The sequence below is a fragment of the Enterobacter cloacae complex sp. ECNIH7 genome (assembly GCF_002208095.1).
GTDB classification, from domain to species: Bacteria; Pseudomonadota; Gammaproteobacteria; order Enterobacterales; family Enterobacteriaceae; genus Enterobacter; species Enterobacter cloacae_M.
Genome location: NZ_CP017990.1, coordinates 4,753,121 through 4,983,806, shown reverse-complemented (window position 1 = coordinate 4,983,806; position 230,686 = coordinate 4,753,121). Strand labels below are relative to the sequence as shown.

Below are 230,686 nucleotides of genomic sequence, written 5' to 3'. Positions count from 1 at the left end.
TGATACCCTTGCATAACCGTGGAAACCTCCTCGCAGAATGTAAAAAGCCCCGTTTTGACGGTAAGAACCGCAGTGAAAAAATGAAAAATATTCATTTTCTAATTTCCGTATATAAAACAACGGTTTTTAGAAATATGATTCGCTACCTAATCAAATTCGTCATAAATAAATCTTGTGTTTGATTTAAAAACTGTGATAACTCTTTAGGTATTCCTTCGAACAAGATGCAAAAAGAACTGAAAATGACAGCCCTTCTACGAGTGATTAGCCTGGTCGTGATTAGCGTGGTGGTGATTATTATCCCACCGTGCGGGGCTGCACTTGGACGAGGAAAGGCTTAGAAATCAAGCCTTAACGAACTAAGACCCCCGCACCGAAAGGTCCGGGGGTTTTTTTATGACTAAAAAACGTAAATGAGGAGCAGAGAATGACGACTAGCACAAAATTCTGTTTCTCCCGATTTATGACGGGGAACTAACTATGAATGGGGCACAGTGGGTAGTACATGCGTTGCGCGCGCAGGGAGTCGAAACCGTATTCGGTTATCCGGGTGGCGCAATTATGCCGATTTACGATGCACTGTATGACGGCGGCGTGGAACATCTCTTGTGCCGACACGAGCAGGGCGCAGCGATGGCAGCCATCGGTTATGCCCGCGCGACCGGTAAAACCGGCGTGTGTATGGCGACTTCAGGCCCGGGCGCAACGAACCTGATCACCGGCCTGGCTGACGCGCTGCTGGATTCCGTTCCCGTTGTCGCCATCACCGGGCAGGTGGCGTCTTCGTTCATCGGTACCGATGCTTTTCAGGAAGTCGACGTCCTCGGTTTATCGCTGGCCTGCACCAAACACAGCTTCCTCGTCCAGTCTCTGGAAGAGCTGCCGCGCGTAATGGCAGAAGCGTTCGACGTGGCAAACTCCGGTCGTCCCGGTCCGGTTCTGGTTGATATCCCGAAAGATATCCAGGTGGCACTCGGCGAGCTGGAACCGCACTTCTCTACCGTTGAAAGCGACGATGTCTTTCCGGAAGCGGAAGTTGAAGAGGCCCGTCAGATGCTGGCCCAGGCGAAACAGCCAATGCTGTACGTCGGCGGTGGCGTCGGCATGGCACAGGCCGTTCCTGCCCTGCGCGAATTTATCGCAACAACGCAGATGCCAGCGACCTGCACGTTGAAAGGTCTCGGTGCAGTCGACGCGGATTACCCCTACTATCTGGGCATGCTGGGAATGCACGGCACCAAAGCGGCAAACCTGGCGGTGCAGGAGTGCGATCTGCTCATCGCCGTAGGTGCACGTTTTGACGACCGCGTCACCGGCAAGCTGAATACCTTTGCGCCGAACGCCAAAGTCATTCATATGGATATCGACCCGGCAGAGATGAACAAGCTGCGTCAGGCGCATGTCGCCTTGCAGGGCGATCTCAACGCGCTGTTACCGGCATTGCAGCAGCCGCTGGATATCAACGCATGGCGTCAGCACACCGCTGATATGCGCGCCGAGCACGCCTGGCGTTACGACCACCCCGGCGAGGCCATCTACGCGCCGCTGCTGTTGAAGCAGTTGTCCGACCGTAAACCGGCTGACAGCGTCGTCACCACCGACGTAGGCCAGCACCAGATGTGGTCCGCGCAGCACATGACCTACACCCGTCCGGAAAATTTCATCACCTCCAGCGGCTTGGGTACCATGGGCTTCGGTCTGCCGGCAGCCGTTGGCGCGCAGGTTGCCCGCCCGAACGATACCGTTATCTGTATCTCCGGTGACGGCTCCTTCATGATGAACGTTCAGGAGCTCGGCACCGTTAAGCGCAAGCAGTTACCGCTGAAGATCGTGTTGCTTGATAACCAGCGTTTAGGGATGGTTCGCCAGTGGCAACAGCTGTTCTTCCAGGAGCGTTACAGCGAAACGACGCTCACCGATAACCCCGATTTCCTCACCCTGGCCAGCGCCTTTGGCATCCCTGGTCAGCACATCACCCGTAAAGATCAGGTTGAAGCGGCGCTCGACACCATGCTGAACAGCGATGGGCCTTACCTGCTTCATGTCTCAATCGACGAACTCGAGAACGTCTGGCCGTTGGTACCGCCTGGTGCCAGTAACTCACAAATGATGGAGAAATTATCATGATGCAGCATCAGGTCGCCGTACAGGCTCGCTTCAACCCGGAAACCTTAGAACGCGTTTTGCGTGTGGTGCGTCATCGTGGTTTTCAGATTTGCTCTATGAATATGGAGGCGGCCACTGACGCCCGGAATATCAGTATCGAATTAACCGTTGCCAGCCCGCGGTCGGTCGACTTACTGTTTAGTCAGTTATCAAAGCTGGTAGACGTTGCCCATGTTGCCATCTGCCAGAGCACAACCACATCACAACAAATCCGCGCTTAAGCGTGACAGGACGAAAAAATGACGACAAAAAAAGCTGATTACATTTGGTTCAACGGTGAGATGGTTCGCTGGGAGGACGCGAAGGTCCACGTGATGTCCCACGCGCTGCACTACGGTACCTCCGTATTTGAAGGCATCCGCTGCTACGATTCTCACAAAGGGCCAGTGGTGTTCCGCCATCGCGAACACATGCAGCGTCTGCATGACTCAGCCAAAATTTATCGTTTTCCGGTTTCACAAAGCGTTGATGAGCTGATGGAAGCCTGCCGCGACGTGATCCGTAAAAACAACCTGACCAGCGCCTATATCCGTCCGCTGGTCTTCGTGGGTGACGTCGGTATGGGCGTGAACCCGCCAGCCGGCTATACCACAGATGTGATCATTGCCGCGTTCCCGTGGGGTGCTTACCTGGGGGCAGAAGCCCTGGAGCAGGGGATCGACGCAATGGTCTCTTCCTGGAACCGCGTTGCGCCAAACACTATCCCGACCGCCGCGAAAGCAGGCGGGAACTATCTCTCCTCATTGCTGGTCGGTAGCGAAGCGCGCCGCCACGGCTATCAGGAAGGTATCGCCCTCGACGTAAATGGCTACATCTCTGAAGGTGCGGGTGAAAACCTGTTTGAAGTGAAAGACGGCATTTTGTTCACGCCGCCATTCACCTCGTCCGCGCTGCCGGGCATCACCCGTGACGCCATCATCAAGCTGGCGAAAGATCTGGGTATCGAAGTACGCGAGCAGGTACTGTCCCGCGAATCCCTGTATCTGGCAGATGAAGTGTTTATGTCCGGCACGGCGGCTGAAATCACGCCGGTACGCAGCGTGGACGGTATCCAGGTGGGCGAAGGCCGCTGCGGTCCGGTCACCAAGCGTATTCAGCAAGCGTTCTTTGGCCTCTTCACCGGCGAAACAGAAGATAAATACGGCTGGTTGGATCAGGTTAATCACTAAGCATAAATTTGGGACGGCACGCACCGTCCCATTAAATAGTCAGACGGGAGTCAATAAAGCATGCCTAAGTATCGTTCAGCCACCACCACCCACGGCCGTAATATGGCGGGAGCCCGCGCGCTGTGGCGCGCCACCGGAATGACCGACGCCGATTTCGGCAAGCCGATTATCGCCGTGGTGAACTCCTTCACCCAGTTTGTACCGGGCCACGTGCACCTGCGCGATCTCGGTAAGCTGGTTGCCGAGCAAATCGAAGCCTCCGGCGGCGTGGCGAAAGAGTTCAACACCATTGCGGTGGATGACGGTATCGCGATGGGGCACGGGGGCATGCTCTATTCACTGCCGTCGCGCGAGCTGATCGCCGACTCCGTAGAATATATGGTGAACGCCCACTGCGCCGATGCGATGGTCTGCATCTCCAACTGCGACAAAATCACCCCGGGGATGCTGATGGCCTCCCTGCGCCTGAACATTCCGGTGATCTTCGTCTCCGGCGGCCCGATGGAAGCGGGGAAAACCAAGCTCTCCGACAAAATCATCAAGCTCGACCTGGTCGATGCGATGATCCAGGGCGCGGACCCGAAAGTCTCTGACGAGCAGAGCGACCAGGTGGAACGCTCAGCGTGTCCGACCTGCGGCTCCTGTTCCGGTATGTTCACGGCGAACTCGATGAACTGTCTGACCGAAGCGCTGGGTCTGTCTCAGCCGGGCAACGGCTCGCTGCTGGCGACCCACGCAGACCGTAAACAGCTGTTCCTTAACGCCGGTAAGCGTATCGTTGAGCTGACCAAACGCTACTACGAGCAGGACGACGCCAGCGCGCTGCCGCGCAACATCGCCAGCAAGGCCGCATTCGAAAACGCCATGACGCTGGATATCGCCATGGGCGGCTCCACCAACACCGTTCTGCACCTGCTGGCCGCCGCGCAGGAAGCCGAAATCGACTTCACCATGAGCGACATCGACAAGCTGTCCCGCAAAGTCCCGCAGCTGTGTAAAGTCGCGCCGAGTACCCAGAAGTATCATATGGAAGACGTACACCGTGCCGGTGGCGTAATCGGTATTCTCGGTGAGCTGGATCGCGCCGGGCTGCTGAACCGTGACGTGAAAAACGTACTCGGCCTGACGCTGCCGGAATCGCTGGACCAGTTCGACGTGATGCTGACCAAAGACGACGCGGTGAAAAAAATGTTCCGCGCCGGTCCTGCTGGTATTCGTACCACCCAGGCGTTCTCGCAGGATTGTCGCTGGGATACGCTGGACGATGACCGCGCCGAAGGCTGCATCCGCTCGCTGGAACATGCCTACAGCAAAGACGGCGGTCTGGCCGTGCTGTACGGTAACTTCGCGGAAAACGGCTGCATCGTGAAAACCGCAGGCGTGGACGACAGCATCCTGAAATTCACCGGGCCGGCGAAGGTATACGAAAGCCAGGATGAAGCGGTAGATGCCATCCTCGGCGGCAAAGTGGTGGAAGGCGACGTGGTTGTTATTCGCTACGAAGGACCGAAAGGCGGCCCGGGCATGCAGGAGATGCTCTACCCAACCACCTTCCTGAAATCTATGGGACTCGGTAAAGCCTGTGCGCTGATTACCGACGGACGTTTCTCCGGCGGCACCTCCGGCCTCTCTATCGGCCACGTTTCCCCTGAAGCGGCAAGCGGCGGCAACATCGCCATCATCGAAGACGGCGACCTGATCGAAATCGACATTCCGAATCGCGGCATTCAGCTGAAGCTGAGCGACCAGGAAATTGCGGCCCGTCGTGAAGCGCAGGAGGCCCGCGGCGACAAAGCCTGGACGCCGAAAGACCGCCAGCGTGAAGTCTCCTTCGCCCTGCGCGCCTACGCGAGCCTTGCCACCAGTGCAGATAAAGGCGCGGTGCGCGATAAATCTAAACTTGGGGGCTAATGATGGCCGAGTCACAACCCTTATCCGCCGCCCCTGAGGGGGCGGAATATCTGAGAGCGGTGCTACGCGCGCCGGTCTATGAAGCCGTGCAGGTTACGCCCCTGCAGAAAATGGAAAAACTCTCTTCGCGCCTCGACAACGTCATTCTGGTCAAGCGCGAAGACCGTCAGCCGGTGCACAGCTTTAAGCTGCGCGGCGCCTACGCGATGATGGCCGGGCTGACCGACGAGCAAAAAGCGCGCGGCGTGATTACCGCGTCGGCGGGCAACCACGCCCAGGGCGTGGCGTTCTCGTCTGCTCGTCTGGGGCTGAAGGCGCTGATCGTGATGCCGGTTGCTACCGCAGATATCAAAGTCGACGCGGTGCGCGGTTTCGGCGGCGAAGTGCTGCTCCACGGCGCCAACTTTGACGAAGCCAAAGCCAAAGCGATTGAGCTGGCGCAGCAGCAGGGCTTTACCTGGGTGCCGCCGTTCGACCACCCGATGGTGATTGCCGGGCAGGGCACGCTGGCGCTGGAACTGCTGCAGCAGGATGCCCATCTCGACCGCGTCTTCGTTCCGGTTGGCGGCGGTGGCCTGGCTGCGGGCGTGGCGGTGCTGATCAAACAGCTGATGCCGCAGATCAAAGTCATTGCCGTTGAAGCGGAAGACTCTGCCTGCCTGAAAGCGGCGCTGGATGTGGGTCATCCGGTAGATCTGCCGCGCGTCGGGCTGTTTGCCGAGGGCGTGGCGGTGAAGCGCATTGGGGATGAAACCTTCCGCCTGTGTCAGGAGTATCTCGACGATATCGTCACGGTTGATAGCGACGCCATCTGCGCGGCGATGAAGGATCTGTTCGAGGATGTGCGCGCGGTGGCGGAACCGTCAGGCGCGCTGGCGCTGGCGGGAATGAAGAAATACATCGCGCAGCACAACATTCGCGGCGAGCGACTGGCGCACGTGCTGTCTGGTGCGAACGTGAACTTCCACGGTCTGCGCTACGTTTCCGAGCGCTGCGAGCTGGGTGAACAGCGTGAAGCGCTGCTGGCGGTGACGATTCCTGAAGAGAAGGGCAGCTTCCTGAAGTTCTGCCAGCTGCTGGGCGGCCGTTCGGTGACGGAGTTCAACTACCGTTTTGCCGATGCCAAAGACGCCTGCATTTTTGTCGGCGTGCGTCTGAGCCGCGGCGTGGAGGAGCGCAAAGAGATCCTCAACCTGCTGCATGAGGGCGGCTACAGCGTGGTCGATCTCTCTGACGATGAGATGGCGAAGCTGCACGTGCGCTACATGGTCGGCGGGCGTCCATCAAAGCCGCTCAGGGAACGTCTGTTTAGCTTCGAGTTCCCGGAATCACCGGGCGCGCTGCTCAAGTTCCTGCACACGCTGGGCACGCACTGGAATATTTCACTATTCCACTACCGCAGCCACGGCACCGACTACGGCCGCGTGCTGGCGGCGTTCGAACTGGGCGAGCACGAGCCGGATTTCGAAACGCGGCTGAACGAGCTGGGCTATGAGTGCCACGATGAAACCCATAACCCGGCGTTCAGGTTCTTCCTGGCGGGCTAGTGGTTCGGCAATATCTGCCAGAACGCATCAATTAGCGGCTCATGCAGCCGCTTTTTTTGTGCGCACACGCCAAGCTCAAACGGCGTCTTCTCGTCGCTGCGCTCCAGAATCATCACGCGATTGCGCACCGGTTCGGGGCTGTTTTCCAGCACCACTTCCGGCAGCAGCGCCACGCCGCAGCCCAGCGCCACCATCGACACCATCGCCTCGTGGCCGCTGACCGTGGCGTAAATCGACGGATTGCTGATTTTCTGACGACGGAACCACAGCTCGATACGGCGGCGCACCGGCCCCTGATCGGCCATGATAAAAGGTACCGTCGACCAGTCCGGTTTTTCCACCGACACCTGATTACGCACCGGGCAGGGCAGCGCCGGGGCAATCAGTACTACCGCCAGATTCTCCAGCATCGAGAATGCCACCGCGCCTGGCAGGGTTTCGGGTTTTCCGGCGATGGCGAGATCCGCTTCGCCCGTCACCACTTTTTCCATTGCGTCGGAGGCGTCGCCGGTGGTGAGCTTAATTTCAACCGACGGATGCGCCGCGCGGAATCGGTCAAGGATGGGCGGCAGATGGCTATAGGCGGCGGTCACGGAGCAGAAAATATGCAGTTCGCCGGAAAGTGACGGCCCCTGCTGGTCAATCGAGTGCCGCAGCTGCTGGTACTGCAACAGCGTCTGCTGGGCAAAAATCCTCAGCTCTTCACCCGCTTCCGTGAGCGTGACGGTGCGGTTATCACGCACGAACAGCGGCTGTCCGAGGTCTTCCTCAAGGCGCTGGATCTGGCGTGAAAGCGTGGAGGGGCTAACGTGCATCGCCCGTGCGCTGCGGCCAAAATGGCGGCTTTCCGCCAGGTGCAGGAACATTTTCAGATCGCGTAAATCCACCGATTCCACTCCCTCTTTTTACATTGCAAAAATTGCAACATGACGTTGTGAATATATCAATTTCCGCAATAAATTTCCTGTTGTAATGTGGGTACATTCTCGCTGAAACGCGAACCGAACAATAAGACACACAACATCACGAGGTATCACCCATGGCTAACTACTTTAATACACTGAACTTGCGCCAGCAGCTGGCGCAGCTGGGCAAATGCCGCTTCATGGCGCGCGACGAATTTGCCGATGGCGCGAGCTACCTTCAGGGTAAAAAAGTGGTCATCGTCGGCTGTGGCGCACAGGGTCTGAACCAGGGCCTGAACATGCGTGACTCCGGTCTGGATATCTCCTACGCTCTGCGCAAAGAAGCGATCGCCGAGAAGCGTGCTTCCTGGCGTAAAGCGACCGAAAACGGCTTCAAAGTGGGCACCTATGAAGAGCTGATCCCGCAGGCGGATCTGGTGGTTAACCTGACCCCGGACAAGCAGCACTCTGACGTTGTGCGTTCAGTACAGCCGCTGATGAAAGACGGCGCCGCGCTGGGTTACTCCCACGGCTTCAACATCGTTGAAGTGGGCGAGCAGATCCGTAAAGACATCACCGTGGTGATGGTGGCGCCGAAGTGCCCGGGTACGGAAGTACGCGAAGAGTACAAGCGTGGCTTCGGCGTGCCGACCCTGATCGCGGTTCACCCGGAAAACGATCCGAAAGGCGAAGGCATGGCGATTGCCAAAGCATGGGCAGCGGCAACCGGCGGCCACCGTGCGGGCGTGCTGGAATCTTCCTTCGTTGCCGAAGTGAAATCTGACCTGATGGGCGAGCAGACCATTCTGTGCGGTATGCTGCAGGCCGGTTCTCTGCTGTGCTTCGACAAGCTGGTGGAAGAGGGTACCGACCCGGCATACGCGGAAAAACTGATTCAGTTCGGCTGGGAAACCATCACCGAAGCGCTGAAGCAGGGCGGTATTACGCTGATGATGGATCGTCTGTCCAACCCGGCAAAACTGCGTGCTTACGCGCTGTCTGAACAGCTGAAGACCATCATGGCGCCGCTGTTCCAGAAACATATGGACGACATCATCTCCGGCGAGTTCTCTTCCGGCATGATGGCAGACTGGGCGAACGACGATAAGAAACTGCTGACCTGGCGTGAAGAGACCGGTAAAACCGCGTTCGAAACCGCGCCACAGTATGAAGGTAAAATCGGCGAGCAGGAGTACTTCGATAAAGGCGTTCTGATGATCGCGATGGTGAAAGCAGGCGTTGAGCTGGCGTTCGAAACCATGGTGGATTCCGGTATCATCGAAGAGTCTGCGTACTACGAATCACTGCACGAGCTGCCGCTGATCGCGAACACCATCGCCCGTAAGCGTCTGTACGAAATGAACGTGGTGATCTCTGATACCGCAGAATACGGTAACTACCTGTTCTCTTACGCCTGCGTACCGCTGCTGAAAGAGTTTATGACCACTCTGCAGACGGGCGATCTGGGTAAAGCGATTGCGGAAGGTGCGGTGGATAACGCGCAGCTGCGTGATGTTAACGAAGCGATTCGCAGCCACCAGATCGAGAAAGTGGGCCACAAACTGCGTGGCTACATGACCGATATGAAGCGTATTGCGGTAGCGGGTTAACAACAGGGGCGGGCTGATGCCCTCACCCCGCCCCTCTCCCGCGGGGAGAGGGTGCAAACATTAAAGGCCTTCTCTTAGAGAAGGCCTTGTTGTTTATTTCCGATACAGTACTTTAATAATGTGATACCCGAACTGGGTATGCAGCGGGCCGGTTGGCTCCAGCACCGGGCAGGAGAACACCACTTTATCGAACGCCGGAACCATCTGGCCCTGACGGAACTCACCCAGATCGCCGCCGCGTTTGCCTGACGGGCAGATAGAGTGCTTCTTCGCCAGCTTGCCGAAGTCGGCGCCGTTTTTAATCTGCTCCAGAAGATCTAAAGCCAGTTTCTCGTCTTTAACGAGGATGTGCACTGCTGCTGCTGTTTTTGCCATGATCGTGCCTTGAATAGGTTGAAATAAATCGGGGCGCAATATACCACGCGTCAGCGGCGATAAAGCACCTTAATGATATGGTAGCCAAATTTGGTTTTTACCGGGCCGTAGGGCTTCAGAAGCGGGCAGCTAAAGACCGCCCGATCGAACGGGCCGACCATCGCACCTTGTTGAAACTCGCCGAGATCCCCGCCATTGCGTCCGGACGGGCATTTAGAGTAACGCTTCGCCAGATGATCAAAGCTGATGCCGCGCTCCAGCTTGGCCAGGATCTCCTGAGCCAGTTTCTCTTCTTTTACCAGAATATGCAGGGCTGCTGCGGTCTTTTTCATGGTTCTGCTCTACGGGTTAAACGCGATTTCTCCACTTTATCATTAGCCGGTAAATCTGCGCCCGGCTTTCTGCTACAATCCACACCCCGTTCGAAGATTGAGCAACACTCCCATGCGTTTAAACCCTGGACAACAACAAGCGGTCGAATTCGTTACTGGACCATGCCTGGTGCTGGCAGGGGCCGGTTCGGGTAAAACCCGCGTGATCACCAACAAAATCGCCCATCTGATCCACAACTGTGGATATCAGGCGCGACACATTGCGGCGGTCACCTTTACCAATAAAGCGGCGCGCGAGATGAAAGAGCGCGTCGGCCAGACGCTGGGTCGTAAAGAGGCGCGCGGCCTGATGATTTCCACTTTCCACACGCTGGGACTAGATATCATCAAACGCGAGTATGCGGCGCTGGGAATGAAGTCCAACTTCTCGCTCTTCGATGACACCGATCAGGTGGCGCTGCTCAAAGAGCTCACCGAGGGGCTCATCGAAGATGACAAAGTGCTGTTGCAGCAGCTGATCTCGACGATCTCGAACTGGAAAAACGATCTGATGACGCCGGCCCAGGCCGCGGCGATCGCCAAAGGTGAACGGGATCGGATCTTCGCCCACTGCTACGGTCTGTACGATGCGCATATGAAAGCGTGTAACGTGCTGGACTTTGACGATCTGATCCTGCTGCCCACGCTGCTGCTGCAGCGCAATGAAGAGGTGCGCGAGCGCTGGCAGAACAAAATCCGCTACCTGCTGGTGGATGAATATCAGGACACCAACACCAGCCAGTACGAGCTGGTGAAGCTGCTGGTGGGGCAGCGCGCGCGTTTCACCGTGGTAGGCGACGACGACCAGTCAATTTACTCCTGGCGCGGTGCGCGCCCACAAAACCTGGTGCTGCTGAGCAAAGATTTCCCGGCCCTGCAGGTGATTAAGCTGGAGCAAAACTACCGCTCCTCCGGGCGTATCCTGAAGGCGGCAAACATCCTGATTGCCAATAACCCGCACGTATTTGAGAAGCGTCTCTTCTCCGAACTGGGCTACGGCACGGAGCTGAAAGTGCTCAGCGCCAACAATGAGGATCATGAAGCGGAGCGCGTGACGGGCGAACTTATCGCTCACCACTTCGTCAACAAAACCGAATATAAGGATTACGCGATCCTCTATCGCGGCAATCACCAGTCGCGCGTCTTTGAAAAGATGCTGATGCAGAACCGCATTCCGTACAAAATCTCGGGCGGCACGTCGTTCTTCTCGCGGCCAGAAATCAAAGATCTGCTGGCCTATCTTCGCGTGCTTACTAACCCGGATGACGACAGCGCGTTTCTGCGCATCGTGAATACGCCTAAACGCGAGATTGGCCCGGCGACGCTGCAAAAGCTCGGCGAGTGGGCGATGACCCGCAACAAAAGCATGTTTACCGCCAGCTTCGACATGGGGCTGAGCCAGACGTTAACCGGACGTGGTTATGATTCGTTAACCCGCTTCACCCACTGGCTTGGCGAAGTACAGCGTCTCGCGGAGCGGGAGCCGGTGGCGGCGGTGCGCGATCTCATTCACGGCATTGACTATGAGTCCTGGCTGTATGAAACCTCAGCCAGCCCGAAGGCGGCTGAGATGCGCATGAAAAACGTTAACCAGCTCTTCAGCTGGATGACCGAAATGCTGGAGGGCTCTGAAATCGACGAGCCAATGACCCTGACGCAGGTGGTCACTCGCTTTACCCTGCGCGACATGATGGAGCGCGGCGAGAGCAAAGAAGAGGCCGATCAGGTTCAGCTGATGACGCTGCATGCGTCAAAAGGGCTGGAGTTCCCGTATGTGTATCTGGTCGGCATGGAAGAGGGATTGTTGCCGCACCAGAGCAGCATTGATGAAGATAACGTCGACGAGGAGCGCCGTCTGGCCTACGTGGGGATCACCCGCGCGCAGAAAGAGCTGACGTTCACGCTGTGTAAAGAGCGCCGCCAGTATGGTGAACTGGTACGCCCGGAGCCGAGTCGTTTCCTGCTGGAACTGCCGCAGGATGACCTGATCTGGGAACAGGAGCGCAAAGTGATTACCGCAGAAGAGCGGATGCACAAGGGTCAGGCTAACGTGGCAAACATCCGCGCCATGCTGGCAAAAGCCAAAGAGAAAGGATAATTCCGTAGGGATCTGTAGGCCGGGTAAGGCGAAGCCGCACCCGGCAATGTTCAGCGTATTACTTTACTTCCAGCACCCAGTGCACGTAGCTCTGCCACTGGCACTCCTGTTCGATCATCTCGGCCCCTAACGGGTGACGATCAATCCAGTTCTCCGGCAGCGTCAGCGAAAGCTTCTCGTCATCGGCCACCAGATTAATGGCTGGCAGCAAATCATCGCGGCGGCGGCTGGCAAAGAGGATAGCCAGACGCAGCAGGCGGCACAGATGCTCGGCTACGCGCGGCGGTACGGCGTTTTGCTGATGCAAAGAGGAGAGATCGACGGCATTGGTCTGGTTCAGCAGCAGCGTTGCCAGCAGCTTTTTCTGCGCGGGCGTATAGCCCGGTAGATCAAGGTTTCGCACCAGATACGCTGCATGAGCCGGTGCCTGCTTAAAATCAATGCTCAGCCCCACTTCATGTAGCGCGCAGGCGCTCAGCAGTAAATCCCGGCACAGATGGTCAAGATCCCAGACGTTAGCGACCTGATCGGCGAAGCGTGACGCCAGCTGCGATACGCGTCCGGCCTGATCGATATCAACCATAAAACGACGCTGCACATTGCGCAGAGTACGGCTGCGGATATCCTGATCGACCGAAAGATGTAACATCCCGTAGACCAGACCTTCGCGCAGCGCGCCGCCGGCCAGGGTCATACACTGGATGTTCAGTTCGGTGAAAATAGCGATAAGAATAGCCAGCCCGCTCGGGAAGACCAGTGCGCGTTCCAGCGTCAGGCCTTCAATTTCCAGCTCTTCCAGGCGTCCACACTGAATGGCGCGCTGTTTTAGCTGCTGAAGCTTGGCAAGCGTAATCCGCTCGTCCATTCCTTGCGCCATCATGATTTCCTGCAGAGCCTGCACGGTACCCGAGGCACCCACGCAGACTTTCCAGCCGTGATAGCGCAGCTCGTCCATCACCGGGCGTAACACTTCGCGCGCGGCGTTTTCTGCCTCGTCGAAGTTCTCTTTCGCCAGATTCCGATCGGTAAAGTAGCGCTCAAGCCAGGTCACGCAGCCCATCGACAGGCTGAACAGCGACGTTGCCTGCGCGCCGGTACCGGTCACAAGCTCGGTACTGGCACCACCGATATCCACCACCAGACGGCGATCGTCACCTCCCGTGGTGTGCGCAACGCCCTGGTAAATCAGGCGAGCTTCTTCTTCACCGCTGATAATCTGTACCGGACAACCCAGAATTTCCTGCGCTCTGGCAATGAAATCCACAGCGTTAACCGCCAGGCGGAGTGTCGCAGTGGCGACCACGGTGATTTGGGCGTGCGGGATATCCTGAAGACGTTCGGCAAAGAGCCGCAGACACTGCCAGCCACGTTCCATGGCTTCAGGCGAGAGGTGATTGTCACTGCTCAGGCCCGCAGCGAGGCGGACCTTGCGCTTGATGCGCGTCAGCGTTTGTATGCTTCCCGCCACCTCGCGCACAACCAGCATATGAAAACTATTCGAACCGAGATCAATTGCCGCATAAAGCGAGGTGGAGCTGAGCATATTTTCTTAACCTGAACGACGACGATTACGCGGCGCGCCACCTGAACGACGCGGACCATTGCCGGAGCGTGGGCGGGTTAGACGCTTAGGCGGCGGCAGTTCGCTTAACAGCGCTTCCGGATTGTATTTGCTCTGCGGAATAGAGTGACCGATATACGTCTCAATGGCCGGGAGATTCAGCGCATACTCTTCACACGCAAGGCTGATCGAGTGACCGCTTGCGCCCGCACGACCGGTACGACCGATACGGTGTACGTAGTCTTCGCAGTCGTCTGGCAGATCGTAGTTAAAGACGTGCGTCACGGCCGGAATGTGCAGACCACGAGCGGCAACGTCGGTTGCGACCAGAATATCAAGATCGCCACGGGTAAACTCTTCCAGAATACGCAGGCGTTTTTTCTGCGCCACGTCGCCGGTCAACAGGCCAACACGGTGACCGTCTGCAGCCAGATGGCCCCAGATGTCTTCACAACGGTGCTTGGTGTTCGCGAAGATAATGGCGCGATCTGGCCACTCTTCTTCAATCAGCGTTTGCAGCAGACGCATTTTCTCTTCATTGGAAGGATAGAAGAGCTCTTCTTTAATGCGGTGACCCGTTTTCTGCTCCGGTTCCACTTCTACATATTCGGCGTTGTTCATCTGTTCGAACGCCAGCTCGCGTACGCGATAAGAAAGGGTAGCGGAGAACAGCATATTCAGACGCTGATTGGCCGGCGGCATGCGGCGGAACAGCCAGCGAATGTCTTTAATGAAGCCCAGATCGTACATGCGGTCAGCTTCATCGAGCACCACAACCTGGATGGCACCGAGGTTAATGTGGTTCTGTTTGGCGTAATCGATAAGACGGCCGGTGGTACCGATCAGGATATCCACACCGCTTTCCAGCACTTTCAGCTGTTTATCGTAGCCGTCGCCGCCATAGGCCAGGCCAAGCTTCAGTCCGGTAGACTGCGCCAGGGGTTCAGCGTCTGCGTGGATCTGTACCGCAAGTTCTCGCGTCGGGGCCATAATTAGCGCGCGCGGCTGGTTAACTTTGCGGTCTGCAATCGCTGGGTGAGAAAGTAAATAATGAAACGTTGACGTTAAAAACGCCATCGTTTTGCCGGTACCGGTTTGCGCCTGCCCGGCAACATCGCGACCGGCCAGCGTCAGCGGCAGCGCGAGGGCCTGAATGGGCGTGCAGTTATGAAACCCTTTATTTTCAAGGGCTTCAATCACCTTCGGGTGCAGCGCGAAGTCGGAAAACTTCTGTTCTGTTAAATGTGTTTTGCTCATAGTGTGGTAGAATATCAGCTTACTATTGCTTTACGAAAGCGTATCCGGTGAAATAAAGTCAACCTTTAGTTGGTTAATGCGACATCAACACGTCGTTGGTGGAGACAAAACCAACGTACCAGGCTTATTCCTGTGGAGTTATATATGAGCGATAAAATTATTCACCTGACTGACGACAGTTTTGACACGGACGTACTTAAGGCTGACGGGCTGATCCTCGTCGATTTCTGGGCTGAATGGTGTGGTCCTTGCAAAATGATCGCCCCGATTCTGGATGAGATCGCCGACGAATATCAGGGCAAACTGACCGTTGCCAAGCTGAACATCGACCAAAACCCGGGCACCGCACCAAAATACGGTATCCGTGGCATCCCAACCCTTCTGCTGTTCAAAAACGGCGAAGTGGCAGCGACCAAAGTGGGCGCGCTGTCCAAAGGTCAACTGAAAGAGTTCCTGGACGCTAACCTGGCGTAAGGTTTCTCCGCTGTGCGTTCAGGGCTCCCGGCTAAATGATGTGGAACTCTGGACGCCCGGCTGAAGTCGTGCTAAGTTAGCTATGACTTCGTTTTAAACATATCTTGTTGTTTGAATCTTGTTTTACCCGATACTTCCCGTTGTTAACATGAACAGTGCGTGAAGTGGCTAAATTCCGGGCTTGTCACTCAATCCGTCTTGTCGTTTCAGTTCTGCGTTCTTTCCCTGTGACCAGACAGCGAACAGACATGAGTCGATGGCCGCTAAACAGGCATGGATGACCCTGCCATACCATTCACAACATTAAGTTCGAGAATCACCCCGAGTTTAAGAACCCACACCATTATGAATCTTACCGAATTAAAGAATACGCCGGTTTCTGAGCTGATCACTCTCGGCGAAAATATGGGGCTGGAAAACCAGGCTCGTATGCGCAAGCAGGACATCATTTTCGCCATCCTGAAGCAGCACGCTAAGAGTGGCGAAGATATCTTTGGCGACGGTGTGCTGGAGATATTGCAAGACGGATTTGGTTTCCTCCGCTCTGCAGACAGCTCCTACCTCGCCGGCCCTGACGACATCTACGTATCCCCCAGCCAAATCCGCCGTTTCAACCTCCGCACTGGTGACACCATTTCAGGTAAGATTCGTCCTCCTAAAGAGGGTGAACGCTACTTTGCGCTGTTGAAAGTCAATGAAGTTAACTTCGACAAACCGGAAAACTCGCGTAATAAGATCCTCTTTGAGAACTTAACGCCGCTGCACGCGAACTCTCGCCTGCGCATGGAGCGTGGTAACGGTTCTACTGAAGACTTAACCGCGCGTGTTCTGGATCTGGCCTCACCAATTGGTCGCGGCCAGCGTGGTTTGATTGTGGCACCGCCAAAAGCGGGTAAAACCATGCTGCTGCAGAACATCGCGCAGAGCATTGCCTATAACCACCCAGACTGCGTGCTGATGGTGCTGCTGATTGACGAACGTCCGGAAGAAGTGACCGAGATGCAGCGTCTGGTTAAAGGTGAAGTGGTTGCTTCTACCTTCGACGAACCGGCATCTCGCCACGTTCAGGTTGCGGAAATGGTTATCGAGAAGGCGAAACGCCTGGTTGAGCACAAGAAAGACGTGATCATCCTGCTTGACTCCATCACCCGTCTGGCGCGTGCCTACAACACCGTGGTTCCGGCGTCTGGTAAAGTGCTGACCGGTGGTGTGGATGCTAACGCCCTGCATCGTCCGAAACGCTTCTTCGGTGCCGCGCGTAACGTGGAAGAGGGCGGCAGCCTGACCATCATCGCGACGGCGCTGATCGATACCGGTTCTAAAATGGACGAAGTGATTTACGAAGAATTTAAAGGTACAGGTAACATGGAACTGCACCTTTCTCGTAAAATCGCTGAAAAACGCGTCTTCCCGGCTATCGACTACAACCGTTCCGGTACCCGTAAAGAAGAGCTGCTCACCACGCAGGAAGAGCTGCAGAAAATGTGGATCCTGCGCAAAATCATCCATCCAATGGGTGAAATTGACGCGATGGAGTTCCTCATTAATAAACTGGCGATGACCAAAACCAACGACGATTTCTTCGACATGATGAAACGCTCGTAACGCAAATAAAGCCAGCGAACGCCACGTTTTTACGTGGCGTTTTCCTTTTATGGACTATACGCTAGTACTACCTACTCCCAATTTTGACCGGTCGGTGCGACAATAGAGCCGTTTCTGCATCCTGAGAAATAATTGATTGAAAAATATACAAAGGGAGTTGTTAGAAGCCATCTTTATTACTTCTGAGGTTGTGGCTTCATGGTTATACTTCCGGGACTAACAATTGTTGAGAGCAATCCATTGTGAATCTATTCACTGCCGTTACTGAACTGATCAGTATTTTTTTATTCACAACCTGTTTTTTGTTCATTGCACGCAAGGTGGCAAAACGAATAGGGTTGGTGGATAAACCTAATTTTCGTAAACGCCATCAAGGTCTTATTCCTTTAGTCGGCGGAATTTCTGTTTACGCAGGGATTTGCTTCACGTTTGGAATTGCCGACTATTATATTCCGCATGCCGCCCTGTACATTGCCTGCGCCGGTGTCCTGGTGTTAGTCGGGGCTCTTGATGACCGATTCGATATCGCGGTGAAAATACGCGCCACCGTTCAGGCGGCCATTGGCGTGGTGATGATGGTTGTGGGTGGACTGTATCTGCGAAGCCTCGGCTATGTGTTTGGCCCCTGGGAGTTAGTCCTGGGTCCATTTGGCTTCTTCCTGACACTCTTTGCCGTCTGGGCGGCAATCAATGCTTTCAACATGGTGGATGGCATTGACGGCCTGCTCGGTGGGTTGTCATCCGTCTCGTTCGCCGCTATCGGCATTATTTTATGGTTTGATGGTCAGTACAGTCTGGCAATGTGGTGTTTTGCCATGATTGCCGCCATTCTGCCTTATATCCTCTTAAACCTCGGTGTGCTGGGCCGTCGCTATAAAGTCTTTATGGGAGACGCGGGCAGTACGCTGATTGGTTTTACGGTTATCTGGATCCTGCTAGAAACCACACAAGGTCAAACCCATCCGATAAGTCCCGTAACCGCGCTGTGGATTATTGCCATTCCATTAATGGATATGGTGGCGATTATGTATCGCCGCCTGCGCAAAGGGATGAGTCCTTTCTCTCCTGACCGCCAACACATTCATCACCTCATCATGCGTGCGGGTTTTACTTCTCGTCAGGCGTTTGTGCTGATTACTCTGGCCGCCGCTATTTTGGCCGCAATTGGTGTGGCTGCAGAATATTCTCATATTATTCCTGAGTGGGTTATGTTGGCATTATTCTTGCTGGCATTTTTCCTGTACGGCTACTGCATTAAGCGCGCATGGAAAGTGGCGCGTTTTATTAAACGTCTTAAACGCAGGATGCGTCGTAACAGTGGCAAAAATACAACATTAACTAAGTAAAACCGGGACTATGATGACTCAACCGTTGGCGGGAGCGAAATCAGTGGTAACTGAGAATGAACTGGATATTCGGGGTTTGTTTCGCGTGTTATGGGCAGGCAAACTTTGGATTGCGGGGATCGCGCTGGGGTTTGCCCTGTTAGCGCTGGCCTATACGTTCTTTGCAAAGCAAGAGTGGAGCGCCACGGCAATCACAGACAAGCCAACGGTTAACATGCTCGGGGGATACTATTCCCAGCAGCAATTCCTGCGTAACCTAGACATCAAAGCCAGTCTTGCTACGCCTGACCAGGCTTCCGTTATGGATGAAGCCTATAAAGAGTTTGTGATGCAGCTTGCTTCGTGGGATACCCGCCGCGATTTCTGGTCCCAGACGGATTACTACAAGCAGCGCCGGGTTGATAATACAAAAGCCGATGCCGCCCTGCTGGACGATCTGATTAACAATATTCAGTTTATGCCGGGCGACGCGCTGCGTAGCGTGAATGACAGCGTCAAGCTGATTGCAGAAACCGCGCCGGATGCCAACAACCTGTTGCGTCAGTATGTCGCGTTTGCCAGCCAGCGTGCCGCAAGCCATCTTAACGAAGAGCTTAAAGGTGCCTGGGCGGCTCGTACCATCCAGATGAAAGCCCAGGTGAAACGTCAGGAAGAGGTGGCGAATACCATTTTCGGTCGCCGCGTGCATAACATTGAGCAGGCGCTGAAAATTGCGGAACAGCACAATATTTCCCGTACTGAGACGGACGTGCCGGCCGATGAGCTGCCTGATTCAGAAATGTTCCTTCTTGGCCGCCCTATGCTGCAGGCGCGGCTGGAAAACCTGAAGGCCGTCGGTCCTGATTTTGACCTCGATTACGATCAAAATCGCGCGATGCTCAATACGCTTAATGTCGGCCCATCCCTGGACCCGCGTTTTCAGACCTATCGTTATTTGCGAACGCCTGAAGAACCTGTAAAACGCGACAGTCCGCGTCGTGCATTCCTGATGATCATGTGGGGGATTGTAGGCGCATTGACGGGCGCTGGCGTGGCGTTAACGCGTCGTCGCAAAAACTAAGAACGCCGTCTACGATGAAGGCTGCGGCCTTCATCGCCTAATCGAAGAGAATCGATGTGAAAGTACTAACCGTATTTGGCACCAGGCCGGAGGCCATTAAGATGGCACCTCTGGTTCATGCGCTGGCCTGCGATCCTGATATTGAAGCGAAAGTCTGCGTCACGGCTCAACACCGTGAGATGCTCGATCAGGTTTTAACGCTCTTCTCCATCGTCCCGGATTACGACCTTAATATTATGAAACCGGGGCAAGGGTTAACGGAGATAACCTGTCGCATTCTGCAAGAGCTTAAGCCGATCCTGGAGTCATTCAAGCCCGACGTCGTGCTGGTACACGGTGACACCACAACTACCGTGGCGACAAGCCTGGCCGCGTTTTACCAGCGAATTCCCGTGGGGCATGTTGAGGCGGGTCTGCGTACCGGCAATCTTTATTCGCCGTGGCCGGAGGAGGCCAACCGCACGTTAACGGGTCATCTGGCGATGTACCACTTTGCGCCAACGGAAAACTCTCGTCAGAACCTGCTGCGTGAAAATATCGCCGATAACAAAATCTTTGTGACCGGCAATACGGTCATTGACGCGTTAATTTGGGTACGTGACCGCGTCCTGGCAAACAGCGATCTTCAGAAAGAGCTCGCTGCCCGCTATCCGTTCCTTCACAACGGCAAAAAAACCATTCTGGTCACTGGCCACCGTCGCGAGAGCTTTGGCCGGGGTTTCGAGCAAATCTGTCACGCGCTGGCTGAAATCGCCGCGCAGAATGACGATGTGCAAATTGTCTATCCAGTACACCTTAACCCTAACGTCAGCGAGCCGGTTAACCGGATCCTGGGCCATGTCGAAAATGTCCTTCTGATTGAACCTCAGGACTACATGCCGTTTGTCTGGCTGATGAACCACGCCTGGCTGATCCTCACCGATTCCGGCGGAATCCAGGAAGAAGCTCCATCCCTCGGCAAACCTGTGCTGGTGATGCGTGAAACGACCGAACGTCCGGAAGCCGTCAAAGCCGGTACGGTGCGTCTGGTCGGCACCAACGCGCAGCTCATCGTCGAAGAGGTCACGCGCCTGCTGCATGACGATGAAGCGTATCAGGCGATGAGCCGGGCCCATAATCCGTATGGAGACGGGCAGGCTTGTGGCCGTATTTTGCATGCACTTAAACACAATCGGGTATCGCTATGAGTTTTACTACCATCTCTGTCATTGGTCTTGGCTACATTGGCTTACCTACTGCGGCCGCGTTTGCCTCTCGTCAGCAACAGGTTGTTGGTGTGGATATCAACGCACGAGCGGTAGAAACCATTAACCGTGGCGAGATTCATATTGTGGAGCCCGATCTTGACCGCGTGGTGAAAGAGGCGGTGGATGGGGGCTTCCTGCGTGCCAGCACGACGCCAGTTGAAGCGGATGCTTACCTGATTGCCGTCCCCACCCCGTTTAAAGGTGACCACGAGCCCGACATGGCATTCGTTGAGGCGGCGGCAAAATCCATCGCGCCTGTGCTGAAGAAAGGGGCGCTGGTGATCCTGGAATCGACCTCTCCGGTCGGCGCTACCGAGCAGATGGCACAGTGGCTGGCCGACGCGCGTCCTGATTTACGTTTCCCGCAGCAGGCGGGTGAGCAGGCGGATATCAACATCGCCTACTGTCCGGAGCGCGTGCTGCCGGGCCAGGTGATGGTCGAACTGATTAAAAACGACCGCGTCATTGGCGGTATGACGCCCGTCTGTTCCGAACGTGCCAGCGCGCTGTACAAGATTTTCCTGGAAGGCGAGTGCGTGGTGACCAATTCCCGCACCGCCGAGATGTGCAAGCTGACGGAGAACAGCTTCCGCGACGTCAATATTGCCTTTGCGAACGAACTGTCGCTAATTTGCGCCGATCAGGGGATTAACGTCTGGGAGCTGATAAGCCTGGCGAATCGCCATCCGCGTGTAAACATTCTCCAGCCAGGCCCGGGCGTGGGCGGACACTGTATCGCCGTCGATCCGTGGTTTATCGTGGCGCAGAATCCGGCGCAGGCGCGTCTGATTCGCACCGCGCGTGAAGTGAACGACAGCAAGCCTCACTGGGTGCTCAATCAGGTTAAAGCGACGGTAGCGGATTGTCTGGCAGAGAGCGGCAAGCGCGCCAGCGAGCTGAAAATTGCCTGCTTTGGTCTGGCATTTAAACCCAATATTGACGATCTGCGTGAAAGCCCGGCGATGGAAATTGCCGAGATGATTGCCGAATGGCACAAGGGTGAAACGCTGGTGGTTGAGCCGAATATCCATGAATTACCGGCAAAACTGGCGGGGCACTGCACGCTGACGGCGCTGGAAGACACGCTGGCGACGGCGGACGTGCTGGTGCTGCTGGTAGATCATAAAGAGTTTAAAGCGACGTCCGGCGATGCTGTTCGTCAGAAGTATATTGTGGATACCAAAGGTGTCTGGCGTTGAACAGCCTGAATGGGGTGCTTGAGTCCCTGCAGTGGGAGAGTGCCTTTTTCGGCCTGCCGTCGGCCATCGTACGTGTGCGCGATGACGCGCCGGTGCTGGCTGAATCAGATTTTATCGCCTGGCAACGGGTGCAGGCTAAGATCCCGGCGGAGCGCGCCGATCTGCTTGATGCGCTCCAGCAGCACGGCTTTCAGCTGGTTGAAGGTGAGGTAGACCTTTCCATTACCCTTACCCGGCACGATGCGTCCGGCGCGGAAATTGCAAACGAACAGGACATCACCGTGCTGCGTCAGATGGCGGCCCAGGCATTTGCACAGAGCCGCTTTCGTGCGCCCTGGTATGCACCTGACGATAGCGGACGTTTCTATGCCCAGTGGATAGAAAATGCGGTCAAAGGCACCTTTGACCACGTCTGCCTGGTTTTCCGTGCAGGCGACGGTCAAATCCAGGGGTTCGTCTCGCTGCGTAAGCTCAACGAGCGCGAGGCGCGTATTGGCTTATTAGCCGGGCGCGGCATGGGTGAGAAACTCATGCAGGCGGCGCTGCACTGGGCGCAGCAGCAACAGCTTGTGACGCTGCGGGTCGCGACCCAACTGGGCAACACCGCCGCGCTTAAACGTTATATTGCGAGTGGTGCCAACATCGACGCCACCGCCTACTGGTTATACAGGTGACAAGATGATTCCATTTAACGCACCACCCGTTGTCGGAACTGAACTCGACTATATGCAGTCTGCCATGGGCAGCGGCAAACTCTGTGGTGACGGCGGTTTTACCCGTCGCTGTCAGCAGTGGATGGAACAGCGTTTTCGCAGCGCCAAAGTGCTGCTGACCCCGTCCTGTACGGCATCGCTGGAAATGGCGGCACTGTTGCTGGATATCCAGCCCGGCGATGAAGTGATTATGCCGAGCTATACCTTCGTTTCCACGGCGAACGCCTTTGTCCTGCGCGGAGCGAAAATCGTCTTTGTGGATATCCGCCCGGACACCATGAACATTGATGAGACGCTGATTGAAGCGGCGATCACCGACAAAACGCGCGCGATCGTGCCGGTTCACTACGCGGGCGTGGCCTGTGAAATGGACACCATCATGGCCATCGCCAAAAAAAATAATCTGTTCGTGGTGGAAGATGCCGCGCAGGGCGTAATGTCCACCTATAAGGGACGCGCGCTGGGTACCATCGGCCACATTGGCTGCTTTAGCTTCCACGAAACCAAAAACTACACGGCGGGCGGAGAAGGTGGCGCGACGCTGATTAACGACCGGGCGCTCGTGGAGCGTGCGGAAGTGATCCGCGAAAAGGGCACCAACCGCAGCCAGTTCTTCCGGGGTCAGGTAGATAAATACACCTGGCGCGACATCGGCTCCAGCTATCTGATGGCGGATCTGCAGGCGGCATATCTGTGGGCGCAGCTGGAAGCGGCGGAACGTATCAACCTTCAGCGTCTTTCCCTGTGGCAAACGTATTACGATGCGCTTGAGCCGCTGGCCAAAGCCGGGCGTATTGAGCTGCCGACCATCCCGGCGGATTGCGTCCACAACGCGCATATGTTCTACATCAAGCTGCGCGATAACGACGACCGCAGCGATCTTATCGCCTGGCTGAAAGAGGCTGAAATTATGGCGGTGTTCCACTATATCCCGCTGCACTCCAGCCCGGCCGGCGAAGCGTTTGGCACGTTCGCCGGTGAAGATCGTTACACCACCAAAGAAAGTGAGCGTTTGCTTCGCCTGCCACTGTTCTACAACCTCGCGCCTGTTAACCAGCGTACGGTGATTAATACCCTTCTGAGTTATTTCGGCTGATATGTCTCTGGCAAAAGCATCGGTGTGGACCGCCGCGTCCACGCTTGTAAAAATTGGCGCCGGGCTGCTGGTCGTCAAGCTGCTGGCCGTCTCATTTGGCCCCTCTGGCGTGGGGCTGGCGGGTAATTTCCGCCAGCTCGTTACCGTCCTTGGGGTGCTGGCCGGTGCCGGCATTTTCAACGGCGTCACCAAATACGTTGCGCAGTATCATGATGATGCGGCTCAGCTGCGAAGGGTGGTGGGTACCTCTTCGGCGATGGTCACGGGTTTTTCGACCCTGATGGCGATTGTCTTTCTTCTGGCGGCGGCGCCCATCAGCCTGGGATTGTTCGGGCACACCCACTATCAGGGGCTGGTGCGTCTGGTCGCGCTGGTTCAGATGGGCATTGCCTGGGCAAACCTGCTGCTGGCGCTGATGAAAGGTTTTCGTGATGCCGCCGGGAACGCGCTTGCCCTAATCCTGGGAAGCGTCATCGGCGTGATTGCCTATTACTTCTGCTATCGCCTGGGCGGCTATGAAGGCGCACTGCTGGGGCTGGCGTTGGTTCCGGCGCTGGTTGTCGTGCCTGCGGCATTTATGCTGATGCGTAGGGGCGACATCCCTTTGAGCTACCTGAAACCGCAATGGGACACGATGCTTGCCAGCCAGCTGGGTAAATTTACCCTGATGGCGCTCATCACCTCCGTCACGCTGCCGGTAGCCTACGTGATGATGCGAAACCTGCTGGCGGCGCATTATAGCTGGGATGAAGTCGGGATCTGGCAGGGCGTGAGCAGCATTTCCGATGCATACCTCCAATTTATAACGGCTTCCTTTAGCGTCTATTTGCTGCCAACCTTATCGCGCCTGACGTCCAGACAAGAAATTACGCGCGAGATTTTCCGATCTCTGCGCTTTGTGCTGCCGGCCGTCGCGGCGGCCAGCTTTACCGTCTGGTTACTGCGCGATGTCGCCATCTGGCTGCTGTTCTCGGCGAAGTTCACCGCCATGCGCGATCTCTTTGCATGGCAACTGGTGGGTGATGTGCTGAAAGTGGGGGCTTACGTTTTCGGCTATCTGGTGATTGCAAAAGCGTCCCTGCGGCTGTATATCCTGGCGGAAATTAGCCAGTTTGCGTTACTGACAGCATTTTCACACTGGCTGATACCCGCGCACGGTGCGCTGGGGGCGGCTCAGGCCTACATGGCAACCTATATCGTCTATTTCGCCGCCTGTTGCGGCGTATTTTTATTGTGGCGTAAACGCGCATGACTGCACTGATTCACATCCTGGGATCGGATATCCCACACCATAACCAGACCGTTTTGCGGTTCTTCAACGACGAGCTGGCATCGGGTAATCCTGATGCGCGTGAGTTTATGGTTGCAGGTCAGGATAAGGGCCTGAGCGAGGCGTTTCCGGCGCTGACGATTCGCTTCTGGCCGGATAAGGCCGCGCTGGCGAAGGCGGTCATTGCCAAAGCCAAAGCGGATCGTAAGCAACGTTTCTTTTTCCACGGGCAGTTCAATACCGGCCTGTGGCTGGCACTGCTCAGCGGGGGGATTAAACCCTCCCAGTGCAGCTGGCATATCTGGGGAGCCGATCTCTACGAAGTCTCCCGCGGCTGGAAATTCCGTCTTTTCTATCCGCTGCGGCGCATGGCGCAGGGGCGCGTAGGCTGTGTGTTTGCCACCCGAGGCGATCTCAACTATTTTGCTAAACAGCACCCGAACGTGCGCGGAGAACTACTCTATTTCCCGACCCGCATGGATCCGGCGCTGAACGCCATGGCGAATGACGCGGTGCGTGAAGGCAAGCTGACGATCCTGGTGGGGAATTCCGGCGATCGCAGTAACGAACACGTCGCGGCGCTCAGGGCGGTGCATCAGCAGTTTGGCGACACGGTGAATGTTGTGGTGCCGATGGGCTATCCCGCCAACAACGACGCCTATATTGCTGACGTTCGCCAACAGGGGCTTGCGCTGTTTAGTGCAGAAAACCTGCACATCCTTAGCGATAAGCTGGAATTTGATGAATATCTTGCGCTGCTGAGAAAATGCGATCTTGGCTATTTCATCTTCGCACGACAGCAGGGAATCGGCACGCTGTGTCTGCTGACTCAGGCGGGTGTACCGTGCGTGCTCAACCGCGACAATCCGTTCTGGCAGGACATGGCCGAGCAGCATATTCCGGTGCTGTTTACCTCAGACACGCTGAATGTCGAGGTGGTTCGGGAAGCCCAACGCCAGCTCACGCTGGTGGATAAAAATAGCATCGATTTTTTCAGCCCGAATTACCTCACGCCGTGGCACCGCGCGCTGCGTATCGCTTCAGGAGACAAAGCATGAGTCAGTTGCAATTCAGCGGCTTACTGGTTGTCTGGCTTCTGAGCACCCTGTTTATTGCCACGCTTACCTGGTTTGAATTCCGCCGGGTACGTTTCAACTTTAACGTTTTCTTCTCGTTACTGTTTCTGCTGACCTTCTTTTTCGGCTTCCCGCTGACCAGCATTCTGGTCTTCCGGTTTGACGTGAGCGTCGCGCCGCCGGAAATCCTGCTCCAGGCGCTTCTGGCGGCAACCTGCTTCTATGCCGTCTACTACGTCACCTATAAAACGCGTCTGCGTTCAGCGCAGGCTGCTGCCCCGCGCCGGCCGCTTTTTACCATGAATCGGGTGGAAACCCACCTGACGTGGGTGGTGCTGATGACCATCGCCCTGGTCAGCGTCGGTATCTTCTTCATGCATAACGGCTTTCTGCTGTTTAAGCTCCACTCCTACAGCCAGATTTTTTCGGCCGAAGTCTCGGGCGTGGCGCTTAAGCGTTTCTTCTACTTCTTCATTCCGGCGATGCTGGTGGTCTTTTTCCTGCGCCAGGACAGCAAAGCGTGGCTGTTTTTCCTGGTCAGCACCGTCGCGTTTGGCATTCTGACCTACATGATTGTGGGCGGCACGCGCGCGAACATTATCATCGCCTTCGCCATCTTCCTGTTTATCGGCATCATCCGCGGCTGGATCTCGCTGTGGATGCTGGTTGCGGCAGGCGTGTTTGGCATTGTCGGGATGTTCTGGCTGGCGCTGAAGCGCTACGGCATGAACGTGGCGGGGGATGAGGCGTTTTACACGTTCCTCTACCTGACGCGCGATACTTTCTCCCCATGGGAAAATCTGGCATTGCTGCTGCAAAATTACGACAAGATTGATTTCCAGGGGCTGGCGCCGATTGTTCGCGACTTCTACGTCTTTATCCCTTCCTGGCTATGGCCGGACCGGCCTGGCGTGGTGCTTAACACGGCAAATTACTTTACCTGGGAAGTGCTGAACAACCATTCCGGTCTGGCAATCTCGCCAACGCTGATTGGTTCCCTGGTGGTGATGGGGGGGGCGTGGTTCATTCTGCCCGGGGCGATTGCCGTGGGGCTGATTATCAAGTGGTTCGACTGGCTTTACCTGCGCGGCAACGAAGAGACCAACCGCTATAAAGCCGCCATTTTGCACAGTTTCTGCTTTGGTGCCATTTTCAATATGATCGTTCTGGCGCGCGAAGGGCTGGACTCGTTCGTTTCGCGCGTGGTGTTCTTCATGGTCGTTTTCGGCCTCTGCCTGTTGCTGGCCAAACTGTTGTACTGGCTGTTTGACAGCGCAGGGCTTGTGCACAAGCGCGAGCGGCAGGGCAGCACAACGCTGTCGCAAGTCTGAGTAAGGATAGTAATGACTGATAAAATTTCTGCACCGCGCTATGCGCTACGTGGCCTGCAGCTAATTGGCTGGCGCGATATGCAGCACGCGCTGGACTTTCTGTTCGCCGACGGCCAGATGAAATCCGGTACGCTGGTGGCCATCAACGCGGAAAAAATGCTGGCGGTTGAGGATAATGCGGAAGTCAAAAGCCTGATTGAAGCGGCTGAATTTAAATACGCGGACGGGATCAGCGTAGTCCGCTCTATCCGTAAAAAGTATCCTGACGCTAATGTATCCCGCGTGGCGGGGGCCGATCTCTGGGAGCAGCTTATGGCCCGCGCAGGTGCGCAGGGTACGCCCGTGTTCCTGATTGGCGGGAAGCCGGAGATACTGGCCCAGACGGAGGAGAAACTGCGTCGTCAATGGAATGTTAATATTGTCGGCAGCCAGAATGGTTACTTCAAACCGGAAGATCGACAGGCTCTGTTTGAACGCGTTCGTGACAGCGGGGCGAAAATTGTCACCGTGGCGATGGGCTCCCCGCGTCAGGAGATCCTGATGCGTGACTGCCGTCTGGTCTGTCCTGATGCCCTCTATATGGGCGTCGGCGGCACGTACGACGTCTTTACCGGCCACGTTACGCGCGCGCCGAAGGTCTGGCAAAATCTGGGGCTGGAGTGGCTGTACCGCCTGCTATCGCAACCGACGCGCATTAAACGTCAGATCCGTCTGCTTCGCTACCTCGCCTGGCATTACACCGGGAAAATGTAATCAAAATGTAGCGCGATATGCTATTCGCGCTGCAACTCGCCTGCAAAACTGCTGATAATCTGTGCAATGCATTCATTTTTTTAATGCATCGTTTGCCATTTGGCAGATTTTAGGAAACCATTCGCTCCGTATTTTAGTACCCCTAAAAAACAATACCCGGTATTAAGCCGGGAAACAGCAAACACAATCGAGGATCTATGGCAGAGAAACAACCGGAGCTACAGCGTGGGCTGGAAGCTCGTCATATTGAACTGATAGCGCTGGGCGGCACTATCGGCGTGGGCCTGTTTATGGGCTCCGCAAGCACGCTCAAATGGGCAGGCCCTTCCGTATTACTGGCGTATATTATCGCCGGGCTGTTTGTTTTCTTCATTATGCGTTCCATGGGCGAAATGCTCTTCCTGGAGCCGGTAACCGGCTCTTTCGCCGTTTACGCGCATCGCTATATGAGCCCCTTCTTCGGCTACCTGACGGCCTGGTCATACTGGTTTATGTGGATGGCGGTGGGCATCTCAGAGATCACCGCGATAGGGGTCTACGTCCAGTTCTGGTTCCCGGACATGGTCCAGTGGATACCCGCGCTCATTGCCGTGGGGCTGGTGGCGCTGGCAAACCTGGCAGCCGTGCGCCTTTACGGTGAAATTGAGTTCTGGTTCGCAATGATCAAAGTCACCACGATTATTGTGATGATTGTCGTCGGCCTGGGCGTGATTTTCTTCGGCTTTGGCAACGGTGGACACGCTATCGGCTTTGGCAACCTGACCGAAAACGGCGGCTTCTTTGCCGGCGGCTGGAAGGGCTTCCTGACGGCGCTGTGTATCGTTGTGGCCTCGTATCAGGGCGTGGAGCTGATTGGTATTACCGCCGGTGAAGCGAAAAACCCGCAGGTCACGCTGCGTAGCGCGGTGGGCAAAGTGCTGTGGCGCATCCTGATTTTCTATGTGGGCGCGATCTTCGTCATCGTGACCATCTTCCCGTGGAACGAAATTGGCACGACGGGTAGCCCGTTTGTTTTAACCTTCGCCAAAATTGGTATCACGGCGGCGGCGGGTATCATCAACTTTGTGGTCCTGACGGCAGCGCTGTCAGGCTGTAACAGCGGGATGTACAGCTGCGGGCGTATGCTCTATGCGCTTTCGAAGAATAACCAGCTGCCTGCGGCGATGAGTAAAGTCTCACGTGCCGGCGTACCGGTGGCGGGTGTGGCTGTCTCCATTGTAATCCTGCTGATTGGCTCTTGCCTGAATTACATCATTCCTAACCCGCAGCGCGTGTTCGTTTACGTCTACAGCGCCAGCGTACTGCCGGGCATGGTGCCGTGGTTTGTTATCCTCATCAGCCAGCTACGTTTCCGGCATGCGCATAAAAAAGCGATCGAAAGCCATCCGTTCCGCTCAATTCTGTTCCCCTATGCGAACTATTTGACGATGGCGTTCCTGATTTGCGTATTAATCGGTATGTACTTTAATGAAGATACCCGCATGTCGCTGTTTGTCGGGATGATCTTCCTGGCGGCTGTGACGGCCGCATATAAGCTTTTTGGCCTGGGTCGCCGCGGCACCACGCAGAAAGTGGAGGAATAAGCGGCAAAATGTGCAAACCATAACCAAACGCGCATTTTTTTCAAAAAAGCACTAGACAGCGGGGACGGAGGTACGTAATATCCAGCCCCGCAACGGCGCTAAGCGCCCGTAGCTCAGCTGGATAGAGCGCTGCCCTCCGGAGGCAGAGGTCTCAGGTTCGAATCCTGTCGGGCGCGCCATTTTAGTCCCGGCGCTAGAGCTGCGGTGGTCTGAGAAGTAGTCAGTACCGCGTGAAAGAATACAGTGGTGGCTATAGCTCAGTTGGTAGAGCCCTGGATTGTGATTCCAGTTGTCGTGGGTTCGAATCCCATTAGCCACCCCATTATTTGAAAGAGTTGTGAATTGCGAAGGTGGCGGAATTGGTAGACGCGCTAGCTTCAGGTGTTAGTGTCCTTTGGATGTGGGGGTTCGAGTCCCCCCCCTCGCACCACGACTTTTTAAATGAATTGAACTAAAAATTCAAAAAGCAGTACATCGGCGAGTAGCGCAGCTTGGTAGCGCAACTGGTTTGGGACCAGTGGGTCGGAGGTTCGAATCCTCTCTCGCCGACCAATTTTGAACCCCGCTTCGGCGGGGTTTTTTGTTTTCTGCGGCTTCTCATCCCTGTAGTCATTCTCCGACAGCGTCCTTTTTCATTGTCGCAATCCAGCGACATACAACTCATTGAAAGTTAGATAAAAAAACATTTATGGGTTTTGCTGTCTCCTCCTGGCGACATATTCCCCCCTTTTCCCGATACGTTGTAGCGCTTAAGACGGCGCTTAGCAGCATAATTTCCTTTTATCTTAAAATGTTGCGTCATGTAAAAGTTCTGGGTGTTATATTGGCACGTTACGTGCAATAATATGCGTGTAGATGCTCATTCCATCTCTTATGTTCGCCTTAGTGCCTCATAAACTCAGGAATGACGCAGAGCCATTTACGGTGCTTATCGTCCACTGACAGATGTCGCTTCGGCCTCATCAGACACCATGGACACAACGTTGAGTGAAGCACCAAATATGTTGTCTTACAGACCTGTTTTGACGCCTGCTTTTATAGCAGGCGTTTTTTTATGCCTTATTCCCGATACAAGCGCATGATCAGGGCAACCATCAGCAGGGCCGATGCAGAGACAGCATAGAGCGCCTGTACTGAGCCAAATCCTGAAGCCACCGCCGCTGCAATGCCGGTGAAAAGAGAGGCGCTGAGCGTTTGCCAGCGCCAGGCTTTACCGCTGGCCGAAGCGGTTTGCGTGAAAGGAAAACTACTGAGTACCCCAAACGTGCCCGCTGCGAAGAGAACATTCGAGGCCAGATGCGCGATAAAGATCATCCCCAGCGCACATACTGTCCACCCGGACAAAAACGGCAGCATGCCATAAGCGGCCAGAAAGATGCTCAGGCAAACGATTATTCGTGGCGTGTGGGCCGCAAAGCGCGTCAGGCTCTCTTTTTTTAGCAGCAGGGGGCCACAAAGCTGCCCCAGACTCCTCGCGAAAAGCAAAGGCAAAGCAAGGCCCGCCGCATCCTGAGGACGGAGCTGCTGGGCCAGTGCCGGAAGAAGCGCCATCGCCGGTGAGCCGACGGCGGCCAGCGCCGGCAGGATGAGCAGGCTGCGTTTCTGCCGAACGGTCAACGCCTGCCAGCGTAATGTTGCTGCATCCCCCTTTTCCATAGTGGTGGGGCCTGGTGTCGGAGAAAACCGGCGTCCAGCCAGCCATAGTAGTACTAATGAGCCCAGAAAACTCGCGGCATCAATGGCCAGTAGGGTAAACACGGATGTCTTCTGAAACAGCACCACGCCGAGTCCGGTCCCTAATAACACCTGAGAAGCGAAAATCACATTTTCCAGACAGGTTGCAGCGGGCAGCTCTGCTTCGCTAAGTCCGCGCTTAAAGAGCAATGTCAGCGCGGGCCAGCTCATCCCGCTGAGCAGGGCTTCGGTGGATTGCACGGCGAGCAATGCGGCAACGCTGTGGTAACCCACGCCAAGCAGAGGAAAGAGCAGGGCGAGCAAGCCCAGCACCTCGGTCAGTATCAGCAGCGATATCGGCGAAAAGAGCGAGCACAGTTTTTCGCCTAATATGCTGCCGATGAACCCAGGTACCGTAGCGAAAAGAAAAGCGAGAGTGAGCAGAGCGGGCGGGGCTGACCACGCTAGCAGCAAACCGAATACCACAACCTGGGTTAGACCATTCCCCAGTGACGAAAAGATAAAAGCACAGGCAAGCAGGCGCAGCCAGCGGTGGCAGCGCAGCGCCTGGATAAGCGCATACAAAAGCGAGTTCATTGAGATTTCCTTTCAAAAACGATTTAGTCCACGCTGCAAAATGTGCGCGTGTGTGAAAAAAGGTTAATGAAAAGACATCGTTACATTGGCGGATTCGTTTGCGGATGTGGGTGCAAAGAATGTAGCAGGAGAAAGGCGATAAAAAAAGGAGGCCCTCTGGCCTCCTTTTTATTTACTGCGGCGTACCGTTATTTTGCAGCGTTAGCAGCAATCCGTCACGCCGCATGGCGGCTGCCTCTTCCGGCTTATGCTGCTTGTCCAGCGTATCGGCAAGCCACGCGTAGTCAAACGCGTCCGGACGCTGTTTCAGCGCCGCACGGAAGGCGAGGCTCGCCTCCTGCCATTCGCCATGCTTCATTAACGACTGACCGAGGGTGCTCCACAGCAGCGGACGATCGCCGACGCTTTTAATCTGCTGACGCAGCACTTTTTCGATTTGCTCAGGATTATTGGTTTTCAGGCGCGGGATCACCATCACCAGACGATCGTCATACTGGCGCTTCAGGCCGTCGAGGAGGATCTCCTGAGCCGTGTCATGATCGTCACATTCAATAAGATGTTCCGCCATTGCGACCTGCAGAGGAACCTGCTGGCGCGTCTTACGGCTCTGATTCTTCCACCACGTTTTCAGACCGTCGCTGCCCAGGTCGGCGCGCGCCTGATCCATGAGGCCAATCCATGCCAGACGCTGAAGCTCATCACGATGTTCATCGTCGCCCACCTCGGCTTTCGCCATCGACGGAATGATGTCCAGCAGCGAACCCCAGGCGCCGGTACGAATATACGCCTGCTCGGCAAGACGCAGCACTTCCGGATGACGTGGCGCAACTTCCAGCAGGCGATCGATACCGTGGCGAGCCGCGTGGTTCTCATTGCGTGCCAGCTGCAGGCGGACGCGGGTAATTTCCACAGGAATTGGGTCACCGGACGCCAGCTCTGCCGCCCGCTCCAGATGCTGATTAGCGCGGGCTTCGTCACCGCGCTGCTGCGCCGCTTCGGCTGCGAGCAGATAATTCACCACCGGCTGTTCAGCATGGTCAGCGTTTTTCGACATCAGCTTTTCAACCTGCTGATAGTCACCCTCGGCAAGCTTAAGCAGCGCCTGCTCGGTTTGTTTACGGGCGCGGCGGCGTTTACGTCCAACGAACCAGCCGCGCGTGTGGGCACCGGTGCGGAAAATGCGGCGCAGGATCCACTCGATCGCAAACAGCACCACCACGCCGAGGATCAGAATGATCGTCAGGCCGGTTACGCTGGTTTCAATGTTGTAGTTATCGGTCTGGATCAGGACGTAACCCTGATGGCCCGCAAGCATGGGGCCCAGCACGATCCCGGCGATCAGCAGGATGAAGAGTAAGAGAACTTTTAGCATCATTACTCTCCTTGCGGTGCGCTTTCAGGCGCCGGAGCCGGGGCAGGTGCCGCTCCGCCCGACGGCTCTGCCGGTACGCCCGGCTGCGCCAGCAGGTTACGTACGCGCGTTTGCATCAGTTTCTCCAGAATCGGCTGGCTGGCCAGCTTATCCGGCACGTTCATGGTGATGTTCTGCTGGCTCAGCTTATCAATGTCTTCGAGGAAGGCGGTGGTCGTCGCATCATCGGTGTTGTAGTAGGCGCGTACCCACGTTGAGACGTTATCCAGCGCCTGTTTGTAGGTCTCTTCCTGATGACGCGGCACGGCCTGAGCCGCAACCAGCAGGCGGGAACGGATGTTCTCGCGCAGATAGATATCCTGGTTCGGCGCCAGCAGCGGCACGGCGGTTTCGTCGCGACGGCGGATAGTGATGAAGCTGTCCATAAAGTTCTGCCAGCTTTTCTGCAGGTTTATGCGCCATTCGCTCAGGGAGCTGGAAAGCTCGGTACCGTCGGAATCCATCGGGGAGTCGTCGTCGTTATTATCCGCCAGCTGCAGGTTATCAATCTGATTCGACAGCTGGTTCACCTTGAGGATAATGCCGTCGTAATCCACCTGCGAGACGGCGGAGAGGCTGGCGATGTCTTCGGTGATCGCGCGACGTGCGGTAATGAGGCTCGGGTCGTTCATGTCTGCCAGGCTCGCATCGGCGCTTTTCAGCAGCGCGGCGGCAGTGGTAACGTCCTGATCGCTCCAGAGCTTACGTCCGGCGAGCTTCACCAGGAAGTCAGCCTGCGAGAGCAGCCAGGTTTTGGCATCGGTACCGGAAATCGTGGCGACTTTCTGCTGCACGTCGCCCAGCTGTTTAGCCAGCTCTTCCTGTTTGCGGTTCGCCTCGGCAAGCGCGGCGGCCTGCTGCTTAATCACCGTTTCCAGCTCGGTTTTCTGCGTCTCCTGCGCTTTTTGCAGGGCAGTGAGCTGATTCACCAGCGCATCGCTGGTGGACGTCTGGTTAGCGCCCTGTTGCTTCACCAGACCGTACAGGCCAACCCCTGCAGCCAGCGCAATGGCGATGGCAATCGCGCTCAGCGCGAGGCTCGTTTTGTTGCTGCCGTTTTTCTTCTCAGCGGTTTTCTCTGTCGTCTCTGGCTGTGGCGTCGTCTCCACAGTCTCCCTGGTCTCTTCAACCACGGCGGAGGATTTGTCGTGTTCCGTCATTATGGCTTCCCATTTGAGAGTTATTGTAATGCGCGCAGCAGCGCATCGTTGTCGGCGTTATCAGCGATCCGAATATCCTGCCAGCCCAGTTCCCGGGCCTGGTTCGCCAGACGCTCACTGACGACCAGAAGCCGACAGCGGAGTAACCAGTTTTCGCGATACCAGAGCGGTATCAGCGACCAAAGCTGTTGTAACATTTCACCGCTGGTGACCACCAGCGTATTAATGCCGCGCGCGTGCCAGCGCATCGCCTCTTCCGCGCCATCGTAGTGTTTTGCACAACGCTGATAGCACTCAGTGAACGTCACGTCTGCACCACGTTCACGCAGCGTTTCGCCCAGCAGCTCGCGGCCCCCGTTACCGCGCAAAATGAGCGCGCGCTTTCCGGCAATAGTTTGTAATTCAGGTAATTGTAGCAAGACTTCACTGATTTCCCGATCTAACGGGTAACAAACGTCCACGCTGCTTACGGTATGCAGCGCCAGTGCCGTTGTGCGGCCAATCGCGAAATAGCGGGGGGCGGCTGGCCAGGTCAAACCCTGCTGTTGCAGCTGCGCGTGGGCAAATTCCACGGCATGTTGCGACAGCGCAAACAGCAGGTCGCCTTCTTGAAGAGTATTCATCTGGTCGGCGAGCGCGGAGAGCTCCCGACCGGGGGAGAATTCAATGAGCGGAAAACTCCAGGCCACCTGCCCCAGTGCGCGCAGACGGCTCACTAACTGCTCTCCTGCGGGAGAAGGGCGGGTGACAAGAATACTCATGCAGGGGGCTCTCCATTATAAACGTCAGCCAGAATCTCGCGGGCGCCGTTATCCAGCAGCTCTTCAGCCAGCGACACGCCAAGCTGCTCGGCATCTTGCGCTTTACCGCGACGTTCGCCGCGTACCATCTGCGAACCGTCCGGGGCGCCCACCAGCGCGCGCAGCCACAGTTCGCCTTCTGTTAATTCAGCATAGCTGCCAATCGGTACCTGGCATCCCCCTTCGAGGCGGGTATTCATCGCACGCTCGGCTTTTACGCGAATAGCGGTCTCGTCATGGTTCAGCGGCGCGAGCAGTTCGCGGGTACGCGCATCGTCCAGACGACACTCGATGCCGACGGCACCCTGGCCCACGGCCGGCAGCGACAGCTCTGGCGGCAACGCCACGCGAATGCGCGACTCCAGCCCCAGACGCTTCAGGCCGGCAACGGCGAGGATAATGGCATCGTAATCGCCGTTATCCAGCTTGCCAAGACGCGTGCCGACGTTACCGCGCAGCGAGCGAATGATCAGGTCAGGACGGCGCTCTGCCAGCTGACACTGACGGCGTAAACTGGACGTGCCAACCACGCTACCCTCCGGCAGCGCGTCGAGCGAGTCATAGTGGTTAGAGACAAACGCATCACGCGGATCTTCGCGCTCGCAGATGGTCACCAGCCCCAGCCCTTCCGGGAACTCGACGGGCACGTCTTTCATCGAATGTACGGCGATATCGGCGCGGTTCTCAAGCAATGCCAGTTCCAGTTCTTTGACAAACAGGCCTTTGCCGCCCACTTTCGCCAGGGGCGTATCAAGGATCACGTCACCGCGCGTGACCATCGGCACCAGCTCGACGCGCAATCCACTGTGGCAGGCTTCAAGGCGCTGCTTCACATAATGTGCCTGCCAGAGCGCGAGGGGGCTTTGGCGTGTGGCAATTCTCAAAACATTGTCTAACATGCTTGTTACCGTCATTATCAATCGCTAACCATCCTAACATTGTTGACTCTGGGATGGCAGTTTTACGGTTGATGAAGCGCGAGAGGGACAGGGCGGCGTATTCGTCAGCCATAGCCGTATTCAGGAATTTACACGTACAGAACGGTGCTACACTTGTATGTAGCGCATCTTTCTTTACGGTCAACCGGCAAGGTGTTAAATTGATCACGTTTTAGACCATTTTTTCGTCGGTACCACCAAAAATGATAAGGGCGAAAAAGGGTAACGGTTATCTTTTTGAAATACTGCGGGTCCGCTGTTATTCGTGTTTTGAATAGCTTGCGACGCCCGGAAACATCAGGCGATACGTCTTGTACCTCTATATTGAGACTCTGAAACAGAGACTGGATGCCATTAATCAACTGCGTGTGGATCGCGCACTTGCTGCCATGGGCCCTGCTTTCCAGCAGGTATACAGTCTGCTGCCGACATTATTGCACTATCACCATCCGCTGATGCCTGGCTACCTTGACGGTAACGTTCCCCAGGGCATTTGCCTTTTCACGCCTGATGAAACCCAACAGCATTACCTCAACGAACTGGAACTCTACCGCGGCATGCCGCCACAGGAGTCTCCAAAAGGTGAACTACCGATTACCGGCGTTTACTCGATGGGGAGCACCTCATCGGTAGGGCAAAGCTGTTCTTCGGACCTGGACATCTGGGTCTGCCATCAGTCCTGGCTCGATAACGACGAGCGTCAGCTGCTGCAGCGCAAGTGCAGCCTGCTGGAGAGCTGGGCGGCCTCGCTCGGCGTGGAAGTAAGCTTCTTCCTGATTGATGAAAACCGTTTCCGCCATAACGAAAGCGGCAGTCTGGGTGGTGAGGACTGCGGCTCGACTCAGCACATCTTACTGCTGGATGAATTTTACCGTACTGCCGTGCGTCTGGCCGGGAAGCGTATTCTGTGGAATATGGTCCCGTGCGAAGAAGAAGAGCATTACGATGACTACGTCATGTCGCTTTACGCGCAGGGCGTACTGACGCCAAACGAATGGCTGGACCTCGGCGGTCTGAGCTCTCTGTCAGCAGAAGAGTACTTTGGCGCAAGCCTCTGGCAGCTCTATAAAAGTATCGACTCGCCGTACAAAGCGGTGCTGAAAACGCTGCTGCTGGAAGCCTATTCCTGGGAATACCCCACGCCTCGCCTGCTGGCGAAAGATATCAAGCAACGTCTGCACGACGGGGAGATCGTCTCCTTCGGGCTGGACGCCTACTGCATGATGCTGGAGCGCGTGACCGAATACCTGAAAGCCATTGATGACACCACGCGTCTGGATCTGGTGCGTCGATGTTTCTATCTCAAAGTCTGTGAGAAATTGAGCCGCGAGCGCGCCTGCGTGGGCTGGCGTCGTGAAGTGGTCAGTCAGTTAGTGAAAGAGTGGGGATGGGACGAAGCGCGTCTGTCCATGCTCGACAACCGGGCCAACTGGAAAATCGATCAGGTGCGTGAAGCGCACAACGAACTGCTCGATGCGATGATGCAAAGCTATCGTAACCTGATCCGCTTTGCGCGCCGTAACAACCTCAGCGTTTCCGCCAGCCCGCAGGACATCGGGGTATTAACCCGTAAGCTGTATGCCGCGTTTGAAGCGCTGCCGGGTAAAGTCACCCTGGTTAACCCGCAGATTTCGCCAGACCTGTCAGAACCGAATCTGACCTTTATCTACGTGCCGCTGGGCCGCGCAAACCGCACCGGATGGTATCTGTATAACCGTGCGCCAAGCATGGACTCAATCATCAGCCATCAGCCGCTGGAGTATAACCGCTACCTGAACAAGCTGGTGGCCTGGGCCTGGTTTAACGGCCTGCTGACCTCGCGCACGCGCCTGTTTATCAAAGGCAACGAGGTGGTTGATCTCGCTAAGCTGCAGGAGATGGTCGCGGATGTGTCGCACCACTTCCCGCTGCGTCTGCCTGCCCCAACGCCTAAAGCGCTCTACAGCCCGTGCGAGATTCGCCATCTGGCGATTATCGTCAACCTGGAATACGACCCGACGGCGGCCTTCCGCAATCAGGTAGTTCACTTTGACTTCCGCAAGCTGGACGTCTTCAGCTTTGGTGAGCAGCAAAACTGCCTGGTAGGCAGCGTGGATCTGCTGTACCGCAACTCGTGGAACGAAGTGCGTACCCTGCATTTCAACGGCGAGCAGGCGATGATCGAAGCGCTGAAAACGATTCTCGGCAAGATGCACCAGGATGCCGCACCGCCGGACAGCGTTGAGGTGTTCTGCTACAGCCAGCACCTGCGCGGTTTAATTCGTACCCGCGTGCAGCAGCTGGTTTCTGAGTGTATCGAACTGCGTCTCTCCAGTACCCGTCAGGAAACCGGGCGCTTTAAAGCGCTGCGCGTCTCCGGCCAGACCTGGGGCCTGTTCTTCGAACGCCTGAACGTGTCGGTACAGAAGCTGGAAAACGCCATCGAGTTCTACGGCGCGATTTCACACAACAAGCTGCATGGCCTGTCGGTGCAGGTGGAAACCAACCACGTTAAGCTCCCGCAGGTGGTGGACGGATTCGCCAGCGAAGGGATTATTCAGTTCTTCTTTGAAGAGTCGGGCGACGATGCCGGGTTCAACATCTACATTCTGGATGAAACCAACCGCGCCGAGGTGTATCACCACTGTGAAGGCAGTAAAGAGGAGCTGGTGCGCGACGTCAGCCGCTTCTACTCCTCTTCGCATGACCGTTTCACCTACGGCTCAAGCTTTATCAACTTTAACCTGCCGCAGTTCTACCAGATTGTGAACGTCGACGGTCGTACGCAGGTGATCCCGTTCCGCACCCAGGCCGTAACGCCTGCCGCGCCTGCCAATCAGGACACCGCGCCGCTGCTGCAACAGTATTTCTCCTGAGCCTTTTCGCTCGCCCGGTGGCGGCTACGCCTTACCGGGCCTACAACAGCTCGAACCCGTAGGCCGGGTAAGCGCAGCGCCACCCGGCACCAAAACTATCTGAAACTCACAGCCTCACCCGCCTGCGCGGTCGCCGCCTGTTCCAGCAGATCCCAGAACGGTACGCCGCTGCGGTCGCAAACCCATTCCCCGTCCTTCAGATCGAAATGATAGCCGCCCTGTTTCGCGGCCAGCCACACCTGGTGAAGCGGCTCCTGGCGGTTAATAATAATTTTGCTGCCATTTTCGAAGCTCAGGGTCAGAATGCCGCCGTTGATTTCACAATCGATATCGCTGTCGCCATCCCAGTCGTCAAGACGCTCTTCGATGGTCATCCACAGGTTGTCGGCAAGGCGATGGAATTCACTGTCGTTCATGGTTTTGTTCCTGTTTTTCGTGATGCCGGCAGTATAACCCTAAATAATTCCCGTTGCAGGAAAGCGGCAAACTCTTGCTTTTGTGTCTTCTCCTGCGATGATAGAAACAGATTTGAACTTACGGGCAACTTTATAATGAAAAACGCTTTCCGAACGCTTGCCGTTCTCATCACGCTGTTTAGCCTGACTGGCTGCGGACTGAAGGGACCACTGTACTTCCCACCTGCGGATAAAACCGCGCCGCCGCCGACGAAACACGCGCAAAGCGGCATTGAGTCCACCACGCCAAATACTAACGATCGTGGCGATAACGGTGGCCCGACTCAGGTTAATCTCTGACGACAACGTTCTGTACCCGCGCAATGGAGCAAATGATGCAGTTCTCTAAAATGCATGGCCTTGGCAACGATTTTATGGTCGTCGACGCGGTAACGCAGAATGTGTTTTTCTCCCCGGAACTGATCCGTCGCCTGGCGGATCGGCATCTGGGCGTGGGGTTCGATCAGCTGCTGGTGGTCGAGCCACCGTACGATCCCGACCTCGATTTCCACTACCGTATTTTTAACGCGGACGGCAGCGAAGTTAACCAGTGCGGCAACGGCGCGCGCTGTTTTGCCCGCTTTGTCCGCCTGAAAGGGCTGACCAACAAGCGTGATATTCGCGTCAGCACGGCCAATGGCCGCATGGTGCTCAGCGTCACCGATGATGAGCTGGTGCGCGTGAACATGGGCGAGCCTAACTTCGAGCCCTCCGTCGTGCCGTTTCGCGCAAACAAAGCGGAAAAGACCTATATTATGCGTGCGGCCGAGCAGACAGTATTGTGCGGCGTCGTCTCAATGGGTAACCCACACTGCGTGATTCAGGTTGATAATGTGGAAACCGCCGCGGTCGAAACGCTCGGCCCGATGCTGGAAAGCCACGAACGTTTCCCGGAGCGCGCGAACATCGGCTTTATGCAGGTGGTGAAGCGCGAGCACATTCGCCTGCGGGTTTACGAGCGCGGCGCGGGCGAGACTCAGGCCTGCGGAAGCGGCGCCTGTGCAGCGGTGGCCGTTGGCATCTCTCAGGGGTTACTGGCAGAAGAGGTTCGCGTGGAGTTACCGGGCGGTCGCCTTGATATCGCCTGGAAAGGACCGGGTCATCCACTGTATATGACGGGCCCGGCGGCACATGTCTATGACGGGTTTATCCATCTATGAAACAACCAGGGGAAGAACTGCAGGAAACAGTGACGGAACTGGACGACAGAGCTGTTGTTGATTATCTGCTGCGCAATCCTGAGTTCTTTATTCGCAATGCACGCGTCGTCGAAGAGATGCGCGTGCCGCATCCGGTTCGCGGGACCGTGTCGCTGGTCGAATGGCACATGGCGCGCTCGCGCAACCACATCAATCAGCTAGAAGAGAACATGACGCTGCTGATGGAGCAGGCCAGCACCAACGAAAGCCTGTTCTATCGTCTGCTGCATCTGCAGGCGCGTCTGGCGTCGGCGCACAGTCTTGACGAGTTCCTCAGCCGCTTCCACCGCTGGGCTCGCGAGCTGGGGCTGGCGGGCGCAACGATTCGGCTTTTCCCTGACCGCTGGCGCATTGGCGCACCGTCGGGGTTCACCCATCTGGCTCTTAGCCGTCAGGCGTTTGAACCGCTGCGCATTCAGCGTCTGGGCCATGAGCACCACTATCTGGGGCCGCTGAACGGGCCTGAGCTGCTGGTGGTGTTACCGGAAGCTAAAGCGATTGGCTCGGTGGCGATGTCGCTGATGGGGCGCGATGGCGATCTGGGTGTCATGTTATTTACCAGCCGCGATGCGCATCATTATGAGCAGGGGCAAGCTACGCACCTGTTACAAGAGATCGCCCTGATGCTGCCCGAGCTGCTGGAGCGCTGGATTGAGCGCGTATGACGGACGGACTGCTCGCCACTGACGTCTCGCGCTTTCTGCGCTATCTGGGCGTGGAGCGTCAGCTTAGCCCCATTACCCTGCTCAACTACCAGCGTCAGCTTGATGCCATCATGCAGATCGCCGACGAAATCGGCCTGAAAAGCTGGCAACAATGTGACGCTGCGACGGTACGCGGGTTCGTCGTGCGTAGCCGTAAAAAAAATCTCAGCCCGGCAAGCCTGGCGCTCAGGCTCTCGGCGCTGCGCAGTTTCTTCGACTGGCTGGTCAGCCAGGGGGGCTTAAAAGCCAACCCGGCAAAGGGGATCGCCACGCCGAAAGCGCCGCGCCATCTGCCTAAAAATATCGACGTTGACGACGTAAACCGCCTGCTGGATATCGACCTTAACGATCCGCTCGCCGTGCGCGACCGCGCGATGCTGGAGGTGATGTACGGTGCCGGGCTGCGTCTGTCAGAGCTGGTTAATCTTGATATCAAACACCTCGATCTGGAGTCCGGTGAAGTGCGGGTAATGGGCAAGGGCAGCAAAGAGCGCCGCCTGCCGATTGGCCGCAATGCAGTTTCCTGGATTGAGCACTGGCTTGACCTGCGCGGGCTGTTTGGCAGCGAAGAGGATGCGCTGTTCCTGTCGAAGCTCGGCAAGCGGATCTCCGCGCGTAACGTCCAGAAGCGCTTTGCGGAGTGGGGCATTAAGCAGGGGCTGAACAGCCACGTTCATCCGCACAAGCTGCGCCACTCCTTTGCGACACACATGCTTGAGTCGAGCGGCGATCTGCGCGGCGTGCAGGAACTGCTTGGCCACGCGAATCTGTCGACCACTCAAATCTATACCCACTTAGACTTCCAACACCTTGCCTCGGTGTATGACGCGGCGCATCCACGCGCCAAACGGGGGAAATAATGCGTTTTTACCGCCCACTTGGTCAGATTTCAGCTCTGACGTTTGACCTTGATGACACCCTTTACGACAACCGCGAGGTGATCCTGCGTACCGAGCAGGAGTCGCTGGCGTTTGTGCAGAACTACCATCCCGCGCTGAAAGCGATGCAGAACAAGGACTTTCAGAAGCTCCGTCAGTCCCTGCGGGAAACCGAGCCCGACATTTACCACGACGTGACCGAATGGCGTCGTCGTGCGGTTGAACAGGCGATGCTTAATGCCGGCCTGAGCGCGCAGGACGCGGCCATCGGGGCCGAAGCGGCCATGGAAAACTTTGCTAAATGGCGCAGCCGCATCGACGTGCCGCAGGAAACCCACGACACGCTGGCGAAGCTTGCCGAAAAGTGGCCGCTGGTGGCGATCACCAACGGCAATGCCCAGCCGGAGCTGTTTGGCCTCAGCGATTATTTTGAATTCGTGCTGCGTGCGGGTCCTCACGGGCGCGCGAAGCCGTTCAGTGACATGTACCATCTGGCGGCAGATAAGCTTAACCTGCCGCTGGGTGAGATCCTGCACGTGGGGGATGACCTGACCACAGACGTGGCCGGCGCCATCCGCTGCGGGATGCAGGCCTGCTGGATCAAGCCGGAAAACGCTGACCTGATGATCGCCTCCGATAGCCGTCTTCTGCCGCACGTGGAAATTTCACGGTTGGCATCCCTCACGACGCTGATATAATCATCAATTGTTCTGTATAAATTAACAGGGTTTTGGCGAATGCTATTCGCCTGCCCGACATGACGTGACGGTGCCAATGGACGTTTCTTACCTGCTCGACAGCCTTAATGACAAACAGCGTGACGCGGTTGCCGCCTCGCGCACCAACCTGCTGGTGCTGGCTGGAGCGGGCAGTGGTAAGACGCGCGTGCTGGTTCACCGTATCGCCTGGCTGCAGAGCGTGGAAAACTGCTCGCCGTACTCCATCATGGCGGTCACGTTCACCAACAAGGCGGCGGCGGAGATGCGCCACCGCATCGCCCAACTGATGGGCACCAGCCAGGGCGGCATGTGGGTCGGCACCTTCCACGGCCTGGCGCACCGCCTGCTGCGCGCACACCACATGGACGCCAACCTGCCGCAGGATTTCCAGATCCTCGACAGCGAAGACCAGCTCCGTCTGCTGAAACGGCTGATCAAGGCGATGAACCTCGACGAGAAGCAGTGGCCGCCGCGTCAGGCGATGTGGTACATCAACGGCCAGAAAGACGAGGGGCTGCGCCCGCACCACATTCAGAGCTTCGGCAACCCGGTCGAGCAGACCTGGCAGAACGTCTACAAGGCCTATCAGGAAGCGTGCGATCGCGCCGGTCTGGTGGATTTCGCCGAGCTGCTGCTGCGCGCCCACGAGCTGTGGCTGAACAAACCGCACATCCTGCAGCACTACCGTGAACGCTTCACCAATATCCTGGTGGACGAATTCCAGGATACCAACAACATCCAGTACGCGTGGATCCGCCTGCTGGCCGGCGATACCGGCAAGGTGATGATCGTGGGCGATGATGACCAGTCGATCTACGGCTGGCGCGGGGCGCAGGTGGAGAACATCCAGCGCTTCCTCAACGATTTCCCCGGCGCGGAAACCATCCGTCTGGAGCAGAACTACCGCTCAACCAGCAACATTCTGAGCGCGGCCAACGCCCTGATTGAAAACAACAACGGGCGTCTGGGTAAAAAGCTTTGGACTGACGGGGTCGACGGCGAACCGATTTCGATTTACTGCGCATTCAACGAGCTCGACGAAGCCCGCTTCGTGGTGAACCGCATCAAAACCTGGCAAGACAACGGCGGCGCGCTGGAGCAGTGCGCCATTCTCTACCGCAGCAACGCCCAGTCGCGCGTGCTGGAAGAGGCGCTGCTGCAGGTGAGCATGCCGTACCGCATTTATGGCGGCATGCGATTCTTCGAACGTCAGGAAATTAAAGATGCGCTGTCGTATCTGCGCCTCATTGCCAACCGTAACGACGACGCGGCGTTTGAGCGCGTGGTCAACACGCCGACCCGCGGGATTGGCGACCGCACGCTGGACGTGGTGCGTCAGGCCTCGCGCGATCGCCAGCTGACGCTGTGGCAGGCGTGCCGCGAGCTGCTGCAGGAAAAAGCGCTCGCCGGACGTGCCGCCAGCGCGTTACAGCGCTTCCTTGAGCTGATTGACGCTCTGGCGCAGGAAACCGCCGACATGCCGCTGCACGTGCAGACCGACCGGGTGATTAAAGACTCCGGCCTGCGAACCATGTACGAGCAGGAAAAAGGCGAGAAGGGCCAGACCCGTATTGAGAACTTAGAGGAACTGGTCACGGCAACGCGCCAGTTCAGCTACAACGAAGAAGACGAAGACCTGATGCCGCTGCAGGCGTTCCTCTCCCACGCCGCGCTGGAAGCGGGTGAAGGGCAGGCGGACACCTGGCAGGATGCGGTTCAGCTGATGACCCTGCACTCCGCCAAAGGTCTGGAGTTCCCGCAGGTGTTTATCGTCGGGATGGAAGAGGGGATGTTCCCGAGCCAGATGTCGCTGGATGAAGGCGGCCGTCTGGAAGAGGAACGTCGTCTGGCCTACGTGGGCGTGACGCGCGCGATGCAAAAGCTGACGCTAACCTACGCCGAAACCCGACGTCTGTACGGTAAAGAGGTCTATCACCGTCCATCGCGCTTTATCGGCGAACTGCCGGAGGAGTGCGTAGAAGAGGTGCGTCTGCGGGCGAGCATCAGCCGTCCGGTCAGCCATCAGCGCATGGGTTCGCCGATTGCGGAAACCGACACCGGCTACAAGCTGGGCCAGCGCGTGCGCCATTCGAAGTTTGGCGAAGGTACCATTGTGAATCTGGAAGGCAGCGGCGAGCACAGCCGCCTGCAGGTAGCGTTCCAGGGGCAGGGGATCAAATGGCTGGTGGCGGCCTATGCGAAGCTGGAAACAGTCTAACATTCAGAAAAATATCATTATTTTGTAATAATCTGCTAGCCTTATACAGTGAAGGTCAATTAATGCCCTTCAGCGTTCCGTTGCGTGTTGACGCCACAGTTATAGCTGGCGTAACATGCGCGCACGATTACGCTAAGAGGACATTCGCCTTGGACACACCCAGTAGATACTGGCTCAATTCCCTGTCATCCAGGAACAACTCCTAAGGCTATCTCCTCTTGCTGATGGCCTTAGTGGTTGTCAGCGACCTGCATTATTCCCGTCGCGCTGAGTCAGGCTGTTTAATGGTCTGAAACCCAATTTGTTTCTGTGTGCCCACCGAACTGTCCGATATTTTTTGCATTGGGAGTCCCGGTCATGTTGAGCGCATTTCAACTCGAAAATAACCGACTGACTCGGCTTGAAGCCGAAGAGTCACAGCCCCTCATTGATGCCGTATGGGTGGATCTGGTCGAGCCGGACGACGATGAACGCCTTCGCGTACAATCTGAACTGGGGCAAAGCCTGGCAACCCGCCCGGAACTGGAAGACATCGAAGCATCCGCGCGTTTTTTTGAAGACGAAGACGGTCTGCATATTCACTCCTTCTTCTTCTTTGAAGATGCGGAAGACCACGCGGGTAACTCCACCGTGGCGTTTACCATTCGCGACGGCCGTCTGTTTACCCTGCGCGAGCGCGAGCTGCCGGCATTTCGCCTCTACCGCATGCGCGCCCGCAGCCAGGCAATGGTGGACGGTAACGCTTACGAGCTGCTGCTCGATCTGTTCGAGACCAAAATTGAACAGCTGGCGGACGAAATTGAAAACATCTACAGCGATCTGGAAAAGCTTAGCCGCGTGATCATGGAAGGCCATCAGGGCGATGAATACGACGAAGCGCTCTCCACGCTGGCAGAGCTGGAAGATATCGGCTGGAAGGTGCGCTTGTGTCTGATGGATACCCAGCGCGCGCTGAACTTCCTGGTGCGCAAGGCGCGTCTGCCGGGCGGTCAGCTGGAGCAGGCGCGTGAGATCTTACGAGATATCGAATCCCTGCTGCCGCACAACGAATCTCTGTTCCAGAAGGTGAACTTCCTGATGCAGGCGGCGATGGGCTTTATCAACATCGAGCAGAACCGCATCATCAAGATCTTCTCGGTAGTGTCCGTGGTGTTCCTGCCGCCGACGCTGGTGGCATCAAGCTACGGGATGAACTTTGAGTTTATGCCGGAGCTGAAATGGAGCTTTGGTTACCCGGGGGCGATTATCTTTATGATCCTCGCGGGGCTGGCGCCGTATCTGTACTTTAAGCGCCGGAACTGGCTGTAAAAATCTGGCGGGTGGCGCTGCGCTTACCCGCCTTACGATCGAATTCCCTCTCCCTGTGGGAGAGGGTTAGGGTGAGGGCAACATCACAGCCCTTTGCGCACCCTGCGCTGGGTATAAATCGCATCGGCAACGAAAATCGCCAGCGCCACCCAGATAAAGGCGAACGTCACCATCTTATCCGCCCCCGGCACCTCGCCGTAAAACACCACCGCCAGCAGGAACATCAGCGTCGGGCCAATGTACTGGAAGAAGCCCAGCGTGGAGAGACGCAGACGCGTCGCGGCACCGGTGAAGCACAGCAGTGGAATGGTGGTTACCACGCCCGCCGCCATCAGCATCAGGTTCAGCGACCACGGGTTGCTGCCCATGTGGCTGGTTGGGCTGTCGGCGATGCCGAAGAGATAAATCGCCGCCACCGGCAGCAGCCACAGGGTTTCGAACAGCATCCCCGTCTGCGCTTCCACCGCAATCTTCTTGCGTACCAGGCCGTAGAAGGCAAAGCTGAACGCCAGGCCGAGGGCGATAATTGGCAGCGAGCCGAAGGTCCAGAGCTGCACCAGTACGCCGCAGAAGGCCAGAATCACCGCCACCCACTGCATCCGGCGGAAGCGCTCCCCGAGGAAAATCATCCCCAGCACGATATTCACCAGCGGGTTAATGAAGTACCCCAGGCTCGCTTCGAGCATGTGATGATTATTCACCGCCCAGATAAACAGCAGCCAGTTGCCGCCAATCAGCACCGCTGAGAGCGCCAGCATGAAAATCTTTTTCGGGGTTTGCAGCAGCGTTTTGACGCCCGACCACTGACGGCTGAGGCTCATCAGCGCAATCATAAAGAAGAATGACCAGATAACGCGGTGAGTCAGGATCTCATCGGCCGGAACGTAGGCAATAAGCTTGAAATACGCCGGGGCGATACCCCAAATAAAATAAGCGGCAAGGGCGAGTAAAACGCCCTGCCGCGTCTGTTTAGCATCCATCGGGAAAATCCGTTACAAAAAAGTGAATTAATTTTACCCGATTTTGCCGCCTCAACCCACCATATAAGTGGCGGTTGCGCTGGCTATATACACCTGTTCTTCGTTGTGTAATTCAACGCGCGCCACGGCAACTTTATTGCCCGCGCGCAGCAGGCTGCTGGTACAGGTAAAGCGATTTCCGCGCCCCGGGCGAAGATAGTCGACGCGCAGATCAATGGTGCCCATGCGCGCCAGACGCTGCCGGAGTTCGTCTTCGTTGATGGTGTCATGGCGGGTCAGCGTACTGCCCACGCAGACCAGACCTGCCGCCACGTCCAGCGCGGAGGCAATCACGCCGCCGTGCAAAATGCTTTGCGCCCAGTTACCTACCATCATCGGCTGGTTGTTGAAGCTCAGCTGGGCAAAGTCTTTCTCGTAACGTTCCAGCTCCAGTCCCAGCGCGCGGTTAAACGGCATATGGTAAACAAAAATCTCGCCCACGAGTTTTAACACTTCTTCGGCGGTAAGCATGGCTGACATGAGGCATCACATCCTTATTGTTAACGAAATGTTGATTTTATGCCTCGGCAACAAGGAATTCCACTTTCAGAAACGAGGATGCAGCAGTTGTCGCAGAAGTCTGTAGAATGTTCGCCACATAACTATTCAGCTAATTTTACTCTTTTGCAGGAGAACACCACCGATGCGGACGTATCTGGCCTGGTTACTGGCGGCGGTTGCGCTGCCCCTCACAGCATATGCGCAGGAAGCGACGATTAAAGAGGTGCATGATAAACCTGCCGTTCACGGTAGCATTATCGCGAACCTTCTTCAGGAGCATGACAATCCGTTCACGCTCTATCCGTATGACACCAACTATGTGATTTATACCCAGACCAGCGATCTCAACAAAGAGGCGATAAGCTCCTATAACTGGTCTGATAATGCGCGTAAAGATGAGGTGAAGTTCCAGCTCAGCCTCGCGTTCCCGTTCTGGCGCGGTATTCTGGGGCCAAACTCGGTGCTCGGGGCGTCTTACACTCAGAAATCCTGGTGGCAGCTCTCTAACAGCGGAGAGTCCTCACCGTTCCGTGAAACCAACTATGAGCCGCAGCTGTTCCTCGGTTTTGCAACGGATTATGAGTTTGCGGGCTGGACGCTGCGTGACGTCGAAGTGGGCTTTAACCATGATTCCAACGGTCGCTCTGACCCGACATCCCGTAGCTGGAACCGTGCCTATACGCGCCTGATGGCGCAGAACGGTAACTGGATGGTGGAAGTGAAGCCGTGGTATGTGGTCGGCAGCACGGATGACAACCCGGACATCACCAAATATATGGGCTACTACCAGCTTAAAGTCGGCTATCAGTTAGGTGATGCCGTGCTCAGCGCCAAAGGCCAGTACAACTGGAACACCGGCTACGGCGGTGCGGAAGTGGGCTTAAGCTATCCCATGACGAAGCATGTCCGCATCTATACTCAGGTGTACAGCGGTTACGGCGAGTCGCTTATCGATTACAACTTCAACCAGACCCGCGTCGGCGTGGGCGTGATGCTGAACGATATTCTCTAGGCTGTTCGAATGTTTTTGCGTTAAACGTTGAAGTTTCTCTCTCAGGCGCTGAAAATAGCGCCTGTTTCATTTCTGGCATATGGGGTTAACGTGGCGCAGGCGGAAGTATTGAATCAGGAGTCGCTGGCTAAACAGGTTTTGCATGAAACCTTTGGCTACCAGCAGTTCCGCCCTGGCCAGGAAACCATCATTGAAACGGTGCTGGAAGGTCGTGATTGCCTGGTGGTAATGCCGACCGGTGGCGGCAAGTCCCTCTGTTATCAGGTGCCCGCGCTGGTGCTTAACGGCCTGACGGTCGTGGTATCCCCTCTCATTTCTCTTATGAAAGACCAGGTTGACCAGCTGCTCGCCAACGGCGTGGCGGCAGCCTGTCTTAACTCCACGCAAACCCGGGAGCAGCAGCAAGAGGTGATGGCCGGTTGTCGCACCGGACAGATCCGCCTGCTGTATATCGCCCCGGAACGCCTGATGCTGGATAACTTCCTCGATCACCTGGCGCACTGGAACCCGGTGCTTCTGGCGGTGGATGAAGCGCACTGTATTTCCCAGTGGGGACACGATTTCCGCCCGGAATACGCCGCCCTCGGCCAGCTGCGTCAGCGCTTCCCCGAGCTGCCGTTTATGGCGCTTACCGCCACGGCAGATGACACCACGCGGCTGGATATCGTTCGCCTGCTCGGGCTGAACGACCCCTATATTCAGGTCAGCAGCTTCGACCGCCCAAACATCCGCTATATGCTGATGGAAAAATTCAAGCCGCTGGATCAGCTCCTGCGCTATGTCCAGGAGCAGCGCGGCAAGTCCGGCATCATCTACTGCAACAGCCGTGCGAAGGTGGAAGACACCGCCGCGCGTCTGCAAAACCGCGGCTTTAGCGCCGCCGCCTATCACGCCGGGTTAGAGAACCACATCCGCGCGGACGTGCAGGAGAAATTCCAGCGTGACGACCTGCAGATCGTCGTCGCGACCGTTGCGTTCGGGATGGGCATCAACAAGCCGAACGTGCGCTTTGTGGTGCATTTCGACATCCCGCGCAATATCGAATCCTACTATCAGGAAACCGGCCGCGCCGGGCGTGACGGCCTGCCTGCGGAAGCGATGCTGTTTTACGATCCGGCTGATATGGCGTGGCTGCGCCGCTGTCTGGAAGAGAAGCCGCAGGGACAGCTGCAGGATATCGAGCGCCACAAGCTCAACGCGATGGGCGCGTTTGCCGAAGCGCAAACCTGCCGTCGTCTGGTGCTGCTCAACTACTTTGGTGAAGGGCGCCAGGAGCCGTGCGGCAACTGCGATATCTGCCTCGATCCGCCAAAGCAGTACGATGGCCTGATGGACGCGCGTAAGGCGCTCTCGACCATTTACCGTGTGAATCAACGCTTCGGGATGGGCTACGTGGTGGAGGTGCTGCGCGGCGCCAATAACCAGCGTATCCGCGATATGGGCCACGACAAGCTGCCGGTCTACGGCATTGGCAAGGAGCAGAGCCACGAACACTGGGTGAGTATTATTCGCCAGCTGATCCACCTTGGCTTCGCCACGCAGAACATTGCCCAGCACTCCGCCCTGCAGCTGACCGAGGCGGCGCGTCCGGTCCTGCGCGGTGACGTTGAGCTCAAGCTCGCCGTGCCGCGCGTCATCGCCCTGAAGCCACGCGTGATGCAGAAATCCTACGGCGGCAACTACGACCGCAAGCTGTTCGCCAAACTGCGCAAGCTGCGTAAAGCCATCGCCGACGAAGAAAATATTCCGCCTTACGTGGTGTTCAACGACGCGACGCTGATCGAGATGGCCGAACAGATGCCGCTCAGCGCCAGCGAGATGCTGAGCGTCAACGGCGTGGGAACACGCAAGCTGGAGCGCTTCGGTAAAGAGTTTATGGCGCTCATCCGCTCTCACGCCGACGGTGATGATGAGGAGTAGTCAGCCGGGCGAAAAAGTGCCAGGATGATGACTCACTAAATTATTTCCCCGCGAGCTAATTATGTTAATGCTATTTCTCACCGTGGCGTTAGTGCACATCGTTGCGCTGATGAGCCCCGGCCCGGACTTTTTCTTCGTATCACAAACGGCCGTCAGCCGCTCCCGCAAAGAGGCGATGATGGGCGTGCTCGGTATCACCATGGGCGTTATGGTCTGGGCGGCGGTCGCGCTGCTCGGTCTGAACCTTATCCTGGCGAAGATGGCCTGGCTGCATAACATCATTATGGTCGGCGGCGGTCTGTATCTGTGCTGGATGGGCTACCAGATGCTGCGCGGGGCGCTGAAGAAAGAAGAGAAAAAACCGGAAGAGCCAAAGGTGGAGCTGGCTACGGGCGGCCGCAGCTTTGTAAAAGGGCTGCTGACCAATCTGGCGAACCCGAAAGCCATTATCTATTTCGGCTCGGTGTTCTCGCTGTTTGTCGGCGATAGCGTCGGCGCGGGCGCACGCTGGGGAATCTTCCTGCTGATCGTCGTTGAAACCTTTGCCTGGTTTACTATCGTGGCCAGCCTGTTTGCCTTACCGGCGATGCGCCGCGGCTATCAGCGTATCGCGAAGTGGATTGACGGCTTCGCCGGCGCGCTGTTCGCCGGCTTTGGCATTCATCTCATCATTTCTCGCTAAGCGTGACGCGCTGACGCAAGCAGCGCGCCAACCATCATAAACAGCGAGCCAAAGACTTTATTCAGGGCCTTCATCTGCTTAGGCCCTTTAATCCACGCCGCAATTCGCTGCGCCAGCGTCGCGTAACCAATCATCACGATGATATCGACGATAATGGTGGTCGCGCCCAGCACCACGTACTGCATCACCTGGGGCTGATGCGGAACGATAAACTGCGGGAACAGCGCGGCGAGGAAAACGATGCTCTTCGGGTTGGTCAGGTTGACGAACACCGCGCGCTTAAACAGATGGCCGCGGTTTTGCGTCTGAGCCAGCGTATTCAGGTTGATGGAACCTGCCGCGCGCCACTGCTGGATGCCGAGCCAAATCAGATACGCTGCCCCGGCCCATTTCAGCACCTCAAAGGCCAGCACGGAGCGGGAGAACAGGGTCCCCAGACCGATCCCGACCAGCACAATATGAATGCCCAGCCCGGTCTGCAAACCGGCAATCGACGCCGCTGCACCGCGGTAGCCGTGGTTGATGGAGGTGGTCATGGTGTTAATAGCACCCGAACCCGGAGAAAGGCTGAGGATAATGGATGTCAGCAGGTAGGCGAACCACCATTCGAAGGTCATTTGAAACTCCCGAACCGTCTATTTTTATGCCACAATACGCTATTATTGAGTCATTTTGTGACCGGTGACGAAAAAAACGATATTCCCTGGATTACGTGAGTGGAAACCCAATGTTTCAGCAGAAAAAGGACTGGGAAACACGAGAAAACGCTTTTGCTGCTTTCTCTATGGGGCCGCTGACCGATTTCTGGCGGCAGCGTGAGGAAGATGAGTTTACGGGCGTCGGGGGCATCCCGGTGCGTTTCGTTCGTTTCCGAAATGAAAAAAATGACCGGGTGATTGTGGTCTGCCCCGGGCGTATTGAAAGCTACGTTAAATACGCCGAGCTGGCCTATGACCTGGTCCATATGGGGTTCGATGTCCTGATCATCGACCATCGTGGACAGGGGCTGTCCGGACGTATGCTGCCGGACACGCACCGTGGGCACGTCGATCGCTTCAGCGATTACGTCGACGATTTTGCCGCGTTCTGGCAGCAGGACGTTCAGCCCGGCCCCTGGCGCAAGCGGTATATTCTTGCGCACTCCATGGGCGGCGCCATTTCGACGCTGTTTTTGCAGCGTTATGCGCACGAGTGCGACGCCATTGCGCTCACCGCGCCGATGTACGGTATCGTGATCCGTTTTCCTGACTGGATGGTGCGCCATCTTCTTGACTGGGCTGAGGGCCATCAGCGCATTCGTGAAGGTTACGCCATTGGCACAGGACGCTGGCGCGCGCTGCCGTTCGCCATCAACGTCTTAACCCATAGCCGGCAGCGTTATCGCCGTAATCTGCGCTTTTATGCCGATGAACCGCGCTTGCGCGTCGGCGGCCCGACCTGGCACTGGGTGCGGGAGGGGATTCTGGCCGGTGAGCAGGTGCTGGCGGGCATAGGCGATGATGACACGCCGACGCTTCTGATCCAGGCGGAAGAAGAGCGTGTGGTGGATAACCGCATGCATGACCGCTATTGTGAACTGCGCGCTGCAGCCGGTCACCCTTGTGAAGGGGGTAAACCGCTGGTCATTAACGGCGCGTTCCATGAGATCCTTTTTGAAAAGGACGCTATGCGCTCAGTCGCGCTTAACGCCATTGTTGAATTTTTCAACAGGCATAATTGATTCTTGTTTTCCACCAGAGGTTGAAATCCCTATGTACCAGGTTGTTGCATCTGATTTAGATGGCACGCTGCTTTCCCCCGACCACACCCTGTCGCCTTACGCGAAAGAGACCTTAAAACTCCTGACTGCCCGTGGCGTGAACTTTGTGTTCGCCACCGGCCGCCACCACGTGGACGTGGGGCAGATCCGCGATAATCTTGAGATCAAATCGTACATGATCACCTCCAACGGTGCGCGCGTGCATGATACCGACGGCAACCTGATCTTTACCCACAATCTGGATCGCGATATTGCCGCCGATCTGTTCGGCGTGGTGCATGACAACCCGGCTATCGTTACTAACGTTTACCGCGACGACGACTGGTTTATGAACCGCCACCGCCCGGATGAAATGCGTTTCTTCAAGGAAGCGGTATTCAACTACTCCCTTTACGAACCGGGCCTGCTGGAGCCGGAAGGGATCAGCAAGGTGTTCTTCACCTGTGACAGCCACGAAGAGCTGCTCCCGCTGGAACAGGCGATCAACGCCCGCTGGGGCGATCGCGTCAACGTGAGCTTCTCAACCCTGACCTGTCTGGAAGTAATGGCGGGTGGCGTCTCCAAAGGTCACGCGCTGGAAGCGGTTGCGAAACGTCTGGGCTTCGGGCTGAAAGACTGTATCGCCTTCGGTGACGGCATGAACGACGCCGAGATGCTTTCGATGGCGGGCAAGGGCTGCATCATGCAGAACGCGCACCAGCGTCTGAAGGATCTGCACCCTGAGCTGGAAGTGATTGGTTCTAACGCTGACAACGCGGTACCGAAGTATCTGCGTAAACTGTTCCTTGAATAATCTTCATTCGGTTGTTTATTGCTCAGTTGTCAACTAAAGAGTTCGCTACAATGCCTGTCCTTCTTTCTGAGAGACAAGCATTGTGGCGCTACTCATTATCACCACTATCCTGTGGGCCTTCTCCTTTAGCCTGATTGGCGAATACCTTGCCGGTTCGGTCGACAGCTACTTCTCGGTGCTGATGCGCGTGGGGCTGGCGGCGCTGGTGTTCCTGCCGTTTCTGCGCACGCGCGGACAATCGCTGAAAACGATAGTGCTGTATATGCTGGTGGGAGCGATGCAGCTCGGCATCATGTACCTGTTCAGCTTCCGGGCCTACGTCTACCTGTCCGTCTCCGAATTCCTGCTCTTTACCGTGCTGACGCCGCTCTATATCACGCTGATATACGATCTGCTGAGTAAACGCCGTCTGCGCTGGGGATACCTGCTGAGCGCCGCGCTGGCGGTGATCGGCGCGGCGATTATTCGCTACGACAAAGTGAGCGATCACTTCTGGACCGGGCTGATGTTCGTCCAGCTCGCCAACATCAGTTTCGCTATCGGCATGGTGGGCTACAAACGCCTGATGGAAACCCGCCCGATGCCGCAGCATAACGCGTTCGCATGGTTTTATATGGGCGCCGCGATTGTCGCGGTGGCGGCGTGGTTTATGCTCGGTAATCCGCAAAAGCTGCCGACTACCGCCGTGCAGTGGGGCGTTCTGGTCTGGCTGGGCGTAGTGGCGTCAGGGTTGGGATACTTCATGTGGAACTACGGCGCTACGCAGGTAGACGCCGGTACGCTGGGGATCATGAACAACGTGCATGTCCCGGCAGGGCTGCTGGTCAACCTCGCCATCTGGCAGCAACAGCCGCACTGGCCGAGCTTCCTTATTGGGGGAGCGGTGATCCTGGCTTCGCTGTGGGTCCATCGCCGATGGGTCGCTCCGCGCTCCGCACAAACGGAAGATGGTCGCACGCGTGGTTCCGCGCTGAGCGAATAAACGCCTCCGTAATCGGCTGACGCTGCTCGCCATCGCGCACGGCGGCGTACAGTCGGCTCCACAGTCCTTCACCCAGGGTTTTGGTCTGCACCAGACCCTGGCGTTCAAAACTCTCCACCACCCAGTGCGGCAGCGCCGCGATACCCATTCTGGCCGCCACCATCTGAATCAGCAGCAGGGTGTTATCCACGCTTTTCAGCTGCGGACTGATGCCTGCCGGCTGCAGGAAGTGGCGCCAGATATCCAGGCGGCTGCGCTGGACCGGATAAATCAGCAGCGTTTCTGTCGCCAGGTCTTCCGGCGTGATGCGCGTTTTGGCGGCCAGCGGGTGGTCCGGCGCCAGCACCAGGCGCACTTCATAATCAAACATCGGCGAATAGTGCAGGCCGCTGCGCGGCAGGATGTCAGAGGTCATGACCAGATCCAGCTCGCCCTGCTGCAGCGAGGGCTGCGGGTCGAACGTCACGCCGGATTTAAAGTCCATCTCCACCTGCGGCCATTTCTGGCGGAAGTTCTCAAGCGCGGGGGTCAGCCACTGAATACAGCTGTGGCACTCAATGGCGATGCGCAGTTTGGTCTGCTGCGGTTCGTTACACGCCTGCAGCGCGCTCGCGATTTGCGGCAGGACCTGATTCGCCAGCTGAAGGAGAATTTCACCCTGCGGCGTAAAGCGTAGCGGCTGGCTCTTACGCACAAAAAGACGGAAGCCGAGGCGTTGTTCCAGATCGCTGAACTGGTGAGAAAGGGCAGACTGGGTCTGGTGCAGCGTGGCCGCAGCCGCCGCGAGCGAACCGCAGTTCCGCAACGCTTGTAGCGTTTTCAGGTGTTTAATCTCGATCATGAAAGTCCTTCACTTCGCCATGAACATTTTGCGCTTGAGGAATATACAGTAACTGCCAATTATGGATGTGTAAACATCTGGACGGCTAAAATCCTTCGTCTTTTAAATTTATGGTGCGTTGGCTGCGTTTACTCACCCCGGTCACTTACTCATGTAAGCTCCCGGGGATGAGCAAACTTGCCGCCTTCCCTAAATTCAAAATCCAAAGGATTTACAATTAATTAGAGGAAGAAAAACATGACAATCCGCAATCACACTCTCGGTTTCCCTCGCGTCGGCCTGCATCGCGAGCTGAAAAAAGCGCAAGAAAGCTACTGGGCGGGTAATGCCACCCGTGAAGAGCTGCTGGCGGTAGGACGCGAGCTGCGCGCCCGCCACTGGGATCAGCAAAAACAGGCGGGCATTGACCTGCTGCCGGTGGGCGATTTCGCCTGGTACGACCATGTTCTGACGACCAGCCTGCTGCTTGGCAACGTGCCGGCTCGTCATCAGAACAAAGATGGATCGGTAGATATCGATACTCTGTTCCGCATCGGCCGTGGCCGCGCGCCAACGGGGGAGCCAGCGGCAGCGGCGGAAATGACCAAGTGGTTTAACACCAACTATCACTATATGGTGCCGGAATTCGTCAAAGGCCAGCAGTTCAGGCTGGCCTGGACGCAGCTTCTGGACGAAGTGGATGAAGCGCTGGCGCTGGGCCACCAGGTGAAGCCGGTGCTGCTCGGGCCGGTAACGTACCTGTGGCTGGGCAAAGTAAAGGGCGAGCCGTTTGACCGACTCAGCCTGCTGAAGGATATTCTGCCGGTCTACAAACAGGTGCTGAGTGAGCTGGGCAAACGCGGCATTCAGTGGGTGCAAATCGACGAACCGGCGCTGGTGCTTGAGCTGCCGCAGGATTGGCTCGATGCCTTCAAACCGGCGTATGACGCGCTCACCGGTCAGGTAAAACTCCTGCTGACGACCTATTTTGAAGGCGTGACGCCGAACCTGAAGACCATTACCGCGCTGCCGGTTCAAGGCCTGCACGTTGATCTCGTACACGGTAAAGACGATGTCGCGGAACTGCACAAGCGCCTGCCAGCGGACTGGCTGCTCTCTGCCGGGCTGATCAACGGCCGTAACGTCTGGCGCGCCGATCTCACCGAGAAATACGCACAAATCAAAGACATCGTCGACAAACGTGAGCTGTGGGTGGCCTCATCTTGTTCCCTGCTGCACAGCCCGATCGATCTGAGCGTGGAAACCCGTCTCGACCCTGAAGTAAAAAGCTGGTTTGCCTTCGCGCTGCAAAAATGTGAAGAGCTAACGCTGCTGCGCGACGCGCTGAACAGCGGCGAAACGGCGGCGATTACCGAATGGAGCGCCCCGATCCAGGCGCGTCGTCACTCGGCGCGCGTGCACAACCCGGCGGTGGAAAAACGCCTGGCGGCCATCACCGCCCGGGACAGCCAGCGTCAGAGTCCGTATGAGGTGCGCGCCGCAGCCCAGCGCGCCCGCTTCAACCTGCCTGCGTGGCCAACAACCACTATCGGCTCTTTCCCGCAAACGACGGAGATCCGCGGCCTGCGTCTGGACTTTAAAAAAGGCAAACTGGATGCGAATCACTACCGCACCGGTATCGCGGAACACATCAAGCAGGCGATTATCGAGCAGGAACGCCTGGGGCTGGACGTGCTGGTGCACGGCGAGGCCGAGCGTAACGACATGGTGGAATACTTCGGCGAGCACCTGGACGGCTTCGTCTTTACCCAGAACGGCTGGGTGCAGAGCTACGGCTCCCGCTGCGTCAAGCCGCCGGTGGTTATCGGTGACGTCAGCCGCCCGGAAGCGATCACCGTGGAGTGGGCGAAGTATGCCCAGTCCCTGACCGACAAGCCGGTAAAAGGGATGCTGACCGGTCCGGTGACCATTCTCTGCTGGTCGTTCCCGCGTGAAGACGTGACCCGTGAAACCATCGCCAAACAGATTGCCCTGGCGCTGCGTGATGAAGTGGCGGATCTGGAAGCGGCAGGCATTGGCATTATCCAGATTGACGAGCCGGCGCTGCGCGAAGGCCTGCCGCTGCGCCGCAGCGAATGGGATGCCTACCTGCAGTGGGGCGTGGAAGCGTTCCGCATCAACGCTGCGGTGGCGAAGGATGACACCCAGATCCACACCCACATGTGTTACTGCGAATTTAACGACATCATGGATTCGATTGCCGCGCTGGACGCCGACGTGATCACCATCGAGACCTCGCGTTCAGACATGGAGCTGCTGGAGTCGTTTGAAGAGTTCGACTACCCGAATGAAATCGGGCCGGGCGTGTACGACATTCACTCCCCGAACGTGCCGAGCGTGGAGTGGATTGAAGCCCTGCTGAAAAAAGCGGCCCAGCGCATTCCGTCAGAACGCCTGTGGGTGAACCCGGACTGCGGACTGAAAACCCGCGGCTGGCCGGAGACGCGCGCGGCGCTGGCGAACATGGTGAAGGCGGCGCAGAACCTGCGTCAGGCGTAGCGGTGCTGGATTGCCGGGTGGCGACAACGCTTACCCGGCCTACCTGTTGGCCCGGTAAGGCATAGCCGCCACCGGGCTTTTTTATTACGCTTTCTTACCGCCGTACTGGCTAAACCACGCCAGCATTCTCTGCCAGCCATCTTTGGCTGATTCTGCGTGATAGCTCGGACGATAATCGGCATTAAACGCGTGCCCGGCATCCGGGTACACCACAATCTCCGCCTTCGCATTTGCCGCGCGGAGCGCATGGCGCATGGTCTCTACCGAATCCAGCGAAATGCCGGTGTCCTGACCGCCGTAAAGCCCTAACACGGGGGCATTTAACTCGGTGGCGATATCGACGGGATGTTTTGGTGAATTCAGCGTTTTTTCACCCACCAGTTTGCCGTACCAGGCGACAGCGGCTTTGAGCTGCGGGTTATGCGCGGCATACAGCCAGCTAATGCGTCCGCCCCAGCAGAAACCGGTGACCAGAAGACGATGCGGATCGCCGCCGTTGCGCGCCGCCCAGCTGGCGACGTGATCGAGATCGGCCAGCACCTGCGCGTCCGGGACTTTGCTCACCAGGTTGCTGAGCAGCGTGGGAATATCGCTGTAGTCGTTCGGATCGCCCTGACGGAAGTAGAGCTCTGGCGCAACGGCCAAATACCCTTCCAGCGCCAGCCGGCGGCAGAGATCGCGAATGTGTTCGTGAACACCGAAAATTTCCTGTACCACGATCACGATGGGCAGCGGGCCGTCCGCCGATTTTGGTCGTGCGTGGTAAGCAGGCATGTTCTCTCCCTGCGTGGGAATAGAGGTCTCGCCCGCGGTAATTGCCGCTTCTGGCGTCGACACGATGGTTGAAGCATGTGGGGCCGCAGCAGGTGCAAAACCGGTTTTTTCAGTCATGGCATTCTCCGTACCAATGAGTTAGCGCAAAGGTAAATATAGACACCAGGTTAACAACTCACAGTGCCTTAAACGGTCTATCTTTTGTGCAGCACCTGGCGATATAACTTGTTAATGTGATGTAAATCACTTTTTTATGGAAATTCAATGTAATCATTTTCATTCATGGTGAGGTATGTCACGAAAATATGCTTACTGCTTCTGTAAAGTACCGTTTTACTTCTTCTGACTAACCGACCCACAGAGGAGTCACCTATGTCTAAGTCTGATGTTTTTCATCTCGGCCTCACCAAAAACGATTTACAAGGGGCTACGCTCGCTATCGTCCCTGGCGATCCTGAGCGTGTGGAAAAGATCGCCGCGCTGATGGATAAGCCGGTCAAGCTGGCTGCCCATCGTGAGTTCACCACCTGGCGCGCAGAGCTGGATGGCAAAGCGGTGATCGTGTGCTCTACCGGTATCGGTGGTCCGTCTACGTCTATTGCTGTTGAAGAGCTGGCACAGCTGGGCATCCGTACTTTCCTGCGTATCGGCACCACCGGCGCTATCCAGCCGCACATCAACGTGGGTGACGTGCTGGTCACGACCGCGTCCGTTCGTCTGGACGGCGCAAGCCTGCACTTTGCACCGATGGAATTCCCGGCAGTGGCTGATTTCGAATGCACCACCGCGCTGGTTGAAGCCGCAAAATCCGTAGGCGCAACCACTCACGTGGGCGTAACCGCCTCTTCCGACACCTTCTACCCGGGTCAGGAACGTTACGACACCTTCTCAGGCCGCGTGGTAAGCCGTTTCAAAGGCTCAATGGAAGAGTGGCAGTCAATGGGCGTGATGAACTACGAAATGGAATCCGCAACGCTGCTGACCATGTGCGCAAGCCAGGGTCTGCGTGCCGGTATGGTGGCGGGCGTTATCGTCAACCGCACCCAGCAGGAGATCCCGAACGCCGAAACCATGAAGCAGACCGAAAGTCATGCGGTGAAAATCGTGGTGGAAGCCGCGCGTCGCCTGATCTAATCCTCTCTTCTGAAATCAAAGGCCGACGCGTTCGGCCTTTATTTTTTGCGTAGCGCCTCGCAGGAAAACCCTTTCAAACTGGACGTTTATACAGCACAATTCTATTTTGTGCGGGTAATACGTTGATGCAGGGGGCATTGTGGATATCTCGATCCTGATTTACGCGGTAATTGCGGTGGCGGGCGTGGCGATAGGCTGGCTCATTTCCAGCTATCAGCATGCACAGCAGAAGGCCGACCAGCTGGCAGAGCGCGAAGAGATAGTCGCTGAATTAAGTGCGGCAAAGCAGCAGCTTGCGCTGAGTGACCACTGGCGAGAGGAGTGCGAGCTGCTTAACAACGAGCTGCGCAACCTGCGAGATATCAACACCTCGCTGGAGGCCGATCTCCGCGAAGTCACTACCCGTCTTGAATCCACCCAGCTGCATGCGGAAGACAAAATCCGCCAGATGATCAACAGCGAGCAGCGCCTCAGCGAACAGTTTGAGAACCTCGCCAACCGGATTTTTGAGCACAGCAACCGCCGCGTTGACGAACAGAACCGCCAGAGCCTGAACAGCCTGCTGACGCCGCTGCGCGAACAGCTGGACGGTTTTCGCCGTCAGGTGCAGGACAGCTTTGGTCAGGAAGCCCGCGAGCGACACACGCTGGCGCATGAGATTCGCAATCTTCAGCAGCTGAATGCGCAAATGGCGCAGGAAGCGGTCAATCTGACCCGCGCGCTGAAAGGGGATAACAAAACCCAGGGCAACTGGGGAGAAGTGGTGCTGACCCGCGTGCTGGAGGCCTCTGGACTGCGGGAAGGATATGAATACGAAACGCAGGTGAGTATCGAAAACGACGCCCGCTCGCGAATGCAGCCGGATGTGATCGTGCGGCTGCCGCAGGGTAAAGATGTGGTGATTGACGCCAAAATGACGCTGGTGGCGTATGAACGCTACTTTAATGCGGACGATGATTACACGCGCGAGTCTGCGCTGCAGGAGCACATTGCCTCCGTGCGTAATCATATTCGCCTGCTTGGCAGAAAAGACTACCAGCAGCTGCCGGGTCTGCGCTCGCTGGACTATGTCCTGATGTTCATCCCGGTAGAACCCGCGTTCCTGCTGGCGCTCGACAGACAGCCCGAGCTTATCACCGAAGCGCTCAAAAATAACATTATGCTGGTCAGCCCCACCACGCTGCTGGTGGCGTTACGCACCATTGCGAACCTATGGCGCTATGAGCACCAGAGCCGCAACGCTCAGCAGATTGCCGATCGTGCCAGCAAGCTTTACGACAAAATGCGCCTCTTCGTGGACGACATGTCTTCAGTCGGGCAGAGCCTGGATCGTGCGCAGGATAACTACCGCCAGGCGATGAAAAAACTCGCCTCCGGACGTGGCAATCTGCTGGCACAGGCCGAATCATTCCGTAGCCTGGGGGTTGAGGTTAAACGCGAGATTAATCCGGAATTGGTCGAACAGGCCACCGCCCAGGACGACGAGTTTCGCCTGCGAGAAGGTGCGGACGAACAAAATACAAACAGTGAAGACAATACGTTAGCGGCGGATTTATCACCAGACGAGACTCCGGCGCGTTTCTTTCGCGGTGGTTGAAACGTAGGGCAAACGCGCCCAATCTGTTACACTTCACGAACATTTTACTGATAAGCAGGCTCTGAGATGGCTGACGATTCACAAGACACAACGCACTTTGGCTTTCAGACTGTTGCCAAAGCGCAGAAAGCTGACATGGTGGCCCACGTATTTCATTCCGTGGCGGCGAAGTACGATGTGATGAATGACCTGATGTCGTTTGGCATTCATCGCTTGTGGAAGCGCTTCACCATTGACTGTAGCGGCGTACGCCGTGGACAAACGGTGCTGGATTTAGCCGGTGGTACGGGCGATTTAACCGCGAAGTTCTCCCGTCTGGTGGGCGAAACCGGTCGCGTTGTTCTCGCCGATATTAATGACTCCATGCTGAAAATGGGACGCGAAAAGCTGCGTAACATCGGCGTGGTGGGGAATGTGGAGTATGTGCAGGCAAACGCCGAAGCGCTGCCATTCCCGGACAATACCTTTGATTGCATCACGATCTCTTTCGGTCTGCGTAACGTGACTGATAAAGAAAAAGCGCTGCGCTCTATGTACCGCGTGCTGAAGCCGGGTGGACGTCTGCTGGTGCTCGAGTTCTCTAAACCGATCATTGAGCCGCTGAGCAAAGCCTACGACGCCTATTCCTTCCACGTGCTGCCGCGTATTGGTGAGCTGGTGGCTAACGACGCTGAAAGCTACCGCTATCTGGCGGAGTCTATCCGTATGCACCCGGATCAGGACACATTAAAAGCCATGATGCAGGACGCGGAATTTGAGAACGTTGAATATTTCAACCTGACGGCGGGTGTCGTCGCGCTGCATCGCGGTTACAAATTCTGAGTGGAGGTGTCCCGTGCCCTTTAAACCCTTAGTCTCCGCAGGCGTCGAGAATGTGCTGAACGCTTTTCTGTATCGCGCTCCGGCGCTGAAAGCTGCACGTCAGCGGCTAAACGGGAAGGTATTACGCATTGTTTTAAAAGAGTTATCGACGCCGCTTGTGCTGGTATTCAGCGAACGTCAACTTGACGTTCTGGGGGCGTGGGAAGGTGAGGCCGACTGCTCGGTCATCACGCACATGAGCGTGCTGCCAAAACTGCGCGATCGCCAGCAATTAACGGCGCTTATCCGCAGCGGTGAGCTGGAAGTGGAGGGCGACATTCAGGTCGTGCAGAACTTCGTTGCGCTCACCGACCTGGCGGAGTTCGATCCGGCAGAGCTACTCGCGCCTTTTATCGGCGACATTGCCGCCGAAGGCATCGGGAAAGTTCTTCATGGCGGCGCCTCCTTTGCGCGTAAAAGCCTCCAGCGCCAGCAACGCTATGCGGCGGAAGTGCTGACTGAGGAGTGGCGAATGGCGCCCGGGCCACTGGAAGTTGCATGGTTTTCGGAAGAGACCGCTGCTGTTGAACGTGCGGTTGATGCGTTAACCAAACGGCTGGAAAAACTGGAGGGCAAATGACGCCTGGTGAAATTCGGCGCCTCTATTTTATTATTCGCACCTTTTTGAGCTACGGGCTCGACGAGCTTATCCCCAAAATGCGTATCACGCTGCCGCTTCGTATCTGGCGGCGGATGCTCTTCTGGATGCCCAATCGCCATAAAGGTCAACCGCTGGGTGAGCGTCTGCGCCTGGCGCTGCAGGAACTCGGTCCGGTTTGGATTAAATTCGGGCAGATGCTGTCGACCCGCCGCGATCTCTTCCCGCCTCTGATTGCCGATGAGCTTGCGATGCTGCAGGATCGCGTCGCACCGTTTGACGGCGCGCGCGCGAAAAAGCAAATTGAAGAGGCGATGGGAAATGTACCCGTCGAGACCTGGTTTGACGATTTCGACATTAACCCACTGGCATCGGCTTCTATTGCGCAGGTGCATACCGCGCGTCTGAAAGAAAACGGCAAAGAAGTCGTTATTAAGGTCATTCGTCCGGACATCCTGCCAGTCATCAAAGCGGACATGAAGCTGATTTATCGTCTGGCGCGCTGGGTGCCACGCCTGCTGCCGGACGGGCGTCGCCTTCGTCCACTGGAAGTGGTGCGGGAATATGAAAAAACGCTGATTGATGAGCTTAACCTGCTGCGCGAATCGGCAAACGCCATTCAGCTGCGTCGCAACTTTGAAAACAGCCCGATGCTCTATGTACCTGAAGTCTATTCTGACTACTGCAGCCAGAATATGATGGTGATGGAGCGTATCTACGGTATTCCGGTTTCGGATGTGGTGGCCCTGGAGAAACAGGGAACAAACATGAAGCTCCTGGCCGAACGTGGCGTACAGGTCTTCTTTACCCAGGTGTTCCGCGACAGCTTTTTCCATGCGGACATGCATCCGGGCAATATCTTCGTAAGCTACGAGCATCCTGAGGATCCGAAGTATATCGGTATCGACTGCGGGATTGTGGGGTCGCTGAACAAAGAAGATAAACGGTATCTGGCTGAGAACTTCATCGCGTTCTTCAACCGCGACTACCGTAAGGTGGCCGAGCTGCACGTTGATTCCGGCTGGGTGCCGCCGGATACCAACGTCGAAGAGTTTGAGTTCGCGATCCGGACCGTTTGCGAACCGATTTTTGAGAAACCGCTGGCGGAAATCTCCTTCGGGCACGTGCTGTTGAACCTGTTTAACACGGCTCGCCGCTTTAATATGGAAGTTCAGCCACAGCTAGTTTTACTTCAGAAAACATTACTTTACGTTGAGGGTGTAGGCCGACAGCTCTATCCTCAGTTAGACTTGTGGAAGACCGCGAAACCTTTCCTTGAATCCTGGATTAAGGATCAGGTTGGCATTCCGGCGCTGGTGCGCTCGCTGAAGGAGAAAGGTCCGTTCTGGATAGAAAAAATGCCTGAAATTCCTGAACTGGTTTATGACAGTTTGCGTCAGAGCAAGAACCTTCAGCACAGCATGGATAAAATCGCCCGCGAGCTTCAGTCCAGCCGTGTTCGCCAGGGACAGTCACGCTATCTCTTTGGGATTGGCGCAACGCTGCTACTGAGCGGTACGCTGTTGCTGATCAACCGTCCGGACTGGCAGATGATGCCCGCCTGGCTGATGGCTGGCGGGGTGGTAGTCTGGCTAGCAGGCTGGCGAAAAACGCGCTGAGCGTGCGTCGCTATCGACGGGTCGCATACGTATAATGCGACCTGACTCATTAATCATCTATCCCTGAGGAACATGTATGGGTGGTATCAGTATCTGGCAATTAGTCATTATTGCCGTCATCGTCGTGCTGCTGTTTGGCACCAAAAAGCTCGGTTCTATTGGTTCCGATCTGGGCGCGTCTATCAAAGGCTTCAAGAAAGCGATGAGCGATGATGAGAGCAAGCAGGATAAAACCAGCCAGGACGCTGACTTTACTGCTAAATCCATCGCCGACAAGCAAGAAGAAGCCAAAAAGGAAGACGCTAAACGCCACGATAAAGAGCAGGTGTAAGTCGTGTTCGACATTGGTTTTAGTGAGCTCCTGCTGGTCTTTGTGATTGGCCTGATTGTGCTGGGGCCGCAGCGTCTGCCGGTGGCAGTGAAAACCGTTGCGGGCTGGGTTCGTGCGCTGAGATCGCTGGCATCGACCGTTCAGAATGAACTGGCACAGGAGCTTAAGCTGCAGGAATTTCAGGAAAGCCTGAAAAAGGTCGAGAAGGCGAGCATGGATAACCTGACGCCGGAACTGAAAGCGTCAATGGATGAGCTGCGCGAAGCGGCGGAATCGATGAAGCGCTCCTATAGCGTTAACGATCCTGAAAAAGCGAGCGATGAAGCGAACACCATCCATAACCCGGTGGTTAAGGGCAGCGAGGAGCAGCGCGAAGGCGTAACGCCTGCCAGTGCTGAACATCAGGCTGCCGCACCAGAACAGACGCCGCACGAAACCGAATTGAAAAAACAGGCGCAGCCAGAAGAGCCAGTGGCAAAAGCGGCGGAAGTGAAGCCCGCTGCGTCCGTTTCCGAATCATCCCCCTCGTCGAGTGATAAAGCGTAAACATGGCAGTAGATGATACTCAACCGCTGATTACGCACCTCATTGAGCTGCGTAAGCGCCTGTTAAACTGCATTATTGCGGTTTTGCTCATATTCCTGTGCCTGGTCTATTTTGCCAACGATATCTATCAGGTGGTCTCTGCGCCGCTGATTAAGCAGATGCCGCTGGGCGCAACGATGATTGCAACAGACGTTGCTTCTCCGTTCTTTACCCCCATCAAGCTGACCTTTTGGGTGTCGTTGATTGCCTCTGCACCGGTCATTCTTTACCAGGTGTGGGCGTTTGTGGCGCCAGCGCTGTATAAGCATGAACGTAAGCTGGTGATCCCGCTGCTGGTGTCCAGCTCGCTGCTGTTCTATATCGGCATGGCGTTTGCCTATTTCGTCGTCTTCCCGCTGGCCTTCGGCTTCCTGACGCATACCGCTCCGGAAGGGGTCCAGGTGTCGACGGATATCGCCAGCTACCTCAGCTTTGTGATGGCGCTGTTTATGGCGTTTGGCGTGGCATTCGAAGTGCCGGTGGCCATTGTGCTGCTCTGCTGGGTAGGAGTAACGACCCCGGATGACCTGCGTAAGAAGCGTCCATATATTCTGGTGGGCGCCTTCGTGGTCGGCATGCTGCTGACACCGCCGGATGTTTTCTCGCAGACGCTGCTGGCCATACCGATGTACTGCTTGTTTGAGGTCGGCGTCTTCTTCTCACGGTTCTACGTGGGTAAAGGGCGTCGAGCGGATGACGAAGACGATACGTCCGACAAGACCACTGAAGAGTAAAATCAGCCGCCCGTCAGGGCGGTTGTTATATAGGGATTTCCATGTTTGATATCGGATTCAACCTGACCAGCTCGCAGTTTGCGAAAGATCGTGATGAGGTGGTTGCGCGCGCGTTTGCCGCCGGGGTGAAAGGACTGCTGCTGACGGGCACCAACCTGCATGAGAGCGAGCAGGCGCAGCAGCTGGCTCAAGGCTACGATCGCTGTTGGTCTACCGCTGGTGTGCATCCTCACGACAGCAGCCAGTGGACCGCAGATAGCAGCGAAACCCTGTACAGTCTCGCGAAAATGCCAGAAGTGGTGGCGATCGGCGAATGCGGTCTCGATTTCAACCGTAATTTTTCCACGCCTGAAGAGCAGGAAAAGGCGTTTACTGCCCAGCTTGCGCTCGCAGCAGAGCTTGAAATGCCCGTGTTTATGCACTGCCGCGACGCGCATGAGCGTTTCCTGGCACTTCTGGATCCGTGGCTGGAGAAACTGCCCGGCGCGGTACTGCACTGCTTCACCGGTTCACGGCAGGAAGCGCTGGATTGCCTGAGGCGAGGGCTTTATCTGGGTATTACCGGCTGGGTTTGCGATGAGCGCCGCGGGCTTGAACTTCGTGAGCTGTTGCCAGTAATCCCGGCTGACCGGCTGCTCCTCGAAACCGATGCGCCTTATCTGCTACCGCGCGATATGAAACCCAAACCTGCATCGCGGCGGAATGAGCCCGCGTATCTGGGGCACATTGTTGAGAGCGTCGCGAAGTGGCGCGGAGAGGATCCGCACTGGCTTTCGGCGCAGACGGATGACAACGTGCGTAATCTGTTCGGAATAAACGTTTAAAGCTTGCGGAAGTCGGTGTTTTTAACGCTCTGCAGCACCTGCTTGTTCAGCAGATTGAGCAACAGCATAGAGCGCGCTTCCCCGTCCGGCTCGGCAAAAATCGCCTGCAGGCCTTCGAAAGCGCCTTCGGTAATCACGACGCTATCGCCCGTGTAAGGGGTTTCGGGGTCGGTGATCCCCTCAGGCTGTTGATAAATCGACAGCTGATGAATGACCGTCGACGGAACCGTTGCCGGATGGGCACCAAAACGAACGAAGTGGCTGACGCCGCGCGTTGCGCTGATGGTGGTGGTATGGATGACTTCCGGGTCGAACTCCACAAACAAGTAGTTCGGGAACAGCGGCTCACTGACGGTTGTGCGCTTCCCGCGCTGCATTTTTTCAAGCGTGATCACGGGTGTCAGGCAATTGACAGACTGACGTTCAAGATGTTCCTGCGCGCGCTGAAGTTGCCCGCGTTTGCAATACAGTAAATACCAGGCCTGCATAATCACTCTTTCCCTTAGTTCGGGGCGCAAGCATATCAAAACCCTGGCGGGATCGCTAAGTTGATTATAATGGGGGAAAATGGAACAGAACGCATAAGTTCACGCTTATTTAACAAAATTACAGCATCAAGCAGGCTTACGCCGTATAATGAAGCGCTTACAGAGGGGCCATGATTAACTGCATGAAATACCACGATCTCCGCGACTTCCTGACGCTGCTGGAAAAGCAGGGTGAACTCAAACGTATTACACTTCCTGTCGATCCTTATCTGGAAATGACAGAAATTGCTGACCGCACCCTGCGTGCCGGTGGCCCCGCATTACTGTTTGAAAATCCCAAAGGTTACTCCATGCCGGTGCTGTGCAACCTGTTTGGTACACCGCGTCGCGTCGCACTGGGAATGGGGCAGGAAGACGTCTCTGCGCTGCGTGAAGTCGGTAAACTGCTGGCGTTTCTGAAAGAGCCGGAGCCTCCGAAGGGCTTCCGCGATCTGTTCGACAAGCTGCCGCAGTTTAAGCAGGTGCTGAACATGCCCACCAAGCGCCTGCGCGGCGCGCCGTGCCAGCAGAAAGTGCTGGAAGGCGATGCGGTTGATCTGACCAAAATCCCTATTATGCAGTGCTGGCCTGAAGATGCCGCTCCGCTGATCACCTGGGGGCTGACCGTTACGCGCGGCCCGCACAAAGAGCGGCAAAACCTCGGTATTTACCGCCAGCAGTTGATTGGCAAGAATAAACTCATCATGCGCTGGCTGTCGCATCGCGGCGGCGCGCTGGATTTCCAGGAGTGGTGCGCTGCGCATCCGGGGGAGCGTTTCCCGGTGTCTGTCGCCTTAGGCGCCGATCCGGCCACCATTCTGGGAGCCGTCACGCCCGTGCCGGATACGCTCTCTGAATATGCGTTTGCAGGCCTGCTGCGCGGAACGAAAACCGAAGTCGTGAAGTGTATCTCTAACGATCTCGAAGTTCCGGCCAGTGCGGAAATTGTGCTGGAGGGTTACCTCGAGCAGGGTGAAATGGCGCCAGAAGGCCCCTACGGCGACCACACCGGCTATTACAACGAAGTGGATAACTTCCCGGTGTTTACCGTGACGCACATTACGCAGCGTGAAGATGCGATTTATCACTCCACGTATACCGGACGTCCACCGGATGAACCGGCGGTGCTGGGCGTGGCGCTGAATGAAGTGTTTGTGCCGATCCTGCAAAAGCAGTTCCCGGAAATTGTTGATTTTTATCTGCCGCCTGAAGGATGCTCGTACCGCATGGCGGTGGTCACGATGAAGAAGCAGTATCCTGGTCACGCTAAACGCGTGATGATGGGCGTATGGTCTTTCCTGCGCCAGTTTATGTATACCAAATTTGTTATTGTCTGCGATGATGACGTTAACGCCCGCGACTGGAATGACGTAATCTGGGCCATTACCACGCGAATGGACCCGGCGCGCGATACGGTGTTAGTCGAAAACACGCCGATAGATTACCTGGATTTTGCCTCGCCGGTTTCCGGTCTTGGCTCAAAGATGGGACTGGATGCCACAAATAAATGGCCTGGCGAAACCGACCGTGAATGGGGTCGCCCGATCAAAAAAGATCCTGCCGTGACCGCGCGAATTGACGCGATCTGGGACGAGCTGGCCATAATGAATAACGGTAAACCCTGAGCTAACCGTTAAGCCCTATAGACTTCCCGACAGAGAGAGCGAATGACAACCTTAAGCTGTAAAGTGACCTCGGTAGATGCCATCACCGACACCGTATATCGCGTCCGTTTAGTGCCTGAAGCGCCATTCTCTTTCCGCGCGGGTCAGTACCTGATGGTCGTGATGGATGAGCGTGATAAGCGTCCTTTCTCTATGGCCTCAACGCCAGCGGAGCAGGAATTTATTGAGCTTCATATTGGTGCGTCAGAGCTTAACCTGTATGCGATGGCGGTGATGGATCGGATCCTGAAGGAACGTGAAATCGTGGTGGATATTCCGCACGGCGATGCGTGGCTGCGCGATGACGAAGACCGTCCGCTGATCCTGATCGCTGGCGGTACGGGCTTCTCTTATGTGCGCTCTATTCTGTTGACCGCACTGGCGCGTAACCCGGACCGTGACATCACCATTTACTGGGGTGGCCGCGAAGAGAAACATCTGTACGACCTGTCAGAGCTGGAAGCGCTGAGCGTAACCCATCCTAACCTGCGCATTGAGCCGGTGGTTGAGCAGCCGGAAGAGGGCTGGCGTGGTCGTAGCGGGACGGTGTTGACGGCGGTGCTGCAGGATCACGGCACGCTGGCAGGGCACGATATCTACATTGCTGGCCGTTTTGAGATGGCGAAAATTGCCCGCGACCTGTTCTGCAACGAACGTGACGCGCGTGAAGACCGCCTGTTTGGCGATGCGTTTGCCTTCATTTAAATAAAAAACCCGCCCCTGACAGGCGGGAAGAACGGCAACTAAACTCTTTCTCTTCGCCAATGACGCCATAACTGCGTTGGCTGCGTTCGTTCTGACGTCATTGGCTTTGAGATACTTTTCCTGATTTACACTCTCTCAAACACCGTCGCGATACCCTGACCCAGCCCGATACACATCGTTGCCAGACCAAACTGGGCATCTTTGCGTTCCATCAGGTTGATAAGCGTCGTGCTGATACGCGCTCCGGAGCAGCCCAGCGGGTGACCGAGGGCGATCGCGCCGCCGTTGAGGTTAATCTTCTCGTCGATCTGCTCCATCAGCCCCAGATCTTTAATGCACGGCAGGATCTGCGCGGCGAACGCTTCGTTCATTTCAAACAGGTCTATGTCGCTGGCGGCTAATCCCGCTTTTTTCAGCGCCAGCTTCGAGGCCGGAACCGGGCCGTAACCCATGATTGAAGGATCGCAGCCCACGACCGCCATCGAACGTACCCGAGCGCGAGGCGTTAAGCCCAGCTCGCGGGCGCGGCTTTCGCTCATCACCAGCATCGCGGCGGCGCCGTCGGACAACGCCGACGAGGTCCCTGCCGTGACCGTACCGGTGACCGGATCAAACGCAGGGCGCAGGGTAGAAAGCGCTTCGACGGTGGTTTCCGGGCGGATGACTTCGTCGTAGCTGAACTGCTTCAGAACGCCGTCTGCATCGTGGCCGCCGGTCGGGATGATCTCGTTCTTAAAGGCACCAGACTGCGTGGCGGCCCATGCGCGAGCGTGAGAGCGCGCGGCAAAGGCATCCTGCATTTCACGGCTAATGCCGTGCAGACGAGAGAGCATCTCGGCGGTCAGGCCCATCATCCCCGCGGCTTTCGCCACGTTACGGCTCATGCCAGGATGAAAATCGACCCCGTGGCTCATCGGCACGTGGCCCATGTGCTCGACGCCGCCCACCAGGCAAGCCTGAGCATCGCCGGTCATGATCATGCGGGCAGCGTCGTGCAGCGCCTGCATTGATGAACCGCACAGGCGGTTAACGGTGACGGCCGGAACCGAATGCGGGATCTCCGCCAGCAGCGACGCGTTGCGGGCGATGTTGAAGCCCTGCTCCAGGGTCTGCTGCACGCAGCCCCAGTAGATATCGTCCAGCGCAGCCGGATCCAGCGCCGGGTTACGCGCCAGCAGGCTACGCATCAGGTGCGCGGAGAGGTCTTCCGCACGCACGTTACGGAACGCGCCGCCTTTTGAACGGCCCATCGGGGTGCGAATCGCATCAACAATGACAACCTTTTCCATTGTGACTCCTTAAGCCGTTTTCAGCTCGCCAACCGGACGGGCTGGCTCAACTGCTGGATAGTAGGGTTCGTTATGGCGCGCTTTGTTACGCAGCCCTTCCGGCACCTCATAAAGCGGGCCGAGGTGCTGATACTGCTGAGCCATATCGAGATAGCGGGCGCTGCCGAGCGTGTCCAGCCAGCGGAACGCGCCGCCGTGGAACGGAGGGAAGCCCAGGCCGTATACCAGCGCCATATCCGCTTCCGCCGGGCTGGCGATAATGCCTTCTTCGAGGCAACGCACCACTTCGTTAATCATTGGAATCATCATGCGGGCGATGATCTCATCGTCGGTGAAGTCGCGTTTTGGCTGGCTAACGTCGGCCAGCAGACCATCCACCACGGCATCTTCTTCTTTCTTCGGTTTGCCTTTGCTGTCTTCTTTATAGCGCCAGAAGCCTAGGCCGTTTTTCTGGCCGAAGCGGTTAGCGTCGAACAGAGCGTCAATGGCGTCGCGATAATCTTTCTGCATGCGCTGCGGGAAGCCTGCCGCCATCACCGCCTGAGCGTGGTGGGCGGTATCAATGCCGACCACGTCCAGCAGATACGCCGGGCCCATCGGCCAGCCGAACTGTTTCTCCATCACTTTGTCGATTTTGCGGAAGTCCGCACCGTCGCGCAGCAGCTGGCTGAAGCCGGCGAAGTAAGGGAACAGCACGCGGTTGACGAAGAAGCCCGGGCAGTCGTTAACAACGATCGGCGTTTTGCCCATCTTGCTTGCCCATGCCACCACTTTAGCGATGGTTTCGTCAGAGGTTTTTTCCCCACGGATCACTTCGACCAGCGGCATTCGGTGTACCGGATTGAAGAAGTGCATCCCGCAGAAGTTTTCCGGACGCTTTAGCACGCTCGCCAGTTCGCTGATTGGAATGGTGGAGGTGTTTGAAGCCAGCACGGTCTCAGGACGAACTTTGTCTTCCGTTTCTGCCAGCACCGCTTTTTTGACTTTCGGGTTCTCAACAACCGCTTCAACGACGACGTCCACGCGGTCGAAACCGCTGTATTCCAGCACGGGCTGAATGGTGGAGATCACACCTGCAAGCTTCAGCCCGTCAATTTTTCCGCGCTCCAGCTGTTTATTCAGGAGCTTGGCCGCTTCGGTCATGCCCAGCGTCAGGGATTTCTCGCTGATGTCTTTCATCACTACCGGCACGCCTTTCCAGGCCGACTGGTAAGCGATGCCGCCACCCATAATGCCCGCGCCGAGTACCGCCGCATGTTTTGGCGTCTCAACGTTTTTGGTCAGCTGCCTGGCTTTACCCTTCACGAACTGATCGTTGAGGAAGATACCGACCAGCGCGCGAGCTTCATTGGTGTGCGCCAGAGGGACAAAGCTCTGATTTTCGAGCTTCAGCGCTTCATCGCGTCCGAGACGAGCAGCTGCTTCAATGGTTTTCACCGCCGCGATCGGTGCCGGGTAGTGTTTACCCGCCGTCTGCATCACCATGCCTTTGGCGATGGTGAAGCTCATGGTGGCTTCAATCTTGCTGAGTTTTAACGGTTCCAGCTTCGGCTGGCGTTTGGCTTTCCAGTCGAGATCGCCGTTAATGGCCTGACGCAGAATGGCGAGCGCACCTTCAACCAGTTTCTCTGGCTTCACGACGCCGTCGACCAGGCCGATTTTCTGAGCCTGTTCTGCGCCGACATCTTTACCTGCGGCAATGATCTCAAGGGCGCTGTCGGCACCCAGCATGCGCGGCATACGCACGGAGCCGCCAAAGCCCGGCATGATGCCCAGCTTGGTTTCCGGCAGGCCGATGCGCAGGTCCGGCGTCGCCAGACGGTAGTCGGTCGCGAGTACGCATTCGCAGCCGCCGCCCAGCGCGTAGCCGTTAACGGCGGAAATAGTCGGGACAGGCAGATCTTCCAGACGATTAAAGACGCTGTTGGCAAAGTGCAGCCACTGGCTCAGCTGTTCTTCCGGGACCAGGAACAGCGAAAGAAACTCGGTGATATCGGCACCGACAATAAAGGCCGCTTTGTTCGAACGCAGCAGCAGCCCTTTTAATTCAGGTTGTTTTTCAAGAACATCCAGCGCCTGGCCAAGACTGGCCACCGTCGCGGTATCAAGCTTGTTCACTGAGCCGGGGGCATCGAACACCAGTTCGGCAATGCCATCTTCCAGCCAGTTGAGGTACAGGGTGTCGCCTTTGTAGAGCATGTCAGTCTCCTGAATCCAGCAATTGGATCTGGTCATACCAGATGAATCGGAGTGTGGGATTTATGTTAATAAAATGCAAATTACTCATTAAGAAAATGCTGCATTGATCACGGTCGGTGGAAATCACGCAGCCGGAGTGAGGTGTGCTAAGATGCGATGACTTGAGGTCAAAAAAACGAAAGGAAGAATGATGGACTCACTGGCTTCGCTTTATAAAAATCATATCGTTACCCTACAGGAACGTACCCGCGATGTACTGGCCCGCTTCAAGCTGGATGCGCTGCTGATCCACTCCGGCGAGCTGATGAATACCTTTCTGGATGACCACGCTTATCCGTTTAAGGTGAACCCGCAGTTCAAAGCCTGGGTGCCGGTGACTCAGGTTCCAAATTGCTGGCTGCTGGTAGACGGCGTGAACAAGCCGAAACTGTGGTTCTACCTGCCGGTCGATTACTGGCACAACGTAGAACCGCTGCCGACCTCTTTCTGGACGGAAGAGATTGATGTGATTGCACTGCCGAAAGCGGACGGTATTGGTAGCCAGCTGCCTGCCGCGCGAGGCAACATCGGCTACATTGGCCCTGTTCCGGAGCGCGCGCTGGGTCTGGATATTCCGGCAGACAAACTCAATCCGAAAGGCGTGCTGGATTACCTGCACTATTACCGCGCCTATAAAACCGACTACGAACTTTACTGCATGCGTGAAGCGCAAAAAACGGCGGTGAATGGCCACCGTGCCGCGCACGAAGCGTTCCAGTCGGGGATGAGCGAGTTCGACATCAATCAGGCCTATCTGACCGCGACGGGCCACCGTGATACCGACGTGCCGTACAGCAATATCGTCGCGCTGAACGAGCACGCGTCCGTGCTTCATTACACCAAACTGGATCACCATGTTCCGTCGGAGATGCGCAGCTTCCTGCTTGACGCAGGCGCCGAGTACAACGGTTACGCGGCCGACCTGACCCGTACCTGGGCGGCGAATGCGGATACCGATTTCGCGCAGCTGATTAAAGACGTAAACGATGAACAGCTGGCGCTGATTGCCACCATGAAGGCGGGAACCAGCTATGTGGATTACCACATCCAGTTCCATCAGCGCATCGCAAAACTGCTGCGTAAACATCAGATTGTGAAAGATATGAGCGAAGAAGCGATGGTCGAGAACGATCTGACCGGGCCATTCATGCCGCACGGTATCGGCCATCCGCTGGGCCTGCAGGTTCACGACGTTGCGGGCTTTATGCAGGATGACACCGGCACGCACCTGGCGGCACCGTCTAAATATCCTTACCTGCGCTGCACCCGTATTCTGGAGCCGCGTATGGTGCTGACGATTGAACCGGGGATCTACTTTATCGAATCCCTGCTGGCGCCGTGGCGTGAAGGCCAGTTCAGCAAACACTTCAACTGGGAAAAAATTGACGCGCTGAAGCCGTTTGGCGGTATTCGCATCGAAGATAACGTGGTGGTTCACGAAAACGGTATCGAGAATATGACGCGAGACCTGAAGCTGGCCTGATGGAAAGCTGGCTGATACCGGCTGAACCGGTCACCTTTGTTGAGGAAATCAAGAAAAGCCGCTTTATTACGCTGCTGGCGCATACCGACGGCGTAGAGGCGGCAAAGGCGTTTGTCGAATCCGTTCGGGCTGAACATCCTGACGCGCGTCACCACTGTGTGGCGTGGGTGGCAGGGCCGCCGGATGATTCACAACAGCTGGGGTTTTCCGACGACGGTGAACCGGCGGGCACGGCCGGTAAACCCATGCTTTCGCAGCTGATGGGCAGCGGCGTGGGTGAAATTACCGCCGTGGTGGTGCGCTACTACGGCGGCATCCTGTTAGGCACGGGTGGGCTGGTAAAAGCCTATGGCGGCGGAGTTCAGCAGGCACTGAATATGCTCACAACTATCCGCAAAACGCCGCTCACCGAATATACTTTGTTGTGCGATTACGCTCAGCTATCGGGCATTGAAACGCTGCTCAAACAGTTTAACGGCGTCATCGCGCACAGTGAATATCAGGCAATGGTGAAATTACGCGTGGCGCTTCCTCAGGCGGAGCTGGCTGCTTTTTCAGCAAAACTGGCTGATTTTAGTCGTGGTTCGTTGCAATTGCTGCCGATTGAAGAATAATCCCCACCTCACTTTTTTGAATACCAAAGGAAGCGGCAGAGATGCATTTTCGTGCCATAACCCGAATCGTTGGACTGCTGGTCATACTCTTTTCCGGGACGATGATTCTCCCAGGACTGGTGGCGCTTATCTACCGGGACGGCGCGGGGCGGGCATTTACCCAGACCTTCTTTGTCGCGCTGGCGATCGGCTCGCTGCTGTGGTGGCCAAACCGTCGTCAGAAAGGTGAACTGAAATCTCGCGAAGGATTTCTGATTGTGGTCCTGTTCTGGACGGTGCTGGGGAGCGTCGGTTCGCTGCCCTTTATCTTCTCTGAACAGCCTAACCTGAGCATTACGGATGCCTTTTTTGAATCGTTCTCCGGTTTAACAACCACCGGGGCGACGACGCTGGTGGGGCTGGATTCACTCCCGCACGCCATTCTCTTTTATCGCCAGATGCTGCAGTGGTTCGGGGGGATGGGGATCATCGTCCTGGCAGTGGCTATTCTCCCTATTCTGGGCGTTGGCGGCATGCAGCTCTATCGCGCTGAAATGCCCGGGCCGCTGAAAGATAACAAGATGCGCCCGCGTATTGCCGAGACGGCGAAAACCCTCTGGCTTATCTATGTCTTACTGACGGTGGCCTGTGCGCTGGCGCTATGGTTTGCCGGGATGCCCGCTTTCGACGCCATCGGACACAGCTTTGCGACGATCGCTATCGGCGGGTTCTCCACCCACGATGCCAGCGTCGGCTACTTCGACAGTCCAACGATTAACACCATTATTGCCATTTTCCTGCTGATTTCAGGCTGTAACTACGGTCTGCACTTCTCTTTACTGAGCGGGCGCAGCCTGAAGGTGTACTGGCGTGACCCGGAGTTCCGTATGTTTATTGGCGTCCAGCTTACGCTGGTAATCATCTGTACCCTGGTGCTGTGGTTCCATGATGTCTACAACTCCGCGCTGACCACGCTAAATCAGGCGTTCTTCCAGGTGGTATCGATGGCGACGACCGCCGGGTTTACCACGGACAGTATCGCGCGCTGGCCGCTGTTCCTGCCGGTGCTGCTGTTATGCTCGGCATTTATCGGGGGCTGTGCGGGTTCTACGGGCGGCGGCCTGAAGGTAATTCGTATTCTGCTGCTGTTTAAGCAGGGCAACCGTGAGCTGAAGCGCCTGGTCCACCCGAACGCGGTTTACAGCATTAAGCTGGGGAACCGCGCGCTGCCGGAACGTATCCTCGAAGCGGTGTGGGGGTTCTTCTCGGCGTATGCGCTGGTCTTTATCGTCAGTATGCTGGCTATTATTGCGACGGGGGTGGATGATTTCTCCGCCTTTGCGTCCGTCGTAGCAACATTGAATAACCTCGGGCCCGGCCTGGGCGTTGTGGCGGATAACTTTGCCAGCATGAACCCGGTCGCGAAATGGATCCTCATCGCCAATATGCTGTTTGGTCGTCTTGAGGTCTTTACGCTGCTGGTGCTGTTCACCCCTACATTCTGGCGCGAGTAAGGAGCCATTGATGAAAACATTGATTCTTTTCTCTACGCGAGACGGACAAACGCGTGAGATTGCCGCTTATCTGGCGTCGGAATTAAAAGAGCTGGGTATTTACTCTGATGTGGTGAACCTGAACCGTGCGGAGCAGATAGCCTGGCAGGATTACGATCGCGTGGTAATTGGCGCGTCAATTCGTTACGGGCATTTCCATCCGGCGCTGGATCGCTTTGTGAAAAAGCACACGGCGGTGCTCAACAAATTGCCCGGTGCCTTTTACTCGGTCAATCTTGTCGCACGTAAAGCCGAGAAGCGTACGCCTCAGACCAACAGCTACACGCGCAAGTTTTTACTCAGCTCGCCGTGGCAGCCTGACCTGTGCGCCGTCTTTGCCGGCGCGCTGCGCTACCCTCGCTACCGCTGGTATGACCGCTTTATGATCCGCCTGATTATGAAGATGACGGGGGGGGAAACCGATACGCGTAAAGAAGTGGTTTATACCGACTGGTCGCAGGTGGCCAGTTTTGCGCGAGAAATCGCACATTTAACGGTCGATTCGCGACATAAATAAGCGTTAAGTTTGAAAAGTGAGCGAACGAAAAGTTTTTTGTATTTTGTGCTTGTCACGTCGGAATAACTCCCTATAATGCGCCTCCACTGACACGGAACAATGGCACACACGCCGCCGGGTCAGCAGAGAAAAGCGAAATTAATCGCTTGACTCTGAAGCGGGAAAGCGTAATATGCACACCCCGCGCCGCAGCGAAAAGCGAAGCGGCACTGCTCTTTAACAATTTATCAGACAATCTGTGTGGGCACTCAAAGTGACATGGATTCTTAACGTCCTAGGACGAAAAATGAATACCAAGTCTCTGAGTGAACATACGTAATTCATTACGAAGTTTAATTCACGAGCATCAAACTTAAATTGAAGAGTTTGATCATGGCTCAGATTGAACGCTGGCGGCAGGCCTAACACATGCAAGTCGAGCGGCAGCGGAAAGTAGCTTGCTACTTTGCCGGCGAGCGGCGGACGGGTGAGTAATGTCTGGGAAACTGCCTGATGGAGGGGGATAACTACTGGAAACGGTAGCTAATACCGCATAACGTCGCAAGACCAAAGAGGGGGACCTTCGGGCCTCTTGCCATCAGATGTGCCCAGATGGGATTAGCTAGTAGGTGGGGTAACGGCTCACCTAGGCGACGATCCCTAGCTGGTCTGAGAGGATGACCAGCCACACTGGAACTGAGACACGGTCCAGACTCCTACGGGAGGCAGCAGTGGGGAATATTGCACAATGGGCGCAAGCCTGATGCAGCCATGCCGCGTGTATGAAGAAGGCCTTCGGGTTGTAAAGTACTTTCAGCGGGGAGGAAGGTGCTGAGGTTAATAACCTCAGCAATTGACGTTACCCGCAGAAGAAGCACCGGCTAACTCCGTGCCAGCAGCCGCGGTAATACGGAGGGTGCAAGCGTTAATCGGAATTACTGGGCGTAAAGCGCACGCAGGCGGTCTGTCAAGTCGGATGTGAAATCCCCGGGCTCAACCTGGGAACTGCATTCGAAACTGGCAGGCTAGAGTCTTGTAGAGGGGGGTAGAATTCCAGGTGTAGCGGTGAAATGCGTAGAGATCTGGAGGAATACCGGTGGCGAAGGCGGCCCCCTGGACAAAGACTGACGCTCAGGTGCGAAAGCGTGGGGAGCAAACAGGATTAGATACCCTGGTAGTCCACGCCGTAAACGATGTCGACTTGGAGGTTGTGCCCTTGAGGCGTGGCTTCCGGAGCTAACGCGTTAAGTCGACCGCCTGGGGAGTACGGCCGCAAGGTTAAAACTCAAATGAATTGACGGGGGCCCGCACAAGCGGTGGAGCATGTGGTTTAATTCGATGCAACGCGAAGAACCTTACCTACTCTTGACATCCAGAGAACTTAGCAGAGATGCTTTGGTGCCTTCGGGAACTCTGAGACAGGTGCTGCATGGCTGTCGTCAGCTCGTGTTGTGAAATGTTGGGTTAAGTCCCGCAACGAGCGCAACCCTTATCCTTTGTTGCCAGCGGTTAGGCCGGGAACTCAAAGGAGACTGCCAGTGATAAACTGGAGGAAGGTGGGGATGACGTCAAGTCATCATGGCCCTTACGAGTAGGGCTACACACGTGCTACAATGGCGCATACAAAGAGAAGCGACCTCGCGAGAGCAAGCGGACCTCATAAAGTGCGTCGTAGTCCGGATTGGAGTCTGCAACTCGACTCCATGAAGTCGGAATCGCTAGTAATCGTAGATCAGAATGCTACGGTGAATACGTTCCCGGGCCTTGTACACACCGCCCGTCACACCATGGGAGTGGGTTGCAAAAGAAGTAGGTAGCTTAACCTTCGGGAGGGCGCTTACCACTTTGTGATTCATGACTGGGGTGAAGTCGTAACAAGGTAACCGTAGGGGAACCTGCGGTTGGATCACCTCCTTACCTTAAAGAACCTGCCTTTGCAGTGCTCACACAGATTGTCTGATGAAAAACAGCAGTAAAAATCTCTGCAGGCTTGTAGCTCAGGTGGTTAGAGCGCACCCCTGATAAGGGTGAGGTCGGTGGTTCAAGTCCACTCAGGCCTACCAAACTCCTTTTAAAGGATGAGCGGTACAGAGATTATAAACGATGGGGCTATAGCTCAGCTGGGAGAGCGCCTGCTTTGCACGCAGGAGGTCTGCGGTTCGATCCCGCATAGCTCCACCATCTTTTACTGCGAACACAAGAAAACTTCAGAGTGAACCTGAAAAGGTGCACTGCGAAGTTTTGCTCTTTAAAAATCTGGATCAAGCTGAAAATTGAAACGACACATCTTAAGTGGTGTGTTCGAGTCTCTCAAATTTTCGCAATCAGAAGTGAAACATCTTCGGGTTGTGAGGTTAAGCGACTAAGCGTACACGGTGGATGCCCTGGCAGTCAGAGGCGATGAAGGACGTGCTAATCTGCGAAAAGCGCCGGCGAGGTGATATGAACCTTTGACCCGGCGATGTCCGAATGGGGAAACCCAGTGCAATTCGTTGCACTATCGTTAACTGAATACATAGGTTAACGAGGCGAACCGGGGGAACTGAAACATCTAAGTACCCCGAGGAAAAGAAATCAACCGAGATTCCCCCAGTAGCGGCGAGCGAACGGGGAGCAGCCCAGAGTCTGAATCAGCTTGTGTGTTAGTGGAAGCGTCTGGAAAGTCGCACGGTACAGGGTGACAGTCCCGTACACGAAAGCACACAGGCTGTGAACTCGAAGAGTAGGGCGGGACACGTGGTATCCTGTCTGAATATGGGGGGACCATCCTCCAAGGCTAAATACTCCTGACTGACCGATAGTGAACCAGTACCGTGAGGGAAAGGCGAAAAGAACCCCGGCGAGGGGAGTGAAAAAGAACCTGAAACCGTGTACGTACAAGCAGTGGGAGCACCTTCGTGGTGTGACTGCGTACCTTTTGTATAATGGGTCAGCGACTTATATTCTGTAGCAAGGTTAACCGTATAGGGGAGCCGAAGGGAAACCGAGTCTTAACTGGGCGTTAAGTTGCAGGGTATAGACCCGAAACCCGGTGATCTAGCCATGGGCAGGTTGAAGGTTGGGTAACACTAACTGGAGGACCGAACCGACTAATGTTGAAAAATTAGCGGATGACTTGTGGCTGGGGGTGAAAGGCCAATCAAACCGGGAGATAGCTGGTTCTCCCCGAAAGCTATTTAGGTAGCGCCTCGTGAACTCATCTTCGGGGGTAGAGCACTGTTTCGGCTAGGGGGCCATCCCGGCTTACCAACCCGATGCAAACTACGAATACCGAAGAATGTTATCACGGGAGACACACGGCGGGTGCTAACGTCCGTCGTGAAGAGGGAAACAACCCAGACCGCCAGCTAAGGTCCCAAAGTCATGGTTAAGTGGGAAACGATGTGGGAAGGCACAGACAGCCAGGATGTTGGCTTAGAAGCAGCCATCATTTAAAGAAAGCGTAATAGCTCACTGGTCGAGTCGGCCTGCGCGGAAGATGTAACGGGGCTAAACCATGCACCGAAGCTGCGGCAGCGACGCTTATGCGTTGTTGGGTAGGGGAGCGTTCTGTAAGCCGTTGAAGGTGTGCTGTGAGGCATGCTGGAGGTATCAGAAGTGCGAATGCTGACATAAGTAACGATAAAGCGGGTGAAAAGCCCGCTCGCCGGAAGACCAAGGGTTCCTGTCCAACGTTAATCGGGGCAGGGTGAGTCGACCCCTAAGGCGAGGCCGAAAGGCGTAGTCGATGGGAAACAGGTTAATATTCCTGTACTTGGTGTTACTGCGAAGGGGGGACGGAGAAGGCTATGTTAGCCGGGCGACGGTTGTCCCGGTTTAAGCATGTAGGCGGAGGTTCCAGGTAAATCCGGTACCTTTTAACGCTGAGGTGTGATGACGAGGCACTACGGTGCTGAAGTAACAAATGCCCTGCTTCCAGGAAAAGCCTCTAAGCATCAGGTAACACGAAATCGTACCCCAAACCGACACAGGTGGTCAGGTAGAGAATACCAAGGCGCTTGAGAGAACTCGGGTGAAGGAACTAGGCAAAATGGTGCCGTAACTTCGGGAGAAGGCACGCTGATATGTAGGTGAAGCCCCTGCGGGTGGAGCTGAAATCAGTCGAAGATACCAGCTGGCTGCAACTGTTTATTAAAAACACAGCACTGTGCAAACACGAAAGTGGACGTATACGGTGTGACGCCTGCCCGGTGCCGGAAGGTTAATTGATGGGGTTAGCGGCAACGCGAAGCTCTTGATCGAAGCCCCGGTAAACGGCGGCCGTAACTATAACGGTCCTAAGGTAGCGAAATTCCTTGTCGGGTAAGTTCCGACCTGCACGAATGGCGTAATGATGGCCAGGCTGTCTCCACCCGAGACTCAGTGAAATTGAACTCGCTGTGAAGATGCAGTGTACCCGCGGCAAGACGGAAAGACCCCGTGAACCTTTACTATAGCTTGACACTGAACACTGGTCCTTGATGTGTAGGATAGGTGGGAGGCTTTGAAGCGTGGACGCCAGTCTGCGTGGAGCCGTCCTTGAAATACCACCCTTTAATGGCTGGTGTTCTAACGTAGACCCGTAATCCGGGTTGCGGACAGTGTCTGGTGGGTAGTTTGACTGGGGCGGTCTCCTCCCAAAGAGTAACGGAGGAGCACGAAGGTTAGCTAATCCTGGTCGGACATCAGGAGGTTAGTGCAATGGCATAAGCTAGCTTGACTGCGAGAGTGACGGCTCGAGCAGGTGCGAAAGCAGGTCATAGTGATCCGGTGGTTCTGAATGGAAGGGCCATCGCTCAACGGATAAAAGGTACTCCGGGGATAACAGGCTGATACCGCCCAAGAGTTCATATCGACGGCGGTGTTTGGCACCTCGATGTCGGCTCATCACATCCTGGGGCTGAAGTAGGTCCCAAGGGTATGGCTGTTCGCCATTTAAAGTGGTACGCGAGCTGGGTTTAGAACGTCGTGAGACAGTTCGGTCCCTATCTGCCGTGGGCGCTGGAGAATTGAGGGGGGCTGCTCCTAGTACGAGAGGACCGGAGTGGACGCATCACTGGTGTTCGGGTTGTCATGCCAATGGCACTGCCCGGTAGCTAAATGCGGAAAAGATAAGTGCTGAAAGCATCTAAGCACGAAACTTGCCCCGAGATGAGTTCTCCCTGACCCTTTAAGGGTCCTGAAGGAACGTTGAAGACGACGACGTTGATAGGTCGGGTGTGTAAGCGCAGCGATGCGTTGAGCTAACCGATACTAATGAACCGTGAGGCTTAACCTTACAACGCCGAAGCTGTTTCGGCGAAGAGACAGACACGATTTTCAGCCTGATACAGATTAACAGAATTTGCCTGGCGGCTTTAGCGCGGTGGTCCCACCTGACCCCATGCCGAACTCAGAAGTGAAACGCCGTAGCGCCGATGGTAGTGTGGGGTCTCCCCATGTGAGAGTAGGGAACTGCCAGGCATCAAATAAGTAGAGAGGCCATCCGAAAGGATGGCCTTTTTGCGTTTATACGCTGCACAAACTAATCCCCCAACGCCCTGCTTATACGGTAAACTACCTGCGTTTTTGCATCAGGATAGCGTCTATGAACCACTCCCTTAAGCCCTGGAATACCTTTGGCATTCAACGCAATGCTAAACAAATTGTTCGTGCCGATAATGCACAGCAACTGCTGGATGCATGGCAAAGCGCAACAGAAAATAACGAACCCGTACTAATTCTGGGCGAAGGAAGTAATGTCCTGTTTCTCGATGATTTTTCGGGAACGGTAATCGTTAACCGCATCATGGGGATTGATGTTGAAGAGCGTGCCGACAGCTGGCACCTGCACGTGGGGGCCGGTGAAAACTGGCATCATCTGGTGCAATTCACCCTCGAAAAAGGGATGCCGGGCCTGGAAAACCTTGCGCTTATTCCAGGCTGCGCCGGATCGTCACCAATTCAAAACATCGGTGCCTACGGCATCGAACTGAAACATGTCTGCGAATATGTCGACTGCATCGAACTGGCGACCGGAACGGCTAAACGTTTGACGGCGGAACAGTGCCAGTTTGGCTATCGTGACAGTATCTTCAAACATGAATATCAGGATCGCTACGTGATTGTCGCCGTGGGTCTGTGCCTGTCGAAGAACTGGCAGCCCGTGTTGACCTACGGGGATTTAACGCGTCTCGATCCGGCTACCGTAACCGCCCGCGACGTTTTTGATTCCGTTTGCCATATGCGGATGACCAAACTTCCCGATCCAAAAGTAAACGGAAACGCTGGAAGCTTCTTCAAAAACCCGGTTATCAGCAGCGAAAATGCAAAAGTCTTTCTTGAAGGATGGCCAGCCGCGCCACATTATCCTCAGGCTGATGGCAGCGTGAAGCTTGCCGCGGGATGGCTTATCGATCAATGCCAGCTTAAAGGCACTTCAGTAGGCGGTGCTGCCGTTCACCAGCAGCAGGCTCTGGTGCTGATTAATCAACGCGATGCGACCAGCGATGATGTTGTACAGCTGGCTCATTATGTTCGTCAGCGTGTGGGCGAAAAATTTAACGTCTGGCTGGAGCCAGAAGTTCGCTTCATTGGCTGCACAGGTGAAGTTAATGCCGTGGAGGCTATCGCGTGAAGGACAATACCATTCCCTTAACCCTGATTGGCATTCTTGCTGACGGTGAGTTTCATTCTGGCGAGCAGCTGGGTGAACAGCTTGGCATGAGCCGTGCTGCTATCAATAAACATATCCATACGCTTCGCGACTGGGGTGTTGATGTGTTCACGGTTCCCGGAAAAGGCTACAGCCTGCCGGAGCCGATTCAATTGCTGAATGAAGAAACGATCCGCAGCCAGATCGGACACGGCAATGTTGCGGTGCTGCCGGTGATTGATTCGACGAACCAGTATCTTCTGGATCGTCTGCCTGAGCTGACATCCGGCGATGCCTGCGTTGCTGAATATCAACAGGCCGGTCGCGGCCGTCGCGGTCGCAAATGGTTTTCGCCATTTGGCGCTAACCTGTATTTGTCTATGTACTGGCGACTCGATCAGGGCCCGGCCGCTGCTATTGGCCTGAGTCTGGTCATCGGCATCGTCATGGCGGAAGTGCTGCACGATCTGGGAGCGGATAAGGTACGTGTTAAGTGGCCTAATGACCTCTACCTCAACGATCGTAAACTTGCCGGCATTCTGGTCGAACTGACGGGAAAAACGGGCGATGCGGCGCAAATCGTCATTGGCGCAGGCCTCAACATGGTGATGCGCAATGTACAAAATGGTGTGGTGAATCAGGCCTGGACTAACCTCCAGGAGGCGGGGATCGTCATCGATCGTAACACTCTTGCCGTGCGTATGATTAAAGAGTTGCGCAGTTCACTCACGCTTTTTGAGCAGGAAGGGCTGGCACCGTTCCTGTCTCGTTGGGAAAAGCTGGATAACTTCATTAACCGCCCGGTGAAACTGCTGATTGGTGATAAAGAGATCTACGGGACTTCACGCGGTATTGACGCACAGGGCGCGCTGCTCCTGGAGCAGGATGGCGTGACTAAACCCTGGATGGGCGGTGAGATTTCACTGCGAAGTGCCGAATAACCGGATCGAGTTAATTATGCGAAAACCCGTGTGCGCAACGCTGGCCGTCATGATGAGTCTGCTGTTCTCGCCTCTCTCTCATGCGGATCGGGCCTGGGAGAGTTACAAGGCCCGCTTTTTCAAACCGGAAGGCCGCATTGTTGATACCGGTAATGGCGGCGTGTCGCATACGGAAGGTCAGGGTTTTGCCATGCTGATGGCGGTGGCCAACGACGATAAAGCCACGTTCGATAAGCTCTGGCAATGGACAGACAGTCAGCTGAAGAACAAAGAAAATGGTCTGTTTTACTGGCGCTATAATCCCGCAGAGTCCAACCCGGTCGCCGACAAAAACAACGCTGCAGATGGCGACGTGCTGATTGCCTGGGCGTTGCTGAAAGCCGACGCCCGCTGGCATGACAAACGCTACAGCGCCGCATCGGATGCAATTACAAAAGCACTGATTGACCACAGCGTGATCCGCTATGCCGGTTACCGTGTGATGCTGCCCGGCGTCCAGGGGTTTAAGCTTGAGGGTGAAGTGGTCCTCAATCCTTCCTATTTCGTGTTTCCGGCCTGGCAGGCCTTCTCCAGACGCAGTCATTTGCCGGTCTGGCGCGATTTGATTAAGGACGGGAAACGCCTGCTGGGGAAAATGGGCTCGGGTAAAGCGAATCTGCCCACTGACTGGGTTTCACTGGCATCAGGTGGCAAGCTGGCTCCCGCAAAAGGCTGGCCACCGCGAATGAGCTATGACGCGATTCGTGTTCCGCTGTACGTTGCCTGGTCTGATAAGCAAAGCCCGCTGCTGACGCCGTGGAAGGCCTGGTTCGGACAGTTTCCCCGGGAAAAAACGCCCGCCTGGGTTAACGTGACGACCAATGAATATGCGCCCTACATGATGGAAGGCGGCCTGCTGGCTGTACGTGATTTCACGATGGGGCAGTCTTCCGGTGAACCCGAAATCACCGCTAAAGACGACTACTATTCGGCAAGTCTGAAAATGCTGGTGTGGATCGCCCAGCAATAATGTCGAGATTGTCCCTCTCCCCGATGGGGAGAGGGACGTCATACCTTGTTACTGCGGATACGGTACCCAATCCCCGCCGTTCAGGCGAACGTAAGGTTTGTTTTGATACTGAATGACGACCGCGTTAGCGTTCTCTGAGACTTCTGCCGTTTGCGGCAGTTTGCTGGTGAGCTGATCCCAGTTCACGCTATCTTCCACAAACAGCTTCCCGTCAACGGCGCGGGCAACCAGTTCTGAGATCGCCAGATAGCTGGTTGGCTGTGTAATCTCAATCGGTGCGCCCTGATGCGGTGCCTTCATCCCAAAGAATTTAATGCCTGCAGGCACGTTAGTGATGGACGGGCTTGGGATATCACGCAGACCCGACACCTGCATTCTGTCACCTTTCAGCGCACCACCGTGCTCAGGCACCACAACCACCATCACTTTACGGCCTGATTTTTCCAGCTCCGTGAAGAACGCATCCAGCTCGTCAAAGAACTTCTGCGCACGCACTTTATAATCAGCCGTTTTGCTCACGCCCGGGAAATGGTTACCGTCGTGGAGCGGCAGGGTGTTAAAGAACGTCGCGCTGCGCGGATTACTGTCTTTTTCGATGGTCTGCAGCCAGCGCTGCAGGACGGCAGTATCGTCATAAACGGGCGAACCGTCGAAGCCCAGCAGAGAGACAGGAAGACCGGTTTGATCCATCAGCGGTGCCTGCATGCCGCCCTGTTCGCGCACCTCTTTCAGGAAGTTACCGAACTGGCCGTTATGCCCCAGCATCAGGTGCTGCGTAAAGCCCAGCTTTGCGAGGTTATCGAACAGATAACACTGGTTGCCGGCGGGTTGATACAGGTTTTTATGCGATGTCTGACCGCAGCTTGCACGCAGCAGGCGGATCGCCGCCGGGCCGCTGTACGAGGTGGCAGAGTTGAAATCTTTAAACTGAATATCAAAGTGTGACCACAGCGGATGAGACATCAAACCGGCGGCGTCCACGTCGGCCCAGGAGAGAGAGCAGATATTGATCACCAGCAGTTCAAACGGCTGAGCATCCGCCGGCAGCGCATCCGGGAATTTAGTCTGTCGCTTGTCTTCCGCGGTATAGAAACTGGAGAGCCAGGCGTTCAGGTTGGTTGAGGTCGGCGGTGCGGTCTGGGTTGGGATATCGCCCACCACAGGCGTATCGCCTGCTGTTGTGACGGTTGCCGCCGCGCTTCCCCCTGTGGTAGTCACCGTGGTGGTCGGTTGACCGGCAGGCCACAGCGAAAAGTTCGGCCCAGCCAGCGTCAGCACGTTAAGCCAGATCATAATCGCGACGACAAACACCGTGACGCGGATCCACTGTGACAGGAACAGCCAGGCAACCAGCAGCACAAACACCGCGCCAATCATCTGCCAGTTAATAAAGCGCTCGGTCAGATCGAGGACATAGCTGGCGCTAAAGCCCGCCACCTGCGACCCCTGGCTCATAATGCTGTCCGGCCCCGGTAGCCAGGTATCATGCCAGAACAGCGCAAAGCCGACAGGTATAGCGACCCAGTGGCGCAAGCGATGTAGCCTGATATTCGGCAGCGGCATCAGCAGGAAGGCCATAAACACCAGGTTGAGAAGGGGATGGAAATTCAGATAGCCTGCCCACAGCAGGCCAAACTTCACCAGAAAGTAGAAGTTCCAGCCGGAAAGGCCGCGCCAGTATTGCCAGAGCGGCGAGGGTGACGAAGCGGTATAGGTAGAATTAGTCATGTTTTCGGTCTGCCTTGACGTGTGATGCCCGTGTCAGTGTTCCGGCTGGTTTTACATAGCGAGGTTTAATAAACAGCACTCTGGCCGTATCACGGATACGGCGTATGGAATGGCGCGCATAGTAGCCAAGCGGGAAAAAGATCAGCGCACAGAATATAACCAGTTGAATGATATCGCTGATGTTCATGATGATGCGTTCTCCGCGTTGTCTGTTAATAAGCGAAGGGGTTCCGGAACCCGACGCCAGACGTGTCCATCATGTCTGGCATTGAGGATCGGTTTGGCATCGCTCTTGATTGCGAGCGGTTTGGCCCATTGTTCAGGCTGGAGCGCACGCATCTGCACCAGCTCCGCGCTAATCGTATTATCTTCGAACCAAATCATACGGTTCGAGAAAATATCCCCTGTAGGCAGGGGGAAGATGTGGTTAAGCGCCGTATCGAGATCGTTTACCCGGCAGAAGGACAAAAACAGCACCAGGCGATTGTCGCCAATGGTCATGATGTCCCCTGTACGGTTCGGGCGACATAAGGTGAGAGCCTGTTCAACGCGAATACCCGGTACAGGACGCAGGGCAACCATGACCCCTTTTCCGTCAGCAGGTAGAAGCGTGTTGTTCATCATGTTGCCCACGGCGTCGCAGAAGGTATCCCATTTTTGGTACCCACGCAGCTTCATCGGCTGCGTCATGGAGAGCAGCGTGGAAATATCTTCCGGTACGTGGCGGCTAAACTGCTGGCCCTGAACGCTTTCGATAAGCGTCAGGCAGCGTGACAACGGCGCATTCCAGGGAATAACCATATTGGCGCCGCAGCCCAGAAGCAGGCGCTCATCGGTGGCGCGCAGGCTGGTATTATTTTCGCGCACGATGATTTTCAACGCACTGCCGCGCTGGCGGCGTAAGGTGTGGATTTGCCGTGCCAGCGTCTCAATCTGGTTATTCTGCATCAGCGAGAAAATAAGAGTTGCCGCCTGGGTTGTGCGGGCTTCATGGAAGAGGGCTTCGTTAGATTCAAACAGCGTCCAGTTTTCCGACAGGGCGGGTGCCCCCTCTAAAACCGCGATATGGCTCAGGATGCGTTTTTCATCACTGCGCGGCTGCACCACGGTTTCTTCCTGCTGCGCCAGGTGCCACTCGCCCTCGATATGTTTCAGCGTAAGCTGTTGCCTGGCACTCACGCCTTTTTCATTACACCAGAAGGCAATATCGTAGAGATAGCTGCCTGCCTGGTCACGAACGCTTGCCAGACCGAACAGAGAGCGATATTCGGCCATTAAAAGTGAGAACAGCTTGTCATTATTACTGCCGGGATTGACTATCAATAGCGTGCAATTTTGAAATTTTGCCCATTTATTGATTTTTTCCAGCCATAGCAGCAGTTTTTCAGCGGGCATATTTTGCAGGACGTTATTTGCGCATTTTAGAATCACTAAATAGTGATCGGGATCAATAGAGCACTGAACGTCGCGGGACAAAAAGTATAGACTATCGGCTTCCGATGTCATGGAAAATAATCGCACCGTCTGGGGGCCGCGACCACTTTCGAGCGTAATAATTTTCTTCGGATCTTCGCCCATGCTAATGACGGCCACGCGGGAATCCTTATCCTGAGCAGCAATTGTCTGGTTTACCAGACTGATAGCATCTTCATTACGGTCCGTATTAATCCACCAGACTCCTCCGACTGGCATGTGGCTCAATTCGTCCCATAATGACTGGATGCCAATAGAAAATATGGAGTCCACGGTGTCCCTCTTTTCGTCTAATTTATCTGTATCTCAGTTTACTAGCGAAAGCATAGAAATAAACCTAACATTGAAATTAAAGAACATCAGATTTAGCATGTAAATGAAATTTGTCAGGGCAGGAAGCCCCGCAACTTCTTTAGCGTGCGATTTTCCTTAAAGGGATGGAAAAAGAATGGATAATAACGAACCTGGAACCCCAGTCGACTCGACTCTGGGTTACACATTCCAAAACGATTTTCTGGCGCTGACGCAGGCCTTTTCTTTACCTGAAATAGATTACACCGATATTTCCCAGCGGGAACAGTTGGCCGCGGCTATTAAACGCTGGCCGTTATTAGCTGAATTCGCCCATCAACAATAAGGGAGCCATTGATGGCCATACTCGGATTACAGGGTGTCCGTGGCGGTGTGGGTACCACATCAGTTACCGCGGCGCTGGCGTGGTCATTACAGCTTTTAGGTGAATCGGTGCTGGTTATTGACGCCTGCGCCGATAATTTGTTGCGTATGTCGTTTAACGTCGACTTTTCTCGTGAAGAAGGCTGGGCCCGGGCACTGCTTGATGATAAAGACTAGCAGGATGCAGGGATGCGCTATACCTCCCAGCTCGATCTGCTGCCGTTTGGGCAACTGACCACCACGGAACGCGAGAATGAAGCCGCGTATCAGCGCCTGTTTTCGCAATTCACGCTGGCGCTGCAAGCCCTGAAAGAAAAGGGACACTACAAGTGGATCCTGCTGGATCTTCCGCACGGCGCCGGCACGCTGACCCGACAGCTTATCGCCCAGTGCGATCATATACTTTCCATCGTCAACGTTGATGCGAACTGCCATATCCGCCTGCATCAGCAGGGGCTGCCTCAGAACGCTCACCTTCTGATTAACGATTTGCGCATTGGCAGCCAGATCCAGGACGATCTGTATCAGGTCTGGCTGCAAAGCCAGCGCCGTCTGCTTCCCATTGTCATCCATCGTGATGAGGGGATGGCGGAATGCCTTGCGTCTAAGCAACCGCTCGGCGAATACCGCAGCGATTCACTGGCGGCAGAAGAGATCCTGACGCTGGCTAACTGGTGTCTGCTGAACTTCGCCAACCGGGCGGAGCATGCAGGGAGTTCTGTATGAGTCGTCTCGCCAGCTGGTTACTCATCCCACCGGTCAGTTCGCGTTTGAGCGAACATTACCGGCATTTCCGCCGGCACGGTGCTTCGGCATTTAGCGCCGCGCTCGGCTGCTTCTGGATGATTCTGGCCTGGATGTTTATTCCCCTCGAACACCCGCGCTGGCAGCGCATACGTGCCCGGCACGGTGAGCTATATCCGCACATTAATCCCAACCGGCCGCGTCCTTTGGATCCGGCGCGCTATCTCATTCAGGCCATCTGGCTGGTGGTCACGTCATCCCGCTCAGAGAAAATAACGCCGCACTGGCGCAGCTTCTCCCGCGTCCAGCAGTTACGTGAGCGCTACCACCAGTGGCTGGACAGACTGCCCAACAGCGTAAGCGATAAGACCAGCCATCTGGATAACCATAAAGAGCTCGGGCATCTTCACCCGAGCCTGCGGCGTTTTATTCTCGGCGTGATCGTCGTGTTCTCGCTCATTCTGGCGCTGGTCTGTATTACGCAACCTTTCAACCCTCTGGCGCAGTTCACCTTCCTGATCCTGCTGTGGGGCGTGGCGCTGCTGGTCCGCCGTATTCCGGGCCGCTTCTCGGCGCTGATGCTGATTGTGTTGTCATTGACCGTCTCCTGTCGCTACATCTGGTGGCGTTATACTTCAACCCTGAACTGGGACGACCCGGTCAGCCTGGTATGCGGCCTGGTGCTGCTGTTTGCCGAAACCTACGCCTGGATCGTGCTGGTGCTGGGCTATTTCCAGGTCATTTGGCCGCTCAACCGCCAGCCGGTTCCGCTGCCAAAAGACACCGCGCAGTGGCCGTCTGTTGATCTCTTTGTACCAACCTACAACGAAGATCTGAGCGTGGTGAAAAACACCATTTATGCCGCGCTGGGCATCGACTGGCCGAAAGACAAGCTCAAGGTCTGGATCCTGGATGACGGCAACCGTCCGGCGTTCCGCCAGTTCGCAGAGGAGGTTGGCGTCGAGTACATCGCCCGTCCGACTCACGAGCATGCGAAAGCCGGGAACATCAACAACGCGTTGAAGTATGCCACAGGAGAGTTTGTCTCGATCTTTGACTGTGACCACGTGCCGACGCGCTCGTTCCTGCAGATGACCATGGGCTGGTTCCTGAAGGAGAAAGAGCTGGCGATGATGCAGACGCCGCACCACTTCTTCTCGCCGGATCCGTTTGAACGTAACCTGGGCCGCTTCCGCAAAACCCCGAACGAAGGCACCCTGTTCTATGGACTGGTGCAGGACGGGAACGACATGTGGGATGCCACCTTCTTCTGCGGTTCCTGTGCGGTTATCCGCCGTAAGCCGCTGGATGAAATTGGCGGTATCGCCGTCGAAACGGTCACTGAAGATGCGCACACCTCTCTGCGCCTGCACCGTCGTGGCTATACCTCGGCGTATATGCGTATTCCGCAGGCTGCCGGTCTGGCAACGGAGTCTCTGTCGGCGCACATTGGTCAGCGTATTCGCTGGGCGCGCGGCATGGTGCAGATTTTCCGTCTCGATAACCCACTGATTGGGAAAGGGCTCAAGCTGGCGCAACGTCTCTGCTACGTCAACGCCATGTTCCACTTCTTATCCGGTATTCCGCGGCTGATCTTCCTGACCGCGCCGCTGGCGTTCCTGCTCCTTCACGCTTATATCATCTACGCCCCGGCGCTGATGATTGCGCTGTTTGTTCTGCCGCACATGATCCACGCGAGCCTGACGAACTCGAAGATACAGGGTAAATACCGCCACTCCTTCTGGAGTGAAATCTACGAAACGGTGCTGGCCTGGTACATCGCGCCGCCGACGATGGTGGCGCTGATTAACCCGCACAAAGGGAAATTTAACGTCACCGCCAAGGGCGGCCTGGTGGAAGAGGAGTACGTCGACTGGGTGATATCCCGTCCGTATATCTTCCTGGTATTGCTGAATATCGTTGGCGTCATCGCCGGTATCTGGCGTTACTTCTACGGCCCGGAAAACGAAATCCTGACCGTCTTTGTGAGTATGGCCTGGGTCTTCTACAACCTGATTATCCTCGGCGGCGCGGTAGCGGTGTCGGTGGAAAGTAAACAGGTCCGTCGTGCGCATCGCGTTGAAATCTGCATGCCTGCGGCGATCGCCCGTGAAGATGGCCATCTCTTCTCCTGTACCGTGCACGACTTCTCTGACGGTGGTCTGGGGATCAAAATCAACGGCCAGGCGAAGGTGCTGGAAGGCCAGAAAGTTAACCTGCTGCTTAAGCGCGGCCAGCAGGAGTATGTCTTCCCGACGCAGGTTGTGCGCGTGGCGGGCAATGAAGTCGGTTTGCAGCTGATGCCGTTGACCAAAAAGCAACATATCGATTTTGTGCAGTGTACGTTTGCCCGCGCGGACACGTGGGCTCTCTGGCAGGACAGCTTCCCGGAAGATAAACCTCTGGAAAGCCTGCTGGATATTCTGAAGCTGGGGTTCCGTGGCTATCGTCACCTTGCAGAATTCGCCCCGTCGTCGGTGAAATTAATTTTCCGGTCACTTACTTCGCTGGTTTCCTGGGTCGTGTCGTTCATTCCTCGTCGTCCTGAGCGGGATGAGGGGAAGCAGGCGGACCCGGTTATGGCTCAACAATGATGATAACGCGATGAAAACAAAACTTTCCTGGTTATGTGCAGTGGCAATGGGGATGAATGTCCTCCCCGCAACAATGGCTAACGCAGCTCCTGGTAACGCAGCGGCAACGCCTGCGCCAACGGTACCTGTCGTCGCGCAGGCAACCGATCCGGTTGTCACCGCGGCACCTGGTCAAACAGAAAATATCATGCCGAACCAGCCAACGGAGGGGAACACCCTGCCGGCAGACGGCCAGGTCATCGGGCAGGTGATGCCGGGCGTCCGGGGGGCGAATGCGCCCGTCGTTGCGGACAATGCGCCGTCGCGGGACGTGAAGCTGACCTTCGCGCAAATTGCACCGCCTCCGGGCAGTATGGTGCTGCGCGGCATCAACCCTAACGGCGGCATTGAGTTTGGCATGCGCAGCGATGAGGTCGTCTCTAATGCGGTGCTGAACCTGGAATACACGCCGTCGCCGTCCCTACTGCCGACACAGTCTCAGCTGAAGGTTTACCTGAATGATGAGCTGATGGACGTACTGCCGGTCACTAAAGAGCAGCTGGGCAAGAAAACCCAGGCGCAGGTGCCGATTAACCCGCTGTTCATCACCGACTTTAACCGTATCCGTCTGGAATTTGTCGGTCACTACCGCGATGTCTGCGAAAACCCGGCCAGCAACACGCTGTGGATGGACGTCGGGCGTAACTCCTCGCTGCAGATGACCTACCAGTCGCTGGCGCTGAAAAACGATCTCTCGGCATTCCCGGTTCCGTTCTTCGATCCGCGTGATAACCGTCCGCTCACGCTGCCGATGGTGTTTGCATCATCCCCGGACGTGACCGAGCAGCTGGCGGCCACCATTGTGGCGTCCTGGTTTGGTTCACGTGCTGGCTGGCGTGGACAGAGCTTCCCGGCGATGTATGACAAACTGCCGGACAGAAATGCCATTGTGTTTGCGACCAACGCGAAACGCCCGGCCTTCCTGCGCGATCATCCGGACGTCAAAGCGCCAACCGTTGAGATGATAAGCCACCCGGAAAACCCGTACGTGAAGCTGCTGGTGGTCTTTGGCCGCGACGATAAAGATCTGGTGCAGGCCGCAAAAGCCATTGCCCAGGGCAACGTCCTGTTCCGCGGCAACAGCGTGGTGGTGGATGAGGTGAAACCGCTGCTGGCGCGTAAACCTTATGATGCGCCAAACTGGGTGCGTACCGACCGTGCGGTAACCTTTGGCGAGCTGAAAACCTATGAAGAACAGCTGCAGGCGACGGGGCTTGAGCCAGCGCCGATTAGCCTGTCACTGAATCTGCCGCCGGATCTGTATCTGCTGCGCACCAACGGCATTGATATCAATCTGAACTACCGCTATACCGCGCCAGCGACCAAAGACAGCTCGCGCATGGATATCAGCCTGAACAACCAGTTCCTGCAATCGTTTAGCCTGCAAAGCACGCAGGATACTAACCGTCTGATGCTTCGCCTGCCGGTGTTGCAGGGGCTGCTGGACGGTAAAACGGATGTCTCCATCCCGGCACTGAAGCTCGGCGCGATAAACCAGCTGCGCTTTGACTTCCAGTACATGAACCCGATGCCTGGCGGCTCTGCGGAAAACTGCATCACCTTCCAGCCCGTACAGAACCACGTTGTGATTGGCGATGAGTCGACCATCGACTTCTCGAAGTACTATCACTTCCTGGCGATGCCGGATCTGCGCGCCTTTGCTAACGCGGGCTTCCCGTTCAGCCGCATGGCCGATCTCTCTGAGTCCATCGTTGTGATGCCAAAAGCGCCAAGCGAAGGGCAGGTCACGACCCTGCTGGATACCATGGCGACCGTTGGGGGACAGACGGGATTACCGGCGATTAACGTCACGTTGACGGACGATGGCAGTCAGATCCAGAACAAAGACGCTGACATCATGGTGATCGGTACCATTCCGGATAAGCTGAAGGATGACAAACGTATCGACCTGCTGGTGAAAGCGGCCCAGTCCTGGGTTAACACGCCGCTGCGTCAGACCGAGTTCCCGAGCATTATGCCGGATATGAACGACCGTCAGGCCAGCGCGCAGACGACCGTAACGTCTCAGGGGGCAATGGCCGCGGTGGTGGGCTTCCAGTCACCTTACAACGAACAGCGTAGCGTGGTGGCTCTCCTGGCGGACAGCCCGCGCGGGTATGAACTGCTCAATACAGCCATGAACGACAGCGGTAAACGTGCCGCGATGTTTGGTTCCGTTTCGGTGATCCGTGAGTCCGGCGTCAATAGCCTGCGCGTGGGCGACGTGTACTACGTGGGCCATCTGCCGTGGTTCGAACGCCTGTGGTATGCGCTGGCTAACCATCCGGTTCTGCTCGCCATCCTGGCGGCGGTCAGCGTCGTCTTGCTGGCATGGGTGCTGTGGCGTCTGCTGCGTATCATCAGCCGTCGTCGCCTGAACCCGGATGAGTAAGATGTGATGAAAGCCTTTCGCTGGTGTGCATTAGCAGCGGTGATGCTGGCGGCGCTTCCTCTTCGCGCCGCCTGTACCTGGCCTGCCTGGGAGCAGTTTAAAAAGGACTACATCAGCGAGGGCGGGCGTGTCGTTGATCCCAGCGACACGCGCAAAATTACGACCTCGGAAGGGCAAAGCTACGCCTTGTTCTTTGCCCTTGCGGCGAACGATCGCAGCGCGTTTGACCAGCTGCTGACCTGGACGCGCGATAATCTTGCCAGCGGCAATCTCAACGACAACCTGCCCGCCTGGCTATGGGGCCAGAAAGATAAAGAGACGTGGGCGGTGATTGATACCAACTCCGCCTCTGACGCCGATGTCTGGATCGCCTGGTCTCTGCTCGAAGCGGGCCGGTTGTGGAAACATCCGGACTATACCCGCACGGGTAAGGCGCTGCTGAAACGCATTGTCAGTGAGGAAGTGGTGAAAGTGCCGGGGCTCGGCGCAATGCTGCTTCCCGGTAAAGTCGGTTTTGCCGATGAAAACGTCTGGCGTTTTAACCCCAGCTATCTTCCTCCGCAGCTAGCGAGTTATTTCACGCGTTTTGGTACCCCGTGGACCCAGCTTCGTGAAACCAATCAGCGTCTGCTGCTGGAGAGCGCACCGAAAGGTTTTTCGCCGGACTGGGTTCAGTATCAGAAAAACAAAGGCTGGCGGTTACAGCAGGATAAATCGCTGGTGGGCGGCTACGACGCCATCCGCGTTTATCTCTGGGTGGGAATGATGAGTGATAAAGATCCTCAGAAAGCCCGGCTGCTGACGCGCTTCCAGCCGATGGCGGCAAAGACAATGAAACGGGGTGTGCCGCCGGAGAAAGTGGATGTGGCGACGGGTAAACGCACCGGGAATGGTCCGGTCGGGTTCTCTGCCGCCATGCTGCCGTTTTTACAACAACGTGATGCCCAGGCGGTTCAGCGCCAGCGCGTTGCAGACCATTTTCCCGATAATAATGCCTATTACAGCTACGTGCTGACTCTCTTTGGGCAAGGATGGGATCAGCATCGTTTTCGCTTCACCGCAAAAGGTGAATTAATACCGGATTGGGGCCAGGAATGCGCAAGTTCACAGTAAATCTACTCACTTTATCGCTTGGCCTGGCACTGATGCCGATGGCTGAGGCCGCCAACTCTCCGCAGCAGAAACAGCTGCTGGAACAGGTTCGGCTGGGCGAGTCGACACAGCGTGAGGATTTGGTTCGTCAGTCGCTTTATCGTCTTGAGCTGATTGACCCGAACAACCCTGACGTCATTGCCGCACGCTTTCGCTACCTGCTGCGCCAGGGCGATAACGCCGGTGCGCAAAAAGAGCTGGATCGTCTGAAAGGACTCGCACCGGGCTCGAGTGCGTACCAGTCATCACGCAACACGATGCTGCTGTCCACCCCGGATGGCCGCCAGCAGCTCCAGCAGGCGCGTTTGCTCGCCACAACGGGACACACGCAGGAGGCGATTGCAGCCTATGACAAGCTGTTTGACGGCAACCCGCCGGGCGGCGACGTGGCGACGGAATACTGGAATGTGGTCGCGAAAGATCCTGCTCGCCGGAATGCGGCCATTAACCAGCTCAAGAAAATCAACACCAGCAGCCCCGGAAATACGCAGCTGCAGGCGACGCTGTCCCAGCTTTTGTTCCAGAGCGGACGCCGTGATGAAGGCTTTGCGGTATTGCAGGAGATGGCTAAATCGACCAACGGGCGCAGCCAGGCGTCTGATATGTGGTATGACCAAATCAAAGGCCAGCCTGCCAGCAGCGCCAGCGTCAGCGCGCTGCAAAAATACCTGAGCATATTCAGCAGTGGTGATAGCGTCGTGGCGGCGCGTGCCCAGCTCGAAGAACAGCAAAAACAGCTCGCTGACCCGGCGTTCCGCGCGAAAGCGGAAGGGCTGGCGGCGGTGGATGCCGGGCAGGGGAGTAAGGCGGTGGCTGAGCTGCAAAAAGCCGTCAGCGCCAACCATGCCGACAGTGAAGCGGTAGGCGCCCTTGGCCAGGCCTATTCCCAGAAAGGCGACCGCGCCCGCGCGGTGGCGCAGTTTGAAAAGGCGATAGCCCTCGATCCCCAGAGCGATAACCGGGGTAAATGGGACAGTTTGCTGAAGGTCAACCGCTACTGGCTGCTGATCCAGCAGGGCGATGCGGCCCTGAAGGTGAATAACCCTGCGCAGGCGGAGCGTTACTATCAGCAGGCGCGCGGTATCGACAATACCGACAGTTATGCCGTGCTGGGGCTGGGCGATGCCGCCGCGGCGCGTAAAGATAACGACGCGGCGGAACGTTACTATCGCCAGGCGCTGCGTATGGACAGCGGCAACAGCAATGCGGTCCGCGGCCTGGCCAATATTTACCGTGCCCAGTCCCCGGAGAAGGCCTCGCAGTTTATCCAGTCTCTCTCCGCCAGCCAGCGCCGGAGCATTGATGATATTGAGCGCAGCCTGACCAACGAGCAGCTCTCCGCTCAGGCAGAACAGTTGGAAAATCAGGGGAAATACGCCCAGGCGGCAGAGATTCAGCGTCGTCGTCTGGCGCTCTCTCCCGGCGACGTGTGGATAACCTATCGTCTCTCGCGCGATCTCTACAGCGCGGGTCAGCGCAGCCAGGCGGATACCCTGATGCGTCAGCTTGCCAGCCAGAAACCGTCCGACCCGGATCAGGTGTACGCCAGCGGGCTCTATCTTTCCGGCAACGATCAGGACCGCGCCGCGCTGGCGCATCTGGACACGCTGCCGCGCAGCCAGTGGAACGGCAATATTCAGGAGCTTGCCGATCGCCTGCAAAGCAACCAGGTGCTGGAAACCGCCAACCGTCTGCGCGACAGCGGCAAAGAGCAGGAGGCGGAAAACCTTCTGCGTCAGCAGCCGACCTCCACCCGCATAGACCTGACGCTGGCGGACTGGGCGCAGCAGCGTGGCGATCTGGCGTCGGCGAAAACGACGTACAGCGCCGTCCTGCAGCGTGAGCCGCAGAACGAAGACGCGATCCTCGGCCTGACCGAGATTTACAGCGCGCAGGGTGACAAAGATGCCGCGCGCGCAGAGCTGGCGAAATTGCCCGCCGCGCAAAACGGCCAGCCGCTGTCGCTCAACATGCAGCGCCGGATCGCGATGGCGCAGGCAGGCCTGGGCGATTCCGCCGCCGCAGAACAGACCTTCAACAAAATCATTCCGCAGGCTAAATCGCATCCCGGCTCCATGGAAAACGCGCTGGTGTTACGTGATGCCGCGCGTTTCCAGGCGCAAAACGGTCAGCCTCAGCAGGCGCTGGAAACCTATAAAGACGCGATGGTGTCGACGGGCATCACCACGACGCGTCCGGCCGACAACGACAGTTTCACCCGCCTGACGCGTAACGATGAAAAGGACGACTGGCTGAAGCGCGGCGTGCGCAGTGACGCCGGTGACTTGTACCGTCAGCAGGATGTTAACGTCACGCTGCAGCACGACTACTGGGGTTCCAGCGGAACGGGCGGCTATTCCGACCTGAAAGCGCACACCACCATGCTGCAGGTGGATGCCCCGCTGTCTGACGGGCGCATGTTCTTCAGAAGCGATCTGGTCAACATGGACGCCGGTTCATTTGATAACAATAACGGGACCTACGATCCAAAATGGGGGACCTGCTACGAAACGCCGTGTAGCGGCAACACCCATCAGTCCGACAATGGCGCAAGCGTCGCCGTCGGCTGGCAGAATAAAACCTGGGCGATGGATATTGGCACTACGCCAATGGGCTTTGACGTCGTCGACGTGGTGGGCGGTATCAGCTACAGCAGCGATCTGGGCCCCATCGGCTATACCGTTAACGCCCATCGCCGCCCAATCTCCAGCTCCCTGCTGGCGTTCGCCGGGCAAAAAGATACTAACACCGGCACCACCTGGGGCGGCGTACGTGCCACCGGTGGCGGCGTAAGCATGAGCTATGACAAAGGGGAAGCGAACGGCGTCTGGTCAAGCCTGAACGCGGAAACGCTGACGGGTAAAAATGTGGAAGATAACTGGCGCGTCCGCTGGATGACGGGTTACTACTACAAGCTCATTAATAAAAACAACGAGCGCCTGACGGTCGGCGTCTCCAATATGCTCTGGCACTATGACAAAGACCTGAGCGGTTATACCCTGGGTCAGGGCGGCTACTACAGCCCGCAGGAGTATGTCTCCTTCGCACTGCCGGTGACCTGGCGTAAACGCACGGAGAACTGGTCCTGGGAGCTGGGTGGCTCGGTGTCCTGGTCTCACTCTAAAACCAAAGACGAGCTGCGCTACCCGATTCAGAACCTGATCCCGACCGATGAGCCAGACCGCTATACCGACCGGGGCGCGATGGAAACCGGCAGCAGCTCCTCAGGCACGGGTTATACCGCGCGGGCCATTATCGAACGCCGCGTAACGTCCAACTGGTTTGTGGGCATGGGCGTGGATATTCAGGAAGCGAAAGACTATACCCCAAGCCATGCGCTGATCTATGTGCGTTACTCTGCTGCAGGCTGGCAGGGCGATATGGACTTACCGCCGCAGCCGCTTATCCCTTACGCGGACTGGTAATCGGATTTTCCTTAATCCATTTGTAAGTCTCTCTTAATAGCGCGGCAATCGGGTATACTCAGGCGCGCCAGGTTTACACCCTGGCGCGCCCTGCGCTTCGAGTTTTGTGGAGAGTCATTTTGCGTGTCAGCCGTTCCTTAACAATCAAACAGATGGCGATGGTTTCTGCCGTCACCATGCTGTTTGTACTGCTCTTCTGCGTAATTTTGCTGTTTCATTCCGTACAGCAGAATCGCTATAACACGGCTTCGCAGTTAGAAAGTATCGCCCGCTCGGTGCGCGGCCCGCTCTCTGCCTCTATCCTGAAAGGGGATATTCCCGAAGCGGAAACCATTTTAAAACGCATTCAGCCTGCCGGCGTCGTGAGCCGCGCCGATGTGGTCTTGCCCAACCAGTTTCAGGCGCTGCGGATGAGCTTTATCCCGGAGCGTCCCGTCCCGATGATGGTGATGCGCCTGTTTGAACTGCCGGTGCAAATTTCGCTGCCCGTTTATTCGCTCGAACGCCCTGCCAACCCGCAGCCGCTGGCCTACCTGGTATTACAGGCGGACTCCTACCGCATGTATAAATTCGTCATGAGCTGGGTGGTTACGTTAGTGACCACTTGCTTACTTATGACGCTTATTCTCAGCGTGGCGCTCACCTGGTGCATTAACCGGCTGATTGTTCATCCGCTGCGCCGTATCGCCCGCGAGCTGAATACGCTTGCGCCGCAGGATCAGATGGGGCATCAGCTTGAGCTCCCGCGTCTGCATCATGACGATGAGATAGGTATGCTGGTGCGCAGCTACAACCTCAACCAGCAGCGCATCCAGCGCCAGCAGGATGAGTTAAACAGCAGCGCCACGCGCTTCCCGGTGTCGGAGCTTCCTAATAAAGCCTTCCTGATGGCGATGCTGGAGCAGACCGTTGCCCGTCAGCAAACTACGGCGCTGATGGTTATCGCCTGTGAAACCCTGCAGGACACGGCTGGCGTGCTCAGGGAGAGCCAGCGCGAAATGCTGCTGCTGACTCTGGTCGAAAAAGTGAAGTCTGTCCTGGCCCCGCGCATGGTGCTGACCCAGGTCAGCGGTTACGACCTGGTGGTGATTGCCAACGGCGTAAAAGAACCCTGGCATGCGATCACTTTAGGTCAGCAAGTACTCACTGTCATTAATGAGCGGTTGCCCATTCAGGGTATCCAGCTTCGTCCAAGCGCCAGTATCGGTATTGCGATGTACTATGGCGATTTAACGGCAGAGCAGCTTTATCATCGCGCGTTCTCGGCGGCATTCACCGCCCGGCGCAAAGGCAAAAATCAGATCCAGTTCTTCGCGCCGGAAGAGATGGAAAAGGCGCAGCAGCGCCTGACGGAAGAGAGCGACATCCTGACCGCGCTGGATAACCGCCAGTTTGCCCTCTGGCTACAGCCGCAGGTGAATTTGCAGACGGGAGAAGTGAAAAGCGCCGAGGCACTGCTGCGCGTGCAGCAGCCGGATGGCTCATGGGAGCTGCCGGAAGGGCTGATTGAGCGCATTGAGTCCTGCGGCCTGATGGTTACCGTCGGCTACTGGGTGCTGGAAGAGTCCTGCCGTCAGCTTGCCGCCTGGCAGGAGCGCGGCGTGACGCTGCCGCTGTCGGTCAATTTGTCTGCCCTGCAGCTTATGCACCCGACCATGGTTTCAGAGATGCTGGAGCTGATCCATCGTTACCGAATCAAGCCTGATACGTTAACTCTTGAAGTGACGGAGAGCCGACGCATCGACGACCCTAATCAGGCGGTCGCGATCCTGAAACCGCTGCGTAGTGCCGGCATTCGCATCGCGCTGGACGATTTTGGCATGGGGTACGCCGGGCTGCGTCAGCTTCAGCACATGAAAACCCTTCCGGTGGATGTGCTCAAAATTGATAAAGCGTTTGTCGACGGTCTGCCGGGCGACAGCAGCATGGTGCAGGCGATTATCCAGATGGCGCGCAGCCTCAATCTGCATCTTATTGCCGAGGGAATTGAAACCGAAGCGCAACGCGCCTGGCTGGCAGAGGCGGGCGTGGAGAGCGGACAAGGCTTCCTTTTTGCCCCTGCTGTTCCTTCGGATGTCTTTGAAGAACGATACCTTTCTGGTGCTGACAATAACGCAAAAGTGTAATTTTGTTGCTGGCTTGTGCGAGCCAGCTCAAAGTTCTTAACATTTGTGTTTCAAATTTGAACTGAGTTTATTTCTGTCCTGTTATGTGGGTGTTATTTTAAAGCCGCAGGTTAACCATAACCTTACAAAGCCTGTGGTTTTTCTTCCCAAGGACACCTTATGAAAACCTCACTCTTCAAAAGTCTTTATTTCCAGGTCCTGACAGCCATCGCCATCGGTATTCTGCTGGGTCACTATTACCCTGAGCTGGGCGCGCAAATGAAACCGCTTGGCGACGCGTTCGTTAAGCTCATTAAAATGGTCATCGCTCCGGTGATCTTCTGTACCGTCGTGACGGGCATCGCTGGCATGGAAAGCATGAAGGCGGTCGGTCGTACTGGTGCAGTGGCGCTTCTCTATTTTGAAGTGGTCAGTACCCTTGCGCTGATTATCGGTCTGATCATCGTCAACGTGGTGCAGCCGGGCGCGGGGATGAACGTAGACCCGTCAACGCTGGATGCCAAAGCGGTCGCGGTGTATGCCGAGCAGGCGAAGGATCAGGGCGTGGTGGCATTCCTGCTGGACGTAATCCCGGGCAGCGTCATTGGCGCGTTCGCCAGCGGAAACATCCTGCAGGTTCTGCTGTTTGCCGTGATGTTTGGTTTTGCCCTGCACCGTCTGGGCAGCAAAGGCCAGCTTATCTTTAATGTGATCGAAAGCTTCTCGCAGGTTATTTTCGGCATCATCAATATGATCATGCGCCTGGCGCCGATCGGTGCTTTCGGGGCGATGGCCTTTACCATCGGTAAGTATGGCGTCGGTACGCTGGTGCAGCTGGGTCAGCTGATTATCTGCTTCTATATCACCTGTATACTTTTTGTGGTTGTGGTGCTGGGGTCCATCGCCCGCGCGACGGGTTTCAACATCTTCAAATTTATCCGTTACATCCGTGAAGAGCTGCTGATTGTTCTGGGGACCTCCTCTTCAGAATCGGCGCTGCCGCGTATGCTCGACAAGATGGAAAAGCTGGGGTGCCGTAAATCGGTGGTCGGGCTGGTGATCCCGACGGGCTACTCCTTCAACCTGGACGGCACCTCGATATACCTGACGATGGCGGCCGTGTTTATCGCTCAGGCGACCAACAGCCATATGGATATTTTCCACCAGATTACCCTGCTGGTGGTGCTCCTGCTCTCTTCTAAAGGCGCGGCAGGGGTGACGGGCAGCGGATTTATCGTGCTGGCTGCCACCATTTCCGCTGTGGGTCACCTGCCGGTGGCGGGTCTGGCGTTGATTCTCGGTATTGACCGCTTTATGTCTGAGGCGCGTGCGTTAACCAACCTGGTGGGTAACGGCGTGGCGACGGTAGTGGTGGCGAAATGGGTGAAAGAGCTGGATCACAAAAAGCTCGACGATACTCTGAATAACCGTTCAACTGACAGCAAAAATCCTGGCTTAACCTCTTAATCTTGTCACAAATGCCCGTATTCCCTTGTCGGGATGCGGGCTCCTGCGCATAATAACTGTTCGTACCTGTCATAATTCGACAAGATTTTTTTTGGGTATATTTCACTTCTGACCGTGACGTTTTGCCGAACGCGCGGTCTAATCGACGTGTTTTCATCGTCATCTTTAAGAGTGAAGCGCGTCGCGAAACACTCTTTTTTAACCAGGAATGTTGATCAGGGGTTCACATGCAGGGCACAAAAATTCGACTCTTAACCGGCGGTTTGCTGATGATGGCAGCAGCCAGTTATGTGCAGGCAGATGCGCTCCAGCCAGACCCGGCCTGGCAACAAGGGACATTAGCGAACGGTTTTCAGTGGCAGGTTTTAGCCACTCCGCAACGTCCCAGTGACCGTGTAGAAATCCGTCTGTCCATTAATACCGGTTCCCTCGCGGAAAGCACTCAGCAAACCGGTTTTAGCCATTTTATTCCCCGGCTGGCGCTCACGCAGAGCGGCAGCCTGCAAGCGGTTCAGGTGCGTTCGCTTTGGCAGCAGGCCATCGATCCGAAACGCCCACTCCCTCCGGCGGTGGTCTCGTATGACTACACCATGTTTAACCTGAGCCTGCCTAATAACCGTAACGATCTGCTAAAAGAAGCGCTTACGTATCTCTCCGATGCCTCTGGCAATCTGGCGATTACGCCGGATACCGTCAACTATGCGTTGAGTAACAGCGACATGGTGGCGACCTGGCCTGGAGATACCAAAGAGGGCTGGTGGCGTTACCGACTGAAAGGCTCGACGCTGCTGGGACATGACCCGGCCGAACCGCTGAAACAGCCTGTCGATGCCGAACAGGTAAAATCGTTCTACCAGAAGTGGTACACCCCGGACGCCATGACGCTGATCGTGGTGGGTAACGTGGACAGCCGCGCGGTGGTGGAGCAGATCAACAAAGCATTTGGTGATTTGAAAGGCAAGCGTGAAACGCCAGCCCCTGTTCCGACGCTCTCTCCGCTGCGTGCAGAGCCTGTCAGCATTATGACGGACGCCGTGCGTCAGGATCGCCTCTCCGTCATGTGGGATAACGCCTGGCAGCCCATCCGCGAGTCCGCGGCGATGCTGCGCTACTGGCGTGCCGATCTGGCGCGTGAAGCGCTGTTCTGGCACGTTCAGCAGACGCTGAGCAAGAACAACGTGAAGAATATCGGTCTTGGCTTTGACTGCCGCGTGCTGTTCCAGCGTGCGCAGTGCGCCATCAACGTTGAGTCGCCGGGCGATAAGCTGAATGCCAATCTGGGCGTGGTCGCAAAAGAACTGGCAAAAGTGCGTAAAGAGGGGCTTTCCGAAGAGGAATTCAACGCTCTCGTGGCGCAGAAAAAACTTGAGCTGCAGAAGCTGTTTGCGACCTACGCTCGCGCCGATACCGACATTCTGATCAGCCAGCGTATTCGCTCTCTGCAGAACCAGGTGGTGGACATTGCGCCGGAACAGTACCAGAAACTGCGTCAGGACTTCCTGAACGGTCTGACCGTCGATATGCTCAATCAGGACCTCCGTCAGCAGCTGTCGCAGGAGATGGCGTTGATCCTCCTGCAGCCGAAGGGCGAGCCGGAATATGACATGAAGGAACTTCAGAAAACCTGGGATTCTATTATGGCTACCGCGCCGCAGCCAGTGCAGGCCGCCACGTCCGATGATTTACATCCGGACGCGACGGATATTCCGCAGGGGCAGTAATGCTTAAACATTCCCTCTCCCTGTGGGAGAGGGTTAGGGTGAGGGCATCAGCCCGCACCTGACTTAAACAGGCATCGCCTCGCGCGGAATAATCGCCCCTCGATACTGAATCACCGTGCTGGCCGTCAGGTGACCACGCTGTGCCGCCGCTTCCGGCGTTCCACCCATCAGCCGTACTGCCAGATAGCCCGCGCTGAATGAATCACCGGCCGCCGTGGTATCAATCACTTTCTCTTTGGCAAGCTTCACCGCCGGCACGTCAACCAGCGCTTCGCCCGCCACCGCGACCAGGCATGAATCCGCCCCGCGCTTAATCACCACTTCGCTCACGCCTGCCGCCTGCGTGCGTGCAATCACCTCCTCTACCGGTTTCTCACCCCACAGGGCGTCTTCATCGTCGAGCGTGAGGAAGGCGATGTCGGTGCACTGCAGCATCTGCTGATAGACCTGCTGCGTCTCTTCGCGGCTGGCCCACAGGCGCGGGCGGTAGTTGTTATCGAAAATAACCTTGCCGCCGTTTGCACGGCATTCTCGCAGCAGCGAGAGCAGCTTTTCACGGCTGGTAGGGCTCAGGATCGCCAGGCTAATGCCGCTCAGATAGAGGTAGTCAAAGGTCGCGAGCTCTTCGCAGATGGCCGCTGCCGCGTCGCTCTCCAGCCAGAATTTGGCCGCGGCTTCGTTACGCCAGTAATAAAACGTGCGTTCGCCGGTGCTGTCGGTTTCGATGTAATAAAGCCCAGGGAGGCGGTTCTCCATACGCTGAATCAGCGACGTTTCAACATGTTCACTCTGCCAGGCCTCCAGCATTTGCTGGCTGAAGCTGTCCGTGCCCAGGGCGGTCACGTAGTTCACGGTAAGCGCCTCAGGTGCAACCTGACGGGCAATATAAACGGACGTGTTTAACGTATCGCCACCAAATCCGCGGCTGACTTCCGCGCCTTTTTGTGACAGCTCAATCATGCATTCGCCAATCACGGCAATTTTTTTGGACATAGTCGTGAACCTGAACAGAAGAATTATCAGCAGTGTGCGCTGAGTGAATTAACCGGTCAACTATATTAAAACAACGTTCCATTATTTTATTTGAGCCAGCGCGTGTTCCCGCGCATTTCTGTCATCTTAATTTCATTTTCCCGGTGAATTGAACATAAAGTTCTCAATTGTCGCGCCGATAATCCTGTGACGAGTCCAGAAAGGCTATCCCAACAACAGGACATCTGAAATGAAGTCAGAGCAGGTTATCCAGCGGCTGAGCACTACGCCTGAGGCAAGTATTGAGAACTTGCAGGAGCATCGCTACTGGCTGCAATGTGAGCGTGCGTACACCTATCAGCCGATCTACCGAACAGATGGTCGACTGATGGCAATTGAAATTTTGACCGTCGTTACGCATCCCTCAAACCCTACTCAGCGCATCGCGCCGGATCGCTATTTTGCCGAAGTTGCCGTTCGCCAGCGTCTGGACGTGCTGGAAGAGCAGCTTCGTATGCTGGCGACGAAGCAACCTTTTTTCGAACAGCACGATATCCTCGCCTCAGTAAACGTCGATGGTCCAACCCTGCTGGCGCTGCGTCAGAACGCAAAATTGCAGGAGCTGATCGCCACCCTGCCGTGGATGCGCTTTGAGCTGGTGGAGCATGTCCGCCTGCCGCAGAATTCCTCGTTTGCGTCGATATGCGAATACGGCCCGCTGTGGCTGGATGACTTTGGCACCGGCATGGCGAACTTCTCCGCCTTGAGTGAAGTACGCTACGATTACATCAAAGTGGCCCGCGACCTGTTCATTATGCTGCGTCAAACCCCGGAAGGGCGGAATCTGTTTACGCTGTTATTACAGCTGATGAACCGCTATTGCCAGGGCGTGATTGTTGAAGGTGTAGAAACACTGGAAGAGTGGCGTGATGTGCAAAACTCCCCCGCAGCGGCGGCGCAAGGCTATTATCTCTCCCGCCCGGTACCCATGGATCGCCTCGATAGCGTTATAACGACCCTCTGATAAGCCCGCTTCCCTTTGTCTGGACTATAGTTTTACAGGACAGGTCATCAGGAAAGGGGATAAAAATGACGAGAACAACCAGGGTAATCTCCTGGACAGCAGGGATTTTCTTGTTGTTGATCGTGGTCGTCGCCATCATTATTGCGACGTTTGACTGGAACCGTCTCAAGCCGACCATCAACCAGAAAGTCTCAACCGAACTGAACCGCCCCTTCGCCATACGCGGTGATTTAGGGGTGGTGTGGGAGCGTCAGAAAGAGGAGCCCGGCTGGCGAAGCTGGATCCCCTGGCCACACGTCCATGCCGACGACATCATTCTCGGCAACCCTCCGGATATCCCGGACGTCACCATGATCCACCTGCCGCGCGTTGAAGCCACGCTGGCTCCTCTGGCGCTCTTCACCAAAACGGTCTATCTGCCGTGGATCAAACTTCAGCAGCCCGATGCGCGTCTGATCCGACTTTCAGAAAAAAACAACAACTGGACGTTTAACCTTGCCAGCGACAGCGAAAAAGATCCGAATGCCCAGCCTTCCTCCTGGTCATTCCGTCTCGACAATATTCTTTTCGATCGCGGACGGATCGCCATCGACGATAAGGTCAGCAAGGCGGATGTGGAGATCCTCGTCGATCCGCTGGGCAAACCGCTACCGTTTAGCGAGGTCACGGGCACGAAAGCAAAAGGCGACGCGGCAAGCGTGGGTGACTATGTCTTCGGCCTGACGGCAAAAGGACGCTACAACGATCGGCCTCTCAGCGGTAAAGGGAAAATTGGCGGCATGCTGGCGCTACGGAGCGAAGGCACGCCGTTCCCGGTTCAGGCGGACTTCCGTTCCGGTAACACCCGCGTGGCGTTCGTTGGCACGGTCAACGACCCGATGAATATGGGCGGCGTCGATCTTCAGCTTAAATTTGCCGGCGATTCGCTGGGCGAGCTGTATGAACTGACCGGCGTGCTGCTGCCGGATACCCCACCGTTCGAAACGGACGGGCATCTGGTTGCCAAAATCGACACCGAAAAATCGTCCGTTTTTGACTACCGGGATTTCAACGGCCGCATCGGCGACAGTGATATTCACGGCACGCTGACCTACACCACCGGAAAACCGCGCCCGAAACTGGAAGGGGATGTTGAGTCCCGTCAGCTGCGTCTGGCCGACCTGGGCCCGCTAATTGGCGTGGACTCGGGTAAAGGGACCAAGTCGAAAGAGGTCAAAAAGGATGTTCAGCCTGCCGGCAAAGTGCTGCCATACGATCGCTTCGAAACCGACAAATGGGACGTGATGGATGCGGATGTGCGCTTCAAAGGCGGAAAAATTGAACATGGCAGTACGCTGCCGATCAGCAATCTTTCGACCCATATCCTCCTCAAAAACGCTGACCTGCGCCTGCAGCCGCTGAAGTTCGGCATGGCGGGCGGGACGATTTCCTCGAATATTCATCTGGAAGGCGATAAAAAGCCGATGCAGGGAAGAGCGGAGATCCAGGCGCGTCGATTGAAGCTGAAAGAGCTGATGCCGAATGTAGAGCTGATGCAGAAAACCCTCGGTGAAATGAACGGTGATGCCGACATTCGCGGCGTGGGGAACTCGGTGGCGGCGCTGCTGGGCAGCGGCAATGGTAACCTGAAGCTGCTGATGAACGACGGGCTGGTGAGCCGAAACCTGATGGAGATCCTGGGGCTGAACGTCGGTAACTACGTCATCGGGCAAATCTTCGGTGATGACGAGGTGCGGGTGAACTGCGCGGCGGCCAATCTGGATCTGGTTAACGGCGTGGCGCGTCCGCAGATATTTGCCTTCGACACGGAAAACGCGGTGATTAACGTGACCGGGACAGCCAGCATGGCCTCGGAGCAGCTTGATCTGACGATTGACCCGGAAAGTAAGGGGATCCGCATCATCACCCTGCGCTCGCCGCTTTACGTGCGCGGAACCTTCAAAAACCCGCAGGCGGGCGTGAAGCCCGGACCGCTGATTGCGCGCGGTGCGGTGGCTGCGGCCCTGGCGACGCTGGTCACCCCGGCCGCAGCGCTGCTGGCGTTGATTTCGCCGTCTGAGGGCGAAGCGAATCAGTGCCGGACTATTTTGTCGCAGATGAAGAAGTAGCTCCCTTTCTCCCTCTCCCTGTGGGAGAGGGCCGGGGTGAGGGCATCAGGCCGCAGTGAATTACAGAGCCTGGTGCTTCGTCTCGTGCGTCAGCAGCAGCGCAATCAGCGTCAGCGCCGCCATGGCCGCCAGATAGACGCCCACATAGAACAGACCATAGTTCGCCTGCAGCCAGGTGGCGATATACGGCGCAACGGACGCGCCCAGAATAGAGGCAACGTTGTAGGAGAACGACGCGCCGGTATAACGCACTTCCGTCGGGAACAGCTCAGGCAGCAGCGCGCCCATCGGGCCGAAGGTCAGCCCCATCAGGCTCAGACCAATCAGCAGATAGGCCATCACCAGCGCCGGACTACCTGAACCCAGCAGCGGCGGGAAGACGAACAGAGCAAACAGAACGATCAGCGTGGTGATCGTAATCATGCTTGCACGACGACCAAATTTATCCGCAAGCAGGCCCGCAATCGGAACCATCACGCCAAACCCGATCACCGCCATCATCAGCATCCACAGCACTTCGTTACGCGGCAGCCCCAGGCCAACCGGCGCGGCGGCGGTACTGAACGTCATGGAGTAGACGGTCATAATGTAGAACAGCGTATAGGTTGCCAGCATGATGAACGTGCCCAGTACGGTCACGCGGACGTGTTTGGTCAGCAGCGTACCCAGCGGCACTTTCACCTGCTTGTTCGCCGCGGCCACTTTCGCAAAAACAGGAGTCTCATGCAGCGAAACACGCACATACAGGCCAATCAGCACCAGCACGGCTGAGAAGATAAACGGGAGACGCCAGCCCCAGCTCATGAACTGTTCATCCGTCAGCAGCCACGAAAGCAGCAGGAACGTCCCGTTGGCAAAGAAGAAGCCAATCGGCGCGCCCAGCTGCGGGAATGAACCGTACAGCGCGCGCTTGCGCGCCGGGGCGTTCTCGGTGGCCAGCAGCGCCGCGCCGCCCCATTCACCGCCCAGCCCCAGACCCTGACCGAAACGCGCCAGCGCCAGCAGGACCGGCGCCAGAATGCCGATGGTTTCATAGGTCGGCAGCAGACCGATGGCTACGGTGGAGATGCCCATCGTCAGCAGCGAGGCCACCAGGGTGACTTTTCGGCCAATGCGATCGCCAAAGTGTCCAAACAGCGCAGAGCCAATCGGACGCGCAACAAACGCGATGGCAAAGGTCGCCAGAGACTGCAGCGTGGCCGCCGTCGGATCGCCCTGCGGGAAGAAAATATGCGGGAAGACGATGACCGCGGCGGTGGCATAAATATAAAAGTCGAAGAACTCAATGGCGGTGCCAATCAGCGAGGCGACGACAACTTTATTGCGCGAGTTTACCGGAACGTTTTCCGTTCCTGAGTCGAGTGTGGTGGCTGTTGCTTGCATAATATTTTCTTATTTTTGTCGAACGAAAGGCCATATTACGCACAGCAAAAGCGACATTTCAATCTGTAACAAAGCCGCGCGCTGGTGATAAAAGCAACAAAAAGCGGATAATTTTCAGGCCAGCGAAAACACGTCTATGAAATGCTTCACAGATTTTAAATATTAGTCAATTAAACTGGTTTTCGGTTAAATAAAAGTTACGGACTGGATTTATATGCTGAAATGATGAATCGGGCTGAAATTTCAGCCCGAGAGCAGGGCTAGCGGTGCGTTTTACCGGGCATTCGCGTGTCGCCTTTGTATTCGGCGGTGGCAATCCATGCCGCGCAGAACAGGGTCAGGCGCGCGAAAAAGTAGAAGAAGGCCATCAGTCCCAGCACCGAGCCAAACGCCGCGCCAGAAGGGGATTTCACCAGCGACGGCAGCGTGTAGGTCATCACGATTTTGATCACCTCAAAGCCGATCGCCGCAATCAACGTGCCGCGAATCAGCGCCTTCTTGCGCGGACGATGGCGGGGCAAGCGCCAGAAGATCCAGAAGAACAGCAGGTAGTTGGCAAAGATGGAAATGGCCAGCCCAATGCCGCGCCAGGCGGGCTTCAGCCATTCGATGTAATCAAGGTAGAGCGCGGAGATGATCATCTGCTGCGCCGAGCCCGCCACGGAGGTAATGGAAAGCGTCACGATCAGCGCGACGAGCAGGCCAATCAGCGAAACAAAATCGCGGAGATACTTCACCCAGATTTTCTCCTCGTCCTGCGGCTTACGCTCCCAGACGTCGCGCGACTGGGCGCGGATGGCCTCGCGCAGGTTGCCCATCCAGTTAACGCCGGAGTAAAGCGCAATCAGCAAACCGACGATACCCACGGTGATACGCTGCTGAACGGCGGTATTGATGGTGCTCTTGAGGGTGCTGGCAAGGGTCGGGTCACTGACGTTATTCAGGATTTTATTGAAGATATCCTGCAGTAGCGTCGGGTGCGACGCGAGCACAAAACCGGCTGCCGCAAACGACACCATCAGGATTGGGATCATCGACAGGAAGGAAAAATAGGTGATGGCGGCACCAAACTGGTTCCCCATGCGGTCATTAAACCGTTCTGTGGCGCGTATCAGGTGCGCAATCATGGGAAACTGCTGAATTCTCGCGGCGATGCCGGTGACGGTCCCCAGCGCTTTGCTGGCGGTGCCTGGCGTTTTGGCCTCTTCTGGCCCGGTTTCCATCTTTTTGACGGGTTCATACTCTAAATGTTGGGTGGGTCGTTGCGGGTTGTTTTCCGGCGTCACGCGCATTTTCCTTTTCGTTGAGCTGGATGTGTTTTTGAATTATAGCTTGCGGCTAGTCCACGTAAGCTTTTGTGAGTTCGGTAAGCCACTCCATGAACAGATGGACCCGGCGGGAGAGGTTGCGGCGGTGAGGGTAAATCAGGGAGACGGGCATCGGTTCGGCCCGGTATTGCGGGAGGATCTCAATCAGTTTCTTCGCGCGCAGTAAATCGCGCACCCCAACCCGCGGAACCTGAATAATGCCCAGCCCGGCGAGACAGGCAGCCTGGTAAGTTTCCGTGCTGTTGACGGTTAACACCCCGCCCGTTTTAATCCACTGCGTCGCACTGCCGTTATAAAACTCAAAGCCCTGCGGGCGGGTTCCCAGCATCGCGGCGTAGTGGATCACGGCGTGCGAGCCTAAATCGTCCAGGGTTTCCGGATAGCCAAATCGCGCCAGATAGTCCGGGCTGGCGCAGTTAATCACCGACAGCTTGCCCAGCGGACGGGCAATCAGCCCTGAATCCTTCAAAGTGCCGACGCGCACCACGCAATCAAAACCTTCGCGGATCACATCCACCAGACGATCGCTGCTGCTGAGCTCGAGTTCAATGCCCGGATAGTGCTGCAGAAAAGCAGGCAGTTTGGGGATGACTAAATTTCGAGCAACGCCGACGGGCATATCCACGCGGAGCCGACCGCTGATGCTGGAGGGATCGTGCTGAAACATACCGTCGAGTTCATCAAGGTTTGCCAGCAGATCTTTCGCCCGTTCGTAATAGACCATGCCGTCCTGCGTCAGGCTGACGCGGCGCGTGGTGCGGTGCAATAGCTGGGTGCCAAGCCGGTTTTCCAGAGCCTGAATTTGCCGCGAGACGCTGCCTTTCGGCAGGGTTAATGTTTCGGCCGCGCGGGAAAAACTTTCCAGTTCCGCGACGCGGACGAACAGCTGCATTGCGTGAATTTTATCCATAGAGGAAGCTCATTGTTGTTTCTGGTGAAACAGTGAAGCGTTTTAACCCATCTTTATTGATTTTCTATCACCTAATAAGCTCTTTCTCAATCTCCTTAACAGCCAAAACGAGGTTTATGATGAGTGAACGTATCGCATTAGTGACGGGTGGTAGCCGTGGTCTGGGCAAAAACGCTGCGTTAAAGCTGGCGGCAGACGGCACGGGAATTGTCCTGACATACAACCGTAGCCAGCAGGAAGCGCTGGATGTTGTGCATGAAATTCAGCAAAAAGGCGTCAACGCAGCGGCATTACAGCTCAACGTCGGTGATATCACGAGTTTTGATCATTTTGCCCGACAGCTTCAGGAAACCCTTAAGACCGTCTGGCAGCGCGAAACCTTTGACTATTTATTGAACAATGCCGGAACGGGTTTATACGCGCCCTATGCCGACACGACGGAGGCTCAGTTTGATGAAGCGCTGAACATTCATTTCAAAGGACCTTTCTTCCTGACCCAGCGCCTGCTGCCGCTGCTTAACGACGGGGGTCGTATCCTCAACGTCTCCAGCGGGCTGGCCCGTTTTACCCAGCCGGGCTCAGGGACCTACGCGGCCATGAAGGGGGCGATGGAAGTGCTGACGCGTTATCAGGCGAAAGAGCTGGGCGCGCGCGGAATTTCCGTCAATATCATTGCGCCGGGCGCGATAGAAACTGACTTTGGAGGCGGACGCGTGCGCGACAACGCGGAGCTGAATCAGCTTCTGGCCTCGCAGACGGCGCTGGGACGGGTGGGGCTGCCGGACGATATTGGCGATGCCATTGCGGCACTGCTCAGCGATAAGCTGGGCTGGATGAATGCGCAACGTATTGAAGTATCAGGCGGTATGTTCCTGTGATACACGGGCTTAGGGCGAAGGAGCCCCTTAAGGAAACCCTTAGTATGGATGTGTCTGCATACTGACAGTGATAAAGAACGCAGGCAGCCATAGCCGATAACCCATTTTCATCACGATATTTCTCCAGAGAAAGACCCGGATGTTTTTTTATTAACGCAGCGGCCGCTGAGAATATTTTCAGCGAATGACGTTTGATATTCGTTTCCTCTTAATAGTGACATTAAAGAGGAAACGACGTCCGGGAAATATCTGCTAAAAAGCGGTTGGTCAGGAATTATTATTCAGGTATTCCTGCTGTAATAAACCAAATAGCCAGTCATTTTGCCAGCGCCCCGCAAGGTAATAGCTTTCGCGTAATTCACCTTCCAGGCGAAAGCGGGCTTTTTCCAGCAGGCGTCTTGACGCGACATTTCCCGCGGTGACGGTGGCGGTGAGTCGCCGTATACCGCCCTGATGAAAAGCGTAATCGCAAAGCGCTTTCAGGGATTCAAAGCCGTAACCTTTCCCCTGCGCCTCGGGTGCGAAAAGGAAGCCCACTTCTGCGCAGTCCTCCTCCCGATGAATATACCCGGTAACGCCCAGCGGGGCCTGTGAGGCGGTGTCACGTACGACGAGACAAAGCCAGTGGGCGCTGCCCGGTGCCCATGGGGCCAGGCGCGAATCAAACGCCTCGCGGATCGCCGCGACGGGACGATCTTCCGCCACAAAGCGCATCACGTCCGGGTGCTGCTGTAGCGCCAGAAAAAAGGGCCAGTCTTGTTCCTGAAGGGGCGAACAGGTCAGGCGAGAGGTAATTAAAACTGGCATTCAGATTCTCCTGAAACATTTTAAATCATTTTAGGGTTGTCACTTTATTTCAACAGAAAGTCAGGTATGGTTAACCGCGTATAAATAAAAAGAATAAAGGGCGTTTCGTGCCCATTCCGGATGTCTTCGTTGTCGCTTAAGGAAAACAATGACTCTCAGCACATCACATCATATTCGCGAACAGTTTGAACACTGTCTGGCGGTCATTCGCCATGCGTCGGTGGAAATTTTACTCCTTCTGAATGTACATGCTTCTGAGGGCAAAGATCCACGCTGGTTCCTGGAACAACTCGACAGCGCGCGATTAGCTCTGGGCGGCTGGGGAGCCGTTGCGAAAAAACTCAACCTGAATGATGCCGAGATGTCGGAATTTACGCTCCAGCTGCGCCTGCTGCAGCAGCGCGTTCCGCAGTATGAAAGCGGACAGGATGTGAGTGAAAACCAGCTTATTGCGGCGATGCGGTTTGTGACCGCTCTGGAACATCTTCGCCTGCAGCAGCCGCTGTTGACCTACAGCACTGACCTGGCACCGGGAAGCGAACTCCAGCAGCAGCAGGCGCACAAGCAGGTACGCGCGATTGAGCTGATGATTAAAGGGCTCATCCAGCAGGCCTGGCCCGATCAGGTGCGGCTGAACAACCATCTCAAGACCCTGTTTAACGCTGACCGCGTGCGGCGCTGGCTGAAGCTTGGCGAGATCAATGATGTCCTCAGCGGCATGATGTTCAGCGAACTGGCGCAGATGCTGGTGGATAAAAAAGAGTTCAGCCGCTATTACGCTTCGCTGTTCAGCGACCCGTCCATGCTGACGCTGCTGGTTGAACCGCGCAAAACGCTGCAAACCTTCCTCGATGACATTCGGCAAATCCGTAACAACATCACCGTCCAGAAAACGTTAAGCCCGGCGCAAATCCAGCTGCTGGATAACTACTACGCGCAGATCGCGCGGCCCGTTCAGCGCGCGTTTGAAGAGGGGAGAACGCGCGTCAATCCGGCCGGATTCATGGCGGTAGATGCCAGCGAATTGCATACCTTCTGGGAAAAGGCGCAGAAAATGGATCGGGTCACCGGTGGGGATCTGTTTGAAGTCCGTGACACCATTGAAAAGCCGACCCAGCGCGCGCCGCGTACCCCCGAACAACGCGAGCAGCTCATTTCCGGTGTGCTATGGGGGGCGGTTGGCGTCATGGTGATTGCTATCGTGGCGGGGGGCTTCTGGCTGGTGACCAGCAGCAAACCGCAGCCTGCAACCGCCAGCGCGGCTGAAGCGGCTTCTCCGCAGGAAATGCGCGAGACGCCTTCTTCGCGCGAAACGCTCACGCGCATGGGGGTCACCTGGGACGAGAATAATTTCCGCTCGGCCATTAACCGCAACGATACCCGCGTGACCCTGCTGTTTTTGCAGGGCGGCATGGACTGGAAGCTCTCCTGGACCGAAGAGGCGATGTCGGCAGGCTATGACGATGTGCTGGAGTTGATGTTACGCTACCGGCAGAACATGGTGGAAGAGAAGCCGTGCCGTCGCTTCATCAACACGCTCAGCCACGCCATGTCGAACGGCGAGTCTCTGACCTCGGTACGTAAAGAGTATCTCAAAGCTTTCTGCACCGTTCCTGCGGTGGTGAAACGCCAGCAGCACGATCTCGACATGGCCACACGCCGCGCGCAGTCGCAGCCGGATGCCACCACGAAAAAATGGCAGTCCATTCAGACTGCCATTTATGAGGTGATTCGCTAACATTTTCCCCTCACCCCAGCCCTCTCCCCATAGGGACGAGGGAGATGAAGAGCGCACCGTGCAGTCCCCTCTCCCCTATGGGGAGAGGATTAGGGTGAGGGTGAGGGCACCAGACCGCACCCCGCTTAAGGCTCCCCATACAACCCAATCAGCCGCCGCACCACGCCGTTCGTCCAGCCGAAACCGTCCTGCAGCGGATACTCACCCCCGCCGCCTTCGCGCGGCGTGCTGCTGGCGATGTGATACTTCTCAATCAGCTTGTGATGCGTCTTATAAAAATGGTTCACCGTATGCAGCCAGCTCCAGGCGATCTCATCGCCCAGCGAGTCGTTGCCGTACTGCTTGAACCCCTGAATCGCCATCCACTGCAGCGGCGCCCAGCCGTTGGGTTTATCCCACTGCTCGCTGGTTTCGTACTCGGTCGCCAGAATTCCACCTGGGGTCAGCAGCCGCGATTTGACCGCATCAGACAAACGTTCTGCCTGCTCGTGCGTCGCCATTCCAACATACAGCGGCACAATGCTGGCGGCAGAAAACAGCGCCAGCTCTTCGCGTCGCCAGTCGTAATCGCGGTAGCAGCCGCTCTCCTCGTCCCACAGATAGCGGTTCACCGCCGCGCGGCGATCGTTGGCTTTCTGGCGGAACGCCTCTGCCGTCTCTTTATCCCCTTTCGACGCGGAGATGTTGGCGATAGCGCTTTCCAGCTTGAACAGGAAGGCGTTCAGATCGATGGGGATAAACTGCGTCGTGCGGATGCTGGCGAGCCGCGACGGATCGCGCAGCCAGCGGGACGAGTAATCCCAGCCGGACGCCGCACCCGCGCGCAGGTCGCGATACACCTCATTGGGCGGACGACCCGAGTGGCGGGCAGTTTCCACGTCCTCAATCCACGATTCGTCGCGCGGGGTATCACGGTCGTCCCAGTAGCGGTTGAGCAGTGAACCGTCCGGCATGCGCACGGCGCTGCGGTAGGCCTGGTTAAGCAGCAGCGACTCCGCGCCGTCCATCCAGAAGGCGTACTCCATTTTGAGGTGATCCAGATAGCGTTTCGCACCGCGCACGCCGTCCTCCTCGAACAGCTCCACCATCAGGGCAAAGACCGGCGGCTGCGAGCGGCTGAGATAATAGGTGCGGTTGCCGTTGGGGATATGCCCGTAGCGTTCAATCAGCCAGGCAAAGTTGTCCGCCATACACTTGAGCAGATCGTTACGGCCACTCTCCGCCAGCCCCAGCATGGAGAAATAGGAATCCCAGTAGTAGGTCTCGCTGAATCGCCCGCCGGGGACGATATAGGCCTGCGGCAGGGCCAGCAGGGAAGACCAGGGAATATGATCCTGCGGCTCGCGCGTCAGCACCGGCCACAGGTTATCAATGTGCTCTTTCAGGGAGAGTCCCGGGTCGGAGACATATTCTGTGCCGTACGTTTCCGGCATCCAGAAGTGGTTCTCCACAAACTGGCGCAGGTCGAAATCCCGGTGGCGTCTGACCTTGCGGTAGCGGATCAGGATATCTAACGGATCCATCTTCGGCGCGCAGTCGGGGAAGGTTTTACTGTCCGCAAACAGCCGCGTCGACTGCACATGCTCGAACAGTTCAAGATAGCGGTCTGCGGGCGTCAACGCATCGGAGGCGGGGAGCCCCTCGATCATTTCGGGTTCCGGCTCCGCCTCAATCATTTCATCCAGTTTCAACTCGCAGGGATCGGTCTCGTAGCGCAGCTCTTCTGCAATCTCGAACTCGATGTTCTCGGTAGCCTGTAGTTTCTGGTTGAACATGGTGATAGGGACCTCCGGTTGTGTGTTCAAAAGACAGGTTTATCCGGGCGTCTTATAAGCGTAGACATTCGCTTCGGTAGATGGGGAGGGAAATGTGCGGTAGATCACTATTTTCAGAGCATTCGTTTTGCAACGATTTATGAATGTTAAAAAAATGCCCCTCAGGAGAGGGGCATCAGGATTAACGCATAGTAACAAACTCTTCCGCGGCCGTCGGGTGGATGGCCACCGTGTTGTCGAAGTCTTTCTTGGTTGCGCCCATCTTCAGCGCCACGGCGAAGCCCTGCAGGATCTCGTCCATACCAAAACCGATGCCGTGGATACCGACAATCTTCTCTTCCGGACCGACGCAGACCAGCTTCATGCGGCACGGCTGACGGTGAGAGGTGACGGCGGTGTACATCGCGGTAAATGCCGATTTATACACTTTCACCTGGTCGTCGCCGTACTGCTCACGCGCCTGCGGCTCGGTTAAGCCGACGGTGCCGATTGGCGGGTGGCTGAAAACCACGGTCGGGATGTTGCTGTAGTCCAGATGCTCGTCCGGCTTGTTGTTGAACAGGCGCTCGGAGAGACGACGACCCGCCGCAACGGCGACCGGCGTCAGCTCAACCGCGCCGGTGTTGTCGCCGACCGCATAAATGCCCGGTACGCTGGTGTTCTGGAATTTATCGACGACGATATAGCCTTTTTCGTCGGTTTTTACGCCCGTCACGCCCAGGTTGAAGTTATCGTTCGCAGGTTCACGGCCAATCGCCCAGATCAGGCAATCGACGGTCTGGCTGCGGCCATCTTCCAGCTCAAGCGTCAGGCTGCCGTCCGCGTTTTTCACCACCGCTTTTGGCACGGCGTTGGTGTGCAGGGTCGGGCCTTCGGTGTTCATCACTTCAACCAGCGTATCGACAATCAGCGGGTCAAAGCTGCGCAGCGGCGCGTGTTTACGTACGAACAGGTGTGCTTCCGCGCCCAGGCCGTTAATCACGCCGGCCAGTTCCACCGCAATGTAACCCGCGCCAACAACGGCAACGCGTTTTGGCAGGGCAGGCAGTTCGAAGAAACCGTCGGAGTCGATGCCGTATTCCACGCCCGGGATGTTCGGGTGGCTCGGACGACCGCCGGTGGCGATCAGGATGTGATCGGCGGTGATCGTCTCGCCGTTCACTTCGATCGTTTTCGCGTCCACAAAGCGGGCGAAACCGTGGATAACGTCAACGTTATTTTTACCCAGCACGTTGTCGTACGAGGTGTGAATGCGGTCGATGTAGGCGGTACGGCTGGCGATCAGTTTTTCCCAGTCGAAGTGGTTGATGGTGGTGTCAAAGCCGTAGTCCGGGCCATACATATGGATAGCTTCACGGATCTGCGCCGCATGCCACATCACTTTCTTCGGTACACAACCCACGTTCACGCAGGTGCCGCCCAGCGCTTTGGCTTCAATCAGCGCGCACTTCTGGCCGTACATGGCCGCACGGTTGATGGAGGCGATGCCGCCGCTGCCGCCGCCGATGGCGATGTAGTCATAATGCTTAGTCATAGCTTTTGTCCTTAATCGTGAATTGCCGCGATTGTATACCTGAAATCAATAGTTTCCACCGATGGCTGCGATTACTCCGGCACGATCCAACTGACGGTGGCGTGGCCTGTACCCGCTGGCACCAGCGTTTTATGCAGCCACGGCAGCACGTTGTTCATCTGCGCTTCAAGCTTCCACGGCGGGTTGATCACAATCATGCCGGAGGCGGTCATGCCGCGCTGATCGCTGTCAGGGCGTACCGCCAGCTCGATCTGCAGGATCTTACGGATGCCGGTCGCTTCCAGGTCTTTGATCATACGTTTGATTTGCGCGCGCAGCACCACCGGGTACCACAGGGCATAGGTGCCGGTAGCAAAGCGTTTGTAGCCTTCGTGGATACCGGTTACCACCGCCTGATAGTCGGTTTTGATTTCGTACGGCGGGTCGATCAGCACCAGGCCGCGGCGGGAAACCGGCGGCAGCTTGGCTTTCAGCTGCTGGTAACCGTCGGATTTTTCCACGCGGGCGCGGCTGTCTTTCTGAAATTCGGAACGCAGTAGCGGGTAATCGCTCGGATGCAGTTCGGTCAGCTGGAGGCTGTCCTGCTCGCGCAGCAGCTGGCGAGCAATCAGCGGTGAGCCAGGGTAGTAGCGCAGCTGGCCGTTACGGTTGAAGTGATTCACCACGCCGATGTACGGCTCCAGCTCGGCAGGCAGGTCGTCCTGCTGCCAGATGCGGGCAATCCCTTCCAGATATTCACCGGTACGCTCGGCATGCTCGCCGCTCAGCTGATAACGGCCCGCGCCCGCGTGCGTGTCCAGATAGAGAAACGGCTTCTCTTTCTCTTTGAGCGATTCGATGATCAGGCTCTGAACGGTGTGTTTAAGGACGTCGGCGTGGTTGCCTGCGTGGAAGCTGTGGCGATAACTGAGCATGGATGAATGTGTTCCAGGTAGTAAACGTAGACCCGATTAGCGTAGCGCCATCGGGCAAAAATAGAGCGTATCGCCACAGTATACAGAAAAGTTTCCACTGCCGCGAAAGCGCAACGTCCGGCATTGAAATCCTCTACACTTAACCCCATTCTAGATCCCATATGCACAGCGCCGGATGCGCGCTTCATTCACCTATTTCAACAGGACAGCGTTTATGACCAATCCATTACTGACGCCTTTTTCGTTGCCGCCGTTTTCTAAAATCCTCCCTGAGCATGTGGTTCCAGCCGTTACGCAATCGCTGGACAACTGCCGCGCGGCGGTAGAAAGCGTGGTAGCGCAGGGCGCGCCGTACACCTGGGAAAATCTGTGTCAGCCGCTGGCCGAAGTGGACGACGTGCTGGGACGTATCTTCTCCCCGGTGAGCCACCTGAACTCGGTAAAAAACAGCCCGGAACTGCGCGAAGCCTACGAACAGACCCTGCCGCTGCTCTCTGAGTACAGCACCTGGGTCGGCCAGCACGAAGGGCTGTACAAAGCCTACCGCGACCTGCGCGACGGCGACCACTATGCCGAACTGAGCACGGCGCAGAAAAAATCGGTCGATAACGCCCTGCGTGATTTTGAGCTGTCCGGGATTGGCCTGCCAAAAGAGAAGCAGACCCGCTATGGCGAAATCGCCGCGCGCCTGTCCGAGCTGGGCAACCAGTACAGCAACAACGTGCTCGACGCCACCATGGGCTGGACGAAGCTGATTACCGACGAAGCTATGCTTTCCGGTATGCCGGAAAGCGCGCTGGCGGCGGCAAAAGCCCAGGCTGAAGCGAAAGAGCAGGACGGTTTCCTGTTAACGCTGGATATCCCGAGCTATCTGCCGGTGATGACCTACTGCGACAACCAGGCCCTGCGCGAAGAGATGTACCGTGCGTACAGCACCCGCGCCTCCGATCAGGGGCCGAATGCCGGTAAGTGGGACAACAGCCCGGTAATGGCGGAAATCCTCGCCCTGCGTCACGAGCTGGCGCAGCTGCTGGGCTTCGAAAACTACGCCGATAAATCCCTCGCCACCAAAATGGCGGAGAACCCGCAGCAGGTGCTCGACTTCCTGACCGATCTGGCGAAACGCGCCCGTCCGCAGGGTGAGAAAGAGCTGGCCCAGCTGCGCGCCTTCGCGAAAGCCGAGTTCGGCGTGGACGAGCTGCAGCCGTGGGATATCGCGTACTACAGCGAAAAACAGAAGCAGCACCTCTACAGCATCAGCGACGAGCAGCTGCGCCCGTACTTCCCGGAAAACAAAGCCGTTAACGGCCTGTTCGAAGTGGTAAAACGCATCTACGGCATCACCGCCAAAGAGCGTACCGATATCGACGTCTGGCACCCGGACGTGCGTTTCTTCGAGCTATATGACGAGAAAAACGAACTGCGCGGCAGCTTCTACCTCGATCTCTACGCGCGTGAGAACAAGCGCGGCGGGGCGTGGATGGACGACTGCGTGGGTCAGATGCGTAAAGCCGACGGTTCTCTGCAAAAGCCGGTCGCCTACCTGACCTGTAACTTCAACCGTCCGGTAAGCGGCAAACCGGCGCTGTTCACCCACGACGAAGTGATTACCCTGTTCCACGAGTTTGGTCATGGTCTGCACCATATGCTGACCCGCATCGAAACCGCAGGCGTGGCCGGTATCAGCGGCGTGCCGTGGGATGCCGTCGAGCTGCCAAGCCAGTTTATGGAAAACTGGTGCTGGGAGCCGGACGCGCTGGCGTTTATCTCCGGTCACTATGAGACCGGCGAGCCGCTGCCGAAAGAGCTGCTGGATAAAATGCTGGCGGCGAAAAACTACCAGGCGGCGATGTTCATCCTGCGCCAGCTGGAGTTCGGCCTGTTCGATTTCCGCCTGCACGCCGAGTTTAGCCCGGAGCAGGGCGCGAAAATCCTTGAGACCCTGGCCGAGATTAAAAAGCAGGTTGCCGTTATTCCAGGGCCAACCTGGGGCCGCTTCCCGCATGCCTTCAGCCACATCTTCGCAGGCGGCTACGCGGCGGGCTACTACAGCTACCTGTGGGCCGACGTGCTGGCGGCAGATGCCTTCTCCCGTTTCGAAGAAGAGGGGATCTTCAACCGCGAAACCGGCCAGTCGTTCCTCGATAACATCCTGACCCGCGGCGGGTCTGAAGAGCCAATGGTGCTGTTCAAACGCTTCCGCGGACGCGAGCCGCAGCTGGATGCGATGCTTGAGCATTACGGGATCAAAGGCTGATTGTTACGTGAAGATCTGCTTAGTTGATGAAACAGGCGCCGGAGACGGCGCCTTATCTGTTCTGGCGGCCCGCTGGGGGCTGGAGCACGATGAAGAAAACCTGATGGCGCTGGTGATGACGCCGGAACATCTCGAATTACGCAAGCGCGACGAACCGAAGCTCGGCGGGATTTTCGTCGACTTTGTCGGCGGCGCGATGGCGCACCGGCGCAAGTTCGGCGGCGGTCGCGGCGAAGCGGTGGCCAAAGCGGTCGGCATCAAAGGGAGCTACCTCCCGGACGTGGTCGATGCCACGGCGGGGCTGGGGCGCGATGCGTTTGTGCTGGCGTCTGTCGGCTGCCGCGTGCGGATGCTGGAGCGCAATCCGGTGGTGGCAGCCCTGCTCGACGACGGTCTGAGCCGTGGCTACGCGGACCCGGAAATCGGGCCGTGGTTGCAGGAACGATTGCAGCTGATTCATGCCTCGAGCCTGACGGTGCTGACCGATATCACCCCGCGCCCGCAGGTGGTCTATCTCGACCCGATGTTCCCGCACAAGCAGAAAAGCGCGCTGGTGAAGAAAGAGATGCGGGTGTTTCAGTCTCTGGTGGGGCCTGATCTGGATGCGGATGGCCTGCTGGCGCCGGCTCGCCAGCTGGCGACGAAGCGGGTGGTGGTGAAGCGCCCTGACTATGCGCCGCCGCTGGCGAACGTTGCGACCACTAACGCGGTGACCACCAAAGGGCACCGGTTTGATATTTATCCGGGTACGCCGGAATAAAAAAAACCGGGTGGCGGCTTCGCCTTACCCGGCCTGCGTCCTCGATCTATCCCCTCTCCCTTTAGGAGAGGGTTAGGGTGAAGGGAATTTAACGCGCTTATTCGTCTTCTTCGTCACGCAGTGGAACAATCAGCATATCCACGTGAACGGTGTTAATCAGCTGGCGCGCTGAAGACATCAGCTTGCTCCAGAAGTCCTGATGGTGACCGCAAACCACCAGGTCCATATCGTATTTCTTGATCGCATCAACCAGCACCTGGCCCAGATCGCCGCTGCCGCTAAGGGTTTCGGTAATTGGATAGCCCGCGTTGGTGGAGAGTTCGCTCAGGGCATGGTGAGTCTCTTCGGAAATGCGTTTCTGCATATCGCCAAGATTCACGTCGATCAGACCGGTGTAGAGGTCGGAGTAATTCACGTCAACGTGAATCAGCGAAACTTTCGCATTGTAGGGACGTGCCATGGATACCGCTTTATCAACCAGCACTTTGCTCTCAGGGGAGAGGTCTACCGCGATGAGAATGTGTTTGTAAGCCATAGTGTTACTCCTTCCTTAAGTTATCGATGACTAAGTGAGAATGCCGTCGTCTGATACTTTCATTACGGCCCAGTTAAACATATTTTTCAAGCTTTGGTGTTGATAACGATTAACCTTGTGGCAAAAAAATTAACGGATCTCCTACACTATTAAATGAGCCGTTCGGATATTAAAACGCGAACCGGATCGACTTCTGGTCATTCTTTCACTGAACTGTCTGTCAGGGCATTGGGGTGCGGTAGCTCAGGAGCCTTGCTTCGTGGGCGGACGCCGGGGAGGATGTATGATTAGCACCGTCGCATTGTTTTGGGCGTTATGCGTGGTTTGCATAGTGAATATGGCGCGCTACTTCTCATCGTTACGTGCGCTGTTAGTGGTACTTCGTGGTTGCGATCCGTTGCTTTATCAGTATGTGGACGGTGGAGGGTTCTTCACCTCGCATGGACAGCCCAGCAAGCAGATGCGTCTGGTGGGATACATCTACTACCAGCGCTACCGCGATCATCACGATGAAGAGTTTATTCGTCGCTGCGAGCGCCTGCGTCGTCAGTTCATTTTGACCAGCGCCCTGTGCGGGCTGGTCGTGGTCAGTATGATTGCATTGATGATTTGGCACTGAGCATCACAGCAGGCGGGGAAAGCCCCGCCTACTTTCATCTGGCTCAGGGCTTAACTGAGAACCGGAGACTGGAGATATTGTTCTCAATCGAAATAACCTTTCCGCTATAGGCAATGTTCACTTCCCCGCTTGTATCAATACTGGCCGAGGTTATCGTGCCTGTACCTTCGATTACCGGATACTTCATAGCAAGCTGATGGATAATATCAGTGTCTTTCCCTGCAAGCGCCCCCGAGAGATAATAACGGTAGATTGGTGGTACGGTTGTGCCGCCCTGATTGTTCACGGTCATATAGAGCCAGACGCTATCGGATAATTTATAAGCGCGCTGTAGCTCATCGCTATTTCGCTGATTGGGCTGATGGTTTAACCAGAGAAATCCAATGACCAGCACCAGAAGTGAAGCGGTAACAAGGCGATGAATCCATTTAATAGCCGTTTTGAATGGCATAGTCTATTCCTTCTCTGATGTTGCGTTGGTCCGTTGGGTCGTCTCCGTAAGGCGGCTTTTCGTACCATTTTCCCCATTCCGGTTTTGAGGTACCTGCCCGGCCTTGAGCCCAGCCTGCGCCCATAAGAAGGATGTTTGCAGGGATACCTGCCGCAGTACCTGCGGCTCCGAAGTTGAAGTTACCAAATGCAGCAAAATAAGGGTCGAATTTTTTATAATCCCAGGGACCGCCATTTCGGACTTTTTGGTAGAACCAATAATACGTTGAGGGCGTGGCCATATTGCGTGACATTCCGTTAAGGCGTGCCTCACGCATATTGTTCGCTATAACGATTGAACCCGGTCCTGAGATAGGGACAGAAGCCATACATTCTCCTTTGTCTGGATTTATCTTCTGGCCGCCATGATAGTTTTTTCTGTGTTTTGAAATTGAGCAAAAAATGTTCAGAAAATCCTCATGTTATCAAACACCTCATGGCAAATAGCAGCCATAAAAAAAGCGGGTCAGTTTCCTGACCCGCTTTTTTATCGCCTTCAACCGATTAAATCAGCTTCAGCGAAATCCAGTACAAACCGCCAGACAGCAGGATGGATGCCGGGAGTGTAAACACCCAGGCCATCAGAATGTTGGTCACGGTTTTGCGCTGCAGACCGCCGCCGTCAACAATCATGGTACCTGCCACGGACGAGGAGAGTACGTGGGTGGTGGATACTGGCATACCGGTGTAGCTCGCCAGACCGATAGACACTGCCGCCGTCATCTGCGCGGACATACCCTGCGCATAGGTCATGCCTTTCTTACCGATCTTCTCGCCGATGGTGGTCGCCACACGACGCCAGCCAATCATCGTACCAATACCGAGTGCCAGCGCGACGGCCATGATGATCCAGATTGGCGCGTACTCAATGGTGTTGAGCATATCGCTTTTCAGTTTCTTCAGCAGACGTTTGTCGTCACCATTCACCTCTGGCAGCTTCGCGACTTTATCGGTCACGTCAGAGATGCAGAGCATGATACGACGCAGCTGACCACGCTGTTCAACGGCCAGTTTGTCGTAGCTTTCGATGTCGCCCAGCATGCCCTTGGCGCGTTCCAGCGCGTTAATCGCGTTAGCTGGATGGCAGTGGAATTCGCCAGGCGCGGTGGTTGCACCTGCTTCCGGAGAAGGGATCAATTGATCAACGCCGGTCGCTTTTTTCAGCAGGTCAGGATGCTGCTGGAAATAGGTTTCAACGTTGTTGACCGCATCGCGGGTACGGGTGATTTCGTAACCAGAGGCGTTCATGTTCACCACGAAGCCTGCCGGTGCGACGCCGATCAGAACCAGCATCACCAGACCAATGCCTTTCTGCCCGTCGTTCGCGCCGTGTGAGAAGGCCACGCCGATAGCAGAAATGATCAGGGCGATACGCGTCCAGAACGGCGGCTTTTTCTTGCCGTCTTTCTTCTCACGCTCTGCTGGCGTCAGGTGGATACGCGCACGTTTTTTCGTGTTGCTCCAGTAGCGACGCAGGATGAAAATCAAGCCACCTGCAACGACCAGACCCACGATAGGGGAGATGATCAGGGAGCCGAAAATGCCCAGTACTTTAGGCAGGTTCAGCGCATCAACAACCGATGTCCCGGTCATCAGGGCGTTGGTTAACCCGATGCCGATAATCGCGCCGATGAGCGTGTGAGAACTGGATGCAGGCAGGCCAAAATACCAGGTACCGAGGTTCCAGATAATTGCAGCAAGCAGCATTGAGAACACCATAGCGAGGCCATGGCCAGAACTAACGTTAAGCAGCAGATCCGTTGGCAGCATATGCACGATGGCATACGCAACGCTCAGCCCGCCCAGGAGAACACCAAAAAAGTTAAATACCGCCGCCATAACAACCGCAAGCTGCGATCGCATTGCGCGAGTGTAGATAACCGTCGCTACTGCGTTTGCAGTGTCGTGGAAGCCGTTGATCGCTTCGTAAAACAGTACAAAAACCAGAGCAAGCAATAATAAAAGCCCGGTATGTAAATCCAGGCCGGCAAACAAATGTAGCATAGGACGTTACGCCATTTTGAGGACATGAACGCGGCGCATTATCCAGGACAAATGCGCGGCGGGCAAAGTGAAATATAGACTTTTTTTGACATACCACCTGATTTGAGAAATGCCTCATAAAGGATATTCTTTAAATTTCAATGGAATGCCTTTGTAATATCTTTTTACGCTGGTGTGACCACAGAGGAAACTTTACAATCCGCGGCAGTTAACAAAGAGGGTTTTGACGTGGAAAGGTTTGATGCCGTGGTAATTGGCGCCGGTGCGGCGGGTATGTTTTGTGCGGCAATGGCCGGACAGGCGGGTCGTCGCGTACTGCTGCTGGATAACGGTAAAAAGCCCGGCCGTAAGATCCTGATGTCCGGCGGCGGGCGCTGCAACTTTACTAATCTGTATGTTGAACCCGCGGCCTATTTGAGCCAAAACCGTCATTTTTGTAAATCTGCGCTGGCGCGCTACACACAATGGGATTTTATCGATCTCGTGGGCAAGCACGGCATCGCATGGCATGAGAAGACGCTGGGACAGCTGTTCTGCGACGACTCCGCGCAGCAGATTGTCGATATGCTGGTGGCCGAGTGCGAGAAGGGCGGCGTCGTCATGCGCCTGCGCACGGAAGTGCTGGAGGTCGCCCGCGACGACCAGGGCTATACGCTGCAGCTGAACGGTGAAACCGTCAGCGCAAACAGCCTGGTGATCGCCAGCGGCGGCCTGTCGATGCCGGGGCTGGGCGCCTCCCCGTTCGGCTATAAGATTGCCGAACAGTTTGGCCTTAAAGTCTTGCCCACTCGCGCCGGGCTGGTGCCGTTTACCTTACATAAACCGCTTCTTGAACAGCTCCAGACGCTGTCTGGCGTGTCTGTTCCCTCGGTCATTACCGCCGAAGACGGGACGGTGTTCCGTGAAAACCTGCTCTTTACCCATCGCGGTCTTTCCGGCCCGGCGGTACTGCAAATCTCCAGCTACTGGCAGCCGGGTGAGTTCGTCACGGTTAACCTGCTTCCGGAGTTCGATCTGGATGCTTTTCTTAACGAGCAGCGTACCGCGCACCCAAATCAAAGCCTGAAAAACACCCTGGCAATGCAGCTGCCAAAACGTCTGGTGGAATGTTTGCAGGCGCTGGGGCAGATCCCGGACGTGTCGCTTAAGCAGTTGAATAGCCGCGAGCAGGAAACGCTGGTAGAGACCCTGACAAACTGGCGCGTTCAGCCAAACGGCACCGAAGGCTACCGAACCGCGGAAGTCACGCTGGGCGGGGTTGACACGAATGAGCTCTCGTCCCGCACCATGGAAGCGCGCAACGTGCCGGGGCTCTATTTTATTGGCGAAGTGATGGATGTGACCGGCTGGCTCGGCGGCTACAACTTCCAGTGGGCATGGGCAAGTGCCTGGGCGTGTGCTCAGGCGCTGGCAGAAGACAAGTGACATAAGCGCGCTGCCACTCGTCGCGGTTGGCTTTACGAGCTGACGGTGGTTGCGTCCGTCACGGCCAGAATATTGCTCGCGGCCACGGTTCCCATCCTGATATATGACGCTGCGGTAACGCCGCCAATATGCGGTGAAATAACCACGTTTTCTTCGGACTGCCAGAGGTGCGGCGCCGTCAGCGGCTCGTGGGGAAAGCTGTCCAGCGCCGCGCTGTGCAGCGTGCCATCCCGGAGCGCCGCCAGTAACGATTCACTGTGGATCAGTCCGCCGCGTGCCGTATTGACCAGAATGGCGTTCCGCTTGCAGTGTGCAAGCGTCTGGCTATTGATCATTCCCCGATTCTCATCGGTCAGCGGACAGTGCAAAGAGATAACATCGGAACGGGAAAGAAGTCCGTTCAGCGTTTCTGCGCGTTCGCACAGGGCAGGCATGGTCTTAGCATAGGGATCGTAAGCCAGCACCTTCATGCCGAAAGCGTGACCAATAGTCGCCACGCGCGAGCCGATAGCGCCCAACCCAATTAGCCCTAACGTTAAGCCCTCCAGCTCAATGGATTTATGCGTCGCCTTATCCCAGTGCCCGTCTCGCAGCCGCTTGTCCAGAGGCACCACTGACTTTGCGCAGGCGAGGATCAGCGCCCAGGTATGTTCAGCCACTGCCGCCGCGTTTGCGCCAGGCGCAGAGCGGACGGCGATGTTGCGCTCGGCCGCTGCCTCCTGGTCTATCACATCGATCCCGCTTCCGTGCTTGGAAATAACCTGCAGAGCCGGAGCCGCATCCATGACCTTCGCGGTGATCCTGCCGTAACGTACCAGGATTGCCACAGGATTGTGTCGTTCACACAGCGCGATCAGGTCATCTTCTGTGGGCTGGCGGCCAGCAAACACTACCTCAAAGCCCTGCAACATCACCATGGCCTGCTCCGCCAGGTCGCTACCGGTAACCAGTACTACGTCTTTGCCCCCCATCACAGCGTCTCCCCGTCAGCTAACATTCCTGCTTTACGAAGCGCGTCATCAAGCCAGTGTGGACGTAAATCGCCTTCACGGATGGCGGCAAGACGCCGGGTCTCCATCTCCAGCTTTTCTTTTGCCAGAGCGATAACCTCCTGAACCTCATCTCGCGGGATAACGACCACGCCGTCGATATCCGCGACAACCAGATCCCCGGCCTGAACCGTCGCCCCGGCGACTGAAATGGGATGATTAACCCGGCCAGAGATTAACTTTGTCGGGCCGCAGGGGTTCAGACCGGCAGAAAAGACGGGGTAGTGACCTTTGCTCAGGGTATCGGCGTCACGTACAGCGCCATCAATAATAATGCCCGCAATGCCGCTCGCCTGAGCCTGAGTGGCCATGATTTCCCCAAGCAGCGCGCAGCTCAGGTCGCCTTTGCCATCGACGACCAGGACATCACCGGGCTGCGCCACCGCCATCGCGGCATGAATCGCCAGATTATCACCCGGACGGACTTCAACGGTGATGGCCGGACCTGCAACGGACATGTGTGGGGCCAGCGGTTTGATGCGGCCATGAAGCGTACCGCGGCGACCGGCCACGTCGGCCAGAATAGCTGCCTGATACTCGGCAGCCCGACGAACGTCCTCGGCAGAAACGCGCTCGAAATGGCGATTAATCGATTTTTTTTCAGTAACGGACATAAATGCCTCCATATTGTTTTACTGAGTACAATGCAGGTGTACAGAACAAAACAACTATAGCGGTGTTGCTTTCCTTTTAGCCAGACCCGAGGTGGCGTTTGTGATGTAAACACGAAGTGACTCACAAAATTTGAGGTACACTCACTGCCGGGCTAACAAGGAGATAATGATGGGGAATGAAGGCGTTGTAGCGGTTGAAAAAGCGCTGGCTTTACTGGATTGCTTCCGTCCTGGGGATGAGAGCCTGACGCTGACCGCGCTGGCACAGCTGTCGGGTTATCACAAAACCACGGTTTACCGCTTGATGAATTCTCTTGAACGGATGAATTACGTCGTCAGGCATGAAGACGGCAATTATGCGCTGGGCCCACGTCTGCTTTACCTCGGCAAGCTGTATGAACAATCTTTCCACCTTTCCCGGGTGGTTCAGCCAGAGCTTCAGGCCTTATCCCTGGCATCTCAGGAGAGTGCCAGCTGGTATGTGCTGGAGGGAGGGCAGCGGCTTTGCCTGTTTCGCGCTGAAGCGTCGCATGGCCTGCGACACAGCAATCTTCCCGGCAGCCAGTTCCCGCTCGATAATTCGGCCATCAGTAAGGTATTGCGTCATTGGGGGCTCAATGAAAGCCTGCCGGAGGAAGACGCGGAACTCCCTTTCTACACGTCAGGCGCACGCGATCCCCATACCGCTGCGTTTGCGATGCCTGTCTTCGGCGTTCACGACAAGCTGGTTGCGGCGTTAGCCCTGACCGGTCCCATCTCGCGGTTGACGGAAGATCGTCGTGAGAAGGAAATAGGGCAGTTGATGAAGGCGGCTGCAAGCCGTCTTTCGCAGAAAATGGGAGCCAGTAAGCCCTTCTGTCAGCAGTTCTTTGGTGAAACGAGCGACGCGGCGGAAGAAAATCTTTAAACGCAGAAGCGGGACAAATGTCCCGCTTCTGTCATCGTTAATGCGTGACCTGTTTTTCGTGTAGCTGAGCGCGGCGGGCCTGCCGCCCCATAATGAGCACCGCGATACCCCCGGCCACGCACAGCGCGGCCAGCGGAAGCATAGCCAGCGTGTAGCTGCCCGTCCGCTCATTGATAATGCCGTACGCGTTTACCATCACCGCCCCGCCTATCAGGTTTGCGATGGCGCCAATCGCGGCCAGTCCCGCCGCCGCTGAGGTACTGCTCATCCAACCGGATGCCAGCGCCCAGAAAGGCCCTTTCATTGAATAAGCGCCTATCAGCATAATGCTGAGGATAACGATCGTGGCAGACAGCGAGACGCTCACAAAGGCGGCGAACACACCGGCGGCAATCATGAACAGCGTGAGTGCGGTATGCCAGCGGCGTTCGTTGGTACGATCGGAATTCCGTCCCCATACAATCATGAGAACAGATGCCAGACCGTAAGGAATAGCGTTAAGCAGACCTGTCTCAAGGTTATCGAGATGGAAGGATTTCAGCAGTTGAGGAGACCAAACGCTGATCGTGGTGCCCGCGGAAGATGCGCCCGCGTAAATCAGCGCCATCAGCCAGATTTGGCGATGCTTCAGCAGCTGCCACGTCGTCTGGTGCCCGATACTCTTTTGCTGATTGCGCTCGGTTTCCAGCGTGGTTTCCAGCCACTGTTTCTGTTCGCTGCTGAGCCAGCTCGCCTGATGAGGGCGATCCCGGAGAATAAACCAGGCTGCAATACCCAGCAGCACCGCCGGCAAGCCTTCAATAATGAACAGCAGATGCCAGCCGCGAAGACCCAGCCAGCCATCCAGTGACAGTATCAATCCGGAAAGCGGGGAGCCGATGAAGTTAGCGAGCGGGATAGCGACCATAAATGACGCAATAATGCGTGCGCGGTAGCGGGACGGGATCCACCAGGTCAGATACAGCACGACGCCCGGGAAGAAACCCGCCTCTGCAGCACCGAGAAGAAAACGGACGATATAGAGCGACGTGGTGTTCTGCACCAGGGACATACACATGGAAACGATGCCCCAGCTGATCATAATGCGCGGGATCCACAGCCGGGCGCCGACTTTCTGCATGGCCAGGTTGCTGGGCACCTCAAACAAAAAATAGGCCACGAAGTAAAGACTGCTGGCGAAGCCAAACGCCGCTTTGCTGAGGCCAAGGTCCTCATTCATCTGCAGCGAAGCCATGCCGATATTCCCGCGATCGATAATGGAGACCAGGTAACTGACAATCAGAAACGGGAGAATACGCCAGATCACCTTCCGCATCGTCTCTCTTTCTATGTCCTCGGTGGCGGTCGCGCCGTTACGTAAATGTTCTGTCATTGTGTCCTCGCAGGGTTTGTTCTTTGTTTTATTAGGTACAACTCAGTTTTATTAAACAAAACCACTATAGCGACGGCGCGTTATTTTTATCCAGTTAATGGAAGGTTTAAATGATGTAAATAAGAGGTGACTCACAGATAGTGCGCTTCAGATATAACGTTCACAGCAGCCGAACCAGCCGCAAAGAGAGTACGCTGCAAGAGAGATAATCACGCAACGCAATTATTGCACCAACTTTTCCTCTCCATTCAACTAAGCTTCGACCAGGTGCCCCGCCGCGTTAGCGGGGCCATATTCCTTTTGGTCGAGCACGCATCATGCAGCTACTCAGTATTATTATTTTGCTTACCCTAACCGTGGTGATCCATTCGCTATGGATGTTTGGCGTTTTAAAATTCATCAAATTAGAAGTCGATTCTGCGGTACGCATTGTTTTACGCAATGTCGGTATCGTGATCTCCATGATCTTCGCCCATCTCCTTGAGGCCGGGCTGTTTGCTGCGTTTTATTTTGTCATCGATGCGTTTAATGACTGGAACACCAGCTTCTACTTTTCACTGGTGAGCTATGCGACGGTAGGGTACGGCGACGTCACGTTACCCCAACACTGGCGGCTTATCGGCGGGGTGGAAGGACTGGTGGGCGCGTTGATGGTGGGCTGGTCCGTGGCGGTTCTGGTGGCGGTGCTGCAGCGCTTACGCGGAATGAGCGCCTAAACGGCAGATGCGCGATCCCCGCCTGGTAAGGTAAAGTACACCCCTCTTTACGTAGCCGACAGGGCTGCGGCTTTGAGGGTGAAAAGGCTGATTAACGGCCCACCCTTTTCTGTTCCTGGTTTACGCCAGTTTGCATGGTGTTGTGTTTTGTCTGCCAAAAGGGTTTTGTATGTCTGCTGCTCATCTCGGTTTCCCGACGGAAACCGTTGTTGTCTTTGTGGTGATGGCCGTTGGGGCGATGTTTATCGACCTCTTTATGCACCGTCACGATAAACCGATCTCGCTGAAAAGCGCGGCGATGTGGTCCGTTTTCTGGGTCATGATGGCGATGGCCTTCGCCGGTTTCCTGTACGTTCACCACGGCGCCGAGATGGCGAGCCTGTTCCTCACCGGCTATGCGCTGGAAGAGGTGCTCTCCGTCGATAACCTGTTCGTGATGATGGCGATCTTCGCCTGGTTCGGCGTGCCGGATAAGTACCGTCACCGCGTGCTCTACTGGGGCGTGCTGGGGGCGATTGTCTTCCGCGGCATCTTTGTGGCTATCGGCACCAGCCTGTTAAGCCTGGGGCCGTACGTTGAGGTAATTTTCGCGCTGGTCGTCGGCTGGACGGCGGTGATGATGCTCAGGCGCAATGAAGAGAGCGACGAAGTGGAGGATTACTCGGGTCATCTCGCCTATCGTCTGGTGAAGCGCTTCTATCCGGTCTGGCCAAAAATTAGCAGCAATGCCTTTATTCTGACCCAGAAAGAGGTGGATGCGGAGCTTGAAAAGCCGGAAAACCAGGACGTGATGGTCGGACGCGTGAAGAAGGCGAAGCGCTATGCGACGCCGCTGCTGCTTTGCGTAGCCGTCGTCGAGCTCTCTGACGTCATGTTCGCGTTTGACTCCGTGCCGGCCATTATTGCCGTGAGCCGCGAGCCGCTGATTATCTACAGCGCCATGATGTTCGCCATTCTCGGCCTGCGTACGCTTTACTTCGTGCTGGAAGCGCTGAAGCAGTATCTGGTGCACCTCGAGAAAGCCGTGGTGCTGCTACTGTTCTTCGTGGCGTTCAAGCTGGGGTTAAATGCCACCGATCACTTCTGGCATCACGGTTACAGCATTGGCGCCACGGCCAGCCTGTTTGTGGTACTAGGCGTGCTGGCGCTGGGGATTATTGCAAGCGTGATGTTCCCGGGAAAACGTGAGGCCTGATGCATTGCCCGGTGGCGCTTCGCTTACCGGGCCTGTGATTTGGTTTTCTCCCTCTCCCTGTGGGAGAGGGCCGGGGTGAGGGCACCGGACCGCACCTAACCCTTAATCGGTGAATTCCGACGCTTGCGCGGGTGGTGGAAGTGCCGCCAGTGCGGATCCTGCGCCGCCGCCAGCAGTTCGTGGTCGCCGCGGGTGTCGCCCCAGGCGCGCAGGTGATAGGCGTTCAGATCGCCATACACTTTTTCCAGCCTTGCCACCTTCTGGGCGCAGCGGCAGTTATTGCCCGTGATGCGCCCCGTCAGCTTGCCGTCCTTCACTTCCAGCTGCGTGCCAATCAGCTTAATGCCGAGCTTATCAGCCCACGGCTGGAGCACCAGCGCCGGGGACGCGGAACAGATGGTCACTTCCGCACCGGAATTGACCTCAGCCGCCACCGCCAGAACCCCTTCGGGGCGCATCAGTTTGTTCCAGTATTTTTCGCAAAAGGCTTCCGCCTGCTGGCGCAGCCAGTGTTCATCCACGCCCGTCAGGAAGGTTTTAATCAGCACTTCCTTCAGCTCATCGCGCGTCAGCTTGCGACGCACGCAGTGCAGCGTAGGCAGCGCCATGCGCACCAGGCGGCCCGCGAAGTAACGTTTACCGAAGGCAAAACGCAGGAAAGGAATAAAGCTGTCGTGGTGCGTTAATGTCCCGTCAAAGTCAAAGACAGAGAGCACGCTGGATTTAGCCACCGTCTCGTCGGCAATCATATTGGTCATAAATACGTCTTAGCTGAAATACACATTCTGCGGATCAGTTTACCTGCTTTAGCTGGACAGTCCTTATATCACCACTCTTTTTTTCTCGATCTTGCGATCTCAAAGTGAGTCCATTTTTGGCCTCGATAACAATTGGTGAAAAAACGAGCTGTCTATATTATCGCCACATCGCAAGATATTTAGGGGAACCATTGGCCCCCACAGGTAAGGAAAAACTCACTCACTACTTCTTTTTTGATATGACTCTTAGATCGCTTATTTCAATCCTCACGTTAAGCTTTGCTTCGTTTTCTGCGTTCAGCTTTCAACTTCCAGCGTCGATGTTATCGATGAACAGTGAACTGGCAGCATCACCGGCGAAATCTGCGCTGGTGCATCAGGAAACAGGCCCGCTGCGCTCGCGTATTCTCGATCAATACCAGAAGTGGAAAGGCACCCAGTACCGGTGGGGCGGAACCACGCATCGCGGGGTAGATTGCTCCGCGCTCATGCAGCACCTGTTCACCGATGCGGCACATCTTAATTTGCCGCGCACGACGAGTGAACAGATCCATCGTGGCGTGCAGGTGGCGCAATACCGCCTGAAAGCCGGCGATCTGGTCTTCTTCCAGACGGGCCCGAACCGCAAGCACGTTGGCGTTTATATTGGCGAAAACCAGTTTATTCATGCCTCAACCAGTCAGGGCGTAACGGTTTCAACCCTGACGGATGATTACTGGCAGGCACACTACATTACCGCCCGTCGCATCGCAGGCAGTGCGGCCTGACAGCGTCAGATGATGTCATCCACGACGCCACCGTCGACGCGCAGCGCCGCGCCCGAGGTGGCGGAGGCCTGGGGCGAACAGACATAAATCACCATATTGGCCACCTCTTCAACCGTGGCCGCGCGCTGGATAACCGAGCTGGGGCGGTTGGTCATCACAAACTCTTTCGCCAGCTGCTCCAGCGATTTGCCGGTTTTTTCGATTTCATCTTTCATCATCTCTGCGAAACCGTCAGACATCGTCGGGCCCGGCAGGACGCTGTTGACCGTCACGCCGCTCCCCGCCACGAACTTCGCCAGCCCGCGCGCCAGCGAGAGCTGCGCCGTTTTGGTCACGCCGTAGTGGATCATATCCGCCGGAATATTGCAGGCCGACTCGGAGGAGATAAACACCACGCGTCCCCAGCCTTTTTGCACCATGCCCGGCAGCAGGGCGCGGGACAGACGCACGCCGGACATCACGTTGGTCTGCCAGTAACGCTCCCAGGTCTCATCGTCGGTGGCATAGAAATCCTGCGGACCGTAAATCCCGGCGTTGTTGACCAGAATATCGACGTTATTCGCCACCTTCAGAAGCGACTCGACCCCTTCCGCCGTGCTGAGATCGGCAATCGCGGCGCGCACCTGCACGCCCGGCACCACCTGCTGGAGCTGCTGAATGCCTTTATTCACCGATTCCGTGCTGCGACCATTGACGATCACTTCCGCACCGCTTTCTGCCAGACCTCTGGCAATGGCGAACCCGATCCCGCCGGTTGAGGCGGTCACCAGCGCCACTTTCCCCGCAAAGTCGATTTTCATCATCTGCTCCTTCTCGTTTTAACGTTCGGACCTTAAAGCGTAGCAGGTGAGGATGACGGCTCCTGGCTAAAAAGGCGCAATAGCGTCTCAACCTGTTCATCAAGCGGGGCGAGGGAACGCTTAACAATCAGGTGTAGCGGCGTTGCCCTGCGCGCGCCGTGGCTCAGCGGCAGGCGTTTTAGTACACCCTGATCCAGCTGGGTCTGGATGCGTTCCTCCGGCAGCCAGCCGTAGCCGACCTGAGAGACGACGGCCTCTATGGCGGCATCGATGGTGGAGAAGGTCCACGACTCGCCGGCAGCACGCGCGGCGGGCTGGCTGTCCGCAATCTGGATGAGCGGCCACGGGCGCAGCATCTCATCATTGAGCGGCGCGTCGAGGTGAAACAGGGGATGCCGGGAATGGGCCACGGCAACAAAGTCGATATTCATCAGCCATTCGCCGAGCCCGGTAATGTCCTGGCGGCGGGTTAAGACCATCACATCGGCTTCGTCGTTAATGGCGTCGGCGCGGGTATTTTCCAGCACCTCGGTCAGACGTACCTGAGTCTGCGGATACTGCTGCTGGAACTGACGAAGAATAGCGAACAGGCGGCGGCGCGGGAAAATGGAGTCCACCACCAGATCCAACCGCGTGCGCATCCCGTTGCGAAGGGTCGCTGCGCGCGTCTCAACGTACGAAAACGCTTTCAGCAGCGGTTTAACCTGGTTGAGAAGAAGCTCTCCGGCCGGGGTTAACACCGCCCGTCGCCCCTCCGGGACCAGGAGCGCCACGCCGAGTCGCTCCTGCAGCAGCGACAGGTTATAGCTCACCGAGGACTGGCTGCGGTGCGTTTCTTCCGCCGCTCTGGCAAAGCTGCCCGCCTCAACTACCTTTTCCAGTAAAGACCATTGTTCAAGCGTCGTCTTATGCATGATTTATCTAAAATTTGGATGAGTTTGATTAAAATATAGCGTTATTTATTCATTTTTTGAAGGGGTACAATCTTCTCATCAAAACAAAGGAGACATTTTATGAACACCTTCGACAAACACGACTTGAGCGGCTTTGTTGGTAAACATCTTGTATATACCTACGATAACGGCTGGAACTACGAGATTTACGTAAAAAATGAGACCACGCTTGATTACCGTATTCACAGCGGTCTGGTAGCCAACCGTTGGGTGAAAGATCAGCAGGCTTACATCGTGCGGGTAGGGGAGAGCATCTATAAAATTTCCTGGACCGAGCCAACCGGCACCGACGTCAGCCTGATTGTGAACCTGGGCGACAAACTGTTCCACGGCACCATCTTCTTCCCGCGCTGGGTCATGAACAATCCGGAAAAAACCGTCTGCTTCCAGAACGATCATATTCCGCTGATGAACAGCTATCGCGATGCGGGCCCGGCGTATCCAACCGAAGTGATTGATGAATTTGCTACGATCACCTTTGTTCGCGACTGCGGCGCCAATGATGAAAGCGTGATTGCCTGCGCGGCCAGCGAGTTACCGAAAAATTTTCCAGATAACTTAAAATAAGCGCGACAATTAACTAAAAAGAAAAGTTCCCGGTTATTTCTTCTTTTACAGAAATAACCGGGATTTTTTTTGTTTGTTTATGCTTGGTTTAAAAATTACATCTTGTAAAAATTGAGTTGGATCACGAAATAAATAATTCATAATTATCTAAATCATTGTTTATAAATGAGATGTAATTGGTTTTGTTACCTCTGCAATACACATCTTAATTTTTCCCTAAGAAATGAACGATACCTTGATATGAGTTTATGGTTCGTTGAAATAAACGAAAAAGTAATTGGGTAATATCAAGCGCGTGCCATTCTTATTGCAAGGAAATTAATGATGAGTGATTTTTTGCCTTTTTCCCGCCCGTCGATGGGTCATGAGGAATTAGCGGCGTTGCAGGAGGTTTTAACCTCCGGCTGGATCACCACTGGGCCTAAGAATCAGGAACTTGAAGAGGCATTCTGTCAACTTACCGGGAATCAGCATGCGATTGCCGTCTGTTCAGCCACCGCGGGTATGCACGTCACGCTGATGGCGCTGGATATTGGCCCGGGCGATGAAGTCATTACCCCTTCCCAGACCTGGGTCTCCACGCTGAATATGATCGTGTTGCTGGGTGCCACGCCGGTCATGATTGATGTGGACAAAGATACATTAATGGTGACGCCAGAAGCCGTTGAAGCCGCCATTACCCCGCGTACCAAAGCCATTATCCCCGTTCATTATGCCGGCGCGCCGTGTGAAATCGACGCCATTCATGCCATCGGCGAACGTCACGGTATTCCGGTTATTGAAGATGCGGCCCATGCCGCCGGAACGTACTACAAGAACCGTCATGTGGGCTGGAAAGGAACGGCGATTTTTTCCTTCCACGCCATTAAAAATATGACCTGCGCGGAAGGCGGCTTAGTCGTCACGGATAATGCCCAGCTGGCACAGCGGATCCGCAGCCTGAAATTCCATGGCCTGGGCGTAGATGCCTATGACCGCCAGACGCACGGCCGCGCGCCGCAGGCGGAAGTGATCGCGCCGGGCTATAAATACAATCTGGCGGACATCAACGCCGCGCTGGCGCTGGTGCAGTTAGGCAAGCTGAAAGAGGCTAACAGGCGCCGCCAGGAAATTGCTGAACGCTACCTGCGTGAGCTTGCCGATACGGCGTTCCAGCCGCTCACCATTCCGTCATGGCCGCACGTGCACGCCTGGCACCTGTTTATTATTCGCGTTGACGAAGCGCGCTGCGGGATCTCACGCGACAACCTGATGGCGGCGCTGAAAGAGAAAGGCATCGGTACCGGCCTCCACTTCCGCGCGGCACACACCCAAAAATACTACCGCGAGCGTTTTCCTGATGTATCGCTCCCGAATTCTGAATGGAATAGCGCGCGTATTTGTTCTCTCCCTCTTTTCCCGGATATGACTCATGACGACACAACCCGCGTCATTACCGCACTCCATCAGCTTGCAGGACATTGATATGTTCAGTGCACCGCCTGTACAAAAAGTTTCCGTGGTAATCCCGGTTTATAACGAGCAGGAGAGCCTGCCCGAACTGATCCGCCGTACAACCGCCGCCTGCGACACGATGGGCAAGGCTTATGAAATTCTGCTGGTAGATGATGGCAGTAGCGATCATTCCGCGCTGATGCTGACCGAGGCCGCGCAGGCCGAAGGCAGCCATATTGTTGCCGTGCTGCTCAACCGCAACTACGGCCAGCACTCGGCGATTATGGCGGGGTTTAGCCATGTCACGGGCGATCTGATCATCACCCTGGACGCTGACCTGCAAAACCCGCCGGAAGAGATCCCGCGTCTGGTCGCCAAAGCCGATGAAGGCTATGACGTGGTCGGCACGGTACGTCAGAACCGTCAGGACAGTCTGTTCCGCAAGCTGGCCTCACGCACCATCAACCGCCTTATCCAGCGCACGACCGGTAAAGCGATGGGCGATTACGGCTGCATGCTGCGCGCCTACCGCCGCCACATTGTCGACGCGATGCTGCACTGCCATGAGCGCAGCACCTTTATTCCGATCCTCGCCAACACCTTTGCCCGCAAGGCAACGGAAATTCCGGTTCTGCACGCCGAGCGCGAGCACGGGGAATCGAAGTACAGCTTTATGCGTCTCATCAACCTGATGTATGACCTCATCACCTGCCTGACCACCACGCCGCTGCGTCTGCTGAGCGTGTTCGGCAGCATCATCGCCGTGGCCGGTTTTGCGCTGTCCGTTCTGCTGGTGGTGCTGCGCCTGGTCTTTGGCCCGCAGTGGGCGGCGGAAGGGGTCTTCATGCTCTTTGCCGTGCTGTTTATGTTCATCGGCGCCCAGTTTGTCGGGATGGGCCTTCTCGGTGAATACATTGGCCGTATCTATAACGATGTTCGCGCGCGTCCGCGCTACTTTATTCAACGTGTTGTCCGTCAGGAACACAAAGCATCTCAAGAGGAAATTCACCCATGAAAGCTGTTGTATTTGCCTATCACGATATGGGGTGCACGGGCACGCTGGCCCTGCTGGAAGCGGGCTATGACATTGCGGCAATCTTTACCCATCCGGACACGGCCGGAGAGAATAACTTTTTTGGCTCCGTGGCGCGTATCGCCGCCGAGCGCGGGATCCCGGTTTATGCACCGGACGATGTAAACCATCCGCTGTGGGTGGAACGCATCCGCGCGCTCGCGCCTGACGTAATCTTCTCGTTCTACTATCGCAGCCTGCTTTCCGACGAGATCTTAGGTCTGGCCGCAAAAGGCGCCTTTAATCTTCATGGTTCTCTGCTGCCCGCCTACCGCGGCCGCGCGCCGCTGAACTGGGTGCTGGTGAACGGTGAAACGGAAACGGGCGTAACGCTGCACCGCATGGTGCGCCGTGCGGACGCGGGCGCTATCGTGGCACAGCAGAAGGTCGCTATTGATGCGGACGAAACGGCGCTGCAGCTGCATCAAAAGCTGAATGCGACGGCGCAGACGCTGCTGCGTGATGCACTTCCAGGCATCCTCAACGGCACCTTCAGCGAGACCGCGCAGGATGAGAGCAAGGCAAGCTGCTTTGGCCGCCGCGCGCCGGAAGATGGTCGTCTGGACTGGAATAAGCCTGCCCGCCAGCTGCACAACCTGGTGCGCGCCGTGACCGACCCGTGGCCGGGCGCGTACAGCTTTGCGGGCGTAAGCAAATTTATCGTCTGGAAATCCCGCGTGCGTGACGATATTCCGGCTGCCAAACCGGGCACCGTCGTCTCTGTCTCTCCGCTGATTGTGAGCTGCGGCGAGCAGGCGCTGGAGATCGTCACCGGACAAACCGACAACGGCCTGTACGTTCAGGGCACGCAGCTGGCGCAGTCTCTGGGTCTGGTGGCCGGGGCGCTGATTACCAGCGCGCCGGTGGTTGCCATCAAGCGCCGTACCCGCGTGCTGATCCTCGGCGTGAACGGCTTTATCGGTAACCACCTGACGGAACGTCTGCTTAAAGACGACAACTACGAGATTTACGGTCTGGATATCGGCGCGGATGCCATCAGCCGTTTCCTCGACAACCCGCGTTTCCACTTCGTGGAAGGGGACATCAGCATCCATTCCGAGTGGATTGAATACCACATTAAAAAATGCGACGTGGTGCTGCCGCTGGTCGCCATTGCCACGCCAATCGAATACACCCGTAACCCGCTGCGCGTGTTCGAGCTGGACTTCGAAGAGAACCTGAAGATCATCCGCGACTGCGTGAAATACGACAAGCGCATCATCTTCCCGTCCACGTCTGAAGTGTACGGCATGTGTACCGATAAGAACTTCGATGAAGACACCTCCAACCTGGTGGTCGGGCCGATCAACAAACAGCGCTGGATTTACTCCGTCTCCAAACAGCTGCTGGACCGCGTGATTTGGGCCTACGGTGAGAAAGAAGGCCTGCGCTTTACCCTGTTCCGTCCGTTCAACTGGATGGGCCCGCGTCTGGATAACCTCAACGCGGCGCGTATCGGCAGCTCCCGTGCGATCACCCAGCTGATCCTGAACCTGGTAGAAGGCTCGCCAATTAAGCTTATCGAAGGCGGGAAACAGAAACGCTGCTTTACGGATATCAGCGACGGTATCGAAGCGCTGTTCCGCATCATCGAAAACAAAGATAACCGCTGCAACGGTGAAATCATCAACATCGGTAACCCGGACAACGAAGCGAGCATTCGCGAGCTGGCAGAGATGCTGCTGGCCAGCTTTGAGCGCCATCCGCTGCGCGACAAGTTCCCGCCGTTTGCCGGCTTCCGCGAAGTGGAAAGCAGCAGCTACTATGGTAAGGGCTACCAGGACGTTGAGCACCGTAAGCCAAGCATTCGCAACGCGAAGCGCTGCCTCCACTGGACGCCGACGGTGAAGATGGAGCAGACCATTGACGAAACGCTCGATTTCTTCCTGCGCACCGTGGAGCTTTCGGAACAGGCCTCATGAAAAAAGTCGGTTTACGCATTGATGTCGACACCTTCAGGGGAACGCGTGACGGCGTACCCAAACTGCTGGAACTGCTGAACAAACACGATGTGCGTTCCAGCATTTTCTTCAGCGTGGGGCCTGACAACATGGGACGCCATTTATGGCGTCTGATTAAACCGGCATTTCTGTTCAAAATGCTGCGCTCGCGCGCAGCATCCCTCTACGGCTGGGATATTTTGCTGGCAGGCACCGCCTGGCCCGGCAGACGTATCGGCGCGGGTAATGAAGCCGTTATCCGCGAGGCGGCGCAGCATCATGAGGTGGGTCTGCACGCCTGGGACCACCATGCCTGGCAAGCCTGGGCGGGAGTCTGGGATATCCCGCGCCTGTCCCGTGAGGTCGAGCGTGGGATGCTGGAGCTGGAGGCCATTACCGGTCAGCCCGTGCGCTGCTCCGCCGTGGCGGGATGGCGTGCGGATCAGCGCGTCGTGAAGGCCAAAGAAGCCTTTGCGTTTCGCTACAACAGCGACTGCCGCGGAACCGGACCATTTTTGCCGCTGTTAGGCGAAAATCGCTACGGAACGGTGCAAATTCCGGTCACGCTTCCCACCTGGGATGAAGTGGTCGGGCGCGAGGTGAAGGCGGATGAGTTCAATCGCTACATTCTGGACCGCATCCATCGTGACGCCGGCACGCCGGTGTATACCATCCATGCCGAAGTGGAAGGGATTGCGTATCAGCATGATTTCGATGAACTGCTGACGATGGCCGCTCAGGAGGGCAATGAATTTTGCCCGTTGAGCGAGCTGCTGCCGGACGACCTCAGCACCCTGCCCGTGGGCAAAGTCGTCCGTAATGAAATGGCTGGCCGGGAAGGCTGGCTTGGCTATCAACAAACCGTGAGTCCGGTCCCATGAAAACAGCCCGTTATGGCTTAGCGCTTCTCGCACTGTTTATCGTTTACTACCTCATTCCGGTCGATGTCCGTCTGCTCTGGCAGCCTGATGAAACGCGCTATGCGGAAATCAGCCGCGAAATGCTGGCATCCGGAGACTGGGTAGTCCCGCATTTTCTGGGGCTGCGTTACTTTGAAAAACCGATTGCTGGCTACTGGATCAACAGCATCGGGCAGTTGCTGTTCGGGCACACGAACCTCGCCGTGCGCGCCGGGTCTATCTTTTCTACCGGCTTAGCCGCGCTGCTGGTCATCTGGATAGCATGGCGTCTCTGGCGAGATAAGCGGACCGCTATTTTCTCCGGTCTTATCTTCCTGACCCTGTTCCTGGTGTATGGCATCGGCACGTATGCGGTGCTGGATCCTATAATCACCCTGTGGCTGGTGGCGGCGATGTGCAGCTTCTGGCTGGCATCACAGGCCCAAACCGTTTCCGGAAAAGCGGGTGGCTATGTGCTGCTTGGGCTGGCCTGCGGGATGGGGGTGATGACCAAAGGCTTCCTGGCGCTGGCCGTTCCGGTGATTGGCGTGCTGCCGTGGGTGATCGCCCAGAAGCGCTGGAAAGAGGTGCTGATTTTTGGCTGGCTCGCGATCCTGAGCTGCGTGCTGATTGTTCTGCCGTGGGGGCTGGCCATTGCGCAGCGTGAGCCTGACTTCTGGCGTTACTTCTTTTGGGTTGAGCATATTCAGCGTTTTGCCCAGAGCGACGCGCAGCATAAAGCCCCGTTCTGGTACTACATACCGTTCCTGATTGCGGGCAGCCTGCCGTGGCTGGCACTTTTGCCCGGCGCGATTCGTCTTGGCTGGAATGACCGACAAAACGCGGGTGGCGGGTTCTATCTGCTGGGTTGGGTGGTGATGCCGCTGCTGTTCTTCAGCATCGCCAAAGGCAAGCTGCCGACCTATATCCTGCCCTGCTTTGCCCCGCTGGCTATCCTGATGGCGCGCTATGCCTGCCTCGCGGCGGAAAAAGGTGCCAGAGCGTTACGCATTAACGGCGGGATTAACCTGGCGTTTGGCGTTATCGGCGTGGTGGCGGCGCTGGTGGTCTCGCCGTGGGGACTGTCGAAGCATCCGGTCTGGACGTCGGTTGAACTGTATAAAGTCTTCTGTGCGGTGGTGGCGTTCCTCATCTGGGCCGCGGTAGGCTGGTTTACGTTCAGACAGAGCCAGCAGCGCTGGTGGCTGGCGGCACTGTGCCCTGCAGGGCTGGCGCTGCTGATTGGTTTTGCCATTCCGAACCTGGTGGTGGATTCCAAACAGCCGCAGTCGCTGGTCGATACCGTGCGCGAGCCGCTTCAGGAAAGCCGATTCGTGCTGGCCAATAACGTTGGCGTGGCCGCGGGCCTGGCGTGGGAGCTGAAGCGCAATGACATCACGATGTTCGATCAAAGCGGCGAACTGCGCTACGGACTGGATTATCCCGATGCGAAAGATCGTTATGTTGATAAAGATGACTTCGCGCAGTGGCTGGCGGAGCATCGTCAGCAGGGGCGCGTATCGCTGGTGATTCTTCTGTCAAAACACGATGAAATCGCGCGCGCAAATCTGCCGAAACCGGACAGCCTGTATATTCAGGGGCGTCTGGCCCTGCTGGAGTATCTGCCGAAGTGATGACCTGGATCTGGCTGATACTGGCAAGCCTGCTCAGCTGCGCGGGACAGCTGTGCCAGAAACAGGCCACCCGTCCGGCGAAAGCCGGGCGGCGCGGGGCGCACATCGCGCTGTGGCTTGGCCTGGCACTGCTGGCGCTGGGCAGCGGGATGCTGGTCTGGCTGGTGGTGCTGCAACGCCTGCCTGTCGGTATTGCCTATCCTATGCTGAGCCTCAATTTTGTCTGGGTGACGCTGGCGGCGAAGGCGTTCTGGCGTGAGCACGTTGCTGCGCATCACTGGCTGGGGGTAGGGTTCATCATCATTGGGATTGTTATCCTGGGAGGGAGCCTGTGAAGGGTGCATTCTGGGCCTTATGCAGCGTGCTGTTAGTCAGCGCGGCGCAGCTGCTGCTGCGCAATGCCATGCAGGCACTGCCACCGGTCAGTGAGATCCTGGTGTTTGTTTCCGCGCTGTGGCACTTCTCGTCCGGCACGGGCGCGCTGCTGCTGGGGTTGACGGGGTATGTGGCGTCCATGGGCTGCTGGTATCTGGCGCTGCACCGTATGGCGCTCAGCAAAGCCTATGCCCTGCTGAGCCTCAGCTATATTCTGGTGTGGGGCGCCGCGATCCTGCTGCCTGGCTGGGGGGAGCGCTTCTCCTGGCACGGGCTGGTGGGCGTCGGGTTTATTATTCTGGGCGTGTTAGCGATTTTTCTGCCCCGAACGTCCCGAGGTGAATAATCGACTCGTGGGTCAGGGTGTAAGGGGTCGATGTGCAGACGGCAAGGCTCAGCGAGCCGACCTGTAGCTGGCTGACCGCGTGCGCCTGCGCCGTGCTGTCGATGCTGACAATCTGCCATGCGCTGCCGCCACGCTGTTTCACAATCGCTTCTTTCCGCGTCCAGATACGCCAGAACGCGGAAAGCCGTTCCTCGGGCACTTCACGCTCCAGCTCGTCATGCTCGGTCATGCTGAATACCGCATTAGCCAGCGCCTGCCAGTTCTTCCTCGGGCGAATCACTTCGATATCGCAGCCGACTTCACCTTCATCGCTCATCAGCAGGGCAATATCGTCACCGCTGTGGCTCAGGTTGAACCACAGCGGATGACCCTTCGCAAAGGCCGGTTTGCCCTGCTCGCCGTAAATGATGTCGGGGAGCGGGCGAGGGGATAACGTTCTGGCGAGCAGCGTCCTCCCGGCCAGCCAGGAGGCCTGTCGGGCACCCTGAGGCGCCCTGTCTGCGAGCGCTGACGCCATCGGGTCCGCGCAAAGAGTGGAGATTTTTCCCAGTACAAACTGGTACATAGTTACGCCCAGCGTTTAATGATAATCGAGGTGTTGATGCCGCCAAACGCGAAGTTATTGCTCTGCAGATACTCGCAGTCAATCTGACGGGCTTCTCCCATAATATAATCTAAAGCACCGCATTGCTCATCCGGCTGCGTTAAATTGAGCGTCGGGGCAAACCAGCCTTCACGCATCATCTGCAGGCTCATCCACGCTTCCAGCGCGCCGCAGGCACCCAGCGTATGGCCAAAATAGCTCTTCAGCGAGGAAACCGGCACGCTGTCACCATAGATAGCGGCGGTGGCCAGGCTTTCGGCGATATCGCCGCGATCGGTGGCGGTACCGTGCGCGGAGATATACCCCATATCCCGGGCGCTTAATCCCGCCATGGACAGCGACTGCTCCATGCAAATCTGCATGGTTTCACGCTGAGGCTGGGTGATATGGGCCGCGTCGCAGTTAGTGGCAAAGCCCACGATTTCGCCGTAGATCGTGGCCCCGCGCGCTTTTGCGTGCTCGAGCTCTTCCAGAATCAGGGTGCCTGCGCCTTCCCCAATCACCAGACCATCGCGCTGCGTATCAAATGGCGACGGGGTGTGCTTAGGGGCGTCATTGCGCTGGCTGGTGGCGAACAGCGTATCAAATACCGCCGCTTCAGACGGACACAGCTCTTCCGCGCCCCCCGCGACCATCACGGTCTGATACCCGTGGCGAATGGCCTCCCAGGCGTAGCCAATCGCCTGGCTGCCGGAGGTACAGGCGCTTGAGGTCGGGATGACGCGGCCGCGTAGTCCAAAGAACAGGCCGGTATTCACCGCCGTAGTGTGCGGCATCATCTGGACGTAGGTTGTCCCGGTGATGTTATTGGTGTGCTTTTCGGTGAGCATGGTCGCGAATTCGCTGACCGGACCGGTGCTGCCTGTCGAAGAACCGTAGGCGATACCGGTTTGACCGTTGGTGAGCACCGCTTCGCCAATCAGCCCCGCCTGCTCCAGCGCCAGCTCGGTGGCGCGGGTCGACATCAACGACACGCGGCCCATGGCGCGAATACGCTTGCGGGTGTAGTGTTCCGGCAGCGAGAAATCGTCGATCGGCGCGCCCAGCAGGGTGTGCAGGCCATCATACACCTGCCATTCCGGCATTTTACGCACCGCGTTTTCATACGCCAGCAGCCTGCTGGACACGGAATGCCAGTTTTCGCCAAAGGCGGTCACGCCGCCCATGCCCGTGATCACCACGCGACGCGTCATAGCATTCCTCCGTTAATGGAAATGACCTGGCGGGTAACATAGCCCGCGATATCCGACATCAGATAGCTTGCCAGCCCGGCGACCTCTTCAGCCTGGCCCATACGTTTCATTGGGATGATGGACATGGCTTCCTTCAGGGCGGCTTCTTCCATCTCAATCATGCCGGTATCAATCAGGCCCGGAGCAATGCAGTTGACGGTGATTTTGCGTTTTGCCAGCTCAATCGCCAGCGCTTTGGTGGCGCCGATAATGCCCGCTTTGGCCGCGCTGTAGTTCACCTGTCCGCGGTTGCCCATCACGCCGGACACGGACGATAAGGTGATAATGCGCCCGCCTTTACGGGTGCCAATCATCGGCATAATGCAGGGGTGAATGACGTTATAAAAACTGTCGAGATTGGTGTGGATCACGCTGTCCCAGTCGTCTTCGCTCAGCGCCGGAAAGGCGCCGTCGCGCGTAATTCCGGCGTTGCTGACCACGCCATACCATGCGCCATGGGCTTCAATCTCCTGCTCCAGCACCTCGCGGCACTGTTCGCGGTTGCCCACATCAAAGGCGAGTAGACGACCGTTCCCACCCGCCTGCGTGATGGCGTCCAGCGTCTCCTGCGCGCCTGCGGCATCACGATGGTAATGCACGCCTACGGTAAACCCGTCGGCGGCGAGCTGGCGGGCAATGGCGCGCCCTATGCCTTTGCTGGCCCCTGTGACCAGTACGGAACGACTCATGCGTTAGATTCCTGATTAAAAAGCGATGTTAATTCTTCTGCGCTCGGCTGGAAGGTGTTGACCCGGCCCGTGGCCAGCGTCTCTTCATTCGCGGAAATCGCGCATTCAAAGCTGCCGAAGCGTTCGTCCTGCATCAGCAGCTTAACGGTGATGTCCAGCGTCAGGCCTGCGGCGAAATGCCCGCTGGCGCAGACCAGCTCGCGCGCGCCGAGCACCATGCCCAGCGCGATATGTTCCTGCCCCTGCTGCTGGCGATGCCAGCCCGACCAGACGCCGACGGTCTGCGCCATCAGCTCGAGCGCGTACCAGCCCGGCAGGTCGCCATCGGCATTGAGAAACGGCGCCAGCACGCTTTGCCCGTTGACGGCCACGCGGCAGACCGCCGTGTCATCCGTAACGTTCTCAACGGACCCCAGCAGCATCATTGGCGCCTCGTGCGGCAAATAGGCTTCGGGTGATAAGTAGCTCATGAGGCTCTCCCCAGCAGGATGCTGGCGTTATTGCCGCCAAACGCGAACGAGTTAGACAAAATGACCGGTTTTTTCAGAGCGGTGCGCTGGTGCAGCAGGCCGCACGGCGCCAGAGTGTCGTCCGGCGCGTAGCGGGCGAAGTCCTGCGGCGGCAACGGCAGATCGCGCGTCAGAATCAGCCAGCTCAGGGCCGCTTCGGTAATACCGGCGGCGCCCAGCGTATGGCCAGTAAGGTGTTTGGTTGAGCTGCACGGCACGCTTTCCCCGAAGAGATCGTGCACCACCTGCGATTCAATCTGATCGTTGAGCGGCGTGGCCGTGCCGTGCAGGTTGATGTAGCCGATATCCTGCGGCTGCATACCCGCTTCGTTAAGCGCCAGCGCGATAGCCCTTATCGCCCCTTCGCCCTGCGGATGCGGAGCGGAAATATGGTACGCATCGCTGGATTCGCCCGTTCCGAGCAGCGCCACGTCGGCGGGCTCCCGGCTCAATACCATCAGCGCGGCGGCTTCACCGATGGTGATCCCCCGGCGGTCGCGACCAAACGGCTCGCAGAGCGTAGGGGAGAAGGATTCAAGGCTGTTAAAGCCGTTGACGGGCATCCGGCTCAGGGTATCGGCCCCGCCGACGATGGCGATGTCCACCAGCCCGGCTTCAATCAGACGTTTGCCGCCGATCATCGCCCGCGCGCTGGAAGAGCAGGCCGTCGAGATCGTATAGGCCGGGCCTTCGAGCTGAAGCCAGTTGGCGAGGAAGCGGGACGGATCGCCAAGCTCCTGCTGCGGATACTGCCAGCGCGTGCTCGCTTCGCCATGGGTCATGCGGCGCACGTGCTCATCGCCCTCATCCAGCCCGGAGGTGCTGGTCCCCAGCACCACGGCCACGCGGTCGCGGCCGACGCGGGCGATGGCCTCGTCAACGGCGGGCTGAATCTGCGCCAGCGCGGCCAGCAGCAGCTGGTTATTGCGGGTGCGGTGTGCGGAGAAGGCGTCCGGGATGGGCGGAAGCTCGCCTTCCACGCCGCCCAGTACGGCTTCGGGTAAACCCTGCAGCCAGCCGGTCCGGGCGTGCATCCCCGGCGCCACGCCTGCCGTCAGGTTCGCGGCAATCTCGTCAGGCGAGTTGCCCAGCGCGTTGACCATGCCAACAGCGGATATATAAATCATCTCAGTCACCCAGATATTGAATGGTGATGTGGTATTTAAAGACGTGTTGCTCGATGCTGATCGGCTCGCGCTTGCCTTTGCGCTGCAGGTAGATAATCTCCGTCACCAGCTTGCCGCTGGCGTTGCGAAGCTCGCGCCGATCGCCATTGTCCGTTAACGTCCAGCCCTTCGGCAACTGTGGCTGCCAGGCGCTAATCGGCCAGTGGCTGAGCATCACGTCGGCCAGCACCTGGCTGGCGGGCGGCAGCTGCGGCACGACGATCGACTGCTCGGTATGAATACCGCTCTCATCGTACGTCGCCAGGAACAGGCGAATGCCCACGGAAGAGAGCCCGGCCAGCGTCACCTTATGCGCATCCGCGTTGAGCATCACCAGCAGGGACTGCGTTTGTCCGTTAAAGCTGCCTGTCAGCAGCTGCTGGGAGCTTACCGCCGGGCTGATGCCGGGCGGCGGCAGCGTAACTTTAGTTCCCGGCTGGAGCCAGGCCTGGGGCCGCGTCTCTTTGGTATCGGTCGAATGGCTGCAGCCTGCCAGCAGCAGCGCCGCGGCCAGCGCAACGGCGCGATAAAAAGCGTTCATTTACGTTTTCTCTCTTTCTTATCCGGCATCGCCAGCGGAGCCAGCAGGAAGGCGGTAAAAATACCGCTTACCAGCACGATACCAAAGCTGCTGATGGCCTGGGTGGCGCTGAAGACGAGCATGCCCAGCGTCAGCAGCGTGGTCATCATGGCCAGCGTAATCGCCAGCATGGAGGTCAGCGGCGTACCGCGCGGGTTGCTGAAAAACAGCGTGTAGTTAATGCCAATGCCGAGCACCAGTACCAGCGCCAGCAGTGAGAACAGATTCACCGGGTGGCCCGTTGCGGCCAGCACCGCCAGGCCGCAGCTCAGCGACAGCACGGACGGCACCAGGCTTATCAGCCCTTTACGCCAGCCGAGGCGCAGCATCGCCCCGCAGGCAATCACCGCCAGCGCGGCAAACAGTAGCCCCGTCAGCAGCGTGCGGTAGAGGGCAAACAGGCTGTCAAAGCTGGCTTTGCGATCGACCCAGACGACGCCGTCATGGCGCGCGGCCAGTTCACCGAGGTAAGCGCTGTTTTTCGCGCCGTCCACCGGCACCAGCACGCCGCTTTCCCCGTTGGGCAGGGTCAGCCAGAGCAGACGCCAGCCTTCGCTGGCCGGGCTTTTAAGCCACGCGTCCACGCTGACCGGCATGGCGTCGAGGTTCGGGGATACGGCGCTGAGCCCGGCGCTTTTTAGCACGTTCGTTACCGCAGGAGCAGCCTCGCGCAGCAGCTTCAGATCGCTTTTCTGGCGCACCAGCGAGTTCAGCGGCAGCGTACGCCAGCGGACGATCTCTCCGGCTTTCTGCGCCTGTGCCAGCGCCGGGGTAAAGGCTTCCAGCCGCTCCAGCGTTTGCTGAGGCGAGGCGCCATGAACCACAAACCATTTCTGATCGACGCTCTGTCCGGTCAGGGCGGTAATGGCCTTCTCCTGCGCCAGAATATCTTTCGGCAGCGCCTGCAGCTGGGCGATGTCGTCGTCCACCCTCAGGGTGCTCATCCCTACGGCGGAGAGCAGCGCCAGCGCGACGGGCAAACCAACGGACAGTTTTTTATTGCGTCGCCAGGCGGCCAGCCAGCGCAGCATGATAACCATCAGCGGAACCGGGCGCACCGGTAAACCCCGGCACAGCCACGGATGCCAGAAAATCACCGTCAGGCAGGAGGCGCTCAGCCCGACGGCGGCGAACACTGCCATCTGGCGGATCCCGGGGAAGGGGGCCAGCATCATAATCAGGTAGGCGGCGACGGTCGTCAGCAGCGCCAGCAGCAGCGCATTGCGCACTTTCGCCAGGCTTTGCCAGGGGGAATGCTCCGCGCCGTGCACCATCCGTTCGGTCAGGTAGTAGAGCGTGTAGTCGGCTGAAATACCGATGATGCTCATGCTCATCACCAGCGTCATCAGGTGCAGTTCGCCAAAGAGCAGCAGCGTCACCACCGTACCCGCCAGCGCGCCGATGGCAATGGAGAGCACGCTCAGCAGCAGCGGGCGCAGAGAGCGGAACACCGCCACGATGAGCAGGAACACGCCAAGCAGGGTGGCGATGCCCAGCGTCGAGACGTCGCGTTTGGCCTGCTGGCTGGCGTAATCGCTGTAGAACACGGTTCCGCGGGAAAGCAGCTGCGCCTGCGGGAAACGCGCTTTTAGCCTCTCCTGCAGCGCGTTAAGCGTCGTCACGAGCCGGTGGGTCTGCTGCATATCAAATGACGAGCCCGCCAGCTCGCCGTGCAGCAGATACCAGTAGTTTCCCGCCTCATCCTGTGTGACCAGCCAGCCGTCCATCAGCCGCAGCTTCTGGCCGTTTTGCGCCAGAGCGAGCTGCGAGCCGCGCATCAGCATCAGGGGATCGTTTTGCAGCTCTTTGCCGCTGACGCCGGAAAAGGCCGAATAGAGCTGAGATAAAATCCACTGCGCCTGCGCTTCTCCGCCGTTTTGCAGGCGGGCGCGGGTGGCGGGATCGATCAGGCCATTTCGGTGCTGCCAGAAGAACTCTCCCCAGGCCTTTTGCCCGGCGGCGTCCATTGGGCCTTTGACCTCGCTGAGCGAATCGCTGCTTTGCAGCAGCGCCAGCCACTGCTGCGCCACGCGCGGATCGGGCTCTTTGCCGGGGCTGACCATCCAGACCAGCTGGCGGTCGAGACGCTGCATAAACCCGTCGTTGAGCGCCGGCGGGATCGCCCCCAGCGTCTGCTTCGGCAGCATGGCCAGCACGCTGCTGTTCAGACGCGCGCCGGGCAGCAGCGACAGCAGCACGCCCAGCAGAATCAGGCATAGCGTGGCCCACAGCAGCGCCGGGCGCAGGGATTTACGGTGCGGCAAAGCGTTGGCGTTCGTCATCGGTCAGGCTGGCGGGCGTCAGTTGGTGGCGTGAAAGGGCGATATCGGTACGGTCGCCCTGTTTGTCGTTGAGGCGAATCGTCTCCAGATAGGTCGCGCCGCCCAGATCGAGGGTGGCGAAAATCTTGTCCAGCGGCGTCGTTTTTGGCGTAAGCACCAGCGACCAGCGGCCCGCGCCCAGGTCTTTGAAATCGATGCGGAAGTTCTCTTCAAGCACCCTGCGGTCGGCCTGGAACAGGGCCCGCAGAAGATGGTTGAACTGGAACATCTGCGGATTATTGTCGGCGGTGACGGTCTGCGGCGGCTGGCCGTTAATGGCCTGAACCATCCGCTTGTCGTCCAGCAGGAGCGTCATCGGAAACGGCGCTTTTTGATCCCACAGCAGGCCGCTGTCGCGGGCGATCAGCATCTCGCCCTGCGAGCGCAGCGGCTGCGGCATATCTTTTATGGTGCGAACCTGTTCGAAGTGCGCGCGCACGACGGGCTGCCCGGTGAAGCGCTGCTGAAGTTCATCCAGCGTCACGGCGCTGACCAGCGGGCTGACGATCAGCGCCAGCAAAGGCAACCATTTCATGGCGTTACTCCCATACGTTCAAACAGTATTGCCGGACTCACAAAGCACATTTCGCGGGTGGCTTCTTCCACCGCCACCTGGATGGTGTAACCGGTGGTTGTGCGTTTGCCGGTCTGCGCATCGAAAATTTGATAGGCAATGCGCAGGCGGTTTTCATACTCTTCAACGTGCGCGCGGACGCGAATACGCTGCTCAAAGGTCACCGCATCGCGGTATTTCACCCGGGTATCGACGACGGGCCAGACGTAGCCGGAGGCCTTCATCTGGCGATAGCCATAGTCAAACTGATTGAGCAGCGCCTCGCGGGCGATCTCAAAGTAGCGGAAATAGTTACCGTGCCAGACCACGCCCATCATATCGACGTCGTGGAACGGAACGGTGATCTCAACTTCAGTCGTAAAGCGGGGATCGGTCAGCACCCTTTACTCCTTCTCTCTGGACTCTGGCAGATGCCAGAAATCGAAAAAATTAAACCAGTCGAGCGGCGACATGAGGGCGTAATGCTCCAGCCGCTGCGCGTAGCGATCGACGGTATCCTGCAGCGCCTGCTGGCGTTCACCGCGCGGCAGGCGCAGCGGGTCGGCAAACGGTTCGCTGTGCAGGACGAGCTTACCCTGCTGGCGCAGGGCAAAAATCAGCACCACCGGGCAGCGCAGGATGGAGGCCAGGATAAACGGCCCTTGGGGGAACGGCGCTGGCTGGCCCATGAACGGACTCCAGATCACGCGCCACTCGCCGCCACGCTGCGGATTCACCGCGATGCGGTCGCCCACAATCGCGACCCATTCTCCCCGCTCAAGCTTCTCTTTGATGGCAATCGCGGTGTCCGGGCCGATATCGGTAACCGACATCAAATTCACGCCCGCCTGGGGCGCCATTTCGCTCATGATTTGCTTAAAGCGCCGGGCGTTCTCGCTGAAGACCAGGGCGGTGATAGTTTTGCTGCCGTCCAGCTGGGCCAGCGCCCGGCAGGCCTCAACGTCGCCAAGATGCGAGGCCAGCAGCAGCTTGCCCTGCGGCGCCGCGATATTAAGCGTTTCGCTCGCGCCGGGGGCAAAGACCACGTCGCGATCAAACTTCAGCTCACCGCGCCAGCTGGCGACTTTATCCAGCATCGCGTTGCCGAAGCGCATGAAATGGAAAAAGCTGTTGAGCCGCGGGGGAACGGGCATGTTCCGCTGACGCAGCTCTTGCTTCACCCTTCCAATCCACTGCCGCGAGGCCTGGCGCGCCGGACGCGCGATAAGCCAGTACACGCCGATTACCGGCCACAACAGCACGGTAAAGGCCCGGCGCCCCATCAGCTTCCAGACGCGCAGCATCAGGCGCATCCCCCACAGGCCTTTGACCTCGTCCTGCTGCGCCCAGTGCTGGCGGCGTCGACGGAAAAGCAGGCCGGGCATGCGGGGCAGCATGCCGAAGAACAGCCGGGTATGCATCAGGGAGATCCGCACGTTATCTTTTAACGCGTCGAAGTGGGACAACCCGTCCTGCGGATAGGTGACGCGGGTGGGCAGAAAGATGCTGGTGTTGCCCTGCCAGTAAAGACGGACCATCACTTCGGTGTCAAAGTCCATCCGTTTGCCGAGCGTTTCACGCGCTGCCAGCCGCAGCGTGGGCGAGACCGGGTAGACCCGAAAGCCGCACATGCTGTCTTTAAGCTGCAGGGATAAGGTCTCAATCCACACCCAGACGTGGGTTACCCAGCGTCCGTAGAGCCGCGAGCGTGGAATGGAATCATCGTAAATGGGCTGGCCGGAGATCAGCGCGTCCGGGTGGCGCTCCGCCAGCGCCAGCAGTTTGGGGATATCTTCGATGGCGTGTTGACCGTCCGCGTCCACCTGCACGGCGTGGGTATAGCCCGCGCGCGCGCACTCCTCCAGCCCCCTGATGACCGCGGCACCTTTCCCGGCGTTTTGTGCCAGACGGACCAGCGTCATCTGCGGCTGTTCTGCCGCAAGGCGTTCGAGCTCCTGACGGGTGATCGCTTCGCTGCCGTCATCCACCACCAGGCACGGCAGGCCGAACGGCGCTAGACGCGACAGCACGCGGGCGATCATGGCGCCGTGGTTGTAGCACGGGATCAGCACGCAGGGGCGAAAGGTTACTGACATAGCCGAATTTTCCCGCTGCTGGCGGTATGGCGCTCCGCCCCGGCGTGACGCTGGTAGCTGAAGGTCAGCATCTGACGTTCGGCATGCCACTCAAGCACCAGCGTCACCGTAGTTTCCGGAAGCAGAGGCGCCTGGAACTTCACGTTTTGAATGCTGTGAAAGCGGTAGCCCGGCGCCAGTAACGTTGTGGCGTAGTGCATCACCCAGTCAAGCTGCGCAACGCCGGGCAGCAGCGGCTGTACGGCAAAATGGCCCTGAAACCAGAACAGCGCCGCGTCGAGATGCAAAATGATTTCCAGCTTCTCCGGCTGTGTCTGGCGGCGCTCAATTTCAGGAGTTTTCATGAAATAACTCCTCTAACTGCGCATAGACACGCTTGTTCATACTGTTTACCGGCATTTCATCGACAATGCGCCAGTAGCGCGGAACGGCGACCGGCTCAAGCCACGGCAGCAGGGCGCGACGCCAGGCGAACTCCTGCGCTTTTTTATCCTGCATATACCCGCGCTGGCGAACCGCTTCGTCCAGCACCAGCAGGGCGCCAATCCCCTGACGGCCTCCGCGCGTGACCGGCAGCGCCGCCGCTTCGCAAATGCCGTCGAGCTCCAGCAGGCGACGTTCGATCTCGTTAAGCGAGATGCGCTTTTCTTCAATTTTGACCACCCGCCCGCGACGACCGGCGATGCTGAACAGCCCCTCGCTGTCGAAGTGCAGGATATCGTCCAGCTGGAGTCCTTCAGCCTCGTGGATCAGTGGCGACGTGACGCGACAGGCGTCATCTTCCTGATGGAAGATAATGCCGGGGAAGGCAAGCCACGGGACGTTATCCTGTTGGCGATGGCGCCAGGCGAGGATCCCGGTTTCGGTGCTGCCATAAATTTCATCCGGGCAGATGTTAAGCCAGCCCGCGGTGGTGGAAACGTCACACCAGGGCAGCATGCCCCCTGCTGAAATCAGCATTCTGACGGGCGGCGCGGGCAGTTCCGTATCCAGGCGCTTCAGGAACGCCGGGCTGCTGATGAACAGGTAATGTCTGTCATGAGGAAGGGCGGCCAGCTGTTCAGCGTAGTAGAGCATCGCGGCATGCAGCGGCAGCCCCAGCGCCATCGGCAATACGATGCGGAATGTCAGGCCGTACAGGTGTTGCGGTACGACCGAGGCGACAACGCTACAGCCGGTCAGACGTTCGCCGAAGCGGTCAGCCAGCAGACGGGCTTCGCGATCCAGGCTGACGATGTGCTTAATCACCCGGCGCGGGGTACCCGTGGAGCCGGAGGTGAACAGCTCAACGAAGCGGCTTTCGTCAATCTCCGGCAGGGGCGCCCAGCGGCTAGCCGTCTGATGGCTGGAGGCCACCACAATCAGCTTGCCATGGAAACCGAGAGTCCGATCGCTCAGAACGCCGCTAAACAACGACTGCTGTTCTTCAAGCTGCGAGACGCGGCTATGGCCGGGGATGACCGGCGTTTTACCGGCATGCAGCGAGGCCAGCAGCGCAACGATAAACAGGTAGCTGTTTTCAAAGCACAGCGCCCAGCGCTCGCCATCCTGCTGACGCAGGGTGTCGACCAGCAAGGTCACGTCGTGGCGCAGCTGGCCAAGCGTCCAGGTACGATCGTCAAGCCAGGCAACGGGCGTATCGTCAGGGCGGGGCGCATTTAACCACTGGCCCAGCGGAAGGGGGTTAGTCATTGTGCATCTCTTTTTTAATCACCCGCTGGCGCACCAGCCACTCTGTCGCCATCAGCGTCCCCATCAGGATATAAGCCACCATACCGTTCCACAGCGTCCACAGATGTATGTCGCCGTGCAGCACGGTGAACAGCGCCATCGCGCCGTTTCCGATGAAAAAGCCGCACCAGACGAGGGTCACCTTGCGGGTATAGCGCACGCCCTCCGGGGGCAGGTTTGGCTCGCGCAGGCGCGCAAGCCGTTCGACCAGCGGCATCGCGGTCCACAGCGAACCGCCGAACACGGCCAGCATCACAAGGTTGACGACCACAGGGTAAAACAGCAGCCACTGGTGGGTTTTCAGCAGGTAGCTTGCCGCGCAGAGCGCGATGCCCGCGAGCGCCACGCACTGCACCACATACCGCATCGGGCCGGAGTTCCGCCGCGCCTGGCGCAGCCGCAGCAGCAATACCAGCGCCATCACCGGCAACAGCCACTGCAGGCTGTTGTGCGTCAGCCCAAATCCAATCAGGAAGGGCCACGCCAGCAGCATCAGCCCCGTCAGAAGGGGGATAACCGGCAACGTCCGTCCACCACGCACGGTGTTTTACTCTTCGCGCAGAAGCTGTTCGACGGCGTCTACCACATCCTGAACGGTACGAACCGACTTGAAGGTTTCCGGCTTGATTTTCTTGCCCGTTTTCTTCTGCAGATGAACAATCATGTCCACCGCGTCAATGCTGTCCAGCTCCAGGTCTTCGTAAAGACGGGCTTCGGGCGTAATGTCCTGCGGGTCGATTTCAAAGAGCCTGGTCAGCAGGCCGCAGACTTCCTGATAAATGGTTTCTTGTTCAGTCATCGTTCACATCTCAGGCGCGTTGAGCGTTGATAAAGGACGCCAGCGTGGCGACGGAAAAGAAGTGCTGGCGCATCTCTTCGCTTTCGGCAGAAAGCACCACGCCATACTGGTTTTTTACCGCCAGACCCAGTTCCAGCGCGTCAATGGAGTCCAGACCCAGCCCATCGCCAAACAGCGCGGCATCGGTATCAATATCCTCTGCGGTAAGCTCGTCCAGATTCAGCGTGGTGATTATGAGATTCTTAATTTCAAGATAAAGCGCTTGCATCATTAATTCCTGACAAAGATTGAAGGCCTGATGTTAATCGATGCTGCAGATGCCGGTTTAACTGCCTTGCCGCCAGCGCCGGTTCTTGTTCATTTGCATCGTAAAATTCGTCGATGTTCACGCGGTCGCGGACATCCACGGTGAAAACAGGTTTTTCTGGCGGTACATCATACCAGCGGCTTTTTTTATCCAGCAGATGTTCGCTACAGTGGATCAGCACCACCCGCAGATCGCTGTTACAGCGCACGGCGATATTTGCCGCGCCGCGCTGGAGGGAGATAGCCTCGCCAAACCGGGTACGCGTGCCTTCCGGGAAGATTAACAGCGTGTCGCCCTGAGCCAGACGCTGCTGGCTGGCCGCGAGCAGGGGCTCGGCTTCGCTGTTAATCAGGTAATCCGCCGCGCGGATGACGCCGCTGACAAAGGGATTGCGCAGCAGCGCGCTTTTCACCAGGCAGTCGGTTTCGGGCATCACCGACGCCAGAATCACGTAGTCTATTAACGTCGGGTGGTTAGCCACCACCAGACAACCCCGCTCGCTGCGCAGCGCGTCAAGATTGTGAATGCGATAGTCCAGTACGCCGAGGCCGCGCGCTACGGTCAGGAAGAAGCGGAAGCTGGCCGCAATGCTGCGACGCGCCAGGCGACGACGGCTGGCGCGGTCGCGCTGGACGATGAGCAGCAGGTTGAACCAGACCAGCGACAGCAGCAGCCCGCCCACGCCAAACAGCGCGAAGCAGAAGCCGGTCATCGCCAGGCGCCATAGCCAGTTAATTCGGGCAGCCAGGCGGTTCATGCGCGCGTCCATTGCCACAGCAAACGTTCGCCGGGCACCACGAACTGACGTTCCTCGCTGAGATAGCGCTGCAGGAACATCAGGCTTTGCGGCAGGGCGGGTTCTTCACCCGTGCAGCCGCTACGGGTTTCACACTGCAATCCGTTGCCGGATTCAATCACCAGCGCCAGCGCGTAGGGCCAGGTGGGCATCTGCGGCGGTAGCGCCGGATGGTAAAATTCCGGCAGCGCGCCGTCAAAATCGACCAGGAGGACGCGGGAATAGCCCGCCTGCAGCAGGCTCAGCACTTCACATAAGGCCTGCTGGAAGGTGTCCAGCCCGGCAGAAATGGATGACGAGACGATGGCCTGGCGTGCGGTGATCGTGAGATTGCCCACCGCGGAATTGTGCACGGACATCGCGAAGTCGGTGGGTGAAACGGACTGCCCGGTCGCCAGGGCATGCAGAATACGGTCGTTGCGCTCCAGCTCGCCGTGGCGGCTGGAATAGACGACGGCATCAATGGTGTGGTTTTGCAGCATGGCAAGACCAATATCCACCGCCAGCTTACTGCCTGAGTTGAGGCGGCGCGCGGTCATCATGGGTAAAGCGGTCAGGCGGGGAAGCGGGGCCGCTGGATCGACGGTCAGCTGCAGGCGTGACCACGCCTGCCACTCTGTGGCATCGCTGAGTCCTGGCGCTCTTGCCTGCCAGTCGATAATGTTAAGTGAAAATTTCATCTACGCGCGTCCGCGACAAAAAAACCGTATTCAAAGGGCAGGCTGGGCCACCCGGGCAGCTAAGCTGCTCTATTGTTCACGTTTGGTGCATATCAGCAGGGTATGACCGACCCCAAGGTTGTCCAGCCGCTGTTCAACGCTGAAACCTGCGCTCTCCAGGTAGCGATAAAACTTCTCTACGCTGTAAAACCGGCTATTGCCATTCGCCATACAGGTGAAATAGAGCGAGGTGGCATTCAGGCTGAAAGAGGCTGCTTCAAATTTCTGAGCATCCCAGAAAAGCTCCATGATGCACAAACGTGCGCCTGGCTTCATGGCCTGTGCGACGCGCGTCAGCATGGCGACAATCTGATCCGGAGAGAAACAATCCAGGAACTGGCTCATCCACCAGACGTCGGCGTCACCCGGCAATGTTGCTGGGCTAAGCATATCGACAGCATGGAATGCAATACGATGAGAAAAACCTGCTTTTGCGATGTTTTCCTGCGCCAGCGCTATCTGCTGCGGCAGATCGAGGATCGTCACGGCAACATTTTCGTCATAGCGGCAGCAGCGTAACGACCATTTACCCGTATTTCCGCCCACATCGTACAATTTTGTCGGCGAGCTTGCGAATATATATGGCAAAGCAGCGTCAAAAGCGGCGTCAGAATAGTAATGATCGAAGGCGAACCAGCTCTCTTTCGCCGGAGCTGGTAATTGGGATAACGCCGGGTAGATGGTTGGCCAGTTGCCAAACACGGCTAATCCGGCCGGTTTTTCCTCCTGCAGGGCGTCCGCCAGGTGAAATAGCCCCTGATAACAAACGTCCTGGGTGAAATCCATATTTACGCGGGTCATTTCGTCGTGCAGTAAAAAATGGCCCACTTTCGCCAGAAAATAACGTCCATTCTGTTGGGTAACGATTCGACCGCTTAATCCCATATCCAGCAGTACGCTGACGCCATAGCTGCCGAGCGTGCTGTGTTCGGTTATTTCCTCGAGGCTTGCTCCCTCTTTTCCTTGTTTATCGAGCCAGGCGAGAACGCCTGAGTTACGCAGACAAAGCGCAGTCTGGAATAACATCGGGGCAAAGGCGATGCGTTGCGCTTCGGTAATGGCATCCAGTGCGCTGAGTGTGTCCTTTTCGTACATTCCTGCGTAACCTTTGAGGGCAATAAAGAGAGGTTATCGGGCCATACGCGGCCCGACTTTAGAAAAAATTACAGCGCGGCGCCAGCGGAGAGGTTCAGCTGAATGTCGTGGTCGAGGTTATTCACCCAGCGGTTATAATTTTTGTGGATTTTACCGTCTGCCGCTTTCAGGTTAAGGCTGTTTTCATAGTTGATTGAATAGCTTGTGGCCGTGTACGGAATACTCACCTGGACCGAGTGATCGCGTGACTGCAGACGCCCCTTAATCATTCCCGGGCCGGTTTCCGTCATGATCCAGTCGCGTTTTTGGCCTGCTTTCAAAATTGCCGTTTTTACCTGATCGGCAGTATGGCCCGCGCTTACAATAGAGTGAACCTGAGCGATTGGCGCGGTACGCGCGCAGCCTGCCAGCGCGCCAACGAATACGGCAGCAGCACACCATTTAACGATCTTTTTCATCAACAACTCCATATCAATAATAACAATTAAAGGCAGTGGTTTTTACAAATAATACTCATCCGGCTTTTTGTTATCGCCAGGTGTAATTTTTAATCAATATTAATGGTTACATTACGTTGAAGCGAAGGCGGGAATAATAACATGGAAAATAAATAAGGATTTCATTTTTTATAATTTGCGTTAAATCATGAATTGCGTTTGAACGTAATGCGCGCGGCGTAATTAAAACCGGAATGAATATCGCCTTAACGCAAATAAAAATACCGCGACGGATTAGGGGCGCGGTAATTTACGGTGTATTACTGACGGTTTAAACCTACCTGTACAGGCGGGTCCGTTACCCGGGTAACCGGCTTTTCGGCCTCCCCGGCCCGAGCAGGATCGCCAGCTTGCTGCCGCCTTTGGTGGTTTCCATCCAGATTTTACATACGCTGGTAAGGGGGACCGACAGCAGCATACCGACCGGGCCCAGCAGCCATCCCCAAATCAGTAAGGATAAAAATACCACCAGCGTCGACATGCCCAGCCGGTGTCCCATCATGCGCGGCTCAAGAATATTGCCCAGCACCATATGCACGACGAGGAACAGCGCGCCGACCAGCATGCATTCGTAGAAGCCGTTAAAAAGAAACGCCTGAATCATCGGCGGCACGGCGGAAAGCACCGCGCCAATATTGGGCACGTAGTTCAGCAGAAAGGCCAGCACGCCCCACATCAGCGCGAACTGCACGTCCATCAGCATCAGCCCCAGCCAGACAATCACCCCGGTCCAGACGCTCAGGAGCGTTTTCAGCGCCAGATATTTGGAGACGCCCTTCAGGGCTCGGTGTAACCCGGCAATGTGAATTTGCGGATTGTTCAGCGCAAAGCGCAGCTTATAGGGGACGTGGCGGACTTCGAACAGCATAAACACCACCGTCATGACCAGCAGCAGAATGCTGGCCATCGCGCCGGAAAGCCCCGTCATCAAGGTGGTGGCGTAGGTCATGACCTTCTCGGAGTCCATCCTGCGCAGCATCCGTTCGGGTGAGATATGCAGATTAAGGAAGGGCACCATCTCCTGCAGCGCGACAATTTTACGCGTCAGCTCTTTGTTGTACTGCGGCAGCATGGTGGAGAATTCGCTCAGCGATGCCGCCAGCACGCCGAAGAGCGCCGTCAGGCCAATCAGCATGACAATAACCACGATGGTGATGGCTACCGGACGGCTGACGCCCCGGCGTAAAAACCAGGTGACCAGAGGATTAAGCACGATGGCAAAAAAGAGCGCCAGCAGGAGCTGAACAATAATGTCAGCGGCAGCATGGATACCCGCAAGGATAACCACCAGACAGGCGAGTTTTAATAAGATGTGAAGTCCTGCTTTGTCGGACGGGTTAGCGATCATGCGTGTTCCTTAATATGATGACCCGATAAGTGTAGTGCCCGGGCTTCGCTTCGTCTGGCACCGTTAATCTGAAAGTCGGGGCTGATTTTCTTATTGCGCCGTGGTAATAGTGAAACACTGTTGTAAAAAATCCAGGTAGAACCCCATGCCCGAACCTGCCGCTGAACCGGCACTGAGCGGACTGCGCCTCAATCTGCGCATCGTTTCCGTTGTGATTTTCAACTTTGCCAGCTATCTGACCATTGGCCTGCCGCTGGCGGTCCTGCCGGGCTATGTCCATGACGTGATGGGCTTCAGCGCCTTCTGGGCGGGGCTGGTGATTAGCCTGCAATATTTCGCCACGCTTCTCAGCCGCCCGCATGCCGGGCGCTACGCGGATACGTTCGGTCCAAAAAGCATCGTGGTGGTGGGACTGTGCGGCTGTTTTCTCAGTGGCCTGAGCTATCTGCTGGCTGCCGCAACCGGCCACTGGCCGCTGGTCAGCCTGGCGCTGCTCTGCCTGGGCCGCGTCATTCTTGGCATCGGGCAAAGTCTGGCGGGAACCGGCTCAACGCTGTGGGGCGTGGGGGTGGTAGGCGCGCCCCACATTGGCCGGGTGATCTCCTGGAACGGGATTGTCACCTACGGTGCGATGGCGCTCGGGGCGCCGCTCGGCGTGGCCTGCTATGCGCTTGGCGGGCTGTATGGGCTGGCTATCACCATTATGGCGGTCGCGCTGCTGGCAATCCTCTTTGCGCTGCCGCGTCCGAAAGTTAAGGCCAGCAAAGGCAAGCCGCTGCCATTTCGGGCGGTGCTGGGGCGCGTCTGGCCGTACGGCATGGCGCTGGCGCTGGCGACCACCGGCTTTGGCGTAATCGCGACCTTCATTACCCTGTTCTACGACGCCAAAGGCTGGGACGGCGCAGCCTTTGCGTTAACCCTGTTTAGCTGTGCGTTTGTTGGCGCCCGCCTGCTTTTCCCTAACGGCATCAACCGCCTTGGCGGGCTGAACGTGGCGATGATCTGCTTTGCGATAGAGATTGTCGGGCTGTTGCTGACCGGAATAGCGATGGTGCCCTGGGTCGCGAAAGTGGGCGTGTTCCTCGCGGGGGCTGGCTTTTCCCTGGTCTTCCCGGCGCTGGGCGTGGTGGCGGTAAAAGCCGTGCCGCAGCAGAACCAGGGGGCAGCGCTGGCGACCTATACGGTGTTTATGGATATGTCTTTAGGGATTACCGGCCCGCTGGCGGGGCTGGTGATGTCCTGGGCAGGCGTGCCGGTGATCTATCTTGCCGCGGCGGGCCTGGTGGTGATTGCGCTCCTGCTGACGTGGCGGCTAAAAAAATGGCCCCCGGTGCAGGCACCGGAGGCCACGTCATCATCGTGAAGCGTTACTGGATCACGATGGTGTTAATAATGTTTTCAGCAGCCGTCTGCGCTTTCTGCTGATCTTCGGCTGGCAGGGTGATCTGCAGGGTCAGCAGTTTGTTATCAACCTTGCCCAGCACCACAGAAGAGTATGCGGTCTGGCCTTTTGCAGAGATGATGCTGTCGAGCTGTTGCAGCGTGTGGCCTTTCAGCTCGATGGATTTATTGGTCACGACCTGCAGCTGCGGATCGCGGCCGCGCTGCTGATCTTCCAGACGTTTGGACAGGACGGCCAGATCTTCGCTGGTGTCGTCGCCCACAATCACAATGACCGCTTTCTGCCCGGTTGCGTCGGAGTAAACGTGCATGTTGTTCGCCTGGGTGCCCAGCTTGCCGCTCTGATCGGTCATATCGGCTGGCAGAGAGAAGCTGAGTTTGCCATCCATCAGATTCACCGGCTGGCCGGTCGCGTTGCTCTCTGCGGATGCGCCCTGAGCAGGCGTTTTCGTGTCGCTGTTATCACAGGCTGCAAGACCCACAACCAGCAGGCCAATCCCGACATATTTAACCAGATTGCGCATTGACTTCTTCCTTTCGATAAACGGCCATAACGGCTCATTCGTTCATCTTATCACAACTGATAAAGCGAACCCTTAACCAGCCTGCAATGCCGTGATTTCAGATTTATCTGCCAGCCTTTTCAGCAGCATATTGAGCAGCACGCCGTACATCGGCAGGAAGAAAACAATGCTGATGAGGACCTTGAAGCAGTAGTCCACCAGCGCGATTTCCATCCAGTGTTCGGCCATGAACGCATCCGGGCTGCGCCAGAAGGCGATGAAGAAGAAGGCCAGCGTATCGCTCACGTTACCGAACAGCGTGGAGGCGGTTGGCGCCATCCACCAGCGATGATTCTGACGCAGGCGGTTAAACACGTGCACGTCGAGGATCTGCCCCAGCGCGTAGGCCATAAAGCTTGCGGCAGCGATACGGGCAACAAACAGGTTGAAGTGGGTTAACGCCTCAAAGCCCTGCCAGCTTCCCATATAAAACAGAGACGAAACCACGTACGAGATGAACAGCGCCGGGAGCATGACCGAAAAAATAATACGGCGAGCCAGCGGTGCGCCAAAGATACGCACGGTCAAATCCGTCGCGAGGAAAATAAACGGGAAGCTGAATGCGCCCCAGGTGGTGTGAAAACCAAAGATGGAGATCGGGAGCTGCACCAGATAGTTGCTGGAGGTGATCACCAGCAAATGGAAAAGCGAAAGCCAGAACAACGCTTTTACGCGCTGTGATTCAGAAAACGACGTCATATTGTGACCTTTTTATACGTTGGGGTGAGGGAACCCAATAAAAACCGCAGCATGATACTGCTTTGTCAGGACATTGCAATGGTTAGTTTTTACGCAATCGTTAACCTGGTTTGCATTGATCGCAACCGGGCGTAAACTACAGCCGTTTTTACCAGACCGAGAAGATCATGACCGACCTGTTTTCCAGCCCAGACCACACTCTTGATGCCCAGGGCCTTCGCTGCCCGGAGCCGGTAATGATGGTACGCAAAACCGTGCGCAACATGCAGACCGGTGAAACGCTGCTGATTATTGCCGACGACCCGGCCACGACCCGCGATATTCCCGGCTTTTGTACCTTTATGGAGCATGAACTGGTGGCACAGCAGACCGAAGCGCTGCCGTACCGGTATTTGATTCGTAAGGGGTAGATGGGCGCCTCTGCGGCCTGATGCCCTCACCCCGGCCCTCTCCCGCGGGGAGAGGGAGAACGTCATCCCTTCATCCACGCCCTGATCCCGTCCAGGAACATCTGCGTTGCCATCATCACCAGAATCAGCCCCATCAGGCGCTCCAGCGCGTTCACCCCTTTCTCACCCAGCAGGCGCAGGAACAGCGACGACTGCAGCAGGATGATAAACGTCCCGCCCCAGGCGATCAGCAGGGCAATCACCAGATGGCTCATCTGGTTCGGATACTGATGCGACAGCAGCATCAGCGTGGCCAGAATGGTCGGCCCTGCGACGAGTGGAATCGCCAGCGGCACGATAAACGGCTCTTCACCCGCGGGCAGGCCGCTGCTGCTGCCTTCCGCGCTCGGGAAAATCATCTTAATGGCAATCAGGAACAGAATAATCCCGCCGGAAATCGAAACGGTTTCGGCGCGCAGGTTGAGGAATGCGAGAATTTTCTCACCGGCAAACAGGAAGATAAACATCAGCAGCAGGGCGATGAGCAGCTCGCGGATCATGATCGCCCGGCGGCGCTTCGGCTCGGTGTGCTTCAGCACCGACATGAAGATAGGCAGGTTTCCCAGTGGATCCATAATCAGGATCAATAAAACCGCCGCGGAAATGATTTCACTCATCTTTAAATTATCCCTGATACTTAGTAGTGTTATTTCGATGATTAGCGCTTTTTCTGATTGCCGGGCAATCATCGATTAATTTCGCTTGCGACTTTGGCAGCATTTTGTAATGTGAAGCATATCCCAGTTCAATACTGGCTTGCACAATCAGCACACACCCTCAGCAGGAAAAAAATGCTATGAAAAACGTTGGTTTTATCGGCTGGCGCGGTATGGTCGGCTCTGTACTCATGCAACGCATGGTTGAAGAGCGCGATTTCGACGCTATCCGCCCGGTCTTCTTCTCCACTTCCCAGCTCGGCCAGGCTGCTCCGTCCTTTGGTGGTACCACAGGCACGTTGCAGGATGCTTACGATCTGGAAGCGCTGAAGGCACTCGACATTATTGTGACGTGCCAGGGCGGCGATTATACCAACGAAATCTATCCAAAGCTGCGTGAAAGCGGCTGGCAGGGCTACTGGATTGACGCGGCTTCTTCGCTGCGCATGAAAGACGATGCCATCATCATTCTCGACCCGGTGAACCAGGACGTCATCACCGACGGCCTGAACAACGGCGTGAAAACCTTTGTCGGCGGTAACTGTACCGTCAGCCTGATGCTGATGTCCCTCGGCGGCCTGTTCGCGCAGGATCTGGTTGAGTGGGTCTCCGTGGCGACCTACCAGGCGGCGTCCGGCGGCGGCGCGCGTCATATGCGCGAGCTGCTGACCCAGATGGGCCAGCTGCACCAAAGCGTCGCGACCGAGCTGGCAAACCCGGCGTCCGCGATCCTTGATATCGAGCGTAAGGTCACTCAGCTGACCCGAAGCGGCGAGCTGCCGGTGGATAACTTCGGCGTACCGCTGGCCGGTGGCCTGATCCCGTGGATCGACAAACAGCTGGATAACGGCCAGACCCGCGAAGAGTGGAAGGGCCAGGCTGAGACTAACAAAATCCTCGCGACCGCGAACACCATTCCGGTTGACGGTCTGTGCGTGCGTATCGGCGCGCTGCGCTGCCACAGCCAGGCCTTCACCATTAAACTGAAAAAAGATGTGTCTATTCCGACCGTGGAAGAGCTGCTGGCCGCGCACAACCCGTGGGCGAAAGTGGTACCAAACGATCGCGATATCACCATGCGCGAGCTGACCCCGGCTGCCGTTACCGGCACGCTGACCACGCCGGTTGGCCGTCTGCGCAAGCTGAACATGGGGCCGGAGTATCTCTCCGCGTTCACCGTCGGCGACCAGCTCCTGTGGGGCGCCGCCGAGCCGCTGCGCCGCATGCTGCGCCAGCTGGCGTAATAATTTGTTAACTACCGGGGGTGATTTTCACCCCTTTTTTTTGCGTACTACATGGAGTAACACGCGTATGTCTTATTTTTTATCAGGAGTCATCTAGAGCGTTGGCTATGCTTTAAGGAAGAGTCATTTCTTACCTGAGGTTCGAACGGAGCAGAATGGATGCACATTTTTGTGCTGTCCCGTTCAGGTCACATTAAAAGTCGTCCCGGAGCGCTTAAAAAGGACGACATAAAAAACAGGATGAATACCATGTCCGATCGTGTGGATAGAGACGTGATTAATGCGCTTATTGCGGGTCATTTTGCTGACCCCTTTTCTGTGCTTGGGATGCATCAAACTGAGGACGGCCTTGAAGTTAGGGCACTGTTACCGGATGCCACAGAAGTCTGGGTGATTGAACCCAAAACCGGCCGCAAGGTCGGTAATCTTGAATGCCTCGATTCCCGTGGCTTTTTCTCGGGCGTAATGCCCCGCCGTAAAAACCCTTTTCGCTATCAGCTCGCCGTTCTCTGGCACGGTCAGCAAAACCTAATTGACGATCCTTACAGCTTCGGCCCTCTGCTTAAAGAGATGGACGCCTGGCTGCTCTCCGAAGGAACGCATCTTCGCCCTTATGAAACCCTGGGTGCCCATGCCGATACCATGGACGGCATTACCGGCACGCGGTTCTCCGTGTGGGCACCTAACGCCCAGCGCGTCTCCGTTGTCGGCCAGTTCAACTACTGGGACGGTCGCCGCCATCCGATGCGCCTGCGCCGGGAAAGCGGCATCTGGGAGCTGTTTATCCCCGGAGCGCACCCCGGGCAGCTTTATAAATTCGAGATGATCGACGCTAACGGCAAGCTGCGCATTAAAGCCGACCCGTATGCCTTCGAAGCGCAGATGCGCCCGGATACCGCGTCGCTGATTTGCGGCCTGCCGGAGAAGGTCGTCCAGACGGAGGAGCGCAAACAGGCCAACCGCTTTGACGCGCCCATCTCCGTCTATGAGGTACACCTTGGCTCCTGGCGTCGCCACACCGATAACAACTTCTGGCTCAGCTACCGTGAGCTTGCCGACCAGCTGGTGCCCTATGCCAAATGGATGGGCTTTACCCACCTTGAGCTGCTGCCGGTCAACGAGCACCCGTTCGACGGCAGCTGGGGCTATCAGCCCACCGGGCTGTATGCGCCAACGCGCCGCTTCGGCACGCGCGACGACTTCCGCTATTTCATTGATGCCGCGCACGCCGCCGGGCTGAACGTCATCCTCGACTGGGTGCCGGGCCATTTCCCTGCGGATGATTTCGCGCTGGCAGAATTTGACGGCACGAAGCTGTACGAGCATAGCGACCCGCGCGAAGGCTATCACCAGGACTGGAACACGCTGATCTACAACTACGGTCGTCGTGAGGTCGCCAACTATCTGGTCGGGAATGCCCTGTACTGGATCGAGCGGTTTGGTATTGATGCCCTGCGCGTCGATGCGGTGGCGTCGATGATCTACCGCGACTACAGCCGCAAAGAGGGGGAGTGGATCCCGAACGAGTTTGGCGGCCGTGAAAACCTGGAAGCCATTGAGTTCCTGCGCAATACCAACCGCATTATCGGCGAGCAGGTGGACGGTGCCGTGACCATGGCGGAAGAGTCGACCGACTTTGCGGGCGTCTCCCGTCCGCCGTCATTAGGCGGCCTGGGGTTCTGGTACAAGTGGAACCTGGGCTGGATGCACGACACGCTCGACTACATGAAGCTGGATCCGGTTCACCGTAAGTATCATCACGATAAGCTGACGTTCGGGATGCTCTACAACTACACCGAAAACTTCATGCTGCCGCTGTCGCACGATGAAGTGGTGCACGGCAAAAAATCGATTCTCGACCGCATGCCGGGCGACGCGTGGCAGAAGTTTGCCAACCTGCGCGCCTACTACGGCTGGATGTTTGCCTTCCCGGGCAAGAAACTGCTGTTTATGGGCAATGAGTTCGCACAGGGACGCGAGTGGAACCACGACGCCAGCCTCGACTGGCACCTGCTGGAAGGTGGCGACAACTGGCACCACGGGGTGCAGCGTCTGGTGCGCGACCTGAACCTGACCTACCGCCACCACAAAGCGCTGCACGAGCTCGACTTCGATCCGTACGGCTTTGAGTGGCTGGTAGTGGACGACCACGAGCGCTCGGTGTTTGTCTTTGTGCGTCGTGACAAAGCGGGTAACGAGATCATCGTCGCCAGCAACTTCACGCCGGTGCCGCGCGAACACTACCGCTTCGGCATTAACCAGCCGGGCAAATGGCGCGAGATCCTGAATACCGACTCGATGCACTATCACGGCAGCAACGCCGGTAACGGCGGGCTGGTACAGAGCGATGCCATCGAAAGCCACGGGCGACCCAACTCCCTGAGCCTGACGCTGCCGCCGCTTGGCACCATCTGGCTGATGCGGGAGGGCGAATGACGCAGCTTACGGCAGGTGAACCCGAACCGCTCGGCGCGCGTTTTGACGGAAAGGGTGTCAATTTCACCCTCTTTTCCGCTCATGCTGAGCGGGTAGAACTGTGCGTGTTTGACGGGGAAGGTAACGAGCACCGTTACGATTTACCCGCGCGCACGGGGGATACCTGGCACGGCTACCTGGCCGGAGGACGGCCAGGCATGCACTATGGCTTTCGCGTGCACGGTCCGTGGGAGCCGGCGCAGGGCCACTGGTTTAACCCGGCGAAGCTGCTGATTGATCCGTGCGCGCACCGCGTGGACGGTGAATTTAAAGACGACCCGCTTTTCCACGTGGGCTACGGCGGGCCTGACCATCGCGACAGCGCGCCCGTCGCGCCAAAAAGCGTGGTGGTGAACGATTTTTATGACTGGGAAGACGATGCCCCGCCGCAGACGCCGTGGGGCAATACCGTCATTTATGAAGCCCACGTCAAAGGGCTGACCTACCTTCACCCGTCGATCCCCAAAGAGATGCGCGGCACCTATAAGGCGCTCGGGCATCCCACCATGATCGCCTACCTGAAACACCTCGGCATCACCGCTCTGGAGCTGTTGCCCGTCGCCCATTTCGCCAGCGAGCCGCGCCTGCAGCGGCTGGGGCTAAGCAACTACTGGGGCTACAACCCGCTGGCGATGTTCGCGCTTGAGCCACGCTATGCCGCCCATCCGGAACAGGCGCGGGACGAGTTTCGCGATGCGGTGAAGGCGCTCCATACGGCGGGCATTGAGGTCATTCTGGACGTCGTGCTGAACCACAGTGCTGAAAGCGATCTCGACGGTCCGACGCTCTCCATGCGCGGAATTGATAACCGTAGCTATTATTGGATCAGGCAGGATGGCGATTATGAGAACTGGACCGGCTGCGGTAACACGCTCAACCTCAGCCATCCGGCGGTCACGCATTTTGCTTATGAATGCCTGAAATACTGGGTGGAAACGTTCCACGTCGACGGTTTTCGTTTCGACCTGGCGCCCGTAATGGGGCGCACGCCGGCGTTCAGCCAGCAGGCTCCGCTGTTTGAGGCGATAAAAAACTGTCCGGTGCTCTCGCGCGTGAAGCTCATTGCCGAGCCGTGGGACATCGGGGAAGGCGGTTATCAGGTCGGGAATTTCCCGCCGCTGTTTGCCGAGTGGAACGATCACTACCGCGATGCCGCGCGCCGCTTCTGGCTGGAACGGAATCTGTCGCTGGGGGAGTTCGCCGGACGCTTTGCCGCTTCAAGCGATCTCTTTAAGCGCGACGGCAAACGCCCGTCGGCCACCGTCAATCTGTTGACGGCACACGACGGTTTTACGCTCAGGGACTGCGTTTGTTTCAATCAGAAACACAATGAGGCAAACGGCGAAGAGAATCGCGATGGCACTAACAATAACCATAGCTTTAATCATGGTATAGAAGGGTTAGGCGGAAGCCTGGACGTCATCGAGCGGCGACGCGCCAGCGTTCACGCTTTGCTGACAACGCTTTTATTGTCGCAGGGCACGCCGATGCTGCTGGCAGGCGATGAACACGGCCATAGCCAGCACGGTAACAACAATGCGTATTGCCAGGACAACACGTTAACCTGGCTCGACTGGGGTGAAGCCAACAGCGGGCTGATTCATTTTACCGCTGCGCTGATCCATCTTCGCCAGCAGATCCCCGCGCTGACCACCGACCGCTGGTGGGAAGAGGGTGACGGCAACGTTCGCTGGTTGAATCAAGACGCGCAACCCTTAAGCGCGCAAGAGTGGCAACACGGCGTACCACGCCTGCAAATCCTGCTGTCGGATAAATGGCTGGTCACGCTGAACGCGACGGATGACGTCGCAGCGATTGTTTTACCTGAAGGGGAATGGCGAGCTGTTCCCCCCTTTGCCGGAGCGGATAATCCGGTAGTAATGGCTGTCTGGCACGGGCCTGCGCACGGAGTGTGCGTATTCCAAAGATGATAAAAAAGGAGTTAGTCATGGTTAGATTAGAGAAGAACGATCCCTTAATGTTGGCGCGCCAGCTACCATTAAAAACGGTTGCCCTGATACTTGCGGGTGGACGTGGTACCCGTCTGAAAGATTTGACCATCAAGCGCGCGAAACCGGCCGTTCACTTTGGTGGTAAGTTCCGTATCATCGACTTTGCGCTCTCCAACTGTCTCAACTCGGGCATTCGCCGTATTGGCGTCATTACGCAGTATCAGTCGCACACGCTGGTTCAGCATATCCAGCGCGGCTGGTCATTCTTCAGCGAAGAGATGGACGAGTTTGTCGATCTCCTTCCCGCTCAGCAACGCGTCCACGGCGAGAACTGGTACCGCGGAACGGCGGATGCGGTGACGCAGAACCTCGACATCATTCGCCGCTACAGCGCGGAATACATCGTGATCCTCGCCGGGGACCACATCTACAAGCAAGATTACTCCCACATGCTCATCGACCACGTCGAAAAAGGGGCGCGCTGCACCGTAGCGTGTCTGCCTGTGCCCGTTGCTGAAGCGACGGCGTTTGGCGTGATGCACGTGGATGCCGACGACAAAATTATCGACTTTGTTGAAAAACCGGCGAACCCGCCAACCATGCCCGGCGATGATACCAAATCGCTCGCCAGCATGGGGATTTATGTCTTTGATGCAGATTATCTTTATGAGCTGCTGGAAGAAGACGACAAAGACGAAAACTCCAGCCACGACTTCGGTAAAGACATCATTCCGAAAATCACTAAAGCTGGCATGGCGTATGCACATCCTTTCCCGCTGTCCTGCGTGCAGTCCGACCCCAATGCGGAACCTTACTGGCGCGATGTGGGAACCCTGGAAGCCTACTGGAAAGCGAACCTCGATCTGGCGTCAGTCACGCCTGAGCTGGATATGTACGACCAGAACTGGCCGATTCGTACCCATATGGAATCGCTGCCCCCGGCCAAATTCGTGCAGGACCGCTCCGGCAGCCACGGTATGACGCTGAACTCGCTGGTGTCCGGCGGGTGCATTATTTCAGGCTCGGTGGTGGTGCAGTCGGTGCTGTTCCCCCGCGTGCGGATAAATTCATTCTGTAATATCGATTCGGCAGTCTTACTGCCTGATGTCTGGGTAGGGCGCTCGTGCCGTCTGCGTCGCTGCGTTATCGATCGTGCCTGCGTCATCCCAGAAGGGATGGTGATTGGTGAGAACGCGGAAGAAGACGCGCGTCGTTTCTATCGTTCGGAAGAGGGGATCGTGTTAGTCACACGGGAAATGTTGCGGAAGCTGCAGATCAAACAGGAGCGATGATGCAGGTTTTACATGTATGTTCTGAGATGTTCCCGTTATTAAAAACGGGCGGTCTGGCAGATGTTCTGGGTGCATTACCGGCGGCGCAAATCGCCGGAGGCGTGGATACCCGAGTCCTGCTGCCCGCCTTTCCGGATATCCGGCGTGGTATTCCCGATGCAAAAGTGGTGACCCGCCGTGAGACTTTCGCCGGACGCATCACCCTGCTGTTTGGACATTACAACGGCGTAGGGATTTACCTGATCGACGCGCCGCACTTATACGATCGACCGGGCAGCCCGTATCACGATACGAACCTGTTCGCCTACACCGATAACGTGCTGCGCTTTGCGCTGCTCGGCTGGGTCGGGGCAGAAATGGCGACGGGGCTGGATCCGTTCTGGCGCCCGGATGTGGTGCACGCGCACGACTGGCACGCCGGGCTTGCCCCGGCGTATCTCGCGGCGCGCGGCCATCCGGCCAAATCGGTCTTTACCGTGCACAACCTGGCGTATCAGGGGATGTACTATGCCCATCACATGAGTGAAATCGATCTGCCATTATCGTTCTATAACATGCACGGGCTGGAATTTAACGGGCAGATCTCGTTCCTGAAAGCCGGGCTGTACTACGCCGATCACATCACGGCGGTGAGCCCGACCTACGCGCGTGAGATCACCCAGCCGGAGTTTGGCTACGGCATGGAAGGGTTGCTGCAACAGCGCCACCGCGAAGGTCGCCTGTCGGGCATTCTGAACGGCGTGGATGAACAGATCTGGAGCCCGGAGACCGATCTCCTGCTGGCGGCTCGCTATGGACGTGATTCCGTGGAGGACAAAGCGGAAAACAAACGCCAGCTGCAGATTGCGATGGGCCTGAAGGTTAACGACAAAGTGCCGCTGTTCGCGGTGGTCAGCCGCCTGACCAGCCAGAAAGGGCTGGATCTGGTGCTGGAGGCGCTGCCCGGTTTACTGGAGCAGGGCGGACAGCTGGCGCTGCTCGGCGCGGGCGACCCGGTGCTGCAGGAAGGTTTCCTTGCCGCCGCGGCGGAACATCCGGGGCAGGTGGGCGTGCAGATTGGCTACCACGAAGCGTTCTCGCACCGCATCATGGGCGGCGCGGACGTCATCCTGGTGCCGAGCCGTTTCGAACCCTGCGGCCTGACGCAGCTGTACGGCCTGAAATACGGCACGCTGCCGCTGGTGCGCCGCACGGGCGGGCTGGCGGACACCGTATCCGATAGCTCTCTGGAAAACCTGGCGGACGGTATCGCCAGCGGGTTTGTCTTTGAGGACAGTAATGCCTGGTCGCTGCTTCGGGCGATTCGGCGTGCTTTCGTCTTGTGGTCCCGTCCATCGCTCTGGCGTTACGTTCAGCGTCAGGCGATGTCCATGGACTTTAGCTGGCATGTCGCGGCGCAGTCATACCGCGATCTCTATCAACGCTTGATGTAACGAGGCGAAGTTACTGATATGAACGCTCCATTTAGCTACTCTTCACCCACGCTCAGCGTTGAGGCGTTAAAGCACTCCATCGCCTACAAGCTGATGTTCACCATCGGGAAAGATCCGGTTATCGCCAACAAACACGAGTGGCTGAACGCCACCCTGTTTGCGGTGCGTGACCGCTTAGTTGAACGCTGGCTGCGCTCAAACCGCGCCCAGCTCTCGCAGGAAACGCGTCAGGTTTACTACCTGTCGATGGAATTTTTGATTGGCCGCACGCTTTCCAACGCGCTGTTGTCGCTCGGTATTTATGACGACGTCAAAACCGCCCTGGAAGAGATGGGGTTAGATTTAGAAGAACTGATCGACGAAGAGAACGACCCGGGCCTCGGCAACGGCGGCCTGGGGCGTCTCGCCGCCTGCTTCCTCGACTCGCTGGCAACGCTGGCGCTGCCGGGCAGAGGCTACGGTATTCGCTACGACTACGGTATGTTCAAACAGAACATCGTTGACGGGCGCCAGAAAGAGTCGCCGGACTACTGGCTGGAGTACGGCAACCCGTGGGAGTTTAAGCGCCACAATACGCGCTACAAGGTGCGCTTTGGCGGACGTATCCAGCAGGAAGGCAAAAAATCCCGCTGGGTAGAAACGGAAGAGATCCTGGCCGTGGCCTACGACCAGATTATCCCCGGCTATGACACCGATGCCACCAACACGCTGCGCCTGTGGAGCGCCCAGGCCAGTAGCGAGATTAACCCCGGTAAATTCAACCAGGGTGACTACTTTGCGGCGGTGGAAGATAAAAACCACTCCGAGAACGTGTCCCGCGTGCTGTACCCGGATGACTCGACCTACTCCGGCCGCGAGCTGCGCCTGCGTCAGGAGTATTTCCTCGTTTCGGCGACCATTCAGGACATCCTCAGCCGCCACCATCAGCTGCACAAAACCTACGCCAACCTGGCGGAGAAAACCGCGATCCACCTTAACGACACCCACCCGGTGCTCTCCATTCCGGAGCTGATGCGCCTGCTGATTGACGAGCATAAGTTCAGCTGGGATGACGCGTTTGAAGTGACCTGTCAGGTGTTCTCCTATACCAACCACACGCTGATGAGCGAAGCGCTGGAAACGTGGCCGGTGGACATGCTCGGCAAAATCCTGCCGCGCCATCTGCAGATTATCTTTGAGATTAACGACTACTTCCTCAAGACCCTGCAGGAGCAATACCCGAACGATACCGGGCTGCTGAGCCGCGCTTCCATCATTGATGAATCGAACGGGCGCCGCGTGCGCATGGCCTGGCTGGCGGTCGTCATCAGCCACAAGGTCAACGGCGTGTCCGAGCTCCACTCGAACCTGATGGTGCAGTCGCTTTTTGCGGACTTCGCGAAAATCTTCCCGACGCGGTTCTGCAACGTGACCAACGGCGTGACGCCGCGCCGCTGGCTGGCGCTGGCCAACCAGCCGCTCTCTGAGGTGCTGGACGAGAATATCGGCCGTACCTGGCGTACCGACTTGAGCCAGCTGAGCGAGCTGGAACAGCATATTGATTTCCCGACGGTGAACAAAGCCGTGCGCGAAGCCAAGCTGCTGAACAAAAAGCGTCTGGCGGTCTGGCTGGCGATGCACCTCAACGTGGTGGCAAACCCGAAAGCGCTGTTCGACGTTCAGATCAAACGCATCCACGAATACAAGCGTCAGCTGATGAACGTGCTGCACGTGATCACCCATTACAACCGCATCAAGGCCGATCCAACGGCCGAATGGGTACCGCGCGTGAAGATCTTCGCCGGTAAGGCGGCTTCCGCCTACTACATGGCGAAGCACATTATTCATCTCATCAACGATGTGGCGAAGGTGGTCAACCAGGATCCGGACATTGGCGACAAGCTGAAGGTGGTGTTCATTCCTAACTACAGCGTGAGCCTGGCGCAGATGATCATCCCGGCGGCGGATCTCTCTGAGCAGATTTCTACGGCGGGTACGGAGGCATCCGGCACCAGTAACATGAAGTTTGCCCTTAACGGCGCGCTGACCATTGGTACGCTTGACGGGGCGAACGTCGAGATGCTGGAGCACGTGGGCGAAGAAAATATCTTTATCTTCGGTAACACGACGGAAGAGGTGGAGGCGCTGCGCAGGAAAGGCTACTCGCCGCGTCAGTATTACGAAGAGGATGAAGAGTTACGTCAGGTGCTGACGCAGATCGCGACCGGCGTGTTTAGCCCGGATGAACCGAGCCGCTATCGCGATCTGGTGGATTCGCTGATTAACTTTGGCGATCACTACCAGGTGCTGGCGGATTATCGCAGCTACGTGGACTGTCAGGATAAGGTTGACGAGCTGTACCGTCAGCAGGAGAAGTGGACCAGCGCCGCGATGTATAACATCGCCAATATGGGCTATTTCTCGTCCGACAGGACCATCAAGGAGTATGCCGAGACGATCTGGCATATTGATCCGGTAAGGTTGTAAAAACAACCCCTCACCCCAGCCCTCTCCCCAAAGGGGAGAGGGTGTTAAAGTCCCCTCTCCCCTTCGGGGAGAGGGTTAGGGTGAGGGGGCATCAGACCGCACCGATCGTATTACGACGCCAGCGACAGCTCACGCTTCCCCGCATTTTGCAGTAACCACTGCGCCACGCGAGACTGCTGCTCGGCGTTTAGCCACATACCTTCTTTGGTACGACGCCAGATAGCATCATCCAGACGACGAACCCACTCGTGCTCAACCAGGTAGCGCAGCTCGGCTTCGTACAGCTCGTGGCCGAAATGCTCGCCCAGATCCGCAATGTCCTTCGCGTCGGCCAGGAACAGCTCGGTATTGCTGCCGTAGGTGCGGGCATAGTGGCGCGCCATCCCTTCGGTGATGAACGGGAAGCGACGGCGCAGCTTCGCGGCGTAATCATCGCGATTGTCGCCGATATCACCGCCGGGCAGTACCGCGCCTTTGGTCCATGCCGGGCCAATGCCTTTATAGTACGGCGCCAGTTTTTCCAGCGCGTGCTCGGCCAGCTTGCGGTAGGTGGTCAGCTTGCCGCCAAACACGGAAAGCAGCGGCGCCTGACCGTCAACGTCGTGAATATCGAGCGTATAGTCGCGGGTAATCGCCTGCGGTGAGTCAGACTCGTCATCGCACAGCGGACGCACGCCGGAGTAGGTCCAGACCACGTCATCGCGTGACAGCTGCTTCCTGAAGTGCGCGTTATACACTTTGAGCAGGTAGTTCACTTCGCTCTCATCGATCTCGACGTTCTTCGGATCGCCTTTGTACTCCACGTCGGTGGTGCCGATGATCGAGAATTCGTCCATCCACGGGATCACAAACACGATGCGCTTGTCTTCGTTCTGCAGAATGTAGGCCTGCTTCTGGGTATGCACGCGCGGTACCACAATGTGGCTGCCCTTGATCAGGCGAATGCCGTACGGCGAAGGCAGATGCATGCCGTCGTCGAAGAACTGCTTCACCCACGGGCCGGTAGCGTTCACCAGGCCGCGTGCTTTCCAGCTGAATTTCTCGCCGGTATCGATGTCTTCCGCTTCCACAATCCACAGGCCGTTTTCACGACGTGCAGAGGTCGCGCGGGTACGGGTTTTCACCTCGCCACCTTTCTTCTCGACCATCTGGGCATTCGCCAGCACCAGGCGCGCGTCGTCCACCCAACAGTCTGAATATTCGAAACCGCGCACGATTTCAGGCTTAAGGACCGATTCTGAGCCAAAACGCAAACCTTTCGAACCCGGGAGGCTGGTGCGTTTACCCAGATGATCGTACATAAACAGACCAATACGGATCATCCACGCCGGACGCAGATGCGGGCGATGGGGCAGGCGGAAGCGCATCGGAATCGCCAGATGCGGCGCCATCTTCAGCAGCACTTCACGTTCGGCCAGTGCTTCACTGACCAGGCGGAATTCGTAGTGTTCCAGGTAGCGCAGGCCACCGTGAATCAGTTTGGAGCTGGCGGACGACGTCGCGCAGGCGAGATCGTTAGCTTCCAGCATCAATACGGATAAACCGCGTCCTGCGGCATCGACCGCAATACCGGCACCGTTGATGCCACCGCCTATCACAATCAGATCTTTGGTTTCCATAACACCCTCATGCACTTTCGTTAAAGCTCAGAAATGTTCGATATCGCTCATAATAGCAAAGGAACGCGCTTTTGGTAACATCAAAAAAACAATTTAGAGTGATATGGATAACATAATGGCGTTTACCCGCCGCCAGGACGTACACTACGGGGTAAAATAGTGCCACTAACTTTTCTCCCTCTCCCCGTGGGAGAGGGCTGGGGTGAGGGCATCAGCGCGCACCCAACCTGAACAACAGAAAGAGAACACCATGGATCAGTTTGAATGTATTAACGTAGAAGAAGCCCACCAGAAGATGCACCAGGGAAAAGCGGTGTTGGTGGACATCCGCGATCCGCAGAGTTTTGCGATGGGCCATACGCCGGGCGCGTTTCATCTCACTAACGACACGCTGGGCGCGTTTATGCGCGATAACGACTTCGAGACGCCGGTCATGGTCATGTGCTACCACGGCAACAGCAGCAAGGGCGCGGCGCAGTATCTGCTTCAGCAGGGCTACGACGCGGTATACAGCGTCGACGGCGGCTTCGATGCCTGGCATCGTCATTTCCCGGCAGAAGTGGAATACGCTTTTGAGCGCTGATCCCGCTATACTGTCCCCTTTTGTGTGGAAATAAGCGACCGCTGCCCATGTTGATGATCACCTCTTTTACCAACCCGCGCGTCGCCCAGGCGTTTGTCGACTATATGGCGACGCAGGGCGTTATTCTGACCATTCAGCAACATACACAGACCGACGTCTGGCTGGCCGACGAGAGCCAGGCCGCGCGCGTAAACGAAGAGCTGGCGCGTTTTCTTGAGAACCCCGGCGACCCGCGCTATCTGGCGGCCAGCTGGCAGTCCGGGCAGACCGACAGCGGATTGCACTACAGCCGTTTTCCCTTCCTCGCCACCATCCGCGAGCGCGCGGGTCCGTTTACGCTGCTGCTGATGGCGGCCTGCATTATCGTCTTTATTATCATGAACGTGGTGGGCGACCAGAGCGTGATGATTGCTCTGGCCTGGCCCTATGACCCGTCTCTTGAGTTTGACCTCTGGCGCTACTTTAGCCACGCGCTGATGCACTTCTCGGTGATGCATATCCTCTTCAACCTGCTCTGGTGGTGGTATCTCGGCGGCGCCGTTGAAAAGCGTCTGGGCAGCGGCAAGCTGATCGTTATCACCCTTATCAGCGCCCTGCTCAGCGGCTATGTGCAGCACAAGTTTAGCGGGCCGTGGTTCGGCGGGCTGTCGGGCGTCGTGTACGCCCTGATGGGCTATGTCTGGCTTCGCGGGGAGCGCGATCCGGAAAGCGGCATCTATCTGCAGCGCGGATTAATAACCTTTGCGTTAATATGGCTAATTGCCGGGTGGTTTGATCTGTTTGGTATGTCTATCGCCAACGGTGCACACGTTGCCGGGCTGGCCGTGGGGCTTGCGATGGCCTTTGCCGACACGCTCCATGCGCGAAAACGAACATAATTCTCAGGGATAATTGATGAAACAAACACAACGTCATGACGCTATTATCGAACTGGTAAAAAAACAGGGATACGTCAGCACCGAAGAGCTGGTGGAGCAGTTTGCCGTCAGCCCACAAACCATCCGTCGTGACCTGAATGACCTGGCCGATCAGAACCGCATTCTTCGCCACCACGGCGGCGCGGCGCTGCCGTCCAGTTCGGTCAATACCTCCTGGCATGACCGTAAAGCCACGCAGACGGCAGAGAAAGAGCGCATTGCCCGCAAGGTCGCCAGCCAGATCCCGAACGGCGCGACGCTGTTTATTGATATCGGCACGACGCCGGAAGCGGTCGCCCATGCGCTGCTGGATCACGAGAACCTGCGCGTGGTCACGAACAACCTGAACGTGGCCAATACCCTGATGCAGAAAGATGACTTCCGCATCATCCTCGCGGGCGGCGAACTGCGCAGCCGCGACGGCGGGATTATCGGCGAAGCGACCCTCGATTTTATCTCTCAGTTCCGCCTCGACTTCGGCATTCTCGGGATCAGCGGCATCGACAGCGACGGCTCGCTGCTGGAGTTTGATTATCACGAGGTGCGCACCAAGCGCGCGATTATTGAGAACTCACGCCACGTGATGCTGGTGGTGGACCATTCGAAGTTTGGTCGAAATGCGATGGTAAACATGGGCAGCATCAGCATGGTGGATGCGGTCTACACCGACGTGATGCCGCCAGCGGGCGTGATGCAGGTGATTAAAGATAATAATTTGCAGCTGGAATTGTGCTAGGACTTGTGTCGGGTGGCGCTGCGCTCACCCGACCTACAAAACTTTCTCCCTCTCCCTGTGGGAGAGGGCCCGGGTGAGGGCATCAGGCCGCACAAAACCTAAACGCCATACCCCATCATCTTCAACAGCTGCTGCGCATGCTGTACCGCATCCTGACGATGCGCCACGCCCAGCTTCTGATACAGATTGCGGATATGCGTTTTGATGGTGGTCGCCGCCACCGCCAGCTCGCCGGCAATCTGCTCGTTGCTGTAGCCTGAATAGATCAGCCCCAGAACCTGCCATTCGCGCTGCGTGAGCGGGCTGGTGCGGATAAGCTCCGGCACTTCCGGGTGGTTCAGCAGACGTTCAACGAAGTTCTCATCAAAATGCGCAAACTTGTGCCGATGATGCTGGTTAATCTCGCGCAGAATGCGCTGGGCGCGATGCTGATCCAGCTCCGGCAGCGTGTTGAGCTGAATGAGCTGACGCAGCTGCTGCGCCATCACTTCACCTTCAATCACAAAGTGGCTGATAAACCCTGTGCGGTTAGCCAGCTGCAGCGCTTCCAGCAGCACGCGCTGGGCATCGTTTTTACGACCCGCCTGCCAGTAAAGCTGGTTCAGCAGCAGCAGGTTACGGTTCAGGTCGCTCATCAGACGCAGGCTGCGCGCGTTCTCGTTCAGCTCTTCCAGCACAATCTCTGCGGGCTCTATTTCACCGAGCAGGATCTGCGCGCGGGCAATGTTGCGCCACTGGCTCTGCAGGAAGTGGTTGTTAGCAAATTCCGGTTTTGGCGTCTGACGCAGCCAGTTGGCGGCGGATTTTTTATCGCCGGTCATCTGCCAGTAAATCACCCGGACCTTATCGGCGTTAGAGACCCAGTCGCTATGATACTGACCGTTGCCGAGCAGGTTCTCCAGGCGGTTCAGATGGTTGCGGGCGTTATCGAGATCGCCGCGCGCCAGCGAGCATTGCACCAGCAGCGCCAGGCACTGCAGCTGCTGCTGAGGCTGGAAGCTGGAAAGGACATCCACACCCTGGCGGGCGCAGCTTTCCGCTTCATCCAGACGCGACCAGGCCCACAGCAGCTGAGCGCGAATACGCAACAGGAACTCGTGCATCGGCAGCTGTTCCAGGTGCTGTTCACGAATCAGCTGGAACGCTTTTTCCTGGTTTTCCCAGGCGGCCTGCAGGAACCCCTGTGCGAATAAAATCTCGCTCTGCTGGATCAGGCTCCACAGCGCGTAGTGCCAGACATCATGACGACGCGCCATCTGTTCGGTTTGCTGCATCAGTGAAAGCGAGCGCGTGAGATCGCCTTTGCAGTGCAGCACTTCGCCGTGGACGGAGGTCGCAACGATGCGGCTGTAGAAGTTGGCCAGCGGCAGTTCATCCAGCGCGACCATCGCCAGCCGTTCAGCTTCGTCCGGGTCGCCGTCGTTAATGGCCACCTGAGCGCGCAGCGCGTTAAATTCGCCGTGCAGGGTGGTATCCATTTCGCTTTCCATCTCCTGCTCGGCGCGCGCCAGCAGGGTGTTCACTTCGCTGTAGCGGTGCTGGCTCTGCATCAGCCAGGCCTGCAGCAGCACCAGACGCGGGTTCTCCAGCAGGCTTTCCCACGGCAGGGCTTTGAGAGACTCTTCCAGCAGCGTCAGCTCGCTGTGGTTAAACAGGCCCCACGCATGATTGAGGAGGATATCGCGCAGCATGCTGGCATCACCGGCGGCCAGCGCGTGGTGGATGGCCTCGCTCGGGAAGCCTTGCGCCATCCAGCTTTCGGCAGCGGCGCGGTGGATCTCCGGCAGTTCAACCGCCAGTTCCCACTGACAGCGCTGGCGCAGGAAGCTACCAAACAGCGGATGATAGCTAAACCACTCGCCGGGATCGTCCATGCGCGTCAAAAAAAGGCCCTGACGTTCAATTTCTTCGAGCTGCAGCTGACCGTTTTCACAGCCCGTCACCCGCACGATGAGGGCATCGTTCATGGAGCGCAGCAGCGAGCTTTTCAGCAGGAAATTACGCGTCGAGGGATCGACACTGTCCAGCACCTCATCCACCAGGTAGTCAGAAAGGTGACTGGCGTTGATGCCCGCCAGACGCCGCGCAGACTGATGCGCCGGACTGTTGTTTTGTCGGGCAGAGAGCGCGATAAGCTGCAGCGCCGTGGCCCAGCCGGCAACGTCATCACACAGACGGCTGCTTTCGGCGGCCTCAATCGGTGATGTCAGGCGGCAGTCAAAGAACTGTTTCGCTTCCTGGTGGGTAAAGGCCAACTGCTGGCTGCCCACTTCCAGAAGCTGATCGCGCACGCGCAGGTTGGCAATGCCCAGCTGCGGCAGGTTGCGTGACAGCACCACTAAAGTCAGGTTTTCCGGCTGATGGCGCAGGAAGAAACGCATCGATTCATGAATCACCGGATTCGTGATGAGATGGTAATCGTCGATCACCACGTAAAGCGGGCGATGCCATTCGGCCAGTTCGATAAACAGCTGAGAAAAAAGGGAGGACAGGCTGGCGTACTGGCGCTTTTGCACCATCACCTCACTGGCGACGCAGTGTCCATGGGTGGCTTGCTGTATGGCGGCAATCAGATAGCTGGCAAAACGCTCCTGCTGGTTATCGCCCTCGTCGAGGGAGTACCAGCCAAGATCGCTTTTACCCGCGGCCCATTGCGAAATGAGCGTTGTTTTTCCATAGCCTGCAGGGCTCGTAACCAGCGCCAGTCGGAAATTATGCGCGCCGGAAAGTTTAGCCAACAGACGCTCGCGGACCACTGTATGGTCAAGACGAACCGGGCGACTTAATTTAGACGGAATCAACATAGGTTTCACTTCACTGTGGGGAACGAGAGATTTTATTTTTTTTGCGCTTCGTAATTAATACGATATAAGGTCGAACAGAAAGAGAACTATTGCAAGTTATGTCTGGGTTTTGTGGTTCTGAATTTGCACTCTGTCACAAAACATTCAGGCAAATGTTGGAACTTTCCCGAAAGGGCCGTAACGCCGCGTCACCGCTGGCTTGTCTGTATACATTGCCGCTGCGCTGAAACTGGTTTCAGAAAGGTATAGTGACGTCAAATTTAATAAAGTGCGGGTAAAGTTGAGTGAGAGTAATAGTCTCCGGAGATGTAACCCGATGACTAAATTATTATTCTACGTAAGTAATCATTTCAGAACGGATTAATCTCACCCGAAACTGCATTTCATTTCTTTGACATTCTCCCCGATTACTTTTTTATCTTCCGGGCACACTCGAACTATGCTCTGAGAGTGGCCTCGATCACACTTTTATGCTCATCCCCGCTACTCCTCCCTGTCTAATCCCCCACAGGAGGAGGAAGAGGGGAAATGAGCCAGGCACACTAGCGCCAACTTGTGTTTTCTTTCTAAAGGATGCCGATCCCCTATGTCACAGCCTACCTTCAACAAAGCTCAATTCCAGGCTGCCCTGACGCGTCAGTGGCAGCGTTTTGGCCTTCATGCTGCAAACGAGATGACGCCTCACCAGTGGTGGCAGGCCGTGAGCGGTGCGCTCGCAGAGCAGCTGGATGCTCAACCGGTGGCGAAGCCTGTTAAGGGCCAGCGTCACGTGAACTATATCTCTATGGAATTCCTGATTGGCCGTCTGACGGGCAACAACCTGTTGAACCTTGGCTGGTATCAGGACGTCGGTGACGTCCTCAAAGAACACGACATTAACCTGACCGACCTGCTCGAAGAAGAGATTGACCCGGCGCTGGGCAACGGCGGCCTGGGACGTCTGGCAGCCTGTTTCCTTGACTCCATGGCGACCGTCGGCCAGTCAGCGATCGGCTATGGTCTGAACTACCAGTACGGCCTGTTCCGTCAGTCGTTTGCCGACGGGCATCAGATGGAAGCGCCGGACGACTGGCATCGCAATACCTATCCGTGGTTCCGCCACAACGCGCAGCTGGACGTACAGGTTGGCATTGGCGGGAAAGTGACAAAGCAGGGTCTCTGGGAACCGGCATTCACCATCACTGGCGAAGCCTGGGATCTGCCGGTGCTCGGCTACCGTAACGGCGTGGCGCAGCCGCTGCGTCTGTGGCAGGCGAAGCACGCGCATCCGTTTAACCTGACCAAATTTAACGACGGCGATTTCCTGCGCGCCGAGCAGCAGGGCATCGACGCCGAGAAGCTGACCAAAGTCCTCTACCCGAACGACAACCACCTGGCCGGTAAAAAGCTGCGCCTGATGCAACAGTACTTCCAGTGCGCCTGCTCCGTGGCGGACATTCTGCGTCGCCATCACCTGGCGGGCCGCAAGCTGGCGCAGCTGCCGGACTTCGAAGTGATTCAGCTCAATGACACGCACCCGACCATTGCGATCCCGGAACTGCTGCGCGTGCTGATCGACGAGCATCAGCTGAGCTGGGACGACGCCTGGGCCATCACCAGCCGTACCTTTGCCTACACCAACCACACCCTGATGCCAGAGGCGCTCGAGTGCTGGGATGAGAAGCTGGTGAAAACGCTGCTGCCGCGCCACATGCAGATCATCAACAAGATTAACGACCAGTTTAAAATCCTGGTGGATAAAACCTGGCCAGGCAACAAAGCGGTCTGGGCGAAGCTGGCGGTGGTTCACGATAAGCAGGTGCGCATGGCGAACATGTGCGTGGTCAGCGGCTTTGCGGTGAACGGCGTGGCGGCGCTGCACTCGGATCTGGTGGTCAAAGATCTCTTCCCGGAATACCACCAGCTGTGGCCGACCAAATTCCACAACGTGACCAACGGCATCACGCCGCGTCGCTGGATCAAGCAGTGCAACCCGCTGCTGGCCGATCTGCTGGATAAGACCCTGAAGAAAGAGTGGGCCAACGATCTGGACCAGCTCATCCACCTGGAAAAACAGGCTGACGACGCGAAATTCCGCGAGCAGTACCGCGCGATCAAGCTGGAGAACAAGGTTCGCCTGGCTGAGTTCGTGAAAATGCGTACCGGGATTGAGATCAACCCGAATGCCATTTTCGACATTCAGATCAAACGTCTGCACGAGTACAAACGTCAGCACCTGAACCTGCTGCACATTCTGGCGCTGTACAAAGAGATCCGCGAGAATCCGCAGGCCGACCGCGTGCCGCGCGTGTTCCTGTTCGGTGCGAAAGCGGCGCCGGGCTACTACCTGGCGAAAAACATTATCCTCGCCATCAATAAAGTGGCGGCGGCGATCAACAGCGATCCGAAAGTGGGCGACAAGCTGAAGGTGGTGTTCCTGCCGGACTACTGCGTCTCGGCGGCTGAAATGCTGATCCCGGCGGCGGATATTTCCGAGCAGATCTCTACCGCAGGTAAAGAAGCGTCCGGTACCGGCAACATGAAGCTGGCGCTGAACGGCGCGCTGACCGTCGGTACGCTCGACGGGGCCAACGTCGAAATCGCCGAGAAGGTGGGTGAAGAGAACATCTTTATCTTCGGCCACACCGTGGAAGAGGTGAAAGCCATCAAGGCCAAAGGCTATGACCCGGTGAAATGGCGTAAGAAAGACAAGGTGCTCGACGCGGTGCTGAAGGAGCTGGAAAGCGGTAAATACAGCGACGGCGACAAGCACGCGTTTGACCAGATGCTGCACAGCATGGACAAACACGGCGGTGACCCGTATCTGGTGATGGCGGACTTCACGGCCTACGTTGAAGCGCAAAAGCAGGTCGACGTGCTGTATCGCGACCAGGAGGCCTGGACCCGCGCGTGCATTCTGAACACTGCCCGCTGCGGTATGTTCAGCTCTGACCGTTCAATCCGTGATTATCAGGCCCGTATCTGGCAGGCAAAACGCTAAGGAAGCGCGATGGAGAGTAAACGTCTGGACAGCGCCGCGCAGGCGGCGGGAATCAGCCTCAGTTACATTAATGCGCACGGCAAACCGCAGTCTATTGGCGCCGACACCAAAAGACGTTTGCTTGATGCCATGCACAAGGCCGACGCGAAAGCGTCGGTTGCGCCGGTGCCGAACGTGAAGGTGTTCACCGCAGGCAAAAAGATGCCGCTGGCGGTGGAGGGGCGCGGCGAGTTTAGCTGGCTGCTTACCACCGAAGAGGGGCATCAGCACAAAGGCCACGCCACCGGCGGCAAAACGTTAAACCTTCCGGCGAAGCTGCCGGAGGGCTATCACACCCTCACGCTCACCCAGGATGACCTGCGTTTCCACTGCCGGGTGATCGTCGCGCCAAAACGCTGCTACGAGCCGCAGGCGTTGCTCGAAGGCAAAAAGCTGTGGGGCGCCTGCGTGCAGCTCTACACCCTGCGCTCCGACAGCAACTGGGGCATCGGTGACTTTGGCGATCTGAAAAAGATGCTGGCATCCGTGGGCGAGCGCGGCGGCGCGTTTATCGGGCTCAACCCGATCCACGCGCTCTATCCGGCCAACCCGGAGAGCGCCAGCCCGTATAGCCCGTCGTCCCGTCGCTGGCTGAACGTGATTTATATCGACGTTAACGCGTTAGATGACTTCAAAAACAGCAAAGAGGCGCAGGCGTGGTGGAAACTCAGCACCACGCAGCAGGCACTGAAGCAGGCGCGCGACGCGGACTGGGTGGACTATTCCACCGTCACGGCGCTGAAAATGGCCGCGCTGCGTCTGGCGTGGAAAGGCTTTTCGCAGCGCGATGACGAGCAGATGGCCGCGTTCCGCCAGTTTGTAACGCAGGAGGGCGAGAGCCTGTACTGGCAGGCGGCGTTTGATGCGCTGCACGCGTATCAGGTGAAGGAGGACGAAATGCGCTGGGGCTGGCCGGTCTGGCCGGAAGCTTATCAGTCCGTCGACACGCCTGAAGTAAAAGCGTTCTGTAAAAAATATGCCGATGAAGTGGACTTCTACCTGTGGCTGCAGTGGCTGGCGTACAGCCAGTTTGCCGCCTGCTGGCAGGTGAGCCAGGGCTATAAAATGCCGATTGGCCTGTACCGCGATCTGGCCGTGGGCGTGGCGGAAGGCGGCGCGGAAACCTGGTGCGACCGCGAGCTTTACTGTCTGAAAGCCTCCGTCGGCGCGCCACCGGATATCCTTGGCCCGCTCGGCCAGAACTGGGGATTGCCGCCGATGGATCCGCACGTCATGGCGGCGCGCGCCTACGAGCCGTTCATCGACCTGCTGCGCGCCAACATGCAGAACTGCGGGGCGCTGCGTATCGACCATGTGATGTCCGTGCTGCGTCTGTGGTGGATCCCGTACGGTGAAACGGCCGATCACGGCGCGTACGTGCAGTATCCGGTTGACGATCTGCTGTCGATCCTGGCGCTGGAAAGCAAGCGCCATCAGTGCATGGTGATCGGTGAAGATCTCGGTACCGTGCCGGTGGAAATTGTCAGCAAGCTCCGCGACAGCGGCGTCTATTCCTATAAAGTGCTCTATTTTGAAAACGACCATGAGAAAACCTTCCGCGCGCCGAAAGCGTACCCTGAACAGTCAATGGCAGTCGCGACGACGCATGACCTTCCTACGCTTCGTGGCTATTGGGAAAGCGGCGATCTGACGCTCGGTAAAACGCTGGGTCTGTATCCTGATGAAGAGGTTTTGCGCGGCCTGTATCAGGATCGCGAGCTCTCTAAGCAGGGGCTGCTGGATGCGCTGCACAAGCAGGGCTGTCTGCCGAAACGTGCCGGACATAAGGCGTCATTGATGTCGATGACCGCGACCCTCAATCGCGGCCTACAGCGCTATATTGCCGACAGCAACAGCGCCCTGCTGGGCCTGCAGCCTGAAGACTGGATTGATATGGCGGAGCCGGTGAACATTCCGGGCACTAGCTATCAGTACAAGAACTGGCGTCGCAAGCTGTCCACAACGCTTGAGAAGATGTTTGCCGATGACGGGGTGAACAAGCTGATTAAGGATTTGGACAAGCGGCGAAAAGCAGCCGCGAAGAAGTGATAAAAAAACCCGCCACTGGCGGGTTTTTTTATTGCCCGGTGGCGCTACGCTTACCGGGCCTGCATGGATCGAGTAGGCCGGGTAAGCGTCAGCGCCACCCGGCTTTTTTACATCAAACCACCATATTCAACAGCAGCACCCCGACCAGACCACACACCGAAATAATGGTTTCCAGCGCGGACCAGGACTTGATGGTTTCACCGATCGTCAGGTTGAAGTACTCCTTGAACAGCCAGAAGCCAGGGTCGTTAACGTGAGAGAAAATCACGCTACCGGAACCGACGGCGATAACCATCAGTTCAGGGCTTACGCCCGTGGTCGCAATCAGCGGGGCAACGATACCGCCCGCGGTGATCGCCGCAACGGTCGCAGAACCCAGCGCAATACGCAGAACCGCGGCAATAGACCAGGCCATCAGGAGCGGCGATACGTTGGTTTCATGCATCATGGCAGCGATGTATTTGTCCACGCCGCTGTCGACCAGAACCTGCTTGAATGCACCGCCGCCGCCGATGATCAGGAGCATCATGGCAATGATTTTGATGGAAGAGGTCAGCGTATCGTTGATCTGATCCATTGAACGGCCGCGGTTCAGGCCGAAGGTGAACATCGCGATCAGCACCGCAATCAGCGTTGCCATTACCGGGTCACCCAGGAATTCCGCAACGGACAGGAACGGATGACCTTTCGGCAGGATCATCTCTGCCACGGCGCGCATCGCCATCAGGATCACCGGTACCAGAGAGGTCCAGACGCTGACGCCAAAGCCAGGCATCTCTTCTTCGGTGAAGGTTTTGGCGCTGTAGAGACCTTCCGGAATCGGCTTATCAATGCCTTTCAGGAAGCGGGCATAAACCGGGCCCGCCAGAATCACGGTTGGGATCGCCAGAATCGTACCGAACAGCAGGGTTTTACCCATATCCGCGTGGAAGATGGTTGCGATAGCGGTTGGACCCGGGTGCGGCGGCAGGAAGCCGTGAGTCACGGACAGCGCCGCAGCCATTGGCACACCGACATACAGCAGCGGGATGTTTGCCGCAGCCGCGATGGTGAACACCAGCGGCAGCATCAGCACGAAGCCCACTTCATAGAACAGCGCGAAGCCGACGGTAAAACCGGTTAATACCACCGCCCACTGGATGTTCTTCTTGCCAAATTTGGCAATCAGCGTGGTGGCGATACGCTGCGCGCCCCCGCAGTCTGCCAGCATTTTGCCGAGCATGGCGCCGAAGCCCATGATCAGCGCCAGGCTGCCGAGCGTGCCGCCGACGCCGGCTTTGATGGAACTGATAACTTTAACCAGCGGCATACCCTGCATCAGACCGACTGCAAGTGCCACCAGAACCAGAGCGATAAATCCGTTCATTTTGAAGCGGATCATCAAGAGCAGTAATAACACAACACCGATAGCAACGATGACTAATGGCATGATTTACCTGGCCTTTGAATTGTTATGGGTAACGTCATTGTTTCAACGACAAATTCCGATTGTCCCAACTGGGAACAGAGAAGTAACGGCACTAATACTGATGCCTTTTAAACGATTAAGTTTAGTCGGCTGTTATGGGTGTGCTTAGTGCCCATGAGAATGATACGGGTAACATGACGTGATTGAGAATCACCCTGGCAGGCAAAATGTGAATTATGAGACGCAGGTCAACATATAGAGGGAGAGGTAAACGCAAAACGGTAACCACGAGGTTACCGTTTTTAATGTTTCACCCTCGCACGAGGAAGAGGGCATCAGACCGCACTGTTTCTGTAGGCCCGGTAAGCGCAGCGCTACCGGGCGATACAGACGGATACTGAATTAGTAGTAAGAGTGCTCGCCGCGCTGGTGCTCGGTCAGGTCACGTACGCCTTTCAGTTCCGGGAACTCGTTCAGCAGCTGCTTCTCGATCCCTTCTTTCAGCGTCACATCGACCATGGAACAGCCGTTACAGCCGCCGCCAAACTGCAGAATGGCAAAACCTTCGTCGGTGATTTCCATCAGGGAAACACGACCGCCGTGGCCCGCCAGCTGTGGGTTAATCTGGGATTGCAGCAGATACTCAACGCGCTCCATCAGCGGGGCATCGTCAGACACTTTACGCATTTTCGCGTTCGGTGCTTTCAGGGTCAGCTGAGAACCCAACTGGTCGGTGACGAAGTCGATCTCCGCATCTTCAAGATACGGTGCGCTCAGCTCATCAACGTAGGCGGTGAGCTGCTCAAATTTAAGGGCAGTGTCGGTGGCTTCCACAGCGTCCGGAGGACAATAAGAAACACCACATTCTGCATTCGGAGTGCCTGGATTAATCACAAACACGCGGATCTGCGTCCCTTCTTCCTGATTTGCCAGCAGTTTGGCAAAGTGCGCTTGTGCAGAATCGGAAATACGGATCATAGCTTTGGCCTAATAGTTGACTAAATTACCTGGGTATAATCATACGCCCATTGAAGAAGGGCTACAAGGTACGGCACAGACACCATACCTGAACCGACGCGGCGCCGCTTCGCAAAAGCAGTCGGGAAAGTTCAGCAACGGTACTGCCCGTGGTGACGACATCATCCACAATCGCGATATGGAGACCGTCGACCGACAATTCAAGGCGAAAGGCATTTTTGAGGTTTCTTTTGCGAAGCCGGGCGCTGAGCTGATGCTGGATGGCGGTGGCATGAACGCGTGTCAGCGCGTGGGCCTCATACCGGCAGCCGAGCCACCGCGCGAGGGGACGGCAGATCAGGTCACTCTGGTTATAGCCGCGCCGCCAGTGCCGACGCCGGTATAAGGGAACATTCACTACCATGTCAATTTTCGGCAATGCCCGGTGACGTCGCGCTTGCAGAACCGCCAGCAACAGCTGTCGGGCAAGGGGCTGTGCCAGCGAGCTCTGCCCGGAAAACTTCAGCGCATGAACCAGTCTGCTCAGCGGGGGGACATAATCATCCACGGCCACCAGGGCGCTCCACGGCGGGGATTTTTTCAGGCAGCGGCCACAGGGCAACGAGGGGTTTGTGGCCGGTAAACCACATTGTGGACAGATCCCGATACGCCATTCCAGCGCTCGCGTGCAGACGGAGCAGACGCCCCACCCGCTGAGCGCCAGCGGCATTTGGCATAGCCAGCACAAGCCGGGTACTGTTAGCATGTGCAACCTCCATGTGAAAAAAGAGAACAGTAACTGATGAAGACGCTGTGGTGGCAGACCGTAGGGACAGGAAATTGCCATCTTGTGCTGCTGCACGGATGGGGCCTGAACGCGGAGATATGGCATTGCATACGTGAGGAACTTGCCTCGCATTTCACGCTGCATCTGGTGGACTTACCCGGCTTTGGCCGCAGCCGCGGGTATGGCGCGTTGTCGCTTGATGAGATGGCGCAGCAGGTTCTGGACGCTGCGCCGCAAAACGCGGTTTGGCTGGGCTGGAGCCTGGGCGGGCTGGTGGCGAGCCAGATTGCGCTGTCGCGGCCTGACCGCGTAAAAGCGCTGGTGACGGTGGCGTCATCGCCCTGTTTTAGCGCGCAGGAAGAGTGGCCGGGGATCAAGCCTGACGTGCTGGCGGGCTTCCAGCAGCAGCTGAGCGAAGATTTCCAGCGGACCGTAGAGCGGTTCCTGGCATTGCAGACAATGGGCACTGATACCGCGCGTAAGGATGCCCGAACGCTGAAGCAGACCGTGCTTTCGCTGCCGATGCCGGAGGTTGAGGTGCTTAACGGCGGTCTTGAGCTCCTGAAAACGGTTGACCTGCGCGAGCCGCTGGCAGCTCTGACGGTGCCGCACCTGCGTATCTACGGTTATCTCGACGGGATTGTGCCGCGCAAAGTGGTTCCGCTGCTGGATTCGCTCTGGCCGGACAGCGAATCGCAGGTCATTGCCAAAGCCGCACATGCCCCGTTTATCTCTCATCCGACGGAATTTTGTTCAGCGCTCATTGCGTTAAGTCAACGTTTCGACTGATTATTTTCTATCCATCCTGGAAAAAATAACACACCGCAACCATACTCCAGATGTCGTTGCGGTTGTTCTGCCTACGATAATCAAAACAACAATCCTATGGAGAGTCAGGCTATGAAACTTGTTACAGGTATTGTCACTTCTCTGGTTATTGGGTCACTGTCATTTGGCGTCTTTGCGGCAAAAGAGCTGGAAAAAGATAAAGTTGCCGGCATGAATTTGACGAAAATTGGTGAGATTTCTACGTCTGACACCACCGCGCCGATGGACGCGAGAAAAGAGCTGTCGAAGAAAGCGGATGAGCTGGGCGGAACGTACTACGTCGTCACCAGCGCTGAAAAGCAGACCAAAAACGTGCGCGCAACGGCGGACGTCTATAAGTAATATAATAAAGCCGGGCAGCGATGCCCGGCTTTATTAACGCAGCGCCCACCACTCCCTGAGGCAGGCCTTTCCTTCCGGACAGCTTTTACAGCTGCCGGAGAGACAGCCGTCCGGCTCTTCCTGAATCCGCACCGCTTTCCCCATGGCTTCCAGTCTTTCCAGCATGGCATCGATCATCGGCTGCGGCGTATGCAGGCTGAGGCTCAGCTGTTTCGCCTCCATGCGTCCCTGTAGCGCCAGCAGATCACGAACCTGAATCAACGATGCCATGATGTGTGCTCCTCAGTGACAGTCGCCCGCCGGGCTGCTGCAGCAGGTTGCGGCGGTTTTACGGTTTGCCAGCAGGTCGATGTCGACGCGGCTGCGCGCACGCCGCAGCAGGCCGAGCACTAACACGTTAAACAGCACAACCGCGAGAATGCAGACCAGGCTGTAGCGCGGATGCTGGCTGAAGTTAACGGTTTGATAGAAGAGCGTCGACAGCGAGTAGGCAATGTTTAACCCCCACAGGATAGAGAAGCCCATCCAGCCGCGGCTGGACTCGCGGGCAATCGCCCCCATCACGGAGATGCACGGAATGTAGAGCAGAACAAAGATAAGGTAGCTATAGGCGGCGGACGCGCTGCCAAACTTCTCGCCCATCACGCCCATGGCACCCGTCGCCATTTCGCCGTCACCTTTGCTGGCCTCAATCGGGTTCGCCAGCACGCTCAGGCTGAAGGTGTCCTTCAGGCTCTGCCAGGTTTCCTCTACGGCACCCAGCAGTTCATGACCGAGATGAAACTCTGCCGGATTAAAGTCCTGTTCCTGAATGTTCTCAGCGGTGTAGAGCGTGTTCAGGGTACCGACAACCACCTCTTTTGCCATCGCGCCGGTGAACAGGCCGACGGTTGCCTGCCAGTTATCTTCATGCACGCCAATCGGTTTGAAGACCGGCGTGATAACGCGGCTGACGGAGGCGAGGGCAGAGTCGTTAATGTTATCCGCTGCCTGTCCACTCAGGGTGAAGCTGTTCAGCGCGCTCAGGAAAATACTGACGATGACAATCACCTTACCGGCGCGCAGGACGAAGCCTTTCAGGCGCTGCCAGGTCTGGATCGCCAGGCTTTTCAGATGGGGGACGTGGTACACCGGCAGCTCCATCACGAACGGTGACGCTTCACCGCGCATGATGGTGTGTTTCAGCATTAAACCGGTCAGGATCGCCATCACGATGCCCAGCACGTAGAGCGAGAAGACCGCCAGCGCGCCCTGCTGACCAAAGAAGGCTGCGGCAAAGACCGCAAAAATGGCCAGACGGGCACCGCAGGACATAAACGGCGCCATCATGATGGTCATCAGACGTTCACGCGGCGCATCCAGGGTGCGGGCGCCCATCACCGACGGCACGTTACAGCCGAAGCCGACAATCAGCGGGACGAAGGATTTACCCGGCAGACCCAGCGCCTGCATCAGACGATCCATCACGAACGCGGCGCGCGCCATGTAGCCGGAATCTTCCAGGAACGAGAGGAACAGGTACATCATGCCGATCTGCGGCACCAGCGGCAGAACGGTATTGATACCGCCGCCGATCCCCTGCGCGAGGAAGATGGTCAACCATTCCGGGAAGTGAAGGGTATACCCTACCCACTGAATACCGTGGACGAAGACCGCGACGGAACCGGCGTCGAAAATGGGCTGAAGGGCGCCGCCTATGTTAATGGCGAGCAGGAACATCACGTACATCACCAGCAGGAAGATGGGCAAACCGAGGAAGCGGTTAAGCACAACCTTATCCACCGCCGCCGTAAAGCGGCTGGGCTCTGCCGTCAGGGCGTTGCTGACAACGTCGCAAATCGAGGCGATGGCCTGGTAACGCGCATCGGCGATGTGCAGCGCCGGGTCGTCCAGCTCGTCGCTAAGACGGGCCACCGTGGCGTCCAGCTTATCGGCCGCATGCCCGGCGTAAGCGCGGCTGTAGATATCCCCTTCCAGCATCTGCAGGCCAAGCCACAGGCGCTGTTTCGCAGGCATGCTTTTGTCCATTTCCTTCGCCAGCACGTTGGCTTCGCGCAGGAGAGGCTGCGCGTAATGCACCAGCTCAATGTCATGATTTCCCTGGTGACGGTCAATGGCCAGCTTCAGCGCGTCAATACCGCGAGCGCGCGTCGAGACCAGCGGAACGACCGGGCAACCCAGGCGCGCGGAGAGGGCATCGACGTCGATACGCAGCTTTTGTTTCTCCGCAATGTCGAGCATGTTGAGCGCCACAATGCAGGGGATCCCCAGCTCCAGCAGCTGCAGCGTCAGATAAAGGTTACGCTCGAGATTGGAGGCGTCGACCACGTTGATCAGCAGGTCCGCGTCGCCGCCAAGAATATAGTGGCAGGCAATCTGCTCATCGAGCGAAGTTTGCGACGAAATGGTGGTTAACGAATAGGTGCCGGGAAGGTCAACCAGCGTCACCTGGCTGTCCGTTGTCGTGAACTGACCCTCTTTACGCTCAACCGTCACGCCCGCCCAGTTGCCCACGCGCTGGCGTGCGCCGGTCAGCTGGTTAAAAAGGGTGGTCTTGCCGGAATTAGGATTGCCAATTAAGCCAATAGTTAACTTTTTCATTTTTTTAGACTCACTGAAACCGCTGGCTTGTTATCGGGATAAGGCTTCGACTTCTATTAACGCGAGGTCTTTCTTACGCAGCACCAGATTCACGCGGCGGGTTTCGATGTGAACCGGATCGCCCAGCGGCGCCACGCGCACGACCTGGAATGACGAGCCGGGCAGCATGCCCAGCGACAGCAGCTTTTGCCGATAGGCCGGGCTAATTTCGCGGGTAAAACCGGTAATCTTCCATGCACTGTCTGGAGTGAATTGCATAACGCCTGATTCCACGAAAGGTTAAATTATCTACTATGGGATGATAATGAGAATAGTTTTTATCAGCAATATTAAAACTGTGACGGAATGTTGTTTACGGTATTAATTTACGGCCTGTTTGACCTGGCTCAATATTTGCTGAATTGCCTGGAAAACGAAAAGGGGAGTATTTGTTAACGGGGTGATAATTCGTGGTTTAAATATGGCTATGCAATCGGTTTCATATATTTCGATATGAATTTATTCCCCCACCCATGAGGACGAGGGGAAAAGACCGCACCGTGCGATCCCCTCTCCCCTTTGGGGAGAGGGTTAGGGTGAGGGGCATTGACAGCCTTAGCGTTTCTTACCCATCGCTGCCGCCAGCGCATCCATCATCGCGCTGTTGCCTGCAGGCTGAGCATCACGTCCGCGCGGTTTTGCCGCTTTCGCGGCCGGGCGCTGCTGCTCGCGGCCACCGCCATTGCCGCCGCGGCGCGCGCTGGTGTCGCCCGGCTGCTCGTCCAGACGCATGGTCAGCGCGATACGCTTGCGCTGCAGATCCACTTCCAGCACTTTGACCTTCACGATGTCACCCGCTTTAACCACGGTGTGCGGGTCTTCAACGAACTTGTCGGCGAGGGATGAGATATGCACCAGGCCGTCCTGATGCACGCCGATATCCACAAACGCGCCAAAGTTGGTGACGTTGGTCACCGCGCCCTCCAGCACCATGCCGGGCAGCAGGTCGTTCATGGTTTCCACGCCGTCAGCAAAGGTCGCCGTTTTGAACTCAGGACGCGGATCGCGGCCCGGCTTTTCCAGCTCTTTGATGATGTCGGTGACGGTTGGGACACCAAATTTGTCGTCGGTGAAATCAACGGCTTTCAGGTTGCGCAGGGCGCTGCTGTCACCCATGAGATCTTTCAGCGCCTGCTGGGTGGCGGCCAGAATGCGCTCCACAACCGGGTACGCTTCCGGGTGAACGGTGGAGGCATCCAGCGGGTTATCGCCGTGGTTGATTCGCAGGAAGCCTGCACACTGCTCAAAGGCTTTTGGCCCCAGACGGCTCACCTTCAGCAGCTGCTGACGGTTCTGGAACTGGCCGTTCTCATCACGCCAGGCGACGATATTCTGCGCCATCATGCGGGTTAAGCCCGCCACGCGGGTCAGCAGGGGAACGGAGGCGGTGTTCAGGTCAACGCCGACGGCGTTTACGCAGTCTTCCACCACCGCATCCAGCTTGCGCGCCAGCTGAGTCTGGCTCACGTCGTGCTGATACTGGCCCACGCCGATGGATTTCGGGTCGATCTTCACCAGCTCCGCCAGCGGATCCTGCAGGCGGCGAGCGATAGAGACCGCACCGCGCAGGGAAACGTCCAGGTCCGGGAACTCCTGGGCCGCCAGCTCGGACGCGGAATAGACGGATGCCCCCGCTTCGCTGACGATCACTTTCTGCGCCGTCACTTTCGGGAACTGCTTCTGCACGTCGAGGTAGAAACGCTCGGTTTCGCGTGAGGCCGTACCGTTGCCGATGGCAACCAGCTCCACGTTGTATTTTTCGCACAGCGCCGCCACCACGACGGCCGCTTTCGCTGCCTGACCGGTGTGCGGATAGATGGTATCGGTCGCCACCAGCTTGCCGGTGCCGTCAACCACAGCGACCTTCACTCCGGTACGCAGGCCCGGATCGAGACCCATGGTCGCGCGCAGGCCGGCAGGGGCGGCCATCAGCAGGTCGTGCAGGTTACGGGCGAAGACGTTAATCGCTTCATCTTCGGCGCGCTCGCGCACGGTGCCCATCAGCTCGGTTTCGAGGTGCATCAGCACCTTGATGCGCCAGGTCCAGCTCACCACGCCTTTGCGCCAGCTGTCCGCCGGGGCGTTGTTCAGGCGCAGGCCGAGATGGTCGATAATGATCTGCTCGCAGTGGCTCTCTTTCGGCGGCTCGTCAAACTGCGGGTCGGCGTTCAGGGAGAGCTGGAGCACGCCTTCGTTGCGGCCGCGGAACATCGCCAGCGCACGGTGTGAAGGGGCGGTAGAGATCGGTTCGTGGTGATCGAAGTAGTCGCGGAATTTCGCGCCTTCTTCCTCTTTACCCGCGACGACGGTAGAGACGATGTGGGCATTCTTCCACAGGTAATCACGCACTTTAGCGAGCAGGGCGGCGTCTTCGGCGAAGCGCTCCATCAGAATGTAGCGCGCGCCGTCGAGGGCGGCCTTGGTGTCCGCTACGCCTTTGTCGGCGTCGATGAATTTCGCCGCTTCGGTTTCCGGGTCGTGGGACGGCTCGTTCCACAGCAGGTCGGCCAGCGGCTCAAGACCCGCTTCAATCGCAATCTGCCCGCGCGTGCGGCGCTTCGGTTTGTACGGCAGATAGAGATCTTCGAGTTCGGTTTTGCTCAGGGTGCCGTTGATGGCGCTTTCCAGCTCGCTGGTCAGCTTGCCCTGTTCGCCGATGGATTTGAGGATCGCCTGACGACGTTCTTCCAGCTCGCGCAGATAGCCCAGACGGGTCTCCAGGTTACGCAGCTGCGTGTCATCCAGACCGCCGGTGACTTCCTTACGATAGCGTGCAATAAACGGCACGGTGTTCCCTTCATCAAGCAGGCGAACGGCAGCTTCTACCTGTTCGGCTCTGGCCTGAATATCACCCGCAATAATGCGGCAGAGCGAATCTTTCATCATGGCTTTATCATCTGTTGAGTCGAAAAATCAGGGGATAGTTATACGGGCTGACACGGCAAAATGCCAGCCGGGGAGGGCGCTCTCGGACTATTTTACGTAGACGATCTCATTGACGTACCAGCTGGCTTCACCACCAGGGGTCTGAACGACGGCCAGATCGCCCACTTCCTTTTTCAGCAGCGCGCGGGCCATCGGGGAGTCGATTGAGATGTAATCCTTACGACCAAAAATTTCATCGTAGCCGACAATGCGAAAACGCAGGGTGTCGCCATCGTCGTTTTCAATCTCCACCCACGCGCCGAAGAACACTTTGCCCTCCTGCTGCGGGGAGTAATCGACAATTTTGAGATTCTCGAGGCACTTCGTCAGATAGCGAACCCGGCGGTCAATTTCGCGCAGCCGCTTTTTGTTGTACTGGTAGTCAGCGTTTTCGCTGCGATCGCCCAGGCTTGCCGCCCAGGTCACCTTTTTGGTGACTTCAGGACGCTCTTCGCGCCAGAGGTAATCCATCTCTTTTTTGAGCTTTTCGTACCCTTCGCGGGTGATCAGGGGCGTTTTCATGGTAAAGCCTTTGCTACCTGCCGGTTAACTGTCTTGCGCACAATACGTACCACACAGTGTAACAGACAGGATTAATAATGATTTATGTGATGAAATGAGCAGATAAGCTGCTGTTAAATATGCTTTGTAACAATTTCGACTAGAATTTATACCAGAATTAACTGGTCGAATACGTGCACTTTTTTAGAATACGCTGTTACAAAGACTATCCGAACCTTTGGGAGTACACACAATGCAAGAGAACTACAAAATTCTGGTCGTGGATGACGACATGCGCCTGCGAGCGCTGCTGGAACGTTATCTGACCGAGCAGGGCTTCCAGGTTCGTAGCGTCGCGAACGCTGAGCAGATGGACCGTCTGCTGACCCGTGAATCTTTCCACCTGATGGTTCTCGACCTGATGCTGCCTGGCGAAGACGGGCTTTCTATTTGCCGCCGTCTGCGCAGCCAGAGCAACCCGATGCCGATCATCATGGTGACGGCGAAGGGCGAGGAAGTTGACCGTATCGTGGGCCTCGAAATCGGCGCGGACGACTATATTCCAAAACCGTTTAACCCGCGTGAACTGCTGGCGCGTATTCGCGCTGTTCTCCGCCGTCAGGCGAACGAACTGCCTGGTGCACCGTCGCAGGAAGAAGCCGTCATCGCCTTCGGCAAGTTCAAGCTGAATCTCGGCACGCGCGAGATGTTCCGTGAAGACGAGCCAATGCCGCTCACCAGCGGCGAGTTTGCGGTACTGAAAGCGCTGGTCAGCCACCCGCGTGAACCGCTTTCCCGTGACAAGCTGATGAACCTGGCGCGCGGTCGCGAATACTCCGCAATGGAACGCTCTATTGACGTGCAGATCTCTCGCCTGCGCCGCATGGTGGAAGAAGATCCTGCTCATCCTCGTTATATTCAGACCGTATGGGGTCTGGGCTACGTGTTCGTCCCGGACGGCTCTAAAGCATGAGGCGAATGCGCTTCTCGCCGCGTAGCTCGTTTGCCCGCACCCTGTTACTGATCGTCACCCTGCTGTTCGTCAGCCTGGTGACGACCTATCTGGTGGTGCTGAACTTTGCGATCCTGCCGAGCCTCCAGCAGTTTAATAAGGTCCTGGCCTACGAAGTCCGTATGCTGATGACCGATAAACTGCAGCTGGAGGACGGCACGCAGCTCGTCGTTCCCCCGGCGTTTCGCCGTGAAATCTACCGTGAGCTGGGCATTTCGCTCTACTCCAACGAAGCGGCGGAAGACGCTGGCCTGCGCTGGGCGCAGCACTACGAATTTCTCAGCCAGCAGATGGCGCAGCAGCTGGGCGGCCCGACGGAAGTGCGCGTTGAGGTCAACAAAAGCTCGCCCGTCGTCTGGCTGAAAACCTGGCTGTCACCCAATATCTGGGTGCGCGTTCCGCTGACCGAAATCCATCAGGGCGACTTCTCGCCGCTGTTCCGCTACACCCTGGCGATTATGCTGCTGGCGATAGGCGGCGCGTGGCTATTTATCCGTATACAGAACCGACCGCTGGTCGACCTGGAGCACGCCGCGCTGCAGGTCGGTAAAGGGATTATTCCACCTCCTCTGCGCGAGTATGGCGCCTCGGAGGTCCGTTCGGTGACGCGCGCGTTTAACCATATGGCGGCAGGCGTGAAGCAGCTGGCGGATGACCGTACGCTGCTGATGGCGGGCGTAAGCCATGACCTGCGCACGCCGCTAACGCGTATTCGTCTGGCGACGGAGATGATGGGGGAAGAGGACGGTTATCTTGCCGAGTCCATCAACAAAGACATCGAAGAGTGTAATGCCATCATCGAGCAGTTCATCGACTACCTGCGCACCGGGCAGGAGATGCCGATGGAGATGGCGGATCTGAACGCGGTGCTGGGCGAAGTGGTGGCGGCGGAAAGCGGCTACGAGCGGGAGATTGATACCGACCTGCAGGCCGGTGAAATTCAGGTACGCATGCACCCGCTCTCCATTAAGCGCGCGGTGGCGAACATGGTGGTCAACGCGGCGCGCTACGGCAATGGCTGGATTAAAGTCAGCAGCGGGTCTGAACTCAACCGCGCCTGGTTCCAGGTGGAAGACGACGGTCCGGGCATCAAGCCCGAGCAGCGTAAGCATCTGTTTCAGCCGTTTGTGCGCGGCGACAGCGCGCGCAGCACCAGCGGCACGGGCTTAGGTCTGGCAATTGTTCAGCGTATCATCGATAACCACAACGGACTGCTGGAGATTGGCACCAGCAAGCGGGGTGGGTTGAGCATTCGCGCCTGGCTGCCGGTACCGGTGACGCGGGGGCAGGTGAAAGAGAGTTAAAAAAAGGGTGGCAATTGCCACCCTTTTTTATAGGTCGGGTAAAGTGAAGCCGCCACCCGACAAAATGCGGTCTCTGCGGTCTGATGCCCTCACCACCCCGCCCCTCTCCCGCGGGGAGAGGGAGAAAACATTAAAAAAGGCAACTTTCGTTGCCTTTTTGTTTTTACCTACAGCTTCGGTCCTGCGCTCACCAGCGCAGCACCCGCCGGGGTATCGGTATACTTCTCGAAGTTCTCGATAAACAGCTTCGCCAGCGATTCCGCTTTCTCGCGCCACTGCTCCGGAGAACCGTACGTGTTGCGCGGGTCGAGGATATGCGTATCCACACCCGGCAGCGACGTTGGGATCGCCAGGTCAAACATCGGCAGCGTAAAGGTTTCGGCGTCGTCAAGAGAACCATCCAGAATGGCGTCGATAATCGCGCGGGTATCTTTGATAGAGATACGTTTGCCGGTACCGTTCCAGCCGGTGTTCACCAGGTAGGCCTGCGCGCCGGATGCCTGCATGCGTTTCACCAGCACTTCAGCGTACTGCGTCGGGTGCAGCGACAGGAAAGCCGCGCCGAAGCAGGCGGAGAAGGTTGGGGTTGGCTCCGTCACGCCGCGCTCGGTACCCGCCAGCTTGGCGGTGAAGCCGGAGAGGAAGTGGTACTGCGTCTGGCTGGCCGTCAGGCGAGACACCGGAGGCAGCACGCCGAACGCATCCGCCGTCAGGAAAATGACCTTCGTGGCATGACCCGCTTTTGACACCGGCTTCACGATATTGTCGATGTGGTAGATCGGGTAAGAGACGCGGGTGTTTTCCGTTTTCGACGCATCGTCGAAGTCGATGGAGCCGTCGGCACGCACGGTGACGTTTTCCAGCAGCGCATCGCGACGGATCGCGTGGAAGATATCCGGCTCGGCCTCTTCAGACAGGCGAATGGTCTTCGCGTAGCAGCCGCCTTCAAAGTTGAATACGCCGTCGTCATCCCAGCCGTGTTCGTCATCGCCAATCAGGCGACGTTTTGGATCGGTGGACAGGGTGGTTTTCCCGGTGCCGGACAGGCCGAAGAATACCGCCACGTCGCCTTTTTCACCGACGTTAGCCGAGCAGTGCATGGAGGCGATACCGCGCAGCGGCAGCAGGTAGTTCATGACCGAGAACATCCCTTTCTTCATTTCGCCGCCGTACCAGGTACCGCCGATCAGCTGGATACGTTCGGTCAGGTTGAAGGCCACAAAGTTTTCGGAGTTCAGACCCTGCTCTTTCCACTGTGGGTTAGTGCATTTCGCACCGTTCATCACGATGAAATCCGGGGTGAAATCCTGCAGCTCTTCGTCGGTTGGACGAATAAACATGTTTTTCACGAAATGCGCCTGCCAGGCCACTTCAGTGATAAAACGCACGGAGAGACGGGTATCGGCGTTAGCGCCGCAGAAAGCGTCGACAATAAACAGACGCTTGCCGGAAAGTTGATGGGTGACGAGCCCTTTCAGGTGCTGCCAGGTTTCCGGGGAGAGCGGTTTGTTGTCGTTCTTCCCTTTGCCCTTGTCAGCCCACCACAGCGTATCGCGGGTGGTTTCGTCTCGGACGATATACTTATCTTTCGGCGAACGACCGGTAAAGATACCGGTATCGACGGCGATAGCACCAAGATTCGTCAACACACCACGCTCGTATCCTTCCAGTGCTGGATTGAGCTCTTCCTGATACAGCGTATCGTAGTCGGGGTTGTAGACGATTTCCTGGACGTCGTGAATACCATAAGCCTTGAGATCTTGCGGGGTTAAACCAGTAACACGCATATCACTGCTCCTTAGCCAATATGTACTGCCTGAAATTGTAGGGTTTTTCTGAGGGTGTTAACCGCGACGGGGCTCATAGATTTACGCATCTGGACAAAACCCTTACTAACGGAAAACGCTGCGACTCCAGTCACAGCGCAGGCGGATTATCGCAGGAATCGCTTTTTGGTTGGGGAAAATGTTCCGAAAAGGTTAAAGAGTGGTGATTTTATCGGAAAGAATGTGAATGTAATCGCATACACGTAAGAAAATTACGTAAGAGTTACATAAGGAAAACGATTCAGCTTAAGCGGGGGTTTTTGCCCCTCACACCAGCCTCTCCAAAAGGGGAGAGGGTTAGGGTGAGGGGAAAGGGGTTTAGTGAACCTGCGGATCCGCCGGGGAGGCGTTATTGCGGATCTCAGCGATATCCATCGAATTGAACACGTAGTGCGTACCGCAGTAGTCACAGTGCATATCAATTTCGCCGTCTTCCGCCATGATGCTGTCGATCTCTTCATCCGGCAGGGTTTTCAGCGCGCCAGCGCAGCGCTCGCGGGAGCAGGTGCACTTAAATTCCACGGACTGCGGATCGTAAACCGTCACTTCTTCTTCGTGGTACAGACGCCACAGCACGTCGGTCGCCGACAGGTTGAACAGCTCTTCCGCTTTGATGGTTTCGGTCAGCGTTGCCAGGTGCTCAAAGTCATTGGTCTGCGCGTCCTGCGCAGGCAGAACCTGCAGCAGCATACCGCCGGCAGCAGGCTGACCGTCCACTTCACCGGTGCGGATGAAGAGACGCGTCGGCAGCTGTTCAGAACGCATGAAGTAATCTTCCAGGCAGGCTGCCAGGGTATCGCCTTCCAGACCCACCACGCCCTGATAGCGCTCGCCTTCCTCAGGGGAGATGGTGATCACCAGGTAGCCATTACCCACCAGCGTTTTGAGGTCTGCATTTTCAGGCACGTCGCCCTGAACGCGCGCCACGCCGCGCATCTGCTGCTGGTTATTGCCGTTGATCACCGCCAGCGTCATCGGGCCGTCACCCTGCAGCTGCACGGTGATATCACCGGCAAACTTCAGCGTAGCCGTCAGCAGGCTGGTGGCAACCAGCAGTTCGCCCAACAGGGTCTTCACCGGCAGCGGGTAGTTGTGGTTTTCCAGAATCTGTTTCCAGGTTTCGGATACGGTGACCAGCTCGCCGCGCACGGCGAATTGTTCAAACAGATAGCGGTGTAATTGGTCGTGTTGGGCCATTTTCATCTCTCGTGCGGGTGAGGTTAATCAGTCTCACCGTGTTTAAATTTCATCAGATCGCGGCGCTCTTTTTTATCCGGTCGCCGGTCCGGGTGGGGCATCGTCAGCGCGTTCATTTTGCGCGCCAGCGCGGTCTTCTCGCGCTTTTCAATGCTCTCCGCCGTCTCTTCATAAAGCAGTACGGCTTCCGCTGCGGGTCGACGCTGTTCGGTAACGGCTTTAATCACCACAGTACGTTCATCGTTGCCCTGACGCAGCGTTAAGGTGGCATTTAGCTCAACCAGCTTGCTCGGTTTGCTGCGCTGGCCGTTGTAATGCACTTTTCCGCCGTCAACCATCTCGCGGGCAAGGGCGCGTGTTTTGTAAAAACGCGCTGCCCACAGCCATTTATCCAGTCTTACCCCGTCAGAGGGTTTTTCTTTCATGGCGTCTCCTTCACGGTCAGTGAGGGGATCATCTGGCGATAGTCGTTCAGCCCAGGGTGGCGCAGATAGCTTTTTTCAGCCAGGCCAGAGTCAGGATTGGTCACGCCCAGACAGTAGCGAATGCCAAACCTTGCCGCAGAATCCAGAATGGGCTCGCTGTCATCAATGAACAGCGTACGTTCTGGCTGCAAACCCGTCTCTTCCCTCACCGCATGCCACAACCGCTGATCCTCTTTCGGATAACCAAATGTGTGGGTGGAAAGTAATAAATCAAGGTGCGACGCCAGACCCGTATGCTCCAGCTTCACCGCCAGATTATGTGGATGCGCGTTGGTCAGCAAAATACGGCGCTTGCCGCTGGCTTTCAGCGCATCCAGAAAGGGCACGGTGTCCTCGCGCAGAACGGCGCGCGGGCCCTGGGCGGTGGTCATGGCACAAATATCCAAACCGAGGCGCTCGCTCCAGTAGTCAAGACAGTACCAGTTTAGCGTATGTTGCACCGCGCTATATTGCGAACGAATGAATGCCTGCGCTTCTGCCGGGGAGATCCCCTGCTGCTCGCCATAGGTTTCAGGCACCAGCGTTTGCCAGAAATAGTTATCAAAGGCGAGATCGAGCAGCGTGCCGTCCATATCCAGCAGAACGGTATCTACCTCCTGCCAGGCGATATCAAGATGCATAAGGGGGAACTCCAGCCAGAAGAAACGTGCGCGACAGGGTAGCACATCTTGCCGCGCAACGACGTTATCAGATCAGGCTCTCAGACGAGGGGATCAGCTTAGGATTGAGGCAGTTTTCATAATACTGCTGGATGTCGGCAAGCCGGGTGCGCGAGCGCTGGTAGCGGCGCAGGGCCATAAAGCCGTTCCAGAAAATGGCGATCAGCATCGCGGTCATCAGCAGAGAGGTGCCGATGTAACGCCACAAGCCTGCGCTATCCGGCATCCGATGCAGGCCGATATGGCGAGTGCCGTTGGCGTCGGTATAAATACTCGTGACAATCCCTTCGGCGCTGAACGGCGTTTGCATCAGCATCTGCGCCAGGCGCTGGAACTGGCTCCACTGCTCCTGAGCCGGGTAGTCATAAAGCGCGACCTGCGGGTAGGGCTGATCGACCAGGTCGCTGCCTTCATCGCTTGCTATCACAAAGCCGCCCGGCGCCGGGCTGTTCAGCGCCTGAGCCGCGCGGGTGGTCTCGCGCATCATGAACGGCGACGTCGAGGTGGCGACCAGGTTATCCAGCGATTCAGCGCTCACCGGACGCAGCAGGACATTAACGCCATCCAGTCGTCCCGCTTCGGCGCGTTTCACCAGCGAGTCCCAGTCTTTGCTGTTCCCCAGGTTTACCAGGGCGTTTTTAAGGCGTATGCACTCATCCTGAGAGGAGCATAAATCCTGCGTTTTCAGGACGATGTCACCAAAATCATCCAGCAGAACCATGCCTGATTTCTGAATGGCCGAGCGCAGCGCGGGGCTGACGCGCGAATCATCGTCCGGTTTCGGGTGCAGCTGGCGGTTAACCGTCTGGGTGAGCGCCGTGGCCTTGTTCACCACTTCGGATTCCGGCAGCGGCAGCGGCGGCGCGTCGTTCCAGATAATTTGCGAACAGTCGAACGGCATGAACGGCGAGTTCTGACGCGTGTTCCACGCCCCCGGCGTGTGAATATTACACATCCCGGTCCCCTTCAGGCGCAGCGTGTCCCCCACGCGTACACCGGCTTCATCCAGTTTATTGACGCTGCTCGCTTCAATGGTTTGCGCCCCTTTGATCCACGACAGGGTGAATTTAATGGGCATATCCAGCGGCACGAAAAGCAGCAGCATGGCTAAGACCAGCGCGGCGCCGCCGGCAATGACCGTACTGCGTAGCCAGTGCTGAAGCGGGAAATTTTTCACTTCATCATGCAGGGATAAGAAACGCCCCTGGCGCACAACGTGGCGGTCAAGGTAGATATCAATATCGGTTTTCTGCCCTAAGTCCTGCGCGATCCACGGCTGCCAGTGGCGCGGGTAGATCAGGTCGATAATACCGAGCGAAATATTGTTGAGATGTTCCTGATCGTTTTCACCGAACAGGCCCCAGCGCTTTGGCGTCCCACGCAGGCAGTGGATCTCGCGCAACGAGGTTTTGGCCGGGGGGGCAAAGAGACCCCAAAGCCCGCCGGCCAGCAGCAGCACCGCGCCGCCAGCCAGCCAGGGGACAAACACATCCGGCGTGAGCAGGCAGATAAAAAAGAGCAGGAAGGCAGCAACGATCAGAATGGCTTCACGGATGCCGTCCGGGCGGCTCAGGGCGTACTCTTCATGCGTTTCCTGGCGAATGTTCAGCAGTTCGATCTGCTCTGTCTCTTCGCCACGAATGGACGCCTGCGTTGAACTTGCGCGTTCCAGCGCAAAACGCGGGGCTTCCTGAAGGTATTCATTCAGCGTATGGCCGTTAAGCGTGATAACCAGAGGCAATGAATCGGTGTGAATCAGCTCAACGCTGTTTTCGTCATTAATGTACTGCTCCCAGGACGGGGGCAGATGCACTTCGACGGAATCAAGGTAATAACGCCATTTGTTGGGGTCATCAGTGGTGATGCCATAGCGCGTGATGGAGCGCGTCACGCAGAGCACGGTATCACTTTGCGCATTAAGCTTTAGCGCGACGGGCGCAGCAGTGGCTCCCGTTGGGCCAGGCGTTAACTGGGTACGGTTCAGGATTTCGAGATAGTTTTCAACCGCATCGCGCTCGTCCTGCGTGAGTTTACGCGTGCTCGCACCCGCAAATGCATTTAAAAAGGGCAGACGATAACGGCGCTGTACGCGGCGCCTGTACAACCATCCTGCAACAAACGCGCCGGCCAGCATAGCAGCGAGAACAATCAAAATGGTGCTCATGCTTTCCCCATCTTACTTATCTTCTTACAGGTGTAGTCAGTAGCACCTTTACATTGAATGAGAGTCTGTGGCTGGCTATCGGCAAGTATGGAGTCGAACTTGAGCATTCTGAAGCGCATCCCAGTGACCGGTGATGATAGCAAAGCCTGTTATGGCGCGATATCAGCAAATTCCTGGAAACATTTCAACCTCTTGACATTTGTTTTGAATTGAGGATTGATCCCAGTTACGTTGCATAAATGTAAATAAAGAGCGATTGACATTGCCGAAACCGTGCGGCATATCGCACAATAACGCCAGTTCTCACTGCTAAGACCCATCAAGATGAGCAAACCACTACAAAAACCCACCATTCTGAATGTAGAAACTGTCGCCAAATCGCGCCTGTTTAATGTCGAAAGTGTGGACCTGGAGTTCAGCAACGGTGTGCGTCGCGTTTATGAACGTATGCGCCCCTCTTCGCGCGAAGCGGTGATGATTGTTCCCATTGTCGACGATCATCTGATTTTGATCCGCGAATACGCTGTGGGAACGGAATCTTACGAGCTTGGGTTCTCGAAAGGGCTTATCGACCCGGGTGAAACCGTCTTTGAAGCGGCAAACCGCGAGCTAAAAGAAGAGGTGGGCTTTGGTGCGAATGAGCTTTCATTCCTGAAAAAGCTGAGCATGGCGCCGTCCTATTTTTCCAGCAAAATGAATATCGTGGTGGCTGAAGACCTCTATCCTGAATCGCTGGAAGGGGATGAGCCGGAGCCGCTGCCGCAGGTTCGCTGGCCGCTAGCGCACCTGATGGATCTGCTGGAAGACCCTGACTTTAATGAGGCTCGCAACGTGAGCGCGCTGTTCCTGGTACGGGAATGGTTGAAGGGGCAGGGGCGACTGTAGTGGCCTGATGCCTCACCCCAACCCTCTCCCACGGGAGAGAGAGCAAACACAAAAACGGCAACCAGAGGTTGCCGTTTTGCTTTGTTGTCAGAACAGCTCGTGCGTCTCGCCGTTATCAATAATCTCTGTCCCCACCTCGTGCACCGCCTGCGTGGTTGGCTGCGTGCCCTCGATGAAATACTCTTCGCGACTATTACCGCCGTTGGCGAGCTGACCGGTGCTGCGGTCGATATTAACCGTCACCACGCCTGGCGGTGGCGTTAACGGCTGCTCCGGCACGCCTTCAAGAACGGACTTCATGTAGGCGTCCCAGGCCGGCTGCGCGCTCTTCGCACCGCCTTCGTAGCCGGAGATCTGATCCTTAATCGCGCCGGAGGCCGTTGTACGACCTAAGTCACGGCGGTGATCGTCGAAACCGATCCAAACCGATGTCACCACGCCCGGGCCGTAGCCGGAGAACCACGCGTCTTTCGAGCTGTTGGTTGTCCCCGTTTTACCGCCGATATCATGGCGCTGCAAATCACGCCCTGCGCGCCAGCCTGTGCCCTGCCAGCCCGGTTCACCGAAGATGTTGGTGTTCAGCGCGCTTTTGATCAGGAAGGACAGCGGCGTGTTGATCACATGCGGGGCATACTCCGGCGCGCCGGTCTGTGCCACCAGAGACTGGTTAGCCTGCTCGAGCTGCGGCTGCGGCACGACGCCGTTCTGCTGCTCCTGAGACACGGCAGGGTCTTCCATGTCCTTGTTTTCAAGCACGTCGGATTTCGGCGTATTGCCATAAATGACCGGAATATCGCAGTCAGGGCAGGCAATCTTCGGCTTCGCTTCGAACAGCACGCCGCCCTGATCGTTTTCAATCTTGCTGATGAAGTACGGATCAATCAGGAAGCCGCCGTTGGCCATCACCGAGTACCCGCGTGCGACCTGAAGCGGCGTAAACGAGGCGGAGCCTAACGCCAGCGACTCGGTGCGAACGATGTTCTGCGCCGGGAAACCGAAGCGCTGCAGATACTCTGCGGCATAGTCGACGCCCATCGCGCGCATGGCGCGCACCATCACCACGTTTTTCGACTGTCCCAGGCCCTGACGGAGACGAATTGGGCCGGCATACTCCGCAGGGGAGTTGTTCGGCTGCCAGTCGGAACCGGCACCGGCATCCCAGCGGGAGATTGGCACGTCGTTAAGGATGCTGGCGAGGGTCAAGCCTTTATCCATCGCTGCCGTGTAGAGGAACGGTTTGATATTGGAACCGACCTGACGCAGCGCCTGGGTGGCGCGGTTAAATTTGCTCTGGTTGAAATCAAACCCGCCGACCAGGGCCAGGATGGCACCGTTCTGTGGATTGATAGAGACCAGGGCCGAGTTGACGTCCGGCACCTGTGCCAGCCACCAGGATTCGCCTACCTTCCGCACCCAGATTTGCTGCCCGGTCTGCACGGCATCGGTCACTTTACGCGGCGTTGCGCCCTGCAGGGTATCCGAGCGGTAAGGACGCGCCCAGCGGATACCGTCCATACGCAGCGAGACGGAAGTACCGTCCGCGAGCGTCGCAACGGCTTCCTGAGGATCGGCCTGCGTCACCACGGCAGGAAGGAGCGGACCATAGGTTGGCAGCGCCTTCAGCGTACTGGTGATTTTTTTACTGTCCCACGCGCTTTCGCCCACTTTCCAGAGCACGTTTGACGGGCCGCGATAGCCGTGACGCATATCGTAGTCCATCACGTTGTTCCGCACCGCTTCCTGAGCCGCCTGCTGGACCTTACGGGTGACGGTGGTGTACACGCGATAGCCATCTTCGTAGGCCTTGTCACCATAGCGATTCACCATCTCCTGACGAACCATTTCGGTCAGGTAAGGGGACGCGAAAGCGATCTCAGGGGCGTGGTAGTTTGCGTCAATCACATCGTTACGCGCCTGGTCGTACTCGCTCTGGCTGATGTAGCCTTCGCTCAGCATGCGTGACAGGACGACGTTACGGCGCGCGGTGGCGCGATCGAGCGAGTAGAGCGGGTTAAACGTGGACGGCGCTTTCGGCAGACCAGCAATGGTTGCCATTTCGCTTAAGGTGAGTTGCTCAACGGGCTTACCGAAGTACACCTGTGCGGCAGCCCCCACGCCATAGGCTCGGTAACCCAGGTAGATTTTGTTGAGGTACAGCTCAAGGATTTCGTCTTTGCTCAGCAGCTGCTCAATACGGATCGCGAGGAACACCTCTTTGATCTTACGTATCAGCGTCTTTTCAGGGCTGAGGAAGAAGTTACGCGCCAGCTGCTGCGTAATGGTACTCGCCCCCTGAGAGGCGTGACCAGAGAATAACGCAATGCTCGCGGCACGGAAAATCCCCACCGGATCGACACCGTGGTGCTCGTAAAAACGGCTGTCCTCCGTGGCGATAAAGGCTTTCACCATCACGGGTGGAATTTGGTTTAAGGTCAGCGGAATACGACGCTTCTCGCCATACTGCGCCATCAGCTCGCCATCGGCGCTATAGACTTGCATCGGGATCTGGAGGCGCACATCGCGAAGCGTGGCGACATCAGGTAGCTGTGGCTCAATATATTTGTACAAACCGTAAATCGAGCCTGCTCCCAGCAGAATGCAACAGACTGCAAGGATGAATAAATACTTTACGAACTTCACCGGAGATTTCCCATTTGGTTTCACTTGGGCAGTTTCTAAACAATCGCGCGGTAGTATAAAGGCAAGCCTGATTCATTGATATAGCCGTCAACCCGACGGGCGATAAGGAGATCGTGAAGCATGGCTTTCAAAATATGGCAAACGGGCGTTCATATTCAACAGGATAGGGTGCTGATCGTCGCCCTGGCCCGGGAGAAGTTGGGCTGGTGCATGCGCCGCTGGTGGGCGATTCCTCTGGACGAGGGCATCATTCGTGACGGCAAAATTTGTCAGCCAGAACAGCTGGTTGATGCGTTACGCGACTGGCGCAAAACGCTGCCGCACTACCATCGGGTATTCCTCTCTTTCCCGGCAGCACGCACTCTGCAACGGGCGCTCCCCCGCCCGACCGTTGCGCTGCGCGACAGCGAGCAGCTCTCATGGCTTGGTGCGGCGCTCGCGCGCGAACTGGAGATGTCTGCTGATACGCTCTGTTTCGATTACGCGCAGGATACCTTCAGCAATACCTTTCACGTGACCGCCGCGCAAAACAACGAGATCGACACCCTACTGGCGCTGGCGAAAACGCTGCGTTTGCGGCTGGTGGCCATTACGCCGGATGCCAGCGCGCTGGCGAATCTTCTTCCCGCGGTGGCGCCAGCGACGTGCGTCGCCTGGCGGGACGATCGGCAGTGGCTGTGGGCGATGCGCCACCAGTGGGGACGCCGCATTACCACAGAAGCCGAAAACCTGTCTGAGCTTTCAGCGCTGCTGGGGCTTGGTTCGGATGACATCGCGCTGTTTGATACCCGACGTGATCCGTGGGAAATCCTGGAACGCTGCCATGCCCCGCTACCGGACTGCGGCGCTGATTATACCGTTGCGCTGGCGTTGGCCATGAGCGAGGTGCCCGGATGAGCATCATGAACTTTCTGCCCTGGCGACAGCAGAGACGCGCGCGATGCCTGCACTTCTGGGGCGGAATGTGTGTCGGCACCGTGCTGTTAATGTTCGCGATCATTTTCTGCCTGCGGATAAACCCTCTTATGAGGCTGCACGCGCTGCAAACGGAGCTGACGGGAACGCAGACCGTGCAGCACGCGCTTGCCTCCCGGCAGAAACTCGCCTCACAGGCGCAGAAGCCAGCGCAGACCCTTCAACGACGCGCATGGCAACCGGTGCTGGAGTCCCTTTCCCGCGCCACTCCTTCACAGGTCTGGCTGACAGAGCTTCGCTATCAGCCTCCTGCTCTGACGCTGAGCGGGTATGCCATAACCCTGTCAGCCCTGTCTGCTCTGCGCGATGCGCTGGGCCAAATAGCGGGTTTTACGCCCGGAACGGCGGGTGAGCTTCGGCAGGACAGCCAGGGGCGGTGGATGTTCACCCTCCATCTTAAAAGCGAGGGGTAACGCATGGGCACCCTGTTAGAACGCTGGTGCGAAAGCCGTCCCTGGTATCGGGTGCTTTTTTGGTGTCTGGGGAGTCTCCTGGCAGGACTGGCCGCGTGGGGCACCTTGCTCAGACCGCTAGACAGGCAGTGTGCTGAACGACAGCGACAGATGATTCAGGACGCAAGGACGAACGCGGCGTTATGGCCTGCCGTCAGAAAGGTGCCGTTTCGTCCGGAAACAACGGACACACTGGCGCTGACGGCGTTTTCCCCGCTCGATTTTCAGGGCGATAACGCGACGCTGGTTCACTGGAAGCCGCTGCAGAACGGAGGGGAACTGATGCTGGAGGTGGAGTGGCAGGCTCTCCCGGTGCTTTTTTCCCGGCTGGCGCAGCGGGATGTGCAGATAGCCGCTTTCGCGATTGCACCACAAGGTACAGCGTTGCGCCTGCGGCTGGAGCTGGAACATGCGAAATAGCGCGCGATATTTGCTGGTTTGCTCAGCGCTGCTATTGACCGGCATGCGCGATCCGTTTCGCCCGCCGGACGATCCCTGCGCCATAGGCGAGCTGGCGCAGTGGCGCTACCGCGGCATGGTGGGAGGACAGCAGGCTATCGGCATTTTACAGGATGGGCAAAAGCGCTGGTACCGCCTGAAGATGCATGAGCGCTTCCCGGCAGGCTGGACGATAACAGCCATCAATGAAACGGAACTGGTTGTTGATGTGGGTGACACATGTGAACCAGGAACATGGACGTGGCAACGAGAAGGAACGAATAAGAATGAATTTACGGATAATGCTGTGGCTGCTGGCGTTCAGCCATCCGCTGTGGGCCGCCGCGCCAAAACCGGTCACGCTGGTGGTGGATGACGTGCCTGTAGTCCAGGTGCTGCAGAGCCTGGTTGCACAGGAGAACCGAAATCTGGTGATATCGCCTGACGTCGGCGGCACGCTTTCGCTCAACCTGACGCGCGTCCCCTGGCGTCAAGCGTTACAGACGGTTGCCACCAGCGCTGGCCTTGTTTTGCGAGAGGAGGGCGGCATTTTTTATGTGCATACCGCGGCCTGGCAGCGTGAGCAGCAGGAACGTTCAGAACAGGAGCGAACGCGTCGACAGCTTGATGCGCCGCTGGTGTCTCACAGCATCGCTTTGTCCTATGCCGATGCCGGAGAGCTGCAAAAAGACGCGGAAAAGCTCCTGAGCCCAAAGGGAAGTTTGTCTCTCGACAAACGCACCAACCGGCTGCTGATTCGGGATAACCAGACGGTGGTGGAGACGCTGCAGCGCTGGGCCGCTCAGATGGATATTCCCGTCGAACAGGTCGAGCTGGCGGCGCATATTGTGACCATTAATGAAAAAAGCCTGCGTGAGCTGGGGGTGAAGTGGAATCTCGCCGACGCCGCCGACGCGGGCAAGGTTGGCCAGCTCACCACGCTTGGCAGCGATCTATCCGTCGCCAGCGCCACCAGCCACGTGGGTTTTAACATCGGACGGATCAATGGTCGGCTGCTGGATCTGGAGCTCTCTGCGCTGGAGCAAAAACAGCAGGTCGATATCATCGCCAGCCCGCGGCTGCTGGCCTCGCATATGCAGCCGGCCAGCATCAAGCAGGGGAGTGAAATCCCGTATCAGGTCTCAAGCGGTGAAAGCGGGGCAACCTCCGTTGAGTTTAAAGAGGCCGTATTAGGAATGGAGGTCACACCGGTGGTCTTACCGGGTGGGCGCGTGCGCCTGAAATTGCACATCAGCGAAAATATGCCGGGACAGGTTCTGCAGCAGGCTGACGGCGAAACGCTGGCGATCGACAAACAGGAGATAGAAACCCAGGTGGAGGTAAAAAGTGGAGAAACGCTGGCGTTGGGCGGAATTTTTTCGCAGAAGAACAAAACCGGCAGCGACAGCGTGCCTGGGCTGGGGAAAATCCCCTGGCTTGGACAGCTTTTTCGCCACGATGGTAAGGATAATGAACGGCGCGAGCTAGTGGTGTTTATTACACCACGTCTGGTCGGTATTCGCTGACGGGTAACGATCCCCGCAATGATTTTGCATTCAGTTTGTTGCAGATGTTTGACGTGGGGCATGAATTAGCATACAAGGAGTACCGATTTGAGTTGGACTTACGTCTTATTACCTTATGCGCCCGACGCGGTGATTTAATCAGTTGCCAAACAAGCCGGAGTATTGAGATAATTTTTAGTCTGACTCTCGCTCTATTGCATATGAGGTTTCAGTTCATGTCCTGCTACGCTGGGTGTCTGCGAAGCGGGGATTACCATTAACGAATAGTCTTAGTAGTACCGATAAAATGGCAGAGAAACGCAATATCTTTCTGGTTGGGCCTATGGGTGCCGGCAAAAGCACTATTGGGCGTCAGTTAGCTCAACAACTCAATATGGAATTTTACGATTCTGATCAAGAGATTGAGAAACGAACCGGAGCTGATGTGGGCTGGGTTTTCGATGTAGAAGGCGAAGAAGGTTTCCGTGACCGAGAAGAAAAAGTGATCAACGAACTCACGGAAAAACAGGGCATCGTTCTGGCAACAGGCGGCGGTTCTGTGAAATCTCGCGAAACCCGTAACCGTCTCTCCGCCCGTGGCGTAGTGGTCTATCTTGAGACGACCATCGAGAAACAGCTGGCACGTACGCAGCGCGATAAAAAGCGCCCGCTGCTGCAGGTTGAAACGCCACCACGCGAAGTTCTGGAAGCGTTGGCCGATGAACGCAATCCGCTGTATGAAGAGATTGCCGACGTGACCATTCGTACTGACGACCAGAGCGCTAAAGTGGTTGCAAACCAGATTATTCATATGCTGGAAAGCAACTGATTCTGGCTTTATATACACTCGCCTGCGGGTAAAAGCATTAAAGGTGGATGTCGCGTCATGGAGAGGATTACAGTTACTCTCGGGGAACGTAGTTACCCTATCACCATCGCGGCTGGTTTGTTTAACGACCCAGCTTCCTTTTTACCACTGAAAGCGGGTGATCAGGCGATGCTGGTCACCAATGAGACGCTGGCTCCGCTTTATCTCGACCGCGTACGCCACCTGCTTGAGCAGGCGGGCGTAAAAGTCGACAGTGTGATTCTCCCCGATGGCGAGCAGTATAAAAGCCTGACGGTACTGGATACCGTCTTTACCGCATTGCTGCAAAAACCGCACGGTCGCGATACAACACTGCTTGCCCTGGGCGGCGGTGTTGTGGGCGATCTGACCGGCTTTGCGGCCGCAAGCTATCAACGTGGCGTCCGTTTTATTCAAATCCCGACCACGTTGCTGTCCCAGGTCGACTCCTCTGTGGGTGGCAAAACGGCAGTCAACCATCCGCTCGGCAAAAACATGATTGGCGCGTTCTACCAGCCCGCATCGGTGGTGGTGGATCTCGACTGTCTGAAAACGCTGCCGAAGCGCGAGCTGGCTTCGGGTCTGGCGGAAGTGATCAAATACGGCATTATTCTTGATGGCGAGTTCTTTAGCTGGCTTGAAGAGAATATGGATGCGCTGCTGTGCCTGGATGAGGCTAAACTGGCATACTGCATTCGTCGTTGTTGTGAACTGAAAGCAGAAGTTGTTGCAGCAGACGAGCGTGAAACGGGCTTACGTGCTTTACTGAATCTTGGGCATACGTTTGGCCATGCCATTGAAGCCGAGATGGGTTATGGCAACTGGCTGCACGGTGAAGCCGTCGCGGCCGGTATGGTCATGGCAGCCCGCACCTCTGAACGTCTGGGGCAGTTTAAACCTGAAGAGACGGCGCGCATCATTGCGCTGCTTGAACGTGCAGGTTTGCCGGTAACCGGGCCGCAGGAGATGTCGGCGCAAGCGTATTTACCCCACATGATGCGCGATAAAAAAGTATTGGCAGGTGAGATGCGTCTTGTACTCCCGCTTGCAATAGGGAAGAGTGAAGTGCGCGGCGGAGTGCCGCACGATGTCGTTCTTGGCGCTATCGCTGATTGTCAGCAGGCGTAACAACTAGAAAGGTCAGGCCACTGTCGCAGGTGGTCGTTTAGCTTCAGGCGAAATGCAAAGTCGTTAGCATAAGCCTTTGAGTGGGGTGTTAAATGGATGAATTCAAACCAGAAGACGAGCTGAAACCCGATCCCAGCGATCGTCGTACTGGTCGTTCTCGTCAATCTTCAGAACGTGATAACGAGCCGCAGATCAACTTTGACGATGTTGATCTGGATGCAGACGATCGTCGCCCTTCGCGCAGCCGCAACGCGCACGAAGAGCGAGCAGAAGAGGATTATGAGTCCGAAGAAGATTCAATGGACGAACAGCCTGTAGAGCGTCGCCCGCGTAAACGTAAAAAAGCCGCTGCGCCGAAACCGGCTTCCCGCCAGTACATTATGATGGGCCTTGGCGTTCTGGTGCTTGTGCTGCTGATTGTCGGCATTGGCTCCGCGCTTAAAGCACCGTCAACGAACTCAACCGAGCAAACTGCTTCCGCTGAGAAGAGCATCAACCTGTCCGGTAACGATGCGACTAATCAGGCGAATGGCGCACAGCCTGCGCCGGGTGCGACTTCCGCAGAGCAGACCGCAGGTAACACCACAGCGCCGCAGGATGTTTCTCTACCGCCCGTTTCTTCAACCCCTGCTCAGGGTCAGGCACCTGCTACGCCTGAAGGCCAGCAGCGCGTAGAAGTTCAGGGAGATCTGAACAATGCGCTGACGCAGCCGCAGAACCAGCAGCAGGTTGATAACGTCGTGGTTAACTCTACGCTGCCAACTGAGCCGGCAACCGTTGCCCCGATTCGCGGTGGTAACGCTCAGCCACAAACGGCTGCGACGGAAACCAAACCGCGCCAGACGCAGGCTGCGACGCGTCCTGAACGTAAGCAGGCGGTGATTGAGCCTAAGCGTGAAACCAAACCTCAGGCAGTCGTGAAAGCGCCTGAAGTGAAAGCTGCACCGGCACAGCCGAAACACACCGAAACGGCTGCGGTGAGCGAGCCTGCTAAAGCGCCAGTCACGCAGACCGCGCCGAAAGCAACGGCGACCACAGCTGCACCTGCAGCAACAGCTCCGGCAGCCACGGCAGCAGCCTCCAGCGCCGCAGCAGGCAAAACGGCAGGTAACGTTGGCTCGCTGAAGTCTGCGCCATCCAGCAACTACACGCTGCAGCTGAGCAGTTCGTCTAACTATGACAACCTCAACGGTTGGGCGAAGAAATCAAATCTGAAAAACTACGTTGTTTATCAGACGACCCGCAACGGTCAGCCGTGGTATGTGCTGGTCAGCGGCGTTTATTCGTCCAAAGATGAAGCGAAACGTGCCGTAGCGGCACTGCCAGCTGATGTTCAGGCGAAAAACCCATGGGCGAAGCCGATTCATCAGGTTCAGGCCGATCTGAAGTAATGTTTAAAGCGCAGGATGCTGTCGGAGCTTTCTCCACAGCCGGAGAAGGTGTAATCAGTTAGTCAGCATGAAAAAAAATCGCGCTTTTCTGAAATGGGCAGGGGGGAAATACCCCCTGCTCGATGATATTAAAAAGCACCTGCCAAAAGGCGAGTGTCTAATCGAGCCTTTCGTAGGTGCGGGATCGGTGTTCCTCAACACCGATTTTTCTCGTTATATCCTGGCGGATATCAACAACGACCTTATCAGCCTCTATAACATTGTTAAGCTGCGTACCGAAGAGTATGTCGCAGAGGCGCGCAAACTGTTTACGCCGGAGAATAATCACCCGGACGTTTACTACCAGTTCCGCACTGAGTTTAATCAGAGCCAGGATCCGTTCCGCAGAGCGTTGCTGTTCCTCTATCTCAACCGTCATGGTTACAACGGCCTGTGCCGCTATAACCTGCGCGGGGAATTTAACGTGCCGTTTGGTCGCTATAAGCGCCCGTATTTCCCGCAGGACGAGCTGTACCACTTTGCCGAAAAAGCGCAGAACGCAGAGTTTCATTGCCTCTCATATGAAGAGTGTATGGAACTGGCAGGCGTAAACTCGGTGGTTTACTGTGACCCGCCTTACGCACCACTGTCTGCAACGGCGAATTTCACCGCTTATCACACCAACAGCTTCAGCCCGGCCGAACAGGCTCGTCTGGCGGAGATGGCGGAAAAGCTAGTCAGCAAAAGAATTCCGGTGTTAATTTCGAATCACGACACGCCTGATACGCGCGAATGGTACAAAGCCGCGAAGCATTTTCAGGTCAAAGTGCGGCGTAGCATTAGCAGCAACGGCGGCACACGTAAAAAGGTGGACGAACTTCTGGCTCTTTATCGCCCCTGAGCCGTTTTGCCCGCCGGTAAACACATTTCAAGGAGAAGCGGATGAAACAGTTTTTGATTGCTCCCTCAATTCTGTCGGCCGATTTTGCCCGCCTGGGTGAAGACACCGCCAAAGCTCTCGCGGCTGGCGCAGATGTTGTCCATTTCGACGTGATGGATAACCACTACGTCCCTAACCTGACCATTGGCCCAATGGTGCTCAAGGCATTACGCAACTATGGCATTACCGCGCCGATCGACGTTCACCTGATGGTGAAGCCTGTCGATCGCATCGTGCCTGACTTCGCCGCAGCGGGTGCCAGCATCATCACTTTCCATCCGGAAGCCTCTGAACACGTGGACCGCACGCTGCAGCTGATCAAAGAGAACGGCTGCAAGGCGGGCCTGGTGTTTAATCCGGCCACGCCGCTGAGCTATCTCGACTATGTCATGGACAAGCTGGATGTGATTCTGCTGATGTCCGTTAACCCGGGCTTTGGCGGTCAGTCGTTTATCCCCCACACGCTGGATAAGCTGCGTGAGGTGCGCCGTCGTATTGACGAGTCAGGCTACGATATTCGCCTGGAAGTGGACGGCGGTGTGAAAGTGAATAACATTGGTGAAATTGCGGCAGCCGGTGCGGATATGTTTGTTGCCGGTTCAGCCATTTTCGACCAACCGGATTACAAAAAAGTCATTGATGAAATGCGCCGCGAGCTGGCGAAGGTAAGTCATGGATAAATTGCAGGCAATTCGGGGTATCGCATTTGACCTCGACGGCACGCTGGTCGACAGCGCGCCGGGCTTAACGAGCGCCGTAGACCAGGCGCTGTACGCCCTTGAACTCCCCGTTGCGGGGGAAGAGCGCGTGGTAACGTGGATTGGCAACGGTGCCGATGTTCTGATGGAGCGCGCGTTGACGTGGGCGCGTCAGGAGCGCGCGTCGCAGCGTTCCGCGCAGGGTAAACCGAGCGTTGACCACGCTGACATCCCTAAGGATGAGCAGCTGCGGATTCTGCGCAAACTGTTCGATCGTTTCTACGAAGAGACCGTCGAGGAGGGCAGCTTCCTGTTCCCGGACGTTCAGGAAACGCTGAGCGCGCTGCACGCGAAGGGCATTCCGCTGGGGCTGGTGACCAACAAACCGACCCCGTTTGTTGCGCCTCTGCTGGAAGCGCTGGATATCGCTAAGTATTTCTCCGTGATTGTGGGCGGCGACGACGTGCAGAACAAAAAGCCGCATCCGGAACCGCTGTTGCTGGTGGCAGGAAAATTATCCTTAACCCCTGCGGAGCTGCTCTTTGTTGGGGATTCGCGCAATGATATTCTGGCTGCCCGAGCGGCAGGGTGTCCTTCCGTCGGATTAACCTATGGCTACAACTACGGTGAAGCCATCACGCTAAGTGAGCCGGATGTGGTCTTCGACCACTTCAAAGATTTGTTGCCCGCACTCGGGCTTTCGCACAGTGAACATCAGGAATTGAATAATGACTAAGCCCATCGTTTTTAGTGGCGCACAGCCTTCAGGTGAATTGACCATTGGTAACTACATGGGTGCGTTACGTCAGTGGGTCAGCATGCAGGATGAGTACCATTGCATTTACTGCATCGTCGATCTCCACGCGATTACCGCGCGTCAGGATCCTGAGAAGCTGCGTAAAGCCACCCTGGATACGCTGGCGCTGTACCTGGCCTGCGGCATCGATCCTGAGAAGAGCACCATTTTCGTTCAGTCTCACGTGCCGGAGCACGCGCAGCTGGGCTGGGCGCTGAACTGCTACACCTATTTCGGCGAGCTGAGCCGCATGACGCAGTTCAAGGATAAATCCGCACGCTACTCTGAAAACATCAACGCCGGCCTGTTCGACTATCCGGTGCTGATGGCGGCAGACATCCTGCTGTATCAAACCAACCAGGTGCCGGTGGGTGAAGACCAGAAGCAGCATCTGGAGCTGAGCCGCGATATCGCCCAGCGCTTTAACGCGATTTACGGCGATGTGTTCAAAGTGCCAGAGCCGTTTATTCCGAAGTCCGGCGCGCGCGTGATGTCGCTGCTGGAGCCGACCAAAAAGATGTCCAAGTCTGACGATAACCGCAACAACGTTATCGGCCTGCTGGAAGATCCGAAATCCGTCGTCAAAAAGCTCAAGCGCGCGGTCACCGACTCTGACGAGCCGCCTGTGGTGCGCTACGACGTGCAGAACAAAGCGGGTGTTTCCAACCTGCTGGATATCCTCTCCGGCGTGACTGGCCAGAGCATTCCTGAACTGGAAAAACACTTCGAAGGCAAGATGTACGGCCACCTGAAAGGTGAAGTGGCAGACGCCGTTTCCGGCATGCTGACCGAGCTGCAGGAGCGTTATCACCGCTACCGTAACGACGAAGCTTTCCTGCAGAAGGTGATGAAAGACGGCGCGGAAAAAGCCAGCGCGCGTGCGTCCGAAACCCTGAAAGCGGTGTACGAAGCGATTGGGTTTGTGGGTAAACCGTAGGTAAAAGCAAAACGGTAATCACATTACCGTTTTTAGGGTTTGTTCCCTCTCCCGGTGGGAGAGGGTCAGGGTGAGGGCATCAGGCCGCACTTCCCTAAACTAAAAAACCGGGATATCCCGGTTTTTTTACGCCTGAAAATCGCTTACTGCTCAGCCGCCGGGCCGCAACCGCCGATGATCTTCGAAATGGAGATCGCCGGATGCAGCAGGTAATCGTAGCTGCAGTTATTTTTGGTGTTCTGTACATGACCGGTGCAGGCAGTCAGAGTCGATAACAGACCAACCAGAACGGCGGCTTTTGCCAGTTTGAACATACGCATTCCTTGTCTTAAAAACGAAAGTTGGATGTAACTCAAGGGAATAAAGGGAGAAATTCCACTTCGGGGCGGTATGTTATCGACAGCGGTAAGAGGGGAGTAGTCCACATAAGGACTACTCCGCAAAGGAAGAATATGCGTTAGTGATTTGAGAACCAGTTCAGCTTCTCGCGCAGCTCAACCACGCGACCCACCACAATCAGCGCCGGGCTTTCGACCTGCTGCGCCAGTTCACCGAGCTGCGTCAGTACGCCATCCACCACGCGTTGCCTGATGGACGTACCGTTTTCCACCAGCGCAACCGGCATATCAGCCTCCATGCCGTGCTCCAGCAGCTTCGCCTGAATCGTAGCGGCCTGGTTTAGCCCCATGTAGAAGACCAGCGTCTGCTTTTCCGCGGCCAGGTTATGCCAGTCCAGCTCGCAGCCGGTTTTCAGATGGCCCGTTACCAGACGCACGCTCTGGGCATAGTCACGGTGGGTCAGCGGAATGCCAGAGTAAGCTGAGCAGCCGGATGCAGCCGTAATGCCCGGCACCACGGAGAACGGAATGCCCGCGTCACACAGGGTTTCCAGCTCCTCGCCGCCGCGACCAAAGATAAAAGGATCGCCACCCTTAAGGCGCACCACGCGCTTACCTTTCTGCGCCTCGCGCAGCAGGATCTGGTTAATCTCCTCCTGCGGCACGCAGTGATAGCCCGCCCGTTTGCCCACGAAGACGCGGTCGGCATCGCGGCGTACCAGGTTCATGATGTCATCGGAGACCAGGCGATCGTAAACCACGGTATCGGCCTGCTGGATCTGCTGTAGCCCTTTCAGCGTCAGCAAGCCTGCATCGCCGGGGCCTGCGCCCACCAGCACCACTTCGCCGCGATGGTCCAGCGGCTCGCTCAGCAGCTGTTCGGTCGTCTCTTCAACGGCTTTGGTGTCCTGATTCGCCAGAGACTGCGCCAGCCTGTCGTTCACAAAGAATTTTTCCCAGAAGCGACGGCGCTCGCCAACGGTCGAGAAGGTTTGCTTCACGCGGGAGCGGAGCTGCCCGGCGTAATGGGCAATCTGACCAAGGTGCTGCGGCAGCACGGCCTCCAGCTTTTCCCGCAGCAGGCGGGCGAGAACCGGCGAGCGTCCGCCGGACGATACCGCAATCATCAGCGGCGAGCGGTCGATAATCGACGGCATGATAAAGCTGGCCTCTTTCGGCGCATCCACCACGTTGCAGAAGATTCGGCGCACTTCGCAGGCGTCGCTGACGCGCTGGTTCACTTCATCATCATCCGTCGCGGCAATCGTCAGCCAGCAGGTATCGAGCAGAGATTCATTAAACTCACCCTGTTCCAGCGTGAGCATCCCTTCCTGGGCCCAGACCTCAAACTGTGGGGCGAAGGTGAGGGCGTTGACGGTGAGCCGGGCGCCAGCCTCTAACAGCAGGCGCGCTTTGCGTTCAGCCACGTCGCCGCCGCCCACGAGCAGGCAGTCGCGGTTGCGTAATTGACAGAAAATCGGCAGGTGATCCACGACGTTACCTCGCAGCTTTCATGGAGGGGGTAAGAATTGACGTCAGGATAACAGCAGGAATCGTACAAAACATACGGTTTTTCCTGCCGTTACCCATAAGGGGTCATAAGCTTTTCGTATTGAAAAGGCGGAGGATTAGCCTTTCAGCTGCACCTTGCCGTCCTTCACGCGGACATCATAGTGCTTCACTGAATGACTCTCATCTTCCATGCAGTATCCGTCGCTTAAGCGGAAACGCTGCTTTTTCAGCGGGCTGGCGACCCACAGTTCGCCCTGATGCTCGGCAATCAGTCCGCGGGAGAGCACGCTGGCCTCGAAGAACGGGTCGATATTGCTGATGGCAAAGACCTGTTCATCGTGGCGAGGGCGGAAAATCGCAACCTGCTCGCTGCCCAGCAGCGCGCATACGCCGGTGGACGGGATGATGTCGTTAATATCGCAAATGTTTATCCACTGGCTCATGCGTTTTCCTCCACCAGCGTGACCGGAATTCGTTCATACGGTGTCGCCGGACGATGCTGTTCGCGCTCCGGCACAACCTGTACGTTCGGGTCGCGCTGGGTGCTATTGATAAAGTGTTTGAAGCGCGTCTGCGCCGCCGGGGTGTTGACGGTTTCAGTCCACTCGCAGATCACCGCCTCGCGCAGGCGCGCCATCTCCGCTTCCAGATGTTCGTTCAGACCCAGCTTGTCGTCGATGATCACCGATTTCAGGTAGTCGATACCGCCTTCCAGGTTATCGAGCCAGGAGGCGGTACGGGTCAGCTTATCGGCGGTGCGGATATAGAACATCATGAAGCGGTCGAGATACTGAATCAGCGTGTCGCGATCGAGATCCGCTGCCAGCAGGTCCGCGTGGCGTGGCTTCATCCCGCCGTTGCCGCAGACGTACAGGTTCCAGCCTTTCTCGGTGGCGATGATACCCACGTCTTTACCCTGCGCTTCCGCACATTCGCGGGTACAGCCGGAGACGCCAAACTTCATTTTGTGCGGGGTGCGGATGCCTTTGTAGCGGTTTTCCAGCTCCACGCCAAAGCCCACGCTGTCGCCCACGCCGTAGCGGCACCAGGTGCTCCCCACGCAGGTTTTCGCCATACGCAGCGCTTTGGCGTACGCGTGACCGGTTTCGAAGCCGGCTTCAATCAGCTGACGCCAGATTTCCGGCAGATCGTCTTTCTGCGCGCCAAACAGGCCGATACGCTGGGAGCCGGTGATTTTAGTGTACAGGTTAAATTCACGGGCGATACGGCCCACGGCCACCAGCCCTTCCGGCGTGATTTCGCCCCCAGCGGAACGCGGGATCACGGAGTAGGTACCGTCTTTCTGGATGTTCGCCAGGAAGTTATCGTTGGTGTCCTGCAGCGGCGTATGCTCGGGCTTGAGCACGTACTCGTTCCAGCAGGAGGCCAGCAGGGAGCCGACGGTCGGTTTACACACTTCGCAGCCGTAGCCCTGACCGTGCTTCGCCAGCAGCTCGTCAAAGGACTTAATGCCCTCCACGCGGATCAGGTGGTACAGCTCCTGGCGAGAATACGCGAAGTGCTCGCACAGGTTGTTGTTCACTTCGATGCCCTGTTTTGCCAGCTCGGCGTTCAGCACCTGAGTGACCAGCGGAATACAGCCGCCGCAGCCGGTACCGGCTTTGGTTTCCGCTTTCAGCGCCGCCACGGTGTGGCAGCCTTTGTTGATGGCGGAGATCAGCATGCCTTTGGTGACGTCGAAGCAGGAGCAAATTTGCGCGCTGTCCGGCAGTTTATCCACGCCGATAGACGGCTTGCCGCTGGACGCGTGCGCCGGGAGGATCAGCGCGTCCGGGTTTTCCGGCAGCTCGATGGCGTTCAGCACCAGCTGCAGCAGGTTGCCGAAGTCGCTGGTGTCGCCCACCAGCACCGCACCGAGCAGAGTTTTGTTGTCCTGGCTAACGATGAGGCGTTTGTAGACTTCTTTGCTTTCGTCGAGATAGACATAGCTGCGAGCGCCGGGCGTGCGGCCATGCGCATCGCCAATGCCTCCCACGTCCACGCCCAGCAGCTTCAGCTTGGCGCTCATGTCTGCACCGGTAAACGCGTTTTCGCTGCCGAGGATATGGTCCACGGCGACCTGCGCCATTTTGTAGCCCGGTGCCACCAGACCGTAGACGCGGTTGTTCCAGCTGGCGCATTCGCCGATGGCGTAGATATCCGGATCGGAGGTCTGGCAGGTGTCGTTGATCATGATCCCGCCGCGCTGCGCCACGGCCAGACCGCACTGGGTCGCCAGCTTGTCGCGCGGACGAATACCGGTGGAGAAGACGATGAAGTCCACTTCCAGCTCGCTGCCGTCGGCAAAGCGCATGGTTTTGCGCGCTTCAGTCCCTTCCTGAACGATCTCTTTGGTGTTCTTGCTGGTGTGAACCTTCACGCCCATGCTTTCGATTTTACGACGCAGCTGGTCACCGCCCATGTGGTCGAGCTGTTCGGCCATCAGCATCGGGGCAAATTCGATGACGTGGGTTTCAACGCCGAGGTTTTTCAGCGCGCCTGCCGCTTCCAGACCCAGCAGACCGCCGCCGACCACCGCGCCGCGACGGCTGCGACGGGCGCAGGATTCGATGGCGTTGAGGTCTTCAATGGTACGATAGACGAAGCAATCCTGAGTTTCCGAGCCTTTGATCGGCGGGATCCACGGATAGGAGCCCGTCGCCATGATCAGCTTGTCGTAAAAAACCGTACGCCCGGCGCTGGAGTGGATCACTTTTTCCTGACGATTGATGGTGATAGCGCGTTCGCCCACCAGCACTTTTACACCATGCTTCTCGTAGAAACCTTCGCGCACCAGAGAGAGCTCTTCGGCGGTATGATGGGAGAAGTAGGAAGACAGGTGCACACGGTCGTACGCCTTGCGGGGTTCTTCACAGAACACGGTAATATCGAACTGCTCAGCATCGGCCTTATCGAGAAGATCCTCAATAAAGCGGTGGCCGACCATGCCGTTTCCGATGATAGCGAGTCTGACTTTGCTCATTATTGCCTCGATTTCTTTTCTATTATTGCCTACCTTAACGATTCAGCAGGGGCGCTTATTGATGCAAATCAAATACGTCTTCGCCTACTCCTTAGGTGGTATATGACTGATTTGTCAGGATTTTTATAAGTAGCGGAAATCGCAGGCTTTTCCCGCTCGTTGAATTTGTGTACAAATCAGGGGCAGTTTTGCCAAAATCGATACGCCTGAATATCAGCGGCATTTTTTAGGGGAAAGGTATGTCTACATCACCGTTATGGCTTGTTCAGAATGTACGTTTACCGGGTCGGGATGGGCTGTGGCAACTTGCCATCGAGAACGGGCGATTTGGTGACATCACCCCGATGGACGACACCCACGCCGAAAGTTATGAAGTATTGAACGCGCGCGGTGGGCTTGCTCTCCCGCCGTTCATCGAGCCGCATATTCATCTTGATACCACCCAGACGGCAGGGGAGCCGAACTGGAACCAGTCCGGCACGCTGTTCGAAGGCATTGAACGCTGGGCGGAGCGCAAGGCGATGCTCAGCCATGAGGATGTGAAATCACGCGCCTGGAAAACGCTGAAGTGGCAAATTGCCAACGGCATCCAGTTTGTTCGTACCCATGTGGATGTCTCTGACCCGACGCTCACCGCCCTGAAGGCGATGCTGGAGGTGAAACAGGAGGTGGCGCCGTGGGTAACGCTGCAAATCGTCGCGTTTCCGCAGGAAGGTATTCTCTCTTACCCGAACGGCGCGGCGCTGCTGGAAGAGGCGTTAAAACTGGGGGCCGACGTGGTCGGGGCGATCCCGCACTTCGAATTTACCCGGGAATATGGCGTGCAGTCGCTGCACATCGCTTTTGAACTGGCGAAGAAGTATGACCGACCGCTGGATATCCACTGCGATGAAATTGACGACGAACAGTCGCGGTTTGTCGAGACGGTGGCCGCGCTGGCGTATGAGGCTGGCATCGGCCCGCGCGTGACGGCCAGCCACACCACCGCCATGCACTCCTACAACGGCGCTTACACCTCGCGGCTCTTCCGTCTGCTGAAGATGTCGGGGATTAACTTCGTCGCGAACCCGCTGGTCAATATCCACCTGCAGGGGCGCTTTGATGACTATCCGAAGCGCCGCGGCATCACCCGGGTGAAAGAGCTGCAGGAAGCGGGCATTAACGTCTGCTTCGGTCATGACGACGTCTTCGACCCGTGGTACCCGCTCGGCACCGGCAACATGCTGCAGGTGCTGCATATGGGGCTGCACGTCTGTCAGATGATGGGCTATCCGCAAATCGACAGCGGCCTGAATCTCATCACCCATAACAGCGCCCGTACCTTCGGCCTGAGCGATTACGGCATTAAGACAGGTAACCCGGCGAACCTGATTATTCTGCCTGCCGAGAGCGGGTTTGAAGCGGTGCGCTGCCAGGTGCCGGTGCGCTGGTCGATTCGTCAGGGACGGGTGATCGCCACGACGCAGCTGGCGCAGACGTGGATCCAGACGGACGTCGGGGGAGAAGAGGTAAGCTTTGCCAGAAACAGCCCCTCTGCCGAGCGCAAAGGGGCGTAGGGGTTAGTGAGACGCTGCTGCCGCGTTGTGCTGGCGGTGGCGGGTCACGAAGCCCAGGATGAAGCACATGATGAACACCACGGCATACAGACCGTTGGCGGTGTGCAGCGCCGCCAGCGGGCCGCTGTGGGCGACGATCGGGCCGGTGACTACGAAGGTCAGCATGGTGCCGATGGTGCCGCAGGTCAGGACGAAGTTAACCAGCTTCGGCGAGGCCACTTTGGTCTGCAGAGAGCCCAGGGTGATGATCGAGGTATAAATGGCGCTGGAGAAGAAGCCCAGGGTCAGAATGAACCACGGCATATGCTCCGGTGAACCGTTGATGAACAGGTACATCAGCACGGTCGCCAGCCCGGCCAGCACGGTCAGAATGCGCTGAAGGTCGAAGAAGCGCAGGATGAAGCTAAACGCCCACATGCCAAACATGTAAGACATCCAGAAATCGCTCACCAGTTTACCCGCGTCGTTCAGGCTCATGCCCAGACCTTTGGCGTACTCCGGTACCCAGGAGATAAAGCCCAGCTGGCCCAGGATGTAGCACAGGGCGGCAACGGAGAGGAACAGCACGCCGATGCCCCATTTTTCTTTCGCAACGGGCTCGGCGGTGGTTTGCGCTTTCTTGCCCAGCACCGGGAATTCACAGCCGAAGGTCAGAATAAAGATCGCCACGTAGACCAGGCCGATGCAGGCATAGACCCAGTACCACTCGATGCTGCGCGCCAGCAGAACGGCCGCGACCATCGGGAAAATCATTCCGGCCATGCTGAAGAAGGAGTCGGTAAACAGCAGACGCGCGCCGCGCTGGCGGCCTTCATACATGTGGGTAATGAGGAACGTACCGATCGACATGGTGATCCCGCTCACCAGACCGAGCACGAACATGGCGGCGGAGAACAGGGCGATGCTGTGGCTCAGCATCAGGCCCGCCACGGCGGCGACCATCAGCACAAAGCCAAAACGCAGCTGGGTTTTCAGCGGGACGATTTCCATCAGCCAGGCATTCAGGAAGATAGAGATCAGGATCCCCGCGTTGAGGAAGGTGAAGGTGTTACTCATGCTGGAAA

At 57.0% G+C, this 230,686-nt stretch carries 199 protein-coding genes, 6 tRNA genes, 3 rRNA genes and 2 pseudogenes (1 of these 210 only partly in view); 125 read left to right on the top strand and 85 right to left on the bottom strand.

Annotated elements, in window-relative coordinates; translation table 11 throughout:
* The first annotated feature begins 242 nt into the window (after window positions 1-242).
* The 7 genes from ilvL to ilvA all read left to right on the top strand — a co-directional run bounded on the left by ilvL (window position 243) and on the right by ilvA (window position 6,793).
* Complete coding sequence (ilvL, locus tag WM95_RS24865; RefSeq protein WP_001311244.1) at window positions 243-341, top strand: ilv operon leader peptide; 99 nt, start codon at window positions 243-245, stop codon at window positions 339-341.
* 86 nt (window positions 342-427) lie between these two features.
* Complete coding sequence (ilvX, locus tag WM95_RS27555; protein ID WP_166792073.1) at window positions 428-478, top strand: peptide IlvX; 51 nt, start codon at window positions 428-430, stop codon at window positions 476-478.
* A gap of 2 nt (window positions 479-480) precedes the next feature.
* Entirely contained in the window at window positions 481-2,127 is a 1,647-nt protein-coding gene (gene ilvG, locus WM95_RS24860) for an acetolactate synthase 2 catalytic subunit (RefSeq protein WP_063408184.1), read from the top strand.
* Window positions 2,124-2,387 (top strand): acetolactate synthase 2 small subunit, encoded by a 264-nt coding sequence (ilvM, locus tag WM95_RS24855; protein ID WP_023309655.1) that lies wholly within the window; start codon window positions 2,124-2,126, stop codon window positions 2,385-2,387. The genes ilvG and ilvM overlap by 4 nt, the downstream gene beginning before the upstream one ends.
* 18 nt (window positions 2,388-2,405) lie before the next feature.
* Window positions 2,406-3,335, top strand: coding sequence for a branched-chain-amino-acid transaminase (gene ilvE / locus WM95_RS24850; protein ID WP_023309654.1), 930 nt, complete (start codon window positions 2,406-2,408; stop codon window positions 3,333-3,335).
* A gap of 60 nt (window positions 3,336-3,395) precedes the next feature.
* On the top strand, window positions 3,396-5,246 hold the full coding sequence (gene ilvD, locus WM95_RS24845; protein WP_063408183.1) for a dihydroxy-acid dehydratase: 1,851 nt from the start codon (window positions 3,396-3,398) through the stop codon (window positions 5,244-5,246).
* A gap of 2 nt (window positions 5,247-5,248) precedes the next feature.
* The gene (gene ilvA / locus WM95_RS24840; RefSeq protein WP_088545059.1) at window positions 5,249-6,793 is read left to right on the top strand and encodes a threonine ammonia-lyase, biosynthetic; all 1,545 of its coding nucleotides are present in this window, start codon (window positions 5,249-5,251) and stop codon (window positions 6,791-6,793) included.
* On the opposite strand, the gene ilvY is transcribed toward ilvA, so the two are convergent.
* The gene (ilvY, locus tag WM95_RS24835) at window positions 6,790-7,680 is read right to left on the bottom strand and encodes an HTH-type transcriptional activator IlvY (RefSeq protein ID WP_032641403.1); all 891 of its coding nucleotides are present in this window, start codon (window positions 7,678-7,680) and stop codon (window positions 6,790-6,792) included. The two genes, ilvA and ilvY, sit on opposite strands and share 4 nt — an antisense overlap.
* Before the next feature lie 152 nt (window positions 7,681-7,832).
* On the opposite strand from ilvY, the gene ilvC reads away from it, so the two are divergent.
* Window positions 7,833-9,308 carry a ketol-acid reductoisomerase gene (gene ilvC, locus WM95_RS24830; protein ID WP_021242831.1) on the top strand — a complete coding sequence of 492 codons (1,476 nt, stop codon included), beginning with the start codon at window positions 7,833-7,835 and terminating at the stop codon, window positions 9,306-9,308.
* Between the two features lie 93 nt (window positions 9,309-9,401).
* Here ilvC and ppiC (WM95_RS24825) read toward each other — a convergent pair whose 3' ends face one another.
* Both ppiC (WM95_RS24825) and ppiC (WM95_RS24820) read right to left on the bottom strand, forming a co-directional pair.
* The gene (gene ppiC, locus WM95_RS24825; RefSeq protein ID WP_063408182.1) at window positions 9,402-9,683 is read right to left on the bottom strand and encodes a peptidylprolyl isomerase PpiC; all 282 of its coding nucleotides are present in this window, start codon (window positions 9,681-9,683) and stop codon (window positions 9,402-9,404) included.
* Between the two features lie 50 nt (window positions 9,684-9,733).
* Window positions 9,734-10,015 (bottom strand): peptidylprolyl isomerase PpiC, encoded by a 282-nt coding sequence (gene ppiC / locus WM95_RS24820; RefSeq protein WP_023309649.1) that lies wholly within the window; start codon window positions 10,013-10,015, stop codon window positions 9,734-9,736.
* Between the two features lie 112 nt (window positions 10,016-10,127).
* Here ppiC (WM95_RS24820) and rep point away from each other — a divergent pair, with 112 nt between their 5' ends.
* Window positions 10,128-12,152: a DNA helicase Rep gene (rep, locus tag WM95_RS24815; protein WP_063408181.1), complete on the top strand. Its 2,025-nt coding sequence runs from the start codon at window positions 10,128-10,130 to the stop codon at window positions 12,150-12,152.
* Window positions 12,153-12,210: 58 nt separating this feature from the next.
* Here rep and gppA read toward each other — a convergent pair whose 3' ends face one another.
* Both gppA and rhlB read right to left on the bottom strand, forming a co-directional pair.
* Window positions 12,211-13,695 carry a guanosine-5'-triphosphate,3'-diphosphate diphosphatase gene (gene gppA / locus WM95_RS24810; protein ID WP_088544996.1) on the bottom strand — a complete coding sequence of 495 codons (1,485 nt, stop codon included), beginning with the start codon at window positions 13,693-13,695 and terminating at the stop codon, window positions 12,211-12,213.
* Window positions 13,696-13,701: 6 nt separating this feature from the next.
* Window positions 13,702-14,970 (bottom strand): ATP-dependent RNA helicase RhlB, encoded by a 1,269-nt coding sequence (gene rhlB, locus WM95_RS24805; RefSeq protein WP_023309646.1) that lies wholly within the window; start codon window positions 14,968-14,970, stop codon window positions 13,702-13,704.
* Between the two features lie 144 nt (window positions 14,971-15,114).
* Between rhlB and trxA the strand changes: the two genes are divergently transcribed.
* The 17 genes from trxA (at window position 15,115) to WM95_RS24720 (ending at window position 30,275) form a co-directional block, all read left to right on the top strand.
* Window positions 15,115-15,444: a thioredoxin TrxA gene (gene trxA / locus WM95_RS24800; RefSeq protein WP_006179218.1), complete on the top strand. Its 330-nt coding sequence runs from the start codon at window positions 15,115-15,117 to the stop codon at window positions 15,442-15,444.
* Between the two features lie 345 nt (window positions 15,445-15,789).
* Complete coding sequence (gene rho, locus WM95_RS24795; protein WP_008501566.1) at window positions 15,790-17,049, top strand: transcription termination factor Rho; 1,260 nt, start codon at window positions 15,790-15,792, stop codon at window positions 17,047-17,049.
* 242 nt (window positions 17,050-17,291) lie between these two features.
* Window positions 17,292-18,395 carry a UDP-N-acetylglucosamine--undecaprenyl-phosphate N-acetylglucosaminephosphotransferase gene (gene wecA, locus WM95_RS24790; RefSeq protein ID WP_023309645.1) on the top strand — a complete coding sequence of 368 codons (1,104 nt, stop codon included), beginning with the start codon at window positions 17,292-17,294 and terminating at the stop codon, window positions 18,393-18,395.
* Window positions 18,396-18,408: 13 nt separating this feature from the next.
* Complete coding sequence (gene wzzE, locus WM95_RS24785) at window positions 18,409-19,455, top strand: ECA polysaccharide chain length modulation protein (RefSeq protein WP_023309644.1); 1,047 nt, start codon at window positions 18,409-18,411, stop codon at window positions 19,453-19,455.
* A gap of 56 nt (window positions 19,456-19,511) precedes the next feature.
* Complete coding sequence (gene wecB, locus WM95_RS24780) at window positions 19,512-20,642, top strand: non-hydrolyzing UDP-N-acetylglucosamine 2-epimerase (protein WP_024907964.1); 1,131 nt, start codon at window positions 19,512-19,514, stop codon at window positions 20,640-20,642.
* A complete protein-coding gene (gene wecC, locus WM95_RS24775) occupies window positions 20,639-21,901 on the top strand; it encodes a UDP-N-acetyl-D-mannosamine dehydrogenase (RefSeq protein ID WP_063408180.1) in 1,263 nt (420 codons plus the stop codon). Before wecB ends, wecC begins: the two co-directional genes overlap by 4 nt.
* Window positions 21,898-22,575, top strand: coding sequence for a dTDP-4-amino-4,6-dideoxy-D-galactose acyltransferase (rffC, locus tag WM95_RS24770; protein ID WP_063408179.1), 678 nt, complete (start codon window positions 21,898-21,900; stop codon window positions 22,573-22,575). Before wecC ends, rffC begins: the two co-directional genes overlap by 4 nt.
* A 4-nt stretch (window positions 22,576-22,579) precedes the next feature.
* The gene (rffA, locus tag WM95_RS24765; protein WP_063408178.1) at window positions 22,580-23,710 is read left to right on the top strand and encodes a dTDP-4-amino-4,6-dideoxygalactose transaminase; all 1,131 of its coding nucleotides are present in this window, start codon (window positions 22,580-22,582) and stop codon (window positions 23,708-23,710) included.
* Between the two features lies 1 nt (window position 23,711).
* Complete coding sequence (gene wzxE, locus WM95_RS24760; RefSeq protein ID WP_063408177.1) at window positions 23,712-24,962, top strand: lipid III flippase WzxE; 1,251 nt, start codon at window positions 23,712-23,714, stop codon at window positions 24,960-24,962.
* Window positions 24,959-26,038 (top strand): TDP-N-acetylfucosamine:lipid II N-acetylfucosaminyltransferase, encoded by a 1,080-nt coding sequence (locus tag WM95_RS24755; protein ID WP_063408176.1) that lies wholly within the window; start codon window positions 24,959-24,961, stop codon window positions 26,036-26,038. Before wzxE ends, WM95_RS24755 begins: the two co-directional genes overlap by 4 nt.
* On the top strand, window positions 26,035-27,387 hold the full coding sequence (gene wzyE / locus WM95_RS24750) for an ECA oligosaccharide polymerase (RefSeq protein WP_059446096.1): 1,353 nt from the start codon (window positions 26,035-26,037) through the stop codon (window positions 27,385-27,387). Before WM95_RS24755 ends, wzyE begins: the two co-directional genes overlap by 4 nt.
* 12 nt (window positions 27,388-27,399) lie before the next feature.
* The gene (gene wecG / locus WM95_RS24745) at window positions 27,400-28,140 is read left to right on the top strand and encodes a lipopolysaccharide N-acetylmannosaminouronosyltransferase (RefSeq protein ID WP_045357198.1); all 741 of its coding nucleotides are present in this window, start codon (window positions 27,400-27,402) and stop codon (window positions 28,138-28,140) included.
* A gap of 197 nt (window positions 28,141-28,337) precedes the next feature.
* Window positions 28,338-29,723, top strand: a complete 1,386-nt coding sequence (thrP, locus tag WM95_RS27485; RefSeq protein ID WP_023309635.1) for a bifunctional threonine/serine APC transporter ThrP — start codon at window positions 28,338-28,340, stop codon at window positions 29,721-29,723.
* A gap of 102 nt (window positions 29,724-29,825) precedes the next feature.
* A tRNA-Arg gene (locus WM95_RS24735) sits at window positions 29,826-29,902 on the top strand.
* 67 nt (window positions 29,903-29,969) lie between these two features.
* Window positions 29,970-30,045 (top strand) — tRNA-His (locus WM95_RS24730).
* 22 nt (window positions 30,046-30,067) lie between these two features.
* Window positions 30,068-30,153, top strand: a tRNA-Leu gene (locus WM95_RS24725).
* Between the two features lie 45 nt (window positions 30,154-30,198).
* Window positions 30,199-30,275, top strand: a tRNA-Pro gene (locus tag WM95_RS24720).
* A gap of 507 nt (window positions 30,276-30,782) precedes the next feature.
* Here the strand turns inward: WM95_RS24720 and WM95_RS24715 are convergent.
* The 5 genes from WM95_RS24715 to hemC all read right to left on the bottom strand — a co-directional run bounded on the left by WM95_RS24715 (window position 30,783) and on the right by hemC (window position 36,264).
* A complete protein-coding gene (locus WM95_RS24715) occupies window positions 30,783-31,994 on the bottom strand; it encodes a hypothetical protein (protein WP_063408175.1) in 1,212 nt (403 codons plus the stop codon).
* A gap of 172 nt (window positions 31,995-32,166) precedes the next feature.
* Window positions 32,167-33,366 carry a protoheme IX biogenesis protein HemY gene (gene hemY, locus WM95_RS24710; RefSeq protein ID WP_063408174.1) on the bottom strand — a complete coding sequence of 400 codons (1,200 nt, stop codon included), beginning with the start codon at window positions 33,364-33,366 and terminating at the stop codon, window positions 32,167-32,169.
* A 2-nt stretch (window positions 33,367-33,368) separates the two neighbouring features.
* On the bottom strand, window positions 33,369-34,565 hold the full coding sequence (hemX, locus tag WM95_RS24705; RefSeq protein ID WP_023309632.1) for a uroporphyrinogen-III C-methyltransferase: 1,197 nt from the start codon (window positions 34,563-34,565) through the stop codon (window positions 33,369-33,371).
* Between the two features lie 20 nt (window positions 34,566-34,585).
* Window positions 34,586-35,326, bottom strand: a complete 741-nt coding sequence (gene hemD / locus WM95_RS24700) for a uroporphyrinogen-III synthase (protein ID WP_023309631.1) — start codon at window positions 35,324-35,326, stop codon at window positions 34,586-34,588.
* Window positions 35,323-36,264, bottom strand: a complete 942-nt coding sequence (hemC, locus tag WM95_RS24695) for a hydroxymethylbilane synthase (protein WP_033146903.1) — start codon at window positions 36,262-36,264, stop codon at window positions 35,323-35,325. The genes hemD and hemC overlap by 4 nt, the downstream gene beginning before the upstream one ends.
* Window positions 36,265-36,614: 350 nt before the next feature.
* Here hemC and cyaA point away from each other — a divergent pair, with 350 nt between their 5' ends.
* Window positions 36,615-39,158 carry a class I adenylate cyclase gene (gene cyaA / locus WM95_RS24685; protein WP_088544994.1) on the top strand — a complete coding sequence of 848 codons (2,544 nt, stop codon included), beginning with the start codon at window positions 36,615-36,617 and terminating at the stop codon, window positions 39,156-39,158.
* 95 nt (window positions 39,159-39,253) lie between these two features.
* Here cyaA and cyaY read toward each other — a convergent pair whose 3' ends face one another.
* Entirely contained in the window at window positions 39,254-39,574 is a 321-nt protein-coding gene (gene cyaY, locus WM95_RS24680) for an iron donor protein CyaY (protein ID WP_023333807.1), read from the bottom strand.
* Between the two features lie 135 nt (window positions 39,575-39,709).
* On the opposite strand from cyaY, the gene lptM reads away from it, so the two are divergent.
* The 8 genes from lptM to corA all read left to right on the top strand — a co-directional run bounded on the left by lptM (window position 39,710) and on the right by corA (window position 46,639).
* Window positions 39,710-39,913 (top strand): LPS translocon maturation chaperone LptM, encoded by a 204-nt coding sequence (gene lptM / locus WM95_RS24675; protein WP_088544993.1) that lies wholly within the window; start codon window positions 39,710-39,712, stop codon window positions 39,911-39,913.
* 35 nt (window positions 39,914-39,948) lie between these two features.
* Entirely contained in the window at window positions 39,949-40,773 is an 825-nt protein-coding gene (gene dapF, locus WM95_RS24670) for a diaminopimelate epimerase (protein ID WP_063408173.1), read from the top strand.
* Window positions 40,770-41,477 (top strand): DUF484 domain-containing protein, encoded by a 708-nt coding sequence (locus tag WM95_RS24665; protein WP_023309626.1) that lies wholly within the window; start codon window positions 40,770-40,772, stop codon window positions 41,475-41,477. The genes dapF and WM95_RS24665 overlap by 4 nt, the downstream gene beginning before the upstream one ends.
* Window positions 41,474-42,376, top strand: a complete 903-nt coding sequence (xerC, locus tag WM95_RS24660) for a tyrosine recombinase XerC (RefSeq protein ID WP_088544992.1) — start codon at window positions 41,474-41,476, stop codon at window positions 42,374-42,376. The genes WM95_RS24665 and xerC overlap by 4 nt, the downstream gene beginning before the upstream one ends.
* A complete protein-coding gene (gene yigB, locus WM95_RS24655; protein WP_063408172.1) occupies window positions 42,376-43,092 on the top strand; it encodes a 5-amino-6-(5-phospho-D-ribitylamino)uracil phosphatase YigB in 717 nt (238 codons plus the stop codon). The genes xerC and yigB overlap by 1 nt, the downstream gene beginning before the upstream one ends.
* 76 nt (window positions 43,093-43,168) lie before the next feature.
* Complete coding sequence (gene uvrD / locus WM95_RS24650; protein WP_032646073.1) at window positions 43,169-45,331, top strand: DNA helicase II; 2,163 nt, start codon at window positions 43,169-43,171, stop codon at window positions 45,329-45,331.
* Between the two features lie 149 nt (window positions 45,332-45,480).
* Entirely contained in the window at window positions 45,481-45,537 is a 57-nt protein-coding gene (gene ysgD, locus WM95_RS27550; protein ID WP_212743980.1) for a YsgD/CorL family protein, read from the top strand.
* 151 nt (window positions 45,538-45,688) lie between these two features.
* Window positions 45,689-46,639: a magnesium/cobalt transporter CorA gene (gene corA, locus WM95_RS24640; RefSeq protein ID WP_008501540.1), complete on the top strand. Its 951-nt coding sequence runs from the start codon at window positions 45,689-45,691 to the stop codon at window positions 46,637-46,639.
* Window positions 46,640-46,722: 83 nt separating this feature from the next.
* Here the strand turns inward: corA and rarD are convergent, their stop codons facing one another.
* Together rarD and yigI are read right to left on the bottom strand one after the other, a co-directional pair.
* The gene (gene rarD / locus WM95_RS24635) at window positions 46,723-47,619 is read right to left on the bottom strand and encodes an EamA family transporter RarD (protein WP_063408171.1); all 897 of its coding nucleotides are present in this window, start codon (window positions 47,617-47,619) and stop codon (window positions 46,723-46,725) included.
* 51 nt (window positions 47,620-47,670) lie between these two features.
* The gene (gene yigI, locus WM95_RS24630; RefSeq protein WP_008501538.1) at window positions 47,671-48,138 is read right to left on the bottom strand and encodes an acyl-CoA thioesterase YigI; all 468 of its coding nucleotides are present in this window, start codon (window positions 48,136-48,138) and stop codon (window positions 47,671-47,673) included.
* Window positions 48,139-48,301: 163 nt separating this feature from the next.
* Between yigI and pldA the strand changes: the two genes are divergently transcribed.
* From pldA to rhtC, 3 genes are all read left to right on the top strand, one after another.
* Window positions 48,302-49,171 carry a phospholipase A gene (gene pldA, locus WM95_RS24625; RefSeq protein WP_045357184.1) on the top strand — a complete coding sequence of 290 codons (870 nt, stop codon included), beginning with the start codon at window positions 48,302-48,304 and terminating at the stop codon, window positions 49,169-49,171.
* 90 nt (window positions 49,172-49,261) lie between these two features.
* The gene (gene recQ, locus WM95_RS24620) at window positions 49,262-51,091 is read left to right on the top strand and encodes an ATP-dependent DNA helicase RecQ (protein ID WP_029741834.1); all 1,830 of its coding nucleotides are present in this window, start codon (window positions 49,262-49,264) and stop codon (window positions 51,089-51,091) included.
* Between the two features lie 61 nt (window positions 51,092-51,152).
* Window positions 51,153-51,773, top strand: coding sequence for a threonine export protein RhtC (rhtC, locus tag WM95_RS24615; RefSeq protein ID WP_010426287.1), 621 nt, complete (start codon window positions 51,153-51,155; stop codon window positions 51,771-51,773).
* On the opposite strand, the gene rhtB is transcribed toward rhtC, so the two are convergent.
* Complete coding sequence (gene rhtB, locus WM95_RS24610; protein WP_063408170.1) at window positions 51,770-52,390, bottom strand: homoserine/homoserine lactone efflux protein; 621 nt, start codon at window positions 52,388-52,390, stop codon at window positions 51,770-51,772. The genes rhtC and rhtB overlap by 4 nt on opposite strands.
* Window positions 52,391-52,500: 110 nt before the next feature.
* On the opposite strand from rhtB, the gene pldB reads away from it, so the two are divergent.
* The 3 genes from pldB to WM95_RS24595 all read left to right on the top strand — a co-directional run bounded on the left by pldB (window position 52,501) and on the right by WM95_RS24595 (window position 55,307).
* The gene (pldB, locus tag WM95_RS24605; RefSeq protein WP_023309619.1) at window positions 52,501-53,493 is read left to right on the top strand and encodes a lysophospholipase L2; all 993 of its coding nucleotides are present in this window, start codon (window positions 52,501-52,503) and stop codon (window positions 53,491-53,493) included.
* Between the two features lie 31 nt (window positions 53,494-53,524).
* Window positions 53,525-54,325: a sugar/pyridoxal phosphate phosphatase YigL gene (gene yigL, locus WM95_RS24600; RefSeq protein WP_023309618.1), complete on the top strand. Its 801-nt coding sequence runs from the start codon at window positions 53,525-53,527 to the stop codon at window positions 54,323-54,325.
* An 82-nt stretch (window positions 54,326-54,407) separates the two neighbouring features.
* Window positions 54,408-55,307, top strand: coding sequence for a carboxylate/amino acid/amine transporter (locus WM95_RS24595; protein ID WP_047174401.1), 900 nt, complete (start codon window positions 54,408-54,410; stop codon window positions 55,305-55,307).
* Here WM95_RS24595 and metR read toward each other — a convergent pair.
* A complete protein-coding gene (gene metR, locus WM95_RS24590; RefSeq protein WP_023309616.1) occupies window positions 55,195-56,148 on the bottom strand; it encodes an HTH-type transcriptional regulator MetR in 954 nt (317 codons plus the stop codon). The two genes, WM95_RS24595 and metR, sit on opposite strands and share 113 nt — an antisense overlap.
* Window positions 56,149-56,385: 237 nt before the next feature.
* Here metR and metE point away from each other — a divergent pair, with 237 nt between their 5' ends.
* Complete coding sequence (metE, locus tag WM95_RS24580; RefSeq protein ID WP_063408169.1) at window positions 56,386-58,647, top strand: 5-methyltetrahydropteroyltriglutamate--homocysteine S-methyltransferase; 2,262 nt, start codon at window positions 56,386-56,388, stop codon at window positions 58,645-58,647.
* Window positions 58,648-58,731: 84 nt separating this feature from the next.
* On the opposite strand, the gene WM95_RS24575 is transcribed toward metE, so the two are convergent.
* Complete coding sequence (locus tag WM95_RS24575) at window positions 58,732-59,538, bottom strand: dienelactone hydrolase family protein (protein WP_023309614.1); 807 nt, start codon at window positions 59,536-59,538, stop codon at window positions 58,732-58,734.
* A gap of 255 nt (window positions 59,539-59,793) precedes the next feature.
* Here WM95_RS24575 and udp point away from each other — a divergent pair, with 255 nt between their 5' ends.
* From udp to tatD, 9 genes are all read left to right on the top strand, one after another.
* The gene (udp, locus tag WM95_RS24570) at window positions 59,794-60,555 is read left to right on the top strand and encodes a uridine phosphorylase (RefSeq protein WP_003860792.1); all 762 of its coding nucleotides are present in this window, start codon (window positions 59,794-59,796) and stop codon (window positions 60,553-60,555) included.
* 139 nt (window positions 60,556-60,694) lie between these two features.
* The gene (rmuC, locus tag WM95_RS24565) at window positions 60,695-62,152 is read left to right on the top strand and encodes a DNA recombination protein RmuC (RefSeq protein WP_063408168.1); all 1,458 of its coding nucleotides are present in this window, start codon (window positions 60,695-60,697) and stop codon (window positions 62,150-62,152) included.
* Window positions 62,153-62,218: 66 nt separating this feature from the next.
* Window positions 62,219-62,974, top strand: coding sequence for a bifunctional demethylmenaquinone methyltransferase/2-methoxy-6-polyprenyl-1,4-benzoquinol methylase UbiE (gene ubiE / locus WM95_RS24560; protein WP_023309612.1), 756 nt, complete (start codon window positions 62,219-62,221; stop codon window positions 62,972-62,974).
* Between the two features lie 13 nt (window positions 62,975-62,987).
* Complete coding sequence (gene ubiJ / locus WM95_RS24555) at window positions 62,988-63,593, top strand: ubiquinone biosynthesis protein UbiJ (protein ID WP_047743387.1); 606 nt, start codon at window positions 62,988-62,990, stop codon at window positions 63,591-63,593.
* Complete coding sequence (gene ubiB, locus WM95_RS24550) at window positions 63,590-65,230, top strand: ubiquinone biosynthesis regulatory protein kinase UbiB (RefSeq protein ID WP_023309610.1); 1,641 nt, start codon at window positions 63,590-63,592, stop codon at window positions 65,228-65,230. The genes ubiJ and ubiB overlap by 4 nt, the downstream gene beginning before the upstream one ends.
* A gap of 76 nt (window positions 65,231-65,306) precedes the next feature.
* Window positions 65,307-65,561 (top strand): Sec-independent protein translocase subunit TatA, encoded by a 255-nt coding sequence (tatA, locus tag WM95_RS24545; protein ID WP_023309609.1) that lies wholly within the window; start codon window positions 65,307-65,309, stop codon window positions 65,559-65,561.
* A gap of 3 nt (window positions 65,562-65,564) precedes the next feature.
* Entirely contained in the window at window positions 65,565-66,107 is a 543-nt protein-coding gene (gene tatB, locus WM95_RS24540) for a Sec-independent protein translocase protein TatB (protein WP_023309608.1), read from the top strand.
* A gap of 2 nt (window positions 66,108-66,109) precedes the next feature.
* A complete protein-coding gene (gene tatC / locus WM95_RS24535) occupies window positions 66,110-66,880 on the top strand; it encodes a Sec-independent protein translocase subunit TatC (protein WP_023309607.1) in 771 nt (256 codons plus the stop codon).
* A 41-nt stretch (window positions 66,881-66,921) separates the two neighbouring features.
* On the top strand, window positions 66,922-67,704 hold the full coding sequence (gene tatD, locus WM95_RS24530) for a 3'-5' ssDNA/RNA exonuclease TatD (protein ID WP_063408167.1): 783 nt from the start codon (window positions 66,922-66,924) through the stop codon (window positions 67,702-67,704).
* Here the strand turns inward: tatD and rfaH are convergent.
* Complete coding sequence (rfaH, locus tag WM95_RS24525; protein WP_023309605.1) at window positions 67,701-68,192, bottom strand: transcription/translation regulatory transformer protein RfaH; 492 nt, start codon at window positions 68,190-68,192, stop codon at window positions 67,701-67,703. The two genes, tatD and rfaH, sit on opposite strands and share 4 nt — an antisense overlap.
* A 173-nt stretch (window positions 68,193-68,365) precedes the next feature.
* Here rfaH and ubiD point away from each other — a divergent pair, with 173 nt between their 5' ends.
* Window positions 68,366-69,856: a 4-hydroxy-3-polyprenylbenzoate decarboxylase gene (gene ubiD, locus WM95_RS24520; RefSeq protein ID WP_161496003.1), complete on the top strand. Its 1,491-nt coding sequence runs from the start codon at window positions 68,366-68,368 to the stop codon at window positions 69,854-69,856.
* A 42-nt stretch (window positions 69,857-69,898) separates the two neighbouring features.
* The gene (gene fre / locus WM95_RS24515; protein WP_008501516.1) at window positions 69,899-70,600 is read left to right on the top strand and encodes an NAD(P)H-flavin reductase; all 702 of its coding nucleotides are present in this window, start codon (window positions 69,899-69,901) and stop codon (window positions 70,598-70,600) included.
* A gap of 125 nt (window positions 70,601-70,725) precedes the next feature.
* On the opposite strand, the gene fadA is transcribed toward fre, so the two are convergent.
* Both fadA and fadB read right to left on the bottom strand, forming a co-directional pair.
* Entirely contained in the window at window positions 70,726-71,889 is a 1,164-nt protein-coding gene (fadA, locus tag WM95_RS24510) for an acetyl-CoA C-acyltransferase FadA (RefSeq protein WP_063408166.1), read from the bottom strand.
* 9 nt (window positions 71,890-71,898) lie between these two features.
* The gene (gene fadB / locus WM95_RS24505; RefSeq protein ID WP_063408165.1) at window positions 71,899-74,088 is read right to left on the bottom strand and encodes a fatty acid oxidation complex subunit alpha FadB; all 2,190 of its coding nucleotides are present in this window, start codon (window positions 74,086-74,088) and stop codon (window positions 71,899-71,901) included.
* 190 nt (window positions 74,089-74,278) lie between these two features.
* Between fadB and pepQ the strand changes: the two genes are divergently transcribed.
* From pepQ to WM95_RS24435, 12 genes are all read left to right on the top strand, one after another.
* On the top strand, window positions 74,279-75,610 hold the full coding sequence (pepQ, locus tag WM95_RS24495; RefSeq protein ID WP_032662849.1) for a Xaa-Pro dipeptidase: 1,332 nt from the start codon (window positions 74,279-74,281) through the stop codon (window positions 75,608-75,610).
* Entirely contained in the window at window positions 75,610-76,224 is a 615-nt protein-coding gene (locus WM95_RS24490) for an IMPACT family protein (protein WP_023309601.1), read from the top strand. Before pepQ ends, WM95_RS24490 begins: the two co-directional genes overlap by 1 nt.
* Window positions 76,225-76,265: 41 nt before the next feature.
* Window positions 76,266-77,717 carry a Trk system potassium transporter TrkH gene (trkH, locus tag WM95_RS24485; RefSeq protein ID WP_023309600.1) on the top strand — a complete coding sequence of 484 codons (1,452 nt, stop codon included), beginning with the start codon at window positions 76,266-76,268 and terminating at the stop codon, window positions 77,715-77,717.
* Window positions 77,718-77,727: 10 nt separating this feature from the next.
* Window positions 77,728-78,273 (top strand): menaquinone-dependent protoporphyrinogen IX dehydrogenase, encoded by a 546-nt coding sequence (gene hemG, locus WM95_RS24480; RefSeq protein WP_063408164.1) that lies wholly within the window; start codon window positions 77,728-77,730, stop codon window positions 78,271-78,273.
* A gap of 354 nt (window positions 78,274-78,627) precedes the next feature.
* Window positions 78,628-80,169 (top strand): 16S ribosomal RNA (locus WM95_RS24470).
* Window positions 80,170-80,238: 69 nt separating this feature from the next.
* Window positions 80,239-80,315: transfer RNA gene (locus tag WM95_RS24465), tRNA-Ile, on the top strand.
* Window positions 80,316-80,357: 42 nt separating this feature from the next.
* Window positions 80,358-80,433: transfer RNA gene (locus WM95_RS24460), tRNA-Ala, on the top strand.
* A 171-nt stretch (window positions 80,434-80,604) separates the two neighbouring features.
* Window positions 80,605-83,509, top strand: a 23S ribosomal RNA gene (locus WM95_RS24455).
* Window positions 83,510-83,578: 69 nt separating this feature from the next.
* A 5S ribosomal RNA gene (rrf, locus tag WM95_RS24450) occupies window positions 83,579-83,694 on the top strand.
* The 16S, 23S and 5S rRNA genes sit together here with 2 tRNA genes alongside, the layout of an rRNA operon.
* A 124-nt stretch (window positions 83,695-83,818) precedes the next feature.
* Entirely contained in the window at window positions 83,819-84,847 is a 1,029-nt protein-coding gene (gene murB / locus WM95_RS24445) for a UDP-N-acetylmuramate dehydrogenase (protein ID WP_063409795.1), read from the top strand.
* Window positions 84,844-85,806: a bifunctional biotin--[acetyl-CoA-carboxylase] ligase/biotin operon repressor BirA gene (birA, locus tag WM95_RS24440; protein ID WP_063409796.1), complete on the top strand. Its 963-nt coding sequence runs from the start codon at window positions 84,844-84,846 to the stop codon at window positions 85,804-85,806. The genes murB and birA overlap by 4 nt, the downstream gene beginning before the upstream one ends.
* A 16-nt stretch (window positions 85,807-85,822) precedes the next feature.
* Complete coding sequence (locus WM95_RS24435; protein WP_059446636.1) at window positions 85,823-86,815, top strand: glycosyl hydrolase family 8; 993 nt, start codon at window positions 85,823-85,825, stop codon at window positions 86,813-86,815.
* A gap of 48 nt (window positions 86,816-86,863) precedes the next feature.
* Here WM95_RS24435 and bcsG read toward each other — a convergent pair whose 3' ends face one another.
* Genes bcsG through bcsE form a run of 3 tightly spaced genes read right to left on the bottom strand, consistent with a single transcriptional unit; the run spans window position 86,864 to window position 90,289 of the window.
* Window positions 86,864-88,543, bottom strand: a complete 1,680-nt coding sequence (gene bcsG, locus WM95_RS24430) for a cellulose biosynthesis protein BcsG (protein ID WP_023309595.1) — start codon at window positions 88,541-88,543, stop codon at window positions 86,864-86,866.
* Window positions 88,536-88,733, bottom strand: coding sequence for a cellulose biosynthesis protein BcsF (bcsF, locus tag WM95_RS24425; protein WP_024908822.1), 198 nt, complete (start codon window positions 88,731-88,733; stop codon window positions 88,536-88,538). Before bcsF ends, bcsG begins: the two co-directional genes overlap by 8 nt.
* Window positions 88,727-90,289: a cellulose biosynthesis c-di-GMP-binding protein BcsE gene (gene bcsE, locus WM95_RS24420; RefSeq protein WP_063409797.1), complete on the bottom strand. Its 1,563-nt coding sequence runs from the start codon at window positions 90,287-90,289 to the stop codon at window positions 88,727-88,729. Before bcsE ends, bcsF begins: the two co-directional genes overlap by 7 nt.
* A 175-nt stretch (window positions 90,290-90,464) precedes the next feature.
* On the opposite strand from bcsE, the gene bcsR reads away from it, so the two are divergent.
* From bcsR to WM95_RS24375, 9 genes and pseudogenes are all read left to right on the top strand, one after another.
* Window positions 90,465-90,653, top strand: a complete 189-nt coding sequence (gene bcsR, locus WM95_RS24415; RefSeq protein ID WP_008503237.1) for a cellulose biosynthesis protein BcsR — start codon at window positions 90,465-90,467, stop codon at window positions 90,651-90,653.
* A gap of 11 nt (window positions 90,654-90,664) precedes the next feature.
* Window positions 90,665-91,417: pseudogene (gene bcsQ / locus WM95_RS24410) on the top strand (cellulose biosynthesis protein BcsQ).
* On the top strand, window positions 91,414-94,029 hold the full coding sequence (gene bcsA / locus WM95_RS24405; RefSeq protein ID WP_063409798.1) for a UDP-forming cellulose synthase catalytic subunit: 2,616 nt from the start codon (window positions 91,414-91,416) through the stop codon (window positions 94,027-94,029). The pseudogene bcsQ and the gene bcsA overlap by 4 nt, the downstream one beginning before the upstream one ends.
* A gap of 10 nt (window positions 94,030-94,039) precedes the next feature.
* On the top strand, window positions 94,040-96,460 hold the full coding sequence (gene bcsB, locus WM95_RS24400) for a cellulose biosynthesis cyclic di-GMP-binding regulatory protein BcsB (protein WP_063409799.1): 2,421 nt from the start codon (window positions 94,040-94,042) through the stop codon (window positions 96,458-96,460).
* A 6-nt stretch (window positions 96,461-96,466) separates the two neighbouring features.
* A complete protein-coding gene (gene bcsZ, locus WM95_RS24395; protein ID WP_063409800.1) occupies window positions 96,467-97,573 on the top strand; it encodes a cellulose synthase complex periplasmic endoglucanase BcsZ in 1,107 nt (368 codons plus the stop codon).
* Window positions 97,555-101,037 carry a cellulose synthase complex outer membrane protein BcsC gene (gene bcsC / locus WM95_RS24390; RefSeq protein ID WP_063409801.1) on the top strand — a complete coding sequence of 1,161 codons (3,483 nt, stop codon included), beginning with the start codon at window positions 97,555-97,557 and terminating at the stop codon, window positions 101,035-101,037. Before bcsZ ends, bcsC begins: the two co-directional genes overlap by 19 nt.
* A 119-nt stretch (window positions 101,038-101,156) precedes the next feature.
* Window positions 101,157-103,163 (top strand): biofilm formation regulator HmsP, encoded by a 2,007-nt coding sequence (gene hmsP, locus WM95_RS24385; protein WP_063408133.1) that lies wholly within the window; start codon window positions 101,157-101,159, stop codon window positions 103,161-103,163.
* 159 nt (window positions 103,164-103,322) lie between these two features.
* Entirely contained in the window at window positions 103,323-104,609 is a 1,287-nt protein-coding gene (locus WM95_RS24380; RefSeq protein ID WP_023309587.1) for a dicarboxylate/amino acid:cation symporter, read from the top strand.
* Window positions 104,610-104,836: 227 nt separating this feature from the next.
* A complete protein-coding gene (locus WM95_RS24375) occupies window positions 104,837-106,330 on the top strand; it encodes a M16 family metallopeptidase (RefSeq protein WP_045355918.1) in 1,494 nt (497 codons plus the stop codon).
* Window positions 106,331-106,393: 63 nt separating this feature from the next.
* On the opposite strand, the gene WM95_RS24370 is transcribed toward WM95_RS24375, so the two are convergent.
* Window positions 106,394-107,323: a sugar kinase gene (locus WM95_RS24370; protein WP_063409078.1), complete on the bottom strand. Its 930-nt coding sequence runs from the start codon at window positions 107,321-107,323 to the stop codon at window positions 106,394-106,396.
* A gap of 229 nt (window positions 107,324-107,552) precedes the next feature.
* Here WM95_RS24370 and pdeH point away from each other — a divergent pair, with 229 nt between their 5' ends.
* Together pdeH and WM95_RS24360 are read left to right on the top strand one after the other, a co-directional pair.
* A complete protein-coding gene (pdeH, locus tag WM95_RS24365) occupies window positions 107,553-108,326 on the top strand; it encodes a cyclic-guanylate-specific phosphodiesterase (protein WP_047743415.1) in 774 nt (257 codons plus the stop codon).
* Between the two features lie 65 nt (window positions 108,327-108,391).
* Window positions 108,392-110,434 (top strand): AsmA family protein, encoded by a 2,043-nt coding sequence (locus WM95_RS24360; protein ID WP_063409079.1) that lies wholly within the window; start codon window positions 108,392-108,394, stop codon window positions 110,432-110,434.
* Between the two features lie 60 nt (window positions 110,435-110,494).
* Here the strand turns inward: WM95_RS24360 and WM95_RS24355 are convergent, their stop codons facing one another.
* From WM95_RS24355 to WM95_RS24345, 3 genes are all read right to left on the bottom strand, one after another.
* Complete coding sequence (locus WM95_RS24355) at window positions 110,495-111,817, bottom strand: MFS transporter (protein WP_047173982.1); 1,323 nt, start codon at window positions 111,815-111,817, stop codon at window positions 110,495-110,497.
* Between the two features lie 260 nt (window positions 111,818-112,077).
* Entirely contained in the window at window positions 112,078-113,103 is a 1,026-nt protein-coding gene (gene yhjD / locus WM95_RS24350) for an inner membrane protein YhjD (protein WP_088545058.1), read from the bottom strand.
* A 52-nt stretch (window positions 113,104-113,155) separates the two neighbouring features.
* On the bottom strand, window positions 113,156-114,055 hold the full coding sequence (locus tag WM95_RS24345) for a LysR family transcriptional regulator (protein WP_045404754.1): 900 nt from the start codon (window positions 114,053-114,055) through the stop codon (window positions 113,156-113,158).
* A gap of 119 nt (window positions 114,056-114,174) precedes the next feature.
* Between WM95_RS24345 and WM95_RS24340 the strand changes: the two genes are divergently transcribed.
* Window positions 114,175-114,933 (top strand): SDR family NAD(P)-dependent oxidoreductase, encoded by a 759-nt coding sequence (locus tag WM95_RS24340; RefSeq protein WP_023309579.1) that lies wholly within the window; start codon window positions 114,175-114,177, stop codon window positions 114,931-114,933.
* Between the two features lie 97 nt (window positions 114,934-115,030).
* On the opposite strand, the pseudogene WM95_RS27930 reads toward WM95_RS24340, so the two are convergent.
* Together WM95_RS27930 and WM95_RS24330 are read right to left on the bottom strand one after the other, a co-directional pair.
* A pseudogene (locus WM95_RS27930) lies at window positions 115,031-115,129 on the bottom strand (lysozyme); the annotation flags it as partial.
* Window positions 115,130-115,200: 71 nt separating this feature from the next.
* A complete protein-coding gene (locus WM95_RS24330) occupies window positions 115,201-115,740 on the bottom strand; it encodes a GNAT family N-acetyltransferase (protein ID WP_048976958.1) in 540 nt (179 codons plus the stop codon).
* A 148-nt stretch (window positions 115,741-115,888) separates the two neighbouring features.
* On the opposite strand from WM95_RS24330, the gene WM95_RS24325 reads away from it, so the two are divergent.
* Window positions 115,889-117,478 (top strand): STY4199 family HEPN domain-containing protein, encoded by a 1,590-nt coding sequence (locus tag WM95_RS24325; protein WP_063409081.1) that lies wholly within the window; start codon window positions 115,889-115,891, stop codon window positions 117,476-117,478.
* A 125-nt stretch (window positions 117,479-117,603) separates the two neighbouring features.
* Here WM95_RS24325 and WM95_RS24320 read toward each other — a convergent pair whose 3' ends face one another.
* From WM95_RS24320 to WM95_RS24310, 3 genes are all read right to left on the bottom strand, one after another.
* Entirely contained in the window at window positions 117,604-119,253 is a 1,650-nt protein-coding gene (locus WM95_RS24320) for an alpha,alpha-trehalase (protein WP_029740255.1), read from the bottom strand.
* Between the two features lie 181 nt (window positions 119,254-119,434).
* A complete protein-coding gene (gene gorA / locus WM95_RS24315) occupies window positions 119,435-120,787 on the bottom strand; it encodes a glutathione-disulfide reductase (RefSeq protein ID WP_045355924.1) in 1,353 nt (450 codons plus the stop codon).
* 71 nt (window positions 120,788-120,858) lie between these two features.
* Window positions 120,859-121,701: a 23S rRNA (adenine(2030)-N(6))-methyltransferase RlmJ gene (locus WM95_RS24310; RefSeq protein ID WP_059446306.1), complete on the bottom strand. Its 843-nt coding sequence runs from the start codon at window positions 121,699-121,701 to the stop codon at window positions 120,859-120,861.
* Window positions 121,702-121,915: 214 nt separating this feature from the next.
* Between WM95_RS24310 and prlC the strand changes: the two genes are divergently transcribed.
* Together prlC and rsmJ are read left to right on the top strand one after the other, a co-directional pair.
* Window positions 121,916-123,958 (top strand): oligopeptidase A, encoded by a 2,043-nt coding sequence (prlC, locus tag WM95_RS24305; RefSeq protein WP_047743420.1) that lies wholly within the window; start codon window positions 121,916-121,918, stop codon window positions 123,956-123,958.
* Between the two features lie 7 nt (window positions 123,959-123,965).
* Window positions 123,966-124,718 carry a 16S rRNA (guanine(1516)-N(2))-methyltransferase RsmJ gene (gene rsmJ / locus WM95_RS24300; RefSeq protein WP_176600585.1) on the top strand — a complete coding sequence of 251 codons (753 nt, stop codon included), beginning with the start codon at window positions 123,966-123,968 and terminating at the stop codon, window positions 124,716-124,718.
* Between the two features lie 97 nt (window positions 124,719-124,815).
* On the opposite strand, the gene uspA is transcribed toward rsmJ, so the two are convergent.
* Entirely contained in the window at window positions 124,816-125,253 is a 438-nt protein-coding gene (gene uspA / locus WM95_RS24295) for a universal stress protein UspA (RefSeq protein ID WP_003861223.1), read from the bottom strand.
* Between the two features lie 283 nt (window positions 125,254-125,536).
* On the opposite strand from uspA, the gene uspB reads away from it, so the two are divergent.
* Complete coding sequence (uspB, locus tag WM95_RS24290; protein ID WP_003861224.1) at window positions 125,537-125,872, top strand: universal stress protein UspB; 336 nt, start codon at window positions 125,537-125,539, stop codon at window positions 125,870-125,872.
* A gap of 43 nt (window positions 125,873-125,915) precedes the next feature.
* On the opposite strand, the gene WM95_RS24285 is transcribed toward uspB, so the two are convergent.
* The 3 genes from WM95_RS24285 to pitA form a co-directional block, all read right to left on the bottom strand.
* Window positions 125,916-126,323 carry a hypothetical protein gene (locus tag WM95_RS24285; protein ID WP_045404741.1) on the bottom strand — a complete coding sequence of 136 codons (408 nt, stop codon included), beginning with the start codon at window positions 126,321-126,323 and terminating at the stop codon, window positions 125,916-125,918.
* Window positions 126,301-126,690, bottom strand: coding sequence for a polymorphic toxin type 44 domain-containing protein (locus WM95_RS24280; RefSeq protein ID WP_063409084.1), 390 nt, complete (start codon window positions 126,688-126,690; stop codon window positions 126,301-126,303). The genes WM95_RS24285 and WM95_RS24280 overlap by 23 nt, the downstream gene beginning before the upstream one ends.
* A gap of 175 nt (window positions 126,691-126,865) precedes the next feature.
* Window positions 126,866-128,365, bottom strand: coding sequence for an inorganic phosphate transporter PitA (gene pitA, locus WM95_RS24275; RefSeq protein ID WP_023309552.1), 1,500 nt, complete (start codon window positions 128,363-128,365; stop codon window positions 126,866-126,868).
* Window positions 128,366-128,593: 228 nt separating this feature from the next.
* Here pitA and WM95_RS24270 point away from each other — a divergent pair, with 228 nt between their 5' ends.
* Window positions 128,594-129,790, top strand: coding sequence for an NAD(P)/FAD-dependent oxidoreductase (locus tag WM95_RS24270; RefSeq protein WP_063409096.1), 1,197 nt, complete (start codon window positions 128,594-128,596; stop codon window positions 129,788-129,790).
* A 32-nt stretch (window positions 129,791-129,822) separates the two neighbouring features.
* On the opposite strand, the gene WM95_RS24265 is transcribed toward WM95_RS24270, so the two are convergent.
* Together WM95_RS24265 and WM95_RS24260 are read right to left on the bottom strand one after the other, a co-directional pair.
* A complete protein-coding gene (locus tag WM95_RS24265) occupies window positions 129,823-130,761 on the bottom strand; it encodes an NAD(P)-dependent oxidoreductase (protein WP_063409085.1) in 939 nt (312 codons plus the stop codon).
* Complete coding sequence (locus tag WM95_RS24260; RefSeq protein WP_063409086.1) at window positions 130,761-131,453, bottom strand: RraA family protein; 693 nt, start codon at window positions 131,451-131,453, stop codon at window positions 130,761-130,763. Before WM95_RS24260 ends, WM95_RS24265 begins: the two co-directional genes overlap by 1 nt.
* Before the next feature lie 169 nt (window positions 131,454-131,622).
* On the opposite strand from WM95_RS24260, the gene WM95_RS24255 reads away from it, so the two are divergent.
* Window positions 131,623-132,360, top strand: a complete 738-nt coding sequence (locus tag WM95_RS24255; protein ID WP_023309548.1) for an IclR family transcriptional regulator — start codon at window positions 131,623-131,625, stop codon at window positions 132,358-132,360.
* 37 nt (window positions 132,361-132,397) lie between these two features.
* Here WM95_RS24255 and WM95_RS24250 read toward each other — a convergent pair whose 3' ends face one another.
* Window positions 132,398-133,732 (bottom strand): MFS transporter, encoded by a 1,335-nt coding sequence (locus WM95_RS24250; protein WP_045355930.1) that lies wholly within the window; start codon window positions 133,730-133,732, stop codon window positions 132,398-132,400.
* A 317-nt stretch (window positions 133,733-134,049) separates the two neighbouring features.
* On the opposite strand from WM95_RS24250, the gene WM95_RS24245 reads away from it, so the two are divergent.
* Both WM95_RS24245 and WM95_RS24240 read left to right on the top strand, forming a co-directional pair.
* Entirely contained in the window at window positions 134,050-134,448 is a 399-nt protein-coding gene (locus tag WM95_RS24245; RefSeq protein ID WP_023309546.1) for a potassium channel family protein, read from the top strand.
* A 169-nt stretch (window positions 134,449-134,617) separates the two neighbouring features.
* Window positions 134,618-135,643, top strand: coding sequence for a TerC/Alx family metal homeostasis membrane protein (locus tag WM95_RS24240; RefSeq protein WP_023309545.1), 1,026 nt, complete (start codon window positions 134,618-134,620; stop codon window positions 135,641-135,643).
* Window positions 135,644-135,738: 95 nt separating this feature from the next.
* Here WM95_RS24240 and WM95_RS24235 read toward each other — a convergent pair whose 3' ends face one another.
* Window positions 135,739-136,401 carry an HAD family hydrolase gene (locus WM95_RS24235; protein ID WP_014885577.1) on the bottom strand — a complete coding sequence of 221 codons (663 nt, stop codon included), beginning with the start codon at window positions 136,399-136,401 and terminating at the stop codon, window positions 135,739-135,741.
* Window positions 136,402-136,640: 239 nt separating this feature from the next.
* Between WM95_RS24235 and WM95_RS24230 the strand changes: the two genes are divergently transcribed.
* Window positions 136,641-137,168: an NlpC/P60 family protein gene (locus WM95_RS24230; RefSeq protein ID WP_045403295.1), complete on the top strand. Its 528-nt coding sequence runs from the start codon at window positions 136,641-136,643 to the stop codon at window positions 137,166-137,168.
* A 5-nt stretch (window positions 137,169-137,173) separates the two neighbouring features.
* Here the strand turns inward: WM95_RS24230 and WM95_RS24225 are convergent, their stop codons facing one another.
* Window positions 137,174-137,968 carry an SDR family NAD(P)-dependent oxidoreductase gene (locus tag WM95_RS24225; RefSeq protein WP_063409088.1) on the bottom strand — a complete coding sequence of 265 codons (795 nt, stop codon included), beginning with the start codon at window positions 137,966-137,968 and terminating at the stop codon, window positions 137,174-137,176.
* A 32-nt stretch (window positions 137,969-138,000) separates the two neighbouring features.
* Complete coding sequence (locus WM95_RS24220; RefSeq protein ID WP_023309542.1) at window positions 138,001-138,882, bottom strand: LysR family transcriptional regulator; 882 nt, start codon at window positions 138,880-138,882, stop codon at window positions 138,001-138,003.
* Window positions 138,883-138,981: 99 nt separating this feature from the next.
* On the opposite strand from WM95_RS24220, the gene WM95_RS24215 reads away from it, so the two are divergent.
* From WM95_RS24215 to arnF, 8 genes are all read left to right on the top strand, one after another.
* Window positions 138,982-139,488: a phenolic acid decarboxylase gene (locus WM95_RS24215; RefSeq protein WP_063409089.1), complete on the top strand. Its 507-nt coding sequence runs from the start codon at window positions 138,982-138,984 to the stop codon at window positions 139,486-139,488.
* A 324-nt stretch (window positions 139,489-139,812) separates the two neighbouring features.
* Window positions 139,813-140,952, top strand: a complete 1,140-nt coding sequence (arnB, locus tag WM95_RS24210) for a UDP-4-amino-4-deoxy-L-arabinose aminotransferase (protein WP_063409090.1) — start codon at window positions 139,813-139,815, stop codon at window positions 140,950-140,952.
* A gap of 1 nt (window position 140,953) precedes the next feature.
* On the top strand, window positions 140,954-141,937 hold the full coding sequence (arnC, locus tag WM95_RS24205) for an undecaprenyl-phosphate 4-deoxy-4-formamido-L-arabinose transferase (protein WP_032667968.1): 984 nt from the start codon (window positions 140,954-140,956) through the stop codon (window positions 141,935-141,937).
* Window positions 141,934-143,916 (top strand): bifunctional UDP-4-amino-4-deoxy-L-arabinose formyltransferase/UDP-glucuronic acid oxidase ArnA, encoded by a 1,983-nt coding sequence (arnA, locus tag WM95_RS24200; RefSeq protein ID WP_063409091.1) that lies wholly within the window; start codon window positions 141,934-141,936, stop codon window positions 143,914-143,916. The genes arnC and arnA overlap by 4 nt, the downstream gene beginning before the upstream one ends.
* Window positions 143,913-144,815, top strand: coding sequence for a 4-deoxy-4-formamido-L-arabinose-phosphoundecaprenol deformylase (gene arnD, locus WM95_RS24195; protein WP_088544991.1), 903 nt, complete (start codon window positions 143,913-143,915; stop codon window positions 144,813-144,815). The genes arnA and arnD overlap by 4 nt, the downstream gene beginning before the upstream one ends.
* Window positions 144,812-146,467: a lipid IV(A) 4-amino-4-deoxy-L-arabinosyltransferase gene (gene arnT / locus WM95_RS24190; protein WP_063409092.1), complete on the top strand. Its 1,656-nt coding sequence runs from the start codon at window positions 144,812-144,814 to the stop codon at window positions 146,465-146,467. Before arnD ends, arnT begins: the two co-directional genes overlap by 4 nt.
* Window positions 146,467-146,802: a 4-amino-4-deoxy-L-arabinose-phosphoundecaprenol flippase subunit ArnE gene (gene arnE / locus WM95_RS24185; RefSeq protein ID WP_039263049.1), complete on the top strand. Its 336-nt coding sequence runs from the start codon at window positions 146,467-146,469 to the stop codon at window positions 146,800-146,802. The genes arnT and arnE overlap by 1 nt, the downstream gene beginning before the upstream one ends.
* Window positions 146,799-147,188 carry a 4-amino-4-deoxy-L-arabinose-phosphoundecaprenol flippase subunit ArnF gene (arnF, locus tag WM95_RS24180; protein ID WP_063409093.1) on the top strand — a complete coding sequence of 130 codons (390 nt, stop codon included), beginning with the start codon at window positions 146,799-146,801 and terminating at the stop codon, window positions 147,186-147,188. The genes arnE and arnF overlap by 4 nt, the downstream gene beginning before the upstream one ends.
* On the opposite strand, the gene acpT is transcribed toward arnF, so the two are convergent.
* The 20 genes from acpT to WM95_RS24080 form a co-directional block, all read right to left on the bottom strand.
* Window positions 147,136-147,753, bottom strand: a complete 618-nt coding sequence (gene acpT / locus WM95_RS24175; protein WP_063409094.1) for a 4'-phosphopantetheinyl transferase AcpT — start codon at window positions 147,751-147,753, stop codon at window positions 147,136-147,138. The two genes, arnF and acpT, sit on opposite strands and share 53 nt — an antisense overlap.
* A gap of 2 nt (window positions 147,754-147,755) precedes the next feature.
* On the bottom strand, window positions 147,756-148,985 hold the full coding sequence (locus WM95_RS24170; protein WP_023309533.1) for a beta-ketoacyl-ACP synthase: 1,230 nt from the start codon (window positions 148,983-148,985) through the stop codon (window positions 147,756-147,758).
* Entirely contained in the window at window positions 148,982-149,713 is a 732-nt protein-coding gene (locus tag WM95_RS24165; protein ID WP_032662188.1) for a 3-ketoacyl-ACP reductase FabG2, read from the bottom strand. The genes WM95_RS24170 and WM95_RS24165 overlap by 4 nt, the downstream gene beginning before the upstream one ends.
* Window positions 149,710-150,183 carry an ApeP family dehydratase gene (locus WM95_RS24160; RefSeq protein ID WP_063409095.1) on the bottom strand — a complete coding sequence of 158 codons (474 nt, stop codon included), beginning with the start codon at window positions 150,181-150,183 and terminating at the stop codon, window positions 149,710-149,712. The genes WM95_RS24165 and WM95_RS24160 overlap by 4 nt, the downstream gene beginning before the upstream one ends.
* On the bottom strand, window positions 150,180-151,349 hold the full coding sequence (locus WM95_RS24155; RefSeq protein WP_088544990.1) for a beta-ketoacyl-[acyl-carrier-protein] synthase family protein: 1,170 nt from the start codon (window positions 151,347-151,349) through the stop codon (window positions 150,180-150,182). The genes WM95_RS24160 and WM95_RS24155 overlap by 4 nt, the downstream gene beginning before the upstream one ends.
* Before the next feature lies 1 nt (window position 151,350).
* Window positions 151,351-151,929 (bottom strand): DUF3261 domain-containing protein, encoded by a 579-nt coding sequence (locus tag WM95_RS24150; protein ID WP_063408960.1) that lies wholly within the window; start codon window positions 151,927-151,929, stop codon window positions 151,351-151,353.
* On the bottom strand, window positions 151,926-154,250 hold the full coding sequence (locus WM95_RS24145) for an MMPL family transporter (protein WP_063408961.1): 2,325 nt from the start codon (window positions 154,248-154,250) through the stop codon (window positions 151,926-151,928). Before WM95_RS24145 ends, WM95_RS24150 begins: the two co-directional genes overlap by 4 nt.
* A complete protein-coding gene (locus WM95_RS24140) occupies window positions 154,219-154,824 on the bottom strand; it encodes an outer membrane lipoprotein carrier protein LolA (RefSeq protein WP_023309527.1) in 606 nt (201 codons plus the stop codon). Before WM95_RS24140 ends, WM95_RS24145 begins: the two co-directional genes overlap by 32 nt.
* Window positions 154,821-155,243, bottom strand: coding sequence for an acyl-CoA thioesterase (locus tag WM95_RS24135; RefSeq protein ID WP_023309526.1), 423 nt, complete (start codon window positions 155,241-155,243; stop codon window positions 154,821-154,823). Before WM95_RS24135 ends, WM95_RS24140 begins: the two co-directional genes overlap by 4 nt.
* A gap of 3 nt (window positions 155,244-155,246) precedes the next feature.
* Window positions 155,247-156,938, bottom strand: coding sequence for a glycosyltransferase family 2 protein (locus tag WM95_RS24130; protein WP_063408962.1), 1,692 nt, complete (start codon window positions 156,936-156,938; stop codon window positions 155,247-155,249).
* Window positions 156,929-157,282 carry an ApeI family dehydratase gene (locus WM95_RS24125; protein WP_063408963.1) on the bottom strand — a complete coding sequence of 118 codons (354 nt, stop codon included), beginning with the start codon at window positions 157,280-157,282 and terminating at the stop codon, window positions 156,929-156,931. The genes WM95_RS24130 and WM95_RS24125 overlap by 10 nt, the downstream gene beginning before the upstream one ends.
* Window positions 157,269-158,630, bottom strand: a complete 1,362-nt coding sequence (locus WM95_RS24120) for an acyl-CoA synthetase (RefSeq protein WP_063408964.1) — start codon at window positions 158,628-158,630, stop codon at window positions 157,269-157,271. Before WM95_RS24120 ends, WM95_RS24125 begins: the two co-directional genes overlap by 14 nt.
* Entirely contained in the window at window positions 158,623-159,210 is a 588-nt protein-coding gene (locus WM95_RS24115; RefSeq protein ID WP_063408965.1) for a hypothetical protein, read from the bottom strand. The genes WM95_RS24120 and WM95_RS24115 overlap by 8 nt, the downstream gene beginning before the upstream one ends.
* A 6-nt stretch (window positions 159,211-159,216) precedes the next feature.
* Window positions 159,217-159,468 carry an acyl carrier protein gene (locus tag WM95_RS24110; protein ID WP_008503082.1) on the bottom strand — a complete coding sequence of 84 codons (252 nt, stop codon included), beginning with the start codon at window positions 159,466-159,468 and terminating at the stop codon, window positions 159,217-159,219.
* 10 nt (window positions 159,469-159,478) lie between these two features.
* Window positions 159,479-159,736, bottom strand: a complete 258-nt coding sequence (locus WM95_RS24105; RefSeq protein ID WP_008503081.1) for a phosphopantetheine-binding protein — start codon at window positions 159,734-159,736, stop codon at window positions 159,479-159,481.
* Window positions 159,717-160,532 (bottom strand): lysophospholipid acyltransferase family protein, encoded by an 816-nt coding sequence (locus tag WM95_RS24100; RefSeq protein WP_063408966.1) that lies wholly within the window; start codon window positions 160,530-160,532, stop codon window positions 159,717-159,719. Before WM95_RS24100 ends, WM95_RS24105 begins: the two co-directional genes overlap by 20 nt.
* Window positions 160,529-161,251 (bottom strand): beta-ketoacyl synthase chain length factor, encoded by a 723-nt coding sequence (locus WM95_RS24095; protein ID WP_063408967.1) that lies wholly within the window; start codon window positions 161,249-161,251, stop codon window positions 160,529-160,531. The genes WM95_RS24100 and WM95_RS24095 overlap by 4 nt, the downstream gene beginning before the upstream one ends.
* Before the next feature lie 69 nt (window positions 161,252-161,320).
* Window positions 161,321-162,385, bottom strand: coding sequence for a methyltransferase (locus WM95_RS24090; protein ID WP_032662220.1), 1,065 nt, complete (start codon window positions 162,383-162,385; stop codon window positions 161,321-161,323).
* Window positions 162,386-162,453: 68 nt separating this feature from the next.
* Window positions 162,454-162,843, bottom strand: coding sequence for a hypothetical protein (locus WM95_RS24085; RefSeq protein ID WP_023309518.1), 390 nt, complete (start codon window positions 162,841-162,843; stop codon window positions 162,454-162,456).
* Between the two features lie 337 nt (window positions 162,844-163,180).
* Window positions 163,181-164,230: an AI-2E family transporter gene (locus tag WM95_RS24080; RefSeq protein ID WP_023309517.1), complete on the bottom strand. Its 1,050-nt coding sequence runs from the start codon at window positions 164,228-164,230 to the stop codon at window positions 163,181-163,183.
* Between the two features lie 145 nt (window positions 164,231-164,375).
* On the opposite strand from WM95_RS24080, the gene WM95_RS24075 reads away from it, so the two are divergent.
* On the top strand, window positions 164,376-165,593 hold the full coding sequence (locus WM95_RS24075; protein ID WP_047173958.1) for an MFS transporter: 1,218 nt from the start codon (window positions 164,376-164,378) through the stop codon (window positions 165,591-165,593).
* Between the two features lie 4 nt (window positions 165,594-165,597).
* Here the strand turns inward: WM95_RS24075 and WM95_RS24070 are convergent, their stop codons facing one another.
* Window positions 165,598-166,155, bottom strand: coding sequence for a DcrB family lipoprotein (locus tag WM95_RS24070; RefSeq protein WP_023309515.1), 558 nt, complete (start codon window positions 166,153-166,155; stop codon window positions 165,598-165,600).
* Between the two features lie 72 nt (window positions 166,156-166,227).
* The gene (locus WM95_RS24065) at window positions 166,228-166,893 is read right to left on the bottom strand and encodes a 7-cyano-7-deazaguanine/7-aminomethyl-7-deazaguanine transporter (RefSeq protein ID WP_023309514.1); all 666 of its coding nucleotides are present in this window, start codon (window positions 166,891-166,893) and stop codon (window positions 166,228-166,230) included.
* Between the two features lie 167 nt (window positions 166,894-167,060).
* Here WM95_RS24065 and tusA point away from each other — a divergent pair, with 167 nt between their 5' ends.
* Window positions 167,061-167,303 carry a sulfurtransferase TusA gene (gene tusA / locus WM95_RS24060; protein ID WP_008503071.1) on the top strand — a complete coding sequence of 81 codons (243 nt, stop codon included), beginning with the start codon at window positions 167,061-167,063 and terminating at the stop codon, window positions 167,301-167,303.
* Between the two features lie 62 nt (window positions 167,304-167,365).
* On the opposite strand, the gene WM95_RS24055 is transcribed toward tusA, so the two are convergent.
* Window positions 167,366-167,959 carry a YhgN family NAAT transporter gene (locus tag WM95_RS24055; RefSeq protein WP_063408968.1) on the bottom strand — a complete coding sequence of 198 codons (594 nt, stop codon included), beginning with the start codon at window positions 167,957-167,959 and terminating at the stop codon, window positions 167,366-167,368.
* A 179-nt stretch (window positions 167,960-168,138) separates the two neighbouring features.
* Here WM95_RS24055 and asd point away from each other — a divergent pair, with 179 nt between their 5' ends.
* From asd to glgP, 6 genes are all read left to right on the top strand, one after another.
* The gene (gene asd / locus WM95_RS24050; RefSeq protein ID WP_022649649.1) at window positions 168,139-169,242 is read left to right on the top strand and encodes an aspartate-semialdehyde dehydrogenase; all 1,104 of its coding nucleotides are present in this window, start codon (window positions 168,139-168,141) and stop codon (window positions 169,240-169,242) included.
* A gap of 249 nt (window positions 169,243-169,491) precedes the next feature.
* On the top strand, window positions 169,492-171,678 hold the full coding sequence (glgB, locus tag WM95_RS24045; protein ID WP_063408976.1) for a 1,4-alpha-glucan branching enzyme: 2,187 nt from the start codon (window positions 169,492-169,494) through the stop codon (window positions 171,676-171,678).
* Window positions 171,675-173,648 carry a glycogen debranching protein GlgX gene (glgX, locus tag WM95_RS24040; RefSeq protein WP_063408969.1) on the top strand — a complete coding sequence of 658 codons (1,974 nt, stop codon included), beginning with the start codon at window positions 171,675-171,677 and terminating at the stop codon, window positions 173,646-173,648. The genes glgB and glgX overlap by 4 nt, the downstream gene beginning before the upstream one ends.
* Before the next feature lie 17 nt (window positions 173,649-173,665).
* A complete protein-coding gene (gene glgC, locus WM95_RS24035; RefSeq protein ID WP_088544989.1) occupies window positions 173,666-174,961 on the top strand; it encodes a glucose-1-phosphate adenylyltransferase in 1,296 nt (431 codons plus the stop codon).
* Window positions 174,961-176,394, top strand: a complete 1,434-nt coding sequence (gene glgA / locus WM95_RS24030) for a glycogen synthase GlgA (RefSeq protein ID WP_023309509.1) — start codon at window positions 174,961-174,963, stop codon at window positions 176,392-176,394. The genes glgC and glgA overlap by 1 nt, the downstream gene beginning before the upstream one ends.
* Window positions 176,395-176,412: 18 nt before the next feature.
* Window positions 176,413-178,860: a glycogen phosphorylase gene (gene glgP, locus WM95_RS24025; protein ID WP_088544988.1), complete on the top strand. Its 2,448-nt coding sequence runs from the start codon at window positions 176,413-176,415 to the stop codon at window positions 178,858-178,860.
* 110 nt (window positions 178,861-178,970) lie between these two features.
* Here glgP and glpD read toward each other — a convergent pair whose 3' ends face one another.
* Window positions 178,971-180,479 (bottom strand): glycerol-3-phosphate dehydrogenase, encoded by a 1,509-nt coding sequence (glpD, locus tag WM95_RS24020; protein WP_063408970.1) that lies wholly within the window; start codon window positions 180,477-180,479, stop codon window positions 178,971-178,973.
* 250 nt (window positions 180,480-180,729) lie between these two features.
* Here glpD and glpE point away from each other — a divergent pair, with 250 nt between their 5' ends.
* The 3 genes from glpE to WM95_RS24005 are packed head-to-tail and all read left to right on the top strand — an operon-like array spanning window position 180,730 to window position 182,715.
* Complete coding sequence (glpE, locus tag WM95_RS24015) at window positions 180,730-181,062, top strand: thiosulfate sulfurtransferase GlpE (protein WP_006177908.1); 333 nt, start codon at window positions 180,730-180,732, stop codon at window positions 181,060-181,062.
* A 47-nt stretch (window positions 181,063-181,109) separates the two neighbouring features.
* Window positions 181,110-181,940, top strand: a complete 831-nt coding sequence (gene glpG / locus WM95_RS24010; protein ID WP_063408971.1) for a rhomboid family intramembrane serine protease GlpG — start codon at window positions 181,110-181,112, stop codon at window positions 181,938-181,940.
* 16 nt (window positions 181,941-181,956) lie between these two features.
* Complete coding sequence (locus tag WM95_RS24005; protein WP_008503060.1) at window positions 181,957-182,715, top strand: DeoR/GlpR family transcriptional regulator; 759 nt, start codon at window positions 181,957-181,959, stop codon at window positions 182,713-182,715.
* Window positions 182,716-182,813: 98 nt separating this feature from the next.
* Here WM95_RS24005 and malT read toward each other — a convergent pair whose 3' ends face one another.
* Window positions 182,814-185,519 carry an HTH-type transcriptional regulator MalT gene (gene malT / locus WM95_RS24000; RefSeq protein WP_023309505.1) on the bottom strand — a complete coding sequence of 902 codons (2,706 nt, stop codon included), beginning with the start codon at window positions 185,517-185,519 and terminating at the stop codon, window positions 182,814-182,816.
* A gap of 586 nt (window positions 185,520-186,105) precedes the next feature.
* Between malT and malP the strand changes: the two genes are divergently transcribed.
* Both malP and malQ read left to right on the top strand, forming a co-directional pair.
* Window positions 186,106-188,499: a maltodextrin phosphorylase gene (gene malP / locus WM95_RS23995; protein ID WP_063408972.1), complete on the top strand. Its 2,394-nt coding sequence runs from the start codon at window positions 186,106-186,108 to the stop codon at window positions 188,497-188,499.
* A 9-nt stretch (window positions 188,500-188,508) separates the two neighbouring features.
* On the top strand, window positions 188,509-190,587 hold the full coding sequence (malQ, locus tag WM95_RS23990; RefSeq protein ID WP_063408973.1) for a 4-alpha-glucanotransferase: 2,079 nt from the start codon (window positions 188,509-188,511) through the stop codon (window positions 190,585-190,587).
* A gap of 112 nt (window positions 190,588-190,699) precedes the next feature.
* On the opposite strand, the gene gntT is transcribed toward malQ, so the two are convergent.
* The 3 genes from gntT to gntX all read right to left on the bottom strand — a co-directional run bounded on the left by gntT (window position 190,700) and on the right by gntX (window position 193,718).
* Window positions 190,700-192,016, bottom strand: a complete 1,317-nt coding sequence (gene gntT / locus WM95_RS23985) for a gluconate transporter (protein WP_039263070.1) — start codon at window positions 192,014-192,016, stop codon at window positions 190,700-190,702.
* A 381-nt stretch (window positions 192,017-192,397) separates the two neighbouring features.
* Window positions 192,398-192,973, bottom strand: a complete 576-nt coding sequence (gene nfuA / locus WM95_RS23980) for a Fe-S biogenesis protein NfuA (protein ID WP_008503055.1) — start codon at window positions 192,971-192,973, stop codon at window positions 192,398-192,400.
* Between the two features lie 61 nt (window positions 192,974-193,034).
* The gene (gntX, locus tag WM95_RS23975; protein WP_063408974.1) at window positions 193,035-193,718 is read right to left on the bottom strand and encodes a DNA utilization protein GntX; all 684 of its coding nucleotides are present in this window, start codon (window positions 193,716-193,718) and stop codon (window positions 193,035-193,037) included.
* 36 nt (window positions 193,719-193,754) lie between these two features.
* Between gntX and bioH the strand changes: the two genes are divergently transcribed.
* Window positions 193,755-194,528, top strand: coding sequence for a pimeloyl-ACP methyl ester esterase BioH (bioH, locus tag WM95_RS23970; RefSeq protein ID WP_047743472.1), 774 nt, complete (start codon window positions 193,755-193,757; stop codon window positions 194,526-194,528).
* Window positions 194,529-194,639: 111 nt separating this feature from the next.
* Entirely contained in the window at window positions 194,640-194,909 is a 270-nt protein-coding gene (locus WM95_RS23965; protein ID WP_023309499.1) for a YdgH/BhsA/McbA-like domain containing protein, read from the top strand.
* A gap of 33 nt (window positions 194,910-194,942) precedes the next feature.
* Here the strand turns inward: WM95_RS23965 and feoC are convergent, their stop codons facing one another.
* From feoC to greB, 5 genes are all read right to left on the bottom strand, one after another.
* Window positions 194,943-195,179 carry a [Fe-S]-dependent transcriptional repressor FeoC gene (feoC, locus tag WM95_RS23960; RefSeq protein WP_023309498.1) on the bottom strand — a complete coding sequence of 79 codons (237 nt, stop codon included), beginning with the start codon at window positions 195,177-195,179 and terminating at the stop codon, window positions 194,943-194,945.
* A gap of 12 nt (window positions 195,180-195,191) precedes the next feature.
* Entirely contained in the window at window positions 195,192-197,510 is a 2,319-nt protein-coding gene (gene feoB, locus WM95_RS23955; protein ID WP_063408975.1) for a Fe(2+) transporter permease subunit FeoB, read from the bottom strand.
* Window positions 197,511-197,540: 30 nt separating this feature from the next.
* Complete coding sequence (feoA, locus tag WM95_RS23950; protein WP_008503050.1) at window positions 197,541-197,768, bottom strand: ferrous iron transporter A; 228 nt, start codon at window positions 197,766-197,768, stop codon at window positions 197,541-197,543.
* A gap of 336 nt (window positions 197,769-198,104) precedes the next feature.
* Complete coding sequence (locus WM95_RS23945; protein WP_045403361.1) at window positions 198,105-200,435, bottom strand: Tex family protein; 2,331 nt, start codon at window positions 200,433-200,435, stop codon at window positions 198,105-198,107.
* An 87-nt stretch (window positions 200,436-200,522) separates the two neighbouring features.
* On the bottom strand, window positions 200,523-200,996 hold the full coding sequence (greB, locus tag WM95_RS23940; RefSeq protein ID WP_023309495.1) for a transcription elongation factor GreB: 474 nt from the start codon (window positions 200,994-200,996) through the stop codon (window positions 200,523-200,525).
* A gap of 232 nt (window positions 200,997-201,228) precedes the next feature.
* On the opposite strand from greB, the gene ompR reads away from it, so the two are divergent.
* Together ompR and envZ are read left to right on the top strand one after the other, a co-directional pair.
* On the top strand, window positions 201,229-201,948 hold the full coding sequence (gene ompR, locus WM95_RS23935) for an osmolarity response regulator transcription factor OmpR (RefSeq protein WP_001157751.1): 720 nt from the start codon (window positions 201,229-201,231) through the stop codon (window positions 201,946-201,948).
* Complete coding sequence (gene envZ, locus WM95_RS23930; protein WP_059445629.1) at window positions 201,945-203,291, top strand: two-component system sensor histidine kinase EnvZ; 1,347 nt, start codon at window positions 201,945-201,947, stop codon at window positions 203,289-203,291. The genes ompR and envZ overlap by 4 nt, the downstream gene beginning before the upstream one ends.
* A 167-nt stretch (window positions 203,292-203,458) precedes the next feature.
* On the opposite strand, the gene pckA is transcribed toward envZ, so the two are convergent.
* The 5 genes from pckA to WM95_RS23905 form a co-directional block, all read right to left on the bottom strand.
* Window positions 203,459-205,078, bottom strand: coding sequence for a phosphoenolpyruvate carboxykinase (ATP) (gene pckA, locus WM95_RS23925; protein ID WP_023309493.1), 1,620 nt, complete (start codon window positions 205,076-205,078; stop codon window positions 203,459-203,461).
* Window positions 205,079-205,435: 357 nt separating this feature from the next.
* Window positions 205,436-206,320 (bottom strand): Hsp33 family molecular chaperone HslO, encoded by an 885-nt coding sequence (gene hslO / locus WM95_RS23920; RefSeq protein WP_161495995.1) that lies wholly within the window; start codon window positions 206,318-206,320, stop codon window positions 205,436-205,438.
* Between the two features lie 17 nt (window positions 206,321-206,337).
* The gene (hslR, locus tag WM95_RS23915; RefSeq protein WP_023309491.1) at window positions 206,338-206,739 is read right to left on the bottom strand and encodes a ribosome-associated heat shock protein Hsp15; all 402 of its coding nucleotides are present in this window, start codon (window positions 206,737-206,739) and stop codon (window positions 206,338-206,340) included.
* Window positions 206,736-207,419 carry a GMP/IMP nucleotidase gene (gene yrfG, locus WM95_RS23910; protein WP_032662264.1) on the bottom strand — a complete coding sequence of 228 codons (684 nt, stop codon included), beginning with the start codon at window positions 207,417-207,419 and terminating at the stop codon, window positions 206,736-206,738. Before yrfG ends, hslR begins: the two co-directional genes overlap by 4 nt.
* Before the next feature lie 67 nt (window positions 207,420-207,486).
* The gene (locus WM95_RS23905; RefSeq protein WP_047173946.1) at window positions 207,487-209,622 is read right to left on the bottom strand and encodes an intracellular growth attenuator family protein; all 2,136 of its coding nucleotides are present in this window, start codon (window positions 209,620-209,622) and stop codon (window positions 207,487-207,489) included.
* A gap of 324 nt (window positions 209,623-209,946) precedes the next feature.
* On the opposite strand from WM95_RS23905, the gene nudE reads away from it, so the two are divergent.
* Window positions 209,947-210,507 (top strand): ADP compounds hydrolase NudE, encoded by a 561-nt coding sequence (gene nudE, locus WM95_RS23895; RefSeq protein WP_008503041.1) that lies wholly within the window; start codon window positions 209,947-209,949, stop codon window positions 210,505-210,507.
* 87 nt (window positions 210,508-210,594) lie between these two features.
* Here the strand turns inward: nudE and mrcA are convergent, their stop codons facing one another.
* On the bottom strand, window positions 210,595-213,147 hold the full coding sequence (mrcA, locus tag WM95_RS23890) for a peptidoglycan glycosyltransferase/peptidoglycan DD-transpeptidase MrcA (protein WP_063409723.1): 2,553 nt from the start codon (window positions 213,145-213,147) through the stop codon (window positions 210,595-210,597).
* A gap of 120 nt (window positions 213,148-213,267) precedes the next feature.
* Here mrcA and WM95_RS23885 point away from each other — a divergent pair, with 120 nt between their 5' ends.
* The 12 genes from WM95_RS23885 to trpS all read left to right on the top strand — a co-directional run bounded on the left by WM95_RS23885 (window position 213,268) and on the right by trpS (window position 223,233).
* Window positions 213,268-214,044, top strand: coding sequence for a hypothetical protein (locus tag WM95_RS23885; protein ID WP_063409722.1), 777 nt, complete (start codon window positions 213,268-213,270; stop codon window positions 214,042-214,044).
* Window positions 214,041-214,535, top strand: a complete 495-nt coding sequence (locus tag WM95_RS23880; protein ID WP_063409721.1) for a PilN domain-containing protein — start codon at window positions 214,041-214,043, stop codon at window positions 214,533-214,535. Before WM95_RS23885 ends, WM95_RS23880 begins: the two co-directional genes overlap by 4 nt.
* Window positions 214,536-214,538: 3 nt before the next feature.
* Window positions 214,539-214,994, top strand: a complete 456-nt coding sequence (locus WM95_RS23875; protein WP_063409720.1) for a HofO family protein — start codon at window positions 214,539-214,541, stop codon at window positions 214,992-214,994.
* Window positions 214,984-215,388: a HofP DNA utilization family protein gene (locus tag WM95_RS23870; protein WP_032667964.1), complete on the top strand. Its 405-nt coding sequence runs from the start codon at window positions 214,984-214,986 to the stop codon at window positions 215,386-215,388. Before WM95_RS23875 ends, WM95_RS23870 begins: the two co-directional genes overlap by 11 nt.
* Window positions 215,315-216,538, top strand: coding sequence for a DNA uptake porin HofQ (gene hofQ / locus WM95_RS23865; protein WP_223825985.1), 1,224 nt, complete (start codon window positions 215,315-215,317; stop codon window positions 216,536-216,538). The genes WM95_RS23870 and hofQ overlap by 74 nt, the downstream gene beginning before the upstream one ends.
* A gap of 286 nt (window positions 216,539-216,824) precedes the next feature.
* A complete protein-coding gene (aroK, locus tag WM95_RS23855) occupies window positions 216,825-217,346 on the top strand; it encodes a shikimate kinase AroK (protein WP_003861630.1) in 522 nt (173 codons plus the stop codon).
* 57 nt (window positions 217,347-217,403) lie between these two features.
* Window positions 217,404-218,492 (top strand): 3-dehydroquinate synthase, encoded by a 1,089-nt coding sequence (gene aroB / locus WM95_RS23850; protein ID WP_023309482.1) that lies wholly within the window; start codon window positions 217,404-217,406, stop codon window positions 218,490-218,492.
* A gap of 92 nt (window positions 218,493-218,584) precedes the next feature.
* Complete coding sequence (gene damX / locus WM95_RS23845) at window positions 218,585-219,883, top strand: cell division protein DamX (RefSeq protein WP_045403381.1); 1,299 nt, start codon at window positions 218,585-218,587, stop codon at window positions 219,881-219,883.
* A gap of 67 nt (window positions 219,884-219,950) precedes the next feature.
* The gene (gene dam, locus WM95_RS23840) at window positions 219,951-220,763 is read left to right on the top strand and encodes an adenine-specific DNA-methyltransferase (RefSeq protein ID WP_023309480.1); all 813 of its coding nucleotides are present in this window, start codon (window positions 219,951-219,953) and stop codon (window positions 220,761-220,763) included.
* A gap of 41 nt (window positions 220,764-220,804) precedes the next feature.
* Complete coding sequence (gene rpe, locus WM95_RS23835; RefSeq protein ID WP_024907923.1) at window positions 220,805-221,482, top strand: ribulose-phosphate 3-epimerase; 678 nt, start codon at window positions 220,805-220,807, stop codon at window positions 221,480-221,482.
* Window positions 221,475-222,236 carry a phosphoglycolate phosphatase gene (gph, locus tag WM95_RS23830; protein WP_033146807.1) on the top strand — a complete coding sequence of 254 codons (762 nt, stop codon included), beginning with the start codon at window positions 221,475-221,477 and terminating at the stop codon, window positions 222,234-222,236. Before rpe ends, gph begins: the two co-directional genes overlap by 8 nt.
* Entirely contained in the window at window positions 222,229-223,233 is a 1,005-nt protein-coding gene (trpS, locus tag WM95_RS23825; RefSeq protein ID WP_023309477.1) for a tryptophan--tRNA ligase, read from the top strand. The genes gph and trpS overlap by 8 nt, the downstream gene beginning before the upstream one ends.
* 143 nt (window positions 223,234-223,376) lie before the next feature.
* Here the strand turns inward: trpS and WM95_RS23820 are convergent, their stop codons facing one another.
* The 4 genes from WM95_RS23820 to nirB all read right to left on the bottom strand — a co-directional run bounded on the left by WM95_RS23820 (window position 223,377) and on the right by nirB (window position 228,066).
* A complete protein-coding gene (locus WM95_RS23820) occupies window positions 223,377-223,547 on the bottom strand; it encodes a YhfL family protein (protein WP_047646835.1) in 171 nt (56 codons plus the stop codon).
* A gap of 143 nt (window positions 223,548-223,690) precedes the next feature.
* Complete coding sequence (cysG, locus tag WM95_RS23815; protein WP_088544987.1) at window positions 223,691-225,064, bottom strand: siroheme synthase CysG; 1,374 nt, start codon at window positions 225,062-225,064, stop codon at window positions 223,691-223,693.
* A gap of 135 nt (window positions 225,065-225,199) precedes the next feature.
* Entirely contained in the window at window positions 225,200-225,526 is a 327-nt protein-coding gene (gene nirD / locus WM95_RS23810) for a nitrite reductase small subunit NirD (RefSeq protein WP_063409734.1), read from the bottom strand.
* Window positions 225,523-228,066 carry a nitrite reductase large subunit NirB gene (gene nirB, locus WM95_RS23805; protein ID WP_063409735.1) on the bottom strand — a complete coding sequence of 848 codons (2,544 nt, stop codon included), beginning with the start codon at window positions 228,064-228,066 and terminating at the stop codon, window positions 225,523-225,525. Before nirB ends, nirD begins: the two co-directional genes overlap by 4 nt.
* Before the next feature lie 239 nt (window positions 228,067-228,305).
* Here nirB and WM95_RS23800 point away from each other — a divergent pair, with 239 nt between their 5' ends.
* Window positions 228,306-229,622, top strand: coding sequence for a cytosine deaminase (locus tag WM95_RS23800; protein WP_063409736.1), 1,317 nt, complete (start codon window positions 228,306-228,308; stop codon window positions 229,620-229,622).
* Between the two features lie 3 nt (window positions 229,623-229,625).
* Here the strand turns inward: WM95_RS23800 and tsgA are convergent, their stop codons facing one another.
* On the bottom strand, window positions 229,626-230,686 hold the 3' portion of the coding sequence (gene tsgA / locus WM95_RS23795) for an MFS transporter TsgA (RefSeq protein WP_045357612.1). 124 nt of this gene lie beyond the right edge of the window; only the last 1,061 of its 1,185 coding nucleotides appear in the window; its start codon lies beyond the right edge, outside the window; it ends in the stop codon at window positions 229,626-229,628.

Bases quoted from the DNA above. Each gene is read 5' to 3' on its own strand.
- WM95_RS24240 (WP_023309545.1), top strand. From the start codon at position 134,618: ATGTCTGCTGCTCATCTCGGTTTCCCGACGGAAACCGTTGTTGTCTTT.
- ubiB (WP_023309610.1), top strand. From the start codon at position 63,590: ATGACGCCTGGTGAAATTCGGCGCCTCTATTTTATTATTCGCACCTTT.
- yigI (WP_008501538.1), bottom strand. From the start codon at position 48,138: ATGTCAGCCATGCTTACCGCCGAAGAAGTGTTAAAACTCGTGGGCGAG.
- trkH (WP_023309600.1), top strand. From the start codon at position 76,266: ATGCATTTTCGTGCCATAACCCGAATCGTTGGACTGCTGGTCATACTC.
- wzzE (WP_023309644.1), top strand. From the start codon at position 18,409: ATGACTCAACCGTTGGCGGGAGCGAAATCAGTGGTAACTGAGAATGAA.
- arnT (WP_063409092.1), top strand. From the start codon at position 144,812: ATGAAAACAGCCCGTTATGGCTTAGCGCTTCTCGCACTGTTTATCGTT.
- acpT (WP_063409094.1), bottom strand. From the start codon at position 147,753: ATGTACCAGTTTGTACTGGGAAAAATCTCCACTCTTTGCGCGGACCCG.
- rarD (WP_063408171.1), bottom strand. From the start codon at position 47,619: ATGGATGCTAAACAGACGCGGCAGGGCGTTTTACTCGCCCTTGCCGCT.
- bioH (WP_047743472.1), top strand. From the start codon at position 193,755: ATGAAGACGCTGTGGTGGCAGACCGTAGGGACAGGAAATTGCCATCTT.
- arnD (WP_088544991.1), top strand. From the start codon at position 143,913: ATGAAAAAAGTCGGTTTACGCATTGATGTCGACACCTTCAGGGGAACG.
- WM95_RS23875 (WP_063409720.1), top strand. From the start codon at position 214,539: ATGGGCACCCTGTTAGAACGCTGGTGCGAAAGCCGTCCCTGGTATCGG.
- fre (WP_008501516.1), top strand. From the start codon at position 69,899: ATGACAACCTTAAGCTGTAAAGTGACCTCGGTAGATGCCATCACCGAC.
- gorA (WP_045355924.1), bottom strand. From the start codon at position 120,787: ATGACTAAGCATTATGACTACATCGCCATCGGCGGCGGCAGCGGCGGC.
- hemC (WP_033146903.1), bottom strand. From the start codon at position 36,264: ATGTTAGACAATGTTTTGAGAATTGCCACACGCCAAAGCCCCCTCGCG.
- WM95_RS24245 (WP_023309546.1), top strand. From the start codon at position 134,050: ATGCAGCTACTCAGTATTATTATTTTGCTTACCCTAACCGTGGTGATC.
- feoA (WP_008503050.1), bottom strand. From the start codon at position 197,768: ATGCAATTCACTCCAGACAGTGCATGGAAGATTACCGGTTTTACCCGC.
- gntX (WP_063408974.1), bottom strand. From the start codon at position 193,718: ATGCTAACAGTACCCGGCTTGTGCTGGCTATGCCAAATGCCGCTGGCG.
- WM95_RS23905 (WP_047173946.1), bottom strand. From the start codon at position 209,622: ATGAGCACCATTTTGATTGTTCTCGCTGCTATGCTGGCCGGCGCGTTT.
- fadA (WP_063408166.1), bottom strand. From the start codon at position 71,889: ATGGAAAAGGTTGTCATTGTTGATGCGATTCGCACCCCGATGGGCCGT.
- WM95_RS23945 (WP_045403361.1), bottom strand. From the start codon at position 200,435: ATGATGAAAGATTCGCTCTGCCGCATTATTGCGGGTGATATTCAGGCC.
- ilvA (WP_088545059.1), top strand. From the start codon at position 5,249: ATGGCCGAGTCACAACCCTTATCCGCCGCCCCTGAGGGGGCGGAATAT.
- ppiC (WP_023309649.1), bottom strand. From the start codon at position 10,015: ATGAAAAAGACCGCAGCAGCCCTGCATATTCTGGTAAAAGAAGAGAAA.
- arnC (WP_032667968.1), top strand. From the start codon at position 140,954: ATGTTCAGTGCACCGCCTGTACAAAAAGTTTCCGTGGTAATCCCGGTT.
- WM95_RS24220 (WP_023309542.1), bottom strand. From the start codon at position 138,882: ATGCATAAGACGACGCTTGAACAATGGTCTTTACTGGAAAAGGTAGTT.
- WM95_RS24150 (WP_063408960.1), bottom strand. From the start codon at position 151,929: ATGAACGCTTTTTATCGCGCCGTTGCGCTGGCCGCGGCGCTGCTGCTG.
- ilvD (WP_063408183.1), top strand. From the start codon at position 3,396: ATGCCTAAGTATCGTTCAGCCACCACCACCCACGGCCGTAATATGGCG.
- pdeH (WP_047743415.1), top strand. From the start codon at position 107,553: ATGAAGTCAGAGCAGGTTATCCAGCGGCTGAGCACTACGCCTGAGGCA.
- WM95_RS24110 (WP_008503082.1), bottom strand. From the start codon at position 159,468: ATGACTGAACAAGAAACCATTTATCAGGAAGTCTGCGGCCTGCTGACC.
- dapF (WP_063408173.1), top strand. From the start codon at position 39,949: ATGCAGTTCTCTAAAATGCATGGCCTTGGCAACGATTTTATGGTCGTC.
- WM95_RS24120 (WP_063408964.1), bottom strand. From the start codon at position 158,630: ATGACTAACCCCCTTCCGCTGGGCCAGTGGTTAAATGCGCCCCGCCCT.
- trxA (WP_006179218.1), top strand. From the start codon at position 15,115: ATGAGCGATAAAATTATTCACCTGACTGACGACAGTTTTGACACGGAC.
- feoC (WP_023309498.1), bottom strand. From the start codon at position 195,179: ATGGCATCGTTGATTCAGGTTCGTGATCTGCTGGCGCTACAGGGACGC.
- WM95_RS24360 (WP_063409079.1), top strand. From the start codon at position 108,392: ATGACGAGAACAACCAGGGTAATCTCCTGGACAGCAGGGATTTTCTTG.
- WM95_RS23820 (WP_047646835.1), bottom strand. From the start codon at position 223,547: ATGTTCAAACTGGCAAAAGCCGCCGTTCTGGTTGGTCTGTTATCGACT.
- tusA (WP_008503071.1), top strand. From the start codon at position 167,061: ATGACCGACCTGTTTTCCAGCCCAGACCACACTCTTGATGCCCAGGGC.
- WM95_RS24320 (WP_029740255.1), bottom strand. From the start codon at position 119,253: ATGTTCAACCAGAAACTACAGGCTACCGAGAACATCGAGTTCGAGATT.
- WM95_RS24575 (WP_023309614.1), bottom strand. From the start codon at position 59,538: ATGACTGAAAAAACCGGTTTTGCACCTGCTGCGGCCCCACATGCTTCA.
- malQ (WP_063408973.1), top strand. From the start codon at position 188,509: ATGGAGAGTAAACGTCTGGACAGCGCCGCGCAGGCGGCGGGAATCAGC.
- malP (WP_063408972.1), top strand. From the start codon at position 186,106: ATGTCACAGCCTACCTTCAACAAAGCTCAATTCCAGGCTGCCCTGACG.
- WM95_RS24665 (WP_023309626.1), top strand. From the start codon at position 40,770: ATGAAACAACCAGGGGAAGAACTGCAGGAAACAGTGACGGAACTGGAC.
- aroK (WP_003861630.1), top strand. From the start codon at position 216,825: ATGGCAGAGAAACGCAATATCTTTCTGGTTGGGCCTATGGGTGCCGGC.
- thrP (WP_023309635.1), top strand. From the start codon at position 28,338: ATGGCAGAGAAACAACCGGAGCTACAGCGTGGGCTGGAAGCTCGTCAT.
- ilvM (WP_023309655.1), top strand. From the start codon at position 2,124: ATGATGCAGCATCAGGTCGCCGTACAGGCTCGCTTCAACCCGGAAACC.
- WM95_RS23965 (WP_023309499.1), top strand. From the start codon at position 194,640: ATGAAACTTGTTACAGGTATTGTCACTTCTCTGGTTATTGGGTCACTG.
- rho (WP_008501566.1), top strand. From the start codon at position 15,790: ATGAATCTTACCGAATTAAAGAATACGCCGGTTTCTGAGCTGATCACT.
- WM95_RS24260 (WP_063409086.1), bottom strand. From the start codon at position 131,453: ATGTCCGTTACTGAAAAAAAATCGATTAATCGCCATTTCGAGCGCGTT.
- WM95_RS24250 (WP_045355930.1), bottom strand. From the start codon at position 133,732: ATGACAGAACATTTACGTAACGGCGCGACCGCCACCGAGGACATAGAA.
- udp (WP_003860792.1), top strand. From the start codon at position 59,794: ATGTCTAAGTCTGATGTTTTTCATCTCGGCCTCACCAAAAACGATTTA.
- WM95_RS24285 (WP_045404741.1), bottom strand. From the start codon at position 126,323: ATGCCATTCAAAACGGCTATTAAATGGATTCATCGCCTTGTTACCGCT.
- WM95_RS24075 (WP_047173958.1), top strand. From the start codon at position 164,376: ATGCCCGAACCTGCCGCTGAACCGGCACTGAGCGGACTGCGCCTCAAT.
- metR (WP_023309616.1), bottom strand. From the start codon at position 56,148: ATGATCGAGATTAAACACCTGAAAACGCTACAAGCGTTGCGGAACTGC.
- uspA (WP_003861223.1), bottom strand. From the start codon at position 125,253: ATGGCTTACAAACACATTCTCATCGCGGTAGACCTCTCCCCTGAGAGC.
- trpS (WP_023309477.1), top strand. From the start codon at position 222,229: ATGACTAAGCCCATCGTTTTTAGTGGCGCACAGCCTTCAGGTGAATTG.
- WM95_RS24380 (WP_023309587.1), top strand. From the start codon at position 103,323: ATGAAAACCTCACTCTTCAAAAGTCTTTATTTCCAGGTCCTGACAGCC.
- greB (WP_023309495.1), bottom strand. From the start codon at position 200,996: ATGAAAACGCCCCTGATCACCCGCGAAGGGTACGAAAAGCTCAAAAAA.
- WM95_RS24155 (WP_088544990.1), bottom strand. From the start codon at position 151,349: ATGATTTATATATCCGCTGTTGGCATGGTCAACGCGCTGGGCAACTCG.
- hemG (WP_063408164.1), top strand. From the start codon at position 77,728: ATGAAAACATTGATTCTTTTCTCTACGCGAGACGGACAAACGCGTGAG.
- corA (WP_008501540.1), top strand. From the start codon at position 45,689: ATGTTGAGCGCATTTCAACTCGAAAATAACCGACTGACTCGGCTTGAA.
- rep (WP_063408181.1), top strand. From the start codon at position 10,128: ATGCGTTTAAACCCTGGACAACAACAAGCGGTCGAATTCGTTACTGGA.
- bcsA (WP_063409798.1), top strand. From the start codon at position 91,414: ATGAGTCGTCTCGCCAGCTGGTTACTCATCCCACCGGTCAGTTCGCGT.
- damX (WP_045403381.1), top strand. From the start codon at position 218,585: ATGGATGAATTCAAACCAGAAGACGAGCTGAAACCCGATCCCAGCGAT.
- WM95_RS24065 (WP_023309514.1), bottom strand. From the start codon at position 166,893: ATGACGTCGTTTTCTGAATCACAGCGCGTAAAAGCGTTGTTCTGGCTT.
- glgB (WP_063408976.1), top strand. From the start codon at position 169,492: ATGTCCGATCGTGTGGATAGAGACGTGATTAATGCGCTTATTGCGGGT.
- WM95_RS24330 (WP_048976958.1), bottom strand. From the start codon at position 115,740: ATGCCAGTTTTAATTACCTCTCGCCTGACCTGTTCGCCCCTTCAGGAA.
- ompR (WP_001157751.1), top strand. From the start codon at position 201,229: ATGCAAGAGAACTACAAAATTCTGGTCGTGGATGACGACATGCGCCTG.
- prlC (WP_047743420.1), top strand. From the start codon at position 121,916: ATGACCAATCCATTACTGACGCCTTTTTCGTTGCCGCCGTTTTCTAAA.
- uvrD (WP_032646073.1), top strand. From the start codon at position 43,169: ATGGACGTTTCTTACCTGCTCGACAGCCTTAATGACAAACAGCGTGAC.
- WM95_RS24225 (WP_063409088.1), bottom strand. From the start codon at position 137,968: ATGAAAATCGACTTTGCGGGGAAAGTGGCGCTGGTGACCGCCTCAACC.
- ppiC (WP_063408182.1), bottom strand. From the start codon at position 9,683: ATGGCAAAAACAGCAGCAGCAGTGCACATCCTCGTTAAAGACGAGAAA.
- WM95_RS24130 (WP_063408962.1), bottom strand. From the start codon at position 156,938: ATGTCAGTAACCTTTCGCCCCTGCGTGCTGATCCCGTGCTACAACCAC.
- bcsB (WP_063409799.1), top strand. From the start codon at position 94,040: ATGAAAACAAAACTTTCCTGGTTATGTGCAGTGGCAATGGGGATGAAT.
- nirB (WP_063409735.1), bottom strand. From the start codon at position 228,066: ATGAGCAAAGTCAGACTCGCTATCATCGGAAACGGCATGGTCGGCCAC.
- nfuA (WP_008503055.1), bottom strand. From the start codon at position 192,973: ATGATCCGTATTTCCGATTCTGCACAAGCGCACTTTGCCAAACTGCTG.
- WM95_RS24265 (WP_063409085.1), bottom strand. From the start codon at position 130,761: ATGGGGGGCAAAGACGTAGTACTGGTTACCGGTAGCGACCTGGCGGAG.
- gppA (WP_088544996.1), bottom strand. From the start codon at position 13,695: ATGCTCAGCTCCACCTCGCTTTATGCGGCAATTGATCTCGGTTCGAAT.
- WM95_RS24005 (WP_008503060.1), top strand. From the start codon at position 181,957: ATGAAACAAACACAACGTCATGACGCTATTATCGAACTGGTAAAAAAA.
- WM95_RS24100 (WP_063408966.1), bottom strand. From the start codon at position 160,532: ATGAACCGCCTGGCTGCCCGAATTAACTGGCTATGGCGCCTGGCGATG.
- uspB (WP_003861224.1), top strand. From the start codon at position 125,537: ATGATTAGCACCGTCGCATTGTTTTGGGCGTTATGCGTGGTTTGCATA.
- hslR (WP_023309491.1), bottom strand. From the start codon at position 206,739: ATGAAAGAAAAACCCTCTGACGGGGTAAGACTGGATAAATGGCTGTGG.
- WM95_RS24255 (WP_023309548.1), top strand. From the start codon at position 131,623: ATGGGGAATGAAGGCGTTGTAGCGGTTGAAAAAGCGCTGGCTTTACTG.
- hslO (WP_161495995.1), bottom strand. From the start codon at position 206,320: ATGAAAATGGCCCAACACGACCAATTACACCGCTATCTGTTTGAACAA.
- wecG (WP_045357198.1), top strand. From the start codon at position 27,400: ATGACTGATAAAATTTCTGCACCGCGCTATGCGCTACGTGGCCTGCAG.
- WM95_RS24235 (WP_014885577.1), bottom strand. From the start codon at position 136,401: ATGACCAATATGATTGCCGACGAGACGGTGGCTAAATCCAGCGTGCTC.
- lptM (WP_088544993.1), top strand. From the start codon at position 39,710: ATGAAAAACGCTTTCCGAACGCTTGCCGTTCTCATCACGCTGTTTAGC.
- glgP (WP_088544988.1), top strand. From the start codon at position 176,413: ATGAACGCTCCATTTAGCTACTCTTCACCCACGCTCAGCGTTGAGGCG.
- pckA (WP_023309493.1), bottom strand. From the start codon at position 205,078: ATGCGTGTTACTGGTTTAACCCCGCAAGATCTCAAGGCTTATGGTATT.
- WM95_RS24355 (WP_047173982.1), bottom strand. From the start codon at position 111,817: ATGCAAGCAACAGCCACCACACTCGACTCAGGAACGGAAAACGTTCCG.
- WM95_RS24125 (WP_063408963.1), bottom strand. From the start codon at position 157,282: ATGAAAACTCCTGAAATTGAGCGCCGCCAGACACAGCCGGAGAAGCTG.
- WM95_RS23880 (WP_063409721.1), top strand. From the start codon at position 214,041: ATGAGCATCATGAACTTTCTGCCCTGGCGACAGCAGAGACGCGCGCGA.
- WM95_RS24435 (WP_059446636.1), top strand. From the start codon at position 85,823: ATGCGAAAACCCGTGTGCGCAACGCTGGCCGTCATGATGAGTCTGCTG.
- xerC (WP_088544992.1), top strand. From the start codon at position 41,474: ATGACGGACGGACTGCTCGCCACTGACGTCTCGCGCTTTCTGCGCTAT.
- tatC (WP_023309607.1), top strand. From the start codon at position 66,110: ATGGCAGTAGATGATACTCAACCGCTGATTACGCACCTCATTGAGCTG.
- aroB (WP_023309482.1), top strand. From the start codon at position 217,404: ATGGAGAGGATTACAGTTACTCTCGGGGAACGTAGTTACCCTATCACC.
- malT (WP_023309505.1), bottom strand. From the start codon at position 185,519: ATGTTGATTCCGTCTAAATTAAGTCGCCCGGTTCGTCTTGACCATACA.
- WM95_RS24140 (WP_023309527.1), bottom strand. From the start codon at position 154,824: ATGAAATGGTTGCCTTTGCTGGCGCTGATCGTCAGCCCGCTGGTCAGC.
- WM95_RS24085 (WP_023309518.1), bottom strand. From the start codon at position 162,843: ATGAAAAAGATCGTTAAATGGTGTGCTGCTGCCGTATTCGTTGGCGCG.
- glpG (WP_063408971.1), top strand. From the start codon at position 181,110: ATGTTGATGATCACCTCTTTTACCAACCCGCGCGTCGCCCAGGCGTTT.
- arnE (WP_039263049.1), top strand. From the start codon at position 146,467: ATGACCTGGATCTGGCTGATACTGGCAAGCCTGCTCAGCTGCGCGGGA.
- WM95_RS24370 (WP_063409078.1), bottom strand. From the start codon at position 107,323: ATGTCCAAAAAAATTGCCGTGATTGGCGAATGCATGATTGAGCTGTCA.
- WM95_RS24105 (WP_008503081.1), bottom strand. From the start codon at position 159,736: ATGCAAGCGCTTTATCTTGAAATTAAGAATCTCATAATCACCACGCTG.
- rhtC (WP_010426287.1), top strand. From the start codon at position 51,153: ATGTTAATGCTATTTCTCACCGTGGCGTTAGTGCACATCGTTGCGCTG.
- arnA (WP_063409091.1), top strand. From the start codon at position 141,934: ATGAAAGCTGTTGTATTTGCCTATCACGATATGGGGTGCACGGGCACG.
- WM95_RS24160 (WP_063409095.1), bottom strand. From the start codon at position 150,183: ATGAGCTACTTATCACCCGAAGCCTATTTGCCGCACGAGGCGCCAATG.
- tatA (WP_023309609.1), top strand. From the start codon at position 65,307: ATGGGTGGTATCAGTATCTGGCAATTAGTCATTATTGCCGTCATCGTC.
- hemY (WP_063408174.1), bottom strand. From the start codon at position 33,366: ATGCTAAAAGTTCTCTTACTCTTCATCCTGCTGATCGCCGGGATCGTG.
- ilvL (WP_001311244.1), top strand. From the start codon at position 243: ATGACAGCCCTTCTACGAGTGATTAGCCTGGTCGTGATTAGCGTGGTG.
- fadB (WP_063408165.1), bottom strand. From the start codon at position 74,088: ATGCTCTACAAAGGCGACACCCTGTACCTCAACTGGCTGGAAGATGGC.
- envZ (WP_059445629.1), top strand. From the start codon at position 201,945: ATGAGGCGAATGCGCTTCTCGCCGCGTAGCTCGTTTGCCCGCACCCTG.
- asd (WP_022649649.1), top strand. From the start codon at position 168,139: ATGAAAAACGTTGGTTTTATCGGCTGGCGCGGTATGGTCGGCTCTGTA.
- WM95_RS24340 (WP_023309579.1), top strand. From the start codon at position 114,175: ATGAGTGAACGTATCGCATTAGTGACGGGTGGTAGCCGTGGTCTGGGC.
- glgX (WP_063408969.1), top strand. From the start codon at position 171,675: ATGACGCAGCTTACGGCAGGTGAACCCGAACCGCTCGGCGCGCGTTTT.
- glpE (WP_006177908.1), top strand. From the start codon at position 180,730: ATGGATCAGTTTGAATGTATTAACGTAGAAGAAGCCCACCAGAAGATG.
- WM95_RS24490 (WP_023309601.1), top strand. From the start codon at position 75,610: ATGGAAAGCTGGCTGATACCGGCTGAACCGGTCACCTTTGTTGAGGAA.
- cyaY (WP_023333807.1), bottom strand. From the start codon at position 39,574: ATGAACGACAGTGAATTCCATCGCCTTGCCGACAACCTGTGGATGACC.
- WM95_RS24280 (WP_063409084.1), bottom strand. From the start codon at position 126,690: ATGGCTTCTGTCCCTATCTCAGGACCGGGTTCAATCGTTATAGCGAAC.
- rffA (WP_063408178.1), top strand. From the start codon at position 22,580: ATGATTCCATTTAACGCACCACCCGTTGTCGGAACTGAACTCGACTAT.
- hemD (WP_023309631.1), bottom strand. From the start codon at position 35,326: ATGAGTATTCTTGTCACCCGCCCTTCTCCCGCAGGAGAGCAGTTAGTG.
- nudE (WP_008503041.1), top strand. From the start codon at position 209,947: ATGAGCAAACCACTACAAAAACCCACCATTCTGAATGTAGAAACTGTC.
- gph (WP_033146807.1), top strand. From the start codon at position 221,475: ATGGATAAATTGCAGGCAATTCGGGGTATCGCATTTGACCTCGACGGC.
- wzxE (WP_063408177.1), top strand. From the start codon at position 23,712: ATGTCTCTGGCAAAAGCATCGGTGTGGACCGCCGCGTCCACGCTTGTA.
- tatD (WP_063408167.1), top strand. From the start codon at position 66,922: ATGTTTGATATCGGATTCAACCTGACCAGCTCGCAGTTTGCGAAAGAT.
- WM95_RS24170 (WP_023309533.1), bottom strand. From the start codon at position 148,985: ATGACGCGTCGCGTGGTGATCACGGGCATGGGCGGCGTGACCGCCTTT.
- WM95_RS24145 (WP_063408961.1), bottom strand. From the start codon at position 154,250: ATGACGAACGCCAACGCTTTGCCGCACCGTAAATCCCTGCGCCCGGCG.
- rpe (WP_024907923.1), top strand. From the start codon at position 220,805: ATGAAACAGTTTTTGATTGCTCCCTCAATTCTGTCGGCCGATTTTGCC.
- metE (WP_063408169.1), top strand. From the start codon at position 56,386: ATGACAATCCGCAATCACACTCTCGGTTTCCCTCGCGTCGGCCTGCAT.
- WM95_RS24055 (WP_063408968.1), bottom strand. From the start codon at position 167,959: ATGAGTGAAATCATTTCCGCGGCGGTTTTATTGATCCTGATTATGGAT.
- WM95_RS24345 (WP_045404754.1), bottom strand. From the start codon at position 114,055: ATGGATAAAATTCACGCAATGCAGCTGTTCGTCCGCGTCGCGGAACTG.
- arnB (WP_063409090.1), top strand. From the start codon at position 139,813: ATGAGTGATTTTTTGCCTTTTTCCCGCCCGTCGATGGGTCATGAGGAA.
- bcsZ (WP_063409800.1), top strand. From the start codon at position 96,467: ATGAAAGCCTTTCGCTGGTGTGCATTAGCAGCGGTGATGCTGGCGGCG.
- ilvG (WP_063408184.1), top strand. From the start codon at position 481: ATGAATGGGGCACAGTGGGTAGTACATGCGTTGCGCGCGCAGGGAGTC.
- WM95_RS24310 (WP_059446306.1), bottom strand. From the start codon at position 121,701: ATGCTCAGTTATCGCCACAGCTTCCACGCAGGCAACCACGCCGACGTC.
- yigL (WP_023309618.1), top strand. From the start codon at position 53,525: ATGTACCAGGTTGTTGCATCTGATTTAGATGGCACGCTGCTTTCCCCC.
- wecC (WP_063408180.1), top strand. From the start codon at position 20,639: ATGAGTTTTACTACCATCTCTGTCATTGGTCTTGGCTACATTGGCTTA.
- WM95_RS23885 (WP_063409722.1), top strand. From the start codon at position 213,268: ATGGCTTTCAAAATATGGCAAACGGGCGTTCATATTCAACAGGATAGG.
- rhtB (WP_063408170.1), bottom strand. From the start codon at position 52,390: ATGACCTTCGAATGGTGGTTCGCCTACCTGCTGACATCCATTATCCTC.
- nirD (WP_063409734.1), bottom strand. From the start codon at position 225,526: ATGAGCCAGTGGATAAACATTTGCGATATTAACGACATCATCCCGTCC.
- dam (WP_023309480.1), top strand. From the start codon at position 219,951: ATGAAAAAAAATCGCGCTTTTCTGAAATGGGCAGGGGGGAAATACCCC.
- WM95_RS24080 (WP_023309517.1), bottom strand. From the start codon at position 164,230: ATGATCGCTAACCCGTCCGACAAAGCAGGACTTCACATCTTATTAAAA.
- pldB (WP_023309619.1), top strand. From the start codon at position 52,501: ATGTTTCAGCAGAAAAAGGACTGGGAAACACGAGAAAACGCTTTTGCT.
- bcsR (WP_008503237.1), top strand. From the start codon at position 90,465: ATGGATAATAACGAACCTGGAACCCCAGTCGACTCGACTCTGGGTTAC.
- bcsC (WP_063409801.1), top strand. From the start codon at position 97,555: ATGCGCAAGTTCACAGTAAATCTACTCACTTTATCGCTTGGCCTGGCA.
- WM95_RS24325 (WP_063409081.1), top strand. From the start codon at position 115,889: ATGACTCTCAGCACATCACATCATATTCGCGAACAGTTTGAACACTGT.
- WM95_RS23870 (WP_032667964.1), top strand. From the start codon at position 214,984: ATGCGAAATAGCGCGCGATATTTGCTGGTTTGCTCAGCGCTGCTATTG.
- wzyE (WP_059446096.1), top strand. From the start codon at position 26,035: ATGAGTCAGTTGCAATTCAGCGGCTTACTGGTTGTCTGGCTTCTGAGC.
- rfaH (WP_023309605.1), bottom strand. From the start codon at position 68,192: ATGCAGGCCTGGTATTTACTGTATTGCAAACGCGGGCAACTTCAGCGC.
- WM95_RS23800 (WP_063409736.1), top strand. From the start codon at position 228,306: ATGTCTACATCACCGTTATGGCTTGTTCAGAATGTACGTTTACCGGGT.
- WM95_RS24230 (WP_045403295.1), top strand. From the start codon at position 136,641: ATGACTCTTAGATCGCTTATTTCAATCCTCACGTTAAGCTTTGCTTCG.
- pitA (WP_023309552.1), bottom strand. From the start codon at position 128,365: ATGCTACATTTGTTTGCCGGCCTGGATTTACATACCGGGCTTTTATTA.
- yrfG (WP_032662264.1), bottom strand. From the start codon at position 207,419: ATGCATCTTGATATCGCCTGGCAGGAGGTAGATACCGTTCTGCTGGAT.
- bcsG (WP_023309595.1), bottom strand. From the start codon at position 88,543: ATGACTAATTCTACCTATACCGCTTCGTCACCCTCGCCGCTCTGGCAA.
- ubiE (WP_023309612.1), top strand. From the start codon at position 62,219: ATGGCTGACGATTCACAAGACACAACGCACTTTGGCTTTCAGACTGTT.
- WM95_RS24375 (WP_045355918.1), top strand. From the start codon at position 104,837: ATGCAGGGCACAAAAATTCGACTCTTAACCGGCGGTTTGCTGATGATG.
- WM95_RS24070 (WP_023309515.1), bottom strand. From the start codon at position 166,155: ATGCGCAATCTGGTTAAATATGTCGGGATTGGCCTGCTGGTTGTGGGT.
- hofQ (WP_223825985.1), top strand. From the start codon at position 215,315: ATGCTGTGGCTGCTGGCGTTCAGCCATCCGCTGTGGGCCGCCGCGCCA.
- pldA (WP_045357184.1), top strand. From the start codon at position 48,302: ATGCGGACGTATCTGGCCTGGTTACTGGCGGCGGTTGCGCTGCCCCTC.
- pepQ (WP_032662849.1), top strand. From the start codon at position 74,279: ATGGACTCACTGGCTTCGCTTTATAAAAATCATATCGTTACCCTACAG.
- WM95_RS24165 (WP_032662188.1), bottom strand. From the start codon at position 149,713: ATGAGTCGTTCCGTACTGGTCACAGGGGCCAGCAAAGGCATAGGGCGC.
- WM95_RS24090 (WP_032662220.1), bottom strand. From the start codon at position 162,385: ATGTACGAAAAGGACACACTCAGCGCACTGGATGCCATTACCGAAGCG.
- rhlB (WP_023309646.1), bottom strand. From the start codon at position 14,970: ATGAGCAAAACACATTTAACAGAACAGAAGTTTTCCGACTTCGCGCTG.
- glgC (WP_088544989.1), top strand. From the start codon at position 173,666: ATGGTTAGATTAGAGAAGAACGATCCCTTAATGTTGGCGCGCCAGCTA.
- feoB (WP_063408975.1), bottom strand. From the start codon at position 197,510: ATGAAAAAGTTAACTATTGGCTTAATTGGCAATCCTAATTCCGGCAAG.
- glpD (WP_063408970.1), bottom strand. From the start codon at position 180,479: ATGGAAACCAAAGATCTGATTGTGATAGGCGGTGGCATCAACGGTGCC.
- WM95_RS24755 (WP_063408176.1), top strand. From the start codon at position 24,959: ATGACTGCACTGATTCACATCCTGGGATCGGATATCCCACACCATAAC.
- WM95_RS24215 (WP_063409089.1), top strand. From the start codon at position 138,982: ATGAACACCTTCGACAAACACGACTTGAGCGGCTTTGTTGGTAAACAT.
- ilvE (WP_023309654.1), top strand. From the start codon at position 2,406: ATGACGACAAAAAAAGCTGATTACATTTGGTTCAACGGTGAGATGGTT.
- hemX (WP_023309632.1), bottom strand. From the start codon at position 34,565: ATGACGGAACACGACAAATCCTCCGCCGTGGTTGAAGAGACCAGGGAG.
- ilvC (WP_021242831.1), top strand. From the start codon at position 7,833: ATGGCTAACTACTTTAATACACTGAACTTGCGCCAGCAGCTGGCGCAG.
- yigB (WP_063408172.1), top strand. From the start codon at position 42,376: ATGCGTTTTTACCGCCCACTTGGTCAGATTTCAGCTCTGACGTTTGAC.
- WM95_RS24095 (WP_063408967.1), bottom strand. From the start codon at position 161,251: ATGAAATTTTCACTTAACATTATCGACTGGCAGGCAAGAGCGCCAGGA.
- WM95_RS24715 (WP_063408175.1), bottom strand. From the start codon at position 31,994: ATGAACTCGCTTTTGTATGCGCTTATCCAGGCGCTGCGCTGCCACCGC.
- murB (WP_063409795.1), top strand. From the start codon at position 83,819: ATGAACCACTCCCTTAAGCCCTGGAATACCTTTGGCATTCAACGCAAT.
- gntT (WP_039263070.1), bottom strand. From the start codon at position 192,016: ATGCCATTAGTCATCGTTGCTATCGGTGTTGTGTTATTACTGCTCTTG.
- glgA (WP_023309509.1), top strand. From the start codon at position 174,961: ATGCAGGTTTTACATGTATGTTCTGAGATGTTCCCGTTATTAAAAACG.